The following is a 230686-nucleotide window of genomic DNA, read 5'->3' as shown; positions in this document are numbered from 1 at the left end:
CCGGCTACGAGAACGCATTCCCGGCGGCGTCCGGCGATCCGCTGCGCCTGTCCGACATCGATCAGGGCGTGGCGCAGATCAACCGCCTGCGCCGCAATCAGGCGACGGTCCAGATCCTGCCGGGTCAGAATCCGGGCGAATCGATCGTCGATATCGGCAACAAGCCGGGCGATCGCCTGTACTACTCGTTGGGTGTCGACAACTACGGCAGTTCGGCCACCGGCGTGACGCGCTACCGTGCGGGCGTCGAAGCCGACAACCTGCTCGGCCTGCAGGAATCGCTGAGCGTGAATTTTCTCGACAGCCTCGACAGCAACGCGATCGTCGGCTCGTTCGCCGTGCCGTTCGGCCGCCACACGTTCAGCTACACGATCTCCGATTCCGAGTATCAGCAGCTGATTGGCACGACCGCGCTCGAATATGGCCGCACGCTCTCGCACATCTTCGGCTGGAACTATCTGGTCAGCCGCAGCGTGAGCGATATCACCAGCGTCGACGCCACGGTGTCCTGGCGCCGCACCGACCGCGAGGTCAACGACATCGATCTCGATCCGCAGCGCGTTGCGGTGTTGCGCCTGGCAGGCAACTGGTTGCACAAGTTCGTGATGAACGATGCGCAAGGCAACTTCACGGTCAACGGCGGGTTGTCGCAGGGGCTGCCGTGGTTCGGAGCGAACCACGATCCGCATGGGATCTCGCGCGATGAAGCGCACAGCCAGTTCACCAAGGTGGATGCGACGGCCGCGTTCACGCTGCCGCTGCCGAAGATCGGTCGCGCATTGCTCGCCTATCGGGGCGTGTTGAGCGGGCAATATGCGAACATGGCGCTGTTCGGTTCTGAGCAACTGTACCTCGGCGGGATGGATACCGTCCGCGGCTTCCGGTCGGGAGAAATCGCCGGCGATCGCGGTTTCTATTCGCGCAACGAGCTCGCGTGGGTGAATGCGCCAGCGTGGAAGGAAGGTCGAATCGAACCGTACGTATTCGTCGACGCGGGCAAGGCGAGCCTCGTCGCGGTGCCGGGCTTCCCGACGCTGGCGGGTGCGGGCGCGGGATTGCGCGCGCAATGGCAGTGGCACAAACAGTTTCTGTCCGGCGAGGTCCTGATCGGGCGCGGGCTGACGCAACCGGCCGCACTCGGACCGAAGGCAACGCTGGTGCTGGCCACGATGAACTGGAATTACTGATCGGTCGCACCCGTCATTCCAGGGAATGGGTGCATTTGTGCGAAGCGTCTGCTTCGTGGCTTCTTGTTCGACGAATAAACGATGATGAAAGCGACACTGAATTATGCGTTGATGGTCACCGCGCTCACCGGCGCACTCGCCGCTTCCGCCCACGCCCAAACGCCGGCCGCGTCCGCGGCAACGAACACCGTAGCGACGGTGAACGGCACGGCAATCACGCAGGCGGAAGTCGATGCCGTGCTGCGGGCTTCGCGGCAACCGGATACGCCGCAGGTGCGTCAGGCGATCAAGAATCAACTGATCACGCGCGTGCTGATCCAGCAGGCGGCGAAGAAAGCGAACTACGGCAGCAAGCCCGAAGTGCAGGCGGCCATGCAGGTGGCGAAAGCGAATGCCGAGACGCAGTTGTATCTGAAGGACAACGTGAAGCCGGCTCCGGTCACGGATGCGGACGTCAAGGCACGCTACGACGAAATCGTCGCGTCGCTCGGGAAGGACGAATACAAGCCGCGCCTGATCGTCGTCAAGGATGCAGCGACGGCGGCGACCGTCGTGAGCGAACTGAAGGCAGGCAAGTCGTTTGAAGGTCTGGCTCGTCAGTACAGCAGCGCGCCGAGCCGCGATAGCGGAGGAGAGTTGCCCTGGGTGAGCTTCAAGACTCCGGCGACGGAGGGCAAGACGTCCGGATTGCCGGTCGCGATCGCGCAGGCACTCGAGAAACTGCCAGTCGGCGCGGTCACGCCCGACTCGATCCCGGTCGACGGCGCACGCGCCATCGTGAAGCTTGACGCCAAGCGACCGACGCAGGTGCCGGCATTCAATCAGGCGCAGGCGACGATCCGCCAGCAACTCGAGGCACTTGCACTCGAAAAAGCAAGTGCGCAGTTCGTCGGTGGCCTGTTGAAGAGCGCAACGATTCAGCAGTAGGCGATCGATCGGCATGCCGCATCAACGTTCCGCGCGCCGGGTTAGAACGAAGGCAGAATTGCTGCCCTTGCCGACGGCCCATGTCCGCGCCATATCGCTCGAAAATCACCTCGCGCTTGCGGCTATCCGCAGCGGCCATGGCACATCGGAAACGATGATCGCATTGCTGCGAGTGCTATACCTTGGATATTTCATTGTTGCACCCGACGTGTCTGACGGCGACCTGGCTCTTTTTCTCGGAGCAGAATCGCTTCTGCAAGAGAGTATCGATTCTGCGGCGAGCGGACTGGATTGGAATCTGCCAACCGAGCGTTTGGGGCCAATCGAGCAACTGCTGTTGAGGATGGATGCACTCGTCGCCAGCGTTCCGAAATACCGCTATCTCGAGGCGTGGGACAAGCTCGGCCGTTTTGCCGGATCTGACGAATGTTCGCCGTTACCGGGAAGTCAACTGAACAAGGTACCCCAATGACGGTCGCTGGCGAGCCAATCCGAATTGAAAAGTGGCAGCGAATCGCAGCGTCCTTTGGTTGGCGGTGCCTGTCGGACAAGTGGGTTGGTTACCGCGCTCGCTATCGGTTCGCCTGTGCAAATGGCCATCGAGTTGAGCGTTCGGCGTCACCGCCGTTGTATCGAGATAGCCCGCGGATTGTTTGCGCCATTTGCGAAGCAGGATCCCTCCGTGACCGCTGGCTATCGATTGTTTACCGACCGGGACGGAGAACTCTTCGATGGCCCGTTCACGGGCTTGCAGTGAAGGTATCGGCTGCAATGCGGCGACGGGAATATTTCGCACGGGACGGCAGTCTTCCGAGACCTACCGGTGCAGGTGATGGAGGCGGTACTGCCGTAGGGCCGCGCCCTGCCGTCCACCGCAAAACTCATCTTGGATCTATCGCGTAAGAACAATGGGTTACGGCTATATTTTGATTACGCCCACGTTGCCTTTCTCTCGCGTAACCACTGAGAGAGCAAATTGGACGGGGTCGCATCCGTAACGTGCAACGAACAACCGCGCGCGCCTTTTTCATCCGACGAATCGGTTGTACGTCGAGAGGAGGCCGTGCTAGAGTCAATGCGCTACCGAAAGCAGCGGTGGTGCGGGCTTGGCAGCCCGATTAACCCTGTAACCCGCACGCCTGCTCCGGCAGGTCGTGCGTCTGCTTCTGCACGCCTGTCTACGGGCGGGCCGTGGCGGGGAGGCCTTCGGGCCTGCCGGTTAGTGGTTACAGGGCCGGTCTGCCAACCTCGTTATCGTGCCCGCCCACCCCCGCATTTCATCTGGTTGGCGCGGGCTTAACCCCAAGTAGAGGGTAGGCCAAACGTGACAACTGATGACAAAATCCCTACCGCACACAACGCGCGTGATGCAATGCTGCCCCGTGACATCGCTGTACTTGAAAGCGCGGTGCAGAGCGCGCTGGAATCGTTCGAGCGCCTAGCGGCACACTTCACTAAGTTGAGTGCTATTGCCCGCTTCGCGCTACACGCGGAAATGCGCGACGAGGATCGACGCTACGTGTTGCAAGCGATGCATGAACTCAGTGAGCAGGGAGAAGATGACTTGCAGCGACGACACGACGCACTGCGCCTGACGGCTTCGCGATATTGGTTGGCACGGTATGGAGGTGAGGCGAACCGTTCGGCGCGACATTGAAGGAAACATCGTCAGCGCGCTGAGCCATAGCCCTGCGCTTTGATACGTCATGCGGCTCAGCAGTTCGAATCGCGTCGATGCTTGGCCGTGCAGCCTTCGGGCTCTCAATCTGAGTCGAGGAGATGGGTTAGCAGAACTCGCGCGCCGTCGTCGGCAGCGCCCCGAGTAGCTCGGTCCGGTCGACGAGCTTGCTCGCGATCAGGTGTCGCACTTTCCCTTCCGCTTGCCACACCCCGTATACGGCCAGCAGCGCCGCGCCGAGCGCTTCCTTCCGGAACTTCTCCAACAGACCGGGCCAGAGGATCACATTGACCTGGCCCGTCTCGTCCTCGAGCGTCATGAAGAGCACGCCGTTCGCCGTGCCCGGCCGCTGCCGGACGGTGACCAATCCGCACGCGCGCGCGAGCTGGCCGCTGCGCAATGTCGTCAGCTGCTCGGCCGACTGCAGTCGATCGAGCGCGAGGCGGTCGCGCAGCAGCGCCAGCGGATGCCGGCCGAGCGTGAAGCCGTATTCACCGAAGCCCTTGATCTGCGCGAAGATCGACTCGGCGAACTCGCGGTCGTAGCCTCGCTCGAGCATGCCGTTCACCAGGCGTTCGTGGTACGGCTCGAGCCCCCTTGCGCTTCCATGCGGCCATCGCGCGGCGCAGCTGGTCGGCCTCGCCGGCCGAGAAGCCGGCCGCCAGCATCGCGACCTGCATCACCTGCTCCTGGAAGATCGGCACGCCGAGCGTGCGCGCCAGTGCCTTTTCCATGCCTTCCGACGGAAACGTGACGGGCTCCAGCCCTTGGCGCCGGCGCAGAAACGGATGCACCATGCCGCCTTGCACGGGGCCCGGCCGCACGATCGCGACTTCGATCACCAGGTCGTAGAAGCACTGCGGCCGCAGGCGCGGCAGCATCGACATCTGTGCGCGCGATTCAATCTGGAACACGCCCATGCTGTCCCCGTTGCAGAGCATTTCGTAGGTTGCGTGGTCCTCGGCGGGGATGTCCTGAAGCTCGAATGTCTCGCCTCGTTTTTCGGAAATCACGTCGAGCGCGCGGCGTACCATCGACAACATTCCTAAGGCCAGGACGTCCACTTTCAGGATACCGAGCGCTTCGATGTCGTCCTTGTCCCACTGGATGATCGAGCGATCCTCCATCGCTGCGTTCTCGACCGGCACGAGCCGTGTGAGCTTGCCGCGGCTGATCACGAAGCCGCCCGAGTGCTGCGACAGGTGCCGCGGGTAGCCGAGCAGCTGCGCGGCGAACGCGGCCCACTGCTGGTTGAGCGGCGCGTCGGGATCGAGGCCGGCTTCCGCGAAGCGCTGCAGCAGATCCGCGCGTGAGTCGAACCAGTGGTGTTGCTTCGCGACGCGATCGACGATCGCCGGGTCCACGCCGAGCGCTTTTCCTGCCTCTCGCAGCGCACTGCGCGGCCTGTAAGTGGTGACAGCTGCCGTCAGCGCGGCGCGATCGCGACCGTACTTCCGGTAGATGTACTGCATGACTTCTTCGCGGCGCTGGTGCTCGAAATCGACGTCGATATCCGGCGGCTCATTGCGTTCCTTGCTGATGAACCGTTCGAACAACATCGACTGCCGCGATGGGTCGACCTCGGTCACCCCAAGGCAGTAGCAGACCGACGAGTTCGCCGCCGAGCCGCGGCCCTGGCACAGGATCCCTTGCTCACGCGCGAACTGCACGATGTCGTAGACGGTCAGGAAATACGCCTCGTATTTCAGGTCGGCGATCAGCTGCAGCTCGTGTTCGATCTGCGCCTGCACGTCGACCGGGATGCCGGCGGGAAAGCGCCGGCGCGCGCCGATGTAGGTCTGCTCGCTCAGGTACGTCGCCGGGTCGGTGCCGGCCGGTACCAGTTCGTCGGGATACTCGTACTTCAGGTCGTCGAGCGAGAACGTGCAGCGCCGCGCGACGCGTATGGTTTCCTCGAGCGCGCCGGCCGGGTAGAGGAGAGGTGGCCTCGCAAAATCGGACAGCCAGATAAGTGGAACGGCCGGGGCCTGAGCCAGCGATAATGCCGGCAAAGGAACCGAGGAAATGACGAAGAGAACCCGACGCACGCACTCAGCGGCGTTCAAAGCGAAGGTGGCGCTCGCAGCGGTCAAGGGCGAGCGCACGCTGGCCGAGCTGGCGCAGCAGTTCGATGTGCACCCGAACCAGATTACCGAATGGAAACGGCAATTGCAGGAGCGTGCGGCGGACGTGTTTGGCGCGGCAGGCATGCCGTCGAGCGAGCCGCCGGTGGACCTGAAGGCGTTGCACGCCAAGATCGGCCAGCTGACACTGGAGAATGATTTTTTAGAAGGTGCGCTCACCAAGGCGGGATTGCTGAGCGCAAAACGATGATCGACCGTACGCATGCGCTGCCGGTTTCGCAACAGACGCGACTGGTCGGCATCGCGAGATCGAGTGCGTATTACCGGCCGCAGCCGGTCAGCGAAACCGATTTGTTGTTGATGCGGCGAATCGACGAACTGCACATGGAGTTCCCGTTTGCCGGGGCACGGATGCTGGCGCGCCTGTTGCGTCGGGAGGGCCATGAAGTCGGCCGCCGTCGCGTACGCACGTTGATGAAGCGCATGGGCGTGGAGGCGCTGTACTGCAAGCCGAACACAAGCCGCCGCAACGCGCAGCACAAGATCTGGCCGTACTTGCTGCGCGGCATGAAGATCGCGCGGGCCAACCAGGTGTTCGCCCTCGACACGACCTACATTCCGATGGCGCGAGGCTTCGTGTACCTGACGGCGGTGGTGGACTGGGCGAGCCGCAAGGTACTGGCGCACCGGGTTGCCATCACGCTGGAAGCCACGCATGCCGTCGAGGCACTGGAAGAAGCGTTCGCCCGCTACGGGCTGCCCGACATCGTGAACACCGATCAAGGCAGCCAGTTCACGGCGGGCGCGTTCACCGAGGCCGTACTGTGTCGAGGCGTGCGGCTGTCGATGGACGGCAAAGGGGCTTGGCGTGACAACGTGTTCGTCGAGCGCGTATGGCGCAGCATCAAGTACGAAGAGATTTACCTGCGGGCCTACGAGTCGGTCAGCCATGCCCGGCGCTCCATCGGCGACTACATCGAGCTGTACAACCGGAAAAGGCCCCATTCGAGCCTGGCGGATCAAACGCCGGATGAGGCATACTTCGCGACGCTGCCTGCGATCAAATCGGCAGCATGATTGCCTCGGCCGCTCCACTTAAAAATCTCAGAAAACTGTCCGAACGAGTGAGGCCACCTCTCCGGACCATGCCTTACCCGATGACGGGTCGTAGTATTTCGCGGCCGCGCGGCGTTTGGGCGGCTTGCGGAAGCCCGCCGCGGACAGGAGCTCTTCTTCGGAGATGCTGTACAGTGCGACCTGGTCGCGAATCGCGTTCAATGCAGCGCGCCTGTCTTCTCGCTTCGCGTCGGCAAGGCGGCTGTTCAATTCACGCAACTGCGCCTGAAGGATTTCGAGATCAGTGGGCACGGTAGTTAGGGGTTCTATCTGGAATGTGTACGATGGTAGCCGATAAAGTCAGCTCGCTAAGCTAGAAGAGCAAATGCTTGGCTCGATTCGGGCACCGGATACCGCGGCTCATCAAAAATCAACAATTCGAGCGCACTCTGGAAGCAATCGCGCTATCAGCCGTTCGGTGCTAAGCGTACCGACAACATCTACTGTGCGAGGCACACAGTCAGTGAATGGCACGAGACAATGACCTCCCGCTCGAAACCAATTTCGAGATGGACCTTCCCACGCGCAGTCGTCCGAGCAACCGTGCCGCCCCTGGCGATCTCGCGAAATTGTGCATCACGCAAAAATTGGCCACGACAAATACAATTTGTCAGACGGCTTATCAAGACAAGAAGCGAGGCAGTCGAAACTCGACGTGATCTCGATAGATCGTGCGGGCCAACAGAGTGGCTCCTACCGCCACGATCAGCATGGTCGGAACATCGACCCAATGCAATGACGAAGGAAGCAGGTTGGTGATGATCGTGCCGCTCGTGATCGAGACGATTACGACGCCCACATAGGCGAACATCGGTACGCCATACTCCAACTCGGCTGCGCAGTTGACACAGCGCTGCACGCCGAATGCGAGTTCGGTGTGACAGTATGGACAGTGAAGCGTGGGCGATTTCATGTTTTGCGTGCGCGGGGTTGCTTTTGCTTGGCTTGCGTTGTGTCGAAGGATTCGTGTGACGTGATCGCCGCGATAGGCGCACGCGCGAGCATGCGCAGCGCCATGGTCTCGCGCATCTGAACTTCATAGCCGACCAGATGACTCGTCATGCGGGACGATTGCACGGATATCGATTGATCGAGATGGTCTTCTGCAAGGGCATATCGATATAGCTTTCCACGAACGGAAGAGACAACGCGTCGCGAGCTGAGCAATCTATTGAGTGCGTAGTGCATGCGAGATGCTGGAATCTTGCTGGTCGCTATGAGATTGGCTTTGGTGTAGCTACAACCGTGCTCCATGATGGAGAGAACCTTCAGGGCATCGGCTTCTGTGGCGATGAGTGCTGGATTAGACATGATCGGCGAATAGAAGTACGAAGTAGCGTGATGGGTGTTCGAGACAACACTCAATGCTCGATGATTGCGTAATTCACTGAGACCGTCACCTGCGGCTGACGATGATTTGCAATTGTGCCGTCTCCGATAGGTGTTGGATTTCTGATGGCCGCCTTCCGTGGGTTGGGCGGAGGAGGCTCGGCGCGTGGTAGCCGCCGCGAATCAAAAACGTTGTGCCGCTTGCTCGTCGGGCCACTTCACGGTGGTTGAAGCGACGGCGCGATGGTCGATGGCATGCACCTCGGAAATTGCTGCAACGTCGTTCGCCGATCCACAAAAGTCAGCAGAGCATCTTGTAATTCGGTTGCAGAATTAACCCACAAAATGTACCGAGAAAAAGGGGTCTATCGTCCCGAAGGAGCGTGTGCTGCTGTATCAAGAATGTTGGAAAGCGTCCGGGCGCTCAGCTCTCGGCGACTGGATAGGCGCATCACCTCTGAGAGTCAATGGATTGAGCGCTGAAAGTGTTCGTGATCCGGATATTGCGTTGTTGATCTGCAGGATAGGCGCCATTTTTTCGCCGTGAAGCTTGTTTTCTTAAGCTCAAGCATCCGGTTTTCGCTGTCACCCATCTTTCGGGGAAAGATCGCCGGTTAGCGCAGAATCCCCGTTGCTAACTCTCAGTTGCTAATGGGAGGTGCGGTCGGAGGCGGGCGCATCGATGTTTATCTGTCGGGTGGTGAGCATGCGTACCGCGGCGACGTTTGCTGAGTATGGGCGACCGACGGTTTCGCTAAAGAATGAAGTTTTTGAATAATTGAGATGACTGCGTGAGGCTGCATGGAGAATAACCGATTCATTGTCGTTCTTCTTTTGTGTATTTTCCTGGGGACACTCGGGGTACATCGCTTTTATGTTGGGAAGATTGCGACCGGATTGCTTCAGCTTGTTACGCTGGGTGGTCTTGGTTTGTGGACCATAGTTGATTTTTTGATGATTGTGATGGGTAAGTTCAAAGATAAGGGCGGAAATAGAATCGCGTGGGATTCGGATGCGCGCAGCGTCAGTTAATGAGTTTGCGTTGATGACGGGTTTTGAGTTCCTCGAGTGTGTCTTTGTGATTGTTGGATGGATGTTGCCAATGGTGCAAATGTGATGTCAAAATTCCCTATTCTGTTTTTAGCATGCGCCATGCTCGGTGCTTGTGTTTCGCCAACTGCAACACTTTCGAATTCATCCGGACAGAAGATTGTTTGCTCGAGCGCTGGTTTCGGGTTGATTACCGGCATGTTGGCCAAGACGCAATATAACAATTGTGTCGAAGCGGCTGAGAAGGCCGGATACAGAATCGAGAGCTCGAAAAACTAGATCCCTGCTACTTTTTGTTTCGAATTGATTAATTGATAACAGAGTGAATTCATGAAATTGCTGAAATTGTCCGTTCTCGTGGCAGTCGCCGTGGCATGTGCTGGTGTCTCGGTCGCAGTCGACGCCAAAACGCATCACCGTACCCATCATCACAAAAAGGTGCACAAGAAGGCGCCGCACAAGATCGAGCGCGTGGCACCGCGTGATCTGCCGCCGCCAGCACCGGCGCCGGGTCGGTAATGGGGGAGCGTAGCGAATCTACTCGTTGTACCCGTTCGCTACGCAGACGAATTTTCGTACTGCAAATTGAGGTATCGGACATGCGCATCAAAGCATCATGGGCGATTGCTACCATCGTACTGTCAGTCGCATCGGCATCGTGGGCTGAAAAGCCGGCGCTGACGGTCAGCACACTCAAGAACGATCCGGCTGCGAACGTGGCCTTCGATGCGATGAAGAAGGGCCATGCTCTGCCTGAGTGGGCGACACGCGGCGGTACCGAGTCGCCGGCTCATGCGGTGATGCTCGGGGGTAAGCGCATGCTTGTGATGAGCGCGTGCAAGCCGCATGCTTGCGATTCCGAGCGAATGGCCGTGTTGTACGATCAACAAAAGAAAGTGATGTATGGGGTGTTGTCGACCGTCGATCCCAAGAAAAATGTCGAGCAATTGACGTGGATGAATATCGGTGACGGAGACGAGTCGATTGATGGTCGAACGATTCTGTATGCAACCTTGACTGGTAGTGTCGACAATCATCCCGACGCGTTCAATTTCAAATAATCGACTCTGTAGCCTGGAGCGGTCGACAAGATTATATCGCTAGAAAGATATCGGTAGAACTGGTCCGCCTCATCCTGTTTTGCTTGTCGTGTGAACGTCGTCGAGTGCAATCGCAGGGGGCGATGTTCGTCAATTTGCATCGTTTAATCGACCTATTTTACTCGATACGTCGGTCGAGATTTCCTTTGCGCGAAGATTTTTTTGGTCTGAATCGGTCGAATGGATCGCAATTCGCTGTTTGATGAATTGAAAAATGCTGGCGTGTGATTGCTGTCGGTGCTGTGTTTTACGTGAGCCCGAGTTTGTGTTGACGCAACTTGAATTGGGATCGGTATGGTCATGAGTATCAGAAAAGCGTCACTCCCTCACATCACGTACTGGTTGTGTATTTATCTGGCTACCGGTGTGCTGTCAGGGCAGTTTAATGTCAATTCCGATGCGCACGCGCCCTACGTGTGGTTGCCCGCCGGTGTGAGTTTGGCAGCTATTCTGCTGTCTCATGCGAGCTCGAGCATCGTGCTGGCGATCGCTTTCGGATTGCTCCAGTCCGTGCTGTCCCACATGGGTGGGCGAGACATACCGGCAGCCCTGGTGCTGGGTGCGCTGGCGGGGATTGCACCGCTTATCGCGGTGGCAATCGTGCGTCGATTGCGTTTGCACCTGCAGGGGCTGCACTTGTTTTGGGCGGTGGTGGTCGCCGCCCTGGTGAGCGCAGTATTGCTTGGCGGGGGCGGATCGCTTTATTTCGCGATTGTCAAAGGCGCACCATTTTTTCCTTCGTTTCGCGAATGGACCGCGGCCATCTTCGTGGGTGTGTGCATTACGCTGCCGCTTCTCGTCGTCTGGGCGCAGCTTCGCCCGAAGCGCTCCGTCAAGCGCAACGGCTATCGCGATGTTATCGGTTACGTATCGTTCGTCACGATGGTCGCGGTGACATGGTGGTTGTTCGACAACTCGACGGCGCAATGGCTCGATGAGGTTGGCGTTACCTACCCGCTCTACTTACCGATATTCTTCGTTGTCGTTGTCGCGATTGTCGGTGGCGCCAGAGGGGGGACGCTTGCCGTATCTGCGCTGACGTTAATTTGCCTGGGCTACACCTCGAACGGATATGGGCCGTTTTCGGCGCCGTCGGCGCCCATTTCGTTATCGCTGCTCCAGGCGCAGTTGTACGTCGGTGTGTTGGCTCTGCTGGTGCTGATTGTGCACGCGTTGCGAAGCGCAGAGGCACAGGCGCTTGCGCAAGCCGATCGGTGGCGTACCGATCTTGAGCTGGCGCTCGAAGGCGGCGGACTCATCGCCTACACAGTCGATGCTTCGACACAGCAAGTGCAGTGGCGTGGCGATCTCAGCGGCATGACTGGCTATTCCAATGAATCGCTGTCGACGGTCGACAGGGTCATTTCGCACGTTCATCCGGATGATCGTGTTCGGTTGCGTGCCCGTTGGACGACGACGGAAATCTCCGACTCGACAACACCGGCACACTTGCCTATTCGTCTCGCATCCTTGTTCGTGCTCGAGGGCTGGATTGAGCTGGTCGATATCGGCTCATCGCTGTCGGATGGGAACGAGCAGGTCGCGTTTGTCGCGGGCGTCTGGCAGCATCCTCCGTTACCCGCGGGGCGAGCATGACAACCCGCGTCGGCGCGCTTCTGATCCACGGGTTGGGCGGAACACAATTCGATCTTGGCTCGATGCATCGCCGCTTGAAGCGCTGTGGTGTCGAAACACACGCGTTGACGCTTCCTGGCCACGGGGCCACGCCTGAGGCATTGGTGTCGATACATGCGCATGAGTGGATCGACGCCGTCACTGAGAAGTATCGTGAGTTGATCGATCAGTACGACACGCTGCACGTCATGGGGATGTGCATGGGCGCCCTGCTTGCAGCAGCCGTATGCGCGCGTGAGCAACACATCAAAGGGCGGCTGGTCACGCTTGCACCGCCGATCTTTATTGATGGCTGGAGCACCCCGTGGTACCGCGAAGCCCGTCATATTGCCTACTATCTGCCGTTCCTGTCTTCGAAACTGAAAATTGAAGAAGGGGAGCCCTACGGCATCAAGAACGAGCTTGTTCGCAACATCGTCAAGGCGAAATTTGCGCGAGGCGATAATTTCCACTACCGGTGGGTGCCGCTCGCTTGCATTCGCGAGGTGGATCGCTTGCGTCGTCAAGTGATGCGCGATCTCATGTTGATCCGGTGTCCTACCTTGGTCGTGCACGCCCGTGAGGACGAACTGACCAGTCTGAAATCCGCGGAATTTATCCAGGACAGGGTACGGGACGTGCGCGTCGTCGTGCTCGAAAACAGTTACCACATGATTTGTGTCGACAATGATCGCGAACAGGTCATGAGCAGCGTGTGTAAATTTCTGGAGCTGACGCCCCAGGCGTCCAGTGCGCCAGCTATCGTCAATCCGTGTACGCCGGACGAAATTCGATCCCTCGTCGACCGGTTCACGAGCGGCATGCTCGAGCAACGTTATGAAGATGTGTTTCCGCTATTTGCGGCCGATGTCCGCTGGAACCAGGGTGGTCAGAGCCCCTTGGCGCGGACTTACGCGGATCGCAATGCACTGATCGATCTTTTTTCGCAGTTCGTCACATTGTCCTCAGGCACATTCCGTGTGACTGATTTCGGAGAGCCGATCGTCGATGGGGCCGCGGGCCGCGTGCGAATCCGGATTGCCAGTCAGGCGGAGGCGGTTGGTACGAAACTGGAAGCAAGTGGAACGTTGACGCTGGCGTTTGGAAACGGTCGTGTGCGCACGGTCGACTATGTGTCGGATTGTCCGCTCGATGAGGATGCGTTTTGGAGTACCGCTGCGGCACATTCGGACAAGCATCGCCGAGACGGTACGCGTCAAGCTCCGGATGGTCCCCTCACTGACGACCGTGAACTCGATGTTGCATTCAAGGCAGCTATTTCGCATGTGAGCTCGATATCGGATCCGCTCGCGCCGTCGATCAAACTGTCCTTGTGGGCGCTGTATAAGCAGGCAATGTTCGGTGACGTCACGGGTTCGCGACCGAGCATAAGAGATATCGTCGCACGAGCGAAGCACGACGCATGGGCCGAACTACAGGGCACGTCGAGTGAGGACGCCATGCGTCGGTATATCGCGTTTGCTCAGCGCCTTGGGAGTTAGCCAAGGCATGTGGGTACGCGGCGTCGGTATCGTTGCGCTGATTGTGGGCAGTCTGTGGGCAAGCGCCGTGAATGCCGGGAGAGCGCCAGTCACATCCCCGCAAGAAGCTGAGCAAGCGGGGGTGACGGCGGCTCGACCGCGCGTTTGCCTGGCGTTGTCAGGGGGAGGCGCCCGCGGATATGCGCATCTTGGTGTGCTCAAGCAGCTCGAAGCGATGCACGTGCCAGTCGACTGTATAGCGGGTACGAGTATGGGCGCCGTCATCGGCTCGCTCTATGCGAGCGGTATGTCGGCCGATGCAATTGAACAGGTGCTGACCAAGTTCGACCTGAGCGATGTGGCCTTTGATCGTGAAGCGCGTCGCGATCTGCCTCAATCGTCCCGTGAGGACAATTTTATGTATCCGATCAGCCTGCCTATGGGTTTTGGCGATGGACGGCTGAAATTGCCGAGCGGGTTGGTGCAAGGAAGTCAGCTGCTCGCGCTTCTGCAGGCCTATCTGGGGCGTATTCCGGGCGACGTTGACTTTGATCGTCTGCCCATTCCGTTTCGTGCCGTTGCCACCGATCTTGAAACAGGTGAGCGAGTCGTTTTGAGGCAGGGCTCCCTTCCACTCGCCGTGCGGGCGAGCATGGCGATTCCCGGTTTGTTTACACCGGCGAAGATTGCTGGCCGCACGCTCACGGATGGTGGGATCTCATCGAATTTGCCAATTGACGTTGCGCGGGAGATGGGCGCGGACGTTGTCATTGCTGTGGATGTTGGCACACCAATCAAGCGGGCGGATCAACTTGATTCGATTCCCGCTGTTACGTCTCAAGTCATCCGACTCATGATGATGCGCAACGTCATTGCGCAAAAGGCAACATTGCGGCCGTCCGATATTCAGTTGGAGCCTGACCTTGGCTCGATTTCGCTGACGGACTTTGGGACCCTGGCGCAGGGTGTCGGTGCTGGTGCGGCGTCAGCGCGAGAACATCGCGCGCAATTGGAAGCGCTCTCGATCGAGGGCGCCCAGTATGCGTCTTGGCGGGCGAGTCTTCCTCACGACGTTGAATTACCGTCCGAGACCCGCATTGCAAAAATTGATGTTGCAACACGTGGACGCGTGCCGGCAGATCGGGTTGTGCAAGCACTGAGAATCAAACCGGGCGATGTCTACGAGCCGTCTGCCGTGAGCCAAGATCTGACCCGGCTGGCAAGTGACATGGATCTCGAGAGCGTATCTCAGACACTGACAGGTCCTGCCGACAATCATGTGCTGCACGTCGATGCAAATGAAAAGAGTTGGGGGCCGAACTTCCTGTCGTTTGGGGTGGGTTTGTCGACCGACTTCAACGGCGACGGCGGTTTCACCTTGCAGATGGGGCATCGTTTGCCGTGGATAACGCAAAGCGGGCTCTCCTGGCGCAACGACATCGTATTGGGCAACAAAGATCTCGGCTGGCATACCGAACTCCGACAACCCGTTCTGGGGGAGATCTACTTGGCACCCTATGCCGCTATTCGACGAAATAACGTCAATCTCTATGTCGACAACGATGTGAACAAGCGGCCATCGGCGGCGTTGGTTCAACAGGATATCCGGGTGGGGATGGATCTCGGTGTTCCGCTAGGCAATTGGGGGGAAGTGCGCGGAGGGATTGCCCGGGTGCGCACCTCCTGGTCGCCGCGATCGTCGGCGCTGTCGGTGGTTGACATCGGCGATGGCGCAGCCGAATTGCGCGCGGACGACCTTTCATTGTCTTCGTCGACGCAAACTGTTGCAAGCCTGGGTCTCACGATCGACCAGCTCGATGATCCGGTTTTCCCGCGTAGTGGCATCTACTTCAACACGCGCGCTGAAATGGGCCTGGGCGGCGAAGACAGTCGCTACGACATTGCTCGGGCCAGCGGTTTGTGGGCTACAAGCCGCGGGCCGTTTAGCGTGAATGCGGCATTCGAACTCGGCGGGCAGATAGGTCCCAAACGAGAGCTTCCTGCATACCTGTTTAGTCTCGGAGGGTTTCAGCGCCTGTCTGCCTATCCGCAGGACAAGTTCAGCGGTGCATACATCATGTACGGTCGTTTGACCGGTCTCGCGCAGATTTCAAAGGGAAATTCCGGGCCGCTAAGGGGGGTATTCGCCGGCTTGAGTCTCGAAGGCGGGAATGTATGGAACGAGTCCCGACAATTTGCGCGTGGTCCGTGGTTAAGCAGCGCGAGCACATTTCTCGGGACCGTAACAGCGATCGGGCCAGTGTATTTGGGGTTTGCGGTAGCCCCCCATGGCGTGCGCAGTGTCTATTTCCAACTGGGCAATCGATTTTAGTGAGCCAGGCTAATCGCGAAAAGGCGCGTGATGCCATCCGTTGGGGTTATGAGTCCATCGGACGGGGCCGTATATCTGAGCAGAATATTGTCGACGGAGCTGTCCTGGCCGAACTGCTCGGCCAGACTTCGGGAGACGAGCAGTTCGGCGTCGTGGTGGTCCAGGACATATGACTCCAGACTCGGCCGCAGTTGTCATGTACAGCACAGTGGCTTTGATTCGGCGAGGCAGGGGGGGCATCGGTCGGAGAAGACGTCCGGTGCGACAATGCAGTCGATACAGGCAATCGACTCGGTCACCACGAAAGGAAGAGGAGCAACGACTTTGCTTGGAATTGTGAGCGTGGGATCTACATCGTCCGTACGCGTCAATTGATGCGATGAAGTTGATTGGTCGCGAAAATTAATTTCGACTACGTCGCTCGCCTCCGCTTCATTTTTAATATAGATCTATTTTTATAAAAACAAAATCGCAATAAATTGTTATTTAGATAATTCCTTGACCTGTTTCGGAAATGGAGATGCTCTTGCCTGATGTTCAAGCTGAAGGCGACGCAGGGTTCGGGGATGGACGTTAAATCGGCGGGCGATTTCTGAGAGCGGCGAAGTAGCCATGAGCTCGAGCGCATGTCTACGTTGTTGCTCATTGAGTGCGCGCCTGCGCCCCAGCACCTTGCCGCGATCCCTGGCAGCTTGCATTCCAGCGCGTGTTCGTTCGCTGATAAGGGCCCGCTCGAACTGAGCCAAGGCCGCCATCATATGAAAGACCAGCATTCCGCCTGAGGATTGGGTGGTGATCGATTCGGTGACGGATTCGAAGCCAATTTTCTTGACTTCCATGTGCTGGATCAACTCTACGAGTTTGGGGAGTGAGCGTCCCAAACGATCAAGACGCCATACCACTAAAACGTCATCCGCACGCAAGCGGGAGAGCGCTCGCTTGAGGCCGGGGCGATTGAATTCAGATCCCGATATGCCGTGGTCTGTAAAGACCAGTTCACATCCTGCACGTTTCAGTGCGTCGCGTTGAAGTGCAAGGTTTTGTTCGTGAGTGGATACACGGGCATAGCCGATTTTCATGTGCGTGATCTGCTAGAGAAATAGGGGCGATTCGCAAGTTGGGTGATCTCTGCGGTTGGGCGACCGGAGAGACCGCGTGCAGCCATAAATATTACAAATAACTTTCAAACTCTTCCGGGCCGCTGCACGCCAGGGGTGGCCTATCAAAAAATCCGCTCGGTGCCCGCGCGGGAAGGGTGTTGGCTGGCGGTCGATATGTTGAAAACACGACGTATTCATTAACAAGTGTCAAGCGGGCCGTCAGTCTACTCGACAAAAAGGTTCCTTTTTGGCGCAAGGCCTTCCGCAAGCGTCGATCCTATACAAATCAAGACCTTGGACGATGCCATAGCACCCGGTAGCTAGTGTTCTACAAAGGAACCTTTTTGGCACGAGGCGCGCAGGGTCAGGGCGAGCCCTCATAAATAGGGTGAGATCCGATTTTCGACTGATCGGATGCTCGGTGGCGTTGACGTGCAGGACCTTCGTTTGGGTTCGCGTAAGGGTCCAGCGGGTAGGCCGGTAGGAGAGGGTATGAAAGCGTTTCGAGTGGAATCACATCGTCGGCGACTGGGCCGCTCTAGATGTGGCCAGCAACGGAAAAATTCTGAAAATTCCTTGCTGGCCAATAGTGCCGCTCTTCTGCCTGATGGCTTTCAGGACCTCTTTGCTGGCGAGGGAGTCACCGAACCCAACGATTTGATGGCGGTATTCCACGAGGTAATCAGCGCTGTCCTTGCGGCATACATGAATCCAACTGAGCAAGGATTATGTATGGCGATGTACGACAAGGGAATGGCTGCAGGTTTCTCGGGGGGGATTCAATTGAATGTTCGGCGTCGATGCGAATTGGTAAAGAGCGCGGATGCCCCTATGCGTTTAGATGGCGTGCTTGATTTGATGCTGAATTTCGGCCGTACGCACGGAGAATGGATTCGCCAGATACGCGTGTGAAGTAAAGGTCGGGTTTGGTATTTTTTTATTCAAGTAATTAGTGGTATTTATGTGCCGGGTGACGAAATGAATAGAGCGTATCGGGTAGTCTGGAACGCGTCGACGAAAACGTGGGCGGCGGTGTCGGAGTTGGCTTCCGCCAAAAGAAAAAGTGGGCGGAGTAGGGCTATTGTTGTCGAGTTGGGCTTTGCCATTGTTTCTGCGATGGGGGTGTTTGCTGTGCCGGATCTGGCGCACGGACAGTTTCTTGCCGGCGGTGGCTCTACAGGCTCTGCGTCTGTTGCCGGCGCCATTGCAATTGGTGGGCAAAGTAGCACAACGCCAACTACAACGTCACCTACGGCGACGACGGCAAGCGCAATTGCGATTGGTACGTCGGCGACTGCTGCGAATACTTCTACCATTGCGCTCGGTAACGGCGTCCAGGCGCTTGGCAGCTACGATACGGCTATTGGTAATGGCGTTACAGCGAGTGGTGGCGCTGGTGTGGCGTTGGGTAGTAACAATGTTGTTACTGGAGGTCAGTCGGTGGCCATTGGGACCCAAAACAATACCACTGGTAGTCAAAGCGTGACGTTGGGTCAAGGCAATCTCGCTTCTGCCCAGTATACGGCTGCGATAGGAAGTGCCGCTACTGCCTCGGGGATGGGTGACGTGGCTTTGGGGCGCTTTGCCCATGCGCAGAGCGGTCAGACTAACGGGAATAACGGTATTGCGGCCGTGGCCGTAGGGAATAATGCGTTTGCCACCGCGCTTAGTACGTCTGCTTTTGGATCAGCAGCTAGCGCAACGGCGAATGGTGCGACAGCACTCGGGAATGGCACTACTGCTAGTGGAACCAATTCGGTTGCCATTGGCGGCGGCTCCACCACGGCAACGAGTACGGCGAGTGGCACGGGCAATGCAGCCGTTGCCGCAGCTTCAGATTCGATCGCGGTAGGGCGTCTTGCGAGTGTCAACTCTAGTGCCTCGTCCGGGATTGCAATTGGCCAGGGCGCGAGCGCGAGTGTGGCGGGTTCAGTCGCGCTTGGGGCGGGCTCTGCGACTTATGGTGCCGCGTCTGCGACGACTGCCGGTACTGCTGGGGCGGGTAGTAGTGTTGCTATTGGGGGGCAAACTTTTAGCGGTTTCGCTGGGACAAGTTCGTCGGCCGGGGTGGTGAGCGTTGGGGCAGTAGGTTCTGAGCGCGTTATTCAGAACGTGGCGGCCGGCTTGGTGAGTGCGTCCAGTACCGATGCGATCAATGGAAGTCAGCTGTACTCGGTGGCGAGTACAACGGTTTCGAATATTACGAGTTTGTCGACGTCCACTTCGACTGGACTGTCCTCGGCGAACAGCTCAATTACCTCGCTGTCTACTTCAACGTCGACGGGTCTGTCGTCGGCCAACAGCTCGATCACGTCGTTGTCGACTTCGACGTCGACGGGCCTTTCGTCGGCTAATAGCTCCATCGGCTCGCTGTCTACCGGCCTGTCGTCAGCGAGAAGTTCGATCACGTCGCTGTCCAGCTCGACGTCGACGGGGATTAGTACAGCTCAAAGCGGTGTAACGTCGCTGTCGACCGCGTTATATGGAAGCACCAATCTCGCTGTGGGTCTGAATTCATCTGCGACGGGTGGTTCTGCGACGGCGCTTGGCTACGCGGCGACTGCGAATGCTTCAAGCGCGACTGCAGTAGGCAATGGTGCAACTGCTTCAAGTAGCGGGGCAACAGCACTTGGTCAGGGTGCGAATTCACTTGGCATAGGGAGTGCTGCGGTAGGGGTTGGTGCTACTGCGGCAGCCATATATTCGCTTGCATTTGGTCAAAATGCGATCGCAACTAACTCATGGGGTGTTGCAGTAGGGATGAACGCTCAGTCGTTGAATGGTGCTGCGGTGGCTGTCGGTCAAGCAGCAACCGCCTCGGGGTTTCTTGCCTCTGCTTTGGGACCCCATTCAACCGCGTCTGGAGATAATTCCTTTGCGGTAAATAATGGTTCCGTGGCTTTAGGGAATGGCGATATCGCAATAGGTGCTGGTTCGCTTGCGAATAATGTGAGTGGTAACGGGACAGGTGGTCAAGCTGCAGTGGCATTGGGAAATAACGCTACCGCCAGCGGGCTTAGTTCGGCGGCTATTGGTGCGGGCGCAAGCGCGCGCGGTATTGATGCGACTGCGTTGGGGGCGAATGCATCGGCGCAGTATGCAAACAGCGTTGCAATTGGGCAAGGTAGCGTTACCGGTACGGCAGTGCCGACGGGGACAGGTTATCTGACTGGTAGTGGGGCTCCGCTTTCGGAGGTGTCGGTTGGTAGCTCGGCGGCGCTGCGTCGCATCACGAATGTAGCTGACGGCTCGGCGCCGCAGGATGCGGTGACCGTCGCTCAGCTCAGCACCGGTATGAGTACGACCACGAGTGCGATTGCCAGCCTGTCGACTTCGACGTCAACGGGGCTGTCGTCGGCCACCAGCTCGATCGGCTCGCTCTCAACGGGCCTCTCGTCGACCAATAGCTCGGTGACTTCGCTCTCGACGTCGACCTCGACGGGTCTCTCGTCGGCCAACAGCTCGATCACCTCGCTGTCGACGTCGACCTCGACGGGTCTCTCGTCGGCCAACAGCTCGATCACCTCGCTGTCCACGTCGACCTCGACGGGTCTGTCGTCGACCAATAGCTCGGTCACTTCGCTGTCGACCTCGACGTCGACCGGCCTCTCGTCGGCGAATAGCTCGATCACCTCGCTCTCGACGTCGACGTCGACGGGCCTGTCGTCGGCGAACAGCTCGATCACCTCGCTGTCGACCTCGACGTCGACCGGTTTGTCGTCGGCCACCAGCTCGATCGGCTCGCTCTCGACGAGCCTCTCGTCGACTAATAGCTCGGTCACTTCGCTGTCGACCTCGACCTCGACCGGCCTGTCGTCGGCGAATAGTTCGATCACGTCGCTGTCGACCTCGACGTCGACCGGTTTGTCGTCGGCCACCAGCTCGATCGGCTCGCTCTCAACGGGCCTCTCGTCGACCAATAGCTCGGTCACTTCGCTCTCGACGAGCCTCTCGTCGACTAATAGCTCGGTCACTTCGCTGTCGACCTCGACCTCGACCGGCCTGTCGTCGGCGAATAGTTCGATCACGTCGCTGTCGACCTCGACGTCGACCGGCCTCTCGTCGGCCAACAGTTCGATCACGTCGTTGTCGACCTCGACCTCGACGGGTCTGTCGTCGGCGAACAGCTCGATCACCTCGCTGTCGACCTCGACGTCGACTGGCCTGTCGTCGGCGACCAGTTCCATCGGGTCGCTCTCAACCGGTCTCTCGTCGACCAATAGCACGGTCACGTCGCTGTCGACCTCGACGTCGACCGGCCTCTCGTCGGCGAATAGCTCGATCACCTCGCTCTCGACGTCGACGTCGACGGGCCTGTCGTCGGCGAACAGCTCGATCACCTCGCTGTCGACCGGTTTGTCGTCGGCCACCAGCTCGATCGGCTCGCTCTCGACGAGCCTCTCGTCGACTAATAGCTCGGTCACTTCGCTGTCGACCTCGACCTCGACCGGCCTGTCGTCGGCGAATAGTTCGATCACGTCGCTGTCGACCTCGACGTCGACCGGCCTCTCGTCGGCCAACAGTTCGATCACGTCGTTGTCGACTTCGACCTCGACGGGCCTGTCGTCGGCGAACAGCTCGATCACCTCGCTGTCGACCTCGACGTCGACTGGCCTGTCGTCGGCGACCAGTTCCATCGGGTCGCTCTCAACCGGTCTCTCGTCGACCAATAGCACGGTCACGTCGCTGTCGACCTCGACGTCGACCGGTTTGTCGTCGGCCACCAGCTCGATCGGCTCGCTCTCAACGGGCCTCTCGTCGACCAATAGCTCGGTCACTTCGCTCTCGACGTCGACCTCGACGGGTCTCTCGTCGGCCAACAGCTCGATCACCTCGCTGTCCACGTCGACCTCGACGGGTCTGTCGTCGACCAATAGCTCGGTCACTTCGCTGTCGACCTCGACGTCGACCGGCCTCTCGTCGGCGAATAGCTCGATCACCTCGCTCTCGACGTCGACGTCGACGGGCCTGTCGTCGGCGAACAGCTCGATCACCTCGCTGTCGACCTCGACGTCGACCGGTTTGTCATCGGCCACCAGCTCGATCACGTCGTTGTCGACCTCGACCTCGACGGGTCTGTCGTCGGCGAACAGCTCGATCACCTCGCTGTCGACCTCGACGTCGACTGGCCTGTCGTCGGCGACCAGTTCCATCGGGTCGCTCTCGACCGGTCTCTCGTCGACCAATAGCTCGGTCACGTCGCTGTCGACTTCCACGTCGACCGGCTTGTCATCGGCCACCAGCTCGATCGATTCGTTGTCGACGTCGACCTCGACCGGCCTCTCGTCGGCGAACAGCTCGATTACGTCGCTGTCGACTTCGACGTCGACGGGCCTGTCGTCGGCGACCAGCTCGATCGGGTCGCTCTCAACCGGTCTCTCGTCGACCAATAGCACGATCACCTCGCTGTCGACCTCGACGTCGACCGGCTTGTCGTCGGCGAATAGCTCGATCACCTCGCTCTCGACGTCGACGTCGACGGGCCTGTCGTCGGCGAATAGTTCGATCACTTCGCTGTCGACTTCCACGTCGACCGGCTTGTCGTCGGCCAACAGCTCGATCGATTCGTTGTCGACCTCGACCTCGACCGGCCTCTCGTCGGCGAATAGCTCGATCACGTCGCTGTCGACTTCGACGTCGACAGGCCTGTCGTCGGCGACCAGTTCCATCGGGTCGCTCTCGACGGGCCTCTCGTCGACCAATAGCTCGGTCACTTCGCTCTCGACGTCGACCTCGACGGGGCTGTCGTCGGCGAACAGCTCGATCGGCTCGCTCTCGACGGGCCTCTCGTCGACCAATAGCTCGGTCACTTCGCTGTCGACGTCAACCTCGACGGGCCTCTCGTCCGCGAATAGCTCGATCGATTCGTTGTCGACGTCGACCTCGACGGGTCTGTCGTCGGCGAATAGCTCGATCACGTCGCTGTCGACTTCGACGTCGACGGGCCTGTCGTCGGCGACCAGTTCCATCGGGTCGCTCTCGACCGGTCTCTCGTCGACCAATAGCTCGGTCACTTCGCTGTCGACCTCGACCTCGACGGGTCTCTCGTCGGCGAACAGTTCGATCACGTCGTTGTCGACTTCGACCTCGACAGGCCTGTCGTCGGCCACCAGTTCCATCGGGTCGCTCTCGACCGGTCTCTCGTCGACCAATAGCTCGGTCACGTCGCTGTCGACTTCGACCTCGACCGGCCTGTCGTCGGCCACCAGCTCGATCGGCTCGCTGTCGACGGGCCTGTCGTCGGCCAATAGCTCGATCACTTCGCTGTCCACGTCGACCTCGACGGGTCTGTCGTCGGCCAACAGCTCGATCACGTCGTTGTCGACCTCGACGTCGACCGGCCTCTCGTCGGCGACCAGTTCCATCGGCTCGCTTTCGACCGGCCTCAGCTCGACTAACAGCACGATCACGTCCTTGTCGACCTCGACCTCGGCCGGCATCGGTTCGTTGTCCACCAGTCTGAGCAGCACCAACAGCTCGGTAACGTCGTTGTCGACTTCGACATCGACCGCGATTGAGGCTGCGAAGACGCACTACTACAGCGTCAACGACAACGGCACGCAGCAAGGCAACTACAACAACGACGGCGCGACGGGTGTTAATGCGCTGGCCGCAGGCGTGAACGCTAGTGCCGCAGGCGCGAGCAGCGTCGCGGTCGGCGACGGCTCGAGCGCCCAGACAGCGGGTGCGGTTGCGATCGGCCAGAGCGCATTGGCAATGGGCGGTAAAGCCGTGTCGATCGGTTCCGGCAACACGGCGAACGGCGACGGTACGGTTGCGATCGGTGATGCGAACACGGCAGCCGGCGCTAGTGCACTCGCATTCGGCAGCGCGAACCAGGCCACCGCGGACAATACGATCGCGTTAGGCAGTAACGCCACGGCCAGCGCAGTGGGTGCGCAGGCCTACGGCGCGGGTGCCACGGCCAACGCAGCCGACGCGCTCGCGTTCGGTTCGAACGCCACCGCGAATGTGGCCAATTCGATCGCCCTGGGCGCGAACTCGAATACGGGCAATGCCGTCGGCGTGTCGAGCGTCACGATCGGCGGCGTCACGTACCCGGTCTACGGCACCAGTCCGGTGGGTGTCCTGAGCGTCGGTTCGCCGGGCGCGGAACGCCAGATTACGAACGTTGCTGCCGGCCAGGTTACGGCTACTAGCACGGACGCGATCAACGGCAGCCAGCTGAATGCGACGAACCAGGCGGTCAATGCGCTGTCGACGTCGACAGTATCGAACGTCGCATCGCTTTCGACCGGCATCAACTCGCTGTCGACGGGTCTGAATGAGACGAACAGCAATGTGTCGTCGCTGTCCACATCGACGTCGACCGCGATCAGTTCTCTGTCGACGGGTTTGAACTCGACGAACAGCACGGTCACGTCGCTGTCGACCTCGACCTCGACCGGCATCGGTTCGTTGTCGACCGGCCTGAGCACGACGAACAACAACGTGGCTTCGCTGTCGACGGGCGTGACGAACATCAACAACACGCTGAACTCGCTGTCGACGACGATCAATAACAACAACACGCAAAGCGTCAACAGCAACGGCGTCGCGGCCGACATGAACGGCAAGGGCACCGACCTGCCGACTGTCACCACGGGTTCGAACTCGGTGGCCATCGGTGCGAATTCGACAGACGGTGGTCGCTCGAATGTTGTGTCGGTCGGCAGCGACACACAGCAACGCCAGATCATCAATGTGGCGCCGGGTACGCAGGGCACCGATGCGGTCAACGTGAACCAGCTCAATGCGGTGCAGTCGACGCTGTCGACGGCGCTGTCGGGCCAGCAGGCGCAGATCAACAGCCTCGGTTCGCAGTTGCAGCAGACTGACCAGATGGCGAAGCAGGGTATCGCGGCGGTTGGGGCGATGGCGTCGATTCCGCAAATGGATAGCAACAACAACTTTGGTATGGGGATCGGAGCATCAACGTTCATGGGGCAAAAGGCCATGGCCGTGAACATGCAGGCACGTATCACGGACAACCTGAAAGCGTCGGTCAACGGTGGGTTCAGCGGTAGCCAGAAGGTGATCGGCGCAGGCATGTTGTACCAGTGGAAGTAATTCGTTAAGCAAGAGAAGGTCAAGGCGCCTGCGGAGGAATCCGCAACGCCTTGCCCAGGAGAGGGACGTCGTGGCGCTTCGGTATGCAGGCCGGTTTTGGGTGAATCTGATGGTGAGTGGCAGTGTGTCTGGCTTGGTCGAATGGAGCCTGTTTTTGGCTGACATCCGTATCGCCGGCGTTCCTCACGGTCAGATGAGATGGGCGTTGCTGGTGTGCTCGCTGCTTGTCGCGGCCTTGTTAGTTTTTGCGATACCGGCCGTTACGGCGGCCGGTGCACCTCGAGACCTTAGGATTTTTCGGGATCGATACGGTATGAGAGCCGCTTGGAAGGGCCGATTTGTCGGTTTGTTCATCGGACTGGCCTCGATTGGCGTAGTCCTTACGTAGCAGAAATAGGTTGAGAAGGTAGAGCGTGGGTAACTGGATGCGATGGTGGAAGGCGCAATGGACGAGTCGATGTGCCGCTCGGCGAAAGCCCTCAACAAGCGGGCAAGCGAACGGACGTGGGCGCTCAAACGTACGTGGTTTGAGCCCGAGTGTGCTGATCTCGGTAAATAGTCGGGTGTGATGATGAGCATGAGCAGAGATCAGACGAGCAATGTGCAGGCAGCCCTCGAAAGAGGAGATGTCGTGAATGCGTGCGCCGCAATGATGCAGATGGGAGCGGTCGAGTCGAACGATCCGCAACTGCTGACGATGTGGGCGCGCGGGCTGATCTTGCGTGGTCGCGATGATGAGGCACGTGCGACGCTTGCGCGCGCGCAGCAGATCGCGCCGACTTGTGCATCGGTTCACGTCGAATATGCCTATCTGGCGTTGCGTATGGGCGATACCGTCGGGGCGCTTCAGCATTTCGAGGCCGCGTATGCGATCGAAGTGGCAGGCGCGCCATGGGTCATTCGGTGGCTCGAAATGCTGGTTCAGTACGGCCGATTCGAACAAGCGCGGACAGTAGCGGACGCGTATTGCGCCGAAGTTCCCTGGGACGGCAATGGCTGGTTCTGGCTGGGCTACGCCCGGCATCAGCTCGGCGAAATCGGCGGTGCAGTGGCCGCGTACGAAACCAGTTCGCAGCTGCAGCCTGATCGCGCGATGCTGAATAGCAATTTGGCAGCCGGATATCTGCAGTTGGAGAACTACGATCGGACCAAGACGTACCTCGACAAAGCACTGGCCGAGGAGCCGAACAACGCGCTCGCATGGACCAATGCGGCTACCTATTATCTGAAGACTCGAGATGTGTTCAAGGCCGAGTGCGCGATCGAACGCGCACTGACATTGGACGGCAACAGCGTTATCGCATTGCAGGCGAAATCCAATATCCACAAGGAAGCAGGGCAGTGGCTGGACGCGATACGGACTATCGAGTACGCGCTTCGACTGAAGCCTGGCGATCCGTCGCTCGAGTGGTCGCTCGCGATGCTGGAACTTGTGCACGGCAACTACGCGTCGGGCTGGATTCACCATGAGCGGCGCTGGAATTCGCCGGAACTGCGTGGCAAGTATCCGAACCTGCCGGTGCCGATTTGGCAGGGCGAGTCGCTGGCCGGCAAAACGCTCTTGGTCTGGAGTGAGCAAGGCTATGGCGACGTTCTGCAGTTTGTACGATTTGTGCCGGAGCTGGTCAAGTACGCCAGGGACCAAGGCGGTAAGGTCGAGTTCATCACGTTCGAACCGCTGGTGTCTTTGATCACACGTAGCCTGAACGGATCTATCCAATCAGTGCGGCCTTCGACGCTGACGGTATTGCCACCGTGTGACTTTCATCTGCCGCTGGCCAGTACTCCACTGCGGCTGAACAAGGACATCGACCATCTGTCTGGCGTCGAATCATATTTGAAGCCTGATCCGAAAAAGGTGGCGGCTTCGAAGCGGCTCATCAAGCCTCACGCCAAAGACCTCAAAGTCGGGTTGGTGTGGACCGGAAGCCGTGGTCATCAACGCAACGTGTTGCGATCGGTAGACCCGCGCGCGTACGCACGTATGTTTTCGACGCTGCAGGACGTCGCATTTTTCAGCTTGCAGAAGGATGCTGCCGCTGACGTTCGGGCCATGCGCGGACTGGGCCTGCACGTGGTTGACCATACGGACGGTTTTGAATCGTTTGACGACACGGCGGCCTATTTGAAGAACCTGGATCTCGTCATCACCGTGTGCACCGCGGTAGCGCACCTAGCGGGAGGGATGGGGATACCGACGTGGTTGCTGCTGGATGTGAATCCGCATTGGGTATGGATGATGCAGGGCGATGAATCCCCGTGGTACCCGTCAGTCAAGCTGTACCGACAGGAGGCATACGGCGAATGGGAGTCGGTGTTGCAAAGGGTGGCAACGGATCTAGCGCATCGAAGCTCAGATCGTCTAGACGTTGCGCGGGCATGCGAAGCAGTACACGCGATGGGTGAGGTTTGAATTCAGCGATGAATCAAGTGACGACGGGAGAGCTTATGAATTCGGCGTATTCACTGAAGCGCCTGTTAGCGCGGCGCGCCCGCCTGGACGCTGAAATCGCGATGATCGAAAGCCATGCGCGGCATGAAGTGGTGCAGCGAATCGTCAGAATGATTGTCGACTACCACATCAAGATTGAAGAGGTGTACGCAGTCCTTAATCAAGGCGGGATCGTGCCGCCTCCCGACGAGGTGAAAATGCCCAGAAGGGTGCCGCCTAAATTCTGGAATCCAGAGACCGGTCAGACGTGGTCTGGACGGGGGCGTCTGCCGCTATGGCTGGTTGGCAAAAATATCGATGAATATCGTCTCAAATTGAATGATACGGAAGAGACGCAAGCAAGTGGCGGTGGTCCGAATGATGCGGTGTGACCAATGAAGTCGCGTCATGTCGATCGGTTTGCCAAGGAGTCTGACGATTGAAATTGGTTGGTTGGGCTATTTTTAGGTTGTGTTGGGAAGTCAATAAATTTGACGAAATTTAAATTTTATAGATTGTTTTATTAATTGGTGGGTGGTGTGCGGGTTTTGTCGAGGCGAGCAAGCGGGTGGTTAATGCGGAGCTGGGTATGATGGATTATTTGAATTATCGTTCTTCCCCAAAGCCGAAGGTCTCGATCATCGTTCCCACGTTCAATGCGGAGCGTCACATCGGAGAAACTTTGGCATCGCTGCTCGTCCAGGACGACTGCGATCTCGAAATTCTCGTCATGGATGACGGCAGCACGGATGCGACGGTCGAGTACGTTCGAGCGATCGACGATCGCCGGATTCGGCTTCATGTGAACGATGTCAACCTGGGGCTGCCCGCAAACATGAATTTGGGTATGTCGCTTGCACGTGGTCAGTATTTGGCTCGGATGGATCATGACGATTACGCCATGGAACATCGCTTTGCACGGCAGGCTCGCTTTCTCGATGAAAACCGTGATGTGACGGTCGTAGGCGGGCAAATTCGACACTTCGGGTTGGATGAGAGTGAATCGAATTTTCCCTTGGATGACGGCAGGATCAAGGCGCGCTTTGTGAGCGGCGAAGAGTATCTTGCGAATCCTACGGCAATGTGGAGGGCGGATTTCGTACGTAAAAATCTCATCGCCTACGATGCAAATCTTTATGTTGTAGATGATCTTGGGGTTTGGTTCGATTGCATGTTGTCGGGCGCACGCTTTGCGAACCTGTCGGAGGTTGTGCTGCGTTACCGCATCCATTCGGGAATGACGTCCATGAGATTAAGTCCGGATCGTCTTTTCCGGAGCAAGCAGCGTATCTACAAGCGCTTGCTGCCGGTGTACTTTCCTCGGCTGGACGGTCCGGCTTGCGATGCTTTGATTTCAGCGTATCGCTTCGGGCTGGATGAGAAGACGGATATTGAACAACTTCGAGCGTTTCATCAGGCGGCAGCGCTTGCGTTGAGCGAGGTAAGTAGTGCATTCGGACAAGATGTCGAAGAGGTAAAGGTGGCGCTGTTACATGTTGTCAATAGAAGGCGCCGGTTGCTGTTTGAAGGCGGGGGAATAACGTCTCACCAAATGAATTATCTTGATGATTTATTTCGTAAGGCGTTGTTGAGAAATGTTTAAGTGATGATTTGACAATGTCTTTTCCGGTGTGCAAATAATATTTTGTGCACTTCGTCATCCTTAACATGTCGTTGAGGTGATGAGCTGTGGCCTATTAGGTTTGCGGATAATGGCTCGAACATGCTCTGTTTTCTTTTGTGTCGATATTTTTTAAATATTAGAGGGGCTTTAATTTATGAAAAGTCGTTTTTTAATCGCCGCACTCATGTTGTGCGCGGCATTCCCGGCGTTCGCACAGTCCGAACCCAACAAGGCTGAGGCTCGCGCTGCGACCAAGGGCGCGGTGGTGATCAACCTTGAACAGAAGAAGGTCGTCAAGGATGCGAACGGTGCCGAGCGGTTGGTCGACGCCAGTTCGGTCAAGCCGGGCGATGTGATCGAATATCGCGCGACCTACAAGAACACGAGCGCGCAACCGGTGAAGCAACTGGTTGCGGATCTGCCCATTCCGGAAGGTCTGGAGTATCAGTCCAAGACCGCACGTCCTGCTGGCGCAAACGTGATTGCGGCGACGAAGACCGGAGAGCACGGCCCCGAGCCGCTGATGCGTACGCTCGCGGATGGCAAGCGGCAAGCCGTGCCCTATAACGAATACCGCGATATGAGCTGGAAGATTGGCCAGCTCAATTCTGGTGCCTCTGTAGTAGTGAGTGCGCGTGCCAAAGTTGAAGCAGTGGTTCCGAAGTCCCCGGCTTCGAGTGCTGCTGCCGTTCCTGGCACGCGTGCTTCCCCTGTTGTTGTTCATTAATTGATGGTCGGTGCCCTTGTTGCTCGGGCAAAGTTTTCAATCTCAGATTATGTAGTTATTTAACTAAAATTTAAGATTGAATCTTTTGCTTTTGCGATAAGGAGTACTGATCTCTAATAAGAAGGGTTATTTCCGTGAATTTCACATCCTCCATACGGCGGATCGGCTCGAGGTCGATCGCATCATGGGTGGTCGTGGCTGCTGCATTGACGGGGTCGCTTATGGCGGGCTCGTCTGGTGCTTATGCCGCGGCGCCGCCAGCTAATACCTTGATCGGTAACCAGGCTTCGGCCGCATACGTCGATCCCAACGGGATTGCGCAGACGGCAACATCGAACTTGGTGCAGACGCAGGTTCAACAAGTCGGTTCGTTTAACCTGGACTCGTATACGACGGTGACGACGAACGTCGTCAACACCAAGACAGGGGCCGCAGGTGCAGTGCTTTATGCGCCTCACGTGCTGACCAACACGGGTAACGGCACGGACACCTTCAACATCACGGTGACATTGCCTGGGCCGAACGGCACCGGCGCGTTCTCCAAGGTGGAAGTCTATGCTGACCCGACCTTCAGCGGTCTGCCGGGCAGCACCACGCCCCTGTGTTCGGTGACGCCGAACTCGACCTGTACGGTTCCGGCTCAGACGGTCGCGGGCAACAACGGCCAGTTTGGCTTCGTCGTGGCGTATTACCTGCCGTCGACTGCAACGACTCCGACCACGCCGTATGGCTCGGCAACGGTGAATGCAGTGCCGGGTACGCCTGCGCTGTACACCGCGCCGAACACCGCCGCAGCTGACGTGGATAACGTCAACCTGACGACGGTGGCCGCGTTCAACTTGACCAAGACGATTGCACAGCCGCAATCCGGCGTGACTGCGCCGGGTGGTGGTGCATGGCCGACCGCGAACAATTCCGGTCAGCGTTCGTCTTCGGCAAGCTGTCCGACGACCTGGAGCGCCGGCTTGACCTCGACGTCCAACTGTCAGTACACGGTCTACACGCTCACCTATAGCAACACGGGTGGCGCGTCCGGTACCTTCAGTATGGCCGACGTCATCGGCTCCGGTGCAACGGCAGGCTTGACGTACGTTAGCGGCTCGGCTGTATGGAGCAATGCACCGGGTACGGCGCTCGCTGAGAGCAATGGTGCGACGCTGCAACAAGGTGGCGTCTACTTCTCGGCGACCAATGGCTCGCTGGCATTCGTGGACCAAAATCTGCCGGTCAATACGACTCGCAGCCTGTCGTTCGTCGTGTTGATCAATAGCACGGCAGCACTGGGCTCGAGCACGACGACCAACACGGCCTACTACGATCCGACGACGGTACCCCCGGGGACGACGGCAACGCCGCCGAGCACGCCGGGTACGCCTCCGGGCACGCCGACGGGTACGCCGCCGTCGCCGTCCAATCCGCCGCCGTATACGGTGACGGGTACGTACAGCATCGTGCTGGGTTCGACGTCTGGTTCGATTTCGACGTCGAAGGATACGACGCCGGGTACGCCGAATGGTTCGAGCGCGGCTGGTCCTGATACGACTGTTGTGGCTTCGGCCGCGGCGGGCGCGCACGTGGCGTTCACCCAGACAATCTGGAACACGGGTAACGCGACGGACCAGGTGCTCATTACGGGCGTCTCGACGGGTACGGGCGGTGGTGCCGTCTTCCCGGCAGGCACGACCTTCAGCTACTACAAGGCTGATGGCTCCACGCCGCTGGCGAATACGGGTAACGGTCCGGTGACCGATCCGATCCAAGCCGGTGGTTCGACCCAGATCGTGGTCAAGGCGAATCTGCCGACGACGCTCCTTCCGGCCGCAGGCCCGCTCAACTATACGTTGACGGTGACCGGTACGTCGGTGGGTGATTCGACCAAGATCGACTCGACGCGTGACGTGCTCAATGCCGTAACGGGTGTGCTGGTCGACCTGACCAACACGGCAGCTGGTACGACGGGCGCTTCGGGTGACTTGGGCACGGGCCCGAGCACTCAGCCGACGACCATCAACACGGTGCCGGCAGGTTCGGCAACGGTGTTCTCGCTGTTCGTGGCCAACAACGACACCGTTGGTAACTCGTACTCGCTGGCAGCCAGCGCGACGGCCAGCTTCCCCGGCACCCTGCCGGCAGGCTGGAACGTGAAGTTCGTGGCGGGCAACGTCTCGGCGGCCAGCTGCGCGAGCGCGACGGCTATTACGACGGTCTCGGTGGCAGCAGGTACGCAAACGCAGTTGACCGCGTGTGTGACGCCTCCGGCAACGCAAGCGCCGGTGACGGCTCAGCCGATCTACTTCCAGGTCCGCTCGACGGCGGTCGCCTCCACGGGCTCGATCGTGGTGGATACGAAGTATGACGCGGTGACGGTGACGACGGCAGCGCTGACCTACAGCGCAACGCTCACGCCGAACAACGTCGGGCAAGTCGCTCCGGGTGGTTCGGTGGTCTACGCCCACACGCTGACCAACACGGGTACGGGCAGCTGTACCGGTCCTTACACGTACACGGCGACGCTGCCGGCAGCAGACGTGACCGCGGGCTGGACCACGGCACTGTATCTGGACGTGAACGGCAACGGCCAGCTCGATGCTGGCGATACGTTGATTACCGGTCCGATCAGTGGTCCGCTGGCTGCCAATAGCACGCAGCAGATCCTGGTGAAGGTGTTTGCGCCGGGTGGTGCGACGGCAGGTGCGAGCGATACCGCCACGGTGACGGCCACGTTCCCGGCCAACTCGTGCGGTGCGCCGAACGCAACCGATCTCACGACCGTGATTACCGGTCAGATCCGCGTGGTCAAGACGCAGGCACTCGTACAGGCGTGTGACAGATTGACGCTTGTTGGTTCTTTTACGGCCAACACACTGACGGCCAAGCCGGGCGACTGCATTGTGTATCAAGTCGTTGCAACCAATCAGGGCACGGCACCGGTCTCGAATCTGTCGATCAACGACGCGATTCCGGCCTACACGACGCTCAATGGTATGCAGCCGACGAGCAGCCTGTTGTGTTCGTCGACGGGTATTTCGCCGGCGCTGACTGGCTCGAACTTCACATCGAGCAGCACGTCGGTTAGCTGCGGCAGCACGGCGAACACCGTGCAGCCGGGCGGCAGTGCGACGCTCATGTTCGTGGTGAAGGTCAACCAGTAACGCAATGAACCTCCCGGCATCGTTCCGATGCCGGGAGGGACTTCGCGCGGACCTCGTTCTCGCGAATGGGATTCGTGCGCTTTCCGGTCGGGCTTGGCAGCCCAGGTTCAACCGGAAAGCGCAATTTCTGAAGAATTTTTATCGCCGCTGAATGCTTGTGAATGCGATCAGTGGGTAATTGGGCCTGTAAAGTGGTGAACTTTGTGGACAACGCAGCACGAAGGCTGCGAGAAATAAGCTGGATTCGAGTGATATGGCTGATGTGTCTGGCTGCCCTCATCGGGGCGGTCATGACAACGTCATCGGCATTCTCCGCACCGCCGCCGGCTAACTTCGAGATTGTCAGTACCGCGAGCGCGACCTATGTGCCTACGGGCTACACACAGACCGAGACCGCGCAATCCAATACGGTCATCGCGATCGTTGCCGGTGTGGAGGCGCTCACGCTCACGCAGGACCAGAACGTCGTGCGACCGCCCAATGCGCAGGTCACATTGACTCACCTGCTGACCAATACCGGCAACATGCAGTCTAGCTACACGCTCAACTGGGTCAACGATGGTCCCGGCTGCTCGGCGAGCGCCTTCAGTCTGAGCGCGTTGCGCTTGGTGCGTGACGTCAATAACAACGGTGTGGTCGATGCCGGTGATCCGGTCGTCGCGCTCAATACGCCCGGGGTGATTACCCTGAATCCTGGCGAGACCGCAAGCTTGCTGGTGCAAGGCACGGTCCCCAATGTGACGAGCGGCAGTGCATGTCTCACGCTGAGTGCCACGACCGCTGCCCAGCAGCTCAGCGCGACCAATCACGACACAGTCACGATTACGAATGCAGCGTTGCTGTCACTGACCAAGTCGGCTGTCTACAGCGGCCCTGTGGTGCCCGGCACGACGCGCGTGGACTTTACGGTCAACGGCACGAACATTGGTGCGCAGGATGCGCAGGCCACGAGTACAGCCTTGCCGGGCGCGACCAGCATTGTCGTGAATGGCAAGCCGACTGCTTTGATCCTGGTTCGCGACGCGATTCCCACCGGCATGCAATACATCGCGGGGTCGCTGCAGAGCACGGCCCCTGGCGTATTGCGACTCTTCCGTTTGCCGGGTGACGCGCCTTTCAATTATCGGACAGGTGCGGACGATGCATCGGCCATCGAGGTCGCGATCGGCGTGCCGGCGCCTGGCGTCGTCGCACGCAATGCGTCGATTCAGATGAGTTTTGGGGCAATCGTCGAGAGTACGGCTACCGCCGACATCACGAACGTCGCGCAAAGCTATTACAACGATGGCACCCAGCCGGCCTTGTCGCCCTCGAACGTCGTGCTGATTCCGCTCAAGCCCGCGCAATTGACGGTGACGAAGACCGCCAGCACGGCGATCGCCAATATGAACGCCGGCGGCGGCGGCCCTAACGGTACGTCGGATGTGGTCTTCAGCATCAACGTCAAGAATACGGGCTCGGCATGGCTGTACGGTATGCAGGTACCGGATATTCTTGAGAGCGCGGGCGGGACGAGTGACGCCCAGTTCGGCACCTATACGACGGCATCGGTACCCGGCGTCAATCAATATACGGTGCTGCCAGGCACCGTGCAGATCGTTGCGCCAAACGGTACGGTAGGCGGCACGGTGGCTGCTGCGAACACGGCGTTTAATGGCACGAGCAAACAGGCTAACCTGCTCGCCGCAAGTGGGGTGCTGCCGCCGCTGGCCGATGTCACGGTCCAGTTCACCGTGCGGTTCAATACCACGGGACGCCCCGCAACGCTCACCAACCAGGTCACTGCAAACGCGGCGCTGGTCGTGGGCGGCCCCCCTGTCGTGTCGGGTAAGGCCAGTGCGAACGTCTCGACCCAAATGCCGGCGTTGACCGTTGCCAAGTCAGTGGTCTCGCGCTTCGTGAGCGCGGGTATCTATGACCTGGACTATACGATTAGTGTCACCAACAGCGGCGTGACGGATGCGCCGAATGTGCGTCTGATCGACAACCTGAACTGCACGTTCGATATGGATGTATCGACGGGGCAAATCTCCGGGTGGCAGTTGACGGGTCCGGTCAAGGTCAACAACGGTTATCTGGTGCCGTCCACTAGCTTCACAGGTGCGGCGCAGTGCGATCGCACCAAGCTCGCGAGCAGCAATCCGTATGACCTGCCCACTGAAGTGGGGCTTAGCCTGGTTGATGGCACACGTGGTCTGGCTGTCGGCCAGACCGAAACCGCGAGTTTTACGGTGCGTGTGACCGAGAAATCGAATGTGGATGGCTCAGCCGTGTCGGTGACGAACAAGGCTTGGGCAGCCTCGCTGGCGCAGAACACGATCAATGTGACGCCTTCGTCGGTGCTGGCAGCAGCGATGACGAGTGCGCAGACCTTGCTGGTTGCGCCCGAGGGGACCGTCTACGATGCGGTGACGCGTCAACCCATCGCCGGTGCCGTGGTGACCATGGCTCGCCAGTCCTGCACGACGGCGACGCCGCGCAGCATCATGCCCGCCGATATCCTCAACGGCAGCATGTCGACGCAGACGTATAACGCAGACGGCAGTGTCTCCGTGACGACGGGGGCGGATGGAACCTGGTCGTTCTACATGCTCAATGGCATGTGCACCTACTCGCTGACGGTGACACCGCCTGCCGGTAGCGCCTATACGTTCCGCTCGCAGCGAATTCCCCCGACCGCGGGTACCTATGCGTCGTGCGGCACGATCGTGCCCAATGCGACCCCGCCGCAAGGCAGCGAACCCACTACGTATTACCTGTCGCAAAACGCGGGTGTCGGTACGAACAGAAGTGTGTGCGCGCCGTCCCACAACCACATTCCGCTCGATCCGGGTGCAACCAACGGTTTGCTGCTGCACAAGGAAGCGAGCAAGCGTCAGGTGGAGTTCGGAGATTTCGTGGACTACGCGCTTACGCTCACCAACAAGACCGGTGTGCGCATCACGGGCGTCAATTTCAGCGACACGCTGCCGGCGGGGCTGGCTTACGTCAGCCGGAGTAGTCGGCTCAACGGTACGGTGGTCGCTGATCCGCAAGGCGGCGCTGGTCCACGCCTGGTCTGGAACTTCCCGACCCAGGTTCTGGATGTGAACGAGAGCATCATGGTGCGCTATCGCGTACGGGTCGGTGTGGGCGCCAAGGTGTCAGGCAGTGCGACTAACCGCGCCAGCGCCAGCGCTCCCGGATACCAGTCCAATGAGGCAACCGCAACCATCATGATCAGTGGGGGCGTGTTCTCCGACGAAGCCTTTGCATTCGGCAAGGTGTACATGGACTGCCGGCGCGATCGTGTTCAGAGCGGTGAAGATGAACCGGGTATCCCCGGCGTGCGTCTGTGGCTCGAGGATGGTACGAATGTCGTGACCGACGGCGAGGGTAAGTGGAGTCTGTATGGCTTGTCGCCCAAGACCCACGTGCTGCGTCTGGACCAGACCACGCTGCCGGCCGGCGCCTCGATTGAGCTGCTGGACAACCGTAACGCGGAAGACCCGCAAAGCCGCTTCCTGGACCTCAAAAATGGGGAGTTTCAAAAGGGGAATTTCCCGATCCTCGGTTGCGAGGACCCGGATGTCATGAAAGAGGTCAAGGCACGCCGCGAACTCGTGGCCAAGCGTGCGGATACCGACGGCGAGGCGCTCGTACGTCAGCGACTGGACCCGACGGGGCAAGTGATTGCCGTGGGCGACACGCGTGCCTTGCCTGCCTCAGGTCAGATCGATGGCGTGGGTCTCGGCGGCGCCACGACTCCGACGATATCGATTACGGACCCGCTGATCGCATTGCCCACGACCCGGTCTGGCAGTGGCGATGTCTTTCTGAATGGTTCGGGGCAGGGGCTGGGCGGCACGCTTGCGTCGGCCCAGCAGGGCGGTGTTGCGCAATCGATGCCTGTCCAGTCTGTCATGGGCGGCACGCGCAGTCTGCCCGATGGCGGCGTTGCCTCGAGCGTCGGCACCATCGGCTCAGCTGGCCCCAACCCGTCGAGCGGCACGCTTGAGCCCGCAGCGCTGCCTTTGCTGCCGCAAGGTGCCGGCAGTGTCGTCGAGCTCGAATCCCTGATGCATCAGCTCGACAACACGCCAGCCTTTATTGAACTGAAAGACCACGATACGGTCGCTACGCAGAGTATTAACGTCCGGGTCAAGGGCCCGGCCGGGACGACGTTGCGCCTGACGGTCAACGGCGCCGTCATCGATGGCAAGCGTGTGGGTAAAAAGGCAACGCTGCCTCGCACCCAGACGACTGCGTGGGAATATATCGGCGTGGTGCTCAAGCCGGGCCTGAACACCCTGCGGCTGGATGTGGTCGATGATTTTGGGGTGACGCGTGGCGCGCCTCAGGAAATCCAGATCACCGCGCCGGACAAGCTCGGCCAGATCCGTGTCGAAGTGCCGAGCAAGGCGCGTGCGGATTTGATCACTCCGGTGCCGATCAAGGTCGTGCTGACCGATGCTGCGGGTGTGCCGATAACGGCTCGCACGCAGGTGACGCTCGAGGCTGATGCAGGACGTTGGGCCGAAGAGGATCTGAATCCGAATGAGCCCGGGCTGCAAGCTTTCGTGGAAGGCGGTCAGGCAACATTCCACCTGATTCCTCCCGGCACGCCGGGCGATGTGAGGATTCGGGTCTCCGCGGCTTCTTTCGTCAAGGAAGTCCGTCTGGCGCTTTTGCCGGATCTGCGTCCGATGATTGCGGTCGGTGTTGTGGAAGGCACGATCGATCTGTCTAACCGCGGTCAACTGGCGATCGGGCAGACGCCGGCCGGTGCGGCCTTTGAGCAAGAGCTCAGTGCCATCGGCAAGGGCGACGGGAATACGCGTGCGGGTGCCCGGACGGCTTTCTTCTTGAAGGGCGCCATCAAGGGCGAGTATCTGCTGACTGCAGCACTCGATACCGGCAAGTCCAGCCAGGATCGTCTTTTCCGGGACATTCGTCCGGACGAGTTCTATCCGATCTATGGGGACTCGTCGGGGCGCGGGTTCGATGCGCAGAGTTCGCAGCGCTTATATGTGCGTGTCGACAAGGACCGCTCCTATCTGCTGTACGGCGACTTCATGACGGCCAGCAGCGCGGAAGTGCGCAAGCTCAGCCAGATCAGTCGCACACTCACGGGTATCAAGAACGTCTATCAGACCGACAATGCCCGCGTGACCAGCTACGCATCGCGTACGTCGCAGACCCAGCAGGTCGAGGAATTCCCGGCGCGCGGTATTTCGGGGCCGTACTACCTGGCAGGCACGGGGGATTTGGTCGCCAATAGCGAGCAGATCGAAATTCTGGTGCGCGATCGTAACCAGCCGAACCTGATTCTGCAGCGTACGGCGATGGTCCGCTTTGTGGACTACACGATTGAGCCGCTCTCGAAGCGTATTCTCTTTACGCGTCCGATTGCGTCGAGCGACGAGATGCTGAATCCGCAGTCGATTCGCGTCACCTATGAAGTGGACAACGGTGGCCCCAAATACATGGTGGCGGGCACGGATGCGCAGTTCAAGGTGGGCGAGAACCTGCAGTTGGGTGTCGTGGCCAACACCGACCGCGATCCGCAGAACCGGCGTGATTTGCTCGCCGTGACGGCGTTGGGACGCATCGGCGAAAACACGAGCGTCGCTGCCGAAGCTGTGCGCACGAAATCCGACGAAAACGATGTAGGCAATGCCGAACGCCTGGAAGTCCGCCATCAGACCGAGAAGCTCGGTGTGACGGCCCAGGTGGCTCGCTCGAGTACCGGCTTCGACAACCCGGGCGCGGGTTACGCCGCCGGACGGACCGAAGCGAACGCGCGTGCCGAATATCGGATCGACCCGACTACGGCGGCACGCGGCGAGCTGCTCTACAGCAAGGATGCGTATTCCGACGGCTCAACCCGCGGTGCGTCCGTGGGTGTCCTGAAGCGTATTAGCGACATGCTCTCGGGCGAATTGGGTATGCGCTATGGCGTGACCAGTTCGGCGAGTTCGGCCTCGATGTTCAGTTACAACCAGGTGTCGAGCTACAACGGTGCGTTTGGTTCGAACCAGGCGGGCTCATCCGTGACAGGTCTCGGCTCCGTTGCGAATTCTGTCAACTCGATCGACAGCAGCCAGAACAGTCTCACGACCGTGCGCGGCCGCCTCACTGCGAACGTGCCGTATGTGCCGCAGGCGCAGGTCTTCGTGGAAGGCGAGCAGGACGTGCGCGACGGTAGCCGGCATATGGCGGCCGTGGGCGGCAGCTATGCCGTCACGGACAAGACGCGAATCTATGGTCGCTATGAGTTGGCGTCGAGTCTTTACGATTTTAGTAATACGTCGGTGACCCGTAACAAGGGCATCCTCGGGATAGAGAGCAACTACATGGAAGGCGGGCGTATTTATAACGAATACCGCCTGGCCGACTCGTTGGACGGTCGTGCGGCTCAGACCGCCCTGGGTGTGCGCAACACGGTGAAGGTAACCGACAAGTTGAGCGTGACTGGAGGTGTCGAGCGTACGCGTGCGTTTGGTCAAGGTGCCTCCAACGGCAGCGTGAACGGACTTGGAGATTCGACCGCCGTCGTAAGTGGTGTCGAATATGGAACGAGCACCTTCCGCGCAAGCGGCGTGCTTGAAGCACGCAACGGCAGCGATTCGAATACGTTGCTGGCCAGTGCCGGCGTAGCATTCAAGTTGAATCCCGACTGGAGCGTACTGGCGCGCGGTATCTACAGCAGTACGAAAGGTAACGGTCAACAGGACGGCAATGAGCGCACGCTCTCACGTGAGCAGATCGGCATCGCCTATCGTCCGGTCGATCAGGACGTCTGGAATGCCTTGGCTCGTTACGAGTACAGGACCGAGCGAATTCGAGGCAACTTGACGACAGCGGGCGCCATCAGCGGTAATGCTTTCGGCTCTGACATCAGTCTGCCGGGTGACTATCGGACGCACATCGTGTCGATGCACGTCAATGTGAATCCGCAACCGGGCGATTACGTCATGGGGCGCGTGGCGGCCAAGATCTCGACGCAGGACGATGGGATGCTCAAGAGCACTTATGCAGCACAACTGCTGCAACTGCGCTGGACGCACGACATCAACAAGAAGTGGGATATGGGCGTCCAGGGAGCCATGCTGCATGGCAGCGGTGGCGCTCTGCAGAAATCCGCTGGACTGGAGGTGGGCTACATCGTCATGAAGAACCTCTGGTTTTCGGTTGGGTACAACGTGATTGGCTTGTCGGATCGGGATCTGACGGCAGGGGAATATACGTCCAGGGGGGCGTATATCCGACTGCGCTACAAGTTCGACGAAACGACGCTTGGCTTCAAGCCGACTGGATATATGGCACCGAAGCCGCCCGAGTCGAAGCCTGTCACGCCTGTAGTTGAAGAGGCGCCGAAGATCGAGCCGGAAATTGTGCCGCAGAAGGTGGTGCTGCAAGCCGGCACGCTGTTCGCGTTTGACAAGTCAGAACTGCTGTCGGCAGGTAGGGACGAGCTGGACAAGCTCGCTAAACAGCTTGCTTCGATTGATTACGACTTGGCGCTGGTGATCGGCTATACGGATTCGGTTGGCAAGGATGCCTACAACCAGGTGCTCTCCGAGCGGCGTGCCAATGCCGTACGGGACTACCTGATCGCACACGGTGTGGATGCCAGCCGCATTCGTGCCGAGGGCCGAGGCAAGCGTGAGCCGGTTGCATCGAATGCTACTCCTGCAGGACGGGCTTTGAACCGCCGCGTGGTGATTGAGATTTCGGGGACGCAGAAATCATGAACGAGACACTTAAATCGGATATGCCGGATTTACGGCTGAATAATGGACTGTGTCGTCGTGATACGTGGCGTGATCCACAGCAAGACAGGTTGAAATTTGCCATGAGTGAAGACGTCGCTTCTGAACGGATGAATAAAAAGCGCCTGAGCCAATTGCGTTCTGTCGCTTATCACCTTCGCAGCCAGCGTTTTGCGAAGGTGATTCGCGTGGGTATTGCGAGTCTCTGCGGGCTTTTTATGGCGCATGCCGCTATGGCGCAGACGGTTTTGTATTCGAAGAACACGGCGGGTCAATGGACATATACCGTGCCGGCTGGCGTGACGGGCGTGATCGTGTCGGCCACTGGCGGCGGCGGCGGTGGCGGTGGGGCCGATTGGGCTGGGCTTGCTGTAGGGGGCGTTGGCGGTAATGGGGCACGTGTTAGTACGGTCTTGTCTGTTACACCGGGGCAGGTTCTCTCTGGTACCGTGGGTGGAGGCGGCCAAGCGGGTTGGACGTGGGACGGGGGGAATGCGACTACCGGGGGCACCGGATGGCGCGCCGGTGGGCCCGGTGGAGCGAGCGGTGGGCCGTTCAATTCGGTTGTGAATGGCATGGAGATGAATACAAGTGGCTCTGGCGGCGGCGGAGGCGGTAGTACGCTTGTATCAACTAATGGTATGACTATCCAGGCTGGTGGTGGTGGCGGCGGCGGTGGCGGTGCGGCTAATAGTAACGGCGGCATAGGTATTGGGGGAAGTGTCGCCGCTATTACGTCCCTATCGTCTTTCGCGGGATGTGATGGCGGGTCGGCAGGTAATCCAGGGAAATCCATTGCCGCCCGCGACGGCGGTGGGGGCGGCGGGGGTGGCGGTGGGTTTGTTGGAGGGAGTGGGGGTGATTTCAGACCTGACAACTCCTCAATAACCACGGGCGGTGGCGGTGTCGGATCGTCTTGCTATTATTCCACTTTACCGGCTCAGATTATTACACCGCCAGCGCTAAATCCGAGTACTGGTCCCAGCGGGCTAGGTGGAAAGGGTGGGCAAGGGCCTGCCAATAGTAAAGGGAATGGCGTAAATGGCACAGATGGTTCTGTTGTTATTACATCTGTGAATATATATCCTCCTAGTGCCACGATTGCCCTGACTAAGGTAATTGCTGGCGGCGGTCGGATTTTAAATTCCGATCAGTTCACGTTGGCGATTAGTTCTGGAGGCGTAGTGACGAACTCCAGCACGACGTACGGGGGTGGCTCAGCGGTTGGTGGCGGCAATATAAGTGTCAACGCGAGTCCGGGCTCAACCTACACGCTTACAGAGGCGATGGCACCTGGCAGTTCCTCGTCGCTAGCATCTGGTAATTCTTCCTCGAAGAGCACCTACATGGGCACGATTTCGTGTCAGGACAGCAATGCTCTGCAGGTTGGCTTGCCGGTGAACCAGCCTTTGCCATTGTCGGGGATAGATATCACGCCAGTGGCGGGGGCAAACATCAGCTGTACGATCACGAACAAATCGGCCATCGTCGGTAGTGTGCAGTTGAGAAAGGTATTAATACCTTATCCTGGTGCTTCCGGTAATAATATTGGTGGTTTCATTGGAAATTTGATTGTTAAGAATGCATCCGGAACACAAACAAGTAGTACTCCTGTGTCCGTTCCACTCGGCTCGACCGACTCTGGTTGGATATTAGGCACCGTTCCAATAGTTGGGGATATTGTGATTAGTGAGACCTCGAGCACAGGGGACCTGTGGATGGGTAATTCGTATCCTGGTGCTGCCGCTTGGGGTGGTATGGTTACATGTGTGGATGATAGTGGCCTATCGACAGAATTGCCAACGAACCAACGGCTTCCGGCGGCTTTTACTTCATCAGTACAAGCTGTACTCAGGTGTACGGTCACGAACTCGAATGTAAGCAACACCTCCATTTTGCTGACCAAGGCACTTGGTGGATCGGGCCGTAAAGCGATGACGGATCAGTTTGTGGTTAGCGTTAAGACGGGGGGCGTTAATGGCAACGTGGTGAGCGGCATGATCAACAATAACGGCTCGTGGAACACCAATTCGGCCATCGGTACGACGGCGGGCGCTGGCACGACCGTGACCGGTGGCACGACGAACCGTGTTGGTTTGATACCGGGTACAACCTATACGCTGACTGAGGCAATGGCTGCGGGGAGTGCTTCATCGTTGGCGGACTATACGAGCACGATCTCGTGTACGGACCGCACGGGCCTGCAGCAGGGGCTGCCGACGAATCAGGCGTATTCACCATCGTCTGGGCTAAACATTACGCCGGTAGTAGGTGCGCTGATCGAGTGTACGATCACGAACATACCGACGGGCGCACCAAGCATCCTCTTTGAGAAGGCGTTGAATAATGCACGTGTGTCGAATACTGACCAATTCACGGTCGCCATCAAGACGGGCGGTGTTAGTGGCACGGTTGTGAATAGCACGGCCAACAGTACGACGACGGGTTCGGGTTCGGTGGTGGACTCAAACAGCGGTACCTCCGGCGTTGTCACGGCAAGTGCGGGCACGACCTATACGTTGACCGAGGCGATGGCTTCAGGTAGCACCTCGTCGTTGGCTGCATATTCAGGTACGGTCACTTGCACGGACTTCAACGGTTTGCAGACTACGGGATTGCCGTCTGGCGCACCGTATTCGCCGGCGTCGGGCGTGACCATCACACCGATGGCAAATACGTGGATCTACTGCTCGATCACGAACACTGCCAATCCGACCATTACGCTGACTAAGGCGTTGGCTGGCTCAGGGCGAGTATCGAATTCTGATCAATTCACGATGGCGATCCGCACAGGAGGTGTTGGCGGCACGGTGATGAATAGCACGAGCAATAGCACGACAACGGGCTCTGGCGCGACGGTAAATGCTGGTACCGGCACGACGAGCAGCGTCATGGTGAACGTGGGCACGACCTACACGCTCACTGAGGCGATGGCGCCTGGCAGTACTTCGTCGATCGGTCTCTACACGGGCACGATTTCGTGTACGGACAACAATGGCGTGCAGGCGGGCCTGCCATACAACGTCCCGTATTCGCCGTCGTCTGGTTTTGCAGTCACGCCGGTAGCGGGGGCAAATATCAGCTGTGTGATCACGAACGCACCGGTGTCGCCGACGATCACGCTGAAGAAGGCACTGGGAGGCACGGGCCGTCTGGCAAGTTCGGATCAGTTCACGGTGGCGATCCGCACGGGTGGGGTGAGCGGCACAGTGGTGAACGGTACGGGCAGCAGCACGACGGCGGGCTCGGGCACGACTGTGAACTCAGGCAGTGGCACGACCGGCAGCTTTACGGCCAGCGCCGGCACGACCTATACGCTGACTGAAGCGATGGCTTCAGGTAGTGCGTCATCATCGGCCATGTATTCGGGGACGATTTCATGTACGGACAGTAATGGCGCGCAAACGGGCCTGCCGAACAACGTCGCGTATTCGCCGTCGTCTGGCTTTGCGATCACGCCGGTAGGTGGTGCGAGCATCAGTTGTACGATCACGAACGCGCCGGTCTTGCAGCCAACGATCACCGGCAAAGTGTTCCTCGATACAGGTGTTGGTGGCGGAACGGCCAATGACGGTATTCTCAATGGTGCTGAACAAATACTCGCAGGCGTCACGATGACGTTGAGTGACTGTGCGGGGACCGTATATGGAACGACGGTTACGGACGCTCAAGGTGTCTACAACCTTGCTGTCCCATCGTCGGTGGCAACCAACACCAATCTGTGTATTCAGAAAACTAATCCTGGCGGTATGATTTCGACATGGGTGTCGTTTGGCCCGCCTATTAATGTCGCATTTCCTAGCAGTGGGGTACATGTAAATGGATATTTCAATTCCTATGCGACCGCGACTGACACGATTACCGTGGGATGGAATGGTACGGGCAGTAATTTCAATTGGGGGGTGGTTCCCAATAACACGTTTGTAGCCAATGGCGCCAAGTCGGGCGTGCCTGATAGCACAGTAAGCTATGCGCATACGTTTACGGCCGGCACAGTCGGAACCGTGGTGTTTACCGTGCCCAGTGCTACGTCTACACCGACCCTCGCGGGTTGGAGCGAGAAGATCTTTGCTGATCCAACCTGTAGCGGCACGCTCCAGGCGGGGGCCGCGCAATTGTTCCCGCCGGCGGGCGGTGGGCAGTCTTTGGTGGCCGGGCAGGCTGTGTGCATCGTGGTACAGGAGTTCATTCCTGGCACAGCACAGAACGGTAACAAGAATGATGCGACCGTACAGGCGGCCTTTACTGCAACCAATCAGAGGTGGGCAGGCCTGAGTGCGAACTACACCCTGGACGACGTGACGACGGTTGGCGGCAGCGCGCTTTCGTTGCTCAAGGAAGTACGCGATGTGACAACAGGTGATGCATTCGGGGTGAATAACCAGGCCAAGTCCGGCGACGTGCTGGAGTATCGAATTACGTATACCAACAACGCTCCGGCGGCGATCACCAATCTCGTCATCAATGACACGACACCGGCGTTTACGACCTTTGTGTCAGGCACAACGGGGACGACACCTGCCACGCTGACGGCATGTGTCAAAAACACTCCCGCCAATCCTGCTCCGGCTGCGGCGGTGGCGTGTACCGCGGCGCAAGCTGCCGGTGGCACAGGCTCGGTGAGCTGGAAGTTTACCGGTGGGCTGCCCGCAGGCTCGACCGGACAAGTACTTTTCCAGGTCAAGGTTGATTGAGGTTAATCGTGACGAATGCTTTGCGAAGCCAACGCGGTATGGATATCTGCTTGCCAACGTCAGTAGATCGTCCGCAACGCACAAGCTCGATGCACGTGCAAGAACGTGCTGAGCCGTGTCGTTGTGGACATCGCTTCGGGATTTTGAGAAACCCGCGAAGCTCAAGGATGTCTTCAACGTCCAGAAAGAAGGTGGAAATAAGGAGCCAATCATGACGGTGGAGATAACATCGACCGGCACCGTACTGTTGCAGTTAGTCGGTGAATACAGTGCAGAAGAATTAACTGCGCTTATCCACGAATTGGGTGAGGCGCGTGCCCGAATCGCGCCTAACCCGAGCACGTTCGTTGAAACACGAATGCCAGTCGCCCTCTGGCCACACTGGCATACACAGCTTGCGCCGCAGCGCGAGCAAGACACACTGATCGCGTTCAACCATCCGAACTTCGGTTGGCTAGGGTTCGTGTTGCCGGCACAGCAGCGCGTTCAGTTAGCGGGCGCCCTGATCGCGCAGCAAGTTGTGAACATGCCACCTGATCAGGGCGTTGTTTCCGCAACGGATCTGCAGACGACTGCCGGATCCGGTGGATCTGTGCATTGACGATGTTGACCTTGACACTGTGCAACGAGCAGCCTGCTGAATAGTAAGGAGTGTGGAGTAGCGTTAAATGAAGTAGAAAGTAGATCTCAGAATATAGGCAACACACACAAGATTAGATTGTAAAAAATGTTTAGGAATCCAACATGAATAGGGTTTTCAGAGTCGTTTGGAATAATGCTGTCGGGCAGTTTGTGGTGGCATCGGAAGTCGCGCGTGCACGGGGGAAGGCTGGACGCAGCGGGACCGTTCGGGGTGGTGCTGTATCGACGGAGGGGATGTTCGACACCGGTTGTCGTGCCGATGGATTCGATTGGTTTGACCGGCTTCCCCGGTTCAATGGTGTCTGGCTCACCAGAACCTCGATCGCTGCGCTGATTCTGGGCTTGACTTCCCCCGTATGGGCTGACGGTACGGGTGGTTCTCCCGTGAGTAAGGCCGTAGGTGGTGGTGGCGGTGGCGGTGGCGTCAATGGCCTGGGTGGTGTTGCTCCGAATCCCGACTCAAGTGGCGCGAGCGGTGCTGCCAATGGTGATGGTGGTGTGGGGGGTACCAGTTTGAACGGTGCGTCAGGTGGGATGGGTGGGGTCGCGGGAACGGCTGCTATACCGCAGGGGGGGAATGGAGGCGCTGGGCAGGCGAGTCCCAGCGGTGGGGCAGGCACGGGTGGCGGTGGCGGCGGTGGCGGTGGCGACGGATTTGTTGGCACAACGCTTACCGGCGTATCCGGGGCTATCACGGGTGGGAATGGTGGGGATGGTGGTCGTGGTGGATCAGGTGCGACCTCCGACGGTGGTGCCGGCGGTGGCGGTGGCGCCGGTGTCGTCCTGAGCGGTAGCGGTAGCACGACGAGCGTCGCAAATATAACGGGTGGGGCAGGCGGGAATTCCGGTACGGCCACTTTCGGTGGCGGTGGTGCGTCGGGAGGCGCAGGCGGTTCAGGCCTCGTGGATACAGGTATTACCTTCACCAATGGATTTGCCATCACCGGCGGAGCGGGTGGGAGTGGTAGTGCCAATGGAAGCGGTAACCGATCGGGCGATGGCGGTGCCGGTGGCGCAGGCGTGACGGGGTCGTCGTTCAGTTTGGTGAATAGCGGCACCATCCAGGGGGGCGATGGCGGCGCAGCGGGCGGGACCGGGTCTGCTCCGGGTGTGGGCGGCGCAGGTGTCATCGGTTCCGATCTCACGATCGTCAATTCCGGCACGATCGCGGGCGGGTTGTCCAGCGATGGCGCTACGCGTGCCAACGCCATTGCGTTTACCGGTGGTCAAAACAGTCTCGAACTGGACGCTGGCTATAGCGTGACCGGCGTGGTAAGCAATGCCCCCGGCGCGAGCGCAACGAACACGCTGATTCTGGGCGGCAATACGACGCCTGCCGATGCTTTCGACGTTTCACAGATTGCGCCTGCCGGTAGCACGACGCAGCAGTTTCAGGATTTTACGGCGTTCCAGAAAAGTGGTTCCAGCACCTGGACGCTGACCGGTACGACGAGTGCCGTGACGCCTTGGACGATTGAGGGCGGGACGCTGCAGGTTTCGGAGGACGACAATCTGGGTGCCGCTACCGGAGCACTCACCTTCAATGGCGGAGCGTTGAACACGACCAGTTCGTTCACCACGGAGCGTGCCATCCTCCTTGATGCAGGGGGCGGTACGCTCGATGTCGATTCGTCCACGACGCTGACCACGAATGGTGTGATCAGCGGTAGTGGCGCTCTCAATAAGGCGGGGGCGGGCACGCTCGTTCTGATGACGCCTGCTACGTATACCGGCGACACGACGGTCGCAGCGGGTGTGCTGCAAGCAGGTGCTGCGAATGTGTTGAGCCCGGTTTCGGCGACCACGGTGGCCAGCAACGCAACGCTGGATCTGAACGGCTTTAATCAAACGCTGTCCAGCCTGAACAATGCCGGGACCGTCAAGTTGGGGACGGCTGCTACGGTCGGTACCGCGCTGACCGTGCAGGGGAACTACGTGGGCAACAACGGCCAGGTCGTGCTCAATACGGTGCTGGGCGGTGACAGTTCGGCGACCGACAAGCTGGTGATCGACGGGGGGCACGCATCGGGTTCCTCGGCACTGGTGATTCACAATGCCGGCGGCAGCGGAGCGCAGACGACGCAGGGCATTCGCGTCGTGGAGACGATCAATGGCGGCACCACGGATCCGACGGCGTTCAGCTTGTCGAACGCGTCGGATGGCTACCGTACGGGCGTGGGTACGATTGTAGCGGGCGCCTACGATTACAGTCTGACCCGCGGCGGTGTGGATGGCGTGGCCAACGATTGGTACCTGACTTCGGTCGGCAATCAGTGCTCGAACAATAGCGCGCTGTGTCCGACCCAAACCCCGAGTGCAACCCTGCCGCTTCCGACTGCGGTCCAGCCGCTTGTGCGGCCGGAGGTGGGGGCGTACCTGAACAACCGGTTGTTCGCGCAGACGATGCAGTTCCACACGTTGCATGACCGGCAAAGTGAGACGTCTGGAACGGTGTCTCAGGATCCGAGCCAGGCTCACGATAACAGTGCGTGGGTGAGAGTGGTCGGCAAGACGAGCTCGCGCACGGGTGCGAATGGTATGGACCTGGCGGACACCGACTACATGGTGCATGTGGGCGGCGATGTGTGGCGCACGAGCGATGGCCGCGATGGCAGCGTGCGCCTTGGCGTGATGGGGGCTTATGGTTCAAGCGGCAATCGCGCGAGCAACGGTGTCTTGGGCGCACGTGGCACGGTGGATGGCTATAACGCTGGGCTTTACGGTACGTGGTACGGCAACAAGGACATTTTGACGGGCCCGTACGTGGATAGCTGGATGATGGCTGGGATCTTCCAGAACAAGGTCAGCGGTCAGGGGTTACCGAGCGAGACATACAACTCGCGCAATCTGGCCGCGTCAGTGGAAGCGGGATATTCGTTCCCGGTGCACGACGATGGTAAGGCGCGTCTGTTCGTCGTGCCGCAGGCACAGGTGATTGTGTCGAATTACCATGCCAACACGCACACTGAACAGAATGGCACGGTGGTATCGGGGCAGTCCGGTACAAGCGTGACCACGCGAGTGGGTGTGCGGTTGTCCGGGGAGGTGAAGGATGACGCAGGTGTGAGGCAGGTGCGTCCGTTTGCGGAGGCGAATTGGTGGCACGGCCCGGCCTCGCAGTCGATCAGCTTCGATGGAGTGGCAATCCGGGATGCACTCCCTGCGAACCGGTTCGAGGGGAAGTTCGGTGTGCAGGGCAACGTGACAAAGGCACTGAGCCTTTGGGGCACGGTGGGCTTCGAAGTCGGGGGGCAGGGGTACGTCGCTGGCCAGGCACAGGCAGGGATGAAGTACGCTTGGTAAGCACTCCTTCTAGATTGCTTCGCTATTCGAGGCCTACGTTCTTCAAGGGTTAGATGGCGAAAACTCCGAGTCGTCTCTGGTCGCATACGTGAACCGGGAGGGCGATGCAGTCGCCGAAGTCGGCGGCAGCATCGCTCACACATGGTTATGTTTCCTACGGCTGCCGGTGACGCTCGGGCTTAAACCGCAACTGCCTGCTTTTTTATTGGCTGAATGTGAGTCTTGCGCCGAATACCGCGCTTGGCATTTCATCACCCTGGCGTTCGACCGCCTCGATTTCCGTGGTGACTCGGGATGTGTATTTGAAGGAATGGGATCGTTCGAATTGATTTGCATCCGTCGCGAGCACGGCGAAACGTGCGTACCGGTGGAGATGACGCTCGATTCCTTGCTGCTTGAAGAAGCGACTCGGCATGACTGGACGCCCATTCGCTCGCGTGTAGGTTGTGTAGCGACAACGTGGAGAAATACGTACAGGTCACGATAGATCACGACTATGAGTGCGATTTATCGAAATTCATCGGATAGCCAGCTTGACATCGTAGTCGGATGAGTCGGCTCCAGATGGTTGGGCTCGCTTCAAGACATTAATTTGTCGATTGCGGACGTCGAATGGCGAGCGTGTCAAGAGATATTCAGAATCGGTGCCACATGACTGGTGCAAGTGAACTGTACGTCGAGTTGAATCGTGAATGGATGGATTCAATACCCCAGAAAATTCTCTTCGAAACACAGGAATTCTGACACTGGGCAAACCTAATCGGGGCGGGAGCCACTACCAGGGGGCTGACTGGAAAGAGTCGCAAATTTTCATTTGAAACGACTGCGATAGAACGGGGGATGTAGGGCGGCGGTCTGACTTGGCACGAGTGATATATAGGCCGTACGCACGTGAGGTAGGAGGTTGATAGGTTCGGTGCGAATCTGTTTTAATTGGTGCTGAAATGAAAAATTGTGTATATATTATAGGGGATCGACATCAAATCCGTCAGAAAATAATAAAAAATCTTAATGGTGGTGGATTTGATGTCATGGTTTCGCGCTACGGCTCGAATGATTTCAATGGTTTGGGCTATGAAGCTGCGCATGTTGTAATCTTGAATAGCGATTTTCCGGATCGACGAGGTCTGGCGCAGCTTCCGCGTGTTCGACAGATGACTTCCGCCGCGGTAGTGGTTATGGCATCGTATCGCAGTGTAAAAGACGAATGTTTGGCCCTGTCGATGGGGGCCGATGAATATCTGTATGTAGACGTGGACGAGTCGATCTTGATTGAGCGTATCAAGGCATGCTTGCGTAGACAGAAAATTCTCAGTACGCAAGCGCGGCATGAGACGAAGCACGGCAGTTTTATGTCGAATCTTTTCGAGATCGACGATGTCGCTCGAAAGGTGCATTTTTCAGATGGTACTGTCAAGCATCTGACAACGGCTGAATTTGATGTGCTGATGATACTGGTCAAGCGTTGTGGGTTGACGGTCGGCCGGGAAGAATTGATGTACCGCGTGTTCGGACGAGAGTTAATTCCAGGGGACAGAGCGGTCGATGGTCTGATTTGTAAGCTGAAAAAGAAGCTTTATCAAAATCTGAAGGGCAAGTTTTATATCCATGCGGTGCGCGGGAAGGGATATATGTTTGTCAAGATATAGGGTGCTCTCTCGCGGTTGCGACGTTTATGGGGTCCCCGCAGCCAGATGTGAAACAAGTCTCGCTTTGGGTCTCGGGAGCACTGACGTTATAGAGGAACGTGGAAGGAAGATGAACGTCAGTGAAGCTGCCTCGGGCGGCACCCGTCAGCAACATCTTCCCGTCGGCATCTCGCTGGGTGAGCGGCACTGCGAGGCGATCTGGGAGACCGGCGTTCGTCGCAATCAGGCTCAAGGGTTCGGATGGCGTGGGTCCGGCCTATTTCCTGAGCGGCTTCGACGCGAACGCGTCGCCGAGCTCGCGGGCTGCTACCGCTCTTGAAGCCCAGCGATGCCACCCGCGAGCTCGGCGACGTGATCGACATCGAGCGCATGATGTCCCTGATGTTGCTCGACGAGGCGCGCGTATCATTCGTTGGTGGCTGGCGCGCAGCGATCAGTCCGACAAGCCGCGCCGGCGCGCGATGATGCTCGAGCAGAACGTCTGCGTAGTGAAGACGAGCATCACCCCGACGCGCGTGAGCGAGAGAGTGCATTGCGCGCGGCTGGATTCGGTGAGGTCGTGTGGTGCCGCCCACGTGGAACTGAGCACGATGTCAACCTGAGCTAATACCGTGAGTACTCGAATCACGTGCTCTCGTCGGTCAGCATCTACAATTTTGCCAACGTCGCGGCATATTCAGACGCGATTGCGGCCCTTAATCGCGACGCGTAATGCGTTGCTTTCTCCAGGAACCCGACATGAATAAACTCCCGACCCTCGCCCGCGTAAAATGGCTGCTCGGCTGCGCGGTCGTCTCGATTGCGATCGGCGCGCAAGCGCAATCCGCCGGCGAGTCGGCCGACGAGCTTCTCCACGACTCGAGCGTAGTGCTCAAGCAGCTCGACGCAGGGCAGTACGGCGCGGTGTGGAACGACGCGGCCCCGTTCGTGAAGGCGCGCATCAAGCAGGACCAGTTTGCGGCAGACATGCAGCAAGCGCGCCAGTCGGTCGGTGCGGTCGACCATCGCGGTTGGGCGCAGATCACACGTATTCTCTACAAGAACGCATCGACGACGCCTGACGGACTTTATGCGAATGTTGATTATGCAACAACGCTGAAAAGCGGCGTTGTTGTGTTCGAGAAGCTGAGCTTCAGCCTTGGCGACGACGGCCGTTGGCATCTGACTGGCTACGTGCCGCGCCAGTCGCAAAACTTTGCGCCCTGAGCCGCGCACTGTCACGGGGGCGCTACGGAGCGAGTTCAGGGGCGGTATGTCGGCGCCAGCTGTATCGGGGCAAGAACGCGATTTGAGTGTTTCAGGTCGGCACGCTCGGTTCTTCGTGAACGGAGCGTGCATGACCTAGATTCCGATGTCAATCTGGTTACTGATCAGATGATCGACCAGGAACCTGTTGCGCAGGATGTCCAGCCACGAGAAATTGCAGGCGTCGGCTCTTTTGCGGAAAACAAAGGGCTTGCCGAATGGCATTTTGTTGACGCCAACAAAATCAAAGTTTCGGGTAAGCAGAAACGGCAGTGTTCCGGAGTAGCGTTCATTGGAATAGAGGTGAGTAGGCCAGCGATCCTCAATTCCATTGAAGCAGTCGGATATGAACAACAGCCCTCCGTTGCCAAGATAGCCTGCGATCGCGTCGGCAAACTTGTTCGGCTCAGGCACATGCTCAATGACCTCTAGACAGACGACAGCATCATAAGTCGTCTCGACCTCGCTCACGATTCGGATATCGATATCGGCGTTTTCACGGCGAACTGCATCGAAGTTCAGGCGCGCGATGTCGGACATAGCCGAGCGTTCGACATCCATGTAGTCGACGTCGAAGCCGCATCTGGCCAATCGAAGGGCGTCAATCCCTAATCCGTCACCCAGTGCCAGAATTCGTGGGGACCTTCCCAGGTCACGTCGCATTTCCTCCAGCGCGCACACGATGAACGCGACCATGTGTAGCCGCGCAGGATCGTCAAAGGTCGAGGCCAGTTCAATCGCCAATCCGAGTCCGTTCCGGTAGAGAGATCCCATCTGAGGAGACGTGCAAAACGCCACGGCATCGAATCTCGTCAGGTCTGCTGTCACCGCTCTCCCGGGATTTGCCTTTTCCTCGAGGATGAGTTCGTTCACCCGGGCGGCGTTCCAGGACATGCCCTGTTTCATCGCGACCGTTGAAATATTGTCCGCTAAGTCGTCAACGCCAACGGGGGGATGAACAAGCGTCGCAACACAATCCACAAGACAATCGAGCCGAGTCGGCTCCGTAGGCGGTCGCCAGGTTGACCGGATGTGCTCTAGCATCTGATCAATTTCCCCGGATATTCGATCTCTGGTTTTTCGCTCCGACAGGGACTGGTACAGTGCTGCTGCCTGGTTGACGTGATCGCCATAGCGGGCGAACACGCGTTCCACCTTGCGCACGCATTCATCCAGATTCCCGTAGTCGTAAAGGAGTTCCTCGGGCAGAAGTTCTTGTGGTCCACCCGAGCGCGTGGAGATGACCGGTACCGCCCGCCGGAGCGACTCCGGAATGACCAGTCCATACGGTTCTGAGCCGGCGCACAAAAGTGTCGCCACGCGTCTGTCTTGGTTTGCCGCGTAGGGATCGGGCACATGGTCCAACATGCGCCAGTTTATCCTGCGTTTCAGCAGGGCTCGTTCAAGCCGGCTTGAGGCTAAGTGTTTCCGGCCAATGATGTCCAGCCTGACGTCGTAGCCGCGCAGCCTCAGTGCCTCAACAAGTGGCACCGCGAACTGAGGATTCTTGCGCAAAGATTGTACGCCGATGACTTGCAGCACACATTCGGCATCCTGGCGAAAAACGCGCCGGACTGGCTCCAACGCGTAGTCGTAAGGCTCAAGCACCGTCAGCGGATGACGCTTGAAGCCTGGAAACTGACCCGCCACGAAACGCGAGCAGGATACTACCCCGGCCGAACACGCGTCGATCATCTCGAGATAGGACTTGTTCGGGATCGCGGTCGGCCGCAGTTCATCCTCCTCATCGAGGTATTCGTGTGCATAAAAGACATGCGGAATATCCATGAGGCTCGAGATGATCGCTCCGTGGAGAATGGCGATCGTATTGGATATGGCGATATCGAACTGGCCGCGTGTCAGGATCGCCGCGATGTTCTTGAAATCGATTGTGGCGTAATGAAGGAGTCCACTGGAAAAATCCGGGAGCGACCACGGAACCCCCAGGACGTGACAGGGAATGCCCAGTGATTGATAGTGGGCCACTTCGCCGTGCTCTGCCGACGGAAGAACGATCTCAACGTGATGCCGTCCAATCAGTAACCCGACCAGGTAGCGCAACGCGTTCTCGGCACCGCCAGGTGCGCCGCTGTGCGCAAAAATAAGAATGTTCATGAGCGTCCAATCGGGTGTGCAACGTGGCTGACGTGGCTTCGATGCGAGCGACAACGGGTCAGGATGGCTGCGCTGTGTACGCTCGTTTCAATGAGAGGCCAGCCACACGGCTGCGTCCCGCATGACGGCATCCCAGTTGCCTTCCTGTACTTGTCGCAGTACGGTCACACCTTCAATCCAACGGGCCGTCGTCCCTTGGCCACTCCAGCGCCAGTCTCCAGAGGTGCTGACGAGTACACACGTTGGCCGCCCCATCATTGCCGAGAGGTTGGCAACCGCGGAGTCCACCGAGACCACCGCATCGAGCTGTCCGATGCAGGCTGCGGTATCGTCGAAGCTCCAGATTTCCGGCTGATAGCGACTGATATTGCCAGCCGGCGTGCCGGCCTCGGCTTCGACAAGCGGATGATGCAGGTTCACGAAATGGACCTGCTCGGTCAAGGTAGGATCCGTCACGAGCCCGTTGACCATTGCCAGTGGTACGCTGCGGCGCGTCGCCCAGCAACGCATTGCGCTGCCCAGATCCGGGGTGTGACGCTGATTGCAGTCCCAGAACAGACCCACCAGCTTCTTGCCCGGATACTGAGCACGCAGGCGTCGCGCCCACGCTGCTGCAGCCCGCTCTTTGACACGTGGGGCACGCTGGTACGGGCGAAAGCGGTATCCGGGCTCCACGGCCTTCAGCAACGGCAAGTGCAGTAGTGTTGCGTACAGGTGTGGCGCGAATGCCTCCACACGTAAGCGCATGTCATCGACCGGCGCGACGCGCAAATGCAGTGGGCGTGGCGCAGCCACGACTTCGCAGTCGGGCAACGACGCCTGCATGAGCGCTTGAATTTGCAGATCGCAGGTAAGCATCACTTTTGCGCCGGCGGCAAGCCAGTCAGCCAGGCAGGCGTTTAGCATGAATTGGTCGCCCAATCCGAGCTGATGCGTCACGAGCACGCGCTGACCGCGCAGGTCAGTTTGGCCGGTCCACAACGGAACGTCGCTGGGACAGTAGGTGCCGGTCGAAGCAGCGTCTTCGTTGCGCATCAGCCAGTGAGCAAAGCCTTGCCCGTCGCCGGCCTTGAGCAATGCTTCTCCGTACAGGTGCGCGGCGCGCGCGGCCCAAGGCGCATGGGCAGCCAACGCCGTGCGTCTCGCGTTTTCCAGCAGCGGGATCGCTTGGGCGAAATCCCCAGCCATCATGAGGCTGTAACCGAGCTGCAGAGGATAGAACCCCGGTGCATACGGCAGCGACGACTCGCGCTGCCACGTGACGGCCGCCTCGGCATGCTGTCCCAAAAGATCCAGAGCAGTCGCGCGCATCGTCACAAAATTGGGATCATGCGGGCTGAGCGCTAATGCTCGATCCGCCCATACAAGCAGTTCGTCCTCGCGCTTGAGTGCAATGAGCGTTTCACAGATTTCGCGAATGGTCACCAAATCGCGTGGGTCATGCATAAGACGCGTTTGCGCGGTGTGAAGCTGTCGTTCCAGTTCCATGATGGCCGTCACCCGCAGAATCCTTCATTTTCAGTACTGTTCACCACGCTCTCACAGGTCTCGACGCACTGCAGGACGGCTTCATGAGGTACGCCGGTCGCCACCAAGTTTTGCACGAACTGCTGCGCACTCCAGATTTGCCTGTAGCGTTGATACATCACTTTCACGCAGTCGAATTTTCGAAGCTCACAATATGCGATGAGCAACTGAATGACCTCGCTGGAGGTGAAGGTGCGAATCTCAAGTGCCCGGACGATGTTCATCATCGTATTGTCTTCGACATGCCGCCACATGTTGAACGGGCCGTGAAATCCGAACGTCGGACTGTCGGGGCGGCCACGCTCGTATGCGAAACGGTTTGCGACCTCGGTGGGCGCAAAGCGGATGCCATACTCTGTCTCGAGCAACGGCCGGTACAAACGGCAGATCAGATCGTCCTCATTTACGCCGGGAAGCAGTCGAAACCGTGCGTCAGAAAGCGCGTGCAGCAGCTTCGCCGAGCGCAACGAAAATCCACCGTTGCCGACATTCATGCCATCCTGGTGGAATGGCCAACTCGCGCCGATATAGTCGTAGTCGAAAAACGTGCTGTTCCATGCGGCTGCGTCAAGGACATAGCCGTCCCACTGGACGACGAGCACCCATGGCGTGGTCACATGGTCCACGAGATGTTTGACCATGAAGGTAGAGTAATCCTCCTTGGACTGCAGACGGGGAATCAGCAGGGTGCGGGCACGAGTGGGCACCGTCTCATGAGTAAAGAGGATTGCGTCAGCGAATTGGCACTGGGCTGTCGAGATTTCCAGCGCGCGCGCTGCGAGCGCTGGATGGATCGAGTCGGCCACACAGAGCGTCACGTTACGCAGGTCCACGGCCGGGCTTCTGTTCATTCAATTTATCCTGTCCCGGTTTTCAAGTTCAGCGACCGCATTGCCAACCACCGTGGCCATGATGTGGAGTTGAAAACCGTTCGTTCTTCCGATCAAGTGAATACGTTCCGGATCGGAGGGACGTCTACAAAAAGCGCCTCGACTCGAGGCCAACATTATACGTCCAGCGAGGATAACTGGACGCGACGGAAGGCAACGGACATCATGGATACCTTACGACTCTCCCGAGAGAATACGTGTTGAGAAATGTGGCGATCTGGCATGTCGATTTTCGGCCGAACCACATGCGATGCGGGGTCGAGTTCATAAGCTTCAGGCGCTCGAGCTCAAGCGCCCGCGACGCGAGTCTCTCCGCCGATCAGTAACAAGAGCGTTGCCATCAGACAGCAACGCTTTTAAGGTATCCATGTCGTCGGGCAGGCGCGGGTTTGACTGCTGCTTATCAAATTTCCGTGTCCCGCGTCAAATTGTCAACCTCATCAAACGACTCGCCCTCAGACTGTGCCGCTTCATGGCGCCGTAGGTGCCGTCGCAGCGTGGTGCTGCTGACATGGAATAAATGCGCAACGGTGCTGAGCGATTCTGTCTGCAGTAGTTCGCGTGCCTGCACGAGTTGGATTGTGGTGAGCGCGGCAGGTCGACCGAGCGTGCGGCCACGTTGTTTCGCCACCGCCAGACCTGCGCGCGTGCGCTCGGCGATCAACGCCCGCTCGAACTCCGCCAACGCGGCAATCATGTGGAAGCTGAACCGTCCGGTGGGTGACGTCGTGTCGATGTGCTCCATCAACGATACAAACTGGATGTTGTTGGCGCTGAGCTCATTTACCCGGTTCACGAGATCGAGTAGCGAGCGACTGAGTCGGTCGACTCGCCATACCACAAATGCATCGCCAGCTTTCAGCGCACGTAGCGCTTCCTGTAGTCCCGGGCGGTCCACGCTAGCGCCTGATATGCCTTGATCTTGAAAGATCAGGTCGCAGTTATGTCGGGTCAACGCCTCAAGCTGTAGGTCAAGGTGTTGTTCGTCTGTCGATACGCGCGCATAACCAATACGCATGATGATCATGAGCCTCGGTGAAGTGTGAGGCGCGCAAGGGCGCCTCCACGGCCTTCTGCTGGACTGGACGGAACCCGTGTCGAGCACGACATCAAATCTCGCGACAATAGGGAAGCTGCCGCAAGTGGTCGACTTTCGGGTAAACCGCAGTTCTGTTCCGTTGCTTCGTCGAGGTGCTAGGGAAAAACGTCGGGTACACAACGTCCATCCCGGCAGATCGCGGCAAGTCAGCAGATTGTTATTTATCTCGTAAGCGTGGCTAATCGCAAGCTGACTTGAGTCTGACGGTTACCGCCTTTCAGATCGCTTCAACTTGACCGTCAGCCGTTGTGCGGGCGCTCATATCTTCGTCCCGATGGCACGCTGGGAAACCGAAGAGCCGGTGCGAACCGCTCTTGCGAAAAAACGACGACATGTAACGATTTCCATCACAATCGAAAATCGGCCCTGTGGCCGGTAATGCCTAAAAGTATAGGCGGGCGCGCAAGCTACTTTATTTGACACGTATCTCGGCTTCACTGATACCTCTCCAATCCGACGCGCTAGCAAATAATCTGATTTATCAGGTGGTGTGGCCTATGTAACCTGATCCACTGCGCCGAGTCAATTCAGACAATATAGTTTTGGACTTTACGCAATGAAAGTAAAAAAACTCTTGACTATCTGGATCTATTTTTGCCTGACACGAGGATTCCATATTACTGGTTATTACTACCTCGCGGTAACTACGTATTGCATCGCCGCCATCAACACGCTACAGAAGTCACTAACCTGCATTTCAGCGATAGGCTCGATTCCGGGTAATCCCCCAGATAGTTAGGCGGATCAGAGGTAGAATTTTCTCGTTGAACAAGTCCTACTGAACGAAGCAGTCGGTATTCATCGATCGCCAGATCACGGACGCGATCAAGCACATGGAAACGGGGGTTGACGGTAACGGACCCAAGTACCTGAGCGCGACGATCTTCACGGGGGCCGACACCCGCTTAGCCGGACCGACGAACGGCTGCGCAAGCTCCTGTCACGGCGGGCGCCCAGGTTTCATATTCGATTGAGTGTCGTCCAGGACAGCCGAGTGCATGCGGAATTGGCGTGTGTCTTGAACATCTCGAGAGCCCGCTTCATAAAGACTGGTCGGGCCGCCGAAGGGTATGCCAGTCGATCAGGCAGCAATCGCGTTTGAGAAGCGCACCATGAAAATCGGCACGGCGCTCGAAACGAGGGCGCAGACGATGAAGGTGATGCAATCCAGGCATGCCTGCGTTCGATGTCCCGGCGATATTTGCCCCCATTTCATTTCGCTCCAAGAACGCGAAGCGATGATGAGTCGACGGCGGCTCGTGAAAAGTCGATCGGGGCTGCTGCGCGAGTCACCGTTCGCGCAACGCGGCGTCACACCCCGGCCGCTCGGGTTCTTCGCGGGCCGCAGCTTGTGTGACGGTGATAACGGCTTGACCAGTACCCGCAATTCATTATCGATGATCCGTCTTGCTATCTTCGCAGCTTGGTTGATCCTCACTGCCCGCCGCGAAAACTCACAGTCCGACTTGACCTCTTTGAAATCATCTCCTGGGATAGGGGGCGGCCGCCTGAGAGGTTCGCGACCGATAACCGGAATTCTTCGCGTCGCGCTGACAGCGATTCGGGTCATGCTGCACGAACCGCGGCCCCATTCATCCTGCATTTTTATCTAAAAATACGTGCCTTGTTGGGTTTGCGTGGGCGGCGGTTCCGGATTTCGTCCACTCGCTCCTTGGACCTGGATAGCGACGCGACTAGCGCGGTCGACTCATAGGCCTTTGCCGTGGGCCACTCACGTATCAGGGCACTTTCAATCGATGTCCAGCTGTCACTTCGAACCCACTCCCGAAACTGCCTCCAGCAAGTGTTTCCTGAAACGCCATAGCGTCGTGTAGGCAGCGCTCTCCATGGGATCTCCTCAACTAAGCATGCGAGAATTCCAGATAACACTGCACGTTGATCGGCTCTTGGGCGCCCACGTCGACGAGTATTGACGGCAGGAATCAAATTGCTGATTTTCCCCCAAACCCGATCATTAATGTACATAGTGCCACTCGTCGTTTGAATTTCTTCCGGAGATCTTCTTGAATCGATATCTTCGGTTTATTGCAGTTTCGCTGGTCTCTGCTTTGCGCGAAAAGAGCGAGTCAAATATGACTCAACGCGCTGAGGATCCCTTCATTTGGATTTGAAGGTGAACAGGAAGTTCGTCGTGGATCCAGCGCGCATGGGGGATGCCTTGCTTCGGTCGATGGAAGAAAACACGCAAGGTCAAACTTTCCTCGTTGTGGAAAGCCTTGGGGTTTTCTCTGACAATTCTCCTGATTTCGCTATCAAATTCTCCATCTTTGAGATTGTCGCTTACCAAGTCAATTATTAGCGTCCGATATTCATGAGGTAGAAGTATGCACATTTTCAAAAAATCCCTTGCTCGCGTGACGAAAGATAGCTAGCGCCGAAATGGGTTTTAGGGTGTCCTTTTGGGAAAAATCAACGTAATATCACATGATTTTCATCAATGCTACATTCTTGCGTCGTGCGGATATGTTGAAATTTGTTTGGATTGATTGCCCTGTTGCGGTGCTGACGCCTGAGACTTTTCGGCAAGCAATTCCGCCTCCTGACTCTTATGAAATCAGATTTCAGGTTGCGCAATCATGCTCGAAGATTGCATGGTTTTCTGCGATGAAGCAAAAAAACACCCGCAACAACAAAAGTTGCCGCGGGCAAAAAGGAGCGCCAAGTACCTGAGAAATACTTGCATCGAAGACCGAAGAGGAGGACAGCCTTCGACGACATCATTTTGCCGTAGAAAACGCGTATGGGTTATCCCAATCCAATCGAATGACAAACTTTAACAAAGCGCTCGCGAGTGACGCATCGACAAGACTCGGCGCGTCGTCAATGGGTGACACGACAGAGCAGACAATCAGTGATGCGGCGTGAGTGGCAAAAGAAAAAGGCCCGCAGCACCGAGGAGTGCCGCAGGCGTAAAGGAGACAAGTAAATAAAAGTCACTTGTGTCAAAGGGCGAGGGACCCTTTAACCCTTTAATTTTGCAATAGACAAAATGTGTTTGGGTTGATCTGATGACAAAATTCAACAATAAACACGACTGTCCGTGACGTGAACAGCGTAAATCACGTCATGGGTTGCTGGAGCGGCAATGAGCCTGTGTTGCGAAAGATCGTGACGCAGGCCTGGTCCGGCCGTGTGCCGTTAGCCACGCTGGCGTCTCTTCCTGCGCCGGCGTCGCATTGCACCAAGCGTTTCGGTCTCATTGCACAACGCGAGCAGTTCCGAGGCTCGCCTCGATTGGGGGGCTGAACATCCGGCACCTGTTCGATTCGACGAGACCGAACGTTCATTCGGCAGAACGAACGTCACCGACAGACTACTTCAACTGCTCCTGAACGGCATTCGTTACAAATTCGACCTCTGCCTCCTTTTCGGCTTCCGCGGGAAGCTGAAGTCGATTCACCATCAATCGGTCAAGCTTGTCCCATGCTTCGGCGAGTCGATAAACCGGTACTGCTTCCAGTTGTGCGTCATACAGCAGGATGATGCGTTCCAACGCTGCATAATCTTCGTCCGGCATCAACCATGTGCCGCCGCTCGCCGCTCGCTCGATACATTGGTCGAGCACGTGCTCGGCTCGTCGAAACTGCTCGATGTCCGCCCCCTCGGGTGTCAAGTCTCTGAGAAAACAGGCAACGTAGATCGTTTTAGCCAGATGGCCGATCTGGATAGGGCCCCCTTGTCCCCTGCGAATAGTCGCGAGGGCGATGTGCACATCCAGCGACAACGCTCGAACTTCGGCATTTTTCAGCGGCAGTAACTGCGCCTTCGTGTAGGGCTTGCGCTTCATGCGGGTATTTCGGGACATGTTTTCTATGGGATGGTGACGCCGTGCAGGGCTTGAACCTGCGATCGAAGCATGATGAAGGCCCTGTGCGAGCCAACGGATTCCAGGCACGACCAACATTCATATCTGCCCAGATATCGCTCAACATCGTCTCGCTCACTGCTACGGAGCGGCCGCCTTAGCGGTGTTGAAGGTTGGCACGTGTGTTGGCCGCCGGGCATCGCCTATTACGATCGCACGTGGACCGTTCAGATTGTGATTCGGCAGGATCGACTGCGGCGCGACGCTCTGTATATGGCCTTCGGTCACAGGGAGCTTGAACGGCACTGACGGTAATTCTCAGCCATCTTGCGTAGTCGGTGCCTGGCCGTACTGCTTCGCCGGCACTTCGAATGACTGACCCGCTTTCGGGTCAGCCTGTACGAATGCGGCCGCTACTGAACCCCTCGTCACGATCATTCGTGGGTTGACCTCGTCCTCGTCGAGAGGGGCGACAATTTCGTCGTAGTGCGTCTTCGTTGCGGCGGTCGTCACCGGGTCAGCACCGGCCTTTTGAAGCAGTTCCATCTCTGCATTGCGATTTCGCGATCTGCATATGGCCGTCTGCCCTTATGGCTTATTGCCGCCCTTCTCCACGGTTCACCGAACATGACCTAAGCAATTCCGCCGGCCGTACCTGTGGCGTATCCGGTTGTGCGGATGCCTGCGATAGGACATCAACTTCCGTTTGGGCAATCAGCGTCCCGTGACTGTCGTGACCGTATCGGTCGGCGATGTGGTTGATGGATGCGCTTGCGCCGTAATCGGCAGGGCCAGTTGCCACGCGACCGCCGTCGCGATCAGCATATGGTCGATTCTCGTTTGCATGTTTGAAAGCTTCCTTGAATATATATTGTGTTCAGCTGCTCGCCACAGAGGACTCTCGGACCTTAACCATCGCGTACATCGCCTTCACCAATATGGCGTCACCAACCGGCCACGATGACAGCTGCCTGCGATAACGTTTATCGATTTGAGACTCGCGCTTTGCGTCGTGCACGTGCACTACCTCGATGGTGAGATCTGACGACATCGCTTGCGCCGCGCTGACGAGTCGATACGCATTCGTGTGCGAGGGCTCGATGCGCTGGCTGTGATAAATAACATGGTCGTCCATCAGCCTTCGCATCGCGACTTTGACGCGCTCGGCTGAAACGTTCAGTGCCTCTGCAATAGACACAACCGTCCAGTGCTGGTTGTTGGACATCAGGCGGGCGATCTCTGCCGCCAGTAGTTCGGGTTTCGTTGACTGACTCATCAAAATACTGTCGTTCAATATCGAGCGCCGCCGACTGGCAGCTGCTCTGCAAAAAAAGGCGCAGCGGCCGAAGCCACTGCGCAAGGTGCCCGGCCCCGGGGAGATAGCCGGACACAGCACGATTGAATTCGCTTAAGAAGCCAGTTCAAAGACTCGAGCGCCAGTATTGAACGCTGCCTGACGCCGGTCTCGGCGACCAGGAGGCACTGTGTACCGCGTGTGCGCTACCCGCCCGATACGTCCAAATACACGGGCATCGCCCTGTTCAGCCCGGATAACGGCAACGTTGCGGTTGCGTCGAGCTTCGTGAACGGGCTGTGGGTCTCTTCGTTTGCCATGCCGCGCGCATCGTGTTCGCACTGAATCGAGGAAAGCGTGCGATATCTCGACGTCGAGTGCGGAACTACTTTGCGCGTCGTTCGTGATGAACTTGTGCAGCCAGATTCCACTGGCTCGCAGAATGACTACGTATTGAGGGGCGAGGCCCGTGCCGTTGATGATGCGATCCATTTCGCGACGCGACAGTATCGACACTCGTGATGTCGTTTGTACTGCGGCCAAAGAGGGTACTCCGGCCGAAGATGTGCGAGAACGTGTGACCGTATAGCACCACGGTTATGCCGACTGCTGATACTTCGAATCTGCGATCGTGAAGCCGAACGTACGGCATCCGAACGGAACAGCCAAGAAGCGTACCAACGCGTGACCGCCCAGATTGTCGACAAATGTCGCATTGAACGATTCTTGTAGATTGAGCAGATGTCGGTCTCAACGCTGGCCCTATTGCATAGACACTGGTTCGATACGCGTAGGATGGCACCATGGAAATGAATGTCGGCAGGCTGTTGCGAGCAGCGGCATTTTTGGAGATCGAACGCCTGCAGCGTGAGCTTGAAGAAGGCAACAATGGAGCGTGACATTCTAAAAGCGTCCTTGGTGACTTGCGACACTGCCCGCGGTCAAAGCTATAGCAGGACTGCCTCGGATATGTCACTAAAAATATCGAAAGCGTGCCTGAACGAGCAAGGTCGCCGCTCTGGGTGCGACGTATGATCAATCCGATCAAGCTACAAGGATTGTGAAAAAAACCATTTCTCGACAATTTAAGCGGAGACGAGTGGATAGGATCGGTTCGAATTTATTCCACAGCGTGGCTGTCGCAGATGGCCACGATCGGTGTCGGGATCGCGCGGGTGGTACATGCGCCGGGTCGTCGACTGCTAACAGCGGGGGGCAGTATGTTGTTATATGCGGGATATCTCGCAGGACGCAGGAGGACCAACCTGTTCCGTTTCCCATCCCCGCAATGACACTTCATCAACCGCGTCCGGCATGCCGCCGGAGCAAACCGGTGGAGTCATACGAGCAAGCCAAGGAGAAATCGCATGTCGAACGAAACGAAGTGCCCGTTCAACCACACCGCTGGTGGCGGCACGACGAACAAGGACTGGTGGCCGAATCAGCTGAACCTGAACATCCTCCACCGGCACTCCGCGCTGTCCGATCCGATGGACAAGGATTTCGACTACGCCGAGGCGTTCAAGAAGCTGGACCTTGCGGCGGTGAAGCAGGACCTGCATGCGCTGATGACGACGTCGCAGGACTGGTGGCCGGCCGACTTCGGCCACTACGGCGGCCTGTTCATCCGCATGGCATGGCATAGCGCCGGCACCTACCGCACGGCCGACGGCCGCGGCGGCGCGGGCGGCGGGCAGCAGCGCTTCGCGCCGCTCAACAGCTGGCCGGACAACGTGAGCCTCGACAAGGCGCGCCGGCTGCTGTGGCCGATCAAGCAGAAGTACGGCCGCAACATCTCGTGGGCCGACCTGCTGATCCTGACCGGCAACGTCGCGCTCGAATCGATGGGCTTCAAGACCTTCGGTTTCGGCGGCGGCCGCGTCGACACGTGGGAACCGGACGACGTGTACTGGGGCTCGGAAAAGATCTGGCTGGAACTGAGCGGCGGCCCGAACAGCCGCTACTCGGGCAAGCGCGAGCTCGAAAGCCCGCTCGCGGCCGTGCAGATGGGCCTCATCTACGTGAACCCGGAAGGCCCGGACGGCAACCCCGACCCGGTCGCCGCCGCGCACGACATCCGCGAGACGTTCGCGCGGATGGCGATGAACGATGAAGAGACGGTCGCGCTGATCGCGGGCGGCCACACGTTCGGCAAGACGCACGGCGCGGGCCCCGCGTCGCATGTCGGCCCCGAGCCGGAAGCCGCGGGCCTCGAGCAGCAGGGTCTCGGCTGGAAGAGCTCATTTGGCACGGGCAAGGGCAAGGACGCGATCACCAGCGGTCTCGAAGTCACGTGGACGACGACGCCGACGAAGTGGAACCACGACTTCTTCAAGCACCTGTTCGACTACGAGTGGGAGCTCACGAAGAGCCCGGCCGGCGCGCACCAGTGGGTCGCGAAGAATGCCGGCGAAGTGATTCCGGACGCGTTCGACGCGTCGAAGAAGCACCGCCCGACGATGCTGACGACCGACCTGTCGCTGCGCTTCGACCCGGCCTACGAAAAGATCTCGCGCCGCTTCTACCAGAACCCGGACCAGCTNGGCCCGGACGGCAACCCCGACCCGGTCGCCGCCGCGCACGACATCCGCGAGACGTTCGCGCGGATGGCGATGAACGATGAAGAGACGGTCGCGCTGATCGCGGGCGGCCACACGTTCGGCAAGACGCACGGCGCGGGCCCCGCGTCGCATGTCGGCCCCGAGCCGGAAGCCGCGGGCCTCGAGCAGCAGGGTCTCGGCTGGAAGAGCTCATTTGGCACGGGCAAGGGCAAGGACGCGATCACCAGCGGTCTCGAAGTCACGTGGACGACGACGCCGACGAAGTGGAACCACGACTTCTTCAAGCACCTGTTCGACTACGAGTGGGAGCTCACGAAGAGCCCGGCCGGCGCGCACCAGTGGGTCGCGAAGAATGCCGGCGAAGTGATTCCGGACGCGTTCGACGCATCGAAGAAGCACCGCCCGACGATGCTGACGACCGACCTGTCGCTGCGCTTCGACCCGGCCTACGAAAAGATCTCGCGCCGCTTCTACCAGAACCCGGACCAGCTCGCCGACGCGTTCGCGCGTGCGTGGTTCAAGCTCACGCACCGCGACATGGGCCCGCGCGCCCGCTATCTCGGCCCGGAAGTGCCGGCCGAGGAACTGCTGTGGCAGGACCCGATCCCGGCCGTCGACCACAAGCTGATCGACGACGCGGATGTCGCCGCGCTGAAGGCAAAGGTGCTCGCGTCGGGCCTCACGGTGTCGCAACTGGTGTCGACCGCATGGGCGTCGGCGGCGACGTTCCGCGGCTCGGACAAGCGCGGCGGTGCCAACGGTGCGCGCATCCGCCTCGCGCCGCAGAAGGACTGGGAAGTGAACCAGCCCGCGCAGCTCGCGAAGGTGCTCGACACGCTCGAAGGCATCCGCAAGGCGTTCAACGACGCGCAGACGGGCGGCAAGCGGGTGTCGCTGGCCGACCTGATCGTGCTGGCCGGTGCGGCTGGCGTCGAGCAGGCCGCGAAGCATGCGGGCGTGGCGGTGACGGTGCCGTTTGCACCGGGCCGGATGGATGCATCGCAGGAACAGACCGACGTCGACGCGATGGCCGTGCTTGAGCCGCTGGCGGACGGTTTCCGCAACTACCTGAAGAGCGCATACAAGACGCCGGCCGAAGCGCTGCTGGTCGACAAGGCCCAACTGCTGACGCTGAGCGCGCCGGAGATGACGGTGCTCGTGGGCGGCCTGCGGGTGCTCGGCGCGAACGTCGGCGGTGCGAAGCACGGCGTGTTCACCGACCGTCCGGAAACGCTGACGAACGACTTCTTCGTGAACCTGCTCGACATGGGTACGGAATGGCAGCCGGTGTCGGCCGCGAACGACGTGTTCGAAGGGCGCGATCGTGCGACGGGCCAGGTCAAGTGGACGGGCACGCGCGTCGACCTGATCTTCGGCTCGCATGCGCAACTGCGTGCGCTGGCCGAGGTGTACGGCAGCGCGGATGCGAAGGAGAAGTTCGCGCGCGATTTCGTCGCGGCCTGGAACAAGGTGATGAACCTCGATCGCTTCGATCTCGCGTAAGCGTCACCGGGCAGTCGTGCGGTGATGCAGTAACGGGAAACGGCCGGTCGGGCGCCCGGCCGTTTTTTGAAATGAGAGGGAACATCCACCTACGTCATCCAGTCGTCTCGTCGGTAGCATTTCGAAGTAGTGTAAATGAGGTCAGGAGTTCGTTGAATCTTCGAATAATTTTCTCCATCTCAGGCCTGGCATCTCGACATGATGCTGCGGCCAAAAGTCGTTCGACTAATTGTGCATAAAGAGCCGCGGCATTCGCACCCATATATACTGCGTACGAGCCTTTTTCAGCGAGATTCAACTGGCTAACAAGGTCTTCGTGTTCGGGTCCCGCGTTCTGTACTGTGAACCAATTGTTGTAGGTGTCTTCTGCCAGCGAATGAATTGCGTCAGACGCGGGCGCGAAGATGTCGTGATACGCCTCCTCTATTTCCAATAATTGAAATCGTCTACGAGCGTCGGGCCATGCTTGGGCATTTGCGATCTCAGGGATGCGTGCTCTGGAAGCGTCCAAATAAGCCATCCGGTCGGCGGCCGCCGCAACGACGCTTGGCTGGCTGCGTTGCAATGCAAACTCGTGCCATTTGCGTGCTCGTGTGTGCGCGTTATCGAAGTGAGCGCGCAAGAATGAGAATGCTCTTTCTTTTCCTTCGTCATCGATGATATAGAGCAGGTTGACGGAGTGTTCCAGAGCAACGCGAGAGAGGATCTCGACGGTGGTAAATCGACGAGAGTTGAGGCAGATGAGGATAATCTCGATCATCTCTTCCACCGTGCTCAGAATTGTGAAGCTCTGAGCTTGCTTCAGTGATGAGTGAAGAGCGTCAAAACACGCCCGAAAATTGTCTGTGAGCAAGGTGCGAGACGAATTGAATAGATCGGAAATCGAGTCTATTTTTTCCCAATCTCGCTCGAAATTTCTGGTCGCAACTTGAAAATGCTTCTCGAAGCTTAAGTCTTTCATGCGTGTGTCCCTATATGCTGCTGGAGTCTTGAATTATATAAAAAATAGTATAAATATAATTCTTCTTGTCGCAGTGCGGCGAGAATGAGAGACGGCGATCAAATTGCTCTAGCTGGCGTTGCGCAACGTGCTGGCCAAGACTGTACGGGCAGCCTTCGACTGGAAGTCAGTGATGAACCAGTTTGCTATCCTGTTCGGTGGCCGATTTATGCCGGCGCACGGATAACGCGCGGTTCAACCGCCTCGCCCACAAAAATGCGGACAGGTTCAGAGATCAAGTTTTGACTTGTGTAACTCATGACCGTTTTCCTTTCGGCCAGGCTTCGGGCTTAAAGAGTGATTCTGGATCGAAAACGAGACCCAGGCGCTTTGCTCGCTTCAGTAGGCCGGCATGACCGCGTCCGGATATCATCTCGGACGCCGTTTCGCCGAGTCCGGCCGACAGCATCAATGCGAGCATCAACTCCTGTTCGCGAGTCCACCTTTCGATACTGTTCGGGTGCAGGAGCAACGAGCGCAATTGCCTGCGCTTCATCGCGTCCTCTTCTGTCAATTGGCTCAGGGTCTCGTCATCAACTCCGTGGATCCGCTCGTGGCACTTGCCATGAACGCATCGAAGCCTCGATACGCACTCAGAGAAGCGGCGGCATCCAGTGCACGGAGGAACATGTTCTTCGCGATCGCTGACACACAAATACTCGTACGTCAGGTGATGCACTATCATGTCGTCAAGATATACTGGCTTTCCACATGCGACACAATTTCCACCAGCGCTCTCGTGCACTGCCTTCCGAATGTCTTCGTGGCGCTGCACTCGCAATGCGAAGTTTTCCCATTTACGAACTAACTTTCGTAACACCTCTCCCGGGGACAAAGCGGGGGAGAGTTCAGTCGTGAGCGAAACTTCGTTGGCTTGCTCTTCATCAGCCATTGAGGGGTCCTTGTCGATGATCAACGCGTTCTCTTACGGCTACCCGGTGGAACCGGTCGTCTACTGGACGTGACGGGAGGTCAGAAGCGGGGTGCCAACTTTCCACGTGCTCAATGGCCATTGGCCTCGAGCCACCTGGCTCGCGGTCCGCGGCCGTCCACCATATCGGGCCATAGTCGGCCAGTTGTCGACGATTGCCCACGCCTGACACGGACAGGTGTCGGTTCTCCCACTGATAGTGGATCTTCGTCATGCCATCCTTGCTCGAGGATCCCCTCGAGCAAAAGGAATTCACGAACATCCTCCGTCTAGGCTATTCCAGCGTCCGGATGCCGTCGAAGAACACTCGCGGAGTCCAACCCTTTGTGATTCCATCGAGCAAAAACTGATCGACGAGATCCAAACCGAAACCGGCGCCTACGGACGCGATGCCCGCAAGGCCGCCCAAGAGGGCGCCAGCGTATGGCGATTCGGTTGCCATGCCGATGCCAGCGCCGATAGCCGTCATGGCAATTGATTTCGCGAGCTTTCCACCAGTGGACTGAAAGAGTCCAACCGGCTGTATGAGTGCATCCAAATAGTATTTGGACAACTCATCCGGTGCTGCACCATCGCACGGTGCGAGAGAGAGCCACTCCCGGAAATTGCGGGAAGCCCGTTTCTTCCGAAGCGCAATCATCTTCGAAAATGGCGCTTCGATTTGAGCATACAATTGCTTCAAGTCCGGTATGTTCTCCAGGCGCGCCAGAGTAGTGAACCCGGAGAGACGCGTTTCCACGGATGAGAATCGCCCACAAGACTGGCTGAGGAACTCATAGAAGTCGCGATTCGAATACGATGTCATATTGTTCGACATCGCAAATTTGTACTCAAGCAAGCTTCCCGCACACTTCGACAGCGTCTCCCTCTTCTTCAACGGTATGTCCCGGTAGGCAATTTCACTCGGGTCAAGGCCATATCCCTTGAGTCGCCCGCTCTCGTACGCCGATTTGGAAATCTCTACAACCTCACCGGCCAACTGCATGTCGGGAATGGTATAAGTGTCTCGGAGCTTTCGGATGAGCGTACGTCGATCTGAACGATCTAGCTTTTTGGTGTAGCGCGACAAACCTAGAGCAAGCGATTCCTCGGGGTCGCTATGCGCGGCGGAGGAAAGATTGCCATAGGTCAGTGGGTCAATGCCCGGAATGTCGTCCGCGATGTGCGCGACCATGGGCGTCCAAAGCACAAATCGGAGAGAGCCACTTTCGGCCAGGTCGAGGACCGCTTTATCCCCCATCATGGATAGGAGCATCGCTAACGGAAGATTTTCGCCGTGAACTTTTAATGAGACTGTGTCAAACAGCAAGAAGCTCTCGAACAGAGTCCCGGCAACATCTTCCCATTGGCGCTTGAACTGCACGGGATCATTGGACTGGGTAGGCGAGCCGATGACCAGAAATTTTCGGCAAAAGTCGTTCGGGCCTTCGTAAAAAACGTTCTGTGACATGATCTACGCCATCGAGCCATAAAGAACTGATTATATCGAGGTCATACGCTGGGTGTGGATTTTCAATATGATAACTAGATGCGAAAGGCAAGTGTGGAAGTCCGCAGTTGCTCACTCGTAGTTTCCGTCGTCGCGGACGCGGGAGCTACGGGTGAGCTGTGCTTTTACACCCTCAGTCCAAATATGACGCTATTCAGCTGCTTTCGGATCAGAATCTGCCGTCGTTCTTCGAACTGACGACTGGTGGTGCACGGTCGAATTGAGGCGCACGATTCTTCAGTTCGCGCTGTTGCTCGACTTCTACATACGGATATCCAGAAAGTGGAACATACGGCTGGTTATCCGCATATCCGGGCCGTCTTATCGTGTCTCTTGCTGGTCGCCGATGGCTTCCTGGGCCAATACGGCTCACTCTGCACGCGATCTACGCTGGGAGGGGGATTGTTCAGAAATTCTTGGGTCAGGTTGCGGGTCCGGGCGTTATAGGCTCCAACGTGCAAACTGCTCAAGTAGGGCGCTGCTCTCTGCCGCGAGTCTCTGGTTTTCCGCTTCCGGCCGGGCGATCGGCCGAAGGAAACCCGCAGATCCGGCGACATCGCTTCATGAGACTGTTCAACCTGCCCCAGCACGGTTTGTGGCTCAAAAATTCTGCATTCCGGCGGCGAGCAGGGCGTCCGGCGAAAGTCGTGTTGAAAACTGGAGACATGCTGCATCTCATGGGCGTCTGCTTTCGCTAGTGAATGATCGGTGGGTTAGCAGCGTATATAAACATCAAATAATCACATTTTAAATGTTGGATACTTCAATGATCTTGATGGTCCTTTGGACTTGCAAAAAAGTGACGCGGTTCCGATTGCTCTTGTGCAGATGGCGCGTCGACGACGATGTTAGTATGCATGCATCCCCGATAAATCAACGATTCGTTCGCATCGGACGCGGTGACGTTGCTCCGCAGCGTCTGCTGTCTCGCGGTCCACGCATCAGGATTTCAGGTTCGGAATTGACTGTTAAATAAAATATTGAATTGTCAAGTTTTTACTTTTGCGTTTGATGGGGTGACCTGTATTCGATCTTGAATTTGTCGTGATTTTTCTCATGTGGTGACGCGTGTTGGCTTCCCCCGCGGGCACCTAAGGAGGCCGCGACACCTGACAGTCTTTAACAGCGAAAAATGGGCTTTTCCACGATCATCGACCATTGGGGGTAGTCTGTTGCTTGAACCGTGAGTAGACCAGAACGATGAACAAAAATCAGTATCGCCTCGTATTCAGCCGCATGCGCGGCATGTTGATCGCTGTTGAAGAAACCGCCAGCGCGTCGGGCAAGGCCGGCAGAGGCGAAAGCCCTGCCGTGGGTCATGTGTCGAATGGTCTCGCGCAATTTGCGCTGCGTCACGCCGCATTTGCGGTACTGGTTGCGGTCGGCGCGACGCCCATGTGGGTGAGTGCGCAAATTGTCGGCGGCGGCGCGCACGCGCCCTCGGTGATTCAAGCGCCGAACGGATTGCCGCAAGTTAATATCAATAGGCCCACGGGAAATAGCGGCGTTTCGCTGAATACCTACAATCAATTCGATGTTTCGAAGTCCGGCGCGATTTTGAATAACTCACCTGTTATTGTGAACACGCAACAGGCGGGTGTAATTAACGGCAATCCAAATTTTCTTCCCGGCCAGTCAGCGCGCCTGATTGTCAATCAGGTCAATAGCAGTAATCCGTCGTTACTCCAAGGTTACGTTGAGGTGGCGGGAAGTAAAGCCAGCGTAATCTTGGCTAACCCGTCAGGCTTGATTTTGAGTGGTGGCGGATTTCTGAATACGTCACGTGCGACATTAACAACCGGCGTCCCGGTCATCGACGCAAACGGCAACGTTACCGGCATCAACGTTTCGCAAGGCAATATAACCGTTCAGGGTGCGGGGTTCAATGCATCGAATCTGGATCAGGTGGATTTGTTGGCGAGAGCCGTGCAAATCAACGCAGCCACCTACGGTAATTCGTTAAACGTGATCGCCGGGCCGAATCACATTGATTATGGCACGCTCGCCGCGACCCCGATTGCGGGTACTGGTGCGGTGCCTGCCATCGGGATCGACGTGAGCCAGTTGGGCGGTATGTACGCCGGGAAGATCGTGTTGGCGTCCAATGAGTACGGCGTTGGTGTCGGCGTATCCAATGCCGGTGTCGTTGCCGCGCAGGCGGGCGACCTCACCTTGCAGTCGAACGGCCGGCTCGTGCTGCCAGGGCGAACCGAAGCGAGCGGCAATATCGCGATGACCTCCGCGAACGGCGTGACGAACAGCGGCACGACCTACGCGCAACAATCCGTTTCGGTGAATACCAGTGCGGACGTGACGAATACCGGTACGCTGGCCGCGCAGCAAAATACCAGCGTGAACGCAGGCTCGGTCACGTCAACGGGGACGCTCGGCGCGGGCGTGAACAGTGACGGGTCGGTTGGTCAGAGCGGCGACCTGACTGTGATGACCAAGGGCCAGTTGGGCGCGACCGGTCAAAACATCGCGGGCGGCAATGCGACATTCGCAGGCAGCGGCGTGAACCTCGCCGGCAGTAAGACGGCCGCAAACGGCGGTCTGTCGATGAGCGCGAGCGCGGGCGATGTGAACCTCACGAGCGCGACGACGAGCGCACAAGGCGCGATCAACGCGCAGGCGTCCGGCGCCGTCATCAACGACCACGCCGCTATGTCTGGTGGCAGCGGCGTGACGCTGGCCGGCTCGACTGTTTCGAACCAAGCCGGACAGGTATCGTCGACAGGGCCACTGGTTGTTCTTGCCTCCGGGCAATTATTGAATCAGTCAGGATCGCTGGTGTCGCAAAGCACGGCAGCAATACGCGGCGGCGCGATCGTGAACACGCAGGGTTCGATGCAGAGCGCAGCCGGCATGTCGGTATCCGGGGCGTCGTTACAGAACGATGCGGGGCGCGTGGTCGCGCTCGGCACGGATGGGCTGTCGGTGACGACGACGGGCCAGATTCTGAACGCCGCGGGCACCACCGCCACCGGTGCTCGGGGTGGCGTGATGGGGAGCAACGGCGCGACCGTCGTACAGGGCGGCAACGTCGTGAATCATGGCGCGATGACCGCTGCGACGAATCTGACGGTTTCCGGCCAAAGCGTGGACGACAGCAACGGCACGATGGCATCCGCGCAAACCACGACCGTGAACGCCGGCTCGCAGTTTGTGAACGCCAATGGCGCGGTCACGGGGCAAACGGTCAATGTGAACGCCACGACGATCAACAACGATGCAGGCAACATACAGGGCGCACAGGTCGGACTGAACGGAACGAATCTGCAAAACCATGCCGGTGTCGTCACGCAAACCGGCACGGGCGCGATGGCGGTCAATATCACCGGCACGCTCGACAACTCGCAGAAAGGCACGATCCAGTCCAACAGTACCGACCTGACGCTTGCCCCGTCGACCCTGATTAACGATGGCGGCACCATCACGCACGCCGGAACGGGCACGCTGACTATCGTGCCGGGCAACGGCACGGGTACGTTCAGCAATGTCGGCGGCAGTGTCGTGAGTAACGGACAGGCTGTCGTGTCGGCAGGCTCATGGAACAATACGCAGGGTACGTTCGCCGCGCGTCATGGGATCGGTGCGAAGGTCGTCGGCGACCTGGCGAACCAGAATGGCCTGATTCGTTCGCAAGCGGGCATGTCGCTGATAAGCGGCGGCGCGTTCCTCAACCAAGGTGGTCAAGTGGTGTCGGGCACGACTGCCCCGACCGATACGAGCACGCTCGCGATTCAGGCGGCATCGATTCAGAACGCAGGAGGCACGCTCGCGAATCTCGGCACGGGTGCGACGACGGTGCAAGGTGGTAGCCAGTTCCTGAACGCGAACGGCAGGGTGACTGGTAATGGCGACGTGTCGATCGACGCGTCGGCGATCGACAACACGAACCACGCGCAGATTAGCGGCGCGAACGTTCAGGTGCGTAGCGACACGCTGGACAACAGCGGATCGAAGATCGGCAGTACGAGCGGCGATGTCGACATCGCCACGACGGGCACGGTCACGAATACAAGCGGCCAAGTTGGCTCGGCGCAAGATTTGACAGTGAACGCGCCGACCCTGCTGGGTGGCGGCACGTACAGTGCGGCACGCGACGCCTCATTCGCGCTGCAAGGCGATTTCAGCGCAACCCCGGACTACAGTTTCAACGCTGGCAACCAGATGACGTTTTCGTTGCCTGGTACGTTCAACAATTCGGGCTACCTGCAAGCGGTCTACAACCTGAGCATCAACGCAGGCGACGTGCTCAATTCCGGCACGATCGCGGCCGGCAACCGGTTGTCGACCCACTCGAACACGCTGGTCAATTCCGGCGTGATGGTCGGCGGCAGCGCATCGCTGGTGGCGAACAACAGCATCGTGAACGTTGGCCCTACGGCGCTGATTGGCGCGTCGGATAGCGCCGGCTCGCTCGAATTGCTCGCACCGGTCATCCAGAACCGGGACGACACGACCGCGACCGACACGTCGCCGCAGGCGGCGATTTTCGGACTCGGCACGGTTGTGTTGGCCGGCAGCAAGGATGCGAGCGGCAATTACACGAACGCGCAATCGATCCTGAACCAATCGGCCTTGCTTCAATCGGGTGGCGATATGGCGTTGCACGCTGACCTGATCACGAACACGCGTCGGATCATGACGACCACGGGTTATACGAACAACGTCGATCCGGCGGTGCTTGCGGCGCAGGGTATCAGCCTGTCGGGTTGCGCGGCCTATTTCGCGGGGAACTGTACCGGCCAGACGAGTTATGGCATCCGGGCCGACAACATCACACCCGAAGAAAGGGACGCGTTGATTAAACAGCCGGGTGGCATGTACATCGATCCGCCTTACGGCGGCCAGTGGAACAGCGCGTACTACTACACGACTTATACGGGCGTGGCGTCAGCGAACACGATCAAGGACATCAGCCCGGCCGGACAAATCGTCTCGGGTGGCAAGATCGATGCCTCGTCGTCCGGGACGCTGAAGAATTACTGGAGCAATATCGCCGCCGTCAACGGCATCCAGATCCCCGCGAACTATGACGGCGATAGCTGGGCATCGAACGGCCAGCAAGCGCCGGGTGTCACCGTGACGTACTCGGGTCAGTATCACTACAACAATTACGACAATTCGGAATACAACTGGCAGTTGCCGTTTGGCAATGCGCCGTTCGTGACCGGTAATCCCGGCGGCTACTCCCCGGCCCCGGCCGATGTGAGGGAGTACAAGCTTCCCGACTACCAATCGACATTGGTCACGAATGGCACGCTGTCCGGCTCCGGCGTGAGCGTGAATAACACGGCAGCGAATGCCTCGATTCCGTCGTTGGGACTTGTGCCGGGACAGTCCGTGTCAGGCGTGTCGGCATCCATCACGGGTGGGGCGCCGACTGGCGTCAATCCGGTCATCGCAAGCGCCACGGCGCTGAACGTGCTGAACAACCTGACGATTCCGCAAGGCGGTCTTTTCAAACCTAACGTCGCGCCGGGCGCAACGTACCTGATTGAGACGAACCCCGCTTTCACGAATCAGCGCACATTCATGTCGAGCGATTACTACCTGCAAGCGCTCGGGCTGAATCCGCAGACAGTGGAAAAGCGCTTGGGCGACGGGTTCTATGAACAGCAGCTTGTGCGCAATCAGATTACGTCGTTGACCGGCAAGGCGGTACTCGGACCCTACACCGATATCCAGTCGATGTATGAGGCGATGATGGCCTCGGGCGCTGCACTGTCGAAGTCGCTGAATCTGGCGCTTGGCGCGAGCTTGACCGCCGAAGAGGTCGCCAGCCTGACGAGCAACGTTGTCATGATGGAAACGCGTGTCGTCGATGGTCAATCGGTGCTCGTGCCGGTGGTCTATCTGGCGAAAGCGAGCCAGCAGAACTGGAACGGTCCGCTGATTGCCGCAACCGACATCGACTTGAAGAATGCGCAGACGTTCACGAACAGTGGGACTGTGACGGCCAGCAATTCGTTGTCGATCGACGGTAAGTCGATTGATAGTGCGTTCGGTGCACTGTCGAGCGGCGGCCTGATGAACCTGAACACGACCGGCAACATTGATTTCACGTCGGCCAACGTGAAAGCCGGCAGTCTGATCCTGAATACGGGTGGCGACCTGCTGCTGAATACAGCAACCAACACGACAAATCAGGTCGCCGCAGGCGGTGCTACGCGCGTCAATACGACGCTCGGGCCGATCGCGCAACTCAATGTGGTGGGCGATGCCGTCATCGCGACCGGCGGCAACGTCGAGCAGCACGCGGGCAACCTGAATGTCGGCGGCAATCTCGGGATGAACGTCGGGGGCAATTGGGACCTCGGCACGGTGCAGACCGGCGAACACAAGGTCGCCGCACTCGCGAACGGGATTTCGGACACGAATATCAACACCGTCACCGGTAGTTCGGTCAAGGTCGGCGGCGAGTCGGCCATCGGTGTGGGCGGTGACTTGACCGCACAGGGCGCAAAATTCGACCTGGGAGGGGGTGGCACGATCGGTGTCAAGGGCGACGTGACGCTCGGCGCAGCAAGTGCAACGTCGACCATTCAAGGCAACAGTTCCGGCAGCGATCACCACGGCAGTTACGCGGAAGAACATCACGTATCGGACGAGTCCCTGCTTGGTACGACCGTGCATAGCGGGGATACGCTTACGATTGCGTCGGGCAAGGATATCAATGTCATTGGCAGTTCGATCAGCCTCGATAAAGGCAATGCAAACCTGCTGGCAAAGGGGGATGTGAATGTCGGTGCGGCGACCGAAACCCATACGTTCGACTCGCATGAAACGCATAGTCATAGCAACGTGGTGAGCGGTGTGAAGGTCGCAAGCGGCACTGACCAGACCGCAACCTATAGCCAGGGCAGCACGATTTCAGCGGACGGTGTGAAGGTCGCAAGCGGCCGGGATATCAACGTGACGGGCAGCAACATTGTCGGCACGGATCTTGTGAGCCTCGATGCGACGCGTAACGTGAATATCACCACGTCGCAGGACACGGTGCAGTCGTCGTCGTATTACGACAAGAAGGAAAGCGGCCTGCTGACCAATGGTGGATTGTCCGTGACCTTCGGTAGCCGCTCGATGGGCAATACGGATCAGACAAAGCAGGTGACGAACAACGCAAGCGTCGTCGGCGCATCGTCAGGTAACGTGTCGATCAACGCAGGTAAGGATGCGACCATTACCGGCAGTACCGTGGTTGCCGGTCAAAACCTCGACGTGACCGGGCAAAACGTTGTCGTGAACTCCGCCTATGACACGTACAACGATGCGCAGTCGCAGCACTTCAGTCAATCGGGGCTGAGCGTCGGCGTGAACGGTGGCGTCGTGGGCCTTGGTCAATCGATGGCGAGCACGGTGCGTCAGGGCGCGCAATCCGGCGATTCGCGCCTCGCGGCCGTACAAGGCGTGGCGGCAGCCGAACAGGCTTATCAGAGTCGTGATGGATTGAAGAATGCTGCGACTGCCCTGTCGAATGGCAACGTCAGTGAAGCCGCGAACGGTGTTCAGGTTCAGCTCAGTATCGGATCGAGCCACAGCAGCAGCAACGAGACGACTTCCATTATGCAGGCGAAGAACGCTTCGCTCATCGGCAACGGCAATGTGCATGTGACCGCGACAGGCACGCCTGATGCGAACGGCAACGCACAACCCGGAACCGGCGATATCACGATGACCGGCGCGAACGTGCTGGGCAAGAACGTGTTACTCGACGCGAACAACGCGATCACGCTGCAAAGCGCGCAGAGCACAGAGCAGGACACGAGTTCGAACAGTTCGTCGGGATGGAACGCGGGCGTCGGGATCGGCGTCGGCAAGCAGACCGGGATCAGCATTTTTGCGAACGGTACGAACTCGCACGGGCAAGGCAACGGCAGCGCCGTAACGCAGACCAACACGACCATCGCAGCGGGCGACACGTTGACGATCAAATCGGGCGGCGACACAACGCTGACCGGAGCGCAGGTATCAGGCGACAAGGTGAAGGCCGACGTGGGCGGCAATCTCACGATGACGAGCGTTCAGGATACGTCGAACTACGCGAGCAACCAGCATAGCGCGGGCGCGAGCGGCAGCTTTACGTTCGGCTACGGCGGCGGTGCCGACGTGTCGATCGGGCATACCGGCATCGATGCGAACTACGCGTCGGTGAACCAGCAGACCGGTATCGTCGCCGGCAAAGGCGGGTTCGATGTGAACGTCGCGAATCACACGCAGCTCAATGGAGCGCAGATCGCGAGCGCCGCCCCCGCAGAAAGCAATACGCTGACGACGGGCAGCCTCGGATTCAAGGACATCCAGAATTCGATGTCGTACTCCGCTTCGTCGGAAGGGTTCTCGACTTCGAGCGGCCCGAGTTTCGCGCAGACGGGTGACAGTGCGAACGGCGTGACAAAGGCAGCCGTGAGCCCGGCGACGATTACCGTGAAGTCCGACCAGCAGAACGGCACCGACAGCACGGCGGGCCTGTCGCGCGATACCGCGAACGCAAACCAGACCGTCAAGAACACGTTCAACTTGCAACAAACGCAGAACGATCTGGCGTTTGCTCAGGCATTCGGCAAGGCGGCGACATTCGCGGTCGCGGAGGCTGCGACTCAACTCGAAAACAGCAGTCCGCAGATGAAGGCGCTGTTCGGTGAAGGCGGCGCGGGACGCGATGCGCTGCACGCGGCGGTGGCTGCGATCGGCGCGGCGTTGTCGGGCGGGAACATTGCCGGCGCGGTGGCGGGTTCGCTCGCGGGCGATGCGTTGCAGTCGCTGGCGCAGCCGATTATCGATCAGGCCGTTAGCCAGTTGCCGCTGGACGCGCAGTCGGCTGCACGCAAGGCGCTGAACGAGATTGTTGCGACGGCCGGCGGCGCAGCGGGTGGCGCGTTGGCCGGTGGCGGTTCGTCAGGCACGCTCGCGGGTGCAGGCGCGGCGGCGAACAACGAGCTGTACAACCGACAACTGCATCCGACCGAGCGGCAATGGATTAGCGACAACGCAGCCCGGTATGCGAAGCAACAGGGCATATCGGTTGAGCAGGCGATTAGCGACTTGACGGCACAGGCCAATCGCCAAGTGCAGAATGGCTCGCCGGGCGCATGGGATCAGAACGCAAACGCATTTCTGAATCAAGCGCACGGGTTGCTTCCTGCCGACGGGAGCAGTGGCCCCGGATATATGTTCTATGCGACCCCGGATCAAAAGGCCAACGTGGCGATGTACGCGAACTATTATCCGAATGGCGTAGGCATGAACGTGCCGTCTGCGCAAGCGGTCGCGAGTTCGGCCAATCGTGACAAGGCCCAGCAAGAAAAGTACAGTACGCTGACTTCCTCTGCCGCAGCGGTAGCCGCATTGGTAACGGGCGGCGTGGCCTTGTTTCCGGATGCTGCGGCGGCAATTGGTGCAGCGATCAAGGCTTGTGCTGCGAATCCGATACTCTGCGGAAATCAGGCGGCGATCGCTGTAGGTGACTTGGCTGCTGGCGGAGCGATGCCCGCCGGCACGGGGGCGGCTGTAGCAGGCGCTGGGGCTGCTGCCGCTGGCAAGCTGATCGGTTCGACGGAGAACCTCACCAGCGCCGAAAGGAGTTTCATCAACGAGATGGTGAGCGGCGGCCGAACAGTCGAAGTGATTCCGTCGAGCAATGTTGGTCGGTCTGGCGATTTCCTCATCGATGGGAAAAAGTACGAACTCAAGACCATGACCGACGTAGCGAAGCAGACATCAGATGGGTTGTCTAGTGCGCTTTCAAGTACGGCGATGTCCGCGCGGGGGCAGTCGGGAGATATTATTATTGATGCTAGAGATCAAGCCGGTATGACTGTGGATATTGCGCAGCGTGGAATAAATAGGGCATTTTCTGCCGATACAAAATCTGGCTCTAAAATTCAAAGCATAACCGTTATTACTTCACAGGGAACGGTGTACGTTCCGAGGTTACCCCAATGACAGCCATGATTACAGGTTATCCGACCGAACTTGAATTGCGCGAGAGGATAGAACGCCAGATAGCCAGGCGTGGGGCAACTGATGCTGTTGCGCTAGTCTGGCACGGCTATCTTACCGGCTTACTGGAGTGGGGTCTGATTGAATTAGATGTGTTCACCCGACTTTCAGCGCTGCTTCCTACAATTGGCCGTGTCGAGCTCGTAGAGTTGTCCATGGACGAGCTAATCTCTCCAGAGTTAGAGCGAGATATTAATGAGGCTGCGCAAGCGGATAAGAAGCGAAAGTGAGTGATGGTCGCCGAGCAACCAAAGAGCTGAAGAATAGAGTTTTACACCAGCTGAAATGGCGAAGCCCCACGGTTGAGGTCGCGTCTATGTGGCGTGGTTGTCTTGTGGCATTTTGGAATTCTGATGGTGTTTTGAGATCGATCAAGTAAAGAGAGTGTTATGGATTCGGAAGGGCAACGTGTCACATATGAAGTCATGAAGGCCGAGATTTTGTCCCTTTATTATATTTTTTGTCGAGATCGAGGTATTTCTGGTAAATTTTCGCATCGCGAAGTGTTGGGATATATTGAGCTTGAATGTGAAGATATTTATGAGCGCCCCATTGAAATTTTGATGTTGCGTGTAATTCAGTTGATTTTGTCTGGTGGATGGCATCCGAGATTTGAAAATTGGATGCGAAAAATTATTTCTGAGCAGATTTCGACAGAAGGGCTGGGCAATCTATTGAAAGAGTTGCCAACCGATGAGGTCGAATTGTTCAAGCACGATCTAAAGATTCTGAAATTTATCCCGTGACGACGCAAATGATGGCGATATGGAAAGCAAGACTGTCGATAGTATCGCTCTCAGTGGTGGTGTCGTTTGCGGCATGTGAGACAGCGCCGCCCGACGCGCCACCGCGCCCACCTCCCAAACCAGAGATGTCGCCCGTCCTCCCCTCATGGTCGACCATGACGTGGGTGATGGGCTTCTGGAAATGGAGCGGTACGGAATGGATATGGATTCCGGGCCACCTTGCTCCCAAGCCTTAAAAACAAATTCGACGCACGCATACGAATGAGAATCCGCACATCCGCTGTTCTACTGTCGGCCGCTTCCGTTTCTGTCTTTGCGCAGCAGACGGCGGCACCTGTCAACGATGCCGCCGCCCGCGCGAATGCCGAACAGCAACAGCGGATTGAGCAGCAGCGCACGGAGCAACAGCGTGCGGCCACTATCGCTTCGCCGGCAGTACGTTCAACGGCACCCGCACCGGGAGGTTGGCCGGAACTGCCGGTTGAGCAGCCGTGCTTTCAGATCGACGCATTCGCGCTGGACATGCCGAAAACCCTGTCGGAAGCAGCGCAATCCAAAGGCGCGTCTGCGCTGCCGATGGACCCATTCGCATACGCGCGCGAATGGCTCGAACACTATCGGGGTGCCTGCGTTGGCAAACTCGGGCTGGACCTGATGGTGAAGGGCTTGCAGCAGACGATTTTGAGCCGGGGAGCAATTACGACGCGTGTGCTGGTGCCTGAGCAGGATTTGTCCTCGGGCACGCTGAAGCTGACGTTGATTCCCGGCACGATCCGACATATCGCGTTTACCGATCCGAAGGTTTGGGGCACATGGAAAACGGCTTTCCCGGCCCGCGATGGTGACCTGCTAAATCTGCGCGACCTCGAACAAGGACTGGAGCAAATGCGGCGCGTGTCGAGTCAGGACGTGGACATGAAAATCGAGCCGACTGCGACGCCGGGCGAAAGCGACGTGGTGATTACCGTGAAACGCGCGAAGCCGTGGACTGTCGTTGCGTCGATCGACAATTCCGGCACGCGTGCGACCGGCAAACTACAAGGTAGTCTGAGCGTCGGCCTCGACAACCCGCTCGGTCTGAACGACATTCTCGCGCTCGGCGTGACGCAGGACTTGGAGCTTGGCGACAAGCGCTTTGGCTCGCATGGCTTCAACGGGTCATATTCGGTGCCGTGGGGCTACTGGACTGCGACGTTGTTCGGCAATTCGAACACGTACTATCAGCCTATCGCCGCGACCGGGGGGCAAGTGTTCGTGTCAAGTGGCAACGCGCAGACAACCGGCCTGAAACTGCAACGCGTGCTGTTCCGGAATCAAAGCGATATCTCGGGTGTCGAGTTTCAGCTTTCGAAGCGCTGGGGCGAAAGCTTCATTGAAGGAATCGATATTCCTACGCAACGCCGCAACAACACGTTCGTTGAGGCGGGTCTGACGAATCGCCACTACTTCGGTGCAGCGCAGTTCGACGGCGTGCTGGCTTACCGACAGGGAATTGGCTGGTTAGGTGCGACAGCAGATCCCTACCCGGATGGTGCCACCTACCGCTACAAAATGGCCGTCCTCGACGCGAACCTGTCGGTGCCGTTCGCACTCGGCAAGCAGAATTTCCTTTACGTCACGACGTTTCACGGCCAGTACACAAACGATACGCTGTTCTTCATCGATGACCTGACCATCGGCAGTCGCTACACGGTGCGCGGCTTCGATGGAGAACAATTGCTTGCGGGCGAAAAGGGCTTTTACTGGCGCAACGAGTTGCAGGCCCCTGTCGGCAACACCGGGCAGGCCGTCTATGTAGGGCTGGACTACGGCCATGTGTTTGGACCGAACACCGCGTATCTCGCCGGTACGCAATTGGTCGGTGCAGTGATTGGCGTCAAGGGTGGCATCGGCACGCGCTTCGGCGCATACGGCTATGACCTGTTCGCGGGGACGCCGGTCTACAAACCTTCGGGCTTCACCACCGCGCGCGTCACGCTCGGGTTTCAACTGACCGCACGGTTTTGAGTGAGTGGGTGTCTGGCAGTCCTCCTAGGCCAGACGCTTTTTGCGCAGCGGCTCCGGCTGCTGTGCCTTTTTATTCAGCGATGGAAAAACGAGGTGAATGATGCCGGGAAAACGAGTGTGGTTGGCAAGCCTGATGAGTACTGCGATGCTGTTGTCCGCGTGCGGTGGCGATAGCGCAGGTACGATCAATTCGGGTAGCAGTACATCGAACAGCGCGACGGCCGGAACGACGGTGACCACCACGTCGGTTACATCGCCGCCGGCTCCGTCGACACAGCCATCTTCCGCTCAGGTTGCATGTCGACCGAATGGGAACTTCACTTATTCGGGTTCCGCTTCTCAGATCGCGGCGAACAACGGCCAACTAGCGGTCGTCGTTGTGCCTGACTTGCCGATTGCCTACTCGAAGAATCGGAACATGACCGCGCCCAACGTGCCCGCTTCCAGTCTGGTTCAACAGGCGAGCGGCGCATTCACGACGCTCGCATCATCGGCGGCGGCAACCGACTGCCTTGGGCTCGATCATGGCGCGGTGACCGAGATTCAGAGCGTCGGCACCGACGTTGCGATTGGCCGCTGGAATCAGGCGGAGGACACGGACGGCAACACCTACACTGCCCAGCAAGGCGTTCACTACGCCGTCGGCACGCCCCTGTCGCTGTCGGCGACAAGCGGCACCCTCGCGTGCACGCAACTGATGGCGGATACTGTCACAACCGGCGGTGGCACGCTCGGTACGACAACCGCGACGGTCGACCTCGCCACACGCACCCTCAACAACCTGAACATGTCGATCAACGTGGCGAATTCGCAATACACGCTGACGTTCTCCAAGGCCACGCTAAACGCTGTTTCTTCGACAGTTGGGCAGATGTCTGTTCAGTCGGTTGTAGTGGGGCACGACGCGACGCAGCCGCTGATTGCGGTTGGCTATTCATCGACACTGCCGAATACACAGAGTGTTGCTGGCGTCGTAGTGCTGTCGTGCAGGTAAGACGGGTTGTTTGAAATCCGATCGAGGTCCGACCGTGCGCGGTCGGATTTCGGAAGACTTCATTGTTTTAGGAATGTTCGAAGATGCAGAGTCAGGCGCGTTCGCGAACCAGATATACGGTACCGTCGGGGAGTAGTGAACTCCGCGAAAAAGCCTTACGACAGAGCCGCCGCGCATTTGAACGAGCGCTGCGTGACCACGTGCACGCACTGCTGTCGCCTAATGCAGACCCCGTGCCTTCGTGCCCGCGCTGCAAAGGAACAGAAATCGACAAAAAGGGCTACACCTATCGATACACTGGCCGGTTGCCGACCTACATATGCAGAGGCTGCGGCCAGTATTTCAACCGTGTCAGCTTGACGCCGCTTGCGCATCGGTCGGTCGAGCAGATCGACGCGTTCATATCGTTGCTTTTTCAACCGTTAAGCTATGCAGAAGCGGCTCGTCGGTTGGGGATGGAAGCTCAGGCTATTTGCCACTCTGTCAAGGAATTCAAGCGATGGTTGTCTATCGATGCCGATGACGCCCGGCATATCTTGCTCGGTGGCAGGTTCACCGCGGAACAATCGACGAGCGACGTTAGCGCCGATGATGTGGAGAAAGAGGATCGGCCACTCAGTGACGTACTGCTGAACGACTTTGACGAAGTTCACGCCCCCATGCACGGCCCGACAGCTTGCCCGGCTTGCGGCAGCATGCAGGTGCGAACCAAGGGCGTCTGGGGCGACCTGCCGCGTTATCAATGCTCACTGTGCCGCAAACAGTTCAACCGACGTACCGGAACACCCTTTACCCGAAATCGGGACGCTGCACGGCAACGCGAATTGATTCGCTACTTGGGCCTGCCGTTGCCGATCATCCAGCTTGCGGAAATGATTCAGACCGATCCGAGTATCACGAAACGTTTGATCAATGAGTTTCGCGAGCGCTGTAATCAACTCGATCCGTCGGGGAAGATGGCAGCGCGTATCAGAGCAGGCGTGCCGCCGGGCAAGGATACGGCGTGCGTTTGGTGCGGCGTTCGAAATTTGCGTTTCTATGACGATGGTAGGCCGGTCCGATGCACGCACTGCGGGCGTTTGATATCGATGCGCCGCCGAATCGTCGTACGAAACGAGTGTATCGAAATTGTCGGGGGCAAAGCATGACGCGAAAACGCATGACACACAAGCCGCGAACGAGAGCGATGCTCCTGCCATTACCTTTCGCGCTGGTGCGGAGTATCTCGCTCGAAAACCACATGTCGCTTGCGGCGATGCGCAGCGGACATGGTACGCACGATACGATGTGCGCGTTGTTGCGCATCCTGTATATGTTGTTCTATATGCTCGAAGGCAACGGCTGCGACGCCGATCTTCCCGGATTTCTGGAGGTGGAGGCGGCGCTCGATACATCCATTCATGCTGCTGCGTCGGGGCAGGACTGGCAACTCGATGAAAAAAGCATACCTTTAGTCGAAGCAATGCTGTTGCGCTTCGATGAGGTCGTAGCGAGTGTGCCCGCGTTTCGCTATCAGGAGTCGTGGGAGAAGATGGCAGACTTCGCAAAGTCTGCTATGCAGTCGCCACTACCGGGTAGCCGGGTTGGCGAGATATGGCGGGCGCCGGAATGACGGGCGGCGGAATCGAGTGACCAAGTTAGAGAACGGAGGGGCGAATGGGACTGTTGGACCGATTGCTCGATCAGGCGGTGGGGACGAGTGCGGCGTCTCGAAAGGCGATCTTTCGGGTCTTGCTTGACGATCAGGGCCGTGTGAAGGACGTGGTGCTCAAGCGGAGCAGTGGAGACCCAGCCATTGATATGCGAGGTCGCGAGAAATTTCTCAATATGAAGTTTCCGCCGGGCCGGCTGAACGGGAGCACCAAGAAGGCGCAGCGTTGGCACGAATTTCCCTATACGGATGACGAGAGCAAGTAACAACGGACGATTTCGATGCGAACGATTCAGCAGAGCGACACGGGGCTCGGCGACTTGAAGGCGTTGACTTACGTGCGACCGGAAGCGTCTGTCGCGCCTCGATCTGAGGTCGATCGTGGCCATCGTCGCAAGATCATGGGAATCATGGTGGCGGTGCTATTGATCGCGGTCGCGCAATTTGTGGCGTTAAAGATCATCTACGCGACCCAGCCTGTCCATGCAGCGAGAGGAAAATGAACTATCGACGGATTGCCGCTATGTTGCTGCTTGCAACGACAATGTCGTTGTTGAGTGGATGCGGGATGTTTGGTTGCGGAGGTGCGGCGAGCAACGGAGGCGGTTGGGGTGGGTGTAGTGTCGGAACACGATTCTGACCAGCGCCCGGTTCGATTATTCGGATCGCAAATCATATAGAATTGCGCGGTACTGCGGGTGTAGCTCAATGGTAGAGCAGAAGCCTTCCAAGCTTACGACGAGGGTTCGATTCCCTTCACCCGCTCCAACCTGGAAACGTGGCCGAGCGGTTTAAGGCACCGGTCCTCAGTGTGTCCTGAACGCAAGCAAGTGCGCCTGGTACGCGAGCAGCGTAGCGAACATCCGTCGATGTGGGCGGCAGTCGAATCGATTGCACCGATGATCGGCTGTACGCCGCAGACGCTTCTGGATTGGGTCAAACGCGACGAGGTCGACCGTGGGGCGCGCGATGGCGTGCGCACGGCCGAGCGTGAACGTATCCAGGTGCTGGGGCGCGAGGTCAAAGAATTGCGTCGGATCAACGAGATTCTCGAGCTGGCGAGCGCGTTTTTCGTCCGAGCGGAACTCGACCACCGTTTCAAAGCCTGAAGGCTTTCATTGATCAGCATCGCGACCCCTTCGGGGGCGCGCCGATCTGCAAGGCCTTGCGGATGGCCCCGTCGGGCTACCGACGCCATGTTGCGCAGCTTCGCGATTCGTCCAAACGCTGCGCCCGCGCTAAACGAGATGAGATTCTGCAACCGGAGATCAAGCGTGTCTGGTAGGCCAACATGCAGGTCGATGGTGTGCCGAAGGTCTGGAAGCAGATGAACCGGGAAGGTATCGTGGTCGTACGCTGAACGGTCGGGCGGTTGATGTTCACGCAGAACTGACCCACCGGGCAAGATTCGGTGGAGACCAACACATTGTGTGCTGCGACGTGCTGTATTACCAGTAAGCCCCGGATTGTGCGCTTGCCAGTAGTCTCGAAATCAGATCGACGCCCTCAGGCGTGTGAAGATAGTCTGCGGGGCGTCGCCCACCGAGAGCCGGAACAGGTGAATGAAGCCAGCCGAAGAGCCAAGATTGCACGTCGAAGCCATCCGAATTTCCAGATTCTTCGACCATCCTGCGGGTCTGTGCGATCAGCAGTTCGACGACGGCAGGCGGGATACTTTGTGGTTGTGAACTCGACGATGGCGAGTCTTGGATGTCATTCTCTCGAGCGATGGACATATTACACCTCGTTGTCGATTTGGCATTGGTCATGCCGGGATATCTGATCGAATGCTCAATAGGGCGCAGTACCGGTCTATTCCTAAGACCAGCTCGTCTGCCGCATGGTAGAGGATCACCCGCTAAAGCGGGGGCGAAGCAAATTGGCGGGCACCGCTGCGGCGTAATTGATCACTTTGCATCAGACAGTGTCGTTGCCAGCCGCGGCGATGCGTTCATTCACATGCCGTCGACAACAACGTATTGGAACACGGATTCGGCTGGGCATCGAACCGATCGAAATGGTCCCATATCCGTTTTGCTGTCGAGCGGGAAGGGCGTGGCAAGCAGAGCACGGAATTGGACATGCGGGGGCGGACGACCGTTTTCGATGCGGCGAACGGTCGTCGAGCGCAATGGTGCGCTGGAGATCGTCGATGAGTCGATGGCGTCTGATAACGGGCCGACGACGTCGCAGAACGATCGTGCGCGACGAGCGAAACGGCGGTGAATATGGCAAAAGATCGTAATGACTCGGCCGGCATACGGGACCTGAAGCACCTGGCGGGCCCAAGATTGAGGTCGTCGATTGAGACCCCGTCGAAGCAGGCGAAATTTGGGGTGCTCGCGGTCGTGGCACTCGCGTCTGTGGTCGGAGCGTTCATCCTGATGGGGGCATTCATCGACGTGCTCGTTCTATATCTTATAGAGACCGACCCTGTTCGACACTGAAGAGAGACGGTAGTGCGAAATTCACCCCCGTGGCTGTCGTGCTGGAGTCGTTGCTGCTTGGCGGTTGCGGATTGTTTGGCTGTGGCGCGGCCGCGCGCAACGGCGGTGTCTTCGGCAACTGCCATGTCGGCACGCGCTTCTGAAGGGAAAGACCAAGGCGCAAATTGGCACCGCGTTGCAACGGTCGAGCAGCGCCGACCAAAGCGCAGTTGTTGCCGCTATCGACCGAGAAGATCCGGGCGCTTTCACTCGAAAATCACCTCGCTCTGTCGGTGGTGCGCGCCGGCGTCGGCGACTTCGAGCAGATGAACTGCCTGCTGCGTATGGTCTATCGTGCTTATTTTCTGCGTAACGAGACGACCGCCGGGAAGCAGCCCGGCGTGTATCGGCGAGCCGAAGCGGTATTGGACCGCAGCATTACGCGCGTCGAGCGCGGTGAAGCCTGGATGCTGATGGACGACGAGGTGGCTGCGCTTGAAAGGGGGCTGGTGCTGCACGATGAACAGCTTGCCGCTGCACCGGTATCAGTCGGCATGGGAGCGACTGCAGTGTTTGATCGTTAGCGGACAGCGCTCGCCGATACCGGCGAAGGCAACCATCTGACGCTTGTAGTGAATGGAAAATGGAAGGTTTTGGATGGAGATGGACCGATAAGAGTTATTATCTGTCCATTGCTGAAATGCAACCAAAGTGGTGACCATGAAAACGCATGAGTCCAGTCGGTCAAGCGTAACCAGCACCGATTTTCCCGACGAGGCTGAACTTGCGGCGTTGCGCAGCTGGTATGCAGGGCTCGACGCGCGAACCGCCGTCTCTCGGTACTTGGGCGAACGTCGGGCAACTGGCGCGTCGTCGCGTACCGTCCTCGGACGCATTCGCCGGCAACTCGTGGCGTTTGCTGATGCTCGTCATCGCGAAGATCTCGCCGCGGCGTTTGTGCGCAGTCCGTCAAAGGTGTCGATCGAGGGTGTTGCGCGAGCCATCGAGGTATTACGGTATCTCCCGTTGCCTGAGCCGCTCATATCCGATGAGATTGATGTGTGGCTGCCGCCGCGCATCGTGGCAACCCTTCGGGCCCACGGTATCCGAACGTTGGCGGACTTGACCGTGCGGATACCGCGGCGGCGGCGCTGGTGGTCCGGGATCGATGGTCTCGGCGTCGCGAGCGCGCGACGGGTCGAGGCGTTTTTTGCCGCGCATCCAGTGCTGACGGAGCGCGCGCGTGTATTGATCGCTGCCGTGCCGACCAACAGTGTTGCGCCATGGGAGCAGATTCGTTTGCCGCACGAAGTCGATGGCTCAAATGGACAGTTTCGTGCCCCACAGGCTTCTTGTTTGCTCAATGCATCGAACGACTATGAGGCGATCCAGTCCTGGCTGCATCTGCACGAATCACCCGCTACCCAGCGGGCCTACCGGAAAGAGGCCGAGCGACTGATCCTGTGGGCAATCGTCGAACGCGGCCAGGCGTTGTCGTCGCTCACAACCGACGATGCGATCGCGTATCGCAGCTTCTTGCAGCGGCCGGCGCCGCGTGAGCGTTGGATCGGCCCCTCTAGGCCACGGCGGAGTGTCGAATGGCGGCCGTTTAGCGGGCCGCTATCGGCACGGTCTGCAGCGCATGCGTTGACGGTCCTGTCGGCGATGTTTCGATGGCTGATCGAGCAACGCTATGTACAAGCGAACCCATTTGCGGGTGTCAAAGTTCGAGGTGCGTCAGCGCGCACTGGGCTCGATGTTTCTCGAGGCTTCACGGAAGGCGAGTGGCTGTTGATTCGCACAGTTGCCGATGGGCTGGAATGGACATACGGTTGGGGTAAGCCCGCGGCCCAGCGTTTGCGCTTTCTATTGGATTTTGGCTACGCAACCGGCTTGCGTGCCAGCGAAGTTGTCGGCGCCACACTCGGCGACATTCAGCGCGATGAGTATGGGGATCACTGGCTGCACGTGATTGGGAAAGGAGGAAAGCCGGGCAAGGTCGTGTTGCCGGCGTTGGCACGGAGTGCGCTGGATCAATGGCTCGTGCAACGGGGGCTACCGGTCACGCCGTCTCGCTGGAACCCGGCCACGCCATTGGTCGCGAACCTGATTGAAGATGGTGCTGGCATCGAAAGCACGCGGCTCTGGCGTGTGCTGCGGAGATTCTTCTTAGTGGCGGCTGGGGTGATCCAGGACGAGCGACCTGCGACTGCCGAGAAGCTCCGTCGTGCGAGCCCGCATTGGATGCGCCACACACATGCGACACACGCCCTGGCCCGGGGGGCCGAACTGATCATGGTGCGTGACAATTTGCGCCATGCATCGATATCGACGACGTCAACTTACCTGCATGGTGACGAAGTCCAGCGGGCGCGGCAGTTCAATCAGGCGTTCGGGCCTCGGAAGGTCTAATGCCAATATCAAGGGACTTTCACGTTGTGTCAGCCGCTGTCGTCCAGCCGTGCTGACTATCCAGTCACCTGCCAGTCTGCCACTGCAGTTAATGGGGCGGGAAGGTTGCGGCGCGTAACCCTTGGTGAAGTGCACGTGCCCAGAATGCAAGCATAAGGAAAAATGCTTGCATTTCATTGAGCTCTCCGCATATGATGCAAGCATCACCTTTCGGATGCTTGCATCGTGAACGAACCAACTCGAGTAACTGGACGCAAGGCAGGCGGCATCGCGCGCGCGGAATCACTTTCGAGCGAGCGCCGCAGCGCAATCGCCAAAAAGGCGGCAATGGCCAGATGGGGAGGAGATAGTCTGCCTCGAGCAACACACGGTTCTCCGGACAGGCCTATCCGCATTGGGGAGATCGAGATCCAATGCTATGTGCTTCCTGGAGAGGTGCGCGTGCTCTCTCTCAGTGGCCTGTATTCTGCCCTCGGCGTGTCGAAAGGTGGTGGCCAAGGTGGCGTGCGTAAAATCTCGGCCCTGATGGAGAGGTTGGGTAATAAAGGCATTGAAATCAATGACTTGCCGGCGCGCGCAAATTCTACGATTCGCTTCATACCGCCTCACGGGGGGAACCCTGCGGAAGGGTATGAAGCCTCGATGCTTCCGGATGTCTGTTCCGCATTGATCAAGGCGGACCAGCGCGGCGTGCTGGACAAACGATATAAAAATCTCGCGGAGCGTGCCGCGCTGCTGCAGCACGGATTCGCCACACTCGGGATCATTGGCCTGATCGATGAGGCAACGGGATATCAAAACATTCGTGCTCGCGATGCCCTCCAGGCATTTTTGGATCGATTTCTGAGAAAGGAGCTCGCCGCGTGGGTGAAGACCTTTCCTGACGAATTCTTCCAGGAGCTGTTTCGGCTCAAAAAATGGCAATGGAAGGGAACAAGCCGACGTCCGGGCGTGGTTGGCAGGTATATCAACGACTTGATCTACGATCGCTTGGGTGAGGGTGTGCTCGAGGAACTGCAGCGAAGAAATCCTGCCGATGAGAAAGGGCGCCGCAAGGCCAAGCACTTCCAATGGTTGACTGAAGACATTGGAAATCCTGCCCTGGCGCAACATATGTACGCAACGATTGGATTCATGCGTGCGTCGGAGAGTTGGGATAGCTTCAAAACTGCTTTTTATCGGGCATTTCCCAAAAAGGGGGAGAATTTGGCGCTTGCGCTTTCATTTGCCCCGTCTTCTGACAAAAATCGGTAAAAATTACAACAGGCCGGTTTCTTCGAAAGCTGCGATTAAGCATCGATCAACAGCGTGTCGACTTCGGTGGTCTAAGTCACTTTAAATTGACCAACGAAGTCGGCAAAAAAATCCAGGAAAAACTGCAAGGTGACGAGCGAAATATCGCTCAAGGCGAATCATCCTTATAGAGATTTTTGCGAAACTCCGTCAGGTCTCGCTTACGCCTCTCTTCACTCGCTGAAATTAAGCGGTATAAAGGTGGATAGTAAATCCATTCATGTCGATAGTTCTCGCGCCAAGCCCATTTAAGTGCCATCAACCCTAATATTACGATAGTCCATGCGAACGCGCCGCTCCATGGATGAAATGCATTCATCAACGCGCCAACAATTGACTCATCCGTCGAGTCATCGAGCCCTCCCATCCCGTCCAGGAGCATCAAAAGAAGGACGCCAAATATCAAATTTCCCGCTTGATTACGTTGCTTGCGAGCTTCGGTATGTTGATGGTCATATTTCTCATAAAGCCGATGCAGAAAATCGCTCTTCTCCTCCAAAGCCGAAGTTCTGAGCTCAAGCAGAGTGACGCATCCTTTTGGCCGATTCCAGCACGGCTCGTCGTGGAATGCAGCGGTCCACCTGCTTGGAATCGCGTGGAAGATTTCGGCAAAAAATCCTCGTATGACGTAAGCTAATGTCGGAATGCAGATGGAGGCGATGAGTCCAAAAGCGGTAATGGAAAGGCACAGAAACGAGGCACTTTCCGACAAGGAATCACGCCCGATCGAAAAATGCAACAACCCGTGGCGCCCGCTAAACAATAAGGCCAGGTCGGCAAATAGAAGCAAGTACGTAAGGCGTAGAGCCCATTGCCATTCCCACGCTTTCTGTAGATAGCCTAATACCATGGGTGGTGGGGATTCGCGCTCCTTTCCTTCTTCACTTCGGGTTGTCATCGCAATTCTCCTTGGGATGCATGTGATGTGAATATAGGTCAGTCTTCAGTAACACGGGCTGCCTCCATTTAGCGTTCTTATGTCATCGATTGATAGCTTGCTCGTAGGTGCAAACGGGCAAGCGAGATCCAATTGTCGATGTCGGCTCTTTTGAGATTCCAGGAGTGGCAGTCCGCACTCTATGTTTTCGAAGATTGGGGCCTTCCATCAAAAAGCTTGGTGTGCCAGTGTCTACGCGGATATCCCACTTCCGACCTTCAGCCCTTGATGATGAGCGGTCTCACCGCATTGGCCGCACCACCGTCTGGCCTTCGCTGTGCACGACTGCGCCCCTCGCGGGCACCGTCGCTTCGTCGACCCGATAATCGATGAGGCCGCTACTTGCGTCGATGTGGACATTGCTCATATTCATATGTGAATACTCGGTGAGGGAATCCGGGACAGCGTCGGCATGACGGTTCGATGCGGGTGCAATCGCAGCGCCTCAAATTTAGCTTCGAGTTGGCGCCGCTGACCGTACCGCCGCGGTGTGGGTCATGCATTTTCTGGGCAACTGGCATGATCTGTCCGCCGGACGGCACTCCGACATCCCAGGCAACAGGGTGATCTGCAGCGCCGGTGCATGTTCCTCAAGCTTTAAGCGAACAGTATCCGGTTTGCGTGAAGAAAAATGAGCGTCTTTTGGAAAGGCATCGATGCCGTTTCTTGGGTGTCCGGAGCGAGAATTTTAGGATTCAATAGCTAGTTTGAGGATTAAACGGCTCGGCATCCGGCGCGACACTCATCTGCCCCGTTTGGGTTTCACGTTCGAGGCAGGCCCCTCTTTGAGACAGGCGGCTCTTCTTGAACGCGTGGAACGACTGGCTGGCGCGCGATGCTCGAGGGCGACGCTGCATGAACTGCCGGCGACCGTGTCGACGAAGTACCCAGCTGCGCGTTGCATGCGGTGCCGCGCTCAGGCCGACGGCAGCGCCCACGGTGCGTGCGACAGACGCTCGGCGAGAAAGTCGAGCAGGGCGGTCACGCGCGCGGCGCGCAGCATGCCGGGCGGGGTGACGAGGTTGACGTTGATGTCGGCGATCTTCCAGTCCGGCATCACTTCCTCGAGTTCGCCACTCTGCAGCGCGTCCCACACCAGGAACTCCGGCTGCAGCGCGAGGCCATGTCCGGCGAGCAGCGCAGGCCCGATCACGTCGGCGTTGTTGGTGCGGATGCGACCGTGCACGGGCACGCCGACTTCCTCGCCCGATGCGGGGTGGCGAAAGCGCCAATACTCGGGCGTCGGCAGGTTCGTGTAGGTCAGGCATACGTGCCGGTCGAGTTCGCGCGGATCGGAGGGACGTCCGCATCGGTCGAGATACGCGGGCGATGCGACGAGCGGGCGACGCACCGCGCAGAGTTGGCGCGAGCGCAACGACGAATCGTTCAGCTCGGCAATGCGGATCGCGACGTCGAAGCCGCCGGACACGATGTCGATGATGTGATCGGTGAGGATGAGGTCGATATCGATGCGCGGATAACGCTCGAGCCATTCCGGCAACAGCGGCGCGAGGTGGCGCTGGCCGAACGACATCGGCGCGTTCACGCGCACGAGGCCGTGTGGTTCGAGCGCTTGCGCGGACGCTTCGCTCTCGATTAGTTCGGCGTCGGCGAGCAGCCGGATCGCGCGGTTACGCAGCAGTTCGCCGGTCGGCGTGAGCGACAGCTTGCGCGACGTACGGTACAGCAGCATCGCGCCGAGGCGCTTTTCGAGGCGCGTGATTGCTTTCGATACGGTTGGTTGCGATAGGCCGAGGAGGTCAGCCGCCTTGGCGAACGAACCGGTCTGCGCGACGCGCGCGAAGATCGCCCAGGCTTCGAGATCGGGAAGTGATTGCATGGCTGGAATACGTGGCAGTGGAGCGAAGCAGATCCGGTGGCGGCGAATCTTGTCGCCGATACGGCGCACCGCGCAGACGGGCGGGCAGTGTGGGCCATTCTAATCCGGTCGAGAGAAAAATCATTATGGAATCTTATCTACTTTCGCTGGGCGCCGGAGGGCTGGTCGGCGTCGTGTACAGCGTGATCAAGGTCCGATCGCTGGCGCCGCCGCTGATCGCACTGGTCGGTCTTGGCGGAATGCTGATCGGCGCACAGGTCATCGCACCGGTCCGTCACTGGCTCGGCTTCTAATCGCATCGAGGACAACTCTTTTATGAACACAACCGACACGCACCCGGATCTTATCCTGCACAATGCGTGCGTCACGACGCTCGATCGCGCGAATCCCGTTGCCGCCGCGGTGGCGATCAAGGACGGCCGATTCGTCGCGGTCGGCAGCAATGCGGACGTGATGGCGCTCGCGGGCCGCGCGACGAAGGTCATCGACCTCGACGGCTGTACCGTGCTGCCAGGTCTGATCGACAACCACACGCACGTGATTCGCGGTGGTCTGAACTACAACATGGAACTGCGCTGGGACGGCGTGCCGTCGCTCGCGGTCGCGATGGAGATGCTCAAGCGGCAAGTCGCTGTTACGCCCGCGCCGCAGTGGGTGCGCGTGGTCGGCGGCTTCACCGAGCATCAGTTCGTCGAGAAGCGTCTGCCGACGATCGACGAACTCAACGCGGCCGCACCCGATACGCCCGTGTTCATTCTGCACCTGTACGACCGCGCGCTGCTGAACGCAGCCGCGCTGCGGGTGGTGGGCTATACGAAGGACACGCCCGAGCCGCCGGGCGGCACGATCTTGCGCGATGCCGCAGGCAACCCGACTGGCCTGCTGCTTGCGAACCCGAACGCGACGATCCTCTATGCGACGCTCGCGAAAGGACCGAAGCTGCCGTTCGAATACCAATACAACTCGACGCGCCACTTCATGCGCGAACTCAATCGCCTTGGCGTGACGGGCGTGATCGACGCGGGTGGCGGTTCGCAGAATTACCCCGATGATTACGAGGTGATCCGCAAGCTGCACGACGCGGGCGAGATGACGATCCGGATCGCGTACAACCTGTTCACGCAGAAGCCGAATGCGGAGAAGGAAGACTTCGTGAACTGGACCAAGAGCGTCAAGTATCACGACGGCACCGACTATTTCCGCAACAACGGCGCCGGTGAAATGCTGGTGTTCTCCGCGGCCGATTTCGAGGACTTCCGCGTCGCGCGCCCGGATCTTCCCGCGCAGATGGAGGACGATCTCGAAGGCGTCGTACGCGTGCTCGCGCAGAACCGCTGGCCGTGGCGCATGCATGCGACCTACGACGAAACGATCGACCGCGCACTCGACGTATTCGAGAAGGTGAACAAGGACATCCCGCTGGCCGGGTTGAACTGGTTCTTCGATCACGCGGAAACGATCTCCGAAAAATCGATGGACCGTATCGCCGCGCTCGGCGGCGGCATTGCGGTGCAGCACCGGATGGCGTACCAGGGCGAGTATTTCGTCGAGCGCTACGGCGCGCAGGCGGCCGAAGCAACGCCGCCCGTCGCGAAGATGCTCGCCAAGGGGCTCAAGGTGTCGGCCGGCACTGACGCGACGCGGGTCGCTTCGTACAACCCGTGGGTATCGCTCGCGTGGCTCGTCACGGGCAAGACAGTTGGCGGCTTGCGCATGTACCCGCAGCGCAACCTGCTCGATCGCGAGACCGCGCTGCGGATGTGGACCGAGTACGTGACGTGGTTCTCGAACGAGGAGGGGAAGAAAGGGCGCATCGCGGTTGGGCAGCTTGCCGACCTGGTCGTCCCGGATCGCGATTTCTTCAACTGCGCGGAGGACGATATCGCCGACACGACTGCGCTGTTGACGGTCGTGGGCGGCCGGATCGTGTGGGGTGCCGGGCCGTTCGCGTCGCACGATGCGCCGATCCCTCCCGCGATGCCGGACTGGTCGCCCGTGCGCGAGTTCGGTGGCTACGGCGGCTGGGGTGCGACGCAGCGCAATGGCGCGCCGCTGCAGCGTGCCGCAGCCGCCGCGATGTGCGGCTGCGCGAGCGCCTGCAACGTGCACGGCCATGCGCATGCCGGCGCATGGAGCCGCGCGTTGCCGACATCGGACGCCAAGGGCTTCTGGGGCGCGTTCGGCTGTTCGTGCTGGGCGATCTGACACGGCGGTCTTGATCGGCTTGCGCTTATGTCCGTCTGTCTGGTTGACGGCCTCGCGAGAGCGCTCGATGTCGACGGCGCGGTTGCCTAACAGGCCCATAGGGCTTGCATCCGGCCGCGCTGTGGACTGTACTGGCGAGCGCGGACTCCAACACGTCATAGCTACGTAGCAGCGTTTTCGAGTATCTCGGGCCGATCGCCACCTTCGCGACCCTTCGATGGAGCGAAGCGCGCGTCCGGCAGCCGCTCCTGATTGATTTCACTATTCAATTCGACAACAAGGAAAATCCATTATGAAAAATCTTCGTTCAGTCCTGCTGGCCGCGATGATCGCGGGTGGTCTCGCCGTCGCACCGGCCGCGTTCGCGGAAGAGCAGGCCGTCGCGACGCCGGCCGTCGCGGTCGGGCCGCAGTACGACACCACGCATGTGTGCGTGTCGCCCGACGATTTCGACCGCTTCACCGACAGCTTCGTCGCGACCTTCGGTGGCAAGAAGTCGAAGCAGGGTGTGTTCCAGGTCACGCCGACGCCGAGCCAGACGATGTCGCAACTGGTGCTGACGCCGGTCGGCACGATCTCGGTGTTCGGCTTCAAGACGCCGATTCCATATCCGTTCTGTGCGGAGCGTAACGGCTATCTCGTTACCGATATGGACGTCGCGATGAAGTCGGCGCGCGCACACGGCGCGGACGTGGTCGTCGATACGTTCCCCGACCCGATCGGCCGCGACGCGATCATCCGTTGGCCGGGCGGCGTGAACATGCAGTTGTACTGGCATACCGAAGCGCCGCACTACGACGCGCTGCAAACGGTGCCGGAGAATCGCGTGTACGTATCGCCGGAAAGCGCCGATACGCTGGTACGCGACTTCGTCGCGTTCTCGCACGGCAAGGTGGTGTCCGATGTGCGCAATGCGCCGGGCGTCGAGATCGGCCGCCCGAACGACACCTATCGCCGCATTCGCATCGAGTCGGGCTTCGGCAAGATGACCGTGCTCGCGACCGACGGCCATTTGCCCTATCCGTTCGGCCGAGAGATGACCGGCTATGAAGTCACCGATCTCGCCGCGACGCTGAAGCAGGCGCAAGGCGCGGGCGTGACCGTGCTCGTACCGCCGTTCGCCTCGGAAGGGCGCGACGCGGCGGTGGTGCAGTTCCCGGGCGGCTATATCGCGGAGATCCACGCAAGCGCTGCTCGATGAAGCACGAAGACACGATCCTGGCCGCGGTCGCAGGCTTCGTCGACACGCTGAGTTTCGTCGCGCTGTTTGGGCTGTTCACCGCGCACGTGACCGGTAACTTCGTGTTGATCGGCGCGGCCGCCGCGGGGTTCGCACAGGGCATCCTGCTGAAGTTGAGCGTGTTCCCCGCGTTCGTGTGCGGCGTCGTCGCAAGCAGCTTGATTGCGCGTGCGTTGTCGGCGCGGCCCGCATGGCAGGGGGCGCGCGTGCTCCATGCGGTGCAGGCCGCGCTGTTGCTCGGCTTCTGCGCGGCTGGCATGTGGGCGACGCCCGTCACGCAGCCCGACAGCCTGCCGGTGTTCGTGGCCGGCATCGTCGGCACGTTCGCGATGGGCGTGCAGAACGCGCATGCGCGCGTGATTCCGCGCACCGGTGTGCCGAACACGGTGATGACGGGCAATGTCACGCAGGCAATTCTCGATGCGGTTGACTTGCTGTCCTCCAGCACGTCCGATAGCGCGCGCGTCATCGCGCGGGCACGCTTCGGCAAGATGCTGCCGGCGATCGTCGCGTTTGCGCTGGGCGCGGCGGGCGGTGCGCTCGGGTTCCGCTACGCCGGATTCCGGGCGTTGCTCGTACCCGCTTGCGCACTCGCGGTGCTTGCGGTGTATGCGGGTGAGGAGACTGTCACGCGGAAGCCAAAATGATGGCCGCATGGCAGGCAGTGGCGCGGCCGAACGTGGTGCCCGCGCCGGGTCACTGTCGCATTACCCAGCGCGCACGCCGGTCACCCGGTGCGCGCGGGCGAGATCCCGTAGGCCGTCGACGGTCGCCATGTTCGGAATCTGAATGTATGGCATGAATGCGGCCAATCAGCGACATGTGCCACACCGGGCACTTCCCGCTGCGCTCAGATTAGGGTTCCCGCCACTGTGATACCGAAACCGAGTCCGAGTGCAACACCGATGACGCGTCCGACGATCATGGCCTGGTAGTCTTCCTTCAGCAGGAAGGGGGAGCGTCGAGCGGCCCGAAAAGTCAACACGGAGAGGGGCTTCCAAAGCAGGACGACGAGCGACAATGCGACGGTGAGGCTCCACCAGATAGTGAGCGACCACATTTCTTCCACCGATATCACGAAATTTGAAATGAGGGTAATCGCTGTCGCGAGCGCCGCCTCGATGACGAGGCCTAACAGCACGCCTCTGAGCATATAGTCGCTTGACGAATCCAACATACGCGTCTGGCTGAATCAAATCGGAAAAGTGTAGTGTGGCACCGCAACGATGCGGGTTGCCTAAAAGATGGTTAAATCCACGACTTGCCATCTCCTGGACTGTGCGGGTAATCGGGTTGTGCCGTGACAGATCGTGGGCCTTTCTATCGTTCAGGTTACGCGCCGGCGGGGGTGTACGATTACCGCTGCTCGCGTAAACAAAAGTCTACGTATTGCTAATCATTAGAGCAAATACAGGAGGGTGGCGGGCACCATAACTGAAAGGTATGGCGAATGACAGGTGCCTGCTGGGCGGCGGCCGCGCGAACGATTACGGATATCTCGAATAGGTTGAAGTCTGCGCCAACAATGGCAGTGATCCAACTCGCCCCCTGTACGACGTCAGGGTGTTGCGGGTCGATCCGCAATCAGCCGGTCGCGGAATCGCCTCGCGCTCGGGCTCAGCGAACTGCCCTTTCGCCAGATGATCGTCAGGTCGCGTTCGATCGTGAGGTCATCGATGGGCAAGCGCACGAGCACACCCGCTGCCAGCTCCGGCTCGATCGTGAGGCGCGATACCCACGCAATGGCGGTGCCGTAGACCAGCAGCCGGTTCATCGCTTCGGCGCTGCCGACCGATAGTCGTGGTGAAAACGCCAGCCCGCATTGGGCGAATGCCGCCTCGACGGCGTTTCGTGTTCCCGAGCCCGGTTCGCGGGACAACACGTCATGGCGAGCAATATCGTCGATCTGGATCTTGCGCTTGCGCGCCAGCGGATGAGACGGCGCGGCGACCGGGATGAGCAGATCGTGGCCGAACAGGATCGAATCGAATGCCGTGGTGTCGTATGGGCCTTCAACGAAACCAAGCTGGCGATCGTACCCGAGTACCGCGGACTCCACCTGCTCGGAATTCATTTCCGCGACATCGATCGACACACCGGGATACTGCTTGCAGAACGTATCCAGTATGGGCGGTAACAAATAACTGCCGATCGTTCGGCTGGCCGCCAGCTTCAGGTGTCCGCGCACGAGCCCCGAGAACTCGTCGAGCATGGCCTTCGCTTCGTCCGACAGCGAAAAGATGCGGGTCGCGTAGTCCGCCAACAATCTCCCGGCATCGGTCGGGCTCATGCCGCGCGGGCGCCGATCGAACAATGTGACGCCCAGGCGTTCCTCAAGCTCACGGATTTCGCGGGTCAGTGCGGGCTGGCTGACGTGCAGCCGCGCGGATGCGCCGGTCACGCTTCCCGCTTCGATAACGGCAAGAAACGCCGCCAGATGAGTGAAATTCATCTTGAGATATAAAAAAGATATGGCGAAGATGATCTATATGTATTTTTAGTATGTCAAGCAAATCGCTATCGTGGCCGTCATGGGTAGCCGATGGAGAACACGATGTTCAATTCAGATGCAAAGACAAGTGCCGTGCCGGCGAGATTCCTGTCCGAAAAGGTCCGTCAATTCACACCTAACTGGTTCGCGATGACAATGGGCAACGGTATCGTCGCGCTCGTGCTCGCGACGCTGCCGTTTCGCTTTCCCGGGCAGCAAGGTCTCGCGACTGCGCTCTGGCTTGTCGACGCCGTGCTGTACGCCGTCTGCGTTGCCATGCTGCTGACGCGTGTAATCCGGTATCCCGACACCATCCGACCGATGCTGCAACACCCACTTCAATCGATGTTCCTCGGGGCCATTCCAATGGGGCTCGTGCCGATCATCAACGGTTGCGTGCTGTTTGCTGCCCCAAAGATCGGAACGGTGGCTTATTCGATCGCTCACGTGCTGTGGTGGATAGACGCGTTCTTGGCGATCGTGGTCGCAATCGCAGTGCCGTATCTGATGTTCACCGAACAGAATCATGCATTTGAGCGCGTGAGTGCTGTGCTGTTGCTACCGCTTGTCGGCCCAGAAGTGACGGCATCGAGCGGCGCAGTGATCGCGCCGCATCTTGCGATCGACAGTGCGCGGGCGGTGATTGGCATCAGCTATGCGCTTTGGGCCATTTCCTTGTCGATGGCGTTTGCGGTGCTCACGCTCGTGTTCTTCCGTCTGGTGATCCACAAACTGCCGCATCGGGATCTGGCGCCGTCGAGCTGGCTCACGCTTGGACCCATTGGTACGGGGGCGCTCGGAATACTGAGTCTTGGCAAGGCCGCGCCGGCCGCATTCGAAGGAAGCGCATTCGCTCAACTTGGCACGCTCGCGAACGAGCTCGGACTGGCGTGCGCGTTCCTGCTCTGGAGTGCCGGTATCTGGTGGTTCGTGATCGCCGTGCTGTTCACGCTGCGCTATCGCAAGGAAGGGATGCAGTTCAATCTCGGCTGGTGGGGCTTCACATTCCCGCTGGGTGTATACACCGCGGCCACGATCGGCCTGTATCGCGCGACCGACATGATGGTGTTCGCCGTTCTCGGCACGTCCTTCGCGCTCCTGTTGTTCAGCTTCTGGAGCGTGGTTGTGACGCGAACCTTGCGTGGCGTCATGCAGGGTCGGTTGTTCCAGGCGCCATGCCTCACGGATAAGGTTTGAAATCTGTAGATGCCAATACGCAATGATGTAAGCGTCCGGCGAACCCGTTCCGTGGTTACGCCGGCGCTGGTTTCCAATGCAGAGGCAAGAGTTCGTTGAGACGCGCGGCCGGCTGTACCGGCAGCCGCTCGAGGACGTCCTTGAGATAGACGTAGGGATCGTGGCCGTTCATTTTGGCTGACTGAACCAAGCTCATGACGGCGGCAGCGCGGCGGCCAGCTCGCAACGAGCCGGCGAACAGCCAGTTGTTGCAGCCGACGGCGATCGGACGGATCTGGTTTTCACACCAGTTGTTATCGATCGGAACGTCAGGATCGTCGAGGTAACGCGTCAACGCGGCCCATCGCCGTAGGCTGTAATCGAGTGCCTTGGCGATCGCCGAACCTTCGCTCACGCGACTCCGTTGTTCGGTCATCCACGCATGCAGTGCATCGGTAATCGGTCGAGCGCGCTGGCGCCGCACGTCGAGGCGCGATGGCGCGGCCAGTGGCTGCACTTCGCGCTCGATCTCGTAGAGTTGGCCGATATAGTGCAAGGCGTCCTGAGCGATCTCGCTTTTGTTCGCGACATGCAAATCGTAGAACTTGCGCCTTGCGTGCGCCATGCAGCCAAGTTCAGTGACGCCCTGCGCAAACAGCGCCTTGTAGCCGGTGAAGTCATCACATACGAGGCCGCCCCGCCAATCACCGAGGAATGCCTTCGCGTGCTCGCCGGCTCGACTGTCGGCGAAGTCGTAGACCACCGCCTTCAGAGCCTCGAAGGCACCCGGGCAATACGTCCAGAGATACGCGCGCTGCGTCTTGCCTTTGCCGGGGCTGAGCATCGCCACCGGTGTCTCATCGGCATGCAGCACAGCGTGTTGCAGAACCTGCTGCTTGAGCGCATCCACCAGCGGTTGCAATTGCACACCGCACGCGCCAACCCATTGGGCGAGCGTCGAGCGAGGAATCGCCAAGCCGGCGCGTTCAAAGATGCGTTCCTGTCGGTACAACGGAACATGATCGCCGTATTTGCTCACGAGGACTTGCGCGAGCAGTCCGGCGGTCGGGATGCCCTTGTCGATCACCTGTGCCGGGACCGGCGCCTGGATCAGCGTCTCGCATTGCCGGCACACCCACTTGCCGCGGATGTGACGCTCGACGGTAAAGACGCCGGGCGTGTAGTCGAGCTTCTCGCTGACGTCTTCGCCAATGCGCTTGAGATTGCACCCGCACGCACATGTGGTGGACGCCGGTTCATGACGCATTTCCACCCGCGGCAGGTTCGCCGGCAGTGGGGCACGGCGCGGCTTGTTCGGCTCGGCGTCCTTCTTGGGTTGACCGGCGAGTTGCTCGAGTTCGTGCTCGATGGCGATCAGGTCCGCCTCGATCGCCTCGTCCAGCAGGCTTTGCTGCTCGCCTGCGAGCTTCTCGCTGCGCGCAGCAAACTTCCACCGTTTGAGCACCGCCATCTCATGCGTGAGCTGGCCGATGCGCGCCTCCTTGAAACGCAGCTCGCTGTCCTTGGTGCGTATTTCCGACATCAACTCCATGGCAAGCGCCCGCAACTGCTCTGCGCTCATGTCCTGGAGTTGTGCGTGATCGACCATCCGGCAATTGTGCCGGATCGCTCATCGGCAGGACATGGGCACGCTCACCGATTGTCGGTACTCACGTCATACGACACGGATCACACCACCTTCGCCAATGCGTTGCCACGGCAGGCCGATGACCAGGCCCGCCAGTTGTTCGTGCGTGAGTGCGTACTGTTTGGGCTCACCGCGGCTCGGCCACGCAAACTGCCCTTGATTCAATCGACGTGCAGCGAGCCAGACGCCGATGCCGTCGTGAACCAACACCTTCATGCGGTTGGCGCGGCGATTGGCGAACAGGTACGCGTGGTGCGGATGGGCTGCGCCGAACACCTTGACCACCCGGGCCAGCGCGGTATCGAAACCGGCTCGCATGTCCAGCGGATCGACAGCCAGCCATACTTCGTCGATGCGGATCACCGCAGCCACTCGCGCAGCCATGCGGCGCATTGCGCTGCTTCCGTGGTCGGCCAACTGACCGTGATCGACTGGTCTGCGCGACGCACTTCAATGCGGATCTCCGTCGGACGCGCAGTCCTCGTTTCGAGCGGCACCGAGACAAACGCCGGCGGCGCCGCAGGCCGCACGACCACTGCATCACTCGAGTCTTGCTCCAGCGTCTCGCCTTCGGTTTGCTCCACCCAGCGTCGAAGCAAATTCGCGTTGAGCTGATGATGCAACGCGATCGCTGCGATCGACACGCCCGGCCCCTGGCACGCTGCCACCACCTGAGCCTTGAATTCGCGGCTATAACGGCGACGACGACGCCGTCCAGCCGGTGCTTGTTCTTCGATAGTATTCACGTGTCCGCCTATTTTTAAGTGGACACGATACTCCCAAGCCCTTCAAGGCAACTCAAGATGGGTTCACCGGACGCTTACACACAATCGCGCGGGTTCGCCAGAAAGCGCGACGCTGCAAAAGCGCATCATCTGCCGTGCGCACGTTGCAATGTCGCGTCGAGCTCTGTATGTTGCTCGGAATGCAGCCCTAAGGCTGGATATTCGAAGCAGTTAACGAGTTCATGGCGATGAACAAGGCGTGAAAGCCGGGTTTCAGCTTTCGAGCGACCGGTACCGCTCGACTAGCAGATCGACGAAGGCGACTACCTTTGGCGAAAGATGACGTCTCGTTGGATAGAGCGCATACACGGGGATTTCTGCGAAGGACCAGTCGACGAGCACGTGAAGCAAGCGCTTATCGCGGATGTCATCGGCGCAGTAGGCCTGGGGTAAGCATGCGATCCCGATTCCCGCGAGGGTGGCTTCACGAGCGATCTTCATGTCGTTGACCATTAGTCTGGGCCTGATGCGAACCTCGGCGCGTTTACCCCTAGACTCCATGGTCCAGACGTACGGTGCTGCGCCGCCGCTGAACGCAACGCATGCATGGCTCGTCAATTCGTCAGGCGTCTTCGGTATGCCATAGCGATTGCTGTACTCGGGTGCGACGACGAGCATGCGCTTCGCTTTTCTAAGGCTGCGTGCGACAAGTGCCGAATCGACAAGCGCGCCCGCTCGAATGGCCACGTCGAAGCGCTCTGCCACGAGGTCAACGCGACGATCGGAGCAGACCATCTCGACTGCCACGTCCGGATTACGAACGAGATACTCGGCGACGATCGCGCCGAGCTTCCTGAACGACATCGGCGCCGCGACCCGCAGCACGCCGCGCGGCGTCCCGCGCATTCCTGCCACTGATCTTTCGGCTTCGTCGACGTCGCATATCGCCGGGGCCAAGCGTTCAAAGAGCACGCGGCCCGCGTCGGTGAGGTTGAGCTTGCGTGTCGTGCGCTGGATGAGTCGCTCGCCAATCCGCTCCTCAAGTTCGACGACCTTCCGGCTCACGGTAGACTTCGGCAGGTCCAGGCGTCGTGCCGCTTCGCTTAAGGTTCCCGCCTGGATGACTCGAACGAAGACCAGGAGTTGGTTGAGATCGGTTGTTCCGTTCATGAATCGATGGTGCCAAAAATACATGGGTTGAGCAACGAAAAGCCCGGACGCTTTTTGCGTCTGAGGAAAGCACCACGAACCGGAAAGGGAAGAAGCGTTTGTCACGGTGAATACTTCGCGGCGGGTGATGGTCTAGCTAAAGGGTGCGACCAACCTCCCCGTTCACCGATGTTGTACAGGCCGGACGAGTATGGACTGGCGTAGAGGACGTTTCGTCCTTCGCTGGACGGCACACGAAGGAGGCGCGGTGGATTCCCTGCCCGGGCAAGCTGGTCGTCGCCAACCGTTCAATTTATGTAAGCGGCTACGGCGTTCACTCGCGCCTCGATCCGTGGGCGCAAGTTTATGCAGAAGCGGCAACGACTTTGAGGTCAAGTCTATGGCGGACTACCGGCCCCTTTTCCGAAGCCGGCCACAACATGTTGACTTGCGATGAGCTTGACCACGGCCAATGACGGGATCTTCACTTGGGGCCTTTTCGAATCCCGTGATGCCATTTCCAGACTCAGCTGTCGCACTTTTCATTAACCTTTCGTTATGCAGAATTGAAGGGGAAAGCCTTAACGAGCTGTGCGCTTGCGCTCATCAACGAGCCTTGGCAGACCGCCGCGCACCTCCTGCCTGAGATAGGCCATGCGCGACGCTTATTGTACGGAAAAACCAGTGAATTAATCAAAATTGTGAATCATGGTGACGAAGTGGGAATCTCCATGGTGAAGACATTGTCCCGCTGCAGCTTTCGCTTCTGGTTGCGGGAATCATCAGCAATGCGACAATTGTTGTGATTATTCTCTGGTCGGCCGATGTATATTCGGTTTCGACTGCCCTTCATCACGGCAGTTATTCTTCGGTGTCTTCGGTGTCTTCGGTGTCTTCGGTGTCTTGGGTGCCGCCATGCTTTTTGGCGGCACCATTTTCTCTACCAGTGGGGCGCGAATGTCGCGCTCCTTGGTCAGCCGCTTGAGTTCGCCTTTCAGTCGCCGCACTTTGGCGCTCTGGTTCAATTCCGCTCGCCACAAGATCCGCCTTATCGAACTTCGCTCGCCAGGCACACTGGTTCATGAATTGTGGCTGGAAGACGCTTTCGGAAAGCTGACTGATCAATTGCAACACGCTTCCTCGATAAAAACTCCGCGCTCGGCTTGCTCTCACGCAAGCGCAATCTGACTCTGCGTGTATCGGCTTCCGTCGCGCCAATAATTACACAATACTAACAATTTTATTTAATAATAATTTCATCTTATTAAAAAATGTAAACTCATGATTTAGGTTGGGCGTGGCGAGCCTTTCTCAATGCGTGTGTTTTCATTTTTTAACATTTTTGTGATGAAAGTTTGGATTGTATGTTTTCGTGATGAATATAATTGGATAAATGAATAATTCAGAATTGACTGTTTTGTGGATGTATTGCGTTGCAGTGAATTTTGAAAATTAAGGGTAGATATTTTAATGGTGCTTGTTTCATTTCAATGAATTAATTGATTTGGAATGAATGGCGCTAACAGGTTGTTGATGTTGGGATGGGTGTAAGCAGGCCTTGCGGGCGGTGCGTTAGAGATAACGTGTTCATGGTCTTGGTCGGATGGGTGCGATGCGCGAACTGGACGAAATGCAAGAGTCGTTGTTCACGACGATGAAGCTGGAAGACTTCGTGCCGGTTGATCACCCGTTGCGGCCACTGCGGCTGTTGGTGAACCGGGAGCTGAAGCGACTCTACGAACTGTTTGGCGCGATCTATGCCGACAGCGGTCGAGTATCAATTGCTGTCGAGAGGTTGCTGCGTGCGCCGTTGTCGCAGGTGTTTTACTCGGTACGCAGCGAGCTGCTGATGGTGCAGGTGCGCTACAACTCGCTGTTCCGCCGGGGCGTCGCCTTGTCTATTGATGACGCGGTGTTGAACTACTCGGTGTCCTTGAAGAATTGCAACGGACTGCTTGTGCACAAAGTGATCGAAGCGTTCTTTGCCGAAGTCGTGGGTTTTCCCGGCAAGCAATGGTTACTGTCGCGGGAGCAATTCTCGGTCGATGGCTCGCTGGTCCAGGCGTGGGCCGGTTACAAGAGCATCCCTCCCAAGGACGGCTCAATCGATCTTCCGGCTGGCGGCGGACGTAACGCCGACACCGATGGGAGAGGCAAACGGCGCAGCAGCACACATGAATCGAGCACTGATCCGGATGCCCGGCTGTTTCGAAAAGACAGGCAAAGCGGAGTCACCCTTTGCTGTCAGGTGTACATCCTGATGGAGGCACGTTCGAGCTTGGTGGTCGGCGCCGTGGCGAGCCACGCCGACGGCTTTGCCGAACGTGCCATTGCGTTGCGCTTGCTCGATTGCGTGGATTACGTGCCGGGTCGCCATTCCAAGACGCCCGACATCGACAAGGGATACGACGTGCGTGACTGCCGTGCGTGCAAGGTAACGCTGCACGTTGCACGCAATGATGCGCATCAAGGCGGTAGCGCGATCGGCGACCGTACCTCGCTGCACGCCAGCTACTACACCAGTCGGTTGATTCGCAAACTCATCGACGAGCACTTCGGCTGGGGCAAGACTGTCGGCAGGATTCGGCAAACCGTGTATCGCGGCGTCAAACGAGTCGACCAGCACTTCAAATTGAGGATGCTGGCGAGCAACCTGACTCGAATTGCGCGAATGTTGACGGTGGTACCGCAAGGAGCGATGCAATGAGCCGCTCATGCTTGGTCCTCGCGCGGCAACGCGCTGGCTAACCCGCTCGCGAGTGGAGCAGCCACTACCGTCTATCGGAAACTCGGCGGTTAATCGCAAGCGAAATCCATTTAGTCGCTGACCCAGATATCAAAACGCGGCATTTTTCAATAGCCTTCGAGGGAGTCAATTTCAAATAACGTAACATCGGAGACCTAACTATTATGAATAAGATTTATAGAAGCATTTGGAATGAGGCGTTGGGTGTGTGGGTGGCGACGTCTGAGTTGACGCACGTGCGCGGTAAGGCTTCCAAAAGCGCTTGCTTGCAGGAAGGTGTGAAGTTGTATGGCTACAGTGCATCTTTCGTGCAGAAAATGCGGTTTAGGCATGGGGTCTTGGGATTCCTGGCTGCGGCGGGAATCTTGACGGTAGGAGTGTTACCCAATGAGGTATGGGCGGGTGCTATTGCAAACTGTAATGGCAATTCAGCGGCAACGACGAACCTCGGTGGGACAAGCACTGCTTGGACGGTCGCTCCCTATACTGGGAGCGAGGGAAACTGCGGAACCGGGACCGGGGTAATCATCGCCGAGAGTCCAAATGCTACCGGTGGTGTAACCGGCACTAGTGCCTACCTGTGGGTCGGGCAGACCGGAAACAATGGCGCGGGCACGATTGCGCTGTACGGCCCACGCGGGATAACGCTGAATGTTCAAGGATCGACAACGACTGGGATAATATCGCTGCAAGGCGTGGTATCGCTGACCAACAACAAGATCACGAATTTGGCGGCGGGTACGAATCCGGGCGATGCGGTGAACTTTTCCCAATTGACGTCGTTGTCCACGTCGACGTCGACCGGTTTGTCGTCGGCTGTTAGTTCGATCTCCTCGTTGTCGACGTCGACCTCGACGGGCATCAGCTCGCTGTCGACGGGGCTGAGTTCGACCAACAGCAGCGTCACATCGCTGTCGACGTCCACGTCGACGGGCCTGTCGTCGGCGAATAGCTCGATCTCATCGTTGTCCACGTCGACCTCGACGGGCATCAGCTCGCTGTCGACGGGTCTGAGTTCGACCACCAGCAGTGTCACATCGCTGTCGACGTCCGCGTCGACGGGCCTGTCGTCGGCGAATAGCTCGATCTCGTCGTTGTCCACGTCGACCTCGACGGGCATCAGCTCGCTGTCGACGGGTCTGAGTTCGACCACCAGCAGTGTCACCTCGCTGTCGACGTCCACGTCGACGGGGCTGTCGTCGGCGAATAGCTCGATCTCGTCGTTGTCCACGTCGACCTCGACGGGCATCAGCTCGTTGTCGACTGGCTTGAGCTCGACCAACAGCAGCGTCACCTCGCTGTCGACGTCCACATCGACGGGTTTGTCGTCGGCGAATAGCTCGATCTCGTCGTTGTCGACGTCGACCTCGACGGGCATCAGCTCGTTGTCGACGGGGCTGAGTTCCACCACCAGCAGCGTCTCCTCGCTGTCGACGGGTCTGAGTTCGACCAACAGCAGTGTCACCTCGCTGTCGACGTCCACGTCGACGGGCCTGTCGTCGGCGAATAGCTCGATCTCGTCGTTGTCCACGTCGACCTCGACGGGCATCAGCTCGTTGTCGACGGGTCTGAGTTCCACCACCAGCAGCGTCTCCTCGCTGTCGACGTCCACGTCGACGGGTCTGTCGTCGGCCAATAGCTCGATCTCCTCGTTGTCGACGTCGACCTCGACGGGCATCAGCTCGCTGTCGACGGGTCTGAGTTCGACCACCAGCAGCGTCACATCGCTGTCGACGTCCACGTCGACGGGTCTGTCGTCGGCGAATAGCTCGATCTCGTCGTTGTCCACGTCGACCTCGACGGGCATCAGTTCGTTGTCGACGGGTCTGAGTTCCACCACCAGCAGCGTCACCTCGCTGTCGACGTCCACGTCGACGGGTCTGTCGTCGGCGAATAGCTCGATCTCGTCGTTGTCCACGTCGACCTCGACGGGCATCAGTTCGTTGTCGACGGGTCTGAGTTCGACCAACAGCAGCGTCACCTCGCTGTCGACGTCCACGTCGACGGGCATCAGCTCGTTGTCGACGGGCCTGAGCTCGACCACCAGCAGCATCTCCTCGCTGTCGACGGGCCTGAGCTCGACCGACAGTACGGTGTCGTCGCTGTCGACGTCCACGTCGACGGGCCTGTCATCGGCGAACAGCTCGATCTCATCGTTGTCGACGTCGACCTCGACGGGCATCAGCTCGCTGTCGACTGGCCTGAGCTCGACCGACAGCACGGTGTCGTCGCTGTCGACGTCCACGTCGACAGGTCTGTCGTCGGCGAATAGCTCGATCTCGTCGTTGTCGACGTCGACCTCGACGGGCATCAGCTCGCTGTCGACGGGTCTGAGTTCCACCACCAGCAGCGTCTCCTCGCTGTCGACGGGTCTGAGTTCGACCAACAGCAGCGTCACCTCGCTGTCGACGTCCACGTCGACGGGTCTGTCGTCGGCGAACAGCTCGATCTCCTCGTTGTCCACGTCGACCTCGACGGGCATCAGCTCACTGTCGACGGGCCTGAGCTCGACCGACAGTACGGTGTCGTCGCTGTCGACGTCCACGTCGACGGGTCTGTCGTCGGCGAATAGCTCGATCTCCTCGTTGTCGACGTCGACCTCGACGGGCATCAGCTCGCTGTCGACTGGCCTGAGCTCGACCGACAGCACGGTGTCGTCGCTGTCGACGTCCACGTCGACGGGTCTGTCGTCGGCGAATAGCTCGATCTCGTCGTTGTCGACGTCGACCTCGACGGGCATCAGCTCGTTGTCGACGGGTCTGAGTTCGACCAACAGCAGCGTCACCTCGCTGTCGACATCTACGTCGACGGGTCTGTCGTCGGCGAATAGCTCGATCTCGTCGTTGTCGACGTCGACCTCGACGGGCATCAGCTCGCTGTCGACGGGTCTGAGTTCCACCACCAGCAGCGTCTCCTCGCTGTCGACGGGGCTGAGTTCGACCAACAGCAGCGTCACCTCGCTGTCGACGTCCACGTCGACGGGTCTGTCGTCGGCGAATAGCTCGATCTCCTCGTTGTCGACGTCGACCTCGACGGGCATCAGCTCGCTGTCGACTGGCCTGAGCTCGACCGACAGCACGGTGTCGTCGCTGTCGACGTCCACGTCGACGGGTCTGTCGTCGGCGAATAGCTCGATCTCCTCGTTGTCGACGTCGACCTCGACGGGCATCAGCTCGTTGTCGACGGGTCTGAGTTCCACCACCAGCAGCGTCTCCTCGCTGTCGACGGGTCTGAGTTCGACCACCAGCAGCGTCACCTCGCTGTCGACGTCCACGTCGACAGGTCTGTCGTCGGCGAATAGCTCGATCTCCTCGTTGTCGACGTCGACCTCGACGGGCATCAGCTCACTGTCGACGGGGCTGAGCTCGACCACCAGCAGCATCAGCTCGCTGTCGACTGGCCTGAGCTCGACCGACAGTACGGTGTCGTCGCTGTCGACGTCCACGTCGACGGGCCTGTCGTCGGCGAATAGCTCGATCTCGTCGTTGTCCACGTCGACCTCGACGGGCATCAGTTCGTTGTCGACGGGTCTGAGTTCCACCACCAGCAGCGTCACCTCGCTGTCGACGGGTCTGAGTTCGACCAACAGCAGCGTCACATCGCTGTCGACGTCCACGTCGACGGGTCTGTCGTCGGCGAATAGCTCGATCTCCTCGTTGTCGACGTCGACCTCGACGGGCATCAGCTCATTGTCGACTGGCCTGAGCTCGACCGACAGCACGGTGTCGTCGCTGTCGACGTCCACGTCGACGGGTCTGTCGTCGGCGAATAGCTCGATCTCGTCGTTGTCCACGTCGACCTCGACGGGCATCAGCTCATTGTCGACTGGCCTGAGCTCGACCGACAGCACGGTGTCGTCGCTGTCGACGTCCACGTCGACGGGTCTGTCGTCGGCGAATAGCTCGATCTCCTCGTTGTCCACGTCGACCTCGACGGGCATCAGCTCATTGTCGACTGGCCTGAGCTCGACCGACAGCACGGTGTCGTCGCTGTCGACGTCCACGTCGACGGGTCTGTCGTCGGCGAATAGCTCGATCTCCTCGTTGTCGACGTCGACCTCGACGGGCATCAGCTCACTGTCGACGGGGCTGAGTTCGACCAACAGCAGCGTCACATCGCTGTCGACGTCCACGTCGACGGGTCTGTCGTCGGCGAATAGCTCGATCTCCTCGTTGTCGACGTCGACCTCGACGGGCATCAGCTCGTTGTCGACGGGCCTGAGCTCGACCGACAGTACGGTGTCGTCGCTGTCGACGTCCACGTCGACGGGTCTGTCGTCGGCGAATAGCTCGATCTCCTCGTTGTCGACGTCGACCTCGACGGGCATCAGCTCGCTGTCGACTGGCCTGAGCTCGACCGACAGCACGGTGTCGTCGCTGTCGACGTCCACGTCGACAGGTCTGTCGTCGGCGAATAGCTCGATCTCGTCGTTGTCGACGTCGACCTCGACGGGCATCAGCTCGCTGTCGACGGGTCTGAGTTCCACCACCAGCAGCGTCACCTCGCTGTCGACGGGTCTGAGTTCGACCAACAGCAGCGTCACATCGCTGTCGACGTCCACGTCGACGGGTCTGTCGTCGGCGAATAGCTCGATCTCGTCGTTGTCCACATCGACCTCGACGGGCATCAGCTCGTTGTCGACTGGCCTGAGCTCGACCAACAGCAGCGTCACCTCGCTGTCGACGTCCACATCGACGGGTTTGTCGTCGGCGAATAGCTCGATCTCGTCGTTGTCGACGTCGACCTCGACGGGCATCAGCTCGTTGTCGACGGGTCTGAGTTCGACCAACAGCAGCGTCACCTCGCTGTCGACATCTACGTCGACGGGTCTGTCGTCGGCGAATAGCTCGATCTCGTCGTTGTCGACGTCGACCTCGACGGGCATCAGCTCGTTGTCGACCGGTCTGAGTTCGACCAACAGCAGCGTCACCTCGCTGTCGACGTCCACGTCGACGGGCCTGTCGTCGGCGAATAGCTCGATCTCGTCGTTGTCGACGTCGACCTCGACGGGCATCAGCTCGTTGTCGACCGGTCTGAGTTCGACCACCAGCAGCGTCACCTCGCTGTCGACATCTACGTCGACGGGTCTGTCGTCAGCGAATAGCTCGATCTCGTCGTTGTCCACATCGACCTCGACGGGCATCAGCTCGTTGTCGACGGGCCTGAGTTCGACCAACAGTACGATCCTGTCGCTTTCCACGTCGACGTCGACCGGCATTGGCTCGCTGTCGACGGGTCTGAGCTCGACCAACAGCAGCGTCGTATCGCTGTCGACGTCAACCTCGACGGGCATCAGCTCGTTGTCGACGGGCCTGAGTTCGACCAACAGTACGATCCTGTCGCTTTCCACGTCGACGTCGACCGGCATTGGCTCGCTGTCCACGGGTCTGAGTTCGACCAACAATTCGATCACGTCGCTGTCGACATCGACGTCGACCGCAATCGAGGCCGCGAAGACGCACTACTTCAGCGTCAATGACGGCGGTACGGCAGGAGCGAACTATACCAACAGCGCCGCGACGGGTATCAACTCGTTGGCTGCCGGCGTAGCCGCAACTGCCGCGGGCGCAAGCAGCGTCGCCGTCGGCGATGGTTCGAACGCGCAGTCGGACGGTGCGGTCGCGATCGGCCAGAACGCATCGGCCACGGGCGGCAAGGCCGTGTCGATCGGCTCCGGCAATACCGCGAGCGGCGACGGCGCGGTCGCGATCGGCGATCCGAGTGTCGCGACGGGCACCGGCGCGGTCGCGATGGGTGCGAACGACACAGCGACGGGCACAGGTGCAGTTGCCCTCGGCAACGCAAGCACGGCAACCGGAAATAGCGCGCTCGCACTCGGCAATTCGAGCCAGGCCACTGCGGACAACACGATCGCACTGGGCAACCTGGCCACGGCCAGCGCCATAGGCGCACAGGCCTACGGCTCGGGCGCCACGGCAAGCGCCACCAACGCGCTCGCGTTCGGTTCGAACGCCATCGCGAACGTCGCCAACTCGATCGCGCTCGGTGCGAACTCGGTTACGGGTAACGCCGTCGGTGTGTCGAGCGTCACGGTCGGCGGCGTCACGTATTCGGTCGCCGGCGCCAATCCGGTAGGCGTGTTGAGCGTCGGTTCGCCGGGCCAGGAACGCCAGATCACGAACGTTGCTGCCGGCCAGGTCTCGGCTACCAGCACGGACGCGATCAACGGCAGCCAGCTCAATGCGACAAACACCGTGGTCAGCACGCTGTCGACGGGCCTGAATGCGACCAACAGCAACGTGACCGCGCTGGCCACATCGACTTCAACCGCGATCAGCGCGTTGTCGACGTCGACGGCGGCCAGCATCGGTGCTCTGACAACGAGCCTGAACACGACGAACGCGAGCGTATCGTCGCTGTCGACCGGCGTGACGAACATCAACAACCAGCTGAATCAGTTGTCCACGTTGATGAACAACACACCGCAGGCCGCGAACGCCGGCATTGCCGCCGACGTGAACGGCACCGGTACCGACCGGCCGACCGTCACCGCGGGTTCGAACTCGGTGGCGATTGGCGCGAATTCGACGGACGGCGGCCGCCAGAACGTGGTGTCGGTCGGCAGCGACACGCAGCAGCGCCAGATCATCAACGTGGCGCCCGGTACGCAGGGCACCGATGCGGTCAACGTGAACCAGCTCAATGCGGTGCAGTCGACGCTGTCGACGGCGCTGTCGGGTCAGCAGGCGCAAATCAACTCGCTGGGTTCGCAACTGCAGCAGACCGACCAGATGGCGAAGCAGGGTATCGCGGCCGTCGGCGCGATGGCATCGATTCCGCAGCTCGATCGCGATGCCAACTTCGGGATGGGCGTGGGCACTTCGACCTTCCTCGGCCAGAAGGCGATGGCGGTCAACATGCAGGCTCGCATCACGGAGAACCTGAAGGCGTCGATCAACGGCGGCTTCAGCGGCGGTCAGCGGGTGATCGGCGCCGGCATGCTGTACCAGTGGAAGTAATCGATTGTTCATGCACGGCCGACGGAGAGCCCGAAGCGGGAGCAAGGCTGTATCAGCAGGCACTGCAATTCTGAGTGCCTGCATGGGAGATCGCTGTGGATGGTACGGCCGTGCGTTGCAGTACTGACGATCTTGTCGAAGATGCGGAGCGTGGGCTGGCTCGGAAAGAGTTCTTTTTCGTTTATCAGCCGAAGCTCCGCGTTCAGGCCGGATTGCTATCCGGGTTTGAGTCGCTTATACGCTGGCATCACCCGAAACATGGTGTGTTGATGCCGGTGGCGTTCATTGACCTGGTCGAGAATTCACATTTGACATACCGGTTTACTGAGTATGTCATGATGGAGTCTGCGAGAGTGCTCGCTAATTGGGCTACGCTTGGGTACAGCAGTCTGTCCCTGTCCGTAAACCTTCCTGCTCCCGAAATTGTGCGACCCGGAGTGACGGAAAGATTGTCTTATATTTTGGAATCGCATGGCGTCCGTGCCGGTAATTTCCAGGTCGAAATTACCGAGTCGATCGATCCCGGACCAATCGAGGAACTCGTGACAGCCGTGGCTTCAATCCGTGAGTCTGGCGTAAGCGTTGCAATCGATGATTTTGGTTCAGGATGCTGGTCGCTGACCAAATTGCATCGCTTGGCGGTAGATACGCTCAAGCTGGATCGCTCCTTTATGCGTGATGTCGATGAAAATATTGAATCAAGAACAATGATTGAAACGCTCGTTGAGCTATTTGGTCGATTGAAAAAGCGCGTTGTGGTCGAGGGTGTGGAGACTGAATCTCAACTGAGGTGGCTGAATAGGATTGATGGCATAGATTGCCAAGGATATTATATATCAAAGCCTGTTATGGAAAATAGAGTGATCGATGTGATCGAAAAATATGGAGTGGTGTATTGAATGATGCGGCGCCACTGTCGAGCCGTAGAGGTGATCGAGAGTGTTCTCGATTAATCGAGATGTGGGAGTGAAAGTGTGAATTTGATGTGAGATTGACTTCTCGATGTTAGAGGGGTTCGCCATAAAATAGATGGTTTTTGATCCGCGTTCTATGCAATGTTGGAGCAGTATAATTTAGGAGATGATGGACGTTTGGTGTCTATCTTCTTAGGAATTGCCTCGATTCGGAGCGTTCGCTAGCGCGAGTTGTTGGTCGGAGTTATCATGGTGTCGAATATTGAATATATACAGTTGTGCTATGAAAAATCAATTGAGGCATATGATTCTGGTCAATTTGAATTTGCTCTTCGGCTCGTCGAAGACGTTCTGAAGGAGTTCCCCTCAAACGGTGATGTTCTGCATCTGAGAGGGTCGGTCGCTTTGTCATTGAATAAGCCTGATGAGGCCGAGAACTGGTTCATGCGTGCTATCGATGTGTCTCCCAATGCTGGGTTCTACAATAGCTTGTGCGCGGCGCAAGTACGATTGAAGAAATTTCCACAGGCGGCAGAAAACGCGCGAAGAGGTCTGACGTTTGCCGAAGATTGCTTGCTGAACCCGGACACTTCAAAGTTGTTGTATAACTTGGGTATGGCATTACAGTCGGACGACAAACTGGAGGAAGCTATAGATATTTATCTGCGCGCCATAGAGCACAACCCAAGGAATTCTAACGCCTATAACAATATGGGAGCGTGCTACGACTCGTTGGGAAAAACCGACATCGCGATTAATGCATATCGTCGAGCAATCGAGTTGGATCCCCAAAATGTCGTGGCCCACTGCAATCTCGGACACGAATTGCTTTGCGTAGGTGACTACGAGGAAGCCTGGCCATATTTCGAAAACCGATGGGCATCGTTTCAGGTGGGCGATTCGCATACCGGGATCAAGCCTCCTGCGTTGTCGATCCGCCGGTGGCTGGGGCAAGGACTGCCGCCAGGCGAAAACCGCCTGCTCGTTTTGTCCGAGCAGGGCTTTGGCGATACGTTGCAATTTTGCCGATATCTCGAAATGGCGCTGGGCCAATTCACGGAAGTTGGCTTTTTATGCCCGAAACCGCTGCGCCGGTTGCTGACCGATTCGCTCTGCTCCCGGTGGTCAAATCTGACGCTGCTCGACGACAAGCCATTCGACCCACTTCGGTGGGACTGGTATTGCCCGCTCCTGTCGCTGCCGATGGCCTTCGGAACACGAGCAGACAACATTCCGGCCTGCCTGCCTTATTTGTACGCCGATCGGCGACGGTCGCGAAAATGGTCATCGAAAGTGGCAACGTTGCAGCCGGGCACCTTGCCACGCATCGGTGTGGTCTGGGCGGGAGGGCATTCGGACATGCGTGATGATCGCCGGCGCAGTATCAACCTGGAAACGATGGCGCCATTGCTCGCCTGGCCGCACGCGCACTGGATCAGCCTGCAGAAGGCAGACGACATGTCGAAAGCGCTATCCCACGAGAACTATCCGCACGTAGTCGACTGGATGCACGAGGTGAGGGATTTTGCCGATACAGCAGCCCTCATCGACGCGCTGGATCTTGTCATTTCTGTTGACACTTCGGTCGCTCATCTGGCAGCAGCCATGGGTAAGCGCGTGTGGTTGCTGAACCGATACGCGGGCTGCTGGCGCTGGTTGCGCAATCGTGACGATAGTCCGTGGTATCCCGGCATGCGAATCTTTACCCAGACCACGCGCGGAAACTGGACCGAGGTAATCGAGCGCGTCTTGTCTGAACTGGAGCTCACCGCCACGGCTTTGTCGACGGAATTGAAGTCAAATCTTGCGTAGGGCGTCTTGGCGTTGGCTATTCGGCCAGCGATTGCTGAATGGGCTTACTGCCGGTCACCTGTACCCCATCCTTGAACGATCCGTCAAGCGGCGGGCGCACTTGGCTAGAGCCCGACAATACGGATGTGCGACTCACTGCTTAATTGGCTAGAGAACCCCGACGCGGCTCAGGATGACGGACGGGGCGGACAATGTCGAGTGGGTCGTTCAGATAAAAAAAGCGCGGTGCAGCGCGGCGAACCCGCCACGCCGCATCGCGCCGTGCCGCATTACTTGACGGAGCTTGCGCTAACCTTCGCAAAATCCAGGCTGCCGAAGCCGGTGTCGTAGTCCCACCCGGCGGTCGCAGTATAGCCGTGGCCACTGTAACCGTTGTTACCAGACGTCACGTCATGGAGCAGTGCCGTATTGGTTGGGAGACCTTGGTAGAACGCCGACGTTGGCAGGCCGAGACTGTTGTTGTTCGCCGATTCAACCCGCGCCCAGCCGCCGACGAAGATCGGCGACGCGAGGCTCGTGCCGCCGTAGAGGTTGTTCGGCTGCCCATTGAGGACGATGTACGCGCCCGTCGTTTGCGCGGCATCGAACGCCACGTCCGGCAGCACTCGGCTGGTCACCGAGTTGCCAAGCGCCGCGGTCTGCCAGCTCGGCGCGGATTCGTACGCGCTCACGCCGCCGCCCGTTGCCCAGATCCGCACGGCGTTGTCGAGCGGATTGCCGTTGCTGTCGAGATCCGCATATGCGACGCCTTGGTTCCACACGGTTTCGCCGGCCCATGTCGTCGTGCCGGTGGTCGACAGTGTCGTACCTCCGACCGCGACTACGTACGGCGAGCTCGCAGGAGACGACACGCTATACCGGGACAAGTTGATCGTCGTATTGATCGAGCTGCCGTTGTACGTGCCGATGTAGCCCGGCTCGTCACGCGGTGACAAGGACCATTGATAGACGCCCGCGTCGCCCGACGCGACGGAGAAGATCTGCCCCTGTGCGGCAGCCTGTCTGAAAATTGCGTCGTCGGCGGCGAGCGAGCCATCCGAATTGGCGGTGGTTTCGTCGAGGCCCAGCGACACGTTGATGATGGTCGCCTTGTTGTCGGTCACCGCCTTGTTATACGCGGCGGTGAGCGTCGCGGTGGTGAGGCCACTGTCCTGGCTGTCACCGTTCACGGCCGGATAGAAGATCAGTTGCTTGACGCCGCCAGACGTGCCGATGATGGTCTGGCTGTCGAGATCCCATTCACCCGGATCGCCGTCGTTGGCCAGTGTGCCGGTCCCGCCTGCGACCACCGCCGTGTTGACGGTCGCAAGGCCCGCATTCCGCGTAAAGGTGTTCAGGTCGGCAATGGTCTGGGTCATGTCGCCCCAGGTGATGATGCCGACGGTGGTATTCGTCGCGGCGGGCAGGCCGTTCGCGTCATAGATCGCCGCGAAATCGGTCGGCTGGTGGCCGACCTGCTGCGACGGGGCGGTCGCATTCGTCGAGATCCTATTCGGCTCGATGACGGCTGCCGGTGCGAAGCGGTGGAGCAGGCGGTGCGGCACGGCAGCATTCTGCAGGCCAATCACCGAATCGACGATCGAGCCTAGCGATGCCGGGATCAGTGCCGCCGAATCGTTCGCGTAGACCGGCTTGCCGCGATAGGTGAAGCGCTTGATGCTCGCCTGGAAGCCGCGTTGCACGTTGCCGGCGTTGCCGTCGGCGGAGATCAGCGTATTGTTGTCCGAGACTGTGATGTTGCTGAAACCGTTCGCCTTCAGGTGAGTAACCACGGTCGCGACCTGCGCGTCGGTCGGCGAGAAGCGAGCCTTGAACTGCGCCGGCGTGAGGTACTTGTGGTAACTGGCGCTACCCGGCTGGTTGACGTCACGAAGGAACGCGTCCAACTGATCCGCGTTGCGGTTCTTCAACACCACGGTGACGTGTAGCGGCTGGCTTAATTCAAGTGGCGTGACGTGCGTATCGGTGAGTGCGGGCGTGCCTGCGCTGTTCAGCGAGTAGCTGGGCGTCGCGGCTGGTGCATTCGACAGAAGGAAAGCGTGGGTGCGGGTGGGGACCCAATTGGTTGCGGCCAGCGTGGGCAGCGGGATCATCGTGGTTGCTACCCCAAACGGTATTGCAGTCAGCGCAACGCGTTGTAGGAATTTGCGATTGACGTATCGAGTTCTCTGCATTGTAAGCTCCGGGATTTCGACGAAGAACGGCTGCAGTGCGCAGCCCAGATCGCGGGTAGCGAAGGGCGGCGGATGCAACCTGACGCAGGTTGGACCGATCAGCTTGATTCAAGGCAACATAGCCATTCCTCCCCCCTCTAACATTCAAGATTGGAAGCCGACACGAGTGTCGCGCTCGCGTGTGGCGAACACCGATCCCGCGTACGGCCCTCGTTCATGTCGGGCCTTTCCGCATCGATGATGCGGAGGTACGACGATCGCGCGGGTACGACCTGAGAAAAACAACCGCTTCGAATCTTTATTATTTAGGAATCCGTTACGTCAAATTCGAACAAAAACAAGCGCATTGACATCTGAGGTCGTGGTGGCTGCGACCGGGATGGCCTGTCCGGTTGATGAACAGGACGGGTACGCTTATCTCAAACTTTACAACGCTGAACGCGCCTGACGACGCAAGCGCGCGTCACATGAGCGGTGCTGCTTGGCAGGCGGTGCACGGTAGTGAGTCGAGTACTATTTGGTGTCGTAGTGTTGAGAACCAGGTGCCACCCTTACTGTAACGTAATTAAAATGGAAGCTATTTGTTGTGATTTTGATTTATTAACGCAATTAAATTTTTTGCGATATTTCTTGTTTGAAACGATAGCAAGGAGGAAAGCTGGGCGTCAAACTTTTTTTGATGATTTCAAAAAAGTTTAGATTGTTGGGTGCCATTTATTTGCGTGATTTTTTATAGTTACATTTATTCAAGTCTGTCAAGGCTTCGTCTTGTGACCCCAAACAACTATTCGTGAACTATAAGGGGTGCTGTCTATCCGTTGCCAGAGGGCCGAGCGACGACAGAGATCGCGGTGTCGGCGTCAGAGCGCGGTGACCCGGAGGGGTTTGGGGCCAAGGTAATCGGCGGCGCTAGCGCGCCGGTTGAAATGCGCGATGGGTTAGCGCCGCTGTTTGTACGTACGGCGATACCGTAAAAATGACGGTCTTGGGCAAGGGGATACTGACCTGAGACGGAATTTTTTGACCAATCAGGCAGTGAGTCTCGCACCGAGATTTTCGGAATTCAGCCAGGCCCCGACGGGCCGTGGTTGGAGGTTGATATCGATGAGCGTGATCCGGCTAGGAAAGTGGCAGACTAACCAAAACGTTCTCATATGACGCTTGGGAGCAACATGCACGCTGGACCTATCAGGTTGAATACGCCGAATGCGGTGCCGCGTAACGTTGCGGGAGACGTTTCTAACAACCGCTTCGTCGCGGCAGGTCATATCTCGATATACAACGTGGATCTCGCGGCCACTTCTGCATGATCGAACTGCAAGCCGAGACCTGTTCCCTCTGGCAGTTTCGATTGCCCTTCCGTGGGGCGCGGCAGCCCCGACGCGACGAGGTTGGTGAACGCGGTCGTTTCATCGAACTGCAACTCGAGTCGCCCCAGGTTCGGCATGAGCGCGGCCATATGCAAGCTGGCGACATGGGCGACCGGGCCGCTCGGGTTATGGGGCGAAATTTCGAGGCCATGCTTCTCAAGCATACGCGCCACGGTCAGCATCTCCTTCATCCCGCCAATGTATTTGATATCGGGCATCAAGACGTCGTAGGCGCCAGCTTCAACAAACGGAAGCAGGCCGTTGACGCGAATTGCTTCCTCGCATCCCGCCAGTCGAATTCCCCGTCGATTCGCGAACGCTCGCAGCGCGCTGAGTTCGGTGAGGTTTTCTCGCGTTTCCGGAATAGGGCACTCGAACCAATGCAATCCATTGCATTCCTCGCTCGCGAGGATTTCCCGGGCAGCACTTGGGTTGAGCCGCCAGTGGCAATCGACCATCAGGTCATGTTGATTCCCGATGGCGTTCCGAACGGCACCGATCCGGTCCAGCGCGATACGAATCTTTTCCCGATCGATTTCGGCCACGGGGTCGCCATACAACTCGACGCCGTCGAAAGGCGCAATCTTGATTGCGGAGAAGCCGGCCGATATCGCTTCGACGGCACTGGCCGCAAACGCGTCAGCGTCGCGCTGGCGCGTTCGCCTGTTGATGTTGGCATACAGCGGGACCACATCACGGCAGGGTTCGCCGAACAGCGCGGCAGCGCCACGTGATTGCCTGCGACCGTCGAGGTCAGCGTATGCGTGGCTGAACGCCGACACGATTGCTGCTTGGGGAAGTGACGCGAGCGGCAAAGCGCACAAGCTCGAGTCGATCTCCTGTGTCGTTTTCCCTTTGATCATTGGCGCCAAGGGCTCGAACGCTTTGATCAAATCGGGTTCCCTCCCGGTGAGCGTCGCTTCGCCGATGCCAGTGTCGCCGCTGCTGCAAAGCAGCCTCACGAACGTCCAGCGTGTGGCGGGCGTCACCTCCACGACGGTCAATGAAACGGCTTCGATGACGGGGGCCTTACTCATGAGAATCATCCATTGATTTGATCAAACATTGTGTTAAGTTATCACGTCTGACTTTGATTTTCACAATTTGTGATCAAATATTGGGGTAAACCATGCGGGTTGTAACCGGATCGCCGCGCAGGATTGCGGCAGTGGATTGGGGTACCAGTTCCTTGCGTGCGGCATTGATGACCTCGGAAGGCGGAATGCTTGACCGGATTCAATCGTCGAGTGGGGCCGGATCATTGCGTCCGGACGAATTCGAAGGCGTCCTGCATGCGTTGCTTGAGCCGTGGATGCGTGAATCAGGCGACCGCCTGGCTGTCTACGTCTGCGGTATGGCGGGAGCCCGTCGCGGATGGCGGGAAGTGCCCTACGTGAATTGCCCGGCCCGCGAAGTCGATCTCGCCGATGGCGTTTCCGTCGTTCGGGGTTCGAAAATCGTCGCGAATTTGATCCCGGGCGTGATGCGATCCAGAACCGGGGCCTTGCCCGACGTGATGCGCGGCGAAGAGACTCAACTGCTGGGCATGGGTATTTCGGGACAGGGCGCGGTGATCCTGCCCGGCACGCACTCGAAATGGGCCGTGGTCGAGAAAGGAGAGATTGTCGACTTTCAAACGTTCATGACGGGGGACCTTTACGCGGCACTCTCCGAACACACTATCCTCAAGCAGTTCGTGCGCGTCGACCATGAATACGTCGAATCGGCGTTCGCTCGAGGCGTTGAACTTGCGCGAGAATCGGCAGGAGACATGACGCGCATCCTGTTCTCGGTTCGCGCATCCGTCTTGCTCGGACAGCTCGCGCCGGAAGGGAGCGGGTCGTTCCTGTCGGGCTTGTTGATCGGCTGTGAGTTGCTGAGCGGCGACCGGGCCCTTGGCGCGATCGGTCGTTATGGCGTGGTGGGTAGTCAGCGGTTGATGAGTCGCTATTCGACGGCCGGGACGCTGCTCGGGATTGAAGTCAACCCCGGGCCTGAAGACGCGGCATTCCAGGGGTGTTTTCGAATTGCTCGCTTGCGCGCTGGATGGTCGCCGGACTAACGCGTCGACGGCAAGACATTTGCAAATGAGACGGGCAGGCCCGCAGTGTCGACGTCGACCGCGAAAAGGCCGCCCGCCAGCGGCTCGCTCGCAAGCTGGGTTTGCATGAGTCCCTGCCGTGCGGTGGTGATGAACAATGTGCGCAAATTTGCGCCGCCGAATGCGCAGGACGTTGGCTGACTCACGGGTAGATCGATTCGCTGAACTTCCCGCCCCAGCGGATCGAACCGGATGATGCAGCCAGCCCCGAACCGGGCGCTCCAGAAATGGCCGCTCGCATCGAGCGCCAGACCGTCCGGCTTGCCCGGTGCTGCAGAGGCCGGAACGCAGATTTCCCACGCGCCGACTTCGTTCGTCTCGGGATCAAGCGATGCTCGTTCAATCGCACCCGTGCTGGAGTCGGCGAAGTAGATGCCAGTTCCATCGGGAGTGAAGGCCAGCGAGTTCGGAATGGTTACCGATCGGCGGTGCGTCGTTAATCGACCATCCGAGGCGACGCAATGCAATCCCCCCGTGCACCCTCTTGCGTAGTCCCACATGGAACCGAACCACAAGCGGCCTCGCGAATCCGTCTTGAGTTCGTTTGTCCGGTTCTGGGCGGGCATCAAGTCGAGATTGAGAATCGTGACCGGAGTGTGCGGCAATTCAAGCTCGATTCTTTCCAGCGAACGGGGTCGGCCGGCCACGAGTGTATCCGGGTCTGTCAGGACGATGCCGGTCAGCAGCGTCGGCCCGTAAGCGCGTTCAACGTGAGTGTTGCGATTCGGATCGAACGTGTGCAGCAGTCCCCGCCGAATATCGACCCAGTGAAGGCTGGATCGGTTGGCGTTCCAGACTGGAGACTCTCCCAGGACATCCAGTGCATTACAGACGAACCGGACGGGGGGCTTTCTCATGGCTTCTCCCATTTATGATCATAAGTGGAAAGTATATATCGATAAATCGGGAGCGTTTGTGGCTTTATGTGACATGATTTGATCAAATTGGAGGGTTTGCCCTAATGCCATGATGTCGTCGGGGGCAGTTAAATAGCGTCCATCAGCTCGTTGAGGAATTGCCGTGTCGACTTATTCATCCCCGGATTGTCCGGATCCCCGTCGCGCTTTTGCGGACCGCCGGGTGCTGATCACTGGCGCCAGTCTCGGTATTGGCCGAGAGGTGGCACGCCGCTTCGCGCTGGCCGGGGCGGAAGTGGCCATCCATCACTCGAAGCAGATCGATGAGCTGACTGGCCATGCGAATGCCGCGGGCGCGCTGGCCGGTGATCTCCAGGCGGACGGCGCCAAGCTGCATGTTCTTGACGTCGATCTTGCGGTTCCCGGTAGTGGTATGACGTTGGCGAACCACGCGCTCGATGTCCTGGGACAAGTGGATATCGTTGTGCTGTGTGCGTCGATGCAGATTCGCGAGGACTTTGCTGCGATATCACCTGCCTCGATTCAAAAGCATGCTCGCGTCAATTTCGAAGCATCGATTGAACTATTGCAGGCGCTTCTTCCTGGCATGAGCGGACGCGGATGGGGGCGGGTGATCGCAATCGGCAGCTTGAACCAAACACGTCCGGATCCGCAATTGGCTGTCTATGCGGCACTCAAGGCTGCCCACCACAACCTGATGGCGAATCTGGCGAAGGTCCATGCGCCGAACGGCGTCACCGTCAACACGATCTCGCCCGGCCTGATTGCGACGCCACGCAACGCATGGCGTCGGGAAAACGCGGCCGAATGGGCAGCGATTGAACACGGTGCGAATCCGATGCATCGTTCCGGTCATCCGCATGAAGTTGCCGAAATGGTTCTCGTGCTCGCATCTCCGGCAGGTTCGTTCATCACCGGAACCAATATACCGATCGATGGGGGCGCGCATCTTTAAGGGGTATCAGCGCGGCAAGTAGACATCAATGTCACCATGGGGTTGGAGAAATGAAGTCAAATAGATTAGTACAACAAATGAAGGTGGCTTTAGCCAGTATCGGATTGATTGGTGCAGGGGGAGTCGCCCATGCCCAGTCGTCAGTGACGCTGGCTGGGATTCTTGATGCCGGTTTCGAAATGTCGAAGGTAGGGGCGCTCAAGAGCGATCCGTCGAATCATCCTGTCCTGTATCGCTTCCAGAACGGAAACCTGCAGGCAAGCCGGCTGATTTTTCGCGGAACCGAGGACATGGGCGGCGGGATGAAAACCCTGTTCTTCCTCGAAAGCCAGTTCAACCTAGGTGACGGGACGCTTGCTGGAAGCGGGCTGTTCACGCGTGAGGCATGGGTGGCGCTTGCAACGAATCAAGGCACGTTGGTAATGGGGCGTTATCGCGCACCGACCTTCTGGGTTTATCTGTTCGAGGATGCGAACACTTACAAGCTCGACAGCTTTACCGCGCCGAACATCCATCATCAGGCCGTGCTGTCGCAGATCTTCGGTGCGCAACGGACCAGTTCCACGCTGGGAGGCGCGTTCACCGGCCTCGGCGGGTTCAGCAACAACACGATCAGCTACAAGACGCCGGTATTGTTTGGCGGCCTGACCTCCGAAGTGACGTACTCGAACGGCGCAAATGGCGTGCAGGACAACTCGCAGGACGGAAAGAACCTCGGTGCCAACCTGATTTATTCGAACGGCATATTTCAGATCGGTTACGGCTTCAACAATTCGCATTACTACCTTGATGGCGAGATGGCGAGCCTGAAAACGCATATCGTCGGCGCTTTGTACAAATTCAGCTGGACGACGGTCGGGGCGGACTATATCTATGCGAGCGACAGTGTCGGGCGATTCGCGTCGTCCTGGTCGGTTACCGACGTCACGCCGGTCGGCCCGTCCGGGCAACTGAACCTCGGGGTCGGACATATTCTCAGCAGCCAGGTCGGCGGGGTGGGGCATGCGACCAGTTTCGACGCAGGCTACGTGTATTTCCTCTCCAAGCGGACCCAGCTGTATACGATCTATACCAAGCTGTTCAATGGTGCGAACAGCACGATCGGGCTCGGTACGCTGAATGGGCCGCCGTCAAACGAAAGCTCGTTCGCGAAAGTGACGCCGGGATTCAATCCGTGGGCCATGACGGTGGGCTTGCGGCATTCGTTCTAAGGTGCGCTTGCCGTGGACTGGCAAGGCCCACGGCAACGATGTGTCACCGGAAAAAACAGGGTTGAGCAAAGGAGTGAATGTTTATGGCAACGTATTCAGAGATGACGCCGCAAGCCGCGGAGAAGGTGCGTAGATGGGCGCCGCGTCTGGTCGCTTTTGGTGAATTCATCGATGGTTACGACTTGCTTGTGATGGGCGCGGCGTTGCTGTTCATCGGTCCGCAGATGCACGTCACGGCAGCCGAGAAGGGGTGGTTGGCGGCGATTGCATTCATCGGCACCGCGCTCGGGTTGGTCGTATTCGGTGATCTTTCCGACCGGCTGGGCCGCAAGATCATCTTCATGGTCAATCTCGCTTTGTTCGTCGTCGCGTCGCTGCTGTCGGCGTTTGTCACCGATGTCTGGCAGTTGATGATTGCCCGCTTCGTCATCGGTATCGCCGTGGGCATGGACATTCCCACTTCGCACAGCTTTCTGGCGGAAATCGCACCGTCTGCCCGCAGAGGGCGCGTTGCTGGGTCGTTGCCCAATCTGATGTGGCTGGGCGGTGCGATCGCCAGCGTCCTGTTGGCACTTGCTCTCCAGCCCTTCGCCGGCGCCGATACCTGGCGATGGCTCTTCGGTTTGGCCGCACTGCCGGCACTCGCAGTTCTGATCGCGCGGCAGTTTCTGCCGGAATCTCCGCGCTGGCTGCGAGCGCATGGCAGGGCCGACGAGGCGCGAGCAATCTTCGCCGCACTTGGCTTGCCTGAGCCGACGGCCCCGGTAGTCGTCAAGCGCGAATACCGCAATCTCTTGACGGGGCGCGCCTTGTGGCGCCTCCTGGCAGTAACCGGCTTTTTTGCGCTGAACGGGTTTGCGGGGGCAGTGGCCACCATTGCCGGACCGATGGTACTGGCCAGCACGGGGTTGGGAACGAGTAGGGCGCTCGAGTTTGCGCTCGCCGGATTTTGCGTGGCGCTTGCGGCCGTCTTCCTCGGGTCGCTGATCATCGACAATGTCGATCGTCGCAAGATGGGGATCTATTCCTGTCTTGCCGTCTTCTGTGTGGGCATGTGCATGGCGTTCTTCGGACAGACCAATACGGTCGTTCTGCTCGTCACATTCGTTGCCTATTCGATGCTGACCTGGTTCGGACCTGGCGTGCTTTCGTGGGTATGGAGCTCCGAAGCGTTTCCGACCGAGCTACGCGCACTCGGCTCGGGGATCGCGCAGTGCGTCACGCGTCTCGCAATCGCGCTCAATCTGGTGCTCGCCCCGGTCTTGCTCCATAACTACGGACTGCGGGCGATCGCGCTCTATTCTTGTGGCTATCTCGGGTGTGCATTGATTGCGGTAGCGTCGCCGTTCCTGAACACCACCAATCGAGAACTGGAATCGGTCTGAACGCCGCTCAGAATCATCTCGTGGATCCTCCTTGTCCACATTCGCCCCCGCTTGCCGGGGGCGTTTTTTCTTCCGGTCTGCGTGATGTCTGCCTGCGATACACTACTTGGCGTTACTCAACGAGATGTCACCTGTCGCATAGGGCATAGAGGGTTTTCCATGGTTCAAATTCAAGACATCGAGCAGCGTATTCGCGACGACATCGTCGCCGGCGAGCTGCAGTTCGGCTCGCGGGTCACGATCGCTCAACTAGCGACACGCTACGAAGTGAGCCAGATGCCCATTCGCGAGGCGCTGCGCGCGCTGCATGGCGAGGGCCTGCTGATCATCGAGCCGAATCGCGGCGCGCGCATTCGCTCGCTCGATCGTCATTTCGTTGGCAACATTTTTGATCTGCGTTGTTCCCTGGAAATGCTGGTCGTGCGGCAGATGGTCAACCGTTGCACACCTCAGAATATCGACGATCTCGAGCGAATCGAAGAGCGGCTGGAGGCGCATATCGAAGCCGGGGATTTTCCTGCCGCGCTGAAGGCCAACCGGGAATTGCACGAACTGATGGGGGTGATCGCGCAAAACCCGGATGCGGTGACGTTGCTGAACCGGCACTGGCTGCTCATCGCAGCGCTTTGGCGCCGATTTGGGTACGGGCCGGAGCGCCTGACCGGCGTGGTGGACGATCATCGGCACCTGTTGGCGGCAATCCGCGCGCGAGATGTCGAGGCGGCGGTGATCCTCACCGGTGCCCATGTCGTCAAGGCAAAACAGGTATTGCTGGCCCGCATGCCGGAAGAACCTGCCCAAGAACCCGGTCGCGCCGGACGCAAGCGCGGCGCCACTTCAACCGTCCTCGCTTGACGCCTTTACGTCTCAGGAAGGTCGTTTGGGGGGCTGCCGCCCAACACCTTCTGGGACTCTCCCCCTTCTCCCAACGTCAACTTGTGATCAAAACGTGACGCCTTCTAAGCATATGATTGCCAGTTATTTGCCTTGATTTGTTAAATGTGATCAAGTATGGGGGTTTTCCGGATGGATACCCCTTGTTTGCCGGGGTGAAATGATCATGTGCTGGAACGAGCGGCCGGTGCGGACGCTATGATCCACGCGCATCGGTGTCGCAAGACACCGCGGTTCGAGCTCGACGCTAGCTTCCTCCGCATCACGAAGGCGGATCCGTCAAAACCGTAGGCCGGGATCGAGACGTGAATTCTCGATGCTTTACGTCATATATTTCGGAATCCAAATTTAATCCGTGTCTGCATCCCGATGATTCGACTTGGAAAATATCCGATCACGCGTTGCCGGGAAGCAATTCTTTCAAATTGGGAGTATCGAACGTGTTCATTCGTATGACAGCACTTTCCGTGGTCTGCGTGGCCGTATTGAGCGCTTGCAGCGGCGATGGCAGTTCGCCCGGCTCTGCATCGACGTCTGCTCGGAGCATGGCCAGCTCGTCGCCAACGGATCCGACGTATCTGCGTGATGAGCCGAGTAGCGATCAGAATCTTGGCGTAGTCCTGAAGCGAGTCGAACGACTCCTCACGACAGATCTGCCGAATGTCGCTCCCGACTCGACTGGCAATCTCGCGAATGCGACGACCGCGCTTCAGAATGCGCAGAGTGCGTTGCAAGCGGCATTGACCTATCGGAGCCTGTCGGAACCGCAATTTTCGGTGTCTCCGTTGTATGCGGTAGGCACGAACGTCTATGCGATCAAGAGTGAAGTCGACTCGCTGGCGCAGCAGCTAAGTTACGACAACGGAACGCTGTACAACGGGAACCGGACGGCTGCCGCTGCCCAGCTGCAGGTCGCCTCGGCGGCGTTGCAGAATCTCGTCACGCAAGCCGATGCCAACGCCTCCCGCACTCAACGATATGTCGATTGCAGCGCGGCTACCGCGGGTGACGGCTCGTCGAGCGCTCCTTATAACAGCATCACTCAGCTCAACCAAGTTCAACTGCAGCCGGGCGACGTCGTCAATTTCAGGCGTGGCGTCACTTGCCTCGGCATGTTCCAGCCACAAGGCTCTGGCACCGCGACGCAACCCATTACCGTTCGTGGATATGGCGGCGCAGCGGGGCGGCCGGTCATCAACGCGAATGGCGGGAACCAGGCCGTCTATCTCTACAACGTTCAATACTGGGAGTTGAACGATCTGGAGCTGATCGCTCCCGGCGACGGGACGACGCAGCGACGCGGCGTGTTCGTCAACCTGAATGACTTCGGCGCCGGCACAGGATACGTGCTGAACAATTTGTACATTCACGGTGTCAACGGTATCAATCAATTCCCGAGCCCGCAGACGTCGACGTCGCTGAACGGCAAGTGGATCAACGCGTCCGGCGGTATCGTGTTCCAGGTCGACGGCGTGACGACGCCCACGTACTTCCAGAACGTATTGATCCAGAACGATCTGATCGGCACGCCGCTCGGGACGAATGCGGACGCTCCCATCTACGATGTCGATCGGGAGGGGATCTACTTCTGGAGTAGCTGGAGAACGCGTCCTCAACTCGGATCTTGGTGGACGTCGATGCCGCACGCATCCGGCTTTGCGCCTCAGTTGAATCTGGTTATTCGCGACAATCTGATGCAGAACGTCGGAGGGGACGGGATCGTTCCGCAAATGGCGCAGAATGCGGTCGTCGAGAACAACATCCTGAGCGGGTTCCGGATTCGTTCGACTGACAACAACGCCGGGATCTGGACGTCGGACTCGGACGGTACGCTGCTCCAGTTCAACGACGCGAGCGGTGGCCATGGAACCGGCGACGGCATGGGTTACGACATCGATCACTCCACCAATGACGTGGTCGTCCAGTACAACTACAGCCACAACAATGACGGCGGGTTCGTACTGCTGTGCCAGGACGGTACGACTCAATATCGAGGGATCGTGCGGTACAACCTGAGTGTGGGTGACAAGACGCGAATCGTCGAAGACTGCGGCGGCACGTACGACAACTACCTTGTCTACAGCAATACGATTGTGTCGCTCGCGGGCGCCGGTGCGACGCTCTATGTGGGCAGCGGGATGCCGGGGCCGTCCGGACATGCAGTGACGCTGTCGAATAATGTCTTTGTCAATAACGGTCCTCACACAAATAACGTCGTGAAGGGCACGACGGTCGATTCGCTGACAGGAGTCACCTTCAATAACAACGTCTTCCAGAATTATGGGGATGCGTCGCAGTTGCCGGTGAATGCGACAAATGACGTAATCGGCAATGCGGCACTCGATTGCCGTTACCGCTTGGGGGCCGGGTCAATTGCATTGAACGCCGGTGCCGCGGTGACGTTGCCGACCGGAAGCACGGCGGCAACTGCGGTGTCGGACTACTATGGTCAAGGCCTGACCACGTCCGGTGCTCCGAACGCCGGAATGTGGGGCGGGGCTGCCCCGACGGGCACGTGCATTTGAGGCTTGTCGCGCACGGAGTTCTTTGCGGCTATTGAATCTCTGTGCGGTTTCAGGCTTGCTGCATTGCAAGCTCTGCGACCATTCTCAAGATCGAATGGTTGCAGATTGCTTTTTTATCCTTCGATGATCGTTTGGCCGCGGTTTGACCGAAGGACGGGAGTCGGGTGAGCGACAGCGCCTGCCGGTAATGTGATGATCCAGGAAGTGTGGAAATGACAGTGAAGTGGCGACCATTGATATCGAGGATATTTTGGGCTTGTGCCTTGCTTTGTTCGGCGGACGTTGTGTTTGCAACGTCGATGTCGTCACTACCGTCGTCCGCGACTCGCTTTGTGATCGGACCCGAGGCGGGCGATTTTCACTCTCATGCTGCTTTTCCGGGTATCCCGAGCGACATAGTCAAGGTGTCCGCGCGTGAGGGTGACGAAAGCCATCGACCACGGCCTTAATTTCTTTGCCATTCAGGTCAATTTCCCGAACCGGACCCGGGGAATGGCACAATTTCAGACCATTTCGTAACCGAAGTGGCACTGGCACAGGAAGCGACCATGAAAATCAGTGTCCATGGGATTGGTTAGGATTTTATTTTACATAATTAACACTCTCGTCGGACCGCATGCTAGCATCGTGGCGGCTTGTAGGGGGCGTCCCGAACGTACCCGAGCGCGTGAAGGCAACTTTTGGGGCATTTGGGCGGGAAACTGCTCGGCGTCCCTTTGCCATCAGGGCTTTGCGGCCGATATTGGATTGCCGCTGAGCCCAATATGGGTAGAATTGTGGGTGGGAGGCTATCTGCAACTGCGGGAGCCTTACCTGGCGGGTTTCCGCGAGCGGTGGTTGGCGTCTGCTGCCTTCCGCCAGTCGCCATTCCCGACGCGGAGCAAAATGGCGCGCATTGGTCGATTTTGGTGATTTCATGGATTCGTCCGTATCGCTTCTGCTGGAAGCCGTCGATGCCGACAAGGCAAAGCTGGACGCGGCGCGTCCGCTTCCGCCGCATACGCTGGCGTCATTGCGCGAAAAGCTGATGCTGGAGTGGACTTATCATTCGAATGCGATCGAAGGCAATACGCTGACCTTGCGGGAAACGAAGGTTGTGCTCAAGCATTACGGTCGGCGGAAAGTCGCTGCGCGAGCATTTCGAAGCCACCAATCATCGCGACGCGATTCTCTATGTCGAAGAAATCGTCGGCAAGCAGGAAATGCTGTCCGAATGGCAGATCCGGAATATTCACGGGCTGGTATTGAAGGGGATCGACGACGGCGAGGCCGGCAGGTATCGCCGGGAGAACGTCGTGATCGCAGGCGCAAGCACGACGCCACCGGATTTCCTGCATTTGCCGGCTGAAATGGCCGCGCTCATCGATTGGGACACGCAGGCGGGAGCGATGCATCCCGTGGCACGCGCCGCCGAACTGCATACGCGGTTCGTGAAGATCCATCCGTTTGTCGACGGCAATGGAAGAACGGGGCGGTTGCTGCTGAATTTCGAACTGATGAAGTCTGGCTATCCGCCCGCGGTCATTCGCAAGGAAGATCGGCTGGCTGACTACGATACGCTGGACGACGCGTGCACGACCGGCGACTACAGCGGCATTACGCGCCTGGTGGCCGAGTCGGTGCGGCGCTCGCTCGATGCCTACCTCGGCGTGCTTGGGTTGCGCCCGTAGGCGAGCCATTCCGAACGCCTGTCGGGACGGCCCGGTCACCGGGGCGTCCCGTCTCGACCGGTTCTTTGACTCCTGCTGCTTTCCGCCATGCGGCTTGATTGCGATCCGGCTTGCGTACGCGGGGCAATCGCGATCGCCCCTATCGAGAACACTTCGTTCACCGCGACTTCAACGCGCCGCACCTTGTCATGCAGTGTTCCCCGACGAGTCGCCGGATCTGACATCCACAACCGCCGGGGCCGGCTGCTTCGAATGCGATTCGACTCCCGTCACATTGGAATCGGGCCGGGATCCCGACTCAACAGACATCGATCAGGGGAAGATACCCCGTACCAACCGCGAACCGGATCGCTTTCAAACGTCAGATTCGATGTCGCAATTCTGTAATTCACGAATGGCAGTTTCTGTTTTGTTTTTAATTCAAGAAATAATAAACAAAAGCATGGATTCATCAATGAAATCGAAATTGAATGCATGTTCTGTTGACCAATTCAATCAGTGATATCAATCATCATGCGAAATCGAGCGGCGGGCGTATGATGCATCGTCCCGATCGCCCCGAATTCAAATAGTCGGCACAAGGCTGCCCCGTCCATCTCGCAGTCGAGAACAATCAAAAAAGTCGTTTTATAACGGGCGGCCCGGAGATAACAAAGCAGTCTCAAGCGCATCCACCTTTGCATGTCGCGTGCACGAAGGGAGGTGTCCGGTCGCCGGTGAGGTTGTCGTGAATATTCCAAGGAGACCGCCGCTCCCGTGACAAGGAAGGGGATGCCCTTTCAATTGTCGACGGGGATCCATCTTGAAACTTACCGCACGCGAGACAGTCGTGTTGGGCTTGATCGCGCAAGGCCTGACCGACCGTGAAATCGCGATTGAACTGGCCATTTCCGTATATACCGCGCGCAAGCATCGCGAAAATCTTCTCGATAAATTCGGCTTCAGGAAATCGGCGCAACTGACCATGCGCTATTTCATTCTCTTTCCTGACGTGCTCAAAAAAACAGTATCCAACGCCGTCCCGACCCGTTCTCGTCGCGCGAACGCGAGATCCTGAACCTGCTCGCGGCCGGCATGAGCGACAAGCAGGTCGCTCGCGCGCTCGGCATCAGCGACCAGACCGCCCGCAAGCATCGCGCGCATCTTCTCCGCAAGACCGCCTCGCCCAACATCTGTGCGCTTCTCCATACGGCCGTGTTTTCCGGCTGGCTCACCGACCCGTTTCCCGTTGCAAAGCCCGGCTCGCCGTAGCGGGACACATACCGCATTTGCCGTATGGAACCGGCAGGACCCGACTCGCAGAATCGACGTGCCGATTCGTCCGATGTTTCCACTGACCCATGCGTAGCGGGCCGATGGAGGCGTCGCCGGCCGGCATGTCGACGGCGCACGAGACGCAGGGTCTGCGACTCGTGTGCCGACAGTTTCCTCTTCATCAAGGACTCGAAAATGACTCATGTACACCATGCATTGCCGGGGGTACCGCTCGCTGTTTCGGGACACGTTCCGGCTTACGCGACGACGTTTGCGCAAGGGGAGTTGGCGCCGCAGGGCATCGGCGGCGCGGTCATCGGCACCGCTGCGCCGGTACTCGGCGAATTGCTCGGCCGGCTCGGCGGGCTGCTGCCGTTCGCGGCGCAACCGCAAGCGGCGTTCGCACCGCAAGGCGTGTTCGGCGACATCCTGAAGTCGGTCGCGCCTACTGTCGGTACGGTCGCCGGGCAACTGGGCGGGCTGCTGCCGTTCGCGGCCCAGCCCCAGGCGGCATTCGCGCCGCAAGGCATCGGCGGCGCGGTCATCGGCACTGCTGCGCCGGTACTCGGGGAATTGCTCGGCCGGCTCGGCGGGCTGCTGCCGTTCGCGGCGCAACCGCAAGCGGCGTTCGCGCCGCAAGGCGTGTTCGGCGACATCCTGAAGTCGGTCGCACCAACCGTCGGTACGGTTGCCGGGCAACTGGGCGGGCTGCTGCCGTTCGCGGTCCAGCCCCAGGCGGCATTCGCGCCGCAGGGCATCGGCGGCACCGTCATCGGTACCGCCGCCCCGGTGCTGGGCGAACTACTCGGCCGGCTCGGCGGGCTGCTGCCGTTCGCGGCGCAACCGCAAGCGGCGTTCGCGCCGCAAGGCGTGTTCGGCGACATCCTGAAGTCGGTCGCGCCAACCGTCGGTACGGTTGCCGGGCAACTGGGCGGGTTGCTGCCGTTCGCGGCGCAACCGCAAGCGGCGTTCGTGCCGCAAGGCGTGTTCGGCGACATCCTGAAGTCGGTCGCGCCAACCGTCGGTACGGTTGCCGGTCAACTGGGCGGGCTGCTGCCGTTCGCGGCCCAGCCCCAGGCGGCATTCGCGCCGCAAGGCATCGGCGGCGCGGTCATCGGCACTGCTGCGCCGGTACTCGGGGAATTGCTCGGCCGGCTCGGCGGGCTGCTGCCGTTCGCGGCGCAACCGCAAGCGGCGTTCGCACCGCAAGGCGTGTTCGGCGACATCCTGAAGTCGGTCGCGCCAACCGTCGGTACGGTTGCCGGTCAACTGGGCGGGTTGCTGCCGTTCGCGGCCCAGCCCCAGGCGGCATTCGCGCCGCAGGGCATCGGCGGCACCGTCATCGGTACCGCCGCCCCGGTGCTGGGCGAACTGCTCGGCCGGCTCGGCGGCCTGCTGCCGTTCTCCGTGATGCCCGCCCAGCCGGCATTCCACTGACCTGTCTCAACCATAGACCTGCGCCACCCTGCGGCCCCAGCGGGGGCGCACTCGACGGACGCCCGTTGCGCAACGATCCGATCGTATCGGGATGCGCGTCCGTCGCTTGCGACCGACTGACCCATGGCGTGCCTCGAGTGTCGCGCCGCGAAGGAGATTGCGATGGACAAGGACAAGAAGCCAACCGCCGCGAAGGCGGCAGCCCTGCCGGCGGACGATGTCGCCGCCGCACCGGAAGTCATGCCGCCCGATTCGGCCGGCGATGCGGTTCATGTGACGAGCGGCAAGCGCCAGTATCTGATTGCGCCTCGGCGCGGCGCGCTCGCTCGCCAGGCCGCGGTGACGCCGATGTCGGCACATGAACTCGACAATGCGGTCGGCCGGCTGCCCGGCGTCGAAGTCGTGCGTGTGATCAACAGCCACAAGAACGCGCAGATGATGTCCGCGCGGCCGGACGAAGCGACCGACACGTACGTCGTCAAGATGGACCCCGCGCATGCGCAACTGCTGCAGGCGACGGCGCCGCCGGAGATGATCGTCGAGGAGGACCATCCGCTCGGCTACGGGAAAAAGCCGGAACAGGATTCCGGCGCCGAGCTTCGTCCGCAGGCGGCAATCGCGTCGACGATCCTGCGCCCGGTAACGATCCGCGTGCTGGGTGCGGACGATCAACCCGAGCCTGGCGTTCCGGTGACGCTCGCGGGAGACGGGTTCCCGGTGAGCGGCACCACCGACGAGCGAGGCGAGACGACCCTGGCCGTCGCGCAGATGGCGCCCGGTCCGCTCCAGTCGCTGGCGGTGCGGCCGTCCCACACGTACTGGAACGTCTACCTGTCGGCGCCGCTGTTGTCGAGCGATCAGGCGAACGTGGTGCGGCTCACGCCGTTGTCCCAGCCGAACCCGAACGTTCCGCCGCGTGCTCCGCTCGGGTGGGGGCAGCGCCTGATGGGCCTCGATGAGCTTCCCGCCACGACGACGGGGCGAGGCGTGCGCGTCGCGATCGTGGATTCGGGGGCCGACACGTCGCATCCGCTGCTGAACCATATCGTGCGCGGCGCCGATCTGACCAACGATCAGAACCCGGATACCTGGAAGGACGACGTGATCGGCCACGGATCGCATTGCGCGGGTGTGATCGCCGCACGCATCAGTCCGCAGGCTGCCGACGCGCAGATGGCGATGCGCGGTTTCGTGCCCGACGCGGAGATCCATGTGCTGAAGATCTTCCCAGGTGGCCAGTTCAGTACGCTGATCCAGGCGCTTGACTATTGCATCGACCACGACATCGACGTTGTGAACCTGAGCCTCGGCGCGCCGCAGGCGTCGCTCGCCGTCGAGCAGAAGCTGATGGAAGCCGTGCAATCCGGCGTCGCATGCATCGTCGCGGCCGGCAATTCGGGCGGCCCGGTCCAGTACCCGGCGTCGTCGCCGTACGTGCTCGCGGTGTCGGCGCTGGGGCTGCATCGGGAATTGCCCGTCAACACGTGGGAGCAAACGCAAATCGTCGCGCAGGCTGCGACGGCTGACGGCCTCTTCTCGCCGACGTTCTCGTGCCACGGTCCGCAGATCGGCGTGTGCGGGCCGGGAGTGGGCGTCGTATCGACGGTGCCGGGCGCAGCGTTCAATGCCGAATCCGGCACGTCGATGGCTGCGCCGCACATCACGGGGCTCGCGGCGCTGCTGGTGAGCGATCCGCAGATCGCCGGCCATCTCGGGCCGCGCCGGCCGGAGCGCGTCGCCGCGCTGTTTCAGCTGATCCGGATGATCTGCACACCGATCGTGCAGTACGACGTCACGAATCGCTTCGGTGCGGGCCTGCCGCGCTTTCAGAACCTTCGCCAACTGTTGCAGCAAGCGGGCCGCTGACGGCTCGCGAGCCGCGCCGGCCGATTCCGTCGGCCGGCGCCCGTCGTCACACAAGGAGAAACGCATCATGTCGACCCTGCTGCGAATTACCCGGGCTGCCTGCGCCGCCAGCCTGATTCTGACCTGCGCCGGCGCGCACGCGCAGGACTGGACGCTGGCGCTGTCCTGGAAGCTGGGCGAGTGTGTCGGCGGCGATGGCGCCCAGACGTGCACGGCAGGCCAACTGCCGTCCGAGCGCCGGGCCGCGGACGGCACGCCGATCCGGATCACGGCGATCGGCCTGTATACGCCACGGCGCGACTGCGACACGACGCCGTTGCCGGACGGCACGCTGTCCGACGATGCAGCGCCATATATCGCGCCGGCGAGCGCCGACGCCTTCCAGCAGCACTGGAATCGCTACGGGAGCTGCACGGGATACGCGCCTGCCGGTTATGCCGCCGAGCTCGCCGCAATGGCGCGTGCGGTCGGCCGCACGAATCTCGGCCGCTACCTGGGGGAGCACGACAACAAGGTGGTACGGCTCGACGAGCTGAAGAACGCGCAACTGCACGATTTCTTTATCGGCGCGGACAAGTCTGTGCAGTTCCTGTGCACGTCCGAAGGACGGCTCGCGGAGGTGCGCTACCGGCTGCGCGACTGGTCCGACGTGTTCGTGTATCGCGACAAGGGCGGCATGCTCGTCGCGGCGCCGGGCGGCAATTGCGGCGACGAAGTGCGGCTGTAGCGCGCGTTGCCGGCCGATACGTTGGAGACCCGCCATGCGAACACATCGCTCGTGGTTCCGGACAACGGTGGACACATCGCCCGAAGCGGACGGCGCGAACACGGCTCCGTCGAAGCGCGACCTGGTCGGGCAGTTGCAGACCGAATGCAATGCGATGGCGCGCTACGCGCTGCAGCACGGAATTGCCGTCGCCCCTGATCTGATTGCGCAATTGTCGATGCTGATGGCCGCGGTGTCGCATGCCGCGGCCGACACCGCTGCGTACGATGCGGTGTCGGTGCATGGCGCATCGTACGCGCTCGCCGCGATTCATCGCCGGCTTGCCGTCGCGATCGCGCCGGCCACGCCGCAGGCCATCACGCTGCTTGACCGCGAACTGCGCGTCCGCTCGCGCTTCGCATGGCTCGGACCCGTGCCGCTGATTCGCGCGCTGACGCTTTCCGCCGCGACGTTCCTGGTCGCGGTGATCGCGACGTCGCTGTCGCCGGAAGTGTCGGCCGCGAACATCGATCAGGGGTTTCTCGATTCGCACGGCACCCGGCTGCTGTGGAACGCGCTGTTCCTGCTGTTCTGCGCGGGGCTCGGCGCGTCGTTTGCCACGCTGTTCCAGGCTCACCGCTACGTCGCGAATTCGACCTACGACCCGAAGTACGACGCGTCGTACGGCGCGCGGCTGATTCTCGGCGTGATCGCAGGCGTGATCCTCGTCGAGTTGCTGCCGCCTCACCTGTACGACGGCGGCAGCATGCGCAGCTTCGGCAAGCCGGCGCTTGCGATGCTCGGCGGTTTTTCTGCGACGGCCGTGCATCGGCTGCTGCACCGGCTCGTCGAGACGCTCGAGACGCTCGTGCGCGGCGATACGGCGGCTGCGGCGCAGGCGACGTTCGAAGCGCATCGCGCCCATGCGGCGACCGAGCGTGTGCAATGGCAAAGCGAACTCGCGGCGGACCTGCTGCGGCTTCAGCAATCGCTCGAGGCGGGGATGCCGGCTGATGCGGTCAGGCAGCGGCTCGCCGAATTCACGCGCGCGATGCTGTCGGCGGATGCGCCACCGGCAGGGCGTCGCGACGCCGCAAGCGCAAGCGCAAGCGCAAGCGGGGAATGACCATGCTCTTTCTCTACAACTGGCCATCGTGGCTGATGGGGGGCTGCGTCGTGATCGCAACCGTTGCGGCCGCGCTCGGCGGCTATGCGCTGTTCCGCCACATCTTTCCCGTCGACCTGCTGCCGGAACAGCGGGCGATGGCGATCACGATGGTGTCGGTCATCACGACGATCAACTCGCTGCTCGTCGCGTTTTCGGCGATCAGCGTGTGGGACGCATACAACGGTGCGGAGCGGACGGTCGATGCCGAAGCGACCGCGGCCGGCGAACTGTCGCGCGATCTCGCCGCGTTCGGCGACCCCGTCGCGGATGCCGCATCGGGCGCGCTGCGTGCCTATCTCGACGGTGTCGTCCGTTACGAGTGGCCGAAGATGCAGCAGCAGGCGAGTGCCGATGCGCAGGCGTCGGCCCGCTTCGATCGCTTGTTCGACGTGGCCAACCGGATCGAGCCGCGCAGCGAGCGGCAGCGCGTGCTCCTCGGTGAGGTGTTGGCACGCGTGAACGAGATGGCGAAGCATCGTGAACAGCGCCTGCTGACGCTCGACGTCGCGATGCCGGCCACGCTGTGGGGCGTGGTGGTGCTCGCGAGCGTCGTGTCGTTTCTGCTTCTCTACATCCTGCCGGGCACGCGCTTCAACATCGCGCTCGTCACGAGCTGGGCGCTCACGCTCGGACTCGCGTTTTTCTTCGTGCTTGCCGTCGACCGTCCGTTCGCGGGCGAAGTCAGTGTCAAGCCGGAGCCGCTGCGCGTGATCGTTGCCGCGATGGACGCGCAATCGCAGCGCGGCGGGGCGGCGGAATCGCACGACACGTCACCGTCGCCGCGCGATTCGCCGAGGACGCGCATCGACGGCGGAGCCGCGGCGACCGTTCCGACCGATTCATCACCGCCGGGCGCACTGGCTACCGTTCCACCCGCCCATACGCCACAAGGAGAAGACGATGACACTCGATGAATTCCAGGCTGCCGCCGCGATATCCGGCGCGCTCGCGCAACGCTGGCATCCGGCGCTTGCCGCCGCGATGGCCGAGTTCGGCATTTCGAATTCCGCGCGCATTGCGGCGTTCGTCGCGCAAACGGGCCACGAGACGCTCGGCTTCACGCTCACACGTGAACTGTGGGGGCCGACGGCCGCGCAGCGCGCCTATGAACCGCCGTCGGGCAAGGCTGCGGCGCTCGGTAACGTTCAGCCGGGCGACGGGCGGCGCTTCCTCGGACGCGGGCTCATTCAGATCACGGGGCGTGCGAACTATCGCGAATGCGGCAACGCACTCGGCGCCGATCTCGAGCGTGAGCCGGAGCGCCTTGAACAAGAATCGCTGGCCGCGCGTTCGGCAGCCTGGTGGTGGGAGCGGCACGGTTGCAACCTGATCGCCGACTCGGGCGATTTCACGTTGCTGACGAGACGTATCAACGGCGGTGTCAATGGACTCGAAGACCGGATGCGCCGATGGGCGATCGCGAAGAAGGTGATGTGCCTGTGAGCGTGCGGCATGCAGCGAAGACTGACCAACCAATGGAGGGATGCATCATGAAAACGCGAGTCTGGGGTGAATTCGTCTCGAAACGGGGTGCGCTGATTGCGGTCGCGATTGCTGTCGGCACCATGGCAGGGTACGCATCGGCGGAAATCGAATGCCGGCCCGTCGCCGTGAAAGTGGGGCGCGAGTTGAACTCGACATGGGGGAAACGGCTGCATCATCTGCAAAGCAGCGGCGATGTCGACAATACGGTCAACTCGCTGTGCAGCCCCGATTGGACCCATGCCGACGATTACTGGCTGTATGGCAACTATTACCCGCTCCACGACAACCCGGTTACGCGGCAGCGAGACGGCGCCGATCTCTTCGTCAAATCAAGGCCGAATCAGCCCGAATTGACCCGATACCTTTGCAAGGACACCGGCTCGAACGGCGCGACACCGTATGAGAAGGCGAAGCCGGTCGGCGTATTCGCTTATGAAACCGTGAAGACGAAGGAGTCGCGGAAGAAGGTAGCCGACGTCGCCCGGCAAGTTGAATTGCATGTGTTGTGCGTAGCCGGGAACGCGCGAGGACAGGGGTTGGGAATCCAGGTCCTCAATGAGGCCGTGCGGCACATGACCGAGGGTGTCGGTGACGACAAGAAAGTTCGCCTGCAACTCACGTCGCATGCGAAGGCACACGGTTTCTACGACGGGCTCGACATGACGTGCCGCGACGAAGGAGAGGGCGGAGCCACCGCGCATGTCTACGAGCGCACACTCAAGCACGGCGAGCGTATCGAAAGGCGGAGTTCGATCTATTACATGGATTTGAATGACGGCGGGCAATGCAGACGGGTCACGTTCGGCTGCGGAAGTCGACGCAACTATGGTGACCTGCGAAAACTGGCGTTCGACTCACAAGCGAGTTACGACAACGCAGTCGACCATGGGCACGAAAGCGGGGTATTTTTCATTGGGAACTGGGCGGACGACTACGGGTGCAACGCCGAATCGCAGCCAATCAGTTATGACGAGGTGATTCAGCAAGTGGGCGGGCGCGGCCAATGACACGCTGGATGCGGCTGTATTGCCGAGAGACAGGTCGCATTCGGCAAGCAGCCGCCCGCATCGAGTACCGTCATGCAGCCGCCGGCATCGTGTTGCGCGATCCGAACGGTACCTCGCGGTCGAGATCGGAAAATCTTGATCGGGAAAAGCACTGAAACGCAGTAAATTTTTCCGGGCTATAGTGGAATCACTGAAGGTAGACGCGGCTTCCCTTGCGGATACCGTTCAGGTAATGACTGTAGACGGGTGCTGTATGAAAGATAAAATCGAAAAGACCGCCGGACCGATCTGGGGCGTGGCTGCAGGATTGCTTCTTGCTGTCGCGGGATTGAGTCTCGGCATTTTCCCGAAGTCCCTGCAAGGCTCGGGAAGCGCGAACGACTTCATGGCGTCCGGTGTTGCGATGCTGGGCATTTTCCTGGTCGTCTATTCCACGCACGAGTTGCGAAGAAGGCGCTCGCACTGAGCGCTCACGCGCCGCTGATTCACGCACGACGATCCGGGCCGCCCGCCGGCTCATCACTGCGCTCGTCCGTCACGCACTACGCCTTGCTGATTTCGTGCTGATAAACGAGTTCGACGATTCGCTTCGTCGGAATGCTGGTGCGCAACCCGTCGACACTGTCGATCGGAAACCACTTGCATTTCGCGATCTCGTTGTTCGCTTGCGGCGTATGGTCCGGGCCGACTTCCGCGAAGAACACGTGATGGATCTTGGCGAGCCCGGTGAACTGCATCGAGTAGACGAGAGGCTGGCCGGTCATCCCGGTTTCTTCGCGCAACTCGCGATGTGCGGCTTCGAGCGGCGTTTCCCCGCGCTTGATCGTGCCGCCGGGAAGGGCCCAACGCGATGCCGCGCGGGCGACGAGCAGGACCTGTTCGCCGCGGTGGCAGACGATGGTCGCGCGTTCCTTGACCGGAGCGGCGCTCGCTTCGGCGGCGGTATTGGGTGCGGGGATTCGGGGCATGGTGCGATTCTACCCAGCACAGATTGATCGGCCAAGGCAGCCTGACCGGGTTTGACGTTTGATCTCAGTCGACACGCGGCCGATGGTCCAGGGACACGTCGAAAGTGCAGGGTGGGGTGCGGGACACATGGCGTGTACCGGCCCGGCCGGGCGCCCTTGCGAAGGTTGGGGGATGCAGCGCCGCATCGCGGCGATGCGTTACGATCGCCGGACCGTCCGTGCGCGCATTCTCTGCGAGCAAGCGCCGCACGGAGCCCGACGTCGTGCGATTCATCCGGTTACTTCTTTTCCGGCAGGAACCAGTTCATCACGAGCGCGCAGATGCCGCCCGTCGCGACACCCGATTCCAGCACGTTCTTCAGCGCGTGCGGCAGGCTGTTGAGGATGTCCGGCACCTGCGACACGCCGAGGCCGAGCGCGAGCGACACCGCGATGATCAGCAGCGCGCGACGATCGAGATGGACGCCTGCGAGGATGTTGATGCCCGAGGCGGCCACCGCGCCGAACATCACCATCGCCGCACCGCCGAGCACGGGCTCCGGCACGGCCTGCAGCACGCCGGCGACGACCGGGAACAGGCCGAGCACCACGAGCATCCCCGCGATCCAGATGCCGACGTAGCGGCTGGCGACGCCGGTGATCTGGATCACGCCGTTGTTCTGCGCGAACACCGAGCTCGGGAACGTGTTGAACACGCCGGCCAGCAGCGAGTTCGCGCCGTTCACGAGCACGCCGCCCTTGATCCGTTGCATCCACACCGGGCCTTCGACCGGCTCGTTCGAGATCTTGCTGGTAGCCGTGACGTCGCCGATCGCTTCGAGCGACGTGACGAGGTAGATGATCAGCATCGGCACGAACAGCGACCACGAGAAGCCGATGCCGAAGTGCAGCGGCGTCGGAACCTGGAACAGCGCGGCCTGGTGCATGCCGGTGAAGTCGAGGCGGCCGAGGAACGCGGCCGCGAGATAGCCGATGATGAGCGCGATGACGAGCGCGGTGCTGCGCACCCACACGATCGGCACGCGGTTCAGCAGGATGATCGTGCCGAGCACGAGGCCGGACAGCGTCAGGTTCTCCGCGCTCGCGAACGTGCCCTTGGCCATCGCGCCATAGCCGCCGCCCATGCTGATGAGGCCGACCTTGATCAGCGTGAGGCCGATCAGCAGCACGACGATGCCGGTGACGAGCGGCGTGATCAGGCGCTTCACGAACGGCAGGATGCGCGACACGCCCATCTCGACGAACGATCCGGCAATCACGACGCCGAAGATCGCGGCCATCACGGTCTCGACGGGTGTGCCTTGCTTGACCATCAGGCTGCCGCCGGCGATCAGCGGGCCGACGAAGTTGAAGCTGGTGCCCTGGACGATCAGCAGGCCGGCGCCCAGCGGGCCGAAGCGCTTGCACTGGACGAAGGTGGCGATGCCGGAAATCACGAGCGACATCGACACGATCAGGGTCGTATCGCGGCTGGACACGCCGAGCGCCTGGCAGATCAGCAGGCCGGGCGTGACGATCGGCACGATGATCGCCAGCAGGTGCTGCAGCGCGGCGACGAAGGCGACCATCGGCGCCGGCCGGTCGTTCGGGCCGTAGACGAGGTCGCGGGCCGAATCGGCGGCGTCGGCGCCGTGGGCGGCGGGTTGGGCGGGGGAGGCGGGATGCATGGCGAGCGGGCCGGACAAGGTGGAAAGTGCGGCATTTTAGCCGAACGGCCCGCCGCCGCCGCTGCGATAGCGGGGATTCGGCGGATCGGGAAAACGGTGGCGGATCGGCGCCCGGGCCGGCCGTGGCCGCGGCGCCCGTCGGTCAGCGGGCCTGCCGCGATGCGGGCGCAGTCGGGATGTCGGTCGGGGCGGTGGTCGCATGGAACCCGGGCAGCGCCGGAATCCGCCGCTCCATGAACTGCAGGAACGTGCGGGTCCGAAGCGGCAGATACCGGCGCGACGCGTACACGAGGTGCAGCGCGTGCGGCGGCACCATGTCCCATTTCGGCAGCAACCGCACGAGTTGCCCGCCGTCGATCAGGTCCTGGACGAGCCACGCGGGCCCGCTGCCCACCGCGTTGCCTGCCAGGAAGCATGCCCGCAGGGCCATCGAGCTGTTCACGCGATACCGGCCACGCACCGGAACGACGGCTTGCTCGTCGCCGCGGGCGAAGGTCAGTTCGTTGCCGATGTCCGCACGCGCGTAGCCGACATATTCGTGCCGCGCCAGGTCTTCCGGCCGGCGGAGCGTCGGCGCCCGCGCCACGTACCCCGGCGTGGCGACCAGCAGGCGCGGCGATGACGCGATGTGGCGGGCCACGGCATCCGGCGGCAGCAGGTGGCCGAGGCGAATGGCGACATCGACGCCTTCTTCGACCAGGTCGATCACGCGGTCGGTCAATTGCAGCTCGACCTCGATCTCCGGCCACGCGGCGAGGAATTCGAGCACGAGCGCGTTCAGTCTCAGCTCGCCCAGCCCCAGCGGCGCATTGACGACCAGCTTGCCGACCGGCCGCACCGTTTGCCCGCGCACCTCGGCCACCGCGCTTGCGTATTCGTCGATCACGCGCTTGCAGCGATCGTAGAACCGGCGGCCTTCGTCGGTGGGCGCGAGGCTCGTGGTCGAGCGTTCCAGGAGACGAACGCCCAGTTCCCGTTCGAACGCGGCGACGATCTTGCTGATCGTCGGCTGGCTGGTGCCTTCCTCGCGCGCGACCGCCGAGAAATTGCCGAGCTCGATCGCGCGGACGAACACGCGCATGGATCGCAGCGAATCCATCTTATTCCTTTATGGCATGAACCTTATTCAAGTCTCCCATGTTCCCGCGCAATTGAGAATGACCTAACGTTCGCGAACCTTCAATCCCTGATGAGGAGTCGACATGAACATGAACGAGGCAACGCAATCTTCGCCACTGAACGGAGCGCACGTCGTGGTATTCGGCGGGAGCTCCGGAATCGGCCTCGAGGCCGCGGCCGCCGTGAAGGCGAAAGGCGCCAGCGTCACGCTGGTCGGCCGGACCCGCGCGAAGCTCGAGTCTGCCGCACAGGCGATCGGCGGCGCGCGCATCGCGGTGGCCGACATCGCCGACCGGCATGCGGTGCAGGCCGTCTTCGACGGGATCGCGCGCGTCGATCATCTGGTTGTCACGGCCGGCCGGTTCATTGCCGGCAAGCTGAACGAGACCGATCCCGATCACCTGCTCGCCGCGCTGCACGAGCGGATCGCCGGGCCGGTCTATGCGATCCGCGCGGCGTTGCCGCGGATGCCCGCGACCGGCTCGATCGTGCTGACCGGCGGGCAATTGTCGGATCGTCCGGCCGCGCACGGCGTGTCCGTCATCGCCGCCGCCGTGCGTGGTGTCGAGGCGCTGGCGCAGTCGCTCGCACTGGAATTGAAACCGATTCGCGTCAACGTCGTCGCCCCGGGCTTCGTCGAGACGCCGCTGTACGACGCGTTCGGCCCGGACGCGCGCGACACGATCCTCGCGGGCGCCGCGGCGGCGTTGCCGGGCGGCCGGGTCGGGCGCGCCGACGAAGTGGGGGAAGCGATCGCGTTCCTGCTGGGCAACGGCTTCATGAACGGCGAGATCCTGCACGTCGACGGCGGCGGCCGGCTGGTCTGAGCCGCGTGTCAGCCCGCCGCACGCGTGCCGGTGCGGCGCGCCGGCGGGCGCGGTGCGCGCGCCTCCGGATACGCGCGCTGGCAGACGGCGATGACCTCGTCGCGCAGGCGGCGGTGCACGGGATCGCCGTGCATGCGCGGATGCCACAGCGCGGACACGAGGATCTCGGGCAGGCGCACCGGGATCTCGAAGCTGCGCAGCCCGAGGGCCGCCGTGAGCCCCGGCGCGAACGCGTTGCCGAGGCACGAGCGCGGCACGAGCGCGATCAGGTCGGTGCTGGCCGCGACCCGCATCGCATCGGGGTAGCCCGGTACGACGACGTGCACGGTGCGACTCGGGCCGGCCTGGTCGGCCGAGTGGTCGGCCGGCCCGCCGAAATCGCCGAGCTGCGACGCGATCACGTGCTGGCAGGCCGCATAGCGCGCGGGCGTGATCCTGCCCGATGCGAACAGCGGGTGTCCGGCGCGCGCCACCGCGACGTGCCAGTCGCGAAACAGCATGCGGGTATGCAACTCGGGTGCATCGTCGCCGCGCTTGCCGATGTCCAGGTCGACGGCGCCGTCGCGCAGGGCTTGCGGATCGCGGTCGGGCTTCGGGACGAAGCGGATGCGCACCTGCGGCGCGATTTCGCCGAGTGCGGCGACCACCGGGCCGGACAGCATTTCCATGAACGATGCGGCCGTGCGGATCGTGAACGTGGATGCGTGCGTCGCGATGTCCACGTCGGCCGTCGCCGGCCGCAGCACCGTGCGCGCATCGCTTGCGATCGCGTGCACGCGATCGCGCAACGCGGCTGCGTGCGGCGTCGGCACGAGCTTGCGCCCCGCGCGCACGAGCAACGGATCGCCGATGGACAGCCGCAGCCGCGTGAGCGTGCGGCTCATTGCGGACGTGCTCAAGCCAAGCCGGCGCGCGGCGCCGGTCACGCTGCCTTCCGACAGCAGCACGTCGAGCGCGGTGACGAGGTTCAGGTCGATGTCTTCCATGGCGACAGGATACGCCTCTACGCGGTCTGGCATGGCGTTCGATGCAACGATGGGTTGAATCGGGTGCGTCTGGCGCCTGTCGTGATGCGCACCTATAGTGACTGCATGACGAAACCCGGCAAAGGCGGAAACCATGCAATCAACTGTATCTGACGGGAAGGCGCCCGCGATTCTGCTCGTCGCGGCCTCGCGCGGCCTCGGGCTCGCGATGGCGGAGGCGTTCCTCGACAAAGGCTGGCGCGTGACGGGCACCGTGCGCGCAGGATCGGGGCGCACGAAGCTGCACGACCTCGCCGACCGGTTCGACGGCCGGCTCGACATCGAGACGCTCGACATCTGCGAGCCGGTGCAACTGGCTGCGCTGCGCGAGCGGCTGTCGGGCCGGCGCTTCGACATGCTGTTCGTGAATGCGGGAACGACGAACGAGCCCACCGAAACGATCGGCGAAGTGACAACCGACGAGTTCGTGCGCGTGATGATCACGAATGCGCTGGCGCCGATGCGCGTGATCGAGACGCTGCAGGATCTCGTGACCGCGGACGGCCTGATCGGTGCGATGTCGTCGGGGCAGGGCAGCGTCGCGAACAACGTCAGCGGGATGCGCGAGGTCTATCGTGGCAGCAAGGCCGCGCTGAACCAGTTCATGCGCAGCTTCGCGGCGCGTCAGGCCGATACGCGGCGTGCGATGGCGCTGATGGCGCCCGGCTGGGTGCGCACGGAACTGGGCGGGCCGGATGCGCGCCTGACGATCGAGGAAAGCGTGCCGAGTCTCGTCGACGTGCTGATCGCGAAGCGGGTGCGCCCGGGGCTCGAATATCTCGACTATCTGGGGAGGACGGTGCCGTGGTAGCCGGCGCGTCGCGCGAGTAGAGGCCCGTTGCGATCCGCCGTGTTTTTCGCGGCGCGGTAGCGGCACTGCGAAGGCCGCGCCGATTCAATACAATGCGACGACCAGCCGGTGGCACGGCGTTGCGCCGTCGCGTTCGAATCCTTCCGGTTCGCCGCGCATTGCGTGCGTCCCCGTCACGACGGCCCCCAGTCGAACCCGGAGCGCAACATGAACGAACCTTACCTGCAGGTCATCGCACATTTCCACGCAAAACCCGGCAACGGCGATCGCGTGATCGAATTGCTCGCGGAGCTTGCACGGGCGACGCGCACCGAGCCGAAGAATCTCGACTACGCGTATTTCCGGTCGCCGGAGGATCCCGACCACGTCGTGATCCTCGAACGCTATCGCGACGCGGACGGCCTCGACGTGCATCGGGAAACGCCGCATTTCCAGCGGATCGGGTTCGGCGCGATCATTCCGTTGCTCGATCGCCGCGAAGTGTCGCACTACATGGTGCAGCCGGACACCGGCACGGCGACGCCACCGGGAGGCACCCGATGAACCCGTTTCAATTCCGTACCGTTCCGACGCAGGTCGTCGAATTCGGCGCCGCGCGCCGGCTCGGCGCGTTGTTGCGCGAGCGCTTTCCGGCGCTCGTGCGGCTGTGTGTCGTCACCGACGCGTTCCTGCATCGCAGCGGCGTGCTCGCGCCCGCGCTGGAGAGCCTCGCCGCGCACGGCTGGCAGGTCACCGTGATCGACGACGTGATCGCCGATCCGCCCGAGCACGTGGTGCTGGAAGCGACCGAACGGGCCGTCGCGGCCGATGCCGAGATCGTGCTCGGCCTGGGCGGCGGATCGTCGATGGACGTCGCGAAGCTGATCGCGGTGCTCGCGCCGGGGCGGCAGGCGCTGGCCGACATGTACGGTGTCGACCAGGTCACGAGCGCGCGACTGCCGCTCGTGCAGATGCCGACGACGGCCGGCACCGGCTCCGAAGTGACGGCCGTGTCGATCGTCACGGTCGGCGAGGCGCGCAAGATGGGCGTCGTGTCGCCGCACCTGTTCGCGGATCTCGCGATCCTCGACGCCGAATTGACGCTCGGCCTGCCGCGTGCGGCGACGGCCGCGACGGGCATCGATGCGATGGTGCATGCGATCGAAGCCTACACGTCCGCACGGCTCAAGAACCCGGTATCCGACATGCTGGCCGTGCACGCGCTGACGCTGCTGTCGCGCAACCTGCTCGCGGCGTGCGACGACGGCCACGACCGCCACGCGCGCGAGGCGATGCTGGTCGGCGCGATGTTCGCGGGGCAGGCGTTCGCGAATGCGCCGGTCGCGGCCGTGCATGCGCTGGCCTATCCGGTCGGCGGAATCTTCCATGTGCCGCACGGGCTGTCGAATGCGCTCGTGCTGCCGCACGTGCTGCGTTTCAACGCGCCGGCCGCCGCGCCGCTCTATGCGGAACTCGCGGCGATCGTCGCGCCGTCGGCGACGGGCAGCGATGAAGCGCGCACGCACGCGCTGATCGCCGAGATCGACCGGCTGATCGTCGCGACGGGCATCCCGCGCACGCTGCGCGAGGTCGGCATCGGGGAAGGCGACCTGCCGAGGATGGCGTCGGATGCGATGCTGCAGACGCGCCTGCTCGTGAACAATCCGCGCGAGGTGACGGAGGCCGACGCGCTGGAGATCTACCGGCAGGCGTGGTGATGCGGTGGGCGTGCGTGTCGTGCCGCCCGTCACGCATTCACGCATTCTCGATGCGCTCGCAGCCGGTCGCGCGGGCCGCGTCGCGATGCATGCGCACCCGAGCGCAACGGCCACGCGCCCGCATCCGGCCCACGGCGTGACATGCTCGGCAGCCTGTGCGTGTGCCTGGGCTGGACGCTGTTCGGCTTCGTCAGCGCATGCTTCTGCCGGATGGAAGCCGGCGCCCATGCGAAGGCGCCGGGGAAGTCGCTACAGGCGTGACGGGACGGGGCGGCGGTCGCCGCCGTTATCGGGCAGGGCGGGCCAGCAGCGGCGGGAGGTCCTGCTTCAGCAGGTCGACGACGGCCCGCACGCGCGGCGGCAGCGGCCGCTGCGCGTGAACGAGCACGTTGAGCGCGAAGTCGGGAATCACGTCCCGCGGCAGGAGCTCGACGAGCGCGCCGGCCGCGAGCGCCTCGGCGCAGGCCGGCTGCTGGACCACGCCGATGCCGCCGCCGGCCATGATCGTGTCGAACATCGGGCGCCAGTGGCTCGTCGTCATGATCGTGCGGATGCGCGCGTAGTCGAGCGAGCCGCCGTCGCGCTGCAGCGGCAACCGGTCGCTGGCGAAGACGCCTTTCACGCGGATGAACGGATGGTTCGCGAGATCGGCCGCCGTGTCGACCGGGCCATGCCGCTCGAGATACGACGGCGCGGCGACGAGCCGGCGGCCGACCGCGCCGACCGGATGCGCGACGAACCCGCCGTCGCCGAGCTGTCCGACGCGGATCGAGATGTCGACGCCTTCGGTGACCGGATCGACGAGGTCGTCGTTCAGGACCAGATCGATGTGCAAATTCGGATACGCGGTGCGGACATGCATCAGCACACGCGGCAGCACGACCTCGCCGACGCATTGCGGCGCCGCGAGCCGGATCGTGCCGTCGAGCGCGTTTTCCGTCTTCGACACCGACGCGACCGCGTCGTCGGCTGCTTCGAGCAGCGCCTTGCTGCGTTCGTAGAAGATCCGGCCTTCTTCCGTGCACGTAAGGGTGCGCGCGCTGCGCAACAGGAGCCGTGTGCCGAGATGCTTCTCGAGTCGCTCGATGCGCTCGCTGACGGCCGGCTGGCCCATGTCGAGATCCCGCGCCGCGCCGGACATCGTGCCGCGCTCGACGACCCTGACGTAGATGCGCATCGTCGCCAGCAAATCCATGAAGTCGCGCCCCTTGTCCGGTTCCGGTTGTTGCCGATCGACGGATGGTACCAAAGCAGGGTAGCCCGAAGGTGCGCGGCGAACCGATACTGACCATCGGTTGCCGAAGCCGCGTGTGCTCGCCGCGGCGATGCGTGACAATGCGCTTTCGTGCGAACGACTGGAGACGAAGACATGACGCAACAGGATGATGCGGTGCGCACGCGCTGCGTCGCATGGCAGACCGTGCGGACGTGGCAGGCGGCCGAATGGTGCCGGCTCGTCGAGTCGCGAACGGGAATCGACCTGTCGGGTTCGGTGTCGGGCGCGATCGACGGTTCGCCGTTTCGCATCGACTATGCGATCGCATGCGGCGCCGACTGGCGCACGCGCTCGGCACGCATCACGCAGTGGGGCGGCACGCAGCCGCCGCGGCAGTGGGATATCGCGTGCGACACAGGGCGATGGACGATCGATGGCGTCGACGTGCCGGCGCTCGCGGGCGCGACCGACGTCGATCTCGGTTTCAGCCCGTCGACGAATACGCTGCCGATCCGGCGGCTCGGGCTGGCCGTCGGCGAGTCGGCCGTGATTCGGTCCGCGTGGCTGCGCTTTCCGGATTTCGCGTTCGTGCGCGGCGAGCAGCGCTATACGCGTACGGCGGAGCACGTGTATCGCTACGAAAGCGGCACGTATGCGGCCGATGTCGCGGTCGACGCAGCGGGCCTCGTCACCGACTACGACGAATGGCGGCGCATCGGCGCGGCGCCCGCATGTTGATGCACGCGTACCGCGCCCTGCGTCGTTGGCGGCGGCGCGTCAGCGTGCGCTCGCGACCGACAGCTTGCCCGGAATCAGCTTCAGCGCGCTGAAGGTATCGGCGATGGTCTGCTGATAGGCGAGCGTCGCGTCGCCGATCGGCTGCACGCCGTAGCCGGCGCGCTTGAGCGCGACTTCGAGCGTCGGCGCGTCGAGGCCGACGAGCGGCGACAGTTGCGCGGCGACTTCCGGCACATGGTCGTGCGCCCAGCGGTCGACCGCGTCGACTTCGTCGAGCAGCGCGCGCAGCACCTGCGGGTGAGCGGCCGCGTATTTGCGCGCGGCGAGGTAGTACTGCGTATTGCGCACGAGCCCTTCGCCGTTCGCGATCACGCGTGCGCCGATCTGCCGCTCGGCGGCGGCCAGGTACGGATCCCAGATCACCCATGCATCGACGCTGCGCTGCACGAACGCGGCGCGTGCGTCGGCGGGCGTCAGGTAGATCGGCTGGATGTCGGCATACGTCAGGCCCGCGTGTTCGAGCGCCTTCACGAGCAGGAAGTGGACGTTCGAACCCTTGTTCAACGCGACCTTCTTGCCGCGCAGCTGCGCGACGGTGCGGATCGGCGAATCGGGCAGCACGACGATCGCCTCGCCCTGCGGCGCGGGGGGCTCGTTGCCGATATAGACGAAATCGACGCCGCCCGCCTGCGCGAAGATCGGCGGCGTCTCGCCGACCGTGCCGACGTCGATCGCGCCGGCGTTCAGGCCCTCGAGCAATTGCGGGCCGGCCGGGAATTCAAGCCACTGCACGGTGACGCCCTGGCTCGCGAGCCGTTTCTCCAGCGTGCCGCGCGCCTTGAGGACGACGAAGTTGCCGTATTTCTGGAAACCGATGCGCAGCCGCGTGCCGCTGTCCTGCGCGTGTGCAGGCAGGCTCGCGAGCGGGCCGAGCGCGAGCCCGGCCAGCCCGGCGGCCGCGCCTTGCAGCCACTGGCGGCGATGCGGGTTCGCCGGTGTCGGTTCAACGTCTGCGTGCGGTGTGTCGTTCATCGAGGCGTCCTGCGTGCGAAGAAGCGGGCCGCGCGCGAACGGCGCGCGGATGGCGCAGGGCGGGGCCGGGTGCGGGCGCTGCACGCCACGGGCCGGCCCGCGCCGGACTCGTGACGATACGTCCGCGTGCGCCGGCGGCCAACCAACGAATGCGCATATGCAAATCAGCGGCGGCGCGTTGACGATGTTCGAGCCGGTGATTCGCACAAGCGAGCGCCGTCGGCACGGCGGGCCGCGCAGGCGAAATCGCCGGATCGCACGCGCGGCCGCCCGCCGCGCGATGAACGGCTGGCGCGACCCTCAATCGGAGCCGGCCGGGCTTTCCTCGATCGAATCGACGCGATCCGGATAGAACGCGAGATGCCCGCGGATCGCATCGACGGCCGGATAGGGCGCCTCGTAGGTCCAGACGGCATTGACCGCGCGCTCGCCGCCGGCCGGAATCGAGTAGTAGGCGGCGTCGCCCTTGTACGGGCAGTACGTCGCGTGATCGGTACGTTGCAGCAGCGCCAGGTCGGCGTCCTCGCGCGGGATGTAGAACACGGCCGGGTAGGCGGCTTCGCGCAGCGCCAGCGCGCGGCGCGTATCCGCGACGACCTTGCCGGCCGCCTTGACCACGACGCGCCGCGGGTGCGGTTCGACCGTGATCGGATGATCGGGGCCCGGCGTCTTCACCGGGCGAGCGGACGTATCGGAGCTGACGGGCATCGTGGGTCCTCCTGGAATCGGCGGCGCGGCGCTGCCGGGCGGATCCCGGCGCGTCCGTGCCGACGTTGGCCAGCCGATACGATGCGCCATTTCGGGCGAGTCTGCAGGGGGCCGGAAGACGGCGACGCGGGACGGCCGCCCGGCGCTCGCGTGGACGTTTTCATGCGCGGGCAGCGGGATGCATCCACGACGATAAGCAACGCGAAAATAATTGGTAAGCGATCGGCGGGCGGCGCGCGAAGATCGGCCGTCGTCATTTGCATGACAGCCCTCTGCTGTGTCCGTCACCATGAAGAACGCTTTCGTTTCGTCAGCCGCGCGTCGTGCGCGTGGCGCACCCCGTGCCGCGACGGCCCTGCGCTGCATCGCGGCGTCGCTGCTGCTTGCCGGCGCGGCCACGCAGGCGCTCGCCGCGCCGGCCGGCAAGACGCTCGTGTATTGCACCGAAGGCAGCCCGGCCGGCTTCGATCCGGGCCAGCACACGACGAGCACCGATTTCGACGCGAGCACCTACCCGGTCTACAACGGGCTCGTGCAGTTCAAGCGCGGCACGCTCGATCTCGAACCCGCGCTCGCGACGAGCTGGGACGTGTCGCCCGACCAGCGCACGATCACGTTCCACTTGCGGCGCGGCGTGAAATTCCAGACCACCGCGTGGTTCAAGCCGACGCGGCCGTTCCAGGCCGACGACGTCGTTTTCACGTTCCGCCGGATGCTCGATCCCGACGATCCGTTCCGCAAGGCCTACCCGGTCAGCTTCCCGTATTTCAGCGACCTCGGCTTCGACCGCAACGTCGAGCGTATCGACAAGGTCGACGACGACACGGTGCGCTTCGTGCTGAAGACGCCCGACGTCGTGTTCGTGCGCAATCTCGCGATGGCGTTCGCGTCGATCCTGTCGGCCGAGTATGCGTCGCAGCTCGCGGCGCGCCACCGCGAGGCCGACATCAACCAGTTCCCGGTCGGCACCGGGCCGTTCCTGCTGCGCACGTACCAGAAGGACGCGCTGATCCGTTACGACGCGAATCCCGATTACTGGAAGCCGGATGACGTGAAGCTCTCGCGCCTCGTGTTCGCGATCACGCCCGATCCGGCCGCGCGCCTGCAGAAGCTGGTGGCCGGCGAGTGCCAGGTATCGGCATTTCCGCGGCCGGCCGACCTCGACACGGTACGGCGCGACCCGAAACTGACGTTGTTCTCGGGGATGGGCTTCAACGTCGGCTTCGTCGCGTACAACACGCAGCATGCGCCGCTCGATCGCGTCGACGTGCGGCGTGCGCTCGACATCGCGATCGACAAGGCGGCGATCGTGAAGACCGTGTTCAACGGCGACGCGAAGATCGCGACGAACCCGATGCCGCCCGCGCAATGGTCGTACAACCCGCGCCTGAAGGATGCGCCGCGCGATCCGGCGGCCGCGAAGGCGCTGCTTGCGCAGGCCGGGTTCCCGAACGGCTTCGACCTGACGCTGTGGGCGATGCCCGTGCAGCGGCCGTACAACCCGAATGCGCAGCTGATGGCGCAGCTGATCCAGCAGGACTGGGCGAAGATCGGCGTGCGCGCGAAGATCGTCAGCTACGAATGGGGCGAATACAACCGCCGCGCGAAGCACGACGGGCAGCACGACGCGATCCTGTACGGCTGGTCGGGCGACAACGGAGACCCCGACAACTGGCTCGGTACGCTGCTCGGCTGCGACGCGGTGCACGGCAGCAATCTCGCGAAGTGGTGCAACCGGGATTTCGAGAAGCTGGTGGATGCGGCGCGCGCCAACGCGGACGTCGCGAAACGCACGGCGCTGTACGAACAGGCGCAGGTCGTGTTCAAGGACCAGGTGCCGTTCACGCCGATCGCGACGTCGATCGTGTCGCTGCCCGTGTCCAAGCGCGTACACGGGCTGACGTTCTCGCCGCTGGGTGGGCACCGCTTCGACGGGGTCTGGCTGGATTGACGGGGAGAGCCGCGCGGACGGTGCTTGCGTACGTGGGGTGTGACGGCGGGAACGGCCGGCGCGATGCGGTGCGCGCCGGCCGGCGGCGTGAAGCGATGCATGCCGCGCAGGCCGTCGACGAAGTCGCGCGGCGGCGCGTACGAAGCGCCGCCGCCGCGGGACGCAGGCGCTATTGCAGCGTCGCGCCCGGCCCCTTCAGCACGACGCTCCGGCGGCCGTCGATGCCGACCGGCACGTCGCCGTGCACGGTCGCGCGGCGCACGACGCGGCGCGCATCGCCGTAGTCGTTGATCGCGTAGTGCTGCGTCGCGCGGTTGTCCCAGATCGCGACGTCGCCTTCCTGCCAGTTCCAGCGCACGGTGTTCTCGAGACGCGTCACGTGTTCGTGGAACACCTGCAGCAGGTGCGCGGAATCCTGCGCCGACAGGCCCTTGAGTCGCTGCACGAAATGCCCGAGCACGAGCGTGCGTTCGCCGGTTTCCGGATGGACGCGCACGACCGGGTGCTCGGTTTCGTAGACGGTCGACGTGAACACTTCGCGGTAGCGCTTCAGTTGCGTATCGTCGGCATGCACGTGCGTCGACGCGTAGTCGTACGCGTTGGTATGCAGCGCCCACAGCGTGTCGGCGAGCGCGCGCAGCGGGTCGGGAAGGTGCGCGTAGGCAGCGGCCGTGTTGGCCCACACGGTATCGCCGCCGAACGGCGGAATCACGACGGCGCGCAGGATCGAGATTTTCGGGTATGCATCGACGAAGGTCACGTCGGTGTGCCACGAATTGGCGCGGGCGCCGTGCGCGGAATCGAGTTCGAGCAGGTGCGCGCTGCCGTCGACGGACGGCACGGTCGGGTGCGCGACGGTATGGCCGAAGCGGCGTGCGAACGCTTCCTGTGCGGTGTCGTCGAGATGGTGCTGGCCACGGAAGAACAGCACCTTGTGGCGCAGCAGTGCGGCCTGGATCGCGTCGAACGTCGCGTCGTCGAGCGTGCCCGACAGCCGCACGCCGGCGATCTCGGCGCCGATCCGGCCGGCGACCTGGCGAAGCTGGAGCGGGGCGGCGGCCGTGCGCGGCGCGGCGTGCGAAGCATGCGAGGACGGGTGAGCGGCGTGCTGGACTTCGGACATCGGGAGTCTCCTGGAGTCGGGTCGGTCGAGTCCCCATTCAAGCAGGGACCGTGCGTAATCGGAACCGATGAATCGTCACAACCTTAGCGTGTGCGCAGCGATGATCGATATGCGTCGTCATGCTGAGCAATCCGGCGCGTCACGCGCGCTACCACGCCAGCCGCCATTCGCCGATCCGGTGCGGGCGCGTCGCGTCGATACGCCTGCCGCCCGCGCGATCGTCGCCCGGCGGTTCGCGCTCGTCGAAATCGGCGAGCACGGTGTCGCGCAGCCGCGCGAATGCCGGCGAATCGCGCCGGCGCGGGCGTGGCAACGCGACATCGACGATGCGTTCGATGCGGCCCGGGCGTGGCGCCATCGTCACGACGCGGTCGCCGAGATACACGGCTTCGTCGACGTCGTGCGTGACGAGGATCATCGTGATCCGCTCCCGTTCCCAGATGCGCAGCAGCTCGTTCTGCATCCGCGCGCGCGTCTGTGCGTCGAGCGCGCCGAACGGCTCGTCGAGCAGCAGCACGCGCGGGCGGTTCACGAGGCCGCGCGCGATCGCGACGCGCTGCGCCATCCCGCCCGACAGCTGGTTCGGATACGCGTGCTCGAAACCGTTCAGCCCGACGAGCGCGATGTGATCGGCGACCGCGCGCCGCTTCGCGGCCGCGTCGAGCGGGGCATTGCGCAGCGCGGCCGCGATGTTCTGCGCGACGGTCAGCCACGGGAACAGCCGGTGATCCTGGAACACGATCCCGCGCTGCAGCGACGTGTCGCGCACGCGTTCGGCGCCGGCCCGGATCTCGCCCGCGTAGTCGGCGTCGAGCCCGGCGATCAGCCGCAGCAGCGTCGACTTGCCGCAGCCGCTCGCGCCGACGATCGTGACGAATTCACCGGCGCGCACGTGCAGCGACACGTCGTCGAGTACGGCGAGTGCGGCGCCGCGTTGCGCGTAGTGCTTGCTCACGTGGAGGATGTCGAGCGAATCGGAGGCGAGGATCGTCATGGCGGTGCGAGGAAGGGCGGGGAAGGAAAGGGCGATCAGCGCGGCAGGTCGCCGCGCCGGGCCAGCACCGTGCGTTCGATCGCACGCGCGATCGCGTTCAGCGCCCAGCCGGTCACGCCGACGACGAGGATCCCGAACAGCACGAGATCCATCCGGAATTGTTCGCTGCCGTCGATCAGCGTGTTGCCGATCCCGCTGCCGGTGACCAGCAGGTATTCGGCGCCGAGCGTCGCGAGCCACGAGTAGATCAGGCCGAGATACAGCCCGGTGAAGATCGACGGCAGCGCGGCCGGCAGGATTACGTAGCGCACGAGCTGGCGCCGCGAGTAGCGCAGTGCGCGGGCAACGTCGACATACGCGCGCGGAACCGCATGAATGCCGTCGCAGGTGTGCGCGGCAACCGGCAGCAGCGCGGCGAGCGACAGGAACACGACCTTGGCGACGTCGCCGAGTCCGAACCACACCGAAATCAGCGGAATCCATGCGAACAGCGAGACCTGCTTGAACGTGTCGAAGCTCGGGCCGATCATTCGCGCGGCGACGCGCGACAGCCCGAGCGCGGCGCCGAGCAGCAGCCCGCCCGTCGCGCCGAGCGCGAAACCGCACGCTTCACGCGCGAGCGATGCGGACAGCGCGCGGCCGAGTGCGCCGCTCGCGGCTTGCGCCCATGCGGTGCGCAACACGTCGGCCGGGCCGACGAGCAGCCCGCTGTTCACGAGGTGCGCGGAAGCGATCGCCCACCACAGCGCGAATGCGGCGAGCGGCAGCACGAAGCCGCGCCAGTCGGGCGCGTGCAGGCGGCGGACGGCCGTGGCGGGCGGCGATGCAGCGTCGGGCGAGGCGGGGTGCGTCACGGGTGAATCTCCTTCGGTTACGCGGGCAGGGCGGGCGGTTCAGCCGCGGAACGCGGACGGCACGCCGCGGCGCAGGCGCGCTTCGAGTGCGTCGAGCAGCCGGTTGATCAGCAGGCCGACCGCCCCGACGACGATCACGGCCGCCATCACGAGATCGAGCTGGAACAGTTGCCGCCCGTACACGATCAGGTAGCCGAGCCCTTCGGACGATGCGACGAGCTCGACGACGACGAGCGCGAGCCACGACTTCGTGAACGCGAGCCGCACGCCGGTCGCGAGCGTCGGGATCGCGGCGGGCAGCACGACGTGCACGATGCGTTGCCGGCGCGTGTAACCGAATACGCGCGCGACTTCGTCGAGCGCGGGCGGTGTCTGGCGAAACCCTTGCAACGTGCTCAGCGTGACGGGCACGAGCGCCGCATGCGCGATCAGCAGGTACTTGAGCGGTTCGCCGACGCCGACGAGCAGCAGCAGGAACGGCAGCCAGCCGAGCACCGGAATCTGCACCAGCGCGTTGAAGCTCGGCAGTACGTACGCTTCCAGCGTGCGCGACAGGCCGAGCGCGACTCCGGTCGCGAAGCCGAGCAGCGTGCCGGCAGCGAACCCGACCAGCACGCGCTGCAGGCTGATCAGCGTGTGGCGCACGAGATCGCCGCTCGTGGCGAGCTCCTCGAGCGCGTCGAACACGCGTTCGGGCGGCGGCAGGATCTGCGGCGCGATCCAGCCGCGCGCGCTGCCGACGCTCCACAGCGCGAACAGCAGCGCAGGCAGCAGCCACGGCGCGAGCCGCCACGACCACCGTTGCACGGCCGCCGCACGGTGCGGCGGCGCGGCCCGCGCGTGGCGCTCGGATGACGGGAGGGAAACCGCGGTGTCGCTCATCGGGGCGGGTCCGGGTCAGGAAAGGGGTTTGCCGGCCGCGTCGTAGCGTTGCCAGTAGCGTTCGAGCTTCAGCGTGCGCAGCGCATGGTCGAGATACTTCGGCTCGAACCAGCCATCGACGTCGATCGGCTGGCGGATCAGCTTCAGCGCCAGCGCATCCTGTGCGACGGACTTGTAGCGCGCGACGACGAACGGGTCGATCAGCGGCGACAGGCGATCTTTCAGCCGCTGGTTCGCATAGTCGGCCTGCCACGACGAAACGGGCACGCCGCTCTTCGCCCACAGCTTGAACAGCGCATCGCGGTTCGCTTCGTCGGACGACCATTGCGCGCCCTTCACGAGCGCGTTGACGACGCGCTGCACGATGTCCGGATGCGCGCGCTCGAAATCGTCGAGCACGAGCAGGTGGGTCTGGCGCGTGAACTGCGGGCCGTCGTTCTGCGATTCGTAGATGATCTTCGCGAGCCCCGCGTCGCGCAGCTTGTACAGCTGGTAGTCGCCCACCGACGCATCGATGCCTTTCGACGCGAGTGCGGCGAGCGAGCTCGCGGAATCGAGATTGATCACGCGCAGGTCGCGTTCGGTGAGGCCGTTTTTCGCGAGCGCATTGTCGGCGACGAGCTGCAGGTTCGTGCCGCGGAAGATCGACACGCGGCGGTCCTTCAGGTCCTTGATCGAGCGGACGGTGGAGTCGGGCGGCACCGCGATCTTCACGCCCGAACGCACGCTCGCGGCGAGCAGCAGGCGCGTCTTGATCCCGTTCGCACGCGCGAGCACGGCGGGCAGGTCGCCCTGGTACGCGAAGTCGAGCGCCTTGTTCGCGATCGCCTCGTTGACGGCCGGCCCGGCGCCCTTGAAGAACAACCACTGCACCTTGATGCCGTCGGCCGCGAACTCCTTTTCGACCAGTTGCTGCAGCTGCGCGGTGGCGGCGCTCGATCCGCCGAACGTCGGCGGATCGCCGGCGCCTTGCTGGGCGACACCGATGCGGATGGTGGCGGGCTTGTCGGCGTGCGCGGCGGCGGCCGGCAACGCGATGAGGGACGCGATCAGCAGCGATCGAAGCAGGCGCAGTGGAAGCATGAATCGATGGATCCGGAACGTTGGGGGGAGCGAGTCCGGGCCTCAGCCCGTCGGCGCATTCTCGATGACGGGCCGGGGCCGGACAAGAAACGATTTGAACTATGCTTATCGCCGCCTGGCGGGTTGCCGCGCCGGGCGTTTCGTTCCATATGAACGTGAATTCCATTCACATGCATCTGAAATTCATTCTGAATTCAAATCAAGTCGATTGATAACGAAAGCCGAATCAGGAAATTTCCAATTGAAAAATCGCGGTGAAGACGAGCACGGATTCGCGTGGAGATCGCTCGTCGAATCGGGGCGTGAAAACGGGGTCGGGTAATCGTGGAAATGTGATGTGAGCCCGTCATGTGTGCCGGGACGGTCAATCTGGCGCGGCCCGACGGGCGCATGCGAAGCGGCCCGGCATGTCGGTAAATCGAATGGAAACGGTTAGGTTTTCGGCTGGTAAATCATGCCAGGAAACAGTTCATGCGTCTGTTCAGATAAGCGAATCATTCGATCCGATGTGAGAAAAAATGACCGCAAATGAACGGAATCGCTTTCATCGTTGCAGGGTTAAATCCATAAATACATTTCGACGCCAAATAATTTGAATTCGCCTGAAAAATTGTCTATACCCTAGACGAATCAGCGCGGTTGCCTTGTGCGGGAAAGACCACACCGTGGATGCAGGCACGCACGACCGAAGTCGTCGTTGCACGCCGCGTGTTGCAGTGATCGAGAGGATTCCGGGGGATGCGAACGACCTCGTGCCAGAGGCGTGCGCACGTGTCGCAACGGGCGAATGTCCTGCGCAACCGCCGGAGCAACGGAGCGTCTTTGCGTTCAACGGTCGGTCACCGACCCCGTTACACGGAGGTTGCCATGCTGCAATACGTCAAGTCCCTGCTGCGTGACGAACGTGGCGTCAGCGCGCTCGAGTACGCCGTGCTGGCCGGTATCGTCGTGGTCGCGCTGGCGGCGGTCGGCGTGATCCTCAGCAGCACCACCGGTGGCTTGCCGAGCGTGTTCACGTCGCTGATGAGCAAGGTGACGAGCCTGATCTGATCCCCCGAACCCGCGCGCCACCGACGAACACCGGGATCCGCTGCGGTAGAACGTATCCGGCCGGGGCGTGTCGACGGACGGCTCTCTCATGCTCACGTTCGTGCAGTCGGTGGCCACGGTCTTGCTGGCCTCGCTCGCCGCGCAGGATCTGCGCGACCGGCGCCTGTCCAATCGCGTCGTGCTCGCGTTCGCGACGTTGTATTTCGTCGCGGCGGCGCTCGCGCACGACGGGTTCGCGCCGCTGGCAGGCCATTTGGCGGCCGGTGCGGCGATGCTGCTGCTGTTCGGCGGCATGCGCCACGCGGGCTGGATCGGCGGAGGCGACGTCAAGCTGGCGGCGGCGGTATTCCTGTGGGCCGGCCCGGCATGGGCGTTTCCGGTGCTGACGGGCGTCGGCGCGTGCGGTGCGTTGTGCGGCCTCGCGCTGCTGGCGTCACGGCCGCGGCACGCCGCGCAGGCTCGCGCGGTCGCCGCGCGCGGCGTGCCGTACGGCGTTGCGCTCGCGCTCGGCGGCACGCTGGCCGTCTGGGCGTCGTTTCCGCACACGGTTTCGCTTATCTAGCCGGGGGACGCTCGCCGCCATGCCCAAACCGCTGAGACTGGCCGTGCTCGTCGTTGCCGCCGGCATCGGTGCGTTCATCCTGCGCGAACTGTACGTCGCCGCGTCGACGCCATCGGTGCCGGCCGAAACGGATCAGGCGCGCGTGCGGGTCGCTGCCGCCGACCTGCCGGAAGGGCTGCTGCTGCGCGACAACGATCTGGCGTGGAAACGCATGCCGCGCGCACAGGTGCCGGCCGGCGCGTTCGTCGAGTCGCAGCCGGGCGCGGACCTGAAGGGCGCGCTGCTGCGCAACCACGTCGGCGCCGGCGCGCCGATTCGCGTCGAGAACGTGATTCCGGCCGGTGCGCCGGATTTTCTCGCGGCCGCGCTGCAGCCCGGCATGCGCGCGATCTCGGTGCCGGTCGACGACGTGTCGGGCAATGCGGGGCTGATCCAGCCGGGCGACTTCGTCGACGTGCTGCTGACGCAGCAGATCGGCGGCTCGGCGACCTCGCCCGGCACGTTCGAAGCGGAAACGGTGGTGCGGCGCGCGCGCGTGCTGGCGGTCGGTTCCGAATTCCAGCGCGCGAAGGCGTCGGCGAGCGCACCGGACGCCACGGCCCGCGCGCGCACGGTCACGCTCGAGGTCGCGCCGCGCACCGCGCAGGTGGTGCTGGTGGCGACCCGCCTCGGCACGTTGTCGCTCGCGCTGCGCAGTTTCGCGACGCGCGACCGGCGGCAGCCGGCAGGCGGCGGCGAACAGGAGCCCGATACGCAACCCGTATGGGCCGGCGACGTGTCGCGCGCGGCCCGCGAGGCCGCACGCGAGGCGTCCGCCCGGCCGGATACGGGCGCGCGGCCGGCGTGGCGGAGCAACGCGGTCGTGATCTATCGCGGTTCGTCGGTCGACGACGGATCGCATGGCGGCGGCACCGGCACGCCGGGCCTGCCGCCGCTGCCGTCCGGGCTGCCGGGCTGGCCGGCGGTGCCCGCGATGCCCGCGACGACAGGGGGCGCCAATGTCGCGGCGGAGACGGCTGCGCAGCCACCGGCAGTGGCGGCGCAGTGACGGATTGACGATTCGGGCCGGCCGCCTGGCGGCCGGCATTTGACGGGAACACGCATGGTGCGCATGGTTCGTTGGATCGCTTTCTGGTGCCTGGCCTGCATCGTTGCGTCCGGGAGCGCGTTCGCGCAGGTCGCACGCGCGCCGGACGCGGGCGCGGTGCTGTCGATCGCGACCGGCAAGGGGGAACTGCTGTCGCTGCCCGAGCCCGCGACCGCGATGTTCGTCGCCGATCCGGCCATCGCGGACATCCAGGTGCCGTCGCCGCGCACCGTGTTCGTGTTCGGCAAGAAGGCGGGCACGACCACGCTGATCGCGCTCGGCGCGAACCATCGCCCGATCCTGCGCAAGACGGTGATCGTGCAGGCCGACACGGCGTCGCTGCAGGGCGTGCTCGACAGCCGCTTTCCGCAGCTGAAGCTGGCGGTATCCGGTGCGCCGGGCTCGCTGATGGTGTCGGGCAAGGTGCCGAGCGCGGCCGACGCGGACGCCGTGATGCAGTCGCTCGCGCCGTACCTGCACGACAAGGAAAAGATCGTGAACCGGCTCACGCTGTCGCGCCCGATCCAGGTGAACCTGCGCGTGCGGGTGACCGAGGTGAGCCGCAACATCACGCAGCAGCTCGGCATCAACTGGAGCGCGCTGGGCGGCGCGGGCAACTTCGTCGGCGGGCTGTTCAACGGGCGCACGCTGTTCGATCCGACGAGCGGCCTGTTCAACCTGTCGCCAACGGGCGCCTTCTCGGTGCTCGGCGGATTCCGCGCGGGGCGCTGGTCGATCGACGTGGTGCTCGACGCGCTCGACCAGGAGGGCCTGATCACGATGCTCGCGGAACCGAACCTCACCGCGATGTCCGGCGAGACCGCGAGCTTCCTCGCGGGCGGCGAGATTCCGATCCCGGTGGTGCAGGCCGGTTCGTCGACCGGCGCGATCACGGTCGAGTTCAAGCCGTTCGGCGTGTCGCTCGATTTCACGCCGACCGTGCTCGCCGACAACCGGATCAGCCTGAAGGTGCGGCCGGAAGTGAGCGAGATCGATGCGAGCAACAGCGTGACGACCGGCGGCGTCACGGTGCCGGGGCTCACGGTGCGGCGCGTCGAGACGACGGTCGAGCTGTCGAGCGGGCAGAGCTTCGCGATCGGCGGGCTGCTGCAGAGCCAGACGGCCGACACCGTGTCGCAGATTCCGGGGCTCGGCCGGCTGCCGATCATCGGCCGGCTGTTTTCGTCGAAGAACTTCCAGGACAACAAGACCGAGGTGGTCGTGATCGTCACGCCGTACATCGTGCAGCCGGCCGGGCCCGGCCAGCTCGAGCAGGCGATCGACACCGTCGCGCGGCCGAGCAGCGACCTGGAGTTCGCGGTGCAGCGCAGCCTCGGGCTCGACCTGCTGTCGGGCGACACGCCGCGCCTCGTCGGCGCCGCGGGCTTCGTGTACTGAACCGGAGGAACGCGCATGCGCACCCGATCGACCGTCGCCGCACTGCTGCCGCTGGCGTTGGCGGGCTGCCTGTCGGCGCCGCCGCCGGTCAGCCTGCCCGATGCGCGGTCGATCGGCTTCGACGGCGCGCACGCGGTGGCGCCCGATTGCGCGACGCTGATGCAGCCGTCGCATCTCGTCGACGCGGGGTTCGCGCGGCCGGGCGTGCCGTTTGGCTGCGCGACCTACTCGAACCTCGCGGCGATGCTCGCGCGGCCGGAGGATCTCGTCGCGCCCGTGCCGTACGGCGGCGCGGACGCGCAGACCGCGGCCGAAGCGGTGCGCCGCTACGTCGAGGATCGCGTGAAGCAGCCGACGCCCGACAAGACGCTGACGACCGGCTCGCCCAGCCATTGAACCGACCCGGATGCCATCACGATGCCGCCCATGAACCTTCTCGACCGTCAGCACACCCGGCGCGCCGCGTCCGCGGGCGCGGCCGATCTCGTCGCGGTCGTCTCCGATGCGGGCAGCGAGGACGTGATACGGCGCGTCGCGCAGGAGCTGTCGATCGCGCGTACCCATCTGCAACTGGGCCTCTGCGACGATGCGATCCGGCTGCTGCAGCAGTCCGAGCGTTCGCCGCGCCAGCTCGTCATCGACGTGTCGGATTCGGTGCTGCCGGTGTCGGACCTGATGCGGCTCGCCGACGTGTGCGATCCGTCGGTGCGGGTCATCGCGATCGGTACGCAGAACGACGTCGGGCTGTTTCGCAACCTGCTCGGCATCGGCGTGCAGGACTACATCGTCAAGCCGCTGACCGTCGAGCTGATGCGGCGTGCGCTGATGGCGACGGAGTCGGTCGTCCAGGCGCGCACCGGCAAGGTCGTCAGCTTCGTCGGCGCGCGCGGCGGCGTCGGCGCGACCACGATCACGGTGAGCCTCGCGCGCTTCCTGGCGGGCGAGAAGCGCCGCCGCGTGGCCTACGTCGATCTGAACCTGCATGGCGGCGGTGCGAACGCGATGCTCGGGCTGTCCAGCAACAACGGGCTGATCGAATTGCTGAACATGGGGCAGCGTCCCGACGACGCGTTGTTCGAGCGCATGTTCGTGACGAAGGGCGACCGGCTGCACGTCCTGTCCGCCGAGCTGGCGTACGGCGCCGACGCGCCGGTGGGCGACGAGGCCGTCGCGCGCCTGGTCGACATGCTGAAGGGCCGCTTCCACTACGTGCTGTTCGACGTCGGGAGCGGCGCCGGCAAGCTGCTCGAGGGCGCGCTCGCGGCGTCCGATCTCGTGCATGTCGTGGTCGACCGCTCGGTGCACGCCGCGTACGAAGCGGCGCGGCTGGTGCGTTTCGTGCGGGAGCTGCCCGGCGAGCGGCTGCTGTCGCTGGTGCTGAACAATCCGCTCGCGCCGGTCGCGGGCCGCGTCGAGCCGGTCGATTTCGAGGAAGCGTTCGGCGGCGCGAAGCTGCATGAACTGCCGCACGAGCCGCAGACGCTCGCGGTTGCCGAGAACCTCGGCGAGCCGATCGAAGGCGGGAAGCGGAACGGCTTCGTGGACCAGATCCGGCAGCTCGCGAGCGGCATCACCGGCGAACCGATGGTCGTCGCCGAGCCGTGGTATGCGCGGCTCGTCAAGTGGAGGAAGGGATCGTGACGTTCGGTACCCGCAACCGGCCGCCGGCGGACCCCGTGCCGGCCGCGACCCAGGCAGCGACACAGGCCGCGACGCCCGGCGCGCCGCCCGCCGTGACGCGGGAGCCCGCACCGGCCCCGATCCCGGCCGCGGCAGACATGCCGGCGCCGGCCCGCGCGCCCGTGGCCGCGGACACCCGCGAAGCGCTGATCCGGTCGAGCAAGTTCGACGCGATCCGCACCGCGGTGTTCGCGTCGATGAACATGTCGGCGGCGTTGATGAAGACGCGCGACGAAGTGCGCGCAGGCATCGAGCAGGTGGCCGCGCATACGGTCGATCGCGAGCGCCTGAAGATCTCGGCCGGCGAGCAGGTGCTGATCGTCGATGCGATCCTGAACGACATGTTCGGGGTCGGGCCGATCGAGCCGCTGCTCGCCGACGACACCGTCACCGACATCCTCGTCAACGGGCCCGACCAGGTCTACGTCGAGCGCGCGGGCCGGCTCGAGCTCACGTCGCTGAAGTTCCGCGACGACGCGCACGTGGCGAGCGTCGCGCAGCGGATCGCGGCGGCGGTGGGGCGTCGCGTCGACGAGAGCAGCCCGATGGTCGATGCGCGGCTCGCCGACGGCAGCCGCGTGAACGTCGTGCTGCCGCCGATCGCGCTGCGCGGCCCGTCGATCTCGATCCGCAAGTTCGCGAAGCGCGACATCACGCTCGCGCGAATGGCGCAGCAGGGCAACATCTCGCCGCCGATGCTGCAGGTGCTGAAGGTCGCGTGCGCGTGCCGGCTGAATATCGTGATCTCGGGCGGCACCGGCTCGGGCAAGACGACGCTGCTCAATGCGCTGTCGCAGCACATCGAGCAGCACGAACGGATCGTGACGATCGAGGATGCGGCCGAGCTGCAGTTGCTGCAGCCGCACGTCGTGAGCCTCGAGACGCGGCCGGAAAATACCGAGGGGCTCGGCGGGATCTCGCAGCGCGATCTCGTGCGCAACGCGCTGCGGATGCGGCCCGACCGCATCATCCTCGGCGAGATTCGCGGCCCCGAGGCGTTCGACGTGCTGCAGGCGATGAACACCGGCCATGACGGCTCGATGACGACGATCCACGCGAATTCGCCGCGCGATGCGATCAGCCGGCTCGAGAGCATGGTCATGATGGCGAATGCGAACCTGCAACTGCTGTCGATCCGGCGCCAGATCGCGAGCGCCGTGCACCTGTTCGTGCAGATCGAGCGGATGCGCGACGGCGTGCGGCGCGTCACGCGGATCACCGAGATCGTCGGGATGGAAGGCGAGGTGGTCATCACGCAGGACCTGTTTGCGTTCCGCCAGGAAGGCGACACGACGCGCGATGCGGTGAAGGGCGTGTTCGAGGCGTCGCCGCTGCGGCCGGGATTCGCGGCGCGCGCCGCGTATTACGGCGTCGAGGATGCGCTCGCCGAGGTGTTCCGGACATGAGGGGCGCCGACCTGTTCGCGGTGGGCGTGTTCGTGACGATCGTTGCGATCGGGCTCGTGCTGTCGTCGCGGTTCGATCGCGCGAGCCGCACGCCGGCCCAGCGCATCCGCGCCCGGATGCGGCGGTTGTCGCCGTCGCTGGCCGGACGCGACGGGCACGCGCCCGCCGCACCGGGTGTCGCGCTGCTCAACCTTGAGCGTCGCCAGGGCCGCCTGCGCGCTTGGCTGCAGCGCCGCGTGACCCGCGTGCGCGCGGTCGGCGGCAAGGGCGGCGTGAGGATCGTCGTCGCCAGCACGATCGCGGGCGCGATCGCGGCGATCGTCGCGGTGAAGCTGATCGGGCCGCCGGGCTTCCTGCGTCCGCTGATCTACGCCGGGTTGCCGCTGGTCGCGATGCGCGCCAGCTACCGTGCGCTGGTCGAGCGTTTCCGGATCCGCTTTCTCGAAGCGTTCCCCGACGCGATCGACGTGATCGTGCGGGCCGTGCGCGCGGGCATTCCGGTCACGCAGGCGATCAGCATGGTCGGCGACAGCGCGGCCGAGCCGGTGCGCGCGACGTTCCGCTCGATGGGGGACGGCCTGCGGGTCGGCGCGGATCTCAAGGACGTGCTGACGCACGCCGCGGACCGGCTGATGATCGCGGACTTCTCGTTCTTCACCGTCTACCTGCTGTTGCAGCGCGAGACCGGCGGCAGCCTCGGCGAGACGCTCGACGAGCTGTCGAGCATCATCCGCACGCGCCGCGACATCCGCGTGAAGACCCGCGCGCTGACCGCCGAAGGACGCATCACGACGAACATCATTTCGGCGGTGCCGTTCGTGATGATCGGCGCGCTGTTCGCCGTGAACCGCGACTACGTGATGCTGCTGTTCACGACGCACCCGGGGCACACGATGCTGACGATCGCGGCCGGGTTGCTGACGGTCGGCCTGCTGGTGATCCGCAGGATCTCGAAACTGGATACCGCGCGATGACGCTGTCGATACTGGCCGCCCGCGGCCTCGAGTTGCTGTTGTTGCTCGCCTGTGTCGCGGTGGCGCTCGGCACGCCCGGCGGGGGCACCCGCCAGCGGATCGCCGCGCGCGTGCGGCTGGCGGCCGGCCAGCATCCGCCGGCACCGGTGGCGGGGTGGCGGCAGCCGGGCGGCGTGCGCCTGGATCTCACGCGCCGGCTCGCGCAGCTCGGCGAACGGCTGCCGGTGCTCGACCCGATGCAGCGCGTGAAGCTCGGCCTGCAACTGACGCGCGCCGGCTTTCGCGAGCGCCGCGCGGTGCCGGTGATGATCGGGATCAAGCTGAGCTGCGGCGTGCTGTTCGCGTGCGGCGCGATCGTGTTCAGCCCGCTGATTCCGCGCTTCGGCGAATACTTCGTGATCCGCGCGCTGGTGATGATCGCCGCGTTCGTGATCGGCGTGATCGTGCCGGAATACGTGCTCGGCGTGATGATCCGGCGGCGGCGGCGGATCGTCGCCGCATGCTTTCCCGATGCGCTCGACCTGCTGGTGATCTGCACGATGGCCGGCAACAGCCTCGCGTCGGGCATCCGGCGCGTCGCGCACGAACTGTCGCGCATCTGCCCGCCGCTCGCCGACGAGCTGACCGTGTGCGCGGACGAGCTGACGCTGAGCGGCGACGTAGCCGCGACGCTCGCGCATTTCGCGACGCGCGTCGATTTCACGTCGGCACGCTCGCTCGCGACGACGCTGACGCAGTCGCAGCGGTTCGGCACGCCGATCACGCAGGCGCTGCGCACGCTGTCGCGCACGGAGCGCACCGAGCAGATCGTCGCGCTCGAGGAACGGGCCGCGAAGCTCGCGCCGAAGATCACGCTGCCGATGATGCTGTTCATCCTGCCGACGGTCTGCCTGATCGCGGCGGGCCCGGCGGCGATCCGCCTGCTCGAGGTATTCAGATGACACGATCCGTCGTACGCGCGTTCGCGCTCGCGGCCGTGCTGCCGGTGCTGGCCGGCTGCGGCACGCCGGGCATCCAGACGCGGCCGGTGCTGTCGCACAAGAGCGACGACCCGCAGGCCGAATTGCGCATCGCCGACAGCGCGCTCGCCGGCGGCAACGTCGATCTCGCGTCGACGCTGTACGAGAAGGTGCTCGCGATGCATCCCGACTCGCTCGCGGCGCGGCTGGGGCTCGGCGACGTCAACTACCGCGCGGGTGACCTGGAGCGCGCGCGGATCCTCTACGACGAAGCGCAGCGGCAGGCGCCGGCGGCGCTCGGCCCGCGGCTCGGGCTCGCGCGCGTCGCGTTGCGGCAGCGGCGTCTCGACGAAGCCGCGCAGCGCTATCGCGACCTGCTGGCCGCGCAGCCGAACCATCCGCTCGCGGCGGAAGGGCTCGGCACCGTGCTCGACCTGCTGGGGCGTCATGCGGATGCGCAGGCCGTGTATCGCGACGCGCTGCGAGCGCATCCGGACGCGCAGGGGCTGCGCGTCGACCTCGGGTTGTCGCTCGTGCTGAGCAACCGGCCGCGCGAGGGCGTGAACGTGCTGCTCGACGTCGCCGGGCTGCCGTCCGCGCCGTGGCAGGCGCGCCAGAATCTCGCGTTCGCTTACGGCGTGCTCGGCAATACCGATTCGGCGAAGAAGCTGCTGTCCGCGGATTTGCCCGCGTCGGCGGTGGCCGACAACCTGCGCTTCTACCAGGCGGTGCGCGCGCGGCTTGCGTCGCGCGGGGTTTCCGGAGACGCCGGTAGCCCGCCGCCGCTGTCCGGTGCGGCGCTGGAGCCGGGCGTCGTGCCACCGGGCGCGGGGGCCGCAAAATGACATGCGGGGCGGCGGGCGCACGCCATACGCGCGGCGTCGTGTCCCTCGAGTTCGTGCTGATGCTGCCGTTCCTGCTGATGGTGCTGATCGGCATCATCGACACGAGCCTGATCCTGTGCGACAAGGCCGTCATCACGAACGCGAGCCGCGAGGCCGCGCGCGCCGGCGTCATGCTGCGCGTGCCGATGCTGACCACGACGCAGATCGCCAACGTTGCGCAGACCGCCATGCAGAACAGCCTGATCACCGGCGGCACCGCGACGACGCCGGTGGTGACCGTGACGCAGGCGAACGGCACGACGTCGGGCACCGCGCTGACGGTGACCGTGACCTACACGTATTCGGGGCTCGTGCTCGGGTCCGCGTTCAGTGCGCTGACCGGCCCGGTGACGGTCTCGGCGACGTCGGTGATGCTCTATGAATGACGTGACTGCCACGCAGCCCGTCGGCTCGGTGCAGCAGCGCTGTTCTTCCTGCCGTTCCTGATTCCGCTGCTGCCGTTCGGCGCGCCGGCGATCGACATCGCGCGCGGGTGGTCACGATGAACAACCCGTTGCGGAACGCGGCCGACGCGGCCGCGCTCGCGGCGGCCGATGCGACGATAGCGCCGGGCGGCGGCGCGATGAACGGGTCGCAGGCCGGGCCGGCGGCGAACGGCGGGATCGCGCGGCACTCGGCGGCCGGCGTCGGGCCGTGCCATGGCGCCTACGTGCCGCCGCGGCTCGCGTTTTGAGCCTCCGGGCCGGCACGGCGCACCAGCACGATGAGCGCGAACAGCGTCACGGCCGGGCCGATCTGCGGCCATTGCAGCCACGGGTTCAGGTATTCGACGACCGGCAGCAGCCACATGAGCGCGATCGCGGTCTGCTCGCCGCGTCGCCAGCCGTCCTGCCATCCGGCCGCCAGCATGCACGCGATCGCGATGCCGAGCCAGGCGAGCTCGTAGTGCCACACGTACGGGTTCGCAGCGAGCGTTGCGACCGCCAGCACCGCCGCGCGCAAGCGGATGTCGCGCGAGCGCGTCCACACGATGCAGGCGGTGGCGATCGCCACCACCGCGATGCACGCTTGCGCGACATACGCGGCACCGGGCGGCAGGCCCGCGAGGCGGAACGCGGCGAACGGCGTCGGCGACACGAGCCAGAACATGATGCTGTGCTCGAGGAGGAGCGAGCGCGCGACCGCCGTGCCGGCGACGAACAGCCGTAGCGACTCGACGCCGCAGATCAGGACGCTCAACGCGGCGAACGCGGTGGTGGCCAGGGCGGCCCACGCGATCGTGCGCCATGCGCGCGTGGCGACCAGCACGAACGGGAACAGGATGGCCATCTGCGGCTTGGCCGACAGCAGGCCGATGCAGAGGCCGGCCCACATCGGCCGACGCTCCGCCCAGCAGACGGCCAGCGCCGCGCACGACGCGGTCAGGAGCGTGTTCTGCCCGAATATCCCGGTGACGAACACGCACGGGGCGGCGACCAGCGCGAACCCGCCGACGCGCGATGCGCCCGGGATCGCGCCGAGCCGCGATACGCGCGAGGCGGCGAATCCGAACACGACGACGCCGAACGCGACGAACAGCGGATAGCCGATCGCATAGGGCAGCAGCGCCAGCGGCGTCACGAGCAGCAGGTTGGTGGGCGGGTACAGCCACGCGACGAGGTTTCCCCGGCGGAACTGCGGGAACAGGTCGGCCGCCAGCCGCGAGAAGGTCGGCAGATCGTACGCTTGCCATGGCGAGCCATGCAGCATCACGTACGACGCCGACCAGAACACCGCGTAGTCGGGGCCCGGGCGCGTCAGCGCGGTGGCGGGCGCGTCACGGACGACGGCTGCCCAGGTGGCGAGCAGCAGCGCGTAGCACGCGAGCGCGACCGCGCTGTACGCAACGATGCGCCGGGGTGTCAGCCACGCGCGGACGGGACGATCCGCCGATCGTATCGATTGCCGGGGGAGATCCATGCGTCGTGTGCGCGGTTACTTGACGGACGCTTGCCGCGCCGCACCGTGGCCGGCGGCCGCGGGCAGCGCCGTCCGGCGACGGGCCGCGTGCGTGCGCCTGAGCGGGAACTGCAGCAGCGTCGACGCGGGATGTGCGGCGGCGTCCCGCTGCGCGTGATAGCGCCGCCGCACGAGATAGACCGGACGCTGCTTCGACTCGTGATAGATGCGGCCGAGGTATTCGCCGATCACGCCGATACCGATCAGCTGGATGCCGCCGACGAACAGCATCACGGAGATCAGCGATGCGTAGCCGTGCACGGGATTGCCGAACAGCAGCGTGCGCATGACGATGAACGCACCGTAGACGAACGACAGCGCGGCGAACGCGAGACCGATGTAGGTCCACACGCGCAGCGGCACGGTGCTGAAGCTCGTGATGCCTTCGAGCGCGAAGTTCCAGCGCCGCCATCCGGAGAATTTGGAGCGGCCGCCGCTGCGTGGCGCACGCGTGTATTCGACGATCTCGGTGCGATAGCCGACCCACGCGAACAGGCCTTTCATGAAGCGCCGGCGCTCGGGGAGCGCGCGCAGCGCGTCGACGACCTGGCGGTCCATCAGGCGGAAATCGCCGACGTTCTCGGGCATCTCGACTTCGGAGAGGCGGTTGTGCACGCGGTAGTAGAGCGCGGCGGCCACGCGCTGCATCAGCGGGTCGCACATGCGGTCGGTGCGCTTCGCGGCGACGACCTCGGCGCCGGCGAGCCAGCGTTCGATCATCGCGGGGATCAGCGCGGGCGGATCCTGCAGGTCGGCGTCGATCAGGATCACGGCGGTGCCGGCGGCTTCGTCGAGGCCGGCGGTGAGCGCGGCCTCCTTGCCGAAGCGCCGGGTGAGATCGACGATGCGCACGCGCGGGTCGCCGGCGGCGACGTCGATCAGCCTGCCGAGCGTGTCGTCGCGGCTGCCGTCGTTGATGCAGACGATCTCGAAGCGGACCGACTCGACCGATTCGAGGATGGGCAGCGTGGTTGCAAAGAACGCGTCGATTGCTTCGTCCTCGTCGTGGAACGGCACGACGAGCGAGACCAGCGGCTTTCTGGCATGCGCGGACATACGTCCCCCGAGAGATCCGGCCTGCGCTGCACCGGATGGATCCGGTTGTCGTCCGCGGCAGGCCGGGCGAAAGGTGTTCCGATCCATTGTAGGCAGGAATCGGGGATTCGTAACGCGAATTGATGCGGGTGTGGCGGCCCGATCGCCGAGCGGCTGCCGTTCGCCGCATTCGAGCGCGACGGCGGTCGCGGCGCGTGGCGGGCCGCACTGCATCGGGCCGTGCCCGCCGCGGGCGAGCGCGGCATGTTCAACCCGTCGGGGCCGACGCGGCTGGTCGCCGCGATGCGCACGCTCGTCGCCTCGACGTTCGGCAACGACCTGCCGGATCTCGAGATGGCGCGCCCACGCCGAACGCGGCCCTGCGCGGCATCGCTCAGGCGGATACGTCGCGGATTGCGATCGATCCGACATCGACGCGCCGCGGCAGGATCGCGTCGGCCGCCGCGCGGTCGGCGACACGCTGCAGCACGTCGATGTCGGCGTCGCTGAGGCTGCGCTGCGCGAGCGCGGCCCGGCGCGCGATGTCGGTGGCCGCGTCGGTCGGCAGGCGCGTGAGCGACGCATAGACGCCCGCATAGTCGGCCGGATGCGCAAGCGCCCATTGCCCCGCGCGGGCGAGCCGCGCCAGTACGTCCGCGAGTGCCGCGCGCTTCGCGCGATCGTCGAGCGTCTCGACCGGCGACGTCAGGAACGCCAGCCCGGAATTGATGCCGCTGCCGTCGCGGACGACGCGCGCGCCGCGCCGTACCGCATGCCCGTAGTACGGGTCGAACGTCGCCCAGATGCCGATCCGCCGCGCCTCGAATGCGGCGAACGCATCGACGGGCAGCACGAAGCGCACGTCGACGTCGCGCGGCGCGAGGCCGTGTTCGCGCAGCGCGCCGTACAACTGGTACTGCGAGATGCTGCCGCGCGCGGACGACACGACGACGGTCTGCCCTTTCAGGTCGGCGACGGTGCGGACCGGCGAATCGGGCGGCACGACGATGCCGAGCGACGCCGGCGAGCCGACGCGTGTCGCGACGATCCGCAACGACGGGTCGCCGAGCGCGGCCGTCAGCACGGGCAGGTCGCCGGCCGGCGCGAGATCGATCGCGCCCGCGCGCTGCGCCTCGAACAGCGGCGCGGCGCCCTGGAAGTTGGCCCAGCGGAACCGGTAGCGCGTACCGTCGAGCACGCGCGCGGCTTCCGCGAGCGCGCGCAGGCCGCCGGCCTGGTCGCCGAGCACGAGCGTGACGCCGGACAGATCGGCGCCGGCTGCGTGGGCGGGCCGTGCGACGCCGCCGGCGAGCGGTGCGGCGGCGAGGGCGGCCAGACGCTGCAGCACGCGGCGGCGCGCCGGAGCAGAGGAGGGATTCATCGGCGGGGTGTCCTCGGTGATCCGCGCGCGGGCGGCGCGGCTGCCGGGCAGGTTACGGAATCGGTTTGCGGCCGACAAACATCGAATCGTGCAATGCATATTCGTGCGGCGACGGCCGGCATCGCCGCCAGCGCCGCACGCGGGTGTTTCATGCGGGGGCGTGCGTGGCCGACGGAACCGTCCGCAGGAACGCGCGGACCGCCGGCGCCTTTTCGAAGCGCCGATGCGCGAGCGCCAGTTCCGACGTGATCGGCTTGCCGGCGATCGGCCGGTACACGACGCCCGGCAGCGACACGCAACCGGCGAGCGCGTCGGGAATCACGGCGACCCAGCCATTCACGGATACGCACGCGAGCACCGCGAGCAGGCCGCCCGGGCGTGCGGCGATCAGCGGTGCGAAGCGGCCGCGGCGCGCGACTTCGAGCGTGCCGCGCTCCTGTTCGGGTACCGCGAAGCGCGCGTCGGCGAGATCGGCGGCGCGAAGGGTCGCCATCGACGCGTAGCGCGACCCGGCCGGCACGGCCGCGACGAATACGTCGCGCTGCAGCGTGACGACCCGCAGGCCGCCGGGCAGCGGCATCGGCGGGCGCACGTAGGCGAGGTCGAGCCGGCCCGTGTCGAGCTGGTTCGCGACGTCGTCCATCGGCACTTCGCGCAGGTTCAGCTCGATGCGCGGATGCGCGTCGCGAAACGCGCCGACGGTGCGCTGCAAGGTGCCCGAATAGACAGCCGACGACACGTAGCCGATCTCGATCCGGCCGAGTTCGCCGCGCTCGGCCAATGTCGCGAGTTCGCGGCCGCGCTGCAGGTGCTCGACCGCGGCGCTCGCCTCGGCGAGATAGGCCTCGCCGGCCGCGCTCAGCGTGACCGCGCGGCGCGACCGGTGAAAGAGGCGCACGCCGAGCACGCGTTCGGCCTCCTGGATCTGCCGCGTGAGCGCGGGCGGCGCCATGTCGAGCGCTTCGGCCGCGCGGGCGAAGTGCAGATGCCGGGCGACGCTCAGGAATGCGCGCACGTGGCGGAATTCGAGCCGGTCCATGATTGCAATTTTCGTTAATAAAACAGCTTGGAAGTGTCAATGACGGGCAATACGGGAAAGCCTAGCATACGCCTCGTCGATCTCGTTCCGGAGCAGCCGATGTCCCAGTCTTCACCGGCGTCGCGCGCAGGCGCGGCCGCCGCCCCGCGCACGGGCGCCCGCATGCCCGCCGCCGCGACGCTCGCCGTCGCGTCCGCGACCTGCTCGCTGATCGTGCTCGACACGAACGTCGTCGCCGTGTCGCTGCCGAGCATCGCGCGCAGTTTCCACGCGAGCTTCGCCGATATCGAATGGGTCGTGAGCGCGTACATGACCGCGTTCGCCGCGTGCCTGCTGCCGGCGGGCGGGCTGGCCGACCGCTTCGGCCGCAAGCGGATGCTCTTCACGGGGCTTGCGCTGTTCTTTCTCGCGTCGCTCGGCTGCGGCGTCGCGCCGACGGCCGGCTGGCTGATCGCCGCGCGGGCGGTGAAGGGCGGCGGCGCCGCGCTGCTGCTGACGGCCGCGCTCGCCGTGATCGCGAACCGTTTTCCGGACGGGCGCGAACGGGCGCGCGCGTGGGCGATCTGGGGCATGTGCATGGGGATCGCGACGGCCATCGCGCCGCTCGTCGGCGGCGCGATCACGCAATGGATCGGCTGGCGCTGGGTGTTCCTGCTGAACCTGCCCGCCTGCCTGCTGCTCGCGGCCGGTGCGCGCGTTGCGATCGACGAGTCGCGCGATCCGCACGCGAAGCGCGTGGACGCGGCGGGCAGCCTGCTGTTCGGCGCGGCGCTCGCGTGTGCGATCGCGGCGCTGATCGGTGCACCGTCGCACGGCTGGCTGTCGGCCGCGACGCTCGGCCGGCTCGCGCTTGCCGCCGCGCTGTTCGCGGCGTTCATCGGCGCGGAGCGCTGGCAGGCGCGGCCGATGATCGATCTCGCGCTGTTCCGCCAGCCGCGCTTCGTCGGCGCCGTGCTCGCGATGTTCGGCTATGCAGCGTGCGCGCAGGTGATGATGACGTTTCTGCCGCTGTACCTGCAGAACGCGTTCGGGATGTCGGCGATCGATGCGGGGCTCGGGATGCTGCCGTTCGCGTTCGCGATGATCGCCGGGCCGTCGCTCGGCGCGGCGCTGGCCGCGCGCGTGGCGTCCGGCGGCGTGCTGGCGGGCGGGCTCGCGCTGATCGGCGCGGGCAACCTCGCGACCGCGGCGCTGACGGCCAGTGGCGACTACCGGCTCGTCGCGCTCGGCATGGTCGTGACGGGCTGCGGCGCGGGCATCATGAACGGCGACACGCAGAAGGCGATCATGGCGTGCGTGCCGCCGAACCGCACCGGCATGGCATCGGGCATCAGCACGACGACGCGCTTCTCGGCGATCGTGACGGCCGTCGGCGTGCTCGGCGCGGTGCTGGCGGCGAGCACGCATGCGCGGCTCGACCGCTTGCTGTCCGCCGCGCCGGGCCTGCGCGCGTTCGCCGACGCGTCGTTCATGTCGAGTCTGCTCGCCGGCGATCTCGCGCGGGCGCTCGAGCGCGTGCCGCCGTCGGCCGCCGGTGCGCTCGCGCAGGCGGCGCCCGTCGCATTCGCAAGCGGGTTCGCCCATGCGCTGACGGTGAGCGGCGTGCTTGCGCTGGTCGCGGCCGTCGTTGCCTACCAGTTGCTCGCGCAACCGATGCGCGACGCGTGACGGTGCGCCGCGCGCGCTGTCAACTCCTCAATGCGTTGCGATCGGCTTCGGCCTCGTGCAGGTCGCGCGTCGCTTCGCGCAGCTTGTCCTGTTTGTCGGCGAGCTTGCGCCGGGCCTTCTCGACCTTGCGCGCGTCGTCGTGCGCCTGGGCTTCGCGTACGCGCGCCTGCGCGTCCCGCACGTCGCCCCGAGCCTGTTCGACATCGCGCTGCTTGTCCTGCACCTTGCGTTCGGCACGCGAAAGCTGGCCGGCGTCCGTGCAGTTCTCCTGAACTTGCGCGAGCGCGATCTGCTGGTGCATCAGCTGTTGCGTATGACCGAACCGCTTCGCTTGATCGATCTGCGTCTGCAGCGCGCGGATGCGCGTCGCGCAATCCTGTGTGTCGGCGAACGCGGGGGAGTGGGCCAGCAGCACGAACGGTGCGGCCACGGCGATCAGGTAGGTTTTCATCGGCATGCCCTCGGATTCCGGATGACTCTCTCGAATGCCGTCATTGTGCATAGCGCGTCTGCCGCGAGTAAATAGGACGGGGCCTACCGCGGGCGCCGCCGCATCGGATTCAATGCGGCTTCGTTGTCGCGCGGTGCGCACGCGTCGCGCGTGCAATGGGTGTCCGGTGGGTGCGGCCGCAGTGCGTGGCGCGATGTCGCACCGGCGAGCGCGGCGTATCGGGCGCAGGGGCGGCGCTCGTGTCGGCCGCCTGGACCGCCGAGACGGCCGGTAACGCGGCCTCGGCGTCGAGCCACGCACGCGTCGCTTCCGCGATCAGCCCGCGCAACCAGCGCCCGCCCTCGGCGCACTCGCCCGATTCGTTCCAGGTCATCCGGTACACGATGTCCGGCGGTTCGGCCGGCACCGCGACGGCGGCGAGCGGCAGCAGCTTCGCATAGTGCCGCGCGAGCCGGTACGTGGTGGTCAGGAGCATGTCGGTGCGCACCAGCGCATGCGCGGCGAGTTCGAAATGCGGCAGCGTGACGACGATCCGCCGCTGCAGGCCCACGCGTTCAAGTTGCTGGTCGATCGCGCCGGACGCTTCGCGCCACGACGGTGTCGGGCACAGCTGCGGCGCTTCGGCAAAATCGGCAGCCGTCATCGTGCCGCGTCGCGCGAGCGGATGCGTCGCGCGCATCAGGCACACGATGCGATCGTGGAACAGGTCGTCCTGCCGGAACCGCGACGCGCGTGCCGGGCGATTGTCGATCACCACGTCGAGTTCGCCGTCGGCCAGCGCGCGCTCGTCGTCGAAGCCGTCGCCGAGCGGATGGAACACGAGCTGCGCGCTCGGCGCGCGTTCGCGGAACAGCGTGACGAGCTTCGGCACGAACAGCACGTTCAGGTAGTCGGGGCAGCCGATCCGGTAGGTGCGCACCGACGTGCGCGCGTCGAACGTCGGCTGCTGGATGCGGATGAAGTCGATCACGCGCAGCGCGTTGCGCAGCGGTTCGATCAGCCGTGCACCGAATTCGGTCGGCACCATCCCGTAGCGGCTGCGCACCAGCAGCGGATCGCCGAGCAGCGTGCGCAGGCGCTTGAGCGCGGCGCTGGTGGCCGGCTGCGACATGTTCAGGCGCACGGCCGCACGCGACACGGTGCGCTCGGTCAGCAGCACGAGCAGGATGCGCATCAACCGTGCATCGAGCACGTCGAGCGCGCCCGCGGCGTCGGACGCGGCGCCGGGCGGGGCGTTCGGGTCTAGTGTGTCCCGCATGCCGATACGCCTCCCGGCGCCCCGATGCCCGAGCGCGACGCAGCAGCGGGCCGGCGGCGCGTCATTGTGCGAAGGTGCCCGGCCAGCCGACGATCCGCTTCGGGCGCGGCGGCGCGAGGTCGGGGTTGTGCAGCCGCGGGCTCGGCGCGGGGTTGCGCGCGGCCGAATCGGTTCGATGCGATGCGTCGTCCGCGCCGAGCGCGAGGCCCGGGCGGTGGGTGGCTTCCAGTTGCACGCCGTTGTCTCCTTCCATGTGCGGGGCGCGCAACCGGCAGCGTGGGAACGCTGCGCCGGCCCGGCCACCGTGGACGTTATGTCTCGGATTTGTTCGCGAGTATGGAAGGCCGGCACGGCGATGGGAAATTAAATATTCGGTTGGGCGTCATTTGAAAAATGAATGCAATGCGGGCGCCGGCGACGGCAGGCGCGGCACGGGAATTGCTCGCCAGCGGGCTCCATCCACATCGACATCAGCGGAGGTGTCATGCAGCGATATTCACTTCGTCATGTGTCGCGGGCCGTCTTTGCCGGCATCCTGATTGCGGGCCTGGCGGCAGGTGCGGGCTGCCAGAAGAAGAGCGACAGCAGCGGCGCGAGCTCCGACACGAGCGCAACGGGCGGCATGTCGGCCGCGCCGTCGGGCACGCCGAGCAGCGGCGCGGCCGGCAGCAGCAGCGACAGCGGCGCGAGCATGCCGGGCGCGGCCTCCGCGCCGGACGGCGCGAGCGGCGGCTGACCCGCGGCTGATCTGCGGTTATCCCGCGGTAATCCCGCGGTAATCCCGTGTGCCGGACGTTGCCCCGGCCGTGTGCGGGGTCGACGTCCGCTTGAGGCGGCGCCGTGCCGGCCTGGCACGTGCGCCGGGTGGTGTGCGTGCGCTCTGCCGCGCACATGAAAGATTTGCAAGGACCGTTGTAGCGATTCCCGGACCGGCGCCGACGGCCTGATCGCGGCGCACGCCGGCCGGACAAGGAGGTGCGATGCAGAACGTGGAATCGAATCCTGCCCCGGAAGATCGGGGAGACGAGGCGGCGAAGCGCCCGGCGACCGCGCCGGCGGCGCGCCGCATGCCCGATGCGGCGGGCGGGCGCCCGTTGACGCCCGAAATGATTGCCGCGAAGACGCCGACCGGCCTGCCGCCGATCGAACGCGGCACGCATGCGCCCGATAGCGGCGACCCGGTGCGGCGAGCGGCCGCCCGGATCGCGACGCTCGACAACGCGTGCATGGCGATGACCGACACCATGGTCGACGTCGACGGCAAGGGCATGGAGGCGGCCGCGGGCGCGTCGAAATGGCACGACAACGTGATTCATTCGAACGCGTCGCTCGACGAAGCGGTCGAGACGCCCGACGAAGGGCTCGGCGGGATCGAGAGCCGTCCGTCCGGCAACCTGCCGCAGATCGCGACGCGGCCGGGCTGGCACGTGCGTCATGTCGGCGCTGTCGACGTCGAGCGCGGCGATGGCGCGCGCGCCGAGCATGTGATCGTCCTGGAGCGGAACAGCTGACGGCGTGGCGGGAAGGTGCGGCGGGCGGCACGATCGCGCCGCCCGCCGCAACCGTTGGCGGTCCTTATTGCGGACCGAGTTCCTGCGCGGACGTATCGGCGTCGTTGCCCTGCGCAACCAGCACGTGGATATCGTTCGGCGTCACGTCGCCGACCCCGCCCGACGGGATCGTCAGCAGCAGCCAGTCGGCGTTGTTGTTGATGGTGACCGGCGCGGTCTCGAGGATCGGCGTCTTGCTGCCGGCCGTCGTGACGATCACCTGGTAGCTGCCGCCGTTCAGGTAGATCGAATCCTGCGTCGACGCCGGCACCGCGTTCTGGTAGGCCGCGCCCGCGAGCGTCGGGCTTTGCGTCGTGATGTCGGTGCCGGGCGGGACGATGTACATGTCGACGTTCTGCGCGTTCGGCGACGCGTTGAAGCTGCGCACGCGCGCCTTGTCCGACAGCAGGCCCTTGTCGTACGGATCGTCGATCACGGAAATCAGCGACGTCGTGCTCGGCAGTGCGATCGTCGTGTAGTGATGGCCGTTTGCCGCGCTGAACGACTGCGCGGCGATGGTCGTCGTCGTGCCCGAGACGTCATAGCTGGCGTTCTGCGTACCCGAGTCGATGTCGTGATAGCGCGTCACGCCCTTGTACGCGATACCGCCCTGGTCGAGCTTCGCGTTCAGGTAGTAGTCGAGGTTCGGCCCGGCCGGCACCGCGTTGATGAAGCGCGCCTGCGGCTTCGAGATGCCGAGTTCGGTGCCGACGTCGTTGCCGTCGCCGCCGCATGCCGCGAGCATGGAAACGACCGAGCACAGGGCGACCAGCGTTCGTATTGATTTCATGTTGTCCTCTCGTTCAGGGAACCTGCATTGCGGTGCGGGATCGCCGCGCGAAGGGTCGCGCGGTGCGCAGCGCCGGTTGAGGGAAGGATGCTGTCCGCCGGATCGGCGGGCGCGTGGATAACGCAAGCGATGTGCCTGCGTGACGAACGGCGGCGGGAGCGAGCCGGGAAGCGGCGGCAGGAAGCGGCGGCAGGAAGCGGCGGCAGGAAGCGCGCACGCGCCGCAGGGGCAGCGTGCGCGGGGCGGGGCAGGCAGGGTGGGGCGGGCCGCGCGCTCGGCGCGGTTGTAAAAACGACCGCGTCGCGCGCGGGACGGGCTGTGTCAGCGGTTGACGAGCCGGGCCGGATAGGCGAGCGCGAAGGCGCAGCCGATCACCATGCACGCGGCGAAACCGTACAGCCCCGCGCTTTGCGAATGGAACGTGTCGCGCAGCCAGCCGATGAAGTAGGTGCTGCCGAACCCGCCGAGGTTGGCGATCGAGCACGCGAACGCGATCCCGCCGGCGGCGGCCGACCCCTTCAGGAACGTCGACGGCAATGCCCAGACGACCGGCATCGCGGCGGCCGCTCCCGCGTTGATCAGCGAGAACAGCAGCACCGTCCCGAACGTGCCGTGCGACGACGATGCCGCAATCGCCAGCGCGACGGCCGACACCATGAACGGCACGACGATGTGCCAGCGGCGTTCGCGCGCGCGGTCGGAACTTGCGCCGCAATACAGCGTGGCGAGCACGGCCGCGGCATTCGGGATCACCATCAGCCAGCCGATGTGATACGCATCCTTTACACCCGTGTCGCGCAGGATCGTCGGCAGCCAGAAGCTCACCGCATAGAGGCCGAGCAGCACGCACAGGTCGATCAGGCCGAGCGCCCATACCTTCGGATCGGAGAACGCCTTGCCGAGCGCATGGCTCTTGTTGCCGGACGGATCGGCGTCGAGGTTCGCACGCAACGCGTGCTTCTCGTCGGCAGTCAGCCACTGCGCGGATTCGATGTTGTTGGGCAGCCAGCGCAGCACCGCGAAGCCGAGCAATACCGACGGCAGCGCTTCGAGCAGGAACAGCCACTGCCAGCCGCCGAGCCCGTGCGTGCCGTCGAACGCGCGCATGATCCAGCCGGAGATCGGGCTGCCGATCATGCTCGACAGCGGCAGTCCGACCATGAACAGCGCGACGATCCGCGCGCGGCGCGCATCGGGATACCACTGCGTCAGGTACAGCAGCACGCCGGGCAGGAAGCCGGCCTCGGCCGCGCCGAGCAGGAAACGCACGATGTAGAACTGCATCGGCGTGTGCACGAACATCGTCGCCCCCGACAGCAGGCCCCACGTGATCATGATCCGCGCGATCCACAGCTTCGCGCCGACGCGTTGCAGCACCAGGTTGCTCGGGACTTCGAACAGGATGTAGCCGGCGAAGAACAGGCCGGCGCCGAGCCCGTACACGGTATCGCTGAACTTCAGCGCGTCGAGCATCTGGAGTTTCGCGAGCCCGATGTTGATGCGGTCGAGATAGGCCGCGAAGTAGCACAGGCAGAAGAGGGTAATCAGGCGCAGCGTGACCTTGCGGTAGAGATTGCCGTGCAGCGCGTCGTCGGGGGAAACGGCGGCGCTCGGGTGTGCGGTAGACATGGGATTGCCCCTGTTCGAAGGTGACGGATGAATGGGTGGCCGATCGACGCGAGCGAACGTTCCGCTGCGCACTGGAGTCTGTATATCACGGCAATTAAGTAGCGTACACACTAGAAAATACCGAATCGAACAGGCACGGTTCCGGCCACGTGACGGCAAGCATTAGTGTGAAAAAAACCACGTGTTTGACGAGGTTTTTGACGGGGATCCATGCATGTTTCAAGAGGGTGGCGAGAGGAATTGGCATGCACATGATTCGTGCGTATGCACTTAAAAGTGGAGTGTATGCACGAAAATTTGCCGATGTACGCAAGCACTTGCGCGGCAGCAGGTTCGAACGTGTATGGCTTGCCGTCTCGGCGACGTTCCCGGCAGCCGATGCGCAGCCGTCAGGCGATCGTCAGGCGCGCCGCGCACCGGGTGCCGCGAATGCTGATGCACCGCAATGAAGCGGCAACCCGGCTTCCGGTCGAGCCGAATTGAGGGTGTACACTGCTTGTCTTTCACTGACTTGCGGCACGAGCCTTTACTTTCATGGCGTCTTCCAAGGATTCCTACGACTTTCACGACCAGGTCGGGCACCTGCTGCGCCGCGCGTATCAGCGACACGTGTCGATCTTCCAGGAGGCGATTCCCGATTCGGATCTCACGGCCGCGCAGTTCGTCACGCTGTGTGCGGTCAAGGAGCGCCAGGCGTGCTCGCTGAACGACATCGTCAAGGCGACCGCGATCGACCAGGCGACGATCCGCGGCGTGGTCGAGCGGCTGAAGGCGCGCGCGCTGATCGAGGTGCTGCCCGATCCGAACGACGGCCGCAAGCTGATCGTGCGCGCCACCGCGACCGGTCTCGCGCTGATCGACCGCACGGTGCCGTTCGCGCGGCAGGTGACGGAGCGCACGTATGGCGCGCTCAATCCGGGCGAGCGGGTCGCGTTGCAGTTTCTGCTGCGCAAGATGATGGAAGAAGACGGCGACGCGTGATGCGCGCCGCTCGCGGAGGGAGCCGCACCCGTCTGGCCGGCCTGTTTGTCGGCCGGCTTGATTCCGCGACGAAGCTGAGAGCGCTCAAGCCGCGCCGGTTGCCAGATGCTCACCGGCCGCGTCGACCGTCATCAACCGGCCTGCGTCGCGCAACGCGGCCCGGACCGTCTCCGGTGTAAACGGCGGCGCATAGAACCGCACGCCGGTCGCATCGAACAACGCGTTCGCGACGGCGGCAGGGCCCGGCACCGACGCCGATTCTCCCGCACCGAGCGGCGGCTCGCCTTGCCTCGGCATCAGCACGACATCGACGTCCGGCACTTCCGCGAAGGTCAGGATCGGATAGCTCGCCCATTCGCGCGACGCGACCTTGCCGTCGGCGAAGCGCACGCGCTCCTTCAGCGTGCGGCTCAATACCTGGATCACGTTGCCGTGGATCTGGTGACGCACGCCATCGGGGTTGATCATCGTGCCCGTGTCCTGGCCGACCGTCACGCGTTCGATGCGGATCTCGCCCGACACGCGATCGACGCTCAGGTCGACGATCCATGCCGACCACGCCGCGCCGAAGCCGGGGAAGCGGCTGTGCACGTAGCGCGCGTAGGCGATCCCGCGGCCGCGCACGAGCCGCGATGGAGCCGGTTCATGCGGCGTGCGCCGCATTCGCGGCGTCCAGCCCGCGCGATCGGCCACCGCCTGCAGCAGGTCGGACGCGCGCGTGTCCTGCAGATGGCGCAGCCGGAATGCAAGCGGGTCGGCGCCGGTGAGCGCCGCGCATTCGTCGACGAACGCATCGTGCGCGAACGAGTTCGGCAGCGCCGACACGCCGCGCAGCCACGACGCGCGCACGAGCGGTGCGAGATCCTCGCAGACGAAGCGGCGATGCGGGCTCGCGTAAGGCGACACGGCCGTGCGGTCGCCCATCTCGAATACGCGCGGCTCAGGCGCGATCGTGCCGGTTAGCAGCGCCGCGAGCAGCGGCGCGTCGTTCGACGGGTAGCGCGTGGTGAAGTCGTAGCCGAGCAGGCGGCCGTCACGCGTGACGGTGCCGGTCACCTGCATCAGCTGGCCCGTGCCTTTCGGTTCCCACAGATGTTCGTCCGCGCGCGAGAGCTGCACGCGCACAGGGCGGCCGACCGCGCGCGACAGCAGCAGCGCGTCGCCGCACACGTCGTCCGCGCCGTTGCGGCCGTAGCAGCCGGCCGCTTCCATCCGCACCACGTCGAAATCGGCTTCGTCGCGCGCGACGAGCGTCGCGAGGTCGTAGCGCAGCGATACGGGGTTCTGCGTGCCGGACCACACGGTGATCCGGCCGTCGCCCGGTTCGCGGTAGTCGGCGAGCGCGCATGACGGGCCGATCGAGCCGTGCATCTGGAACGGCCACGCATAGGTGCGCGACAGCGTGATCGTGTTGGGCTGCGTACGCGCGGCGTCGACATCGCCTTCGTCGAGCAGCACGCGGCGTCTGGCCGGTGCGGCGGCGATCGCGGCGGCCGGTTCGCCGAGCGGCGGCAGTGCGGGGAGTGGCCGCCACGTCACGCGCAGCTGGCGCGCCGCGCGGATCGCGTGTTCCTCGCGCTCGGCCACCACGCCGACGAAATCGCCGATCGCGACGACGGCCACGCGCCCCGGCACGTCGGCCACCGACGCGCGGTCGACATCGACGAGCGAGGCGCCGACGAATGCGCCGCTGTCGTGGCCTGCATACGGCGGCCGCACGACACGGCCGTGCAGCATGCCGGGCACGCGCATGTCGTGCACGAACGTGAGCTGGCCGGTTGCCTTCGCGGGCAGGTCGACGCGCGGCGATGACCTGCCGACGATCCGGTATTGGGCGGGGTCCTTCGTGCGGGTATTCAGGTCCAGCGTCAGCGCGATCCGGTGCGCGGCGACGAGCGTGGCGAACGTGGCCGTTTGCCCGTTCGCCGAGATCGTCGCATCGTCGATTTGCAGTTGCGCCGGGTCGACACCGAACCGTTCGGCGGCAAGCGCCAGCAGCGCGTGGCGCGCCTGCGCGGCCGCACAGCGCAGCGGCGTCGCGGAAATCTGGATCGTCGCGCTCGCGATGGTCGGGCCCTGGTTCGGTGTCGCGGCCGTGTCGCCGAGCACCATCGTCACGCGCGCGGCCGGCACATCGAGTTCCTCGGCGACGATCTGCGCGAGCGACGTGCGGATGCCGGTGCCGAGATCGACGTGGCCGTTGAACGCGAGGATGCGGCCGTCGTCGAGAATCGCGACGAACACTTCCGGCAGCGCCGGCACGTAGGACGACAGGCTGCCCGGCTGGCCGGGCGCCGGCTTGACGGGCGGCGCGGGCGGCCGGATCACGGTCAGGCAGCCGTTGCGCGCGAGCAGTTCGGAGCGGTTCACGGATGACGGGTCCTGTCGAGGGAGAGGCGGCGCGCGGCCGGCTGCGGCGTGTGCGGGGCGAGGCGGCCGGCGGCCCGGGCGTCCTGTTCGCGGTGTGTGGCGAGGGCAATGACGGTGACCGTCGCGCGCGCGCGTGCCCAATCTAGGCCGCCAAAAGAGCAGCGTCAACCGGGCGGGCGCCCGCCGGCCAGTCACGCCGCCGGCCCGCCGCGACGGATCATCGCGTGCGCGCCTGCATCGCATCGATTGCCGCGATCGCATCGTCGAGCGGCATCACTGCCGCGTATTTCTGTTGCATGTCGAACAGGTTCGCGTCGTGCGGCGCGATCGCGCGATCCCCGACGCAATCGGCGAGCACGAGCGGGCGGAACCCGTGCGACATCGCGTCGACCACGCTCGCGCGCACGCAGCCGCTCGTCACGGCGCCCGCGACGAGCAGCGTCTGCACCGCCCGTTGCGCGAGCCACGGCGCCAGTTGCGTGCCGAAGAATGCCGACGGCACGGTCTTGCGCACGACGAGTTCGCCTGGCGCGGGCGTGAGCTCCGGCACGATCGCGCTGTTCGGATGGTGTTCGGTCAGCGTCGCCATGCCGGGCACCTTCAGCGAGAAAACGTTGTCGTCGCTGCCGTCGTCCGCATACACGATGCGGCTGTGCGCGACGGGCCAGCCGCGTTCGCGCGCGAGCGCGAGCGCACGCGTCGTGCGCGCGATCGCCGGTGCGATGTTGCCGCCGCCGAACGTGGCGGGATCGGCGAAGCCGACCACGAAGTCGACGATCAGCAGGCCGATGTTGCCGTGCGGCGGCAGCGGCGTGCCGAAACCCTGCTGGCGATACACGTTGGCTTCGGCGTGGCGGGAAAGATCGTTCATGGTGTCGGGTGCTCGTGGGTCACGCGGGTTGATCGGTCACGCGGCCGTCGCGCACGACGGTTGCGCCGTCGAGTTCGACCGTGCAGCGGCGCAGCGGGATGTCGATGTGGCAGGTGGTCGTGCGGTTGCCGCCGCCTTCGTTGTTCGGGCCGAGCGAGAACAGGAAGTTGCCCTCGAATGCGCGTGCGTCCATCCCGATCGTCGCCTCCCGGTCGTACAGCCCGAGCGTCGACCAGCGCGCGCGCGGCTGCAGCCCCCAGCCGACATGCGAGATCGCATAGCCTTCGGGGTCGGCGAAGGTCTCCATGTAGTCGCGCAGCAGGTCGGCGTCGACGCCGCCTTCGATGCGCGTTGCATAGCCGCCTTCGACGGTCAGTACGATCGGTTCGCTCACGTAGCGCTTCTGCGGCAACAGGATGTCGCCGCGATCGATCACGATCGTGCCGCGCGCGGTGCGGTCGTTCGGGTAGGTCAGCGCGAAGCCGCTCGGCCAGTGGTCCCAGCGGCCCGGCGCGTCGACGAAGCCGTATTCGGCCGTCGGCGGGAACTCGCCGAGCGGACACACGAGCGCGGTGCCGGCCGCCGACGTCACGCGCATCTCGCGGGCGGCGGCGATCCGTTTCGCCGCGGCGAGCACGCGCGTGCGGTCGGCGAGCGTGGGCACCATCCGCACGAGCACTTCGGGCGGCTCAACCGCGAGCAGGATTTTCGTGCCGGACTTCAGGATATCGTGCTGCTCGGGCGAGAACAGCAGCGTCATCAGGTCGAGCACGAGGTCGCTCTCGCGCAGCGCGGCGATCGCGGCCTTGTTGCCGGTCAGCGGCGTCGTGCCGAGATACGCAAGCGGGTCGCGGCTGAACGCCTTGTCGCCGTTCACCGGCGGCAGGTCGAGCCGGTTGACGATCGCGCCCATCGTTTGCGTCGCGATCAGTGCGCACGACAGTGTTTGCGGGTGAGTGGCCGCGCTCGTCAGGATCGTGACGGTCTGGCCCGGTTCGAGGCGTGACAGCGCGAGCACCTGCTTCCACGCGTCGATCAGTTGGGTATCGCTGACTGGCATCGTCGGCTCCGGTAAAGGCGTGAAGGAAAGGGGCGGGCGCCGCGCGATCAGGCTGCGAGCGGCGCGCCGAGGAAGTCGCCGAATGCCGCGTAGAAGCCCGGCGCGTTGTCCCAGGGAATCATGTGGCCGGCGTCGGGCACGCGCACGTGCCGCATCGACGGCGTCGCGCGCCGCAGTTCGGCGACGTCGTCGTCGCGCACCACGTCGCCGCGTTCGGCCGTGATCAGCAGCGACGGCACGGCCAGCTGCGCGGCGTCCGCGTGGAAATCGTCGGTATGAAAGCCTTCGTACGTCGCGCGCACCGCGCGCTCGTCGCAGGTATGCAGCCATTCGGCGCGCAGCTGCAGTTCGGCGTCGGTCCAGGTTGGGCAGAACGCGCGCATGCCTTCGGCGTCGGTGCCGGCGCGCGCGAGCGCCATCGAGTCGATGTACCACGGCAGCTTGCCCGGGTAGTCGCGACGGTTCGGGCCCGACACGGGCGGATCGACGAGCACGACCGATTCGAGCCCGCGGATAGTGCGCCGCGCCGCGCGCGCGGCGATCCGCGCGCCCATCGAATGGCCGACGAGGCTCGTGCGCGGCAGGCCGAGCGCGGCGACGAGTGCCGCGATGTCGTCGGCCTGCGCATCGAGGCTGTAGTCGAGCGATGGCGACGCGTCGGACAGCCCGCGGCCGCGCACGTCGAGCACGTAGGTATCGAACGCCGCGCCGAATACTTCGCCGACGAAACCCCACGTGATCGCGGGGCTCGTGATGCCGGGAATCAGCACGATTGCCGGGCGCGATGCGCGCGCGCCGGTCGCGCCGCCGTAGCGCAGGTAGTGCTGGCGGATGCCGTTCGCGCGAACATTCGCGCCGTACAGGAAAGTCGAGGGCATGTGGGCTCCGTCGAAAGGGGCGCGCTCAGTACGCGCCGGACAGCAGTGCGCCCGCGCCGGGCACGATCGGTTCGAGGTCGAGTTCGCGCAGCATCGCGTAGGTCGTCGCGATCGCGGCCGTGATCACGGGCTTGCCGGTCATCGCCTCGACCTTCGCGACGGCCGGCAGCGACGGCATCTGCACGCAGGCGGACAGCACGATCGCATCGGCGTCCTGGTAAGGCAGCGTCTTCACGATATCGGGCAGGCGCGCCGGGTCGTGGCGGCCGACGTCGAGGTTGTCGGGGATTTCCAGCGCGCGGTACGCGAGCACGTCAAAGCCTTCGTTGCGGATGTAGTCGACCACGAGTTCGGTCAGCGGCAACATGTACGGCGCGACGACGACGATCCGCTTCGCGCCGATCACCTTCAGCGCGTCGACGAGCGCGCCTGCGCTCGTCAGCACCGGCGCCTGTGCGCCGTTGTCCGCCGTGTGCTTCGTCAGGCGCGCCTGCGACACGCGGTGGTAGCCGTGCCCCATCGCCATGATCGCGACGAGGCACGCGTAGCCGAGTACGTCGACGCGCGCATCGCTCAGTTCCACCGCGCAGCGGTCGGATTCGGCATCCATCGCCGCGAGTTCTTCCTTGACGACCTTCTTCATCCGCATTCGGCTCGAGTGATACGTGAAGCGCTCGGGGCGGATCGCTTCGCGCAGCCGCAGCATCGCGGGAATCTCGGTTTCCATCGTCGTGTTGGAACTCGGCACGATCTGGCCGATGCGGTAGGTCTTGCTCATGGCGGGGGAGGCTCCGTGTCGGTAAGGATGGGGCGGCACGCTGGCGCGGGATCGCCGGATGTCGAGCAAAGTCTAGTGTGTACATTTAAAAATCGCAATGGATAAAAATGGCGCAGAACGTGTGATGGTCGCCTTATGCCTCGAATATTCGTGGAATTATTGGTGTTTTCCCGAATGTCTCTGCGACCGGCGACAATCCGCTTGTCATGAATAAATTGAGTGTGTACGCTATATAAACGCCATTCAATCCGCCCGTTCTCGCGCCGTGTCCGGCGGCGGGCCCACGATCAGGAGATCCGCATGAGCACACCCCGTATCGCAATCATCGGCGCCGGCCTCGGCGGCACGGCCGCCGCGGCGCTGCTTCAGCGTGGTGGCTACGACGTCGCGCTGTACGAGCAGGCGCCGGCGTTCTCGCGCCTCGGCGCGGGCATCCACCTCGGCCCGAACGTGATGAAGATCATGCGGCGCATCGGCTGCGAGGACGCGCTGGAGACGATGGGTTCGCATCCGGATTGCTGGTACAGCCGCGACTGGCAAACGGCCGACGTGCTCGCTCGGATCCCGCTTGGCGATTACGCGCGCAAGGCCTACGGCGCGAGCTACCTGACCGTGCATCGCGGCGATTTCCATGCATTGATGACGCAGGCGGTGACGCCCGGCACGATCCGCTTTGGCAAGCGGCTCGCGGCCGTGGACGACACCGGCGACGCGGTGCGCCTGACGTTCGCCGACGGCAGCGTCGAGACGGCCGACATCGTGATCGGCGCGGACGGCGTGAATTCGCGGATCCGCGAGCACCTGCTCGGCGCGGAGCCGCCGCGCTACACGGGCTATGTCGCGCACCGCGCGGTGTTCCCGGCGTCGCTGCTCGGCCACAAGGCGTACGACATGTGCGTGAAGTGGTGGTCGGAGGATCGCCACATGATGGTCTACTACGTGACCGAGAAGCGCGACGAGTATTACTACGTGACCGGCGTGCCGCAGGCCGAATGGCCCGAAGGCGTGTCGATGGTCGACAGCAGCCGCGACGAAATGCGCGAGGCGTTCGCCGGTTTCCACGCCGACATCCAGCACCTGATCGATGTGTCGCCGTCGATCACCAAGTGGCCGCTGCTCGAACGCGATCCGTTGCCGTTGTGGAGCCGCGGCCGCCTCGTGCTGCTCGGCGACGCGTGCCACCCGATGAAGCCGCACATGGCACAGGGCGCGGCGATGGCGATCGAGGATGCCGCGATGCTTGCGCGTTGTCTCGATGAAGTCGGCGTCGGCGACTACGCGGGCGCATTCGCGCTGTACGAGGCGAATCGTGCGGCGCGTGCGTCGAAGGTGCAGCTCGTATCGCACAACAACACGTGGCTGCGCACGAACGAGGATCCGTCGTGGGTGTTCGGCTACGACGTGTTCGACGTGCCGCTCGTCTCGCCGTCGCGCAACAGCGTCGCGGCCGTGGCCTGACGCGTACGCGGCCCCGCGCCGGCCGGCGCTTCGCCGTCGCGAGCGCCGATGCGCCGGTACGTGTGTTTTTCGGCGTGTTATATGTCAGGCGCGCCGGCGGCAGTGCCCGCCGCCGGTCGCCCGCCCCCGGCCCCTCGGCCCGCGCGCCGCATTCCGGATCCATTCATGTCCCATCCCGCTTCTCCGTCGCGGCCGCTGGCGTTTCGCGTGAACGGCGCGCCGCACACCTTCGACGATGCCGCCCCCGACGCGCCGTTGCTGCTGGTCTTGCGCAACGACTGCGCGCTCAACGGCCCGAAATACGGCTGCGGGCTCGGGCAGTGCGGCGCATGCACGGTGCTGGTCGACGGGCAGGCAACGCGTTCGTGCGTCGTGCCGGCCGCCGCCGCGAGCGGGCGCGACGTCACGACGCTGGAAGGACTCGGGTCGAGCGACGCGCCGCATCCGATCCAGCGCGCGTTCATCGACGAGCAGGCCGCGCAGTGCGGCTATTGCTTGAACGGGATGATCATGACCACGAAGGCGCTGCTCGACCGCGATCCCGCGCCGGACGATGCGGCGATCCGCGATGCGTTGCGCTTCAATCTTTGCCGCTGCGGCACGCACCTGGAGATCATCCGGGCCGTGCATCGCGCGGCTCGCTATCTGCGAGGCGGCGATGAAGCCTGACGCGGGCTTGCCCGTCGCGCCGGCGCGCGTGACGTTACCCGAGCCGCGCGATGACGTCGGCGTCGATGCATTGTGCGCGCACCACGCGCGCTACACATGGCCGATCGGAGATGCGCATGCAGGCGCGCAGGTATCGCTCGACGTCGAAACGCGGACCGCGTCCGACGGTCGGATGACGACCTGGCGCTATCGCGCGCGGGCGGCCACGGACGATCTTCACGCGCCGCACGGCGCCAGGACCGGGCACGCGGATACCGGCCCCGCCGCGCCGTTCGTCTACCGGCATGCGCAGACGTCGATCGAGCTTGCCGATGCCGGCCGCGCGATTCCCGGCCACGCGCACGTGTTCGCGCGCGAATCCTTCGTCGACGAACTCGCGGACGCGTTGCGGCGCGACCCGGTCGCGTTGCGCCTGCAGCACCTCGATGCGGCGCGGGACGCGGGGCCGCGCGAGATTATCCGGATGGTCAGCGAGCGCGCCGCATGGGGCGCGCCGGTCGCGGTCGACCCGGGTGCACATGCACGCCTGAGCGGGCGCGGCTTCGCTTTCGATGGCGCCGCGGCGTCTTCCGGCGACACGCCGCCGGCAGCCGACGCGATACGCGACGGCGACGCGCGCTGGTCCGCATGGGTCGTCGATCTCGATGTCGACCGCGCGACGGGCGACGTCGCGGTGCGGCGCGTCGTGGCCGGGCAGGGGGCCGGCGAACCGGGCGGCCCGTCGATGGCCGGCTTGCCCGCCTGGCAGATCGAGGCGGCGATTTCGCGCGTGATGGGGGCGCGCTTGTCCGCGCGGCCCGCGCACGACGAAACCGGCACGGGGGCGCGGCCGGATGCGATCGCTCACGAACTGATCGCGTTCGACGACACCGCGCATCGCGCGCACGGTGAACTGTCCGCGCACGATGCGCGCCGGATCGAGCAGGCGGCGGCGCCCGCGGCGGCGGCGATCGCGAACGCACTCTACGACGCGACGGGCGTGCGGTTTCGCGCACCGCCGTTCGACGCCGAGCGCATTCGCGCGGCGCTCGCGCGACCGGTGCCGGCCGATTCCGGCGAAGCGGGGCGTCGCGCGTCGCGCTGGCGCCGCTGGCTGGCCGGCGGCGGCGTGGGCGGGGTGGTCGGCGGGCTGATCGGTCTGGCCTGCGCGATCCTGCCGGGCCCCGCGTCGATCGCACCCGTTGCGCCCGGCGGCGCGGACGGCGCGATGTGGAGCGCGGCGACGCTCGAACGCGGCCGCCTGGTCGCCCTCGCCGGCGATTGCGCGGTGTGCCACACCGCGCCAGGCGGCGCGACCAACGCGGGCGGGCTCGCGCTCGATACGCCGTTCGGCACGATCTACACGACGAACCTCACGCCCGACCCTGAAACCGGCATCGGCAGATGGTCGTATCCGGCGTTCGCGCGCGCGATGCGCGAAGGCATCTCGCGCGACGGCACGCACCTGTACCCGGCGTTCCCGTACACGGCGTTCGCGAAGCTGAGCGAGCCCGACCTGCTCGCGCTCTATGCGTACCTGATGTCGCAGCCGCCGGTGAAGCATGTGCCGCCGAAGACGACGCTGCCGTTCCCGCTCGACCAACGGCGTCTCGTCGCCGGCTGGAACTGGCTGTTTCACGATGCACGGCCGTTCGCGCCGGACCCGGCACGCTCCGCGATGTGGAATCGCGGCAAGTATCTGGTCGACGGCGCCGGGCACTGCGGCGCGTGCCATACGCCGCGCAACGCGCTGGGCGCGGAGAAGGGCGGTCGGGCGTACCTGGCGGGAGGCGAGGCCGAGGGGTGGGTCGCGCCGCCGCTCGTCGCGTCGCCGGCGACGCCGGTGCCATGGACCGAAGGCGCGCTGTTCGACTACCTGCGCACGGGCTTCTCCGCGCAGCATGGCGTCGCGGCGGGGCCGATGGCGCCCGTCGTCGCGGGGCTTGCGTCGCTGCCCGAGGCCGATGTCCGGTCGATCGCGCACTATCTCGCGTCGCTGTCGCCGCCCGTCGATACCGCGGCGGCGGCCGATGCGGCGGCCCGGCGCGCGCGCGGCGCGCAAGCCGTTGCGACGCTCGGCCTCGAGAACGGCCGCCGGGCGTTCGACGCCGCGTGTGCGGTCTGTCATGCGGAATCGGGCGGCGTCGGGCATTTCGGCGTACGCCCGTTGATGGGGCTCAACACGAGCGTCAGCCAGGCCGCACCGGACAACCTGCTGCGCGTGCTGCATCACGGGATCGACCAGCCGGCCACCGGCGAGCTCGGTTACATGCCGGGCTTCGGCGACGCATTCGACGATCGGCAGATGGCCGAACTGGCCGCGTATATCCGGGCGCGCTACGCGCCGGGACAGCCGACGTGGCGGAACCTGGCGGAAGCGTCGGCCAGGATCCGGCAGGAAGCCGCGCACTGATCGGCCGCCGCGCAACGCGCTGCGGCGGGCCGGCCGGGAGAAATGACCGGTTCGCGCGATCTGGCCCGGAAACAGGGCGGAAATATTGCCCCATTTTCATCATCGTTTAACCATTCGAAACAATGTGTTCACCGAAAGGGGCATGATCTCCGGCGATCGAGCAGGCATACTGTCGCCTATGTTGTTCAATACGCGTCGAACGGCGCGCGCTTGCCCCCATGTCCACTCCCGTTTCCTTTCGAACCTTGCGATGGTTGACCGTCGCGGCTGCCGCATGCTTGCTCGCCGCGTGTTCGACCGCTTCCGACGTGACCGCGACGTCGAACCCGAACGTGTTTACCGTGACGACGCGCACGGTCGGCGTGTCGACGACGTGGGCCGACGCCCACACGAAGGCCGTTGACGAAGCCACCAACTACTGCACGCAGCGCGGCATGCGCGCGAGCATGAAGCAGGAATCGCTGACCGGCGGCAGCCGGGTCGGCGCGCGCTCCGAACTCGCGTTCGAGTGCCATCCGACCTTCGAGACGGCGTCGAACCCGCGCGGTTGAACGACCGGCGGCGGCGCCGCCCGCGTTTTCCTTCCCCCGCAAGCAACACGACCCGCGATGCCGTTCAGGCACATCGCGGGTCGGCGCGCGTCCGGTGCAGGCTGCGGGGTTACGCCGGCTGCGCCTCGTACAGCTTCACGCACGCGGAGAAGTCGAGCGTGCCGAGCCCCTGCTGGCTCATCGACTGATAGAGCTGCTGCGCGAGCGCGCCCATCCACACCGGCTGGCGGGCGCCGCGCGCCGCTTCGGTCGCGAGCCCGAGATCCTTCAGCATCAGGTTCGCCGCGAACCCACCCGCGTAGCCGCGCGCGGCCGGCGCGGCGTCGCTCACGCCCGGATACGGGTTGTAGGTGTCCGAGCTCCAGCAGCGGCCGGTCGACGTATTGATGATGCCGGCCAGCACGGCCGGATCGATCCCGAGCGCCGCGCCGAGCGCCATCGCTTCCGAGACGCCCATCATCGAGATGCCGAGCAGCAGGTTGTTGCAGATCTTCGCGATCTGCCCGGTGCTAGTGCCGCCGCAATGCACGACGTTCTTGCCCATGTCGAGCAGCACGGGGCGGAGGCGCTCGAACAGCGCGGCGTCCGCGCCGACCATGAAGGTCAGCGTGCCGGCCTGCGCGCCGCCGGTGCCGCCGGACACGGGCGCGTCGGCGAGCGGGAAGCCGCGCTGCGCGGCGGTGTCGGCCACGGCGCGCACGGTGCCGGGATCGATCGTGCTGCAGTCGATCAGCGCCGCGCCGGCGCGCGCGCCGGCCAGCACGCCGTCGTCGCCGAGGTAGACCGCGCGCACGTGCTGCGCGGCCGGCAGCATCGTGATCACGACCGCGCCGCGCGCGGCCGCTTCACGCGGCGAGCCGGCGGCCGCCGCGCCGGCGCGCACGGCGACGTCCACCGCGTGCGCGTCGAGGTCGAACACCGTCAGCGCGTGGCCGGCTTTCAACAGGTTGGCGGCCATCGGGCCGCCCATGTTGCCGAGTCCGATGAATGCGATTTCCATGTACAGGTCTCCGTGTCGACCGGACTTGGCGCTTTGGCGCCTGGTCCGGTTCCATGCTTCGCACTCAGCGCAGCGCGATCGTCGTGTTCACGCCGCCGGCCGTCGCGTCGTCGTCGAACCAGCGCGCGGTGACCGTCTTGGTCTGCGTGTAGAACTGCACGACCTGCTTGCCGTACGGGCCGAGATCGCCGAGCTTCGAGCCGCGCGAACCCGTGAAGCTGAAGTAGGGCACCGGCACCGGGATCGGGATGTTGATGCCGACCTGGCCGATGTCGATCTCGCTCTGGAACTTGCGCGCGGCCGCGCCGCTCTGCGTGAACAGGCCCACGCCGTTGCCCATCGGGTTGCGGTTGACGAGCGCGATCGCTTCGTCGAGCGTGTCGGCTTCGAGCACGACCACCACCGGCCCGAAGATTTCTTCCGTATAGATCGACATGTCGGTCGTCACGCCCGAGAAGATTGTCGGGCCGACGAAATTGCCCTGCTCGTAGCCGGGCACCTTCACGTTGCGGCCGTCGAGTTCGAGCTTCGCGCCGGCCTTCACGCCTGCGTCGATCAGCGACAGGATGCGTTCCTTCGCCGCCTTCGATACGACGGGGCCGACGTCCGTGCCCGCTTCCGCGCCCGCGTTGACCTTCAACAGCTTCGCCTTTTCGACGAGCTCGGGCAGCCAGTCGCGCGCCTGGCCGACCAGCACGACGACCGACGTCGCCATGCAGCGCTGGCCGGCCGCGCCGAAGCCCGCGCCGACGAGTGCGTTGATCGTCTGCTCGCGGTGGGCATCGGGCAGCACGACCGCGTGGTTCTTCGCGCCCATCATCGACTGCACGCGCTTGCCGTGCTGGCTGCCGAGGTTGTACACGTGCGTGCCGACGCGCGTCGAGCCGACGAACGAGATCGCCTTGATGTCCGGATGCGTGCAGAGACGGTCGACCACCATCTTGCCGCCGTGCACGACGTTCAGTACCCCTTTGGGTACGCCGGCCTCGATCGCGAGCTCGACGAGCTGCATCGTCGACAGCGGGTCCTGCTCCGACGGCTTCAGCACGAACGTGTTGCCGCACACGATCGCCATCGGGAACATCCACAGCGGAATCATCCCGGGGAAGTTGAACGGCGTGATGCCCGCGCACACGCCGATCGGCTGGCGCAGCGTGTAGGTATCCACACCACCCGCGACGTTTTCCGCGAATTCGCCTTGCTGCAGCGTGCCGATCGAGCACGCGTGCTCGACCACTTCGAGGCCGCGGAAGATGTCGCCCTGCGCGTCGGGCAGCGTCTTGCCTTGCTCGGCCGTCAGCGTGTGCGCGATCCGTTCGAGATTGCGGCGCACGAGATCCTGGAACTTCAGCATGATGCGCAGCCGTGCGCCGATCGGTGTCGTCTTCCACGTCTGGAATGCACGCTGCGCGGACGCGATCGCGGCATCGACCTCGTCGAGCGTCGCAAACGGCACGCGGCCGATCGTTTCCTGCGTCGCGGGGTTGACGATGTCGCCCCATTCGGCGCTTTGCGATTCGACGAACGCGCCGTCGATCAGCAGCTTGGCGGTGGGCAGGGCGAGGGTGGTCTGGGGAACTGCGGCGTTCATGGAACTCTCCGGGATAGGAAGCGGTGTTGCGATGAAAAAGCAGCCTGTATCCGCCGCCCGTGCAGGCACGGCGGACAGCAGGACGAACTGGATCCGGACGGATGCCGGCTGGCGCGCTCAGGCGCGCGGAGGCCGCATCAGCGCGGTGCACATGAGCGCGAACACGCCGAAGCCGACGAGGTACGCGATCACGTAGTGCGGCTGGCCGCCGCCGGCCTTGAGCAGCGACGTCGCGATCATCGGCGCGAAGCCGCCGCCGATCACGCCGGCCAGCTGCACCGACAACGAGATGCCGCTGTAGCGGATTTCCGCGGGGAACTGCTGCGCGAACAGCAGCGATTCCGGCGCATAGAGGATCGGGAACACGACACCGAGGCCGAGCACGATCGCCCACCATGCGTACGACACCTGCTGCGTGCCGAGCATCATGAAGAACGGCGCGGCGAACGCGCCCATCAGCACGAGGCCGATCGCGAACATCCGGCGCTGGCCGATGCGGTCGCTCAGGTGGCCGCACAGCGGCATCGTGACGAGCGACAGCGCCGCGCCGGCCGTGATCGCGTGCAGCATGGCGGCCTTCGGCAGGTGCAGCTGCTGCGTCGCGTAAGCGAGCGCGAACGTGACGACCATGTAGAACCAGGTGTTCTCCGCGGCGCGCGCGCCGACGATCGTCAGCACCTCGCGCGGATGGCGGCGCAGCGCGGCCGTCACCGGCGACTTCTCGGCCTTGCCCTGGCGCTGCATCTTCTCGAAGTCGGGCGATTCGGGCACCTTCGCGCGGATGAACCAGCCGAGGCCGACGAGCGCGATGCTCGCGAGAAACGGCACGCGCCAGCCCCACGACAGCATGTCGGCTTCCGGCAGCGCGGCCACCGCGGCCATCGCGACCGACGACAGGATCAGGCCGAGCCCGACCCCCGTCTGCGGCAGGCTGCCGAACAGCCCCTTGCGGCCCTTCGGCGCGTGTTCGACGGCCATCAGCACCGCGCCGCCCCATTCGCCGCCGACGGCCATCCCCTGCAGGAAGCGCATCGCGATCAGCAGCGCGGCGGCCCAGTAGCCGATGCGGTCGTACGACGGGATCAGCCCGATGATCATGCTCGGCACGCCCATCAGCAGCAGCGTGATCATCAGCATCGACTTGCGGCCGATCCGGTCGCCGAAGTGGCCGAACACGATGCCGCCCATCGGCCGGCCGATGAAGCCGACCGCGAACGTGCCGAACGCGGCGAGCGTGCCGACGACCGGGTCCAGCGACGGGAAGAAGATGCGGTTGAACACGAGCGCGGCGGCCGTGCCGTAGAGGAAGAAGTCGTACCACTCGATCGTGGTGCCGGCCATGCTGGCCCAGCCGGCCAACAGGTAGTGCTTCGCGGTGCGCCCGGGCGCCGGCGCCGCGACCGTCGCATGCTCATCGAGGGTGGATCGGGTCTGCATGGTGTCTCCGTGGTGGTGCCGCGGCTCGTGGTCCGCAGGTCACGGTCGAGTATAGTTATGCGCAGATTCATCATGTACCGATAAAGAAACCGGTTGGATGTGCATTTATGCATATCGACGGCCGGCCTGGAGACGCCAGCCTTTTTCTCGCCGATGCGACATGCCACCGAGCCGGTTTCCGGCAACCTGAACTGGGACGACCTGCGCTTTTTCCTCGAAGTCGCGCGCACGCAGCGCGCGAGCGGCGCCGCGAAGCGGCTCGGGGTCGACTACACGACCGTCGCGCGGCGCATTCGGGCGCTCGAGGCCGCGATGGGCACGCTGCTGTTCGACAAGTCGCGCTCCGGCGGCTTCATGCTGACGGCCGAAGGGCAGCGGCTCGTCGCGTATGCGGACGCGATGGAGACGACCGTGCAGTCCGCGTGCGACCAGGTCGCGAACACCGGCGAGGCGTTGTCGGGCCACGTGCGGATCGGGTCGACCGAGGGGTTCGGCTGCTTTTTCCTCGCGCCGCAGCTCGCGCGGTTTCGCGCCGCGCATCCGCATGTGACGGTCGACCTGCTGCCGGTGCCGCATTTCGTCAACCTGCCGAAGCGCGAGGCCGATCTGGCGATCACGCTCGAGCGGCCCGAGCGCGGGCCTTACGTGGTCACCAAGCTGTGCGACTACCAGCTGCGGCTCTATGCGACGCGCGACTATCTCGCGAACCACGCGCCGATTACCTGCACGGACGATCTCGCGCCGCACGCGTTCATCAGCTACGTCGACGATCTCGCATTCAGCAACGAACTGCTGTATCTGGACCGCGCGGTGCCGGGCGCAACGGCCGGGCTGCGCACGACGAGCGTGATCGCACAATATTTCGCGGCGCTGCAGGGCGGCGGGCTCGCGATCCTGCCGTGCTTCATGGCAGGCACGCAGCCGGCGCTGGTGCCGGTGCTGCCGGACGACGTGGTCGTCACGCGGTGCTTCTGGCTGACGTGCCGCGAGGATCTGCGCAAGCTGCGGCGCGTGACCGCGCTGTGGGATTACCTGCGGGCGGCGGCGGACGCGAATCGCGCACTGCTGTCGGGCGAATCGGGGGCGATGAGATTCGTCGGCGACGCCGATTAGCCGGTGACGGAAGCGGCGGCGATCGCTGCAGCGGCGTGCCTGCAGCGCAACGCGGAGGCGAGGGCTATCATCGCGCCATGTCCGTACCGGCAGTTGCCAGGAGAGTGTCGTGGAAATTCATTCGCAGTGGACGTTCGATTGCCGGCCCGAGCATGTCTGGCCGCATTTCCTCCATGCCCGGATGGACGATACGCGGCCGCTGCTGTTCCGCCTCGGCGTGCCGAAGCCGGTCAGCTGCCGCGTGCTCGAAGGCGTGCCGGCCGTCGGCAACACGCGGCAGTGCACGACCGATCGCGGCACCATCGACCAGCGGATTCTCGTGCTCGACGAGCCGCGCCGGCTGCGTTACCGGATGGTGGCGTCGACGGTGTGGTGCCGCGACTGGGTCGGGCTGCTCGAGGACGAATTCACGCTGACGCCCGTGGAAGGCGGCCGGACACGCGTCGAACGGCGCACCGTGTTCAGTGCACGCGGCCTCTTCAGGCCGATCAGGCAGATCGGGTTGTGGCTCGCGTTGCAGCAGGCGCACCGGTATGCGGCCCGCAACTGGCGGCGTCTTGCGATGGCCGCGCAGGGGCAGGCGGCCGAGATGGCGTCGGCGCGCTAGGCCCTGGGAGCCGGCGCTCGACGAGCCGCCGGCCTCCCCGCGATCGCGCACCGGAACCCGGTTTTCAACGCGGGCACTCGAGCCGATCCGCGAGTTCGTACAGGTCCCTGACGTCGAAGTCCCACGCATCGTCGGCTTTCAGGTCGGTCGTCTGGCCGGGCCCGTGTTCGGTCGGCCGCAGCACGAACGCGGTCGACAGCCCCTGGCGGCGCGCGGCCGCGAGGTCGCCGTTGTGCGCGGCGACGAGGCACAGCTCGGCCGGCTCGACGCCGAGAATTTCGACCGTCTCGCTGTAGACCTGCGGCGACGGCTTGTACGCGCGAACGACTTCCGCGCCGAGAATCGCATCCCACGGCAGCCCCGCGCGTTTCGCGACGTCGACCATCAGCCGGATGTTGCCGTTCGACAGCGGCGCGATGATGAAGCGCCGCTTCAGCCGGTGCAGCGCCGCGACGGCGTCGGGCCACGGGTCGAGGCTGTGCCACGCGAGGTTGAGCGCGTCGATGTCGGCGTCGGGCACGTCGACGATCCCGTAGCGGTCGAGCGTGCGGACGAGGTTCTCGCGATGCAGCACGTCGAGCCGCACGTAACGGCGGCGCCCGCTGCGGACTTCCTCCATCGACGGCGAATATTCGGCCCGCCACGCATCGGCGAACTCGAGCGGGTCGAGCGCGGGGGCATGGCGGTCGAGGAACGCGGCGGCGCCGCGTGCGACGCCGCTTCTCCAGTCGACGATCGTTCCGAAGACATCGAAAACGAGCGCCTTGATTTCGGCAGGGTTCGTCATGGTGATCCCGTGAAGGTCGTTCGATGAGGACACACATCGCCGTGCCGCCGGAATGCGCGACGCCGGTTCGATCGTCATTGAATCACGGATCCGAAAATGCGGCCTGGCCGGCGCGCGATGGCGTCCGCCGGCCGCCGCAACGGATTCCGGGCGTGCGGGCGTGGCCGCGGGAAGCCGGCCGTCCGGTGCAGCGCAACGTGCGCGAGGACACGCATCGACCGGATGCCCGTGCAGGCGCAGCGCCGCGCGCTCGACCTGCTCGTGTGCCGGCTCGAGGCGTCGGCGCTGAGCGCGGGGCGCGACGTCGCGCCGCTGTACCGCGACGATATGTTCGTCGTGTGCGGGCCACGCCATCCGCTGCCCAGGCGCGCACGGATCCTGGCGCGGACGACTGAACGCGAACGCGGCCGGGGCGCCGCCACAACCTGACGAATCGTTTGCAAACGCTGCGCACGCGAGCCGTTGCGTTGCCGAGGGCCGTCGCGCCGAGCGCAAGTCTTTCGGCTTGCTGACTACCGGCTGCAAACGCCGCGCCGACCGCGCGTAACCCCTGATGCGAGCGGATGCGCGGGGCGTCACGGATTGGTGTTAAATAGGTTTCGGCGCGCGATGGCACGGCGCGCAATACGGGGCGCACCGGGCATCGGCGTAAACCCGGGGCGAAAAACGGCACGAAGGATCGAAAACGAATCGGGCGCATCAGACCCGATCGGACTGACGGCAGGATTCAGCTTGAATACCGAACCGCAAAGTTCTTGTTACAGCCCCGGGCTCGCGGCGGAAGTGCTCGCGTCCGAGCAAAGCGTGCTGAGGCTGATCACGCGCAACACACCGCTGCCGGAGCTGTTGGCCGAAGTCTGCCGGCGTGCCGAGGCGTTGCTCGGCGACGGCGCGTCGTGCACGATCCTGCTGCTCGATCCCGACGGCGTGCACGTGCACGTCGGCGCCGCGCCCTCGCTGCCCGCGCAGTACAGCGCGGCGATCGAAGGCGCGTCGATCGGCCCCGCGGCCGGCTCGTGCGGCACGGCCATGTACCTGCGCCGGATGGTCGCCGTCGAAGACATCGAAACCGATCCCCTGTGGGCCGACTACCGTGCCGTCGCATTGCCGCTGGGCTTGCGTGCGTGCTGGTCGGTGCCGTTCCTCGACGACGCGGGCGCGGTGCTCGGCGCGTTCGCGGTCTATCACCGCACGCCGCGCCGGCCGGGCGACGAGGAAACCGAACTGTTGCGCGATATCGGCAACAGCGTCGGCCTCGCGGTTCACCAGGACCGGATGGTGCAGCAGCTCGCGCGCAGCGAGGAACATCACCGGCTCGTGGTCAACAGCCTGCAGGAAGGGATCCTCGTCGTGTCGCGCGACGGCGTCGTGGTCGCGAGCAATCCGAGCGCGAACCGGATGATGCGCGTGAAGGGCGACCTCGTCGGCCGCCGGCTGTCGACGGTGATCCTGCGCAAGCTGCGCGAGGACGGCACGCCGATCGCGCCCGACGAATGGCCGAGCCGGCGCGCGCTCATGACGGCCACGCCGCTGCTCGGCTACACGGTCGGCTTCGGCCTCGCGGACGGCGACATCATCTGGGTGCGCGGCAACGCGGTGCCGATCGTGAAACCGGGCGAGACGCAGGCCGATTCGGTGCTCGTGTCGTTCAACGACATCGGCCCCGTGCGCGAAGCGCAGCAGCAGTTGCGCTATATGGCGACGCGCGATGCGCTGACGGGCCTCTACAACCGCCGCTGGCTCGGCGACCGCATGCGCGAGCTGTTCGGCGGGCGCGATGCGGCGGCCGGCCCCGCGCGCGTCGCGATCCTGTTCATCGATCTGGTCGGCTTCAAGAAGGTCAACGACACGGCCGGCCACGACGCCGGCGACGCGCTGCTGCGCAGCGTCGCCGCGCGGCTCGCGGCCTGCGGGGGCGGCCGGTATGCGCTCACGCGCGTCGGCGGCGACGAGTTCGTGATTCTCGTCGACGACTGCGAGGATCCCGACCGGCTCGCGGCGCTCGCACGCGAGGTGATCGACGCGATCGCGAAACCGTTCGCGATCGCGAACAACGAATACTGGCTCGGCGTGTCGATCGGCATCAGCGTCGCGCCGCGCGACGGCGACGATGCCGTCACGCTGATGCGCAACGCGGATTCGGCGATGTACGACGCGAAACAGCGCGGCCGCAACCATTTCACGTTCTTCACCGCGCAGCTCAACCTGCGGCTGCAGCGCCGCTTCGCGATCGAGCAGTCGCTGCGGCGCGCGCTTTCGTCGGACATGCTGCGGCTCGCGTATCAGCCCGTCGTCGATGCACGCAGCGGCCGCACCGTCGGCGCCGAGGCGCTGCTGCGCTGGACGAGCCCGGAGCTCGGGCCGATGTCGCCGGCGGAGTTCATCCCGGTCGCGGAAGATACGGGGCAGATCGTCGCGATAGGCCAATGGGTGCTCGAAACCGCGTGCCGGCAGGCCGCCGAATGGCGCCGCACGATCGCACCCGATCTGATGCTGGCCGTCAACCTGTCGCCGCGGCAGTTCCACGAAGGGCTCGTCGAGTCGGTCGAGCGCTGCCTCGCGCAGGCGCGACTCGATCCTTCCGCGCTCGAACTCGAGATTACCGAAGGACTGCTGATGAACGACACGGACACCGTGCTGCCGATGCTCGAGGCGCTCACGGACATGAACGTGCGGATCTCGGTCGACGATTTCGGCACCGGCTATTCGTCGCTCGCATACCTGAAACGCTTTCCGCTGCACAATCTGAAGGTCGACCGCTCGTTCGTGTCGGGCGTGCCCGATCATCACGACTCGGTGGCGATTACGCAGGCCGTGGTCGCGATGGCGCATTCGCTCGGGATGAAGGTCACGGCCGAAGGCGTCGAGACGCAGGCGCAATCATGGTTTTTGCAGCAGATCGGCTGCGACATGCAGCAGGGCTATCTGTTCAGCCGCCCGCTCGACCCGACCGACTACGCGCGCCGGCTCGGCGCCGTGTGAGCGCGGCACGCGTTCGGCGTTCAGTCGGCGCGCGGCCCGCCGAAATCGCCGGGAACCGGCGTCGTCGGCGTCGCGTCGATCTCGACGCGGTTCTTGCCTTCACGCTTCGCGCGATAGAGCGCGCGATCGGCGGCCTCGATCAGCACGGTCGTCGGCAGGCCGGGCATCGGCACGATGCTCGCGCCGCCGATGCTGATCGTCACGGTGTCGCCCGTCGACGAATGCGCGTGGCGCAGCCGCAGTGCCTCGATCGCGAGGCGGATCTTCTCGCCGAGCAGCCGCGCGGCGCCCGGCGACGTGGCCGGCATCACGACCGCGAATTCCTCGCCGCCGAAACGCGCGGCAAGATCGCCCGACTGGCCGAGACAGCGCTCGATGGTCGACGCGATCTGCTTGAGCACGCTGTCGCCCGACACGTGGCCGTACGTGTCGTTGTACAGCTTGAAGTTGTCGACATCGATCATCAGCAGCGACAGCTCGCTGCGCTCGCGCATACCTCGCCGCCATTCGGCGGCGAGGTATTCGTCGAGATAGCGCCGGTTCGACAGCCCGGTCAGGCCGTCCGAATGCGTGAGACGCCGCAGCTCGAGATTGGCTTCGAGCAACTGCTGCTGCGATTGCCGCAGCGCGCGATAGGCCTCGTCGCGCTGCAGCAGGTTCATGTACGAGCGCGAGTGGTAGCGTACCCGCGCGACGAGCTCGATGCGATCGGGCAGCTTCACGAGGTAGTCGTTCGCACCGGCCGCGAACGCGGCGCTCTTGATCACGGGCTCTTCCTGCGTCGACAGCACGATGATCGGCACGTCGCGCGTCGCCGGATTCGTCCGGTACGCTTTCACGAGGCTCAGCCCGTCGGTGCCGGGCATCACGAGGTCCTGCAGGATCACGGTCGGCCGCGTCTCGATCGCGGTGGCCATCGCGTCGTCCGAACGCGGGCAGTAGTGGAAATCGATGCCTTCCTCGTCGACGAGCGCGCGCCGCACGGCTTCCGCGACGATCGTCTGGTCATCGACCAGCAGCACCATCGCCGGCACGTCGGCGGGCGGCGTGTAGGGGCCGCCTGGCGGGCGAGTCAGGTCAATGGTCATGGTCGACGCGGGTTGTTGCGGTCGTTGCGCTTGTTGCAGGGGCAGCCATGGGTGTTGCGCGTGTTCATCGTCGGGCTCAGATTCTCGCGAGCGCCGCCAGTTCGCCCGCGATGCGCCCGAGCGGCAGGATCGCGCGCGCCGCGCCGAGTGTCGCGGCCGCCTTCGGCATGCCGTACACGGCGCTCGTCGCCTCGTCCTGCGCGATCGTATGGTAGCCCTTCATCCGCAGCGCCTTCAGGCCGATCGCACCGTCGCGCCCCATCCCCGTGAGCAGCACGCCGATCACGCGGCCGGGCCAGTGCTCGGTCAGGCTGTTGAAGAACACGTCGACCGACGGGCGATACGGCGTGGCGGCCGGCTCGCGCGTGTATTCGAGCGTGCCGGCGCGCGTGATGCGCAGGTGGTCGTCGGTCGCGGCGAGCAGCGCGACGCCCGGCTGCGGGCGGTCGCCTTCGCGCGCGACGCGCACGGCGAGCGGCGTCTGGCCGTTGAGCCATTGCGCCATGCCTTCGGCGAACGCGCGGTCGACGTGCTGGACGATCACGATCGGTGCATTGAAATCGGCCGGTAGCGCGCCGAGGATCGACGCGAGCGCGCCGGGGCCGCCGGCCGATGCGCCGATCGCGACCAGCGGCCCGCCGCCGGCGCGGGAGGCCGTGCCGGCGAGGCGCGTGCCGCCGGGAGCGTCGAGCAGGCGGCCGATCTGGTCGATCTTCGCGAGCAGCAGGCGGGTCGTGTCGCCGGCCGCGCCGTCGCCGAGCCGCGGCGTATCGACCGCGTCGAGCGCGCCGGCGCCCATCGCCTCGAACACGCGCCATGCATTCGCGCCGATACAGCTCGTCACGATCAGGATCGCGCACGGTCGTTCGGATCGCATGATCCGCCGCGTCGCTTCGATCCCGTCGAATTTCGGCATGATCAGGTCCATCAGCACGACATCGGGCGGCTGCGCGGCGCACAGCTCGACGGCTTGCGCGCCGTCGGTCGCGACCCACAGCACGCGGTGCTCGGGCCGGCGCGCGATCGCGCGGCGCATCGCCTCGACGGCAAGCGGGAGGTCGTTGACGATGCCGATGTTCACAAGCGGAATTCTCCGGTCGGTTCGTAATGTTGGAGGTGGGCCGGGTTCATGGAAGGGGCTGCCTGTTCGGCGCCGCCGGGCGGCATCGGCGGCCGGACGGCGCGGCATTCTTTTCGGTTGGCGACGCCCGAATGCTGTCATGCGGCGCGGGCGGCGGCAATCGAAAAATTTGCGCATTGTGCCGTTTCAGTGCGTTTCCTCTATGACGACGCGTGTCGGGAGGCGGCCGCCGGATGGCATGTGAAAGCCGGTCGCCGCTGGCGGGCGGACGGCACGCCATGCGATCATGACGCGCCAATCGAACTCTCCCGCCATCCGTCGCGCGAAATCCGCCGAACCATATGAACCAGACGCCTCGTTTTCAAATGACCGCGCGCGCCATTGCGGTGTGGCTGTGCGTCGGGGCGCCGTCAGCATGGCGGCGCGGCACCGGCGGGGAGCCGGCCGCGAGGCGTTCGCGATGACCGCGCCCGACACCCTGCTTGTCAGCCGCGACCCGTACGCGCCGATCGTGATCGAGCACGATGGCCGGTTGCTGTACCGGATCTATATCGAGAGCGGGCACGCGTCGTTCTACCGCGATTTTCCGGTCGATCCGGACGCGGTGCGCGTGCTGCGCGACGACGCCGAGCGCTTTTACTTCCTGTTCGCGGCGCTTCACCCTCCGTACCAGCTGGGCGCAACGAACCTGTCCGACGCGGAGCGTGAACGCTACTTTCGCACGATCCTGTTTGCCGGCCGCGACGAGGTCGAAGCCTTCATGACGGAACGCGACCGCGCCAGCAACGGCGCGGTCGCGAACCTGCTGAGGATCTTCACGCAGGCCGACTACCGGCAGTTGCGTGCGGGCCGATGGTTCGACACGGGCGCCGGTACAGCGGCCGCGTAGCGCCCGCGCCAGCCTCATCCGCTTCAACGGGCGCGGCCGCGCCGTCAATGACTGCGCGCGTACCCCTGGATCAGCGCACGCATCATGCCTTCGACCGTCGCGTCGAGCAGGTCGGCTTCCTGCTCGGACTCCTCGACGAGCGCGGCATACGCGGTCGCGAGCGTCACGCGATCGACTTCCTGGCGTTGCTCCATCAGCGTCACCGTCCCGTCCTTCGCCAGATGAGCGGAGAACGCGCGGCTGCCGATGGTCTGGAATACGTCAATCATGGCGGCTCTCCCGTCCGTTGCCGATGCTTTCCAGTGTAGTCGGCGCACCGGGGCTTCGCCACGCGCGGCGGCCCGTCGCACGCCGCTCCCGGAGCGGGCACGCGCGTGCCGGGACCGGTGCGTCCGCGCCGGTCGTCCGTCCGTCGATTCCTCGGATGAAATACCGCCGACACATGGCCCGGGCACGGTGTCCGCACGCTTCAACGTTTACCCGGAGCAGTAATTTGTCGACTATTTATCGATAAAGTCTCGTGCTAGATTGCGCCGTCAGAGCCCGGTCCAAACCGGGCAGGCGGCGCATGCCAAGGCGCCGCGCGTCCGATACAAGGAGGAGCAATGCTGGTGCTGATTGGGGTGCCGATCGTCGTGATCGGTTTTGCGCTGCGCTTCAATGCGCTGCTGGTGGTCACGATCGCGGGGCTCGCGACGGGGCTGGCGGGCGGGCTGAATCTCGTCGACATCGTCAGCGCGTTCGGCAAGGCGTTCACCGAAAACCGCTACATGGGGCTCATCTGGCTGACGCTGCCGGTGATCGCGCTGCTCGAGCGCAACGGGCTCAAGGAGCAGGCGAGGCACATGATCTCGCGCGTGCAGGCGGCCACCACGGGCCGCGTGCTGATGCTGTATTTCGTGCTGCGCCAGGCAACGGCCGCGCTCGGCCTCACGTCGCTCGGCGGCCATGCGCAGATGGTGCGGCCGCTGATCGCGCCGATGGCCGAGGCCGCCGCGGTCAACCGGCACGGCGAGCTGCCCGAATCGGTGCGCCAGCAGATCCGCGCGCATGCGTCGGGCGTCGACAACGTCGCCGTGTTCTTCGGCGAGGACATCTTCATCGCGATCCAGTCGATCCTGCTGATCAAGGGCTTTCTCGAACAGAACGGAATCTCCATCGAGCCGCTGCACCTGTCGGTGTGGGCGATCCCGACCGCGCTCGCCGCGCTCCTGATCCACTGCACGCGCCTCGCGCTGCTCGACCGCCGGCTGGCGCGCGGCTTCGGCCTGGTGGCGCAGGAGGGCGCGCGATGATCGGCCTCGAATCGCTGTACACGCTCGCGGGGCTGATGTTCGCCGCGTTCGCGTTCTTCAACCTGACGGATCGCACGAACCCGCGCCGCATCGTCAATTTCGCGTTCTGGGCGATCTACGCGGCCACGTTCCTGTTCGGCGCGTGGCTGCCGCATTTCGTGACGGGCTGCCTCGCGATCGCGCTCGCGGTGATCGCCGGCTCGGGCAAGCTCGGGCGCGGCCAGTCCGATGAAGCCGGGGAGGCCGCGGCCGTGCGGCGCGAGACGCTCGCGCAGCGGTTCGGCAACAAGCTGTTCCTGCCCGCGCTGCTGATCCCGGTCGTCACGCTGATCGGCACGTTCGCGCTGAAGCGGGTGCCGTTCGTCGACCAGAAGAGCGTGACGCTGATCTCGCTCGTGCTCGGCACGCTCGTCGCGTTCGCCGTCGCGCTCGCGATGCTGCGCGATTCGCCCGTGCATGCCGTGAAGGAGGCGCGCCACACGATGGATGCGGTCGGCTGGGCCGCGATCCTGCCGCAGATGCTCGCGGCGCTCGGCGCGCTGTTCGCGGTCGCGGGCGTCGGCGGGGTGGTGTCGGGGCTCGTGAAGGAGTGGGTGCCGATCGATTCGCCGTTCGCGGTAGTCGCGGCCTACACGGTCGGCATGGCGCTGTTCACGATGATCATGGGCAACGGCTTTGCCGCGTTCCCCGTGATGACGGCCGGCATCGGCCTGCCGCTGATCGTCCACCAGTTCCACGGCAACCCGGCGATCGTCGGCGCGATCGGGATGCTGAGCGGCTTCTGCGGTACGCTGATGACGCCGATGGCCGCGAACTTCAACATCGTGCCGGCCGCGCTGCTCGAACTGAAGGACAAGAACGGCGTGATCAAGGTGCAGTGGCCGACAGCCGTGCTGCTGCTCGCCGTGAACACGCTGCTGATGTACGCGTTCGCATTCCGCTTCTGACTCGATGGACGAGATCCTCATGACCGACCGACTGACCCCCGAACTCGCGTCGAAATTCGCGTCGCTCGCGCTCGCGCACCTGACCCGCGAATATCCGAACAAGCTCACGCATTCGCTCGCCGGCCCGCAGGACGTGCAGGGGCCGCGCGCACTTCACCCGATCTTCTACGGCAGCTACGACTGGCACTCGTGCGTGCACGGCTACTGGCTCGTGCTGCGCGTGCTCGAACGCTACCCGGCATTGCCGGAGGCCGAACGCATCGTCGCGATCGTCGATGCGCACTTCACCGATGTGAACGTCGCCGGCGAGCGGGCGTATCTCGCGCTGCCGCACAACGCCGGCTTCGAGCGTCCGTACGGCTGGGCGTGGCTGCTCGCGCTGTCGGCGCAGCTGGAGCGGCTCGCGCTGAAGGGGGCGCTGCCGCAGGCCGCGCGTTGGGCGAAGACGATGGCGCCGCTTACCGACCTGTTCGTGTCGCGCTTCGAAACCTTCCTGCCGAAAGCGACCTATCCGCTGCGTGTCGGCACGCATTTCAACACCGCGTTCGCGCTGGCGCTCACGCTCGATTTCGCGCGCGATACGCAGCGCGACGGGCTCGCGGCGCTGATCGTCGATATCGCGAAGCGCTGGCACCTGAACGATGTCGCGTGCCAGGCGTGGGAGCCGTCGGGCGACGAATTCCTGTCGCCCGTGCTGATGGAGGCGGAGCTGATGCGGCGCGTGCTGCCGGGCGCCGAATTCGACGGCTGGTTCGCGCGCTTCCTGCCCGATCTCGCGCGCGGCGAGCCGGCGACGCTGTTCGAGCCGGCGACGGTCAGCGATCGCAGCGACGGGAAGATCGCGCACCTCGACGGGCTGAACCTGAGCCGCGCGTGGTGCCAGCGTGCGCTCGCCGGCTCGCTGCCGGAAGGCGATGCGCGGCGCGCGAAGCTGCTCGAGGCGGCCGACCGGCATCTTGCGAGCGCACTCGCGCACGTGGCCGGCGACTACATGGGCGAGCACTGGCTCGCGACGTTCGCGCTGCTGGCGCTGGAGGCGTAGCGCGCGAAACCGCCGCCGGCGGCAAGGTCTTCGGCGCGCGGCTATACTCGCCGCTCGGGTTGCCTCGTGCGATGCAGGTGCGCGAGGCGGCCATCCATCCGTTTGCCGCCTCGCCATGGACAAGCTCATTTCCTACGTCGCCGCGATCCACGGGCTCGCGGGCCCGGTGTCGATCGTGTCGCACACGACGTCGCACGACCGCTGGACCGACGACGACGTCGAGGTCACGCGCGACGAAACCGAATACCGCTTCGACAACGGTGCGATCGTGCGCCGCTCGGTCGAGCAGGATCGCGCGCCGTCGGACCTGCTGTGCGCGGAGTGCTTTATCGACTACGACGTGCTCCGCCATCCCGATGCGCAATCGATCGGCCCGACGCGGATGACGTTCGACAACGCGTGTCGCGAGACTTTCTGGTTGCGATATCACCTTGCGTGACTGCGTGACTGCGTGACTGCGTGAACGCTTGAACGTGTGATCGCACGTCGGCATGAACGCACGCGACCGCGTCAACCCGGCGGCGCGCCCTCAGCCGCATGCAGCAGCGGCGCCAACCGCGTGGCCGCTTTCCGCATCTTCGGCACGTTCTCCAGCAAAGCCTTGAGCGTCGCGCGCGGTCGGCGCATGCACGACGAGCGCCACGAGCACGCGGCCGCTAGCCGCATCCTTCACCGGCACCGCAACGGCCACCATCCCGCGCACGCATTCCGCGTGGTCGATCCCGACGCCGCGCTCGCGAAGGTCGACAAGCGCGGCGTGCCGGTGCGCGCGATCCTGCTCGGCACGGTGTTCGGCTACGTGTCGGTCTTGATGTCGTCCGTGTCGCCCGATACCGTGTTCGCGTTCCTCGTCAATTCGCACGGCACCGTCGCGCTGTTCGTGTACGTGCCGATCGCGTTCCCGCCACTGCGCCTGCGCAAGCGCCTCGACCCGGTGGCCGCCGGCAAGCTGCGCGTCAGGAGGTGGGCGTATCCGTACCTCACCTGGATCGCGATCATCGGCATGGTCGGTATCCTCGCCGCGATGGCGTTCATCCCGGACCCGCGCAAACCGCTGTGGCTCGGTGTTGCCAGCCTGGGCGCGCCGGCCGTCGCCTACGGGCTCGCGCGCCTCCGCCGTCGCGAGCATCCGGACGACACCGAACTGTCCACCTATCCGCCGCGGTCATGCGCGGCAACGCATGACGCCGAAGGCCCGGCCCGCAAGCCGGGCCTTCGCGCATGCGGCTTCCGGCCCGATCCGATGGATAGCCGGCGCAACTATCGGGCCGACCGATAGCACCGATCAGAGGATGCGACTTTATGTCGGCCGCGTGCCGGCATAGCATGGATGAACCGATTCACGGGTGCGCCCCCGGCGGGCGCGCCCTCATCCACGAACGAGGACAGGCGATGGAACATCGGGCACGCGAGCGGGACGAGCAGGCCGAGATCAAGACGACGACGTGCTACATGTGCGCGTGCCGCTGCGGCATCCGCGTGCACCTGCGCGACGGCGAGGTGCGCTATATCGACGGCAACCCCGAGCATCCGCTGAACCAGGGCGTCATCTGCGCGAAAGGTTCGTCGGGAATCATGAAGCAGTATTCGCCCGCGCGGCTCACACAGCCGCTGATGCGCAAGCCGGGCGCCGAGCGTGGCGACGCGCAGTTCGAGCCGGTGTCGTGGGAGGTTGCGTTCGACGTGCTCGAAAAGCGTCTCGCGCACCTGCGCGCCACCGACCCGAAGCGCTTCGCGCTGTTCACCGGGCGCGACCAGATGCAGGCGCTCACCGGCCTGTTCGCGAAACAGTTCGGTACGCCGAACTATGCGGCGCATGGCGGGTTCTGCTCGGCGAACATGGCGGCCGGGATGATCTACACGATCGGCGGCTCGTTCTGGGAATTCGGCGGGCCGGATCTCGACCACGCGAAGCTGTTCTTCATGATCGGCACGGCGGAAGACCATCATTCGAATCCGCTGAAGATCGCGCTCGGCAAGTTCAAGCGCGCGGGCGGCCGCTTCATCGCGATCAATCCGGTGCGCACCGGCTATGCGGCCATTGCCGACGAATGGATTCCGATTCGTCCCGGCACCGATGGCGCGCTGTTCATGGCGTTGATGCACGAGCTGATCGCGCGCGACGCGTTCGACCTCGAATTCGTGTCCCGCTTCACGAACGCGGCCGAGCTGGTCGACCAGCGCGACGGCGCCGATACGTTCGGGCTGTTCGTGCGTGACGCCGACGCGCCGGAGGTCAATGCGCTGTATCCGCAGAACCGGATGTGGTGGGACACGTTGACGAACCGCGCGGTGCTGCATCATGCGGAAGGCGCGGAGCCCGCGCTCGACGGCCGCTATACGCTCGACGACGGCACGCCCGTCGCGCCGTCGTTCACGCTGCTGCGCGAACAGGTGGCCGAATGCACGCCCGAATGGGCGGCCGACATCACCGGCATCGCGGCCGACACGATCCGCCGCCTGGCGCGCGAGATGGAGACGGTTGCGCGCGACCACGCGATCGAGCTGCCGGTGCGCTGGACCGACTCATGGGGCAAGGCGCACGAATCGGTGAAGGGCGTGCCGATCGCGTTCCATGCGATGCGCGGGCTCGCCGCGCATTCGAACGGTTTCCAGACGATCCGCGCGCTCGCCGTGCTGATGTCGCTGCTCGGCACGATCGACCGGCCGGGCGGCTTCCGGCACAAGGCGCCGTATCCGCGCGCGGTGCCGCCGTCGGCGAAACCGCCGAACGACCCGGCGCAGATCCGGCCGAACATGCCGCTCGCCACCGGCCCGCTCGGCTGGCCCGCGGGCCCCGAGGACCTGTTCGTCCATCCGGACGGCACGCCCGCGCGGCTCGACAAGGCATTCTCGTGGGAATACCCGCTCGCGGTGCACGGGCTCATGCATTCGGTGATCACCAATGCATGGCGCGGCGATCCCTATCCGATCGACACGCTGCTGATCTTCATGGCCAACATGGCGTGGAATTCGTCGATGAATACGACCGAAGTGCGCAAGATGCTGGTCGACAAGCGCGACGACGGCGAATACCGGATCCCGTTCCTCGTCGTGTGCGATGCGTTCGCGTCGGAGATGACGGCGTTCGCCGATCTGATCCTGCCCGACACAACCTACCTCGAACGGCATGACGTGATGTCGGTGCTCGACCGTCCGATCTCCGAATTCGACGGACCGGTCGACTCCGTGCGTGTGCCGGTGGTGCCGCCTGCCGGCGAATGCAAGCCGTTCCAGGAAGTGCTGATCGAGCTGGCGAGCCGGCTGAAGTTTCCGGCCTTCACGACCGCGGACGGCCAGCGCAAGTATCGCGACTATCCGGATTTCGTCATCAACTTCCAGACCGCGCCGGATTCCGGCACCGGCTTCCTGATCGGCTGGCGCGGCAAGAACGGCGACAAGGCCGTCGTCGGCGAGCCGAACCCCGACCAGTGGAAGCGCTATGCGGAGAACAACTGCGTGTACCACCACCGGCTGCCGGAGCCGCTGCAGTACATGCGCAACTGCAATGCGCCGTACATGCAGTGGGCGGTCGACAACGGGATGCGCAAGTTCGGCATGCCGATCGTGATCCAGCTCTACTCGGACGTGATGCAGAAATTCCGGCTCGCCGCGCAGGGCCGCACGTCGGGCCGCCAGCCGCCCGACCACCTGCGCGAGCGCATCGCGCGCTATTTCGATCCGCTGCCGTTCTGGCATCGCTCGCTCGAAAGCGGGCTGACCGATGCGGGCCGCTATCCGCTCGCGGCGATCACGCAGCGGCCGATGGCGATGTACCACTCGTGGGATTCGCAGAACGCGTGGCTGCGGCAGATCCACGGCGAGAACCACCTGTTCGTGAATCCGGTGACCGCCGCCGCGCAGCAGATCGGCGACGGCGCGTGGATCTACGTCGAATCGCCGTGGGGCAAGGTGCGCTGCCGCGCGCGCTACAGCGAGGCGGTCGAGCCTGGCACCGTGTGGACCTGGAACGCGATCGGCAAGGCGGCCGGCGCGTGGAACCTCGGGCCGCAGGCGGGCGAGTCGCAGCGCGGCTTCCTGTTGAACCACGTGATCACCGACGAACTGCCGGATGCGGCACGCGGCGGCGCGCGGATGTCGAACTCCGATCCGATAACGGGGCAGGCCGGCTGGTACGACGTGCAGGTGCGGATCTATCCGGCCGAAGCCGATGCGGCGACGACCTTGCCGCAGTTCGCGCCGATGCCGGCCCTGCCGGGCACGCCACGCGTGCTGCGGCGCGTGCAGGCGTATTTCGCGGGAACCGGCGCATTCGCCGCGCGGCTGCGGCGCGCGACGTCGGCCGGCCCGAAGCCTGAAGATCGCTGAGCGAAGGAGTACGACCATGACCCAGATGGCCCTCGTCATCGACCTGAACGTGTGCGTCGGCTGCCATGCCTGCGTGACGAGCTGCAAGGAATGGAACACGTCGGGCGAAGCCGGCAGTCTCGCCGACCTGCACCCGTACGACGACGATCCGTCGGGTACGTTCTTCAACCGCGTGCAGACCTACGAAGCGGGCGTGTTCCCGATGACCGACACGATCCATTTCCCGAAATCGTGCCTGCACTGCGAGGATCCGCCGTGCGTGCCCGTCTGTCCGACCGGCGCGAGCTACAAACGCAAGTCGGACGGGATCGTGCTGGTCGACTACGACAAGTGCATCGGCTGCAAGTACTGCGCATGGGCGTGCCCGTACGGCGCACGCGAGCTCGACGAAGGCCGCAAGGAGATGACGAAGTGCACGCTGTGCGCGGACCGCATCGACAACCCGGCGCTGCCCGAACGCGACCGGAAGCCGGCCTGCGTGCTCGCGTGCCCGACGTCGGCGCGGCTGTTCGGCGACGTGCACGATCCGGAGTCCGATGTGTCGCGCGCGATCCGCGAACGCGGCGGCTATCAGCTGATGCCCGAATGGGGCACGCGGCCGTCGAACCATTACCTGCCGCGCGTGAAGACCGAAGCATCGTGCGGTTGCGGGAGTAGCGGCGAGTGCGGCAGCGCGTCGAACGGCCGCGACGAGAACGAGTCGTTCGAAGCCCGCGCGGCGCGCGGCGACCTCAATCTCGCGTCGCTCGCGACACGGCGCTGAGCGCGAAGCCCTTCACTCATACGAAAAAACGGAGTCCCCATGCGCCCAGCCTTTTCGGTCGTCTTTCTCACCACCCTGTGCGGCGCGGCACAGGGCCTGCTGCTGACGCTCGTGCTCGTCGAGGCGCTGACGCGCGCGGCGGGCGTCGAGATCGCGGCGTCGTTCTACGTGACGGGCGCCGCGCTGTCGGTCGCGCTCGGCGCACTCGGCCTGCTGGCGTCGTTCTTCCATCTCGGCCACCCCGAACGCGCGTGGCGGGCGATCGCGATGTGGCGCACGTCGTGGCTGTCGCGCGAATGCATCGCGCTGCCGGTGTTTCTCGCGTGTGCGTTCGCGTATGGCGCGGCGCACCTGTTCGGCTGGCCCGGCACGTTGCTGATCGGTGCGGCGGGCGCGCTCGCGAGCGTCGCGCTGTTCGTGTGCACGGCGATGATCTACGCGTGCCTGCGCTTCCTGCAGGAATGGGCGAGCCCGCTGACGCTCGTGAACTTCGTGCTGCTCGGCTGCGCGTCGGGCTGCACGCTGGCCACGGCGTGCGCCGCGTGGCTCGCGCCGGCGCTGGTCGGCCGGCTCGCCGTGGCCGCGTGCGCGCTGACGCTCGCGGGCGGCGTCGCACGGCTCGCGTCGCTCGCACGCAATGCGCGACTGCGGCCGAAGTCGACCGTGCAGAGCGCGACCGGGATCCGCGGCGAGAAGGTCGAACAGACGTCGCGCGGCTTCACGGCCAGCGCGTTCAATACGCGGGAGTTCTTTCACGGGCAGGGCAACGGCACGCTGCGCGCGGTGAAGGCCGGCTTCCTGATCGGCGCATTCGCGGTGCCGTTCGTGCTGACCGGCGCGCTCGCGCTCGCGCCGACGTCGGTCGCGGCCGCCGTCGCGCTCGGCGCGGCATTCGTGATCCAGTATGCGGGGCTGGTCGCGGAGCGCTGGTTCTTCTTCGCGGATGCGCGGCATCCGCAGAACATCTACTACCAGCGCGCATCGTGACGTCGCGTGTGCGCGTCCGCGCCGTGCGGGAACCAGAACGTGTCCGCGAGCGCGCGATCGTAATCGTCCTCGACGATCGCGAAGTCATGCTGCCGCGCGCAATCGGGCAGCGCGCGGCGGCGTTCGACCGGCATCGTCGCGGTGGCCGGGCATGGGCGGCCCGGCGTCACGTACGCGTCGTCGCAGCGCGAGAGCGTATCGCCGGGCGATCCGGGCGCGATCCCGTGGCCGTCGACGCAGCCGCCGACGGCGTTACTGATGGAAGTTGAGCGTGACCATCGCCGAACGGCCCGGCGCCCACGTCGCGTAGATCGGATACGCGCTCGCGTAATACTTCTTGTCGAACAGGTTCTGCACGTTGAGCTGCACGTCCATCGTCTTGTTCACGCGCCACGTTGCGGCCGCGTCGAAGCGCGCATAACCGGGCGTCCACTTCTTCGTCGTCGCGGATACCGACGCGTAGGTCTGGCTCATCACCGTCGCACCGGCGCCGAGCGTGAGCTTCGGCATCACGTCGTAGCGCGTCCACAGCGTGAAGTTGGGCTTCGGTACCATCACCATCGGCAGGCCCGATGCGCCCGGGCTGCCGGGGCCCGCGTCGGTCGTGATTGCGTTCAGGTACGAGTAGCCGCCGAATACGCGCCACTTCGGCGTCAGGTTGCCCGCGAAGCCGAGTTCGACGCCGCGCACGCGCTGCTTGCCTGCGTTGACCGTGTGACCGAGGCCGTCGCTGACGCGCGCGTTGGTCTTCTCGGTCTGGAACAGCGCCGAGGTCAGCGACAGCCGATCCTGCAGCACGTCCCACTTCGCGCCGATCATAAATGCGTATGATTCGCGTTTTCGATCGAAATTGTATGAACTGGTGCCAATTCCGTAAGTGATTGAATGGTTTTTGTACTCATTCGGTCAGGCTTTCGTGGGGGCGCGATTGCCTTTGCGTCGCGTGCAACACCGCTTTCCATCGCCCGGCCGGCGCGCGGCGGCGACGACTCGCTACACTGCCGTACCGGTTGGACGGGCCCCGGCAAGCAGGCCCCGAGCAAGGAGACAGAACAAGATGGACACCCAACGCGCAGCGGTCGTCACGTACCGCGGCAATGCGATCGAGAACACACACGTCGCCCATGTGGCGGTGGTGGATGCAAGCGGCCGGTTGCTGGCCCGGTTCGGCGATCCGTTCCGGATGACGCTGGCGCGCTCGGCGGCCAAGCCGGCCCAGGCGCTGTCGGTGATCGAGACGGGCGCGCCTGAGCGGTTCGGTTTCGACGACGCGGACATCGCGCTGATGTGCGCGTCGCACAGCAGCGAGGACCGGCACATCGAACGCACGCGGGCGATGCTCGCCAAGGTCGCCGCGCACGAGTCGGATTTGCGTTGCGGCGGCCATCCGCCGTTGTCCGATGCGGTGTACCGGTCGTGGATCAAGCGCGACTACACGCCGACCGGCGTGTGCAGCAACTGTTCGGGCAAGCATGTCGGGATGCTGGCCGGCGCGCAGGCGATCGGCGCCGCGATGGCCGATTACCATCTGCCCGACCATCCGATGCAGGTGCGCGTGAAGCATGTCGTGGCCGATGCGTGCGGCTTGCGCGACGACGAAGTCGACTGGGCGATCGACGGGTGCAACCTGCCGACGCCGGCGTTTTCGCTGGATCGGCTGGCGCGTCTCTACGCATCGCTGGCCGACGGCGCGGACAAGGTGGAAGCGGGCGGCGGCGAGGTCAGCGGTCGCGTTCGCGCGCTGGCGCGCATTCATCGTGCGATGACGGCGCATCCGGAACTGGTCGCCGGCGACGGGCGTTATTGCACGGTACTGATGAACGCGTTCGAAGGGCAGGTGGTCGGCAAGCTCGGTGCCGATGCGTGCTACGGGCTCGGCGTGCGTGCGTCGGAGAACACGCGGCGACTCGGCGCCGATGGCGCGCTCGGCATCTCGGTGAAGATCGAGGACGGCAATCTCGACGTGCTCTACATGGTCGTCAGCGAGATTCTCGATCGGCTGCAGATCGGTACGTTCGTGCAGCGCGCGCAACTGGCGGGCTTCCATCGGCCCCGGATGCTCAACACGCAGGGCATCGAGATCGGGCACGCCACGTTCCCGTTCGAGTTGCAGCCGGACTGAATGGCGTGGCTGCGTCGTGACGCCGCCGGCCCGCGATCCGGGCCGCGCGAAGCGGCGCGAGCGTGACTACGCGCTCGCGCCGCGAATCTTCGTCAGTTCCCGCTCCGACAACTCGCCGATATGCGCGAGGTGTTCCGCGAGAAAGTCCTTCAGCACGCGCAGCTTCGCCGAACTGCGCCGGTTCGCCAGATACGCGATGTAGATGTATTCGCCCGTCAGCCGGTTCTGCAGCCGGTAGCGCGGCAGCACGGCTTCGAGCCGGCCGCTCGCGAGCAGGTCGCGCACCAGCCAGATCTCGAATTCCGCGATGCCGAGCCCCGCGCAGGTCGCTTCGAGCAGCAGCTCCGAATGGTCGGTGACGAGGTTGCCGGCCGGCAGCACGCTGTGATGCGCGTCGCCGTTCACGAGCGCCCAGCGCGGATCGCCTTCCGGATGCACGTAGCGCAGGCAGTTGTGCTGCTTGAGGTCGTCCGGCGCGGACGGGCGCCCGCAGCGGTCGAGATAGCCGGGCGTCGCGCACAGGATGCTGTCGTTGCGGGACAGGCGGTGGACGACGAGGTTGTCCAGGTAGTTCTCGCCCTCGTGAATGTCGAGATCGAAGCCGCCGGCCACGAGGTCGTTGTGGTTGTCGGTGAGCCGCACGTCGAGCTGGATCGTCGGGTAGCGGGCGAGAAACGGCGCGACCAGCGGCGCGAGATGGCGGCGGCCGAATGCCACCGGCGCGGTGAGCTTCAGCGGGCCGCTCGGCTGCGCATTCAGCTCGGCGACGACGCGCAATGTGTCGTCGAGATCCGCGATCAGCGTGACGGCGCGCTCCAGGTAGATATGGCCGGCTTCGGTGAGCGTCACGCTGTGCGTCGAGCGGTGCAGCAGCGCGACGCCGAGCGCCTCCTCGATCGCCGTGATCTTGCGCGCGACCGTGGACGTCGACACGTGCATCTCCTTCGCGACCGCCGAAAAACTCCCTGTTTCGACCACTCTGACGAACGCGCGCATCGCGCCCATGTGATCGATGCCGGTGTCTCTCGCGCCTCTTTTCATTCGATTCTCGCTGTTGCGCCCCACGCAAAACTGCTTTCGATAATACAGAAGCGAGCTTGTTTTTGCAAAGGCATAGAATGCGAACCCGTCGCGTCGGGAAGCGGCGAACGACGAGCGGCACGAGACACCCAGGAGGGCACGATGGCAGAAACCGGCTTCCGCGTCGAAGCGGATCTTTTAGGTAAGCGAAGCATTCCGGACGAGGCCTACTACGGCGTCCATACGCTGCGCGCGAAGGAGAATTTCGACATTTCGGGCCGCACCATTGCGTCGCTGCCGTACTTCGTGATGGCGCTCGCCGCCGTGAAGGAGGCCGCGGCTGACGCGAACTGCGAGCTCGGGCTGCTGCCGAAGCCGTACCGCGATGCGATCGCCGCCGCGTGCGTCGAGATCCGCGAAGGGCGCCTGCACGACCAGTTCGTCGTCGACATCATCCAGGGCGGCGCCGGCACGTCGACCAACATGAACGCGAACGAGGTGATCTGCAACCGGGCGCTCGAAATCATGGGGCACGCGCGAGGGCAGTACGAATACCTGCACCCGAACGAGCACGTCAATCTCGCGCAGAGCACCAACGACGTCTATCCGACCGCGATCCGGATCGCGACCTGCTTCGCGGTCGAGCACCTGCTCGAAGCGATGGCGCGCCTGCGCGATGCGTTCGCGGAGCGCGCCGACGCGTTTGCCGGCTTGCTGAAGCTCGGCCGCACGCAGTTGCAGGACGCGGTGCCGATGACGCTCGGCCAGGAGTTCTCGACCTACGCGGTGATGCTGACGGAAGACATCGCGCGCCTGCAGGAAGCGGGCTGGCTGATTCGCGAGATCAACCTTGGCGCGACCGCGATCGGTACGGGGATCACCGCGCATCCGCAGTACGCGGAGAAGGCGCTCGCGGCGCTGCGGCGCATTACCGGGCTCGACCTGAGCACCGCGCCGAACCTGATCGAAGCGACCCAGGATTGCGGCGCGTTCGTGCAGGTGTCGGGCGTGCTCAAGCGGATCGCCGTGAAGCTGTCGAAGATCTGCAACGACCTGCGGTTGCTGTCGAGCGGCCCGCGTGCGGGGTTCGGCGAGATCAACTTGCCGCCCGTGCAGGCCGGCTCGTCGATCATGCCCGGCAAGGTGAATCCGGTGATCCCGGAAGTCGTCAACCAGGTTGCGTTCGAGGTGTTCGGCAACGACCTGACCGTGACCTTCGCCGCCGAGGCCGGACAGCTTCAGCTCAACGCGTTCGAGCCGGTGATCGCCAGCGCGCTGTTCCGCAGCTTCAGCCATCTGACCGCCGCCTGCACGACGCTCGCGCAGCGGTGCGTGAGCGGGATCACCGCGAATCCCGAGCGGTTGCGCGAAACGATGGAGCGCTCGGTCGCGCTCGCGACCGCGCTGAACCCGTACATCGGCTACAAGCGCGCGACCGCCGTGGCGGCCGAAGCGCACGCGACCGGCAAGTCGATTCGCGAGATCGTGCTGGAGCGCGAGTGGATGACCGATGCGCAGGTCGACGAAGCGCTGCAGCCCGAAGCACTGATCCGGCCGCGCGTGCTTTGACGCCGGCCGCGCGGCGCCGGCACATGCCGCCGGCGGCCCGCGCGCGACAGATCCAGCAGCGCCCCCGGCGCGGGGCGCGGCACATCAAGAAACACACATCAAGAAACGACGGAGACTCACGATGAACCACAACAGCGAGCGCCCGGCCGATCCGGCCGGCGGCGCGGATTCCCGACATGCGGACCCCGATGCGATGTTCGCGTCGCACGAAGCCGGCTATGCGAAGCAGTTGAAGCCGCGGCACGTGCAGATGATCGCGATGGGCGGCGCGATCGGCACCGGCCTCTTTCTCGGCGCGGGCGGGCGCCTGCAGCACGCGGGGCCCGCGCTCGCGCTCGTGTATCTCGTCTGCGGCGTGTTCGCGTTCCTGATCATGCGCGCGCTCGGCGAGCTCGTGATGCATCGGCCGACCAGCGGCAGCTTCGTGTCGTACGCACGGGAGTTCATGGGCGAACGCGCATCGTTCGTCGCGGGCTGGATGTACTACCTGAACTGGGCAATGACCGGCATCGTCGACATCACCGCGGTCGCGATCTACATGAAGTACTGGGCCGTGTTCACGGACGTGCCGCAGTGGGTGTTCGCGCTCGGCGCGCTCGGGATCGTGTCGGTGATGAACATGATCGGCGTGAAGGTGTTCGGCGAGATGGAATTCTGGTTCTCGCTCGTCAAGGTGGGCACGCTCGCGGTGTTCCTCGCGGTCGGCGCCGTGTTTCTCGCGAGCGGCCATCCCGTCGGCGGCCAGATGCCGGGGTTTCACCTGGTCGCGGATCACGGCGGGATCTTTCCGCACGGCATCCTGCCGGCCGTGCTGATCGTGCAGGGCGTCGTGTTCGCTTACGCGAGCATCGAGCTCGTCGGGGTCGCGGCGGGCGAGACCGCCGATGCGCGCAAGGTCTTGCCGAAAGCCATCAACAGCGTGATGTGGCGCATTGCGCTGTTCTACGTCGGCTCGGTCGTGCTGTTGACGATGCTGCTGCCGTGGACGGCGTACAGCGCGCACGAAAGCCCGTTCGTGACGTTCTTCAGCAAGCTCGGCGTGCCGTACGTCGGCACCGTGATGAACGTCGTGGTGCTGACCGCCGCGCTGTCGAGCCTGAACTCCGGCCTTTATTCGACCGGGCGCGTGCTGCGCTCGCTCGCGATGGGCGGATCGGCGCCGCGCTTCATGTCGCGGATGAACGCGCGCGGCGTGCCGTATGGCGGGATCCTGATCACGGTCGCGATCAATGCGATCGGCGTGCCGCTGAACTACATCGTGCCGGCCCAGGCGTTCGAGATCGTGTTGAACATGGCGTCGCTCGGGATCATCACGACGTGGGGCTTCATCGTCATGTGCCAGATCCTGTACCGCCGCGCGGTCGATCGCGGCGAGCTGAAGGCCGTGTCGTTCCGGATGCCCGGCGCGCCGTTCACGTCGTGGCTCACGCTGGCCTTCCTCGTCGGTGTGCTGGTGCTGATGGCATTCGACTATCCGGGCGGCACATGGACCGTCGCGACGATTCCGGTCGTCGTGCTCGCGCTGATGGTCGGCTGGAAGCTGGCGAAGCGCGGTACGGCGCGAGAGCAGGCGGCGGATGCGCGTGCGTCCGCGGCCGCGCGCGTCGTCGCCGATCCGGCGCAGGGCGCCTGAAAACGGTATGCGCCGGGGCGCTCCGGTCCGTTCGCGGCCGGCGCCCCGGCGCCTCGTGACAGTCAGTTCAACCCGGTGCGCTCGCTGACCCAGCGGGCGAAATCGCCGGCCATCTCCGCGGTCAGTTCGTGGCCGGCCGCGTACAGCCGCGTATCGTGCGCGACGCCGAGCGCCGTAAGCTTCGCGTCGGCGGTGTCGGCCCACGCGACGGGCAGCTTGTCGTCGGAGCGGCCGTGCACGATCAGCGCATGGAGCGGGCGAAGCGCATCGCGCGGTGCGATCAGCGGATCGATTTCGGGCAGGATGCGCCCGCACAACACCGCGAATGCGGTGACGTCCTGCGGCGACGTGAGGCCGACGCTCGCGCTCATGATGCCGCCCTGGCTGAAGCCGGCGATCACCGTCGGCAACGCGGCGCCCGCGGCACCGCCGGCGTGGAATGCGCGCAGCAGCGTGATCAGCTTGATGCGGCTCGCGTTCGCGCGGGCCGCGTCGATTTCGGGGCCGCTCGGGCCGAAGCGCACCGGAAACCATGCGTGCTGGCCGGGCCCGAACGCGAGCGGGCCGCGCAGGAATGCGATCTCGATGCGCGGATCGACGACGTCGGCCAGGTTCAGCAGGTTGGTTTCGTTGCCGCCGACGCCATGCAGCAGCAACAGGCGGGCAGCGGGGCGGCCGGTGGCGGGGCGCAGCAGGTACTGCAGGCCCGACTCGGGATCGGTGGTCAGCGGCAGGACGTCGGTCATTGCATGGGTCCGGAAAGGGAAGCGATGCGACAGTCTAGAGCGTGCGGGCGGCGACGTGAATCGCCGGCGTGCGATTGATTGTTTCCGCTCGGGAATGAATGCCGTGACGCAAGCCTGGCGCGCCATCATCTACTGAACCAAGGCCATGTCGTTGCACAAGATCCGGTGCCGTTTCGGTGCCGGGCGCATGCGACATCGTTGCCTCGGCTTCGTCGTTGCCGCACGGAAGCCGACTTCCATGTATCCGCATACCTCTCCACCGACACGATCGATGTGAGTCACTGGCGCCGCGCCCGAATATCGATTCATCGAGGGCTAGCGAAAAATTGCGCCCTGACCCACCCGCATCGCTACGCCGAAACCGCATCGCCGTTGCAGCGCGCCGCGCGCGGTCGCGTGCACGCATCAAGCGCTCCGCGTGCGACAGCGCCCTGTCCCGCTAGGGAAAACCATAGTGCTCGGGACGCCTCTCGCGAAAGCTCGAGTAAGCGCGCAGTCAGCTTCGCTGTTCAGAATCGCCGCACGCATTCAAGAGAAACCAGGAGACAGGCGATGCATGACGGGTTGGTGAAAAAAATCGAAGCGCATCCGAAGTATGCGCTGCTCAAGCGGCGCCGCAATACGCTCGGTGTCTGTCTGACCGTGCTGATGCTGATCGTGTACTACGGCTACATCGCGCTGATCGCATTCGACAAGTCGTTCCTCGCGCAGCCCGTGAGCACCGGCGTGACGAGCGTCGGCATACCGGTCGGCATGGCGGTGATCGTGTTCACCGTCGTCATCACCGGCATCTACGTGCGCCGCGCGAACAACGAATACGATCAACTGACGCAGGACATCCTGCAGGACGTCGCCCAATGAAGAAGACACTTTCGATGATGCTCGTTGCGCTGCTGGCCGCGGGCGCGTGCGGCGTGGCCGTCGCGGGCGGCGGCGATGTCGGGCAGACCGCCAGGCAGGCAACCAACACCACGGCCATCGTCCTGTTCGCGCTGTTCGTGGCGGGGACGTTGTGGATCACCAAGTGGGCGGCTTCGCGCACACGTTCGGCCGCGGATTTCTACACGGCCGGCGGCGGCATTACCGGGTTCCAGAACGGCCTGGCGATCTCGGGCGACTACATGTCGGCGGCATCCTTCCTCGGCATTTCCGCCGCGGTGATGACGTCGGGCTACGATGGGCTGATCTACTCGATCGGTTTTCTGGTCGGCTGGCCGGTCATCACGTTCCTGATGGCCGAGCGGCTGCGCAACCTCGGCAAGTTCACCTTCGCCGACGTCGCGGGCTACCGCTTCGAGCAGGGGCCGATCCGCAGTTTCGCCGCGGTCGGCACGCTGGTGGTGGTGGCGTTCTACCTGATCGCGCAAATGGTGGGCGCGGGGCAGCTCATCAAGCTGCTGTTCGGTCTCGACTACTGGGTGGCGGTGGTCATCGTCGGCGCGCTGATGATGGTCTACGTGCTGTTCGGCGGCATGACGGCCACCACATGGGTGCAGATCATCAAGGCGTGCATGTTGCTCGCGGGCGTGACCTTCATGGCGATCATGGTGCTCGCGCAGTACGGCTTCAGCCCGGAGGCGCTGTTCGCCCATGCCGTGGAAGTCAAGACCGCGATCGCCGCGAATGCCGGCAAATCGCCGGACGACGCGACCCGGATCGGGCTGTCGGTGATGTCGCCGGGCGGGTTCATCAAGGATCCGATCTCGGCCATCTCGTTCGGCATGGCGCTGATGTTCGGCACCGCCGGCCTGCCGCACATCCTGATGCGCTTCTTCACGGTGCCGGATGCGAAGGAAGCGCGTAAATCCGTGTTCTGGGCCACCACCTGGATCGGCTATTTCTATGTGCTGATCTTCATCATCGGTTTCGGTGCGATCACGCTGGTGCTGACCAATCCGGAACTGGCCGACGTGGCCAAGGGCGTGATCAAGGGCGGCGCGGGCACGGCCAACATGGCCGCGGTGCTGGTGGCCAAGACGGTGGGGGGCGACGTGTTCTACGGCTTCATCTCGGCCGTGGCCTTCGCGACGATTCTGGCGGTGGTGGCCGGGCTCACGCTGTCGGGCGCGTCCGCGGTGTCGCACGACCTCTATGCCACCGTCTTCAAGAACGGCAACGCGAACAGCGCCGACGAGTTGAAGGTGTCGCGCATCACGACGCTGGTGCTCGGCGTGATCGCCGTGCTGCTGGGCATCGCGTTCGAGAAGCAGAACGTCGCGTTCATGGTGTCGCTGGCGTTTGCCGTGGCGGCGTCGGCCAATTTCCCGGTGCTGTTCCTGTCGATGATGTGGAAGGGCTGCACCACGCGCGGTGCGGTCATCGGCGGGTTCCTGGGGCTGGTCTCGTCGGTGGGGCTGACGGTCGTGTCGCCGTCGGTGTGGGAAGCGACGCTCGGTTATCCGAAGGGTTCGGCGTGGTTCCCGTATACGTCGCCCGCCTTGTTCTCGATGACGATCGGCTTCGCGGGCGTGTGGCTGTTCTCGGTACTCGACACGAGCCTGCGCGCGAAGGCCGAGAAGGGTGCGTTCGCCGCGCAGCAGGTGCGCTCGGAAACGGGGCTGGGGGCGACGCGCGCCAGCAGCCACTGACCGGTAGCCGGCCACGCCCGCCCCGGAGGGCGACGATGCGATGCGCGTGATCGTCGCTCGTCGGCCCCGGGGCGGGCGGCATCGTTTTCAACGGTTCGCCGCATCGCTCGCCGGCAATGAAAAATCGCGAATTCGACCGAATTCGCCGATAATTTGAAAACGTTTTACGCAAATCCGATTGCGGCTAATACGCGGATTAATTAAATAAAAAAACAAATATCCGTATCCCGGATTTCTTGGTCGCGCCGTGGTGCCGCTGGAATCCTTGAAGGCAAAGGTTAACGGCAAATTTCGCCAATACTTTAGAGCTCTTTCGGCACAATTATTCATTTCATTTTTATCAATGAATGATTGATTTCCGGTCATCGGAGCGTCATGCACCATCCCCGATAATTCGGCGCTCACATTCTTTCAATATGCCAAACGGCGATCGAAGCCGAATCGCTGCGGGGAGCTGTACTCATGACCATCCGTCATCGCATTACGCTGCTAGTCGTCCTGACGTTCTTCGCGCTGTCCGCGATCGGCATCTATGCCGTGTACCAGACGCGCAAGAGCGCGACCGAGGTACGCCAGGTCACCCAGGGAATCGTGCCGAGCGCGCTCGCGTCCGCCGATCTCGTCGCCGATGTGAAGAACATCCAGATCGCGACGATGACGCTCGTCTACGCGCCCGACGCGAACACCGCCGCGCAGGCGCGCGACGAGCTGAAGGCGAAGCAGGGCGCGCTGCGCGCCGCGCTCGACGTGCAGGCGAAGTCGGCGGTCGGCCACGCGCAGGTCGGGCTCGTCTCGCAGGCGAAGGACAGCGCCGCGAACTATTTCGCGGCGATCGACGACACCGTGAAGATGAAGACCGACGGCAAGCCGGAGATGGCGCAAGCTTACCTGTTCGCGAACGTCGCTCAGTATCGCGACGAACTCGAAAGCATCGTCGACACGCTGCGCGTCGAGAAGAACCGCCAGAAGGACGACGCGATCAGCGCGCTGAACGGGATGCTCGCGACGACGGCGACCGCGATCGGGGGCGTCGCCGGCACGGTGGTCGTGCTGCTGACCGCGCTCGGCCTGCTGCTGTATCGGCAGATCACGCGCCCGCTGATCGGGATGCAGACGGCGATGAGCGAGATCGCGACGAGCCAGGATTTCACGCGCCGCGTGCCGGTGGGCCGGATGGACGAAATCGGCCACTCGATCGTCGCGTTCAACGGGATGATCGAGAAGATCCAGGAGAACTCGGCGCAGCTCAAGCAGAAGACGGCCGACATCCAGGCGATGCTGCAGAACATGCAGCAGGGGATCCTGACCGTCGTCGAAGGCGGCGTCGTGCATGCGGAGTATTCGGCGTACCTCGAAACCATCTTCGAGACGGGCGACATCGCCGGCCGCGACCTGATGGCGCTCGTGTTCGACGACTCGAACATCGGTTCCGACGCGCGCTCGCAGGTCGACGCGGCCGTGCACGCGTGCCTCGGCGAAGACAGCATGAACTTCGCGTTCAACGAGCACCTGCTGGTGAACGAAGTCGCGAAGCGGATGCCGGACGGCCGAGAGAAGTGGCTCGACCTGAGCTGGTCGGCGATCACCGACGAGACCGACACGGTCGTGCGCCTGATGCTGTGCGTGCGCGACGTGACCGAGATCCGCGAGCTGACCGCGCAGGCCGGCGAGCAGCAGCGCCGCCTCGAGATGATCGGCGAGATCCTGTCGATCAGCCAGGACAAGTTCCACGACTTCGTGCACAGCGCGAAGGGCTTCCTCAGCGAGAACGAGCGGATGATCCGCCAGCACGAGCGAGCCGATCACTCGATCGTCGCGGCGCTGTTCCGCAACATGCACACGATCAAGGGCAATGCGCGCACGTACAGCCTCCAGCACCTGACGAACATCGTCCACGAAGCGGAGCAGGCGTACGACTCGCTGCGCCGCGCGGACGGCGGCCCCGAGTGGAACCGCGACGCGCTGATGGACGACCTGGCGCGCGTGCGCGAGGCGGTCGAGCACTACGCGACGATCAACGCGGTCACGCTCGGCCGCGGCGGCGAACCGGTGCAGGGCGCCGACTTCCTGATGGTCGAACGCGCGCACATCAGCGAGAGCCTGCGCGTGCTCGACGGCGCCGATCCGGCCAACGCGTCCGACTGGCACGCGGCCCGCGACGCCGTGCGCCGCATGCTGAGCCAGCTCGGCACGCAAGGCATCGGCGAAGCGCTCGGCGGCGTGATCGAGTCGCTGCCGTCGCTCGCGGCCGAACTCGGCAAGCCGGCGCCCGTCGTGCATATCGACAGCCACGGCCACCGCGTGCGCAGCGAAATCGTCGCGACACTGAAGAACGTGTTCATGCACCTGCTGCGCAATTCGATGGACCACGGGATCGAATCGTCCGACGAGCGACGCGCGGCCGGCAAGGCGGCGTCCGGCACGATCGACATCGCGGTCGGCGTGGGCGGCGGCGAGCTGTGGTTCGTGCTGAGCGACGATGGCCGTGGCCTCGCGCTCGACCGGATTCGCGGCATCGCGCGCGAGCGCGGGTGGATCGATGCGGATGACGAAGCGGCGCTCACCGACGAAGCGGTGGCCGAGCTGATCTTCCGGCCGGGCTTCTCGACGGCGAGCACGGTGACGGAAGTGTCGGGGCGCGGCGTCGGCATGGACGCGGTGCGCAACTTCCTGAAGCGCGACGGCGGCGACATCGCGCTGCGCTTCACCGACGATCGCGTCGGCGCGCCGTATCGCGCGTTCGAGACGATCGTGTCGTTGCCGGCCCGCTTCGCGGCGGACGGCGCCGCTCAGGGCGTCGCACACGAGCGTGCGCGCCGCGCGGATATCGGCGCGGCGGAGTGACGACGTGATCGTGCACGCGTGGATGATCCAGATGGCCGCCGCACTGGTGGGCGGCGCCGTCGTCGCGATCGTTGCGGCGGTCGTGTTTCGCTTGACGCGCAAGCGACTCGTGGCGGCGCTCGAACGCGACCTGGCGCAGTGGCGCGGCGCGCTCGACGCAGCCGATGCGCGCATCGCCGACGCCAGGTCGGCGCATGCGGAGGCGGCCGACGCATGGGCGCAGCGCGAGGCACAGCTCGAGGATGCGTTGGCGCGCGAGACGGCCGCGGCCGGCACGCAGCGCGATGCCATGCAGGCGCTGTCGGCGGATCGTGCCGCGCTGGCGCAGCACGCGATGAAGATCGCCGACGAAGCCGCGCGCCTGCGCGGGCTCGCCGGCACCTTCGAGCGCTGGCACGAGCAGATGATCTCGCTGACCACGCAGAACCAGGACATGCGCGCGAAGAACCAGGAGTTGTCGGCGATCGTCGCGCACGTGTCGATCGTGTCGCTGAACGCATCGATCGAGGCCGCGCGCGCCGGCACGGCCGGGCGTGGCTTCTCGATCGTCGCCAGCGAGGTGCGCGGGCTGGCCGCGCGCTCGCAGGAACTGTCGAACAGCTATCGCGACAGCCTGAACCGCAACGACCTCGTGACGGCCGCGACGTTCCAGGACATCCAGGCCGGCGGCAAGATGATCACGGCCGCGCTCGCGACCGTCGAGTCGCTGGCCGGGCAACTTCACGCGCGGATCGAAGGAGGCGTCGCGTGATC

180 protein-coding genes, 1 tRNA gene, 12 pseudogenes and 1 other annotated feature (2 of these 194 running past the window's edge) are annotated in these 230686 nt (G+C 63.0%); of the genes and pseudogenes, 122 read left to right on the top strand and 71 right to left on the bottom strand.

Features of this window, described 5'->3' with window-relative positions; genetic code table 11:
* The 4 genes from HWX36_RS02985 to HWX36_RS02970 form a co-directional block, all read left to right on the top strand.
* A protein-coding gene (locus tag HWX36_RS02985; RefSeq protein ID WP_244136305.1) for a ShlB/FhaC/HecB family hemolysin secretion/activation protein crosses the window boundary here: on the top strand, nucleotides 1–1187 show its 3' portion. It extends 607 nt beyond the left edge of the window; the window shows 1187 of its 1794 coding nt (coding positions 608–1794); its start codon lies off the left edge, out of view; its stop codon occupies nucleotides 1185–1187.
* 81 nt (nucleotides 1188–1268) lie between these two features.
* Nucleotides 1269–2114 carry a peptidyl-prolyl cis-trans isomerase gene (locus tag HWX36_RS02980; protein WP_175950775.1) on the top strand — a complete coding sequence of 282 codons (846 nt, stop codon included), beginning with the start codon at nucleotides 1269–1271 and terminating at the stop codon, nucleotides 2112–2114.
* A gap of 13 nt (nucleotides 2115–2127) precedes the next feature.
* A complete protein-coding gene (locus tag HWX36_RS02975; RefSeq protein ID WP_175950774.1) occupies nucleotides 2128–2586 on the top strand; it encodes a hypothetical protein in 459 nt (152 codons plus the stop codon).
* An 852-nt stretch (nucleotides 2587–3438) separates the two neighbouring features.
* The gene (locus tag HWX36_RS02970) at nucleotides 3439–3771 is read left to right on the top strand and encodes a hypothetical protein (protein ID WP_175950773.1); all 333 of its coding nucleotides are present in this window, start codon (nucleotides 3439–3441) and stop codon (nucleotides 3769–3771) included.
* Nucleotides 3772–3898: 127 nt separating this feature from the next.
* Here the strand turns inward: HWX36_RS02970 and HWX36_RS02965 are convergent.
* Nucleotides 3899–5729 (bottom strand): annotated as a pseudogene (locus HWX36_RS02965) (OB-fold nucleic acid binding domain-containing protein); the annotation flags it as partial.
* An 88-nt stretch (nucleotides 5730–5817) separates the two neighbouring features.
* Here HWX36_RS02965 and HWX36_RS02960 point away from each other — a divergent pair.
* A protein-coding gene (locus HWX36_RS02960; protein ID WP_175950772.1) for an IS3 family transposase occupies nucleotides 5818–6953 on the top strand; the annotation gives its coding sequence in 2 pieces (ribosomal slippage) (nucleotides 5818–6073 and nucleotides 6073–6953; 1137 coding nt in all).
* 27 nt (nucleotides 6954–6980) lie between these two features.
* Here the strand turns inward: HWX36_RS02960 and HWX36_RS02955 are convergent.
* From HWX36_RS02955 to HWX36_RS02945, 3 genes are all read right to left on the bottom strand, one after another.
* Nucleotides 6981–7244 (bottom strand): H-NS histone family protein, encoded by a 264-nt coding sequence (locus HWX36_RS02955; RefSeq protein ID WP_175950771.1) that lies wholly within the window; start codon nucleotides 7242–7244, stop codon nucleotides 6981–6983.
* A 370-nt stretch (nucleotides 7245–7614) separates the two neighbouring features.
* The gene (locus HWX36_RS02950; protein WP_175950770.1) at nucleotides 7615–7905 is read right to left on the bottom strand and encodes a hypothetical protein; all 291 of its coding nucleotides are present in this window, start codon (nucleotides 7903–7905) and stop codon (nucleotides 7615–7617) included.
* Nucleotides 7902–8303 (bottom strand): hypothetical protein, encoded by a 402-nt coding sequence (locus HWX36_RS02945; RefSeq protein ID WP_175950769.1) that lies wholly within the window; start codon nucleotides 8301–8303, stop codon nucleotides 7902–7904. Before HWX36_RS02945 ends, HWX36_RS02950 begins: the two co-directional genes overlap by 4 nt.
* Before the next feature lie 819 nt (nucleotides 8304–9122).
* Between HWX36_RS02945 and HWX36_RS02940 the strand changes: the two genes are divergently transcribed.
* The 7 genes from HWX36_RS02940 to HWX36_RS02905 all read left to right on the top strand — a co-directional run bounded on the left by HWX36_RS02940 (nucleotide 9123) and on the right by HWX36_RS02905 (nucleotide 15898).
* On the top strand, nucleotides 9123–9353 hold the full coding sequence (locus HWX36_RS02940) for a TM2 domain-containing protein (protein WP_175950768.1): 231 nt from the start codon (nucleotides 9123–9125) through the stop codon (nucleotides 9351–9353).
* A 57-nt stretch (nucleotides 9354–9410) separates the two neighbouring features.
* The gene (locus HWX36_RS02935; RefSeq protein ID WP_175950767.1) at nucleotides 9411–9650 is read left to right on the top strand and encodes a hypothetical protein; all 240 of its coding nucleotides are present in this window, start codon (nucleotides 9411–9413) and stop codon (nucleotides 9648–9650) included.
* Between the two features lie 51 nt (nucleotides 9651–9701).
* On the top strand, nucleotides 9702–9890 hold the full coding sequence (locus HWX36_RS02930; RefSeq protein ID WP_175950766.1) for a hypothetical protein: 189 nt from the start codon (nucleotides 9702–9704) through the stop codon (nucleotides 9888–9890).
* Between the two features lie 80 nt (nucleotides 9891–9970).
* Nucleotides 9971–10432 carry an Ivy family c-type lysozyme inhibitor gene (locus tag HWX36_RS02925; protein WP_175950765.1) on the top strand — a complete coding sequence of 154 codons (462 nt, stop codon included), beginning with the start codon at nucleotides 9971–9973 and terminating at the stop codon, nucleotides 10430–10432.
* 339 nt (nucleotides 10433–10771) lie between these two features.
* Nucleotides 10772–12067 carry an MASE1 domain-containing protein gene (locus HWX36_RS02920; RefSeq protein WP_175950764.1) on the top strand — a complete coding sequence of 432 codons (1296 nt, stop codon included), beginning with the start codon at nucleotides 10772–10774 and terminating at the stop codon, nucleotides 12065–12067.
* On the top strand, nucleotides 12064–13587 hold the full coding sequence (locus tag HWX36_RS02915; protein ID WP_208457788.1) for an acyl-CoA-binding protein: 1524 nt from the start codon (nucleotides 12064–12066) through the stop codon (nucleotides 13585–13587). The genes HWX36_RS02920 and HWX36_RS02915 overlap by 4 nt, the downstream gene beginning before the upstream one ends.
* 7 nt (nucleotides 13588–13594) lie before the next feature.
* Nucleotides 13595–15898: a patatin-like phospholipase family protein gene (locus HWX36_RS02905; protein WP_175950763.1), complete on the top strand. Its 2304-nt coding sequence runs from the start codon at nucleotides 13595–13597 to the stop codon at nucleotides 15896–15898.
* A gap of 482 nt (nucleotides 15899–16380) precedes the next feature.
* Here the strand turns inward: HWX36_RS02905 and HWX36_RS02900 are convergent, their stop codons facing one another.
* Nucleotides 16381–16977, bottom strand: a complete 597-nt coding sequence (locus HWX36_RS02900; protein WP_175950762.1) for a recombinase family protein — start codon at nucleotides 16975–16977, stop codon at nucleotides 16381–16383.
* Between the two features lie 513 nt (nucleotides 16978–17490).
* Between HWX36_RS02900 and HWX36_RS02895 the strand changes: the two genes are divergently transcribed.
* The 15 genes from HWX36_RS02895 to HWX36_RS02825 all read left to right on the top strand — a co-directional run bounded on the left by HWX36_RS02895 (nucleotide 17491) and on the right by HWX36_RS02825 (nucleotide 52250).
* Entirely contained in the window at nucleotides 17491–17910 is a 420-nt protein-coding gene (locus tag HWX36_RS02895; protein WP_175950761.1) for a hypothetical protein, read from the top strand.
* 66 nt (nucleotides 17911–17976) lie between these two features.
* A complete protein-coding gene (locus HWX36_RS02890) occupies nucleotides 17977–25068 on the top strand; it encodes an ESPR-type extended signal peptide-containing protein (protein WP_175950827.1) in 7092 nt (2363 codons plus the stop codon).
* 577 nt (nucleotides 25069–25645) lie between these two features.
* A complete protein-coding gene (locus HWX36_RS02885; RefSeq protein ID WP_175950760.1) occupies nucleotides 25646–27481 on the top strand; it encodes a tetratricopeptide repeat protein in 1836 nt (611 codons plus the stop codon).
* A gap of 8 nt (nucleotides 27482–27489) precedes the next feature.
* Nucleotides 27490–27891, top strand: a complete 402-nt coding sequence (locus tag HWX36_RS02880) for an H-NS histone family protein (RefSeq protein WP_175950759.1) — start codon at nucleotides 27490–27492, stop codon at nucleotides 27889–27891.
* A 197-nt stretch (nucleotides 27892–28088) separates the two neighbouring features.
* Nucleotides 28089–29102, top strand: a complete 1014-nt coding sequence (locus HWX36_RS02875; RefSeq protein WP_175950758.1) for a glycosyltransferase family A protein — start codon at nucleotides 28089–28091, stop codon at nucleotides 29100–29102.
* 175 nt (nucleotides 29103–29277) lie between these two features.
* A complete protein-coding gene (locus HWX36_RS02870; protein ID WP_175950757.1) occupies nucleotides 29278–29850 on the top strand; it encodes a DUF11 domain-containing protein in 573 nt (190 codons plus the stop codon).
* A 221-nt stretch (nucleotides 29851–30071) separates the two neighbouring features.
* On the top strand, nucleotides 30072–33002 hold the full coding sequence (locus tag HWX36_RS02865) for a DUF11 domain-containing protein (protein WP_175950756.1): 2931 nt from the start codon (nucleotides 30072–30074) through the stop codon (nucleotides 33000–33002).
* 290 nt (nucleotides 33003–33292) lie between these two features.
* Nucleotides 33293–40738 carry an OmpA family protein gene (locus HWX36_RS37565; protein WP_175950755.1) on the top strand — a complete coding sequence of 2482 codons (7446 nt, stop codon included), beginning with the start codon at nucleotides 33293–33295 and terminating at the stop codon, nucleotides 40736–40738.
* Complete coding sequence (locus tag HWX36_RS02855; protein WP_175950754.1) at nucleotides 40735–45450, top strand: DUF11 domain-containing protein; 4716 nt, start codon at nucleotides 40735–40737, stop codon at nucleotides 45448–45450. The genes HWX36_RS37565 and HWX36_RS02855 overlap by 4 nt, the downstream gene beginning before the upstream one ends.
* 121 nt (nucleotides 45451–45571) lie before the next feature.
* Complete coding sequence (locus HWX36_RS02850; protein ID WP_175950753.1) at nucleotides 45572–46051, top strand: hypothetical protein; 480 nt, start codon at nucleotides 45572–45574, stop codon at nucleotides 46049–46051.
* Between the two features lie 944 nt (nucleotides 46052–46995).
* Nucleotides 46996–49395, top strand: a complete 2400-nt coding sequence (locus HWX36_RS02845) for an autotransporter outer membrane beta-barrel domain-containing protein (RefSeq protein WP_244136303.1) — start codon at nucleotides 46996–46998, stop codon at nucleotides 49393–49395.
* Nucleotides 49396–50426: 1031 nt separating this feature from the next.
* On the top strand, nucleotides 50427–51044 hold the full coding sequence (locus tag HWX36_RS02840; protein WP_175950751.1) for a response regulator transcription factor: 618 nt from the start codon (nucleotides 50427–50429) through the stop codon (nucleotides 51042–51044).
* 109 nt (nucleotides 51045–51153) lie between these two features.
* Nucleotides 51154–51363 carry a hypothetical protein gene (locus HWX36_RS02835; protein WP_175950750.1) on the top strand — a complete coding sequence of 70 codons (210 nt, stop codon included), beginning with the start codon at nucleotides 51154–51156 and terminating at the stop codon, nucleotides 51361–51363.
* Nucleotides 51360–51509: a hypothetical protein gene (locus HWX36_RS02830; RefSeq protein WP_175950749.1), complete on the top strand. Its 150-nt coding sequence runs from the start codon at nucleotides 51360–51362 to the stop codon at nucleotides 51507–51509. Before HWX36_RS02835 ends, HWX36_RS02830 begins: the two co-directional genes overlap by 4 nt.
* 273 nt (nucleotides 51510–51782) lie before the next feature.
* Nucleotides 51783–52250 (top strand): DUF4019 domain-containing protein, encoded by a 468-nt coding sequence (locus HWX36_RS02825; protein ID WP_175950748.1) that lies wholly within the window; start codon nucleotides 51783–51785, stop codon nucleotides 52248–52250.
* A gap of 135 nt (nucleotides 52251–52385) precedes the next feature.
* Here HWX36_RS02825 and HWX36_RS02820 read toward each other — a convergent pair whose 3' ends face one another.
* The 5 genes and pseudogenes from HWX36_RS02820 to HWX36_RS02800 form a co-directional block, all read right to left on the bottom strand.
* Nucleotides 52386–54404 carry a methyltransferase domain-containing protein gene (locus HWX36_RS02820; RefSeq protein ID WP_175950747.1) on the bottom strand — a complete coding sequence of 673 codons (2019 nt, stop codon included), beginning with the start codon at nucleotides 54402–54404 and terminating at the stop codon, nucleotides 52386–52388.
* Nucleotides 54405–54491: 87 nt separating this feature from the next.
* On the bottom strand, nucleotides 54492–55892 hold the full coding sequence (locus tag HWX36_RS02815) for a hypothetical protein (RefSeq protein ID WP_244136302.1): 1401 nt from the start codon (nucleotides 55890–55892) through the stop codon (nucleotides 54492–54494).
* 8 nt (nucleotides 55893–55900) lie between these two features.
* Nucleotides 55901–56782, bottom strand: a complete 882-nt coding sequence (locus HWX36_RS02810; protein ID WP_175950746.1) for a DUF5672 family protein — start codon at nucleotides 56780–56782, stop codon at nucleotides 55901–55903.
* A 442-nt stretch (nucleotides 56783–57224) separates the two neighbouring features.
* A complete protein-coding gene (locus HWX36_RS02805) occupies nucleotides 57225–57848 on the bottom strand; it encodes a recombinase family protein (RefSeq protein WP_347879202.1) in 624 nt (207 codons plus the stop codon).
* Between the two features lie 1112 nt (nucleotides 57849–58960).
* Nucleotides 58961–59126 (bottom strand): annotated as a pseudogene (locus tag HWX36_RS02800) (IS5/IS1182 family transposase); the annotation flags it as partial.
* A 928-nt stretch (nucleotides 59127–60054) separates the two neighbouring features.
* On the opposite strand from HWX36_RS02800, the gene HWX36_RS02790 reads away from it, so the two are divergent.
* Together HWX36_RS02790 and HWX36_RS02785 are read left to right on the top strand one after the other, a co-directional pair.
* Complete coding sequence (locus HWX36_RS02790) at nucleotides 60055–60240, top strand: hypothetical protein (protein WP_175950744.1); 186 nt, start codon at nucleotides 60055–60057, stop codon at nucleotides 60238–60240.
* Between the two features lie 125 nt (nucleotides 60241–60365).
* Nucleotides 60366–60611 carry a hypothetical protein gene (locus tag HWX36_RS02785; protein ID WP_175950743.1) on the top strand — a complete coding sequence of 82 codons (246 nt, stop codon included), beginning with the start codon at nucleotides 60366–60368 and terminating at the stop codon, nucleotides 60609–60611.
* A gap of 643 nt (nucleotides 60612–61254) precedes the next feature.
* Here the strand turns inward: HWX36_RS02785 and HWX36_RS02780 are convergent.
* The 4 genes from HWX36_RS02780 to HWX36_RS02770 all read right to left on the bottom strand — a co-directional run bounded on the left by HWX36_RS02780 (nucleotide 61255) and on the right by HWX36_RS02770 (nucleotide 63040).
* Entirely contained in the window at nucleotides 61255–61728 is a 474-nt protein-coding gene (locus HWX36_RS02780) for a hypothetical protein (RefSeq protein ID WP_175950742.1), read from the bottom strand.
* 336 nt (nucleotides 61729–62064) lie between these two features.
* The gene (locus HWX36_RS02775; protein WP_175950741.1) at nucleotides 62065–62292 is read right to left on the bottom strand and encodes a hypothetical protein; all 228 of its coding nucleotides are present in this window, start codon (nucleotides 62290–62292) and stop codon (nucleotides 62065–62067) included.
* A gap of 168 nt (nucleotides 62293–62460) precedes the next feature.
* Nucleotides 62461–62592 carry a hypothetical protein gene (locus tag HWX36_RS37560; protein ID WP_279613372.1) on the bottom strand — a complete coding sequence of 44 codons (132 nt, stop codon included), beginning with the start codon at nucleotides 62590–62592 and terminating at the stop codon, nucleotides 62461–62463.
* Nucleotides 62593–62623: 31 nt separating this feature from the next.
* The gene (locus HWX36_RS02770; protein ID WP_175950740.1) at nucleotides 62624–63040 is read right to left on the bottom strand and encodes a hypothetical protein; all 417 of its coding nucleotides are present in this window, start codon (nucleotides 63038–63040) and stop codon (nucleotides 62624–62626) included.
* 1526 nt (nucleotides 63041–64566) lie between these two features.
* On the opposite strand from HWX36_RS02770, the pseudogene katG reads away from it, so the two are divergent.
* Nucleotides 64567–67104 (top strand): annotated as a pseudogene (gene katG / locus HWX36_RS02765) (catalase/peroxidase HPI); the annotation flags it as partial.
* A 94-nt stretch (nucleotides 67105–67198) separates the two neighbouring features.
* Here katG and HWX36_RS02760 read toward each other — a convergent pair.
* A complete protein-coding gene (locus tag HWX36_RS02760) occupies nucleotides 67199–68065 on the bottom strand; it encodes a DUF5677 domain-containing protein (RefSeq protein ID WP_175950738.1) in 867 nt (288 codons plus the stop codon).
* A gap of 88 nt (nucleotides 68066–68153) precedes the next feature.
* Between HWX36_RS02760 and HWX36_RS02755 the strand changes: the two are divergent.
* Nucleotides 68154–68291: pseudogene (locus HWX36_RS02755) on the top strand (IS256 family transposase); the annotation flags it as partial.
* 69 nt (nucleotides 68292–68360) lie between these two features.
* Here the strand turns inward: HWX36_RS02755 and HWX36_RS02750 are convergent.
* Together HWX36_RS02750 and HWX36_RS02745 are read right to left on the bottom strand one after the other, a co-directional pair.
* A complete protein-coding gene (locus tag HWX36_RS02750; protein ID WP_175950737.1) occupies nucleotides 68361–69020 on the bottom strand; it encodes a hypothetical protein in 660 nt (219 codons plus the stop codon).
* Between the two features lie 289 nt (nucleotides 69021–69309).
* Nucleotides 69310–70485: a hypothetical protein gene (locus tag HWX36_RS02745; RefSeq protein ID WP_175950736.1), complete on the bottom strand. Its 1176-nt coding sequence runs from the start codon at nucleotides 70483–70485 to the stop codon at nucleotides 69310–69312.
* A 1239-nt stretch (nucleotides 70486–71724) separates the two neighbouring features.
* On the opposite strand from HWX36_RS02745, the gene HWX36_RS02740 reads away from it, so the two are divergent.
* The 5 genes from HWX36_RS02740 to HWX36_RS02720 all read left to right on the top strand — a co-directional run bounded on the left by HWX36_RS02740 (nucleotide 71725) and on the right by HWX36_RS02720 (nucleotide 83285).
* Complete coding sequence (locus HWX36_RS02740) at nucleotides 71725–80475, top strand: hemagglutinin repeat-containing protein (protein ID WP_175950735.1); 8751 nt, start codon at nucleotides 71725–71727, stop codon at nucleotides 80473–80475.
* Entirely contained in the window at nucleotides 80472–80762 is a 291-nt protein-coding gene (locus HWX36_RS02735) for a hypothetical protein (RefSeq protein WP_244136301.1), read from the top strand. Before HWX36_RS02740 ends, HWX36_RS02735 begins: the two co-directional genes overlap by 4 nt.
* A 159-nt stretch (nucleotides 80763–80921) precedes the next feature.
* On the top strand, nucleotides 80922–81278 hold the full coding sequence (locus HWX36_RS02730; protein ID WP_244136300.1) for a hypothetical protein: 357 nt from the start codon (nucleotides 80922–80924) through the stop codon (nucleotides 81276–81278).
* 8 nt (nucleotides 81279–81286) lie between these two features.
* Nucleotides 81287–81514 carry a CDI system lipoprotein BcpO gene (bcpO, locus tag HWX36_RS02725; protein ID WP_347879203.1) on the top strand — a complete coding sequence of 76 codons (228 nt, stop codon included), beginning with the start codon at nucleotides 81287–81289 and terminating at the stop codon, nucleotides 81512–81514.
* Between the two features lie 25 nt (nucleotides 81515–81539).
* Entirely contained in the window at nucleotides 81540–83285 is a 1746-nt protein-coding gene (locus HWX36_RS02720) for a ShlB/FhaC/HecB family hemolysin secretion/activation protein (protein WP_175950734.1), read from the top strand.
* A 24-nt stretch (nucleotides 83286–83309) separates the two neighbouring features.
* Here the strand turns inward: HWX36_RS02720 and HWX36_RS36965 are convergent, their stop codons facing one another.
* Complete coding sequence (locus tag HWX36_RS36965) at nucleotides 83310–83528, bottom strand: hypothetical protein (protein WP_244136299.1); 219 nt, start codon at nucleotides 83526–83528, stop codon at nucleotides 83310–83312.
* A 175-nt stretch (nucleotides 83529–83703) separates the two neighbouring features.
* Here HWX36_RS36965 and HWX36_RS36960 point away from each other — a divergent pair, with 175 nt between their 5' ends.
* The 7 genes and pseudogenes from HWX36_RS36960 to HWX36_RS02685 all read left to right on the top strand — a co-directional run.
* Complete coding sequence (locus HWX36_RS36960; RefSeq protein WP_244136298.1) at nucleotides 83704–84279, top strand: hypothetical protein; 576 nt, start codon at nucleotides 83704–83706, stop codon at nucleotides 84277–84279.
* A 200-nt stretch (nucleotides 84280–84479) separates the two neighbouring features.
* Entirely contained in the window at nucleotides 84480–85427 is a 948-nt protein-coding gene (locus HWX36_RS02710; RefSeq protein ID WP_244136297.1) for a DUF746 domain-containing protein, read from the top strand.
* A gap of 11 nt (nucleotides 85428–85438) precedes the next feature.
* Nucleotides 85439–85891, top strand: a complete 453-nt coding sequence (locus HWX36_RS02705) for a hypothetical protein (protein ID WP_244136296.1) — start codon at nucleotides 85439–85441, stop codon at nucleotides 85889–85891.
* Nucleotides 85892–85935: 44 nt separating this feature from the next.
* Nucleotides 85936–86196, top strand: coding sequence for an energy transducer TonB (locus HWX36_RS02700; RefSeq protein WP_175950733.1), 261 nt, complete (start codon nucleotides 85936–85938; stop codon nucleotides 86194–86196).
* A gap of 15 nt (nucleotides 86197–86211) precedes the next feature.
* Nucleotides 86212–86433 carry a hypothetical protein gene (locus HWX36_RS02695; protein ID WP_175950732.1) on the top strand — a complete coding sequence of 74 codons (222 nt, stop codon included), beginning with the start codon at nucleotides 86212–86214 and terminating at the stop codon, nucleotides 86431–86433.
* A 191-nt stretch (nucleotides 86434–86624) separates the two neighbouring features.
* A tRNA-Gly gene (locus HWX36_RS02690) sits at nucleotides 86625–86698 on the top strand.
* Between the two features lie 41 nt (nucleotides 86699–86739).
* Nucleotides 86740–87287: pseudogene (locus HWX36_RS02685) on the top strand (IS3 family transposase); the annotation flags it as partial.
* Nucleotides 86994–87110 (top strand) — a sequence feature (AL1L pseudoknot). (Overlaps the previous pseudogene by 117 nt.)
* A 91-nt stretch (nucleotides 87288–87378) precedes the next feature.
* Here the strand turns inward: HWX36_RS02685 and HWX36_RS36955 are convergent.
* Nucleotides 87379–87558, bottom strand: coding sequence for an MbcA/ParS/Xre antitoxin family protein (locus tag HWX36_RS36955; RefSeq protein ID WP_244136313.1), 180 nt, complete (start codon nucleotides 87556–87558; stop codon nucleotides 87379–87381).
* Nucleotides 87559–88541: 983 nt separating this feature from the next.
* Between HWX36_RS36955 and HWX36_RS02675 the strand changes: the two are divergent.
* The 3 genes and pseudogenes from HWX36_RS02675 (at nucleotide 88542) to HWX36_RS02665 (ending at nucleotide 92022) form a co-directional block, all read left to right on the top strand.
* Nucleotides 88542–88980: pseudogene (locus tag HWX36_RS02675) on the top strand (hypothetical protein).
* 96 nt (nucleotides 88981–89076) lie between these two features.
* A complete protein-coding gene (locus HWX36_RS02670; RefSeq protein ID WP_175950730.1) occupies nucleotides 89077–90768 on the top strand; it encodes a site-specific integrase in 1692 nt (563 codons plus the stop codon).
* 225 nt (nucleotides 90769–90993) lie between these two features.
* Nucleotides 90994–92022 (top strand): P63C domain-containing protein, encoded by a 1029-nt coding sequence (locus HWX36_RS02665; protein ID WP_175950729.1) that lies wholly within the window; start codon nucleotides 90994–90996, stop codon nucleotides 92020–92022.
* Between the two features lie 148 nt (nucleotides 92023–92170).
* Here the strand turns inward: HWX36_RS02665 and HWX36_RS02660 are convergent, their stop codons facing one another.
* Nucleotides 92171–92959, bottom strand: coding sequence for a hypothetical protein (locus HWX36_RS02660; RefSeq protein ID WP_175950728.1), 789 nt, complete (start codon nucleotides 92957–92959; stop codon nucleotides 92171–92173).
* Nucleotides 92960–93914: 955 nt separating this feature from the next.
* Nucleotides 93915–94838: a LysR family transcriptional regulator gene (locus tag HWX36_RS02655; protein ID WP_175950727.1), complete on the bottom strand. Its 924-nt coding sequence runs from the start codon at nucleotides 94836–94838 to the stop codon at nucleotides 93915–93917.
* 125 nt (nucleotides 94839–94963) lie between these two features.
* Between HWX36_RS02655 and HWX36_RS02650 the strand changes: the two genes are divergently transcribed.
* The 4 genes from HWX36_RS02650 to HWX36_RS02635 all read left to right on the top strand — a co-directional run bounded on the left by HWX36_RS02650 (nucleotide 94964) and on the right by HWX36_RS02635 (nucleotide 98930).
* Complete coding sequence (locus HWX36_RS02650) at nucleotides 94964–95131, top strand: DUF1427 family protein (protein WP_175950726.1); 168 nt, start codon at nucleotides 94964–94966, stop codon at nucleotides 95129–95131.
* Between the two features lie 22 nt (nucleotides 95132–95153).
* On the top strand, nucleotides 95154–97043 hold the full coding sequence (locus tag HWX36_RS02645) for an amidohydrolase (RefSeq protein WP_175950724.1): 1890 nt from the start codon (nucleotides 95154–95156) through the stop codon (nucleotides 97041–97043).
* Nucleotides 97044–97335: 292 nt separating this feature from the next.
* Nucleotides 97336–98244 carry a glyoxalase gene (locus HWX36_RS02640; protein ID WP_175950722.1) on the top strand — a complete coding sequence of 303 codons (909 nt, stop codon included), beginning with the start codon at nucleotides 97336–97338 and terminating at the stop codon, nucleotides 98242–98244.
* Nucleotides 98241–98930 (top strand): YoaK family protein, encoded by a 690-nt coding sequence (locus HWX36_RS02635; RefSeq protein ID WP_175950720.1) that lies wholly within the window; start codon nucleotides 98241–98243, stop codon nucleotides 98928–98930. The genes HWX36_RS02640 and HWX36_RS02635 overlap by 4 nt, the downstream gene beginning before the upstream one ends.
* A 203-nt stretch (nucleotides 98931–99133) precedes the next feature.
* On the opposite strand, the gene HWX36_RS02630 is transcribed toward HWX36_RS02635, so the two are convergent.
* On the bottom strand, nucleotides 99134–99460 hold the full coding sequence (locus tag HWX36_RS02630; RefSeq protein WP_175950719.1) for a hypothetical protein: 327 nt from the start codon (nucleotides 99458–99460) through the stop codon (nucleotides 99134–99136).
* A gap of 381 nt (nucleotides 99461–99841) precedes the next feature.
* Nucleotides 99842–100735, bottom strand: coding sequence for a LysR family transcriptional regulator (locus HWX36_RS02625; RefSeq protein ID WP_175950718.1), 894 nt, complete (start codon nucleotides 100733–100735; stop codon nucleotides 99842–99844).
* Between the two features lie 102 nt (nucleotides 100736–100837).
* Here HWX36_RS02625 and HWX36_RS02620 point away from each other — a divergent pair, with 102 nt between their 5' ends.
* Nucleotides 100838–101971 carry a TDT family transporter gene (locus HWX36_RS02620; RefSeq protein WP_175950716.1) on the top strand — a complete coding sequence of 378 codons (1134 nt, stop codon included), beginning with the start codon at nucleotides 100838–100840 and terminating at the stop codon, nucleotides 101969–101971.
* 55 nt (nucleotides 101972–102026) lie between these two features.
* Here the strand turns inward: HWX36_RS02620 and HWX36_RS02615 are convergent, their stop codons facing one another.
* The 5 genes and pseudogenes from HWX36_RS02615 to HWX36_RS36950 form a co-directional block, all read right to left on the bottom strand.
* On the bottom strand, nucleotides 102027–103559 hold the full coding sequence (locus tag HWX36_RS02615) for an IS66 family transposase (RefSeq protein ID WP_175950714.1): 1533 nt from the start codon (nucleotides 103557–103559) through the stop codon (nucleotides 102027–102029).
* A 66-nt stretch (nucleotides 103560–103625) separates the two neighbouring features.
* Nucleotides 103626–103961, bottom strand: coding sequence for an IS66 family insertion sequence element accessory protein TnpB (gene tnpB, locus HWX36_RS02610; protein ID WP_175033187.1), 336 nt, complete (start codon nucleotides 103959–103961; stop codon nucleotides 103626–103628).
* A complete protein-coding gene (locus HWX36_RS02605) occupies nucleotides 103958–104344 on the bottom strand; it encodes a transposase (RefSeq protein WP_175033188.1) in 387 nt (128 codons plus the stop codon). The genes tnpB and HWX36_RS02605 overlap by 4 nt, the downstream gene beginning before the upstream one ends.
* Nucleotides 104345–104596: 252 nt before the next feature.
* On the bottom strand, nucleotides 104597–105493 hold the full coding sequence (locus HWX36_RS02600) for a LysR family transcriptional regulator (RefSeq protein ID WP_208457787.1): 897 nt from the start codon (nucleotides 105491–105493) through the stop codon (nucleotides 104597–104599).
* A 935-nt stretch (nucleotides 105494–106428) separates the two neighbouring features.
* Nucleotides 106429–106543, bottom strand: a pseudogene (locus HWX36_RS36950) (IS3 family transposase); the annotation flags it as partial.
* A gap of 550 nt (nucleotides 106544–107093) precedes the next feature.
* Here HWX36_RS36950 and HWX36_RS02590 point away from each other — a divergent pair.
* The 4 genes from HWX36_RS02590 (at nucleotide 107094) to HWX36_RS02575 (ending at nucleotide 117924) form a co-directional block, all read left to right on the top strand.
* Nucleotides 107094–108179: an IS5 family transposase gene (locus tag HWX36_RS02590; protein ID WP_175950818.1), complete on the top strand. Its 1086-nt coding sequence runs from the start codon at nucleotides 107094–107096 to the stop codon at nucleotides 108177–108179.
* Between the two features lie 203 nt (nucleotides 108180–108382).
* Nucleotides 108383–115198, top strand: coding sequence for an ESPR-type extended signal peptide-containing protein (locus tag HWX36_RS02585; RefSeq protein WP_175950817.1), 6816 nt, complete (start codon nucleotides 108383–108385; stop codon nucleotides 115196–115198).
* Between the two features lie 95 nt (nucleotides 115199–115293).
* Nucleotides 115294–116097, top strand: a complete 804-nt coding sequence (locus tag HWX36_RS02580; RefSeq protein WP_175950711.1) for an EAL domain-containing protein — start codon at nucleotides 115294–115296, stop codon at nucleotides 116095–116097.
* Nucleotides 116098–116361: 264 nt separating this feature from the next.
* The gene (locus HWX36_RS02575) at nucleotides 116362–117924 is read left to right on the top strand and encodes a tetratricopeptide repeat-containing glycosyltransferase family protein (RefSeq protein WP_175950710.1); all 1563 of its coding nucleotides are present in this window, start codon (nucleotides 116362–116364) and stop codon (nucleotides 117922–117924) included.
* 269 nt (nucleotides 117925–118193) lie between these two features.
* On the opposite strand, the gene HWX36_RS02570 is transcribed toward HWX36_RS02575, so the two are convergent.
* Both HWX36_RS02570 and HWX36_RS02565 read right to left on the bottom strand, forming a co-directional pair.
* On the bottom strand, nucleotides 118194–120098 hold the full coding sequence (locus HWX36_RS02570) for a S53 family peptidase (RefSeq protein WP_175950816.1): 1905 nt from the start codon (nucleotides 120096–120098) through the stop codon (nucleotides 118194–118196).
* Between the two features lie 1264 nt (nucleotides 120099–121362).
* On the bottom strand, nucleotides 121363–122505 hold the full coding sequence (locus HWX36_RS02565; RefSeq protein WP_175950708.1) for a mandelate racemase/muconate lactonizing enzyme family protein: 1143 nt from the start codon (nucleotides 122503–122505) through the stop codon (nucleotides 121363–121365).
* A gap of 131 nt (nucleotides 122506–122636) precedes the next feature.
* Here HWX36_RS02565 and HWX36_RS02560 point away from each other — a divergent pair, with 131 nt between their 5' ends.
* Complete coding sequence (locus tag HWX36_RS02560; RefSeq protein ID WP_175950706.1) at nucleotides 122637–123530, top strand: 2-dehydro-3-deoxygalactonokinase; 894 nt, start codon at nucleotides 122637–122639, stop codon at nucleotides 123528–123530.
* On the opposite strand, the gene HWX36_RS02555 is transcribed toward HWX36_RS02560, so the two are convergent.
* Nucleotides 123527–124426: an SMP-30/gluconolactonase/LRE family protein gene (locus tag HWX36_RS02555; RefSeq protein WP_175950705.1), complete on the bottom strand. Its 900-nt coding sequence runs from the start codon at nucleotides 124424–124426 to the stop codon at nucleotides 123527–123529. The genes HWX36_RS02560 and HWX36_RS02555 overlap by 4 nt on opposite strands.
* A 163-nt stretch (nucleotides 124427–124589) precedes the next feature.
* Between HWX36_RS02555 and HWX36_RS02550 the strand changes: the two genes are divergently transcribed.
* The 4 genes from HWX36_RS02550 to HWX36_RS02535 all read left to right on the top strand — a co-directional run bounded on the left by HWX36_RS02550 (nucleotide 124590) and on the right by HWX36_RS02535 (nucleotide 128853).
* Nucleotides 124590–125402 carry an SDR family oxidoreductase gene (locus HWX36_RS02550; protein ID WP_175950704.1) on the top strand — a complete coding sequence of 271 codons (813 nt, stop codon included), beginning with the start codon at nucleotides 124590–124592 and terminating at the stop codon, nucleotides 125400–125402.
* Between the two features lie 77 nt (nucleotides 125403–125479).
* Complete coding sequence (locus HWX36_RS02545; RefSeq protein ID WP_175950702.1) at nucleotides 125480–126613, top strand: porin; 1134 nt, start codon at nucleotides 125480–125482, stop codon at nucleotides 126611–126613.
* 83 nt (nucleotides 126614–126696) lie between these two features.
* The gene (locus HWX36_RS02540) at nucleotides 126697–127998 is read left to right on the top strand and encodes an MFS transporter (protein WP_208457786.1); all 1302 of its coding nucleotides are present in this window, start codon (nucleotides 126697–126699) and stop codon (nucleotides 127996–127998) included.
* A 159-nt stretch (nucleotides 127999–128157) separates the two neighbouring features.
* Complete coding sequence (locus tag HWX36_RS02535; protein WP_175950701.1) at nucleotides 128158–128853, top strand: GntR family transcriptional regulator; 696 nt, start codon at nucleotides 128158–128160, stop codon at nucleotides 128851–128853.
* Nucleotides 128854–129286: 433 nt separating this feature from the next.
* On the opposite strand, the gene HWX36_RS02530 is transcribed toward HWX36_RS02535, so the two are convergent.
* On the bottom strand, nucleotides 129287–129439 hold the full coding sequence (locus tag HWX36_RS02530) for a hypothetical protein (RefSeq protein ID WP_175950700.1): 153 nt from the start codon (nucleotides 129437–129439) through the stop codon (nucleotides 129287–129289).
* Between HWX36_RS02530 and HWX36_RS02525 the strand changes: the two genes are divergently transcribed.
* The 12 genes and pseudogenes from HWX36_RS02525 to HWX36_RS02470 all read left to right on the top strand — a co-directional run bounded on the left by HWX36_RS02525 (nucleotide 129438) and on the right by HWX36_RS02470 (nucleotide 142476).
* Entirely contained in the window at nucleotides 129438–131417 is a 1980-nt protein-coding gene (locus HWX36_RS02525; RefSeq protein WP_175950698.1) for a hypothetical protein, read from the top strand. The two genes, HWX36_RS02530 and HWX36_RS02525, sit on opposite strands and share 2 nt — an antisense overlap.
* A gap of 937 nt (nucleotides 131418–132354) precedes the next feature.
* Nucleotides 132355–133087, top strand: a pseudogene (locus HWX36_RS02520) (Fic family protein).
* Between the two features lie 802 nt (nucleotides 133088–133889).
* Nucleotides 133890–134144, top strand: a complete 255-nt coding sequence (locus HWX36_RS02515; protein WP_244136295.1) for a LuxR C-terminal-related transcriptional regulator — start codon at nucleotides 133890–133892, stop codon at nucleotides 134142–134144.
* A gap of 17 nt (nucleotides 134145–134161) precedes the next feature.
* A complete protein-coding gene (locus HWX36_RS02510; RefSeq protein WP_244136294.1) occupies nucleotides 134162–134338 on the top strand; it encodes a hypothetical protein in 177 nt (58 codons plus the stop codon).
* 198 nt (nucleotides 134339–134536) lie between these two features.
* On the top strand, nucleotides 134537–135778 hold the full coding sequence (locus tag HWX36_RS02505; protein WP_175950696.1) for a hypothetical protein: 1242 nt from the start codon (nucleotides 134537–134539) through the stop codon (nucleotides 135776–135778).
* 162 nt (nucleotides 135779–135940) lie between these two features.
* Nucleotides 135941–137644, top strand: a complete 1704-nt coding sequence (locus HWX36_RS02500; protein ID WP_175950695.1) for a S8 family serine peptidase — start codon at nucleotides 135941–135943, stop codon at nucleotides 137642–137644.
* A gap of 67 nt (nucleotides 137645–137711) precedes the next feature.
* Nucleotides 137712–138371 (top strand): hypothetical protein, encoded by a 660-nt coding sequence (locus tag HWX36_RS02495; RefSeq protein WP_175950694.1) that lies wholly within the window; start codon nucleotides 137712–137714, stop codon nucleotides 138369–138371.
* 34 nt (nucleotides 138372–138405) lie between these two features.
* Complete coding sequence (locus HWX36_RS02490; RefSeq protein ID WP_244136293.1) at nucleotides 138406–139476, top strand: hypothetical protein; 1071 nt, start codon at nucleotides 138406–138408, stop codon at nucleotides 139474–139476.
* Nucleotides 139473–140432, top strand: a complete 960-nt coding sequence (locus HWX36_RS02485; protein ID WP_244136292.1) for a DUF4239 domain-containing protein — start codon at nucleotides 139473–139475, stop codon at nucleotides 140430–140432. The genes HWX36_RS02490 and HWX36_RS02485 overlap by 4 nt, the downstream gene beginning before the upstream one ends.
* Nucleotides 140419–140961 (top strand): glycoside hydrolase family 19 protein, encoded by a 543-nt coding sequence (locus tag HWX36_RS02480; protein WP_175950693.1) that lies wholly within the window; start codon nucleotides 140419–140421, stop codon nucleotides 140959–140961. Before HWX36_RS02485 ends, HWX36_RS02480 begins: the two co-directional genes overlap by 14 nt.
* Nucleotides 140928–142010 (top strand): hypothetical protein, encoded by a 1083-nt coding sequence (locus HWX36_RS02475; protein WP_175950692.1) that lies wholly within the window; start codon nucleotides 140928–140930, stop codon nucleotides 142008–142010. Before HWX36_RS02480 ends, HWX36_RS02475 begins: the two co-directional genes overlap by 34 nt.
* A gap of 253 nt (nucleotides 142011–142263) precedes the next feature.
* The gene (locus HWX36_RS02470; protein WP_175950691.1) at nucleotides 142264–142476 is read left to right on the top strand and encodes a hypothetical protein; all 213 of its coding nucleotides are present in this window, start codon (nucleotides 142264–142266) and stop codon (nucleotides 142474–142476) included.
* A gap of 76 nt (nucleotides 142477–142552) precedes the next feature.
* On the opposite strand, the gene HWX36_RS02465 is transcribed toward HWX36_RS02470, so the two are convergent.
* The 3 genes from HWX36_RS02465 to HWX36_RS02455 all read right to left on the bottom strand — a co-directional run bounded on the left by HWX36_RS02465 (nucleotide 142553) and on the right by HWX36_RS02455 (nucleotide 145744).
* Entirely contained in the window at nucleotides 142553–142978 is a 426-nt protein-coding gene (locus tag HWX36_RS02465; protein WP_175950689.1) for an NUDIX hydrolase, read from the bottom strand.
* 278 nt (nucleotides 142979–143256) lie between these two features.
* Nucleotides 143257–144645, bottom strand: a complete 1389-nt coding sequence (locus tag HWX36_RS02460; RefSeq protein ID WP_175950688.1) for a nucleobase:cation symporter-2 family protein — start codon at nucleotides 144643–144645, stop codon at nucleotides 143257–143259.
* A 142-nt stretch (nucleotides 144646–144787) separates the two neighbouring features.
* The gene (locus HWX36_RS02455) at nucleotides 144788–145744 is read right to left on the bottom strand and encodes a LysR family transcriptional regulator (protein ID WP_175950687.1); all 957 of its coding nucleotides are present in this window, start codon (nucleotides 145742–145744) and stop codon (nucleotides 144788–144790) included.
* Between the two features lie 103 nt (nucleotides 145745–145847).
* Between HWX36_RS02455 and HWX36_RS02450 the strand changes: the two genes are divergently transcribed.
* The gene (locus HWX36_RS02450) at nucleotides 145848–146591 is read left to right on the top strand and encodes an SDR family oxidoreductase (protein ID WP_244136291.1); all 744 of its coding nucleotides are present in this window, start codon (nucleotides 145848–145850) and stop codon (nucleotides 146589–146591) included.
* Nucleotides 146592–146599: 8 nt separating this feature from the next.
* On the opposite strand, the gene HWX36_RS02445 is transcribed toward HWX36_RS02450, so the two are convergent.
* Nucleotides 146600–147577 carry a LysR family transcriptional regulator gene (locus tag HWX36_RS02445; protein WP_175950686.1) on the bottom strand — a complete coding sequence of 326 codons (978 nt, stop codon included), beginning with the start codon at nucleotides 147575–147577 and terminating at the stop codon, nucleotides 146600–146602.
* 133 nt (nucleotides 147578–147710) lie between these two features.
* Here HWX36_RS02445 and HWX36_RS02440 point away from each other — a divergent pair, with 133 nt between their 5' ends.
* From HWX36_RS02440 to HWX36_RS02430, 3 genes are all read left to right on the top strand, one after another.
* Nucleotides 147711–148427 (top strand): SDR family oxidoreductase, encoded by a 717-nt coding sequence (locus tag HWX36_RS02440; RefSeq protein WP_175950685.1) that lies wholly within the window; start codon nucleotides 147711–147713, stop codon nucleotides 148425–148427.
* A gap of 207 nt (nucleotides 148428–148634) precedes the next feature.
* The gene (locus HWX36_RS02435; RefSeq protein ID WP_175950684.1) at nucleotides 148635–148970 is read left to right on the top strand and encodes a putative quinol monooxygenase; all 336 of its coding nucleotides are present in this window, start codon (nucleotides 148635–148637) and stop codon (nucleotides 148968–148970) included.
* Nucleotides 148967–150124, top strand: coding sequence for an iron-containing alcohol dehydrogenase (locus HWX36_RS02430; protein ID WP_175950683.1), 1158 nt, complete (start codon nucleotides 148967–148969; stop codon nucleotides 150122–150124). The genes HWX36_RS02435 and HWX36_RS02430 overlap by 4 nt, the downstream gene beginning before the upstream one ends.
* Before the next feature lie 286 nt (nucleotides 150125–150410).
* On the opposite strand, the gene HWX36_RS02425 is transcribed toward HWX36_RS02430, so the two are convergent.
* A complete protein-coding gene (locus HWX36_RS02425) occupies nucleotides 150411–151319 on the bottom strand; it encodes a LysR family transcriptional regulator (RefSeq protein WP_175950681.1) in 909 nt (302 codons plus the stop codon).
* Nucleotides 151320–151493: 174 nt separating this feature from the next.
* On the opposite strand from HWX36_RS02425, the gene HWX36_RS02420 reads away from it, so the two are divergent.
* Nucleotides 151494–152078 (top strand): putative glycolipid-binding domain-containing protein, encoded by a 585-nt coding sequence (locus tag HWX36_RS02420; RefSeq protein WP_175950679.1) that lies wholly within the window; start codon nucleotides 151494–151496, stop codon nucleotides 152076–152078.
* A 39-nt stretch (nucleotides 152079–152117) separates the two neighbouring features.
* Here HWX36_RS02420 and HWX36_RS02415 read toward each other — a convergent pair whose 3' ends face one another.
* Both HWX36_RS02415 and HWX36_RS02410 read right to left on the bottom strand, forming a co-directional pair.
* The gene (locus HWX36_RS02415) at nucleotides 152118–153110 is read right to left on the bottom strand and encodes a sulfonate ABC transporter substrate-binding protein (protein ID WP_175950677.1); all 993 of its coding nucleotides are present in this window, start codon (nucleotides 153108–153110) and stop codon (nucleotides 152118–152120) included.
* Nucleotides 153111–153410: 300 nt separating this feature from the next.
* Nucleotides 153411–153818 carry a DUF427 domain-containing protein gene (locus HWX36_RS02410; RefSeq protein WP_175950676.1) on the bottom strand — a complete coding sequence of 136 codons (408 nt, stop codon included), beginning with the start codon at nucleotides 153816–153818 and terminating at the stop codon, nucleotides 153411–153413.
* A gap of 289 nt (nucleotides 153819–154107) precedes the next feature.
* Here HWX36_RS02410 and HWX36_RS02405 point away from each other — a divergent pair, with 289 nt between their 5' ends.
* Entirely contained in the window at nucleotides 154108–155769 is a 1662-nt protein-coding gene (locus HWX36_RS02405; protein WP_175950674.1) for an ABC transporter substrate-binding protein, read from the top strand.
* 169 nt (nucleotides 155770–155938) lie between these two features.
* Here the strand turns inward: HWX36_RS02405 and HWX36_RS02400 are convergent, their stop codons facing one another.
* The 5 genes from HWX36_RS02400 to HWX36_RS02380 all read right to left on the bottom strand — a co-directional run bounded on the left by HWX36_RS02400 (nucleotide 155939) and on the right by HWX36_RS02380 (nucleotide 160705).
* Nucleotides 155939–156892, bottom strand: a complete 954-nt coding sequence (locus tag HWX36_RS02400) for a TauD/TfdA family dioxygenase (RefSeq protein WP_175950672.1) — start codon at nucleotides 156890–156892, stop codon at nucleotides 155939–155941.
* A gap of 148 nt (nucleotides 156893–157040) precedes the next feature.
* Nucleotides 157041–157886: an ABC transporter ATP-binding protein gene (locus HWX36_RS02395; RefSeq protein ID WP_175950671.1), complete on the bottom strand. Its 846-nt coding sequence runs from the start codon at nucleotides 157884–157886 to the stop codon at nucleotides 157041–157043.
* A gap of 35 nt (nucleotides 157887–157921) precedes the next feature.
* Entirely contained in the window at nucleotides 157922–158740 is an 819-nt protein-coding gene (locus HWX36_RS02390) for an ABC transporter permease (protein ID WP_175950670.1), read from the bottom strand.
* A 39-nt stretch (nucleotides 158741–158779) separates the two neighbouring features.
* Entirely contained in the window at nucleotides 158780–159622 is an 843-nt protein-coding gene (locus HWX36_RS02385) for an ABC transporter permease (RefSeq protein ID WP_175950669.1), read from the bottom strand.
* A gap of 15 nt (nucleotides 159623–159637) precedes the next feature.
* Nucleotides 159638–160705: an ABC transporter substrate-binding protein gene (locus HWX36_RS02380; RefSeq protein WP_175950668.1), complete on the bottom strand. Its 1068-nt coding sequence runs from the start codon at nucleotides 160703–160705 to the stop codon at nucleotides 159638–159640.
* A gap of 867 nt (nucleotides 160706–161572) precedes the next feature.
* Here HWX36_RS02380 and HWX36_RS02375 point away from each other — a divergent pair.
* The 12 genes from HWX36_RS02375 (at nucleotide 161573) to HWX36_RS02320 (ending at nucleotide 171399) form a co-directional block, all read left to right on the top strand.
* On the top strand, nucleotides 161573–161755 hold the full coding sequence (locus HWX36_RS02375; protein ID WP_175950667.1) for a Flp family type IVb pilin: 183 nt from the start codon (nucleotides 161573–161575) through the stop codon (nucleotides 161753–161755).
* Between the two features lie 88 nt (nucleotides 161756–161843).
* Entirely contained in the window at nucleotides 161844–162317 is a 474-nt protein-coding gene (locus tag HWX36_RS02370) for a prepilin peptidase (RefSeq protein ID WP_175950666.1), read from the top strand.
* Between the two features lie 19 nt (nucleotides 162318–162336).
* Nucleotides 162337–163365, top strand: a complete 1029-nt coding sequence (cpaB, locus tag HWX36_RS02365) for a Flp pilus assembly protein CpaB (RefSeq protein ID WP_175950665.1) — start codon at nucleotides 162337–162339, stop codon at nucleotides 163363–163365.
* A 54-nt stretch (nucleotides 163366–163419) separates the two neighbouring features.
* Entirely contained in the window at nucleotides 163420–164802 is a 1383-nt protein-coding gene (locus tag HWX36_RS02360) for a type II and III secretion system protein family protein (protein ID WP_175950664.1), read from the top strand.
* A gap of 15 nt (nucleotides 164803–164817) precedes the next feature.
* Entirely contained in the window at nucleotides 164818–165198 is a 381-nt protein-coding gene (locus tag HWX36_RS02355) for a CpaD family pilus assembly lipoprotein (RefSeq protein WP_175950663.1), read from the top strand.
* 21 nt (nucleotides 165199–165219) lie between these two features.
* Nucleotides 165220–166443, top strand: coding sequence for an AAA family ATPase (locus tag HWX36_RS02350; protein WP_175950662.1), 1224 nt, complete (start codon nucleotides 165220–165222; stop codon nucleotides 166441–166443).
* On the top strand, nucleotides 166440–167888 hold the full coding sequence (locus HWX36_RS02345) for a CpaF family protein (protein ID WP_175950661.1): 1449 nt from the start codon (nucleotides 166440–166442) through the stop codon (nucleotides 167886–167888). The genes HWX36_RS02350 and HWX36_RS02345 overlap by 4 nt, the downstream gene beginning before the upstream one ends.
* Entirely contained in the window at nucleotides 167885–168862 is a 978-nt protein-coding gene (locus tag HWX36_RS02340; protein ID WP_175950660.1) for a type II secretion system F family protein, read from the top strand. Before HWX36_RS02345 ends, HWX36_RS02340 begins: the two co-directional genes overlap by 4 nt.
* Nucleotides 168859–169803 (top strand): type II secretion system F family protein, encoded by a 945-nt coding sequence (locus HWX36_RS02335; protein WP_175950659.1) that lies wholly within the window; start codon nucleotides 168859–168861, stop codon nucleotides 169801–169803. The genes HWX36_RS02340 and HWX36_RS02335 overlap by 4 nt, the downstream gene beginning before the upstream one ends.
* Nucleotides 169800–170666 carry a tetratricopeptide repeat protein gene (locus tag HWX36_RS02330; RefSeq protein ID WP_175950658.1) on the top strand — a complete coding sequence of 289 codons (867 nt, stop codon included), beginning with the start codon at nucleotides 169800–169802 and terminating at the stop codon, nucleotides 170664–170666. The genes HWX36_RS02335 and HWX36_RS02330 overlap by 4 nt, the downstream gene beginning before the upstream one ends.
* On the top strand, nucleotides 170663–171091 hold the full coding sequence (locus tag HWX36_RS02325) for a TadE/TadG family type IV pilus assembly protein (RefSeq protein ID WP_175950657.1): 429 nt from the start codon (nucleotides 170663–170665) through the stop codon (nucleotides 171089–171091). Before HWX36_RS02330 ends, HWX36_RS02325 begins: the two co-directional genes overlap by 4 nt.
* A 116-nt stretch (nucleotides 171092–171207) precedes the next feature.
* Nucleotides 171208–171399: a hypothetical protein gene (locus tag HWX36_RS02320; protein WP_244136290.1), complete on the top strand. Its 192-nt coding sequence runs from the start codon at nucleotides 171208–171210 to the stop codon at nucleotides 171397–171399.
* Here the strand turns inward: HWX36_RS02320 and HWX36_RS02315 are convergent.
* On the bottom strand, nucleotides 171372–172625 hold the full coding sequence (locus tag HWX36_RS02315; protein ID WP_175950656.1) for a glycosyltransferase family 87 protein: 1254 nt from the start codon (nucleotides 172623–172625) through the stop codon (nucleotides 171372–171374). The two genes, HWX36_RS02320 and HWX36_RS02315, sit on opposite strands and share 28 nt — an antisense overlap.
* Before the next feature lie 15 nt (nucleotides 172626–172640).
* The gene (locus tag HWX36_RS02310; RefSeq protein ID WP_175950655.1) at nucleotides 172641–173720 is read right to left on the bottom strand and encodes a glycosyltransferase family 2 protein; all 1080 of its coding nucleotides are present in this window, start codon (nucleotides 173718–173720) and stop codon (nucleotides 172641–172643) included.
* Between the two features lie 132 nt (nucleotides 173721–173852).
* Here HWX36_RS02310 and HWX36_RS36945 point away from each other — a divergent pair.
* Nucleotides 173853–174068, top strand: a pseudogene (locus HWX36_RS36945) (hypothetical protein); the annotation flags it as partial.
* A 25-nt stretch (nucleotides 174069–174093) separates the two neighbouring features.
* Here the strand turns inward: HWX36_RS36945 and HWX36_RS02300 are convergent.
* Together HWX36_RS02300 and HWX36_RS02295 are read right to left on the bottom strand one after the other, a co-directional pair.
* Nucleotides 174094–175080, bottom strand: coding sequence for an ABC transporter substrate-binding protein (locus HWX36_RS02300; protein WP_175950654.1), 987 nt, complete (start codon nucleotides 175078–175080; stop codon nucleotides 174094–174096).
* A gap of 148 nt (nucleotides 175081–175228) precedes the next feature.
* Nucleotides 175229–176119: a LysR family transcriptional regulator gene (locus HWX36_RS02295; RefSeq protein ID WP_175950653.1), complete on the bottom strand. Its 891-nt coding sequence runs from the start codon at nucleotides 176117–176119 to the stop codon at nucleotides 175229–175231.
* Between the two features lie 99 nt (nucleotides 176120–176218).
* Between HWX36_RS02295 and HWX36_RS02290 the strand changes: the two genes are divergently transcribed.
* Entirely contained in the window at nucleotides 176219–177787 is a 1569-nt protein-coding gene (locus tag HWX36_RS02290; protein ID WP_175950652.1) for an MFS transporter, read from the top strand.
* A 19-nt stretch (nucleotides 177788–177806) separates the two neighbouring features.
* On the opposite strand, the gene HWX36_RS02285 is transcribed toward HWX36_RS02290, so the two are convergent.
* The 3 genes from HWX36_RS02285 to HWX36_RS02275 form a co-directional block, all read right to left on the bottom strand.
* Entirely contained in the window at nucleotides 177807–178244 is a 438-nt protein-coding gene (locus HWX36_RS02285) for a DUF1090 family protein (protein ID WP_244136289.1), read from the bottom strand.
* A gap of 103 nt (nucleotides 178245–178347) precedes the next feature.
* Nucleotides 178348–179496, bottom strand: coding sequence for a LysR family transcriptional regulator (locus HWX36_RS02280; protein WP_175950651.1), 1149 nt, complete (start codon nucleotides 179494–179496; stop codon nucleotides 178348–178350).
* 61 nt (nucleotides 179497–179557) lie between these two features.
* The gene (locus tag HWX36_RS02275) at nucleotides 179558–179731 is read right to left on the bottom strand and encodes a hypothetical protein (protein WP_175950259.1); all 174 of its coding nucleotides are present in this window, start codon (nucleotides 179729–179731) and stop codon (nucleotides 179558–179560) included.
* 249 nt (nucleotides 179732–179980) lie between these two features.
* Between HWX36_RS02275 and HWX36_RS02270 the strand changes: the two genes are divergently transcribed.
* Together HWX36_RS02270 and HWX36_RS02265 are read left to right on the top strand one after the other, a co-directional pair.
* Entirely contained in the window at nucleotides 179981–180232 is a 252-nt protein-coding gene (locus HWX36_RS02270; protein ID WP_175950650.1) for a hypothetical protein, read from the top strand.
* Between the two features lie 244 nt (nucleotides 180233–180476).
* Nucleotides 180477–181007 (top strand): DUF3005 domain-containing protein, encoded by a 531-nt coding sequence (locus HWX36_RS02265; protein ID WP_175950649.1) that lies wholly within the window; start codon nucleotides 180477–180479, stop codon nucleotides 181005–181007.
* A gap of 64 nt (nucleotides 181008–181071) precedes the next feature.
* Here the strand turns inward: HWX36_RS02265 and HWX36_RS02260 are convergent, their stop codons facing one another.
* Nucleotides 181072–181836 (bottom strand): DUF4397 domain-containing protein, encoded by a 765-nt coding sequence (locus HWX36_RS02260; protein WP_175950648.1) that lies wholly within the window; start codon nucleotides 181834–181836, stop codon nucleotides 181072–181074.
* 321 nt (nucleotides 181837–182157) lie between these two features.
* A complete protein-coding gene (locus HWX36_RS02255; RefSeq protein WP_175950647.1) occupies nucleotides 182158–183465 on the bottom strand; it encodes an MFS transporter in 1308 nt (435 codons plus the stop codon).
* Nucleotides 183466–183710: 245 nt separating this feature from the next.
* Between HWX36_RS02255 and HWX36_RS02250 the strand changes: the two genes are divergently transcribed.
* Both HWX36_RS02250 and HWX36_RS02245 read left to right on the top strand, forming a co-directional pair.
* Nucleotides 183711–183914: a hypothetical protein gene (locus tag HWX36_RS02250; RefSeq protein WP_175950646.1), complete on the top strand. Its 204-nt coding sequence runs from the start codon at nucleotides 183711–183713 to the stop codon at nucleotides 183912–183914.
* Between the two features lie 85 nt (nucleotides 183915–183999).
* Nucleotides 184000–184446 carry a MarR family winged helix-turn-helix transcriptional regulator gene (locus HWX36_RS02245; protein WP_175950645.1) on the top strand — a complete coding sequence of 149 codons (447 nt, stop codon included), beginning with the start codon at nucleotides 184000–184002 and terminating at the stop codon, nucleotides 184444–184446.
* Nucleotides 184447–184530: 84 nt separating this feature from the next.
* Here HWX36_RS02245 and HWX36_RS02240 read toward each other — a convergent pair whose 3' ends face one another.
* From HWX36_RS02240 to HWX36_RS02220, 5 genes are all read right to left on the bottom strand, one after another.
* Nucleotides 184531–186816, bottom strand: coding sequence for a molybdopterin cofactor-binding domain-containing protein (locus HWX36_RS02240; protein WP_175950644.1), 2286 nt, complete (start codon nucleotides 186814–186816; stop codon nucleotides 184531–184533).
* Nucleotides 186817–187033: 217 nt separating this feature from the next.
* The gene (locus HWX36_RS02235; protein ID WP_175950643.1) at nucleotides 187034–187687 is read right to left on the bottom strand and encodes an isochorismatase family protein; all 654 of its coding nucleotides are present in this window, start codon (nucleotides 187685–187687) and stop codon (nucleotides 187034–187036) included.
* Between the two features lie 19 nt (nucleotides 187688–187706).
* Nucleotides 187707–188747, bottom strand: a complete 1041-nt coding sequence (locus HWX36_RS02230; protein ID WP_175950642.1) for a 2,5-dihydroxypyridine 5,6-dioxygenase — start codon at nucleotides 188745–188747, stop codon at nucleotides 187707–187709.
* A gap of 47 nt (nucleotides 188748–188794) precedes the next feature.
* A complete protein-coding gene (locus HWX36_RS02225) occupies nucleotides 188795–189625 on the bottom strand; it encodes an alpha/beta hydrolase (RefSeq protein WP_175950641.1) in 831 nt (276 codons plus the stop codon).
* A gap of 25 nt (nucleotides 189626–189650) precedes the next feature.
* The gene (locus tag HWX36_RS02220; RefSeq protein ID WP_060212471.1) at nucleotides 189651–190403 is read right to left on the bottom strand and encodes an Asp/Glu racemase; all 753 of its coding nucleotides are present in this window, start codon (nucleotides 190401–190403) and stop codon (nucleotides 189651–189653) included.
* A 300-nt stretch (nucleotides 190404–190703) separates the two neighbouring features.
* Between HWX36_RS02220 and HWX36_RS02215 the strand changes: the two genes are divergently transcribed.
* The 4 genes from HWX36_RS02215 to HWX36_RS02200 all read left to right on the top strand — a co-directional run bounded on the left by HWX36_RS02215 (nucleotide 190704) and on the right by HWX36_RS02200 (nucleotide 195473).
* On the top strand, nucleotides 190704–191861 hold the full coding sequence (locus tag HWX36_RS02215; RefSeq protein ID WP_175950640.1) for an FAD-dependent monooxygenase: 1158 nt from the start codon (nucleotides 190704–190706) through the stop codon (nucleotides 191859–191861).
* A 165-nt stretch (nucleotides 191862–192026) separates the two neighbouring features.
* Nucleotides 192027–192530: a (2Fe-2S)-binding protein gene (locus HWX36_RS02210; protein WP_175950639.1), complete on the top strand. Its 504-nt coding sequence runs from the start codon at nucleotides 192027–192029 to the stop codon at nucleotides 192528–192530.
* Nucleotides 192520–194922, top strand: coding sequence for a c-type cytochrome (locus tag HWX36_RS02205; protein ID WP_175950638.1), 2403 nt, complete (start codon nucleotides 192520–192522; stop codon nucleotides 194920–194922). The genes HWX36_RS02210 and HWX36_RS02205 overlap by 11 nt, the downstream gene beginning before the upstream one ends.
* 218 nt (nucleotides 194923–195140) lie before the next feature.
* A complete protein-coding gene (locus HWX36_RS02200; RefSeq protein WP_175950637.1) occupies nucleotides 195141–195473 on the top strand; it encodes a hypothetical protein in 333 nt (110 codons plus the stop codon).
* Nucleotides 195474–195582: 109 nt separating this feature from the next.
* Here HWX36_RS02200 and mmsB read toward each other — a convergent pair whose 3' ends face one another.
* The 3 genes from mmsB to HWX36_RS02185 form a co-directional block, all read right to left on the bottom strand.
* On the bottom strand, nucleotides 195583–196473 hold the full coding sequence (gene mmsB / locus HWX36_RS02195; protein ID WP_175950636.1) for a 3-hydroxyisobutyrate dehydrogenase: 891 nt from the start codon (nucleotides 196471–196473) through the stop codon (nucleotides 195583–195585).
* A 64-nt stretch (nucleotides 196474–196537) separates the two neighbouring features.
* Complete coding sequence (locus tag HWX36_RS02190; protein ID WP_175950635.1) at nucleotides 196538–198064, bottom strand: CoA-acylating methylmalonate-semialdehyde dehydrogenase; 1527 nt, start codon at nucleotides 198062–198064, stop codon at nucleotides 196538–196540.
* Between the two features lie 117 nt (nucleotides 198065–198181).
* On the bottom strand, nucleotides 198182–199501 hold the full coding sequence (locus tag HWX36_RS02185) for an MFS transporter (RefSeq protein ID WP_175950634.1): 1320 nt from the start codon (nucleotides 199499–199501) through the stop codon (nucleotides 198182–198184).
* 153 nt (nucleotides 199502–199654) lie between these two features.
* On the opposite strand from HWX36_RS02185, the gene HWX36_RS02180 reads away from it, so the two are divergent.
* Both HWX36_RS02180 and HWX36_RS02175 read left to right on the top strand, forming a co-directional pair.
* Nucleotides 199655–200614: a LysR family transcriptional regulator gene (locus HWX36_RS02180; RefSeq protein ID WP_175950633.1), complete on the top strand. Its 960-nt coding sequence runs from the start codon at nucleotides 199655–199657 to the stop codon at nucleotides 200612–200614.
* Between the two features lie 109 nt (nucleotides 200615–200723).
* Nucleotides 200724–201221: an SRPBCC family protein gene (locus HWX36_RS02175; RefSeq protein WP_175950632.1), complete on the top strand. Its 498-nt coding sequence runs from the start codon at nucleotides 200724–200726 to the stop codon at nucleotides 201219–201221.
* Between the two features lie 64 nt (nucleotides 201222–201285).
* Here the strand turns inward: HWX36_RS02175 and HWX36_RS02170 are convergent, their stop codons facing one another.
* Nucleotides 201286–202008, bottom strand: a complete 723-nt coding sequence (locus HWX36_RS02170; RefSeq protein WP_175950631.1) for a haloacid dehalogenase type II — start codon at nucleotides 202006–202008, stop codon at nucleotides 201286–201288.
* A gap of 222 nt (nucleotides 202009–202230) precedes the next feature.
* Here HWX36_RS02170 and HWX36_RS36940 point away from each other — a divergent pair, with 222 nt between their 5' ends.
* Nucleotides 202231–202437, top strand: a complete 207-nt coding sequence (locus HWX36_RS36940; protein ID WP_244136288.1) for a hypothetical protein — start codon at nucleotides 202231–202233, stop codon at nucleotides 202435–202437.
* 303 nt (nucleotides 202438–202740) lie between these two features.
* Nucleotides 202741–204990 (top strand): EAL domain-containing protein, encoded by a 2250-nt coding sequence (locus HWX36_RS02160; protein WP_175950630.1) that lies wholly within the window; start codon nucleotides 202741–202743, stop codon nucleotides 204988–204990.
* 20 nt (nucleotides 204991–205010) lie between these two features.
* On the opposite strand, the gene HWX36_RS02155 is transcribed toward HWX36_RS02160, so the two are convergent.
* Both HWX36_RS02155 and HWX36_RS02150 read right to left on the bottom strand, forming a co-directional pair.
* Nucleotides 205011–206078, bottom strand: coding sequence for a diguanylate cyclase (locus HWX36_RS02155; protein ID WP_175950629.1), 1068 nt, complete (start codon nucleotides 206076–206078; stop codon nucleotides 205011–205013).
* A gap of 76 nt (nucleotides 206079–206154) precedes the next feature.
* A complete protein-coding gene (locus tag HWX36_RS02150) occupies nucleotides 206155–207159 on the bottom strand; it encodes a chemotaxis response regulator protein-glutamate methylesterase (RefSeq protein ID WP_175950628.1) in 1005 nt (334 codons plus the stop codon).
* Between the two features lie 48 nt (nucleotides 207160–207207).
* On the opposite strand from HWX36_RS02150, the gene HWX36_RS02145 reads away from it, so the two are divergent.
* A complete protein-coding gene (locus HWX36_RS02145) occupies nucleotides 207208–207504 on the top strand; it encodes a hypothetical protein (RefSeq protein ID WP_175950627.1) in 297 nt (98 codons plus the stop codon).
* Nucleotides 207505–207619: 115 nt separating this feature from the next.
* Complete coding sequence (locus HWX36_RS02140; RefSeq protein ID WP_175950626.1) at nucleotides 207620–208048, top strand: hypothetical protein; 429 nt, start codon at nucleotides 207620–207622, stop codon at nucleotides 208046–208048.
* Between the two features lie 44 nt (nucleotides 208049–208092).
* On the opposite strand, the gene HWX36_RS02135 is transcribed toward HWX36_RS02140, so the two are convergent.
* The gene (locus tag HWX36_RS02135; protein WP_175950625.1) at nucleotides 208093–208317 is read right to left on the bottom strand and encodes a hypothetical protein; all 225 of its coding nucleotides are present in this window, start codon (nucleotides 208315–208317) and stop codon (nucleotides 208093–208095) included.
* A 336-nt stretch (nucleotides 208318–208653) separates the two neighbouring features.
* Here HWX36_RS02135 and HWX36_RS02130 point away from each other — a divergent pair, with 336 nt between their 5' ends.
* The 4 genes from HWX36_RS02130 (at nucleotide 208654) to HWX36_RS02115 (ending at nucleotide 211771) form a co-directional block, all read left to right on the top strand.
* Nucleotides 208654–209343, top strand: coding sequence for a DUF969 domain-containing protein (locus HWX36_RS02130; protein ID WP_175950624.1), 690 nt, complete (start codon nucleotides 208654–208656; stop codon nucleotides 209341–209343).
* The gene (locus HWX36_RS02125; protein WP_175950623.1) at nucleotides 209340–210290 is read left to right on the top strand and encodes a DUF979 domain-containing protein; all 951 of its coding nucleotides are present in this window, start codon (nucleotides 209340–209342) and stop codon (nucleotides 210288–210290) included. The genes HWX36_RS02130 and HWX36_RS02125 overlap by 4 nt, the downstream gene beginning before the upstream one ends.
* 19 nt (nucleotides 210291–210309) lie before the next feature.
* Nucleotides 210310–211332, top strand: coding sequence for a DUF2891 domain-containing protein (locus tag HWX36_RS02120; protein ID WP_175950622.1), 1023 nt, complete (start codon nucleotides 210310–210312; stop codon nucleotides 211330–211332).
* Between the two features lie 115 nt (nucleotides 211333–211447).
* A complete protein-coding gene (locus tag HWX36_RS02115) occupies nucleotides 211448–211771 on the top strand; it encodes a hypothetical protein (RefSeq protein ID WP_175950621.1) in 324 nt (107 codons plus the stop codon).
* 71 nt (nucleotides 211772–211842) lie between these two features.
* Here the strand turns inward: HWX36_RS02115 and HWX36_RS02110 are convergent.
* Nucleotides 211843–212065 (bottom strand): annotated as a pseudogene (locus tag HWX36_RS02110) (IclR family transcriptional regulator C-terminal domain-containing protein); the annotation flags it as partial.
* Between HWX36_RS02110 and HWX36_RS02105 the strand changes: the two are divergent.
* From HWX36_RS02105 to HWX36_RS02090, 4 genes and pseudogenes are all read left to right on the top strand, one after another.
* Nucleotides 212060–212497, top strand: a pseudogene (locus HWX36_RS02105) (GABA permease); the annotation flags it as partial. The pseudogenes HWX36_RS02110 and HWX36_RS02105 overlap by 6 nt on opposite strands.
* Before the next feature lie 227 nt (nucleotides 212498–212724).
* On the top strand, nucleotides 212725–215661 hold the full coding sequence (locus HWX36_RS02100) for a molybdopterin oxidoreductase family protein (RefSeq protein ID WP_175950620.1): 2937 nt from the start codon (nucleotides 212725–212727) through the stop codon (nucleotides 215659–215661).
* A gap of 16 nt (nucleotides 215662–215677) precedes the next feature.
* Entirely contained in the window at nucleotides 215678–216424 is a 747-nt protein-coding gene (locus tag HWX36_RS02095) for a 4Fe-4S dicluster domain-containing protein (protein ID WP_175950619.1), read from the top strand.
* Between the two features lie 39 nt (nucleotides 216425–216463).
* Nucleotides 216464–217411, top strand: a complete 948-nt coding sequence (locus HWX36_RS02090; protein WP_175950618.1) for a DmsC/YnfH family molybdoenzyme membrane anchor subunit — start codon at nucleotides 216464–216466, stop codon at nucleotides 217409–217411.
* 56 nt (nucleotides 217412–217467) lie between these two features.
* On the opposite strand, the pseudogene HWX36_RS02085 reads toward HWX36_RS02090, so the two are convergent.
* Nucleotides 217468–217647, bottom strand: a pseudogene (locus tag HWX36_RS02085) (PLP-dependent aminotransferase family protein); the annotation flags it as partial.
* Nucleotides 217648–217663: 16 nt separating this feature from the next.
* Complete coding sequence (locus tag HWX36_RS02080; RefSeq protein WP_279613373.1) at nucleotides 217664–218293, bottom strand: TonB-dependent receptor; 630 nt, start codon at nucleotides 218291–218293, stop codon at nucleotides 217664–217666.
* 175 nt (nucleotides 218294–218468) lie between these two features.
* Between HWX36_RS02080 and HWX36_RS02075 the strand changes: the two genes are divergently transcribed.
* A complete protein-coding gene (locus HWX36_RS02075; RefSeq protein WP_175950617.1) occupies nucleotides 218469–219533 on the top strand; it encodes an asparaginase in 1065 nt (354 codons plus the stop codon).
* A gap of 66 nt (nucleotides 219534–219599) precedes the next feature.
* Here the strand turns inward: HWX36_RS02075 and HWX36_RS02070 are convergent, their stop codons facing one another.
* Nucleotides 219600–220574, bottom strand: coding sequence for a LysR family transcriptional regulator (locus HWX36_RS02070; protein WP_175950616.1), 975 nt, complete (start codon nucleotides 220572–220574; stop codon nucleotides 219600–219602).
* Nucleotides 220575–220715: 141 nt separating this feature from the next.
* On the opposite strand from HWX36_RS02070, the gene aspA reads away from it, so the two are divergent.
* Nucleotides 220716–222122 (top strand): aspartate ammonia-lyase, encoded by a 1407-nt coding sequence (gene aspA / locus HWX36_RS02065; protein WP_175950615.1) that lies wholly within the window; start codon nucleotides 220716–220718, stop codon nucleotides 222120–222122.
* 121 nt (nucleotides 222123–222243) lie between these two features.
* The gene (locus tag HWX36_RS02060) at nucleotides 222244–223755 is read left to right on the top strand and encodes an amino acid permease (RefSeq protein WP_175950614.1); all 1512 of its coding nucleotides are present in this window, start codon (nucleotides 222244–222246) and stop codon (nucleotides 223753–223755) included.
* A gap of 62 nt (nucleotides 223756–223817) precedes the next feature.
* Here HWX36_RS02060 and HWX36_RS02055 read toward each other — a convergent pair whose 3' ends face one another.
* Complete coding sequence (locus HWX36_RS02055; RefSeq protein ID WP_175950613.1) at nucleotides 223818–224501, bottom strand: phospholipase; 684 nt, start codon at nucleotides 224499–224501, stop codon at nucleotides 223818–223820.
* Nucleotides 224502–225053: 552 nt separating this feature from the next.
* Here HWX36_RS02055 and HWX36_RS02050 point away from each other — a divergent pair.
* Both HWX36_RS02050 and HWX36_RS02045 read left to right on the top strand, forming a co-directional pair.
* A complete protein-coding gene (locus tag HWX36_RS02050; RefSeq protein WP_175950612.1) occupies nucleotides 225054–225362 on the top strand; it encodes a DUF485 domain-containing protein in 309 nt (102 codons plus the stop codon).
* Nucleotides 225359–227089 (top strand): cation acetate symporter, encoded by a 1731-nt coding sequence (locus HWX36_RS02045; protein ID WP_175950611.1) that lies wholly within the window; start codon nucleotides 225359–225361, stop codon nucleotides 227087–227089. The genes HWX36_RS02050 and HWX36_RS02045 overlap by 4 nt, the downstream gene beginning before the upstream one ends.
* An 87-nt stretch (nucleotides 227090–227176) precedes the next feature.
* Here the strand turns inward: HWX36_RS02045 and HWX36_RS02040 are convergent, their stop codons facing one another.
* The gene (locus HWX36_RS02040) at nucleotides 227177–227494 is read right to left on the bottom strand and encodes a hypothetical protein (protein WP_175950610.1); all 318 of its coding nucleotides are present in this window, start codon (nucleotides 227492–227494) and stop codon (nucleotides 227177–227179) included.
* Nucleotides 227495–227551: 57 nt separating this feature from the next.
* On the opposite strand from HWX36_RS02040, the gene HWX36_RS02035 reads away from it, so the two are divergent.
* The 3 genes in view from HWX36_RS02035 to HWX36_RS02025 are tightly spaced (at most 22 nt apart) and all read left to right on the top strand, a layout consistent with a single transcriptional unit that may run on beyond the window.
* Nucleotides 227552–229933, top strand: a complete 2382-nt coding sequence (locus HWX36_RS02035) for an MCP four helix bundle domain-containing protein (RefSeq protein WP_175950609.1) — start codon at nucleotides 227552–227554, stop codon at nucleotides 229931–229933.
* Between the two features lie 22 nt (nucleotides 229934–229955).
* Nucleotides 229956–230684, top strand: a complete 729-nt coding sequence (locus HWX36_RS02030) for a methyl-accepting chemotaxis protein (RefSeq protein ID WP_175950808.1) — start codon at nucleotides 229956–229958, stop codon at nucleotides 230682–230684.
* Nucleotides 230681–230686, top strand: partial view of a hypothetical protein gene (locus tag HWX36_RS02025; protein ID WP_175950608.1) — the beginning only. The gene runs 576 nt beyond the window's last position; only the first 6 of its 582 coding nucleotides appear in the window; it begins with the start codon at nucleotides 230681–230683; its stop codon lies off the right edge, out of view. The genes HWX36_RS02030 and HWX36_RS02025 overlap by 4 nt, the downstream gene beginning before the upstream one ends.

Origin of the sequence: Burkholderia sp. BCC0405 (genome assembly GCF_902833075.1) — a bacterium.
Taxonomy (GTDB): domain Bacteria; phylum Pseudomonadota; class Gammaproteobacteria; order Burkholderiales; family Burkholderiaceae; genus Burkholderia.
Note: the sequence above shows the minus strand (reverse complement) of the source record. Positions and strands in the feature narration are given on the sequence as shown.

What these genes read in the sequence shown, in the direction of transcription:
- HWX36_RS37565 (WP_175950755.1), top strand. Translation starts at nt 33,293, where the DNA reads ATGACAACGTCATCGGCATTCTCCGCACCGCCGCCGGCTAACTTCGAG.
- HWX36_RS02935 (WP_175950767.1), top strand. Translation starts at nt 9,411, where the DNA reads ATGGATGTTGCCAATGGTGCAAATGTGATGTCAAAATTCCCTATTCTG.
- HWX36_RS02980 (WP_175950775.1), top strand. Translation starts at nt 1,269, where the DNA reads ATGATGAAAGCGACACTGAATTATGCGTTGATGGTCACCGCGCTCACC.
- HWX36_RS02815 (WP_244136302.1), bottom strand. Translation starts at nt 55,892, where the DNA reads ATGGAACTGGAACGACAGCTTCACACCGCGCAAACGCGTCTTATGCAT.
- HWX36_RS02295 (WP_175950653.1), bottom strand. Translation starts at nt 176,119, where the DNA reads ATGGACCGGCTCGAATTCCGCCACGTGCGCGCATTCCTGAGCGTCGCC.
- HWX36_RS02875 (WP_175950758.1), top strand. Translation starts at nt 28,089, where the DNA reads ATGATGGATTATTTGAATTATCGTTCTTCCCCAAAGCCGAAGGTCTCG.
- HWX36_RS02615 (WP_175950714.1), bottom strand. Translation starts at nt 103,559, where the DNA reads ATGGTCGATCACGCACAACTCCAGGACATGAGCGCAGAGCAGTTGCGG.
- HWX36_RS02170 (WP_175950631.1), bottom strand. Translation starts at nt 202,008, where the DNA reads ATGACGAACCCTGCCGAAATCAAGGCGCTCGTTTTCGATGTCTTCGGA.
- HWX36_RS02705 (WP_244136296.1), top strand. Translation starts at nt 85,439, where the DNA reads ATGACACACAAGCCGCGAACGAGAGCGATGCTCCTGCCATTACCTTTC.
- HWX36_RS02335 (WP_175950659.1), top strand. Translation starts at nt 168,859, where the DNA reads ATGACGCTGTCGATACTGGCCGCCCGCGGCCTCGAGTTGCTGTTGTTG.
- HWX36_RS02265 (WP_175950649.1), top strand. Translation starts at nt 180,477, where the DNA reads ATGCAGAACGTGGAATCGAATCCTGCCCCGGAAGATCGGGGAGACGAG.
- HWX36_RS02585 (WP_175950817.1), top strand. Translation starts at nt 108,383, where the DNA reads ATGAATAAGATTTATAGAAGCATTTGGAATGAGGCGTTGGGTGTGTGG.
- HWX36_RS02180 (WP_175950633.1), top strand. Translation starts at nt 199,655, where the DNA reads ATGCGACATGCCACCGAGCCGGTTTCCGGCAACCTGAACTGGGACGAC.
- HWX36_RS02840 (WP_175950751.1), top strand. Translation starts at nt 50,427, where the DNA reads ATGGTTTCGCGCTACGGCTCGAATGATTTCAATGGTTTGGGCTATGAA.
- HWX36_RS02060 (WP_175950614.1), top strand. Translation starts at nt 222,244, where the DNA reads ATGAACCACAACAGCGAGCGCCCGGCCGATCCGGCCGGCGGCGCGGAT.
- HWX36_RS02920 (WP_175950764.1), top strand. Translation starts at nt 10,772, where the DNA reads ATGAGTATCAGAAAAGCGTCACTCCCTCACATCACGTACTGGTTGTGT.
- HWX36_RS02975 (WP_175950774.1), top strand. Translation starts at nt 2,128, where the DNA reads ATGCCGCATCAACGTTCCGCGCGCCGGGTTAGAACGAAGGCAGAATTG.
- HWX36_RS02775 (WP_175950741.1), bottom strand. Translation starts at nt 62,292, where the DNA reads ATGGAACTGCTTCAAAAGGCCGGTGCTGACCCGGTGACGACCGCCGCA.
- HWX36_RS02640 (WP_175950722.1), top strand. Translation starts at nt 97,336, where the DNA reads ATGAAAAATCTTCGTTCAGTCCTGCTGGCCGCGATGATCGCGGGTGGT.
- HWX36_RS02135 (WP_175950625.1), bottom strand. Translation starts at nt 208,317, where the DNA reads ATGATTGACGTATTCCAGACCATCGGCAGCCGCGCGTTCTCCGCTCAT.
- HWX36_RS02915 (WP_208457788.1), top strand. Translation starts at nt 12,064, where the DNA reads ATGACAACCCGCGTCGGCGCGCTTCTGATCCACGGGTTGGGCGGAACA.
- HWX36_RS02625 (WP_175950718.1), bottom strand. Translation starts at nt 100,735, where the DNA reads ATGAATTTCACTCATCTGGCGGCGTTTCTTGCCGTTATCGAAGCGGGA.
- HWX36_RS02525 (WP_175950698.1), top strand. Translation starts at nt 129,438, where the DNA reads ATGGCCAGCTCGTCGCCAACGGATCCGACGTATCTGCGTGATGAGCCG.
- HWX36_RS37560 (WP_279613372.1), bottom strand. Translation starts at nt 62,592, where the DNA reads ATGCAAACGAGAATCGACCATATGCTGATCGCGACGGCGGTCGCGTGG.
- HWX36_RS02435 (WP_175950684.1), top strand. Translation starts at nt 148,635, where the DNA reads ATGAACGAACCTTACCTGCAGGTCATCGCACATTTCCACGCAAAACCC.
- HWX36_RS02565 (WP_175950708.1), bottom strand. Translation starts at nt 122,505, where the DNA reads ATGAGTAAGGCCCCCGTCATCGAAGCCGTTTCATTGACCGTCGTGGAG.
- HWX36_RS02225 (WP_175950641.1), bottom strand. Translation starts at nt 189,625, where the DNA reads ATGCCCTCGACTTTCCTGTACGGCGCGAATGTTCGCGCGAACGGCATC.
- HWX36_RS02820 (WP_175950747.1), bottom strand. Translation starts at nt 54,404, where the DNA reads ATGAACATTCTTATTTTTGCGCACAGCGGCGCACCTGGCGGTGCCGAG.
- HWX36_RS02215 (WP_175950640.1), top strand. Translation starts at nt 190,704, where the DNA reads ATGAGCACACCCCGTATCGCAATCATCGGCGCCGGCCTCGGCGGCACG.
- HWX36_RS02315 (WP_175950656.1), bottom strand. Translation starts at nt 172,625, where the DNA reads ATGGATCTCCCCCGGCAATCGATACGATCGGCGGATCGTCCCGTCCGC.
- HWX36_RS02070 (WP_175950616.1), bottom strand. Translation starts at nt 220,574, where the DNA reads ATGAAAAGAGGCGCGAGAGACACCGGCATCGATCACATGGGCGCGATG.
- HWX36_RS02030 (WP_175950808.1), top strand. Translation starts at nt 229,956, where the DNA reads ATGATCCAGATGGCCGCCGCACTGGTGGGCGGCGCCGTCGTCGCGATC.
- HWX36_RS02465 (WP_175950689.1), bottom strand. Translation starts at nt 142,978, where the DNA reads ATGCCCCGAATCCCCGCACCCAATACCGCCGCCGAAGCGAGCGCCGCT.
- HWX36_RS02090 (WP_175950618.1), top strand. Translation starts at nt 216,464, where the DNA reads ATGCGCCCAGCCTTTTCGGTCGTCTTTCTCACCACCCTGTGCGGCGCG.
- HWX36_RS02865 (WP_175950756.1), top strand. Translation starts at nt 30,072, where the DNA reads ATGGCGGGCTCGTCTGGTGCTTATGCCGCGGCGCCGCCAGCTAATACC.
- HWX36_RS02780 (WP_175950742.1), bottom strand. Translation starts at nt 61,728, where the DNA reads ATGAAGCGCAAGCCCTACACGAAGGCGCAGTTACTGCCGCTGAAAAAT.
- HWX36_RS02855 (WP_175950754.1), top strand. Translation starts at nt 40,735, where the DNA reads ATGAACGAGACACTTAAATCGGATATGCCGGATTTACGGCTGAATAAT.
- HWX36_RS02570 (WP_175950816.1), bottom strand. Translation starts at nt 120,098, where the DNA reads ATGCAGAGAACTCGATACGTCAATCGCAAATTCCTACAACGCGTTGCG.
- HWX36_RS02095 (WP_175950619.1), top strand. Translation starts at nt 215,678, where the DNA reads ATGACCCAGATGGCCCTCGTCATCGACCTGAACGTGTGCGTCGGCTGC.
- HWX36_RS02360 (WP_175950664.1), top strand. Translation starts at nt 163,420, where the DNA reads ATGGTGCGCATGGTTCGTTGGATCGCTTTCTGGTGCCTGGCCTGCATC.
- HWX36_RS02380 (WP_175950668.1), bottom strand. Translation starts at nt 160,705, where the DNA reads ATGCTTCCACTGCGCCTGCTTCGATCGCTGCTGATCGCGTCCCTCATC.
- HWX36_RS02385 (WP_175950669.1), bottom strand. Translation starts at nt 159,622, where the DNA reads ATGAGCGACACCGCGGTTTCCCTCCCGTCATCCGAGCGCCACGCGCGG.
- HWX36_RS02320 (WP_244136290.1), top strand. Translation starts at nt 171,208, where the DNA reads ATGAACAACCCGTTGCGGAACGCGGCCGACGCGGCCGCGCTCGCGGCG.
- HWX36_RS02825 (WP_175950748.1), top strand. Translation starts at nt 51,783, where the DNA reads ATGAATAAACTCCCGACCCTCGCCCGCGTAAAATGGCTGCTCGGCTGC.
- HWX36_RS02655 (WP_175950727.1), bottom strand. Translation starts at nt 94,838, where the DNA reads ATGCAATCACTTCCCGATCTCGAAGCCTGGGCGATCTTCGCGCGCGTC.
- aspA (WP_175950615.1), top strand. Translation starts at nt 220,716, where the DNA reads ATGGCAGAAACCGGCTTCCGCGTCGAAGCGGATCTTTTAGGTAAGCGA.
- HWX36_RS02245 (WP_175950645.1), top strand. Translation starts at nt 184,000, where the DNA reads ATGGCGTCTTCCAAGGATTCCTACGACTTTCACGACCAGGTCGGGCAC.
- HWX36_RS02880 (WP_175950759.1), top strand. Translation starts at nt 27,490, where the DNA reads ATGAATCAAGTGACGACGGGAGAGCTTATGAATTCGGCGTATTCACTG.
- HWX36_RS02925 (WP_175950765.1), top strand. Translation starts at nt 9,971, where the DNA reads ATGCGCATCAAAGCATCATGGGCGATTGCTACCATCGTACTGTCAGTC.
- HWX36_RS02760 (WP_175950738.1), bottom strand. Translation starts at nt 68,065, where the DNA reads ATGAAAGACTTAAGCTTCGAGAAGCATTTTCAAGTTGCGACCAGAAAT.
- HWX36_RS02185 (WP_175950634.1), bottom strand. Translation starts at nt 199,501, where the DNA reads ATGCAGACCCGATCCACCCTCGATGAGCATGCGACGGTCGCGGCGCCG.
- HWX36_RS02905 (WP_175950763.1), top strand. Translation starts at nt 13,595, where the DNA reads ATGTGGGTACGCGGCGTCGGTATCGTTGCGCTGATTGTGGGCAGTCTG.
- HWX36_RS02530 (WP_175950700.1), bottom strand. Translation starts at nt 129,439, where the DNA reads ATGCTCCGAGCAGACGTCGATGCAGAGCCGGGCGAACTGCCATCGCCG.
- HWX36_RS02125 (WP_175950623.1), top strand. Translation starts at nt 209,340, where the DNA reads ATGATCGGCCTCGAATCGCTGTACACGCTCGCGGGGCTGATGTTCGCC.
- HWX36_RS02250 (WP_175950646.1), top strand. Translation starts at nt 183,711, where the DNA reads ATGCACATGATTCGTGCGTATGCACTTAAAAGTGGAGTGTATGCACGA.
- HWX36_RS02810 (WP_175950746.1), bottom strand. Translation starts at nt 56,782, where the DNA reads ATGAACAGAAGCCCGGCCGTGGACCTGCGTAACGTGACGCTCTGTGTG.
- HWX36_RS02255 (WP_175950647.1), bottom strand. Translation starts at nt 183,465, where the DNA reads ATGTCTACCGCACACCCGAGCGCCGCCGTTTCCCCCGACGACGCGCTG.
- HWX36_RS02470 (WP_175950691.1), top strand. Translation starts at nt 142,264, where the DNA reads ATGAAAGATAAAATCGAAAAGACCGCCGGACCGATCTGGGGCGTGGCT.
- HWX36_RS02895 (WP_175950761.1), top strand. Translation starts at nt 17,491, where the DNA reads ATGAAAGCGTTTCGAGTGGAATCACATCGTCGGCGACTGGGCCGCTCT.
- HWX36_RS02045 (WP_175950611.1), top strand. Translation starts at nt 225,359, where the DNA reads ATGAAGAAGACACTTTCGATGATGCTCGTTGCGCTGCTGGCCGCGGGC.
- HWX36_RS02485 (WP_244136292.1), top strand. Translation starts at nt 139,473, where the DNA reads ATGACCATGCTCTTTCTCTACAACTGGCCATCGTGGCTGATGGGGGGC.
- HWX36_RS02190 (WP_175950635.1), bottom strand. Translation starts at nt 198,064, where the DNA reads ATGAACGCCGCAGTTCCCCAGACCACCCTCGCCCTGCCCACCGCCAAG.
- HWX36_RS02285 (WP_244136289.1), bottom strand. Translation starts at nt 178,244, where the DNA reads ATGCCGATGAAAACCTACCTGATCGCCGTGGCCGCACCGTTCGTGCTG.
- HWX36_RS02735 (WP_244136301.1), top strand. Translation starts at nt 80,472, where the DNA reads ATGACAGCCATGATTACAGGTTATCCGACCGAACTTGAATTGCGCGAG.
- HWX36_RS02340 (WP_175950660.1), top strand. Translation starts at nt 167,885, where the DNA reads ATGAGGGGCGCCGACCTGTTCGCGGTGGGCGTGTTCGTGACGATCGTT.
- HWX36_RS02575 (WP_175950710.1), top strand. Translation starts at nt 116,362, where the DNA reads ATGGTGTCGAATATTGAATATATACAGTTGTGCTATGAAAAATCAATT.
- HWX36_RS02890 (WP_175950827.1), top strand. Translation starts at nt 17,977, where the DNA reads ATGAATAGAGCGTATCGGGTAGTCTGGAACGCGTCGACGAAAACGTGG.
- HWX36_RS36940 (WP_244136288.1), top strand. Translation starts at nt 202,231, where the DNA reads ATGCCCGTGCAGGCGCAGCGCCGCGCGCTCGACCTGCTCGTGTGCCGG.
- HWX36_RS02430 (WP_175950683.1), top strand. Translation starts at nt 148,967, where the DNA reads ATGAACCCGTTTCAATTCCGTACCGTTCCGACGCAGGTCGTCGAATTC.
- HWX36_RS02310 (WP_175950655.1), bottom strand. Translation starts at nt 173,720, where the DNA reads ATGTCCGCGCATGCCAGAAAGCCGCTGGTCTCGCTCGTCGTGCCGTTC.
- HWX36_RS02740 (WP_175950735.1), top strand. Translation starts at nt 71,725, where the DNA reads ATGAACAAAAATCAGTATCGCCTCGTATTCAGCCGCATGCGCGGCATG.
- HWX36_RS02355 (WP_175950663.1), top strand. Translation starts at nt 164,818, where the DNA reads ATGCGCACCCGATCGACCGTCGCCGCACTGCTGCCGCTGGCGTTGGCG.
- HWX36_RS02140 (WP_175950626.1), top strand. Translation starts at nt 207,620, where the DNA reads ATGACCGCGCCCGACACCCTGCTTGTCAGCCGCGACCCGTACGCGCCG.
- HWX36_RS02230 (WP_175950642.1), bottom strand. Translation starts at nt 188,747, where the DNA reads ATGCCAGTCAGCGATACCCAACTGATCGACGCGTGGAAGCAGGTGCTC.
- HWX36_RS02730 (WP_244136300.1), top strand. Translation starts at nt 80,922, where the DNA reads ATGGATTCGGAAGGGCAACGTGTCACATATGAAGTCATGAAGGCCGAG.
- HWX36_RS02210 (WP_175950639.1), top strand. Translation starts at nt 192,027, where the DNA reads ATGTCCCATCCCGCTTCTCCGTCGCGGCCGCTGGCGTTTCGCGTGAAC.
- HWX36_RS02395 (WP_175950671.1), bottom strand. Translation starts at nt 157,886, where the DNA reads ATGACGATCCTCGCCTCCGATTCGCTCGACATCCTCCACGTGAGCAAG.
- HWX36_RS02635 (WP_175950720.1), top strand. Translation starts at nt 98,241, where the DNA reads ATGAAGCACGAAGACACGATCCTGGCCGCGGTCGCAGGCTTCGTCGAC.
- HWX36_RS02075 (WP_175950617.1), top strand. Translation starts at nt 218,469, where the DNA reads ATGGACACCCAACGCGCAGCGGTCGTCACGTACCGCGGCAATGCGATC.
- HWX36_RS02145 (WP_175950627.1), top strand. Translation starts at nt 207,208, where the DNA reads ATGGAAGGGGCTGCCTGTTCGGCGCCGCCGGGCGGCATCGGCGGCCGG.
- HWX36_RS02695 (WP_175950732.1), top strand. Translation starts at nt 86,212, where the DNA reads ATGCGAACGATTCAGCAGAGCGACACGGGGCTCGGCGACTTGAAGGCG.
- HWX36_RS02050 (WP_175950612.1), top strand. Translation starts at nt 225,054, where the DNA reads ATGCATGACGGGTTGGTGAAAAAAATCGAAGCGCATCCGAAGTATGCG.
- HWX36_RS02475 (WP_175950692.1), top strand. Translation starts at nt 140,928, where the DNA reads ATGGGCGATCGCGAAGAAGGTGATGTGCCTGTGAGCGTGCGGCATGCA.
- HWX36_RS02650 (WP_175950726.1), top strand. Translation starts at nt 94,964, where the DNA reads ATGGAATCTTATCTACTTTCGCTGGGCGCCGGAGGGCTGGTCGGCGTC.
- HWX36_RS02415 (WP_175950677.1), bottom strand. Translation starts at nt 153,110, where the DNA reads ATGAACGACACACCGCACGCAGACGTTGAACCGACACCGGCGAACCCG.
- HWX36_RS02445 (WP_175950686.1), bottom strand. Translation starts at nt 147,577, where the DNA reads ATGGAAGACATCGACCTGAACCTCGTCACCGCGCTCGACGTGCTGCTG.
- HWX36_RS02630 (WP_175950719.1), bottom strand. Translation starts at nt 99,460, where the DNA reads ATGTTGGATTCGTCAAGCGACTATATGCTCAGAGGCGTGCTGTTAGGC.
- HWX36_RS02545 (WP_175950702.1), top strand. Translation starts at nt 125,480, where the DNA reads ATGAAGGTGGCTTTAGCCAGTATCGGATTGATTGGTGCAGGGGGAGTC.
- HWX36_RS02035 (WP_175950609.1), top strand. Translation starts at nt 227,552, where the DNA reads ATGACCATCCGTCATCGCATTACGCTGCTAGTCGTCCTGACGTTCTTC.
- HWX36_RS02100 (WP_175950620.1), top strand. Translation starts at nt 212,725, where the DNA reads ATGGAACATCGGGCACGCGAGCGGGACGAGCAGGCCGAGATCAAGACG.
- HWX36_RS02505 (WP_175950696.1), top strand. Translation starts at nt 134,537, where the DNA reads ATGACTCATGTACACCATGCATTGCCGGGGGTACCGCTCGCTGTTTCG.
- HWX36_RS02155 (WP_175950629.1), bottom strand. Translation starts at nt 206,078, where the DNA reads ATGACCATTGACCTGACTCGCCCGCCAGGCGGCCCCTACACGCCGCCC.
- HWX36_RS02700 (WP_175950733.1), top strand. Translation starts at nt 85,936, where the DNA reads ATGGGACTGTTGGACCGATTGCTCGATCAGGCGGTGGGGACGAGTGCG.
- HWX36_RS02645 (WP_175950724.1), top strand. Translation starts at nt 95,154, where the DNA reads ATGAACACAACCGACACGCACCCGGATCTTATCCTGCACAATGCGTGC.
- HWX36_RS02600 (WP_208457787.1), bottom strand. Translation starts at nt 105,493, where the DNA reads ATGAACGGAACAACCGATCTCAACCAACTCCTGGTCTTCGTTCGAGTC.
- HWX36_RS02270 (WP_175950650.1), top strand. Translation starts at nt 179,981, where the DNA reads ATGCAGCGATATTCACTTCGTCATGTGTCGCGGGCCGTCTTTGCCGGC.
- HWX36_RS02350 (WP_175950662.1), top strand. Translation starts at nt 165,220, where the DNA reads ATGCCGCCCATGAACCTTCTCGACCGTCAGCACACCCGGCGCGCCGCG.
- mmsB (WP_175950636.1), bottom strand. Translation starts at nt 196,473, where the DNA reads ATGGAAATCGCATTCATCGGACTCGGCAACATGGGCGGCCCGATGGCC.
- HWX36_RS02300 (WP_175950654.1), bottom strand. Translation starts at nt 175,080, where the DNA reads ATGAATCCCTCCTCTGCTCCGGCGCGCCGCCGCGTGCTGCAGCGTCTG.
- HWX36_RS02410 (WP_175950676.1), bottom strand. Translation starts at nt 153,818, where the DNA reads ATGCCCGTCAGCTCCGATACGTCCGCTCGCCCGGTGAAGACGCCGGGC.
- HWX36_RS02835 (WP_175950750.1), top strand. Translation starts at nt 51,154, where the DNA reads ATGAACGTCAGTGAAGCTGCCTCGGGCGGCACCCGTCAGCAACATCTT.
- HWX36_RS02055 (WP_175950613.1), bottom strand. Translation starts at nt 224,501, where the DNA reads ATGACCGACGTCCTGCCGCTGACCACCGATCCCGAGTCGGGCCTGCAG.
- HWX36_RS02495 (WP_175950694.1), top strand. Translation starts at nt 137,712, where the DNA reads ATGTCGACCCTGCTGCGAATTACCCGGGCTGCCTGCGCCGCCAGCCTG.
- HWX36_RS02130 (WP_175950624.1), top strand. Translation starts at nt 208,654, where the DNA reads ATGCTGGTGCTGATTGGGGTGCCGATCGTCGTGATCGGTTTTGCGCTG.
- HWX36_RS02290 (WP_175950652.1), top strand. Translation starts at nt 176,219, where the DNA reads ATGTCCCAGTCTTCACCGGCGTCGCGCGCAGGCGCGGCCGCCGCCCCG.
- HWX36_RS02535 (WP_175950701.1), top strand. Translation starts at nt 128,158, where the DNA reads ATGGTTCAAATTCAAGACATCGAGCAGCGTATTCGCGACGACATCGTC.
- HWX36_RS02490 (WP_244136293.1), top strand. Translation starts at nt 138,406, where the DNA reads ATGCGAACACATCGCTCGTGGTTCCGGACAACGGTGGACACATCGCCC.
- HWX36_RS02260 (WP_175950648.1), bottom strand. Translation starts at nt 181,836, where the DNA reads ATGAAATCAATACGAACGCTGGTCGCCCTGTGCTCGGTCGTTTCCATG.
- HWX36_RS02460 (WP_175950688.1), bottom strand. Translation starts at nt 144,645, where the DNA reads ATGCATCCCGCCTCCCCCGCCCAACCCGCCGCCCACGGCGCCGACGCC.
- HWX36_RS02115 (WP_175950621.1), top strand. Translation starts at nt 211,448, where the DNA reads ATGGACAAGCTCATTTCCTACGTCGCCGCGATCCACGGGCTCGCGGGC.
- HWX36_RS02325 (WP_175950657.1), top strand. Translation starts at nt 170,663, where the DNA reads ATGACATGCGGGGCGGCGGGCGCACGCCATACGCGCGGCGTCGTGTCC.
- HWX36_RS02405 (WP_175950674.1), top strand. Translation starts at nt 154,108, where the DNA reads ATGAAGAACGCTTTCGTTTCGTCAGCCGCGCGTCGTGCGCGTGGCGCA.
- HWX36_RS02455 (WP_175950687.1), bottom strand. Translation starts at nt 145,744, where the DNA reads ATGGATTCGCTGCGATCCATGCGCGTGTTCGTCCGCGCGATCGAGCTC.
- HWX36_RS02555 (WP_175950705.1), bottom strand. Translation starts at nt 124,426, where the DNA reads ATGAGAAAGCCCCCCGTCCGGTTCGTCTGTAATGCACTGGATGTCCTG.
- HWX36_RS02620 (WP_175950716.1), top strand. Translation starts at nt 100,838, where the DNA reads ATGTTCAATTCAGATGCAAAGACAAGTGCCGTGCCGGCGAGATTCCTG.
- HWX36_RS02900 (WP_175950762.1), bottom strand. Translation starts at nt 16,977, where the DNA reads ATGAAAATCGGCTATGCCCGTGTATCCACTCACGAACAAAACCTTGCA.
- HWX36_RS02945 (WP_175950769.1), bottom strand. Translation starts at nt 8,303, where the DNA reads ATGTCTAATCCAGCACTCATCGCCACAGAAGCCGATGCCCTGAAGGTT.
- HWX36_RS36955 (WP_244136313.1), bottom strand. Translation starts at nt 87,558, where the DNA reads ATGGTCGAAGAATCTGGAAATTCGGATGGCTTCGACGTGCAATCTTGG.
- HWX36_RS02330 (WP_175950658.1), top strand. Translation starts at nt 169,800, where the DNA reads ATGACACGATCCGTCGTACGCGCGTTCGCGCTCGCGGCCGTGCTGCCG.
- HWX36_RS02480 (WP_175950693.1), top strand. Translation starts at nt 140,419, where the DNA reads ATGACACTCGATGAATTCCAGGCTGCCGCCGCGATATCCGGCGCGCTC.
- HWX36_RS02425 (WP_175950681.1), bottom strand. Translation starts at nt 151,319, where the DNA reads ATGGATTTGCTGGCGACGATGCGCATCTACGTCAGGGTCGTCGAGCGC.
- bcpO (WP_347879203.1), top strand. Translation starts at nt 81,287, where the DNA reads ATGATGGCGATATGGAAAGCAAGACTGTCGATAGTATCGCTCTCAGTG.
- HWX36_RS02220 (WP_060212471.1), bottom strand. Translation starts at nt 190,403, where the DNA reads ATGAGCAAGACCTACCGCATCGGCCAGATCGTGCCGAGTTCCAACACG.
- HWX36_RS02720 (WP_175950734.1), top strand. Translation starts at nt 81,540, where the DNA reads ATGAGAATCCGCACATCCGCTGTTCTACTGTCGGCCGCTTCCGTTTCT.
- HWX36_RS02440 (WP_175950685.1), top strand. Translation starts at nt 147,711, where the DNA reads ATGCAATCAACTGTATCTGACGGGAAGGCGCCCGCGATTCTGCTCGTC.
- HWX36_RS02370 (WP_175950666.1), top strand. Translation starts at nt 161,844, where the DNA reads ATGCTCACGTTCGTGCAGTCGGTGGCCACGGTCTTGCTGGCCTCGCTC.
- HWX36_RS02785 (WP_175950743.1), top strand. Translation starts at nt 60,366, where the DNA reads ATGATTTTCATCAATGCTACATTCTTGCGTCGTGCGGATATGTTGAAA.
- cpaB (WP_175950665.1), top strand. Translation starts at nt 162,337, where the DNA reads ATGCCCAAACCGCTGAGACTGGCCGTGCTCGTCGTTGCCGCCGGCATC.
- HWX36_RS02420 (WP_175950679.1), top strand. Translation starts at nt 151,494, where the DNA reads ATGACGCAACAGGATGATGCGGTGCGCACGCGCTGCGTCGCATGGCAG.
- HWX36_RS02200 (WP_175950637.1), top strand. Translation starts at nt 195,141, where the DNA reads ATGTCCACTCCCGTTTCCTTTCGAACCTTGCGATGGTTGACCGTCGCG.
- HWX36_RS02375 (WP_175950667.1), top strand. Translation starts at nt 161,573, where the DNA reads ATGCTGCAATACGTCAAGTCCCTGCTGCGTGACGAACGTGGCGTCAGC.
- HWX36_RS02510 (WP_244136294.1), top strand. Translation starts at nt 134,162, where the DNA reads ATGAGCGACAAGCAGGTCGCTCGCGCGCTCGGCATCAGCGACCAGACC.
- HWX36_RS02870 (WP_175950757.1), top strand. Translation starts at nt 29,278, where the DNA reads ATGAAAAGTCGTTTTTTAATCGCCGCACTCATGTTGTGCGCGGCATTC.
- HWX36_RS02885 (WP_175950760.1), top strand. Translation starts at nt 25,646, where the DNA reads ATGAGCAGAGATCAGACGAGCAATGTGCAGGCAGCCCTCGAAAGAGGA.
- HWX36_RS02400 (WP_175950672.1), bottom strand. Translation starts at nt 156,892, where the DNA reads ATGTCCGAAGTCCAGCACGCCGCTCACCCGTCCTCGCATGCTTCGCAC.
- HWX36_RS02940 (WP_175950768.1), top strand. Translation starts at nt 9,123, where the DNA reads ATGGAGAATAACCGATTCATTGTCGTTCTTCTTTTGTGTATTTTCCTG.
- HWX36_RS02450 (WP_244136291.1), top strand. Translation starts at nt 145,848, where the DNA reads ATGAACATGAACGAGGCAACGCAATCTTCGCCACTGAACGGAGCGCAC.
- HWX36_RS02540 (WP_208457786.1), top strand. Translation starts at nt 126,697, where the DNA reads ATGGCAACGTATTCAGAGATGACGCCGCAAGCCGCGGAGAAGGTGCGT.
- HWX36_RS02745 (WP_175950736.1), bottom strand. Translation starts at nt 70,485, where the DNA reads ATGTCACAGAACGTTTTTTACGAAGGCCCGAACGACTTTTGCCGAAAA.
- HWX36_RS02930 (WP_175950766.1), top strand. Translation starts at nt 9,702, where the DNA reads ATGAAATTGCTGAAATTGTCCGTTCTCGTGGCAGTCGCCGTGGCATGT.
- HWX36_RS02280 (WP_175950651.1), bottom strand. Translation starts at nt 179,496, where the DNA reads ATGCGGGACACACTAGACCCGAACGCCCCGCCCGGCGCCGCGTCCGAC.
- HWX36_RS02805 (WP_347879202.1), bottom strand. Translation starts at nt 57,848, where the DNA reads ATGATCATCATGCGTATTGGTTATGCGCGCGTATCGACAGACGAACAA.
- HWX36_RS02235 (WP_175950643.1), bottom strand. Translation starts at nt 187,687, where the DNA reads ATGAACGATCTTTCCCGCCACGCCGAAGCCAACGTGTATCGCCAGCAG.
- HWX36_RS02500 (WP_175950695.1), top strand. Translation starts at nt 135,941, where the DNA reads ATGGACAAGGACAAGAAGCCAACCGCCGCGAAGGCGGCAGCCCTGCCG.
- HWX36_RS02120 (WP_175950622.1), top strand. Translation starts at nt 210,310, where the DNA reads ATGACCGACCGACTGACCCCCGAACTCGCGTCGAAATTCGCGTCGCTC.
- HWX36_RS02950 (WP_175950770.1), bottom strand. Translation starts at nt 7,905, where the DNA reads ATGAAATCGCCCACGCTTCACTGTCCATACTGTCACACCGAACTCGCA.
- HWX36_RS36960 (WP_244136298.1), top strand. Translation starts at nt 83,704, where the DNA reads ATGACCGCGCCCAACGTGCCCGCTTCCAGTCTGGTTCAACAGGCGAGC.
- HWX36_RS02660 (WP_175950728.1), bottom strand. Translation starts at nt 92,959, where the DNA reads ATGACAACCCGAAGTGAAGAAGGAAAGGAGCGCGAATCCCCACCACCC.
- HWX36_RS02670 (WP_175950730.1), top strand. Translation starts at nt 89,077, where the DNA reads ATGAAAACGCATGAGTCCAGTCGGTCAAGCGTAACCAGCACCGATTTT.
- HWX36_RS02205 (WP_175950638.1), top strand. Translation starts at nt 192,520, where the DNA reads ATGAAGCCTGACGCGGGCTTGCCCGTCGCGCCGGCGCGCGTGACGTTA.